The organism is Brevibacillus sp. LEMMJ03 (assembly GCF_007197875.1).
Lineage (GTDB): Bacteria > Bacillota > Bacilli > Brevibacillales > Brevibacillaceae > Brevibacillus > Brevibacillus thermoruber.
In genome coordinates, this window is sequence record NZ_VKJN01000004.1 from 1 (window position 1) to 230,686 (window position 230,686).

Genomic DNA, 230,686 nt, shown 5'->3' on the forward strand with positions numbered 1-230,686 from the left:
CCCCATAAAGAATATCCCCTCCAAATAAACAGTAATGGTCTTTCTTTTTACTGTCTACTTAAAGGGGATAATATCAAACAACTGTGGGAGGGCTTTTTTACCGCTAAATTTTATTTAAAAGGGGAGAAAAGATGATTGTTTATTATTACAGTCATCCTTCCTTTTGCTTTCCATGACGCGGTTGTCCTTCCTTTTGTTTTCCAGTACTCGGTTGATAATTATACTATGCCCTTCGGAATAATGAAATAGTGCCAAATTCCAAGCTGTATTATCCTTAACACTTTCATATTGGAGGCCATTAATTCCTGCTACTGCGCAACATTGTGCGAGGAAATTAGGAAAAATGTATTCTCTCGTAATAGCACCTTCATTTAGAGAGGGCATTGTTACAAGATCTTTGATATCGAGATCTCGTACATCCCAGACCTCAATGTTTTTTACTAGAACAAACTCAGCAATTTCTGCAACATCGTGTTCCCGATTACCAAGTTTGATTTCTTCCAAGGTAACTTCCTGTGAACTTGTTAGATATAAAACCGGTACACCGATAGGATTAAAACGGCCGTGGCTGGGAATTCCTACTGGTGGTGCCCACAACTCATCAGGTCTATATGGAACGTTACGTATGCTATTGTCTCTGGCACGAGCTCGGTAGAAAATAGTACCTTGTAACATTGTACAAATACCTGGAATATTTCGGTGATATATTTGATCAAATATTTTCTGGCCAATAGGATGATGAATTCCCAGCATGGGATATTTCAACAGAAATTCAGCAAATATACTTGCTTCATCTCGTCTAATGTCGAAGGTACGTAGTGCAATATCCAAAAAATCTGAATACCAGAGTTTAACATCATCCTGTGTAACAAATGCTCCATATGTTCCTATATAGTTACCGCAATGACATTGCAGTCTTTCAGCCACTTCATCGCTGATATCGTCTGGAACCTGATATTCTGCACACAATTCGTGACCTTCACGTAAATTGTCCGGATTACCATGGTGATATTCATACGCTATTGGCCCATCATCACAATCGCTACATGCTATAATATCCTTGCTTAAATGTTCTGCTATTATGTCGATTATTTCTTCCTTGACATAATCTTCATCATCAAAAATTATATCCCCTAAAGAGAGTGAACTCTTACAGTTAGGACAACAAAGTCCATGAATTCTTTCTCTCCACTCTCCAGGATCAATTCCTTCTTCTTTGAAAACCTGCCAAATGAATCGTACTGAATTAAGGTGTATTGATGGCAGAAGATTATATGTAAATTCAAACAATTCTATAAGGCAGTTCTTACAGCCGGCGATATCCATAGATAATTCCATTTTATTTTGATCCCACATAGTAATATCCTCACAACTCTAATATTGATTAGCGCTGTATGATTTGCAAAGAATTGTACATGAATATTATACCATGTTCATATCGACGACTTATATTTTTTGCACGTTCTCATATAGTTTGTATTTAGGCTAAGAACATGACGTACCTCCTTCAATTCCCCCAATACGGTGGGGGATTATTTTTTTGCTTGTTGAGGCATCATGGTGAAAGGAGGGAGCTGCCCATGTGTGGACGGTTTACGCTTGTCACAGACCCGGAAAAACTGATGAGTCGATTTCACCTGCAGGAGATCCCGTTTGATCTGAAGCCGAGGTACAACATCGCCCCCGGCCAGCAGATCCCGGCCATTCTTGCCGACGGCGGACGCCGCAGAATTGGCTAATTGCGTTGAGGACTGCTTCCATCTCGGGAAAAGGACGAAAAGAGACATCAAGATGGGCGGAAGATAGATAACTTATTTGGCTCAATGCGGATGATACTGCCGGAACACAAGGCGAAAATCCAACGTATGAACGCGGAAAGTCCGGCGTATGACTAAGCGATTAAAACAGAAACGGTGACGTAGATATTGGAGGAGAGAATGAAAATAAAATCCACAGTGAATAGTTACTGAGCTGTAATCAGAGGTAGAGCAAAAAGCCCGGAGAAACTCTATTATTGAATAACTCAACATGTTTTACAGCAAACGTAATCAGCCAAGATGCGCCCATAATAATTGAAGTATATGTAAAGTTGGTCTTAACCTCGTGTAAAGAGAAATGTAGAATACTTACATTTAGTACTAAAGTACTATTTTCATCTATAGCATATTTATAGTAAATTTTGGATTGTGTACCAAAAGGGTTCTTTTTGGAACAAGTAGTAATGATTTGTAAAAAAACAAACAAGGAGAGTACTTTTTATGATTGCGAAACGCTTTGGGATTATGGTCCTTATGTTTTCACTAATCTTACAGCTTCTAAGCCCTTATGTTAGTAAAGCAAGTGCCGCTTCAATTCATGAAGATACGCATAATTATGATTCGGTTGATTATTTTTATAATATCAATGATTCTGACGAGGGCCAAGATACTACTCAAGAACAGGGTAATGGAGATGTTACTAGTATCAATGATTCAAATGTAGATGATTTGAATGAAAATCAAAGCCAAGATGAAGAAAGTCAAGTTCAAGAAGAAAAACAAAACCAAGATCGGGTAGATGAAGAAGATGTTATCGAGGGAGAAAACAATGATAATGATGTCCCTAATGATATAGAGAAGAATGTTAGTCTAAGGGCTACGAAAGAAACAATCACCTTATATAAAGGGGAGAGCTATTGGTTTATAGAATCGCCTACCGGAAGCGCAGCCTATATTAATAATGATGCTTCTAAAAAGGACGGTAAATACTTTGATTACATAACTTATGATAAAGATGGAAAAATAAAACGACAAGGGCTGAATACTGATAATGAACCATATATAACCTTAGGTGAACGAGCACTTATTACAGTTACTTCAGAATTGCCAGTTACTTTCACATATTATCCTGTTAAAACATCTGTTGAACCAAGTACAAACCCAGCCCTCGTAAAAGCTTCTTCAAGCTATGGTCAAAGTTTTATCTTTATAAATGAGAGTGACATTGAAGGTATCTTAGAAAACGATGCATCATCGACTAAAAAATATGATTTTTCAGTATATGATGAGAATGGTGATTTGGTTGATTACGCTGCGGATTCATTTGCGAAGCCAGTAGTACCCCCTGGTGGGAAAATTGTCGTTACCAACAGGTCTGACCAAACGATTACGTTTGGAGGAGGTTATGAACTCTTTAATGTAAACGATTCGGACGAGGAAGCATTAATAAGGCAAGAGATTGTTAGCGGACAAAGTTACAGTTTTATAAATACGAGTACTACGTCTAAAGTACTTATAAATGATGCTTCTTCGTCAGAAAATAAAATGTTTGATTATGCTTTATACAATAGTGATGGCACAGCTAAAAATGAAGGCATAGATAACACATCCGATCCGTCTATACCTACAGGGGGAAAAATTGTTGTAACGGTAGAAGATGGTAACCCAGTTACTTTTGTTTATCATCCAATGGTATTTAAATGTGATGTAAGCGAAGATCCTGCATTGCTAAAAATAACCTTAAATAAAAATGAAAGCTATTCTTTTACAAACATAGGAGACACAGTTATTTATCTTGAAAATAACGCAGACGCTACGAAAAGGTTTGATTATACATTATATGATCGAGATGGGGTTATTATAAAGCAAGCATCAAATGCAAATGCAAGGCCCTCGATTCCAGCGGGTGGTAGAATTGTAGTAACGACAGTTTCTGATCAACCAATAACGTATTATGGCTATTATAAACTTTTATATGGGGATACCACCACAGAACCAGCATTACGTAGAGTCACTGTAAGTAAAGGAGAAAGTTATGTTTTTACAAATATAACAACCACATCCAAACAAATCAAAAACGATGGGGTTACTCCTTCTAAGACGTTTGACTATGCCATCTACCTCAGTGATGGCACAGGATATAAATTAGATTACAATTCAGTGACAGAATATTATATTCCCTCAGGTGCAAAAATGGTAGTCACTACCGTGAGTGATGAACCAGTCACTTTTATTTATAATCAGGAATTCTTTGTATCTGAAAAATCGCTTAATCCATCATTATTTAAGAAGACAATAAATAATGGTGATACGCTATCACTTTATAACCATAGTGGGAAAGACGCACAAATTAAAAACAACGCATCTACTACAAATAAATATGATTACACTTTAATTGACGACGAAGGTAATATCATTAAAGAAGTGAAAGATACTTTAGAAGAACCATTTGTCCCGTCAAAGGGTAGGATAACAGTAACCCCCAAGAATGCTCCTGTGACATTCTACACATTCTACGAACTTTTTACAGAATTTAATAATGATGATATGGATGGCGATGGAATAAGTGATGATATCGAGATAACAGGGATTCGAATTGGTTACCAGGGGCACTATATTAGAACAATTACTACTGATCCAACCCAATGGGATACCGACGGAGATGGAATAAATGATGGTGCGGAATTATTAGAACTCAAATACTACAACAGCGATGGTAACTTTTACGAAGCAATAGACGATCCTACTTCATCTGTGAATGGTTCGTTAGTAGAGGGAGTACTCTTCGATATCCCTATTCTTTACGATTATCAGTCTGATGACATTGAAACAATAAAGGCCATCCTCCTGCAGATTGAAAATTATAAAGACAAGTTGAAGCAATATCATGAAGATATAATTGGGTACGCTAACTCCGATTCCTTAAGCAGTTTGGGAAAAGATCAAGTGCTTGATTATGTGTTTAAAATTGACAATGCTGCCGTCTCATTCTATACACTAACCGAAACGTTGGTTACAAGAATAATATCAACAGGAAACGTATTGGATTGGAACTGGCTCATTGAAAATGATATCGAATATATGACGACTTATGGAGAAGATAATACTCCATCAGCGAGAAGTAGTGGTGTCAGCAACTGGCTTGCTGTTTTTGGAACTGAGGTTCATCAGCAAGTTTTTAAGAAATTTGAGAGTGACCCACGTATTCGCCCACATGGCATTACCAATACTCAAATTGCAAATACAAAATTAAGGCCTGACATGGTTTATGATACTGGTTATTACGGTAATATGAACTATGTAGAAATATTTGAGTTAAAACCGATAACCTGGAGTCTTTACGTGAACCCAAAAAATTACGCACTTGCTCAGGCTCAGTTAAAAAAATATATCTCTGCCTATAAAATAACTTATCCAAACAAGAATGTAGCTCCTGGTACAATAGCCACGTGGGACGTCATTTATCATGTGGTAGACATACCAAAATATAAAACTGCAGTTGTCCTATATCAATTCGATAATCAACCAGGCATGGTATATTACGCGCAGTTTCGATCTGACCGTACTCACATAGACAAATATGTGGTAAAGATGAACCGAAAGAAATATACAACTACTATCAACGGCAAAAAAGTAGAAGTAGAAACAATCGCGAAGGATACGCGAACAGGAAAAGTGGCTGCCATAGCCATGATTGGAGGAGCGACCATTATTATCATCGGAACGATTGCGGAGGACATTTTTACAGCTGGAACAGGAGTAGCAGATGATCCGGCATCATTTGCTGCGGCAGGGGGACTCCTGCAAAATGCGATTACAATTTTACGTACGGCGCCATAAACGAAACCTGGCAAGCCCCCTCTTGCCGGGAATGTTTAGGAGGGGAATTTTTTTGAGCGAATTCACGTTTGCCATTCTTGTCAAGGAAGTAAACAAAAGGAAGATAAACAGCGCAGTCCGTAAATGGAAAGCACCGTCTTGCCTGTTTCCCGCCAACGAAACATGGTATGCGGTTGTCACGGAAGATGGAGCGGAAAACGGATCGGAACAGGCGCGACAATTATCGGCTGAGCTGAACACCCATTCGTTTTCCTTCGTCCATGCAGAGGATTACGGATGGCACTATGAGCTGTATGAAAATGGCGAGCGAAAGGGAACGCTGGAGTTCAACTATGAAACATGCGATCACAGTAACATTGACGATGCGAATGTTCCCCTTTTAAAGAAACTGGCCATTGATGAAGTAGCGCTGGGACGCCTGGAGCGCGTTCTTGGCGCCAGAACTCCTCAGGCGGAAGATCTGTTGCACAGCGTTGAGCATTTCAAGCAGGCGTTGGGATTCGAAAAGATTTCCTGGATTTCGTATGAGTACGTGTCCACCATGTCCAAACGCCAGCTTGACGAAATAGGGGCAACCTTCATCAAACCAGCCACAAAGAGATTCTTGGCAGACAAAGTTATTGTCGAAATGCTCGATGAACCGTTACGTCACATGGGGTATGTCTACGAGGAACGACCAGAAATGAGTGACTGGCTGTACTTTGTCAAACGTGAAAACGGCTTTGATTACGGATTGATCATCGATATGACGCATAAGAATACAATCGAGCCCAGACTCTTTACCCCTCGCAACACCGGGGCAAACATGTTCTATATAGCTATGAGGGGATTAAAAAGGTTCGAGTATGCGAATGAACATGAGCTGCGCCAGCACCTTGAGGAAATCGTGCGGGTGTTTCAGCAAACAGGTGATCCGTGGCTGAAAAAGAACAGGATCGAGATCTTTGATGCCAACCCCCTTTATGTAGAGATGGCTGATCCATTTATGGCGGAATACTCGTTTCAACGCATACACATGGATGATCATATTCTGTTTGGCGGCAAGGCGATTTACCAAGGCAATCGGATGCAGATTGAATTTACACATTTTCCCCAAATAGCCAGTATCGTTACGTATCTGGTCGAGGAGACAGAGAAAAGGTCCTTACAGGATTTTTTAGTGGAACACAGAGACACATTACCGGTCGATATCAGAACCATTCATTTCTCGTTTCAAAATCGGGATGAATTTGTACAGGCGCTGGAGCGTACCTTTGATTTTCTGCGTTTTTATTTCAAACAGAAACAGGCAGATTGACGGATTTATCGTCAGGTAGTAGCTTGCCTGGGCTGTTGGAGAATGGTGAACCAGACCAACAACCCACGCGGGAAATGTGATGGGGAACTGCTGAAGGGATGTGCGAGAAGAAACTCTATAACTTTCCCTGCAATTTTACAGCGTCAAGCGTCGAACAAAGCATCAAGGCCCTTCTCGACCGAGGAGGGCCTTGATGTTAATGCAAAATAGCTAAGAATGTATTAAGGTGCTCCATATATTTTTCGGAAGGCCGGTACTCATCTTTCTCCCATCCTAATATCATACTCGGACTCAACCCAAAAATCTCTCCAAATTCTCTTTTGTTATATCCATGATACAGTCGAGCCTTCTTGATCCGCTGGCCTAGTGTATGTTCCGGAAGGTTCTCAAAACAACCAAGGTAAGCGATTGACACTCCCAATGCTTCAGATAATCTTCTAAGATTAGGCGGGCTTACTGTTGACTTGTTCTGTTCGGCCAGACGAAGAGATCGGACACTGAGACCGGTTGCAGCAGCAAGATCGACAAGCAACATGTTTTTCGCTAAGCGAGCACGTCTTATGCGTCCACCTGGTGAATCATCTTCTGGCAATGCAGGTGACGTTGAAGTTTCCCTGTGAATCGCAATTTCTAGGTTGTTATCTTCACGCTTGTCCCTGCGGCTTTTACGGCTCCCGCGACCAGCGCGAATGCACCTGCACGCCGCAGCAAATCCAAAAATACCGGGCCAAGCTGTCCGGCCCGCTGCTTGACCGGATCGACCTGCATCTGGAAGTTCCCCGGGTGCCGGTAACGCTGCAGGAGCGGCCTCAAGCGGAATCGTCCGAGGGGATCCGCCGCAGGGGGGAAGCAGCGAGGGTCGTTAAATGCGAGCGTTACCGGCACCGCCCTGGGGCTCCCTTCAACAGCGCGATGAACGGAGAGGAGCTGCGCCGGTATGCCGGCCTGGACAGAGAGGGGCAGAAGCTGCTGCAGCTCGCCTTTGAAACACTCGGCCTGAGCGCCCGCGCCAACCAGATCGTCAAGGTGGCCCGCACCATTGCCGACCTGGCGGGAGCGGAGCAGAGCAGATCGAGGCCGCCCATGTGGCGGAAGCCGATCCGGTAATGGGGATTTTTATACCTGGTCACATGGATTGACGTGTTTCCATCTTATGTCTGTAATTCCTTTATCTCCTTCTTTCATTGGATATGGGAGACAGACGCCTTTTTTTCATGTATTCCGTCAGATATGTGTAATCCAATCACACCAGCGATTATCGCAGCGATAGACAAAATTTTCATGATCGAAACAGATTCCTTGAAATATAGAATCCCGATGGCTGCGATAATAGCGGTTCCTACTCCTGACCATATCGCATACGCCATACTTACATCAATATGCTTCAGTGACAAGGTTACAAGCGTAAGACTTAGTCCATAAAAAACAAAGATGGTAATGGAGGGGAGTAGCTTCGTAAAGCCTTCCGACAATTTCATGGACGTCGTACCGATTACCTCCGAAAGAATTCCTAACAAAAGGAGTACCCAACTCATTCGATTCCCTCCTTATTTTTTACATGGCCAAACAATCAATGGAACCTGTTACGGTTCCATTTCAGTGTGTAGACAAAGTGACTGCTGGGGGAGAAGCACGTTTCCGTCATCCGCTCCGTGCTCGCCCAGCGGGGAAGCATAGACTGCACGCTCCGCACCGATTTGCGGGGGATCGCCAAAGCCGCATCGCTTTGCAGCCCATTCAGAGGTGGCGCTCCTTTTTCCCGCAAATCGCTGCTCCGCTCGGTAGGGCTCACAAGTCGCTCTGCCTGGAAACATGCTTCTCCTCGATGCAATCGGTTTGTCTTCAGTCTGCAATGGAACCTATTCGGTTCCATTTCTCTTCACGATTGATGGATACCTAATATGGACGATCGCCGACAATGGCCACGCGTTCAACTTTACGCGGGTACGGATAATAGTCGGAAACAGCGTAATGTTGCGTCGCCCGGTTATCCCAGAAGGCAATGGAGTTTGGCTCCCAGCGAAAGCGCACCTGGTACTCGGGGACATGCGCTTGACGGAATAGATATTGAAGCAGTTTTTCGCTTTCAGCTGGGTCAAGCCCGACGATTCGGGTTGTAAAGGATGGATTCACGAAGAGCGTCTTCCGACCGGTTTCCGGGTGGGTGCGAACCACGGGATGCTCAACAGCCGGGAATTCCGCCTGTCTGACAGCCAACTCTTCCACTGTCATGAGATGACTGAACGCAGGCGTGAAGTCGTGCAGCGCAGTAAGACCCTGGATTCGCTCCTTCACGTCCTCGGGCAGATTGTCGTATGCTGCCCCCATATCCGCCCAGATTGTGTCGCCGCCTACAGGGGGCGCTTCAATCATTCTCAGTACCGCAGCTTTCGCCGGGTTGATACGAAACGTCACGTCGGCATGCCAGACGTTTTCGGAGCCGGCTTTCTTTTTGTCTCTGGCGAATCGTACGATTTCTTTTGATTGTCCCTTTTCGATTTTATAAAACGGGTGAACTTCCAATTCACCCCACAGCCTGGCAAATGCCAACTGCTGCTCACTGGTGATTGGTTGGTTGCGGAAGAAGATGACCTTCCACTCTAAAAGGGCTCGATGTAACTCAGCTTGGAGTTCCGGCGTAATCGTCTCTCGCAAGTCTACTCCGACAATTTCAGCACCAATGAGCGGGGTGAGTGGCTTCACTTCGAATAACGAGTAAGGTACTTCTTCTACGCCTTCAGGCAGGCGTCTCAAAATGCGGGGGCCTTCGTGGATTTCGCGATTTTCGAATTGGAGTGGGCGCGTTTGGTCAATACGAAGGTTAGACATACGACATGCTCCTTTCAAGTACCTTTTATCGTTGAAATGATAGAATCACGTAGATCGTGAAATTCCCTTGCCTGTTTCAGTTCGTCAACGGGTCGATTGTGATGGGATAACGGATTTACGATGTCTTTTACAATTCTTCCGGGATTGGGGTGCATGACGACAATACGCGTTCCTAACAACAGGGCCTCTTCTACATCGTGAGTGATAAAAAAGATGCATTTTCTTGTTTTCTTCCAAATCTGAAGAAGGTGGTTCTGCATGCTCTCACGCGTCAAGGCATCCAGTGCACCAAAAGGTTCATCCATTAAGATCACTTTTGGATCGGCAGCCAGTGTTCGAGCAATGGAGGCACGTTGTTTCATACCGCCCGAAAGCTGAAACGGCCACAATTTGGCTGAGGATTCCAACCCGACCATGTTCAAATAGTATGAAACAATTTTCTGCCGTTCCGTCTTTGAAACAGATTTCATTTGTAAACCAAACGCTACGTTTTTTTCAATGGATAACCATGGAAACAGGTTGTGATGTTGAAAGACGACGCCTACGTCAGCATTTGGTCTTACATGTTTCTTGCCTTGAATGATCACTTCACCCGATGTAGGCTTCTGAAACCCGGCCAGCACATTCAAAAGAGATGATTTTCCGCATCCGGATGGTCCCAGCACACAAACAAAATCATTGTTGTCGATGTGAAGATTGATATGATCGAGAACATGTAACGAATGACTCCTGCTTTGGTAATGGAGGCACAGATCCTTTACTTCGATCAATGGAACACGGGTCATCGGTTCTCTGATTGATGGAGAAGATAAGGGTAACACAAACGCCACTCCCTTATTTGTAAAGATCCCGTAACAAAGCCTGCTGATAGGTAGTTACATCCGGAGCAGATGGGATTGCTTTCTGTGTAACCAGATAGTCCCCCGTATCCTTTAACACCTTGGCTAATTGTCCGGGTTGGCCGGATTGGCCAAAGTATTTTTTCTGTTCAGAAGCATCCAGCCAAATGATTTGCCGCATTGTCTGCAGGCTTTCTTCTGGAGACAGTTCCAATTCTTTTGAGAGCAATTGAGCGGATTGTTCAGGTTTTTCACGATAATAATGAACAGCTTGATCTAAGAGGGAGATATATCCTTTTACAATATGTGGATATTTTTGGGCAAAGTCCTTATGAACGATCCCGAATTCGGCGGTAACCACCCCTTTATCGGCCAATTCTTTTGAGGTGACAATGACCGTTCCGCCATCGCTCACAAGTTTGGCTTGGGTAGGCTGCCAGATATAGGCACCGTCAATGTCATTTCGCTTCCAAGCAGCATAGATATCCGGCGGCTGCATATCAAGAATGGTGATCTTGTCTTTTTCCGGATCCAGCCCTGCCGTCTTCAAGGCTCCAAGTAAACTGAAATGAGAGGTCGAACTAAAGGTTGTTGCGATCTTTTTCCCTTTCAGATCGTGTAGCGATTGAATCCCGGAACTTTTTTTCACGATCAATGCTTCGCTTTCCCCGATGACATCATGCAAATAATACACCTGGTACGGCAAACCTTTGGCGATTCCTATGGCGCCGGGAGGAGTTCCAACAAGGCCAAAATCAATGCTGCCGCTGGCCATCGCAGTATTTACATCTCGTCCTGAATCAAACTTCAACCAATTTATTTTCGTATTCGGGTAGTTCTTTTCTAATAACCCCAATGCTTTCGCCAGCAGTTCCCCATTGGGTGAAACTTGATAACCGATCCGGATTTCTTTTGGTGCGTCTGCTGTTGCAGATGATGATCTCTCTGGCGAAGCATGTGATCCTGTGGAGGTCACTTGATTCGAGCAGGCGGTGGCCAGAGTCAGCATTGTCGCAAATAGCGAGATCAACAACCATTTGATGTTTGGGTGAACAGACATGTCAGGTTCCTCCAAAAGTAAGATTAATCTTCGGTTCCAACCCATGGAAATTGACGGAGTTGAAACCATCTGATGATCCAGTCCATGAACATGGCGATGGTCCCCATCAACATAATTCCAACGAAAATAATATCGCTTCGCAAATATTTGCTCGCGTCCAACACCATCCAGCCTATGCCTGAAGTCGCTGCTACCATTTCTGCGGCAACCAATGTCGCATAGGTGACGCCGATTGCTGTTCGCAGCCCGGTAATGATGTCAGGCAGACAAGATGGAAAGATGATGTAAACCAATACCTTCCACTTTGATGCTCCCAATGTGAGAGCGCCATTGATTCGATCGCGCGGAACTTTCTGTACACTCGATACGGTTGTAATGAACAATGGGGCAAAACCGGTTAGAAATAATAGTGCGACTTTCGATTTGTCATCGATCCCCAACCATAAGACAAGCAAGGCATAATACGCCAATGGCGGAAGAGGCCGATAAAATTCAACGATTGGATCAAAAATGGCACGAAAGTATTTGGAGTATCCGCACAGGATCCCTAACGGCACAGCCATAACCAAAGCAAGAATCAGTGCCAGAAATAACCGATTCAGGCTGTTTGCAATGTGGTCAAGTAGGGAGGACCCTTTATATCCTTCTTGTAAAAGATCCAACAATGCGATCCATACCGATTGGGGAGTCGGTAAGAATAGAGGATCGATCCATTTGAAATTTGTACTAACAGTCCATAACAGAAGGATCATAACCAAAGTGACAGCGGATACTGCCTTGACGGGGAGGATCTTTTCGCGTTCAAACAACCTCGCTTTCTCCTTTCACAAATGATCGCAAATCCAGAAACTTCCCATCGAAAAAATAAGGAGGTCCAATCCCAAGCAAGAAATGCAAGGATGTGGACCTCCAGTTCGTCTGGTCGGTACAAACAATCATATTCCGATGTATTTACTTGGTATTATCTTAGCAGGGGCTACTGCTGATGTCAAGCGGAAAGGATGTCATGTCGAACAGGTAAGGAAAAGAGAAGCAGCGAAATGCGTGTGGCAGTCCGATGAATTGCAGCGCCGGAAGCATGGAAGGGGAGCCGATAAAAGCGAAAAGCGGCGAGATGATGATAAAAAAGTGTTGATGAACACTGGATCGCGGACATTCGCCAGAAAGCCGCCGATCGCCCGGTCCGTTTGATCGGGCAGCGACCAGCAGGGAAAAGAACCCGGTAGTGATAAAGAGAGGGTATGCCGCGAGAAGAGTGGACGGAGGAGAAGCGGCAGCGCTAAGCCAATGCCGGATGGACAAGACCAGGTGGGAGGTTTGCGACGCAGATGGTGGCGGGTTTTCTGAAAGAGCTGAATGGTTGACCGTTGGCGTTACGTATGTTATCCTCCTTTCTGCTTGTAATTTACATTTTGTGAAGAGAATGGAATATGATGATTGTGAACTTTTGGGATATTGAAAGAGTTTTTAGATTCAAAGATGCAGAAGCCTGGGAAATGAAAATCAATGAGAAGATTTGTAGATTCATTATTATTGACCAACGTAGACCCGCTTCTCAAAAGGATTATCCTTACCTAAATGAAAAAATTGACAGTAGAGAGAACCACATTACCTGTCATATTGTAACAACGAGTATATTTGATGATACAGAAAAAGATGAGCTTTGTTCCATAACTGGTGTTTTTCTATCTCACTTAGCACAAGCCCAATGCAGTTGGAATATCAAATTTTATGAAAAAGAAAATGTGGAAAAAATTACAACATCTCTTATGTCTGAATTCACATCACTTCAACGAGAAGAACTGAACTTCACCTACTTTTCCCAAGATTAAGGAAAATTGGTATGAAGCGTACAGTTAATGGAAGAGGAATCCAAACTGGACCGCCCCGGAAAATGATGAGCTGATTTCACTACAGGATATCCCGTTTGATCCGCGGCACAACATCGCCCCCGGTCAACCGATCCCGGCCATTCTCGCTGACGGCCGTCGCCGCAGAATCGGCCAATTGCGGTGCGGCTTGGTTCCGTCGTGGGCACAGGACGAGAAAATCGGCTACAAGTTGATCAACGCCCGCGCCGAAACGCTGCAGGAGAAACCAGCCTTTCGGAGACTGTTTGAATGCAAACGCTGTATGATCCTGGCCGACGGCTTCTATGAGTGGAAGCAGATGGATTTGTTCAGAAAAACGGAATCAATCAATGGTAATGGTTTTATGATTAATAAATTCCAAAAATCCCCATAAGAGAATAGAGAATGATAGTTGAAAATAAGATGGTCATATGAAGCAGGGAATAAATAAACATTGATTTTGCCCATTTCTCTGAATCCATTTTTTTATAACCGAAAATACTTACAATAAGCCATAGAACGCTTAAAAGAAGGGCTACTAACATAAGTCCAAGGCTTACCGTTCCTAAAAGAAAACTTGTTGCAATTAAAACAAGTAAATAAACATTGGTTTGTTGATATGTTCTTTTAACCCCTTTGACTACTGGAAGCATAGGAACCTTCGCCGCCTTGTACTCATCGTGTTTCCAAATAGCGATAGCATAGAAATGCGGCATTTGCCAAATGACTGTAATCACAAAAAGACCAAGAATGGCTGGATGTGTTATGTCTGGATAAATAGCAGCCCATCCTATGAGAGGTGGCATTGCTCCAGAAATACTTCCAACCTCTGTATTATAAATTGTTTTTCTCTTACTCCACATCGTATATGGGACGATATAAATAAACAAACCTAGAAACCCTAGGAATGCTGCTAGGGGAGTTGTTAATGCAAGAGTTACGATTCCGAAGATAGACATGAAGATACCAAGCCATAATACTGCTTTAGGCTTTATTTCTTCTGTTACAGTTGGTCTGTTTTTCGTTCTCTCCATAATGGAATCGATATCCCGGTCATATAAGTTATTAAAAGCTCCCGCTGCACCCATCACGAAAATCGAACCAATCAAAGCAAATATGATTTTTGGAATTTTCTCAAATATACTGATTTGATATGTATATAATGCCAATGTGAATCCGGCAAACAACGGAATCAGGTTTGATGTAATAATCCCTGCTTTAATCGTTTGTGCCAAAATTTTTGACATGGTCTGTTTCGGTGTTGTAAGGTTTCCTTCCCCTCGCATGAGTACCCTCTTCCCCTTTTACTAGATTATCTATGATTACTTCCAACGTGATAATAAAATAATTTATATACTAATGGGTATTTACATACCAATTGGTATATTAATGCTGTATGGTATGATTGTCAAGAGAGAGGGAGGGAAGAAGAATGGTAAGGCGCAGATTAACCCAAGAGGAGCGAAAAAAGGAAACACGGCAATTACTTTTAGAATCAGCGGTTGAGACCTTTGCTCAATTAGGCTTTCACGGAGCTTCTGTTGATAAAATTGCAGAAAATGCTGGATTTAGCAAAGGGGCGTTTTATGCTCATTTTCATTCCAAAGAAGAGCTCTTTTTAGCCATTTTGGAACAACAAATGCAATTACATGTGAACAACGTCCGTCAAGTAATAGACCAACAGCAATCACTTTCACATTTTATTGAAACAATGAATGAATATTTCCTTTCAGTTAGGCAGAAAAATCGAACATGGAGCATGCTTACCATGGAATTTCTTCTTTATGCGATGCGTGAAGAATCGGTACGCCATAAATGGTCTAACATGATAACGCAATCGGTAGAACAAATTTCCAAGGCCATTGAGAAATTGATGTCGAAAGAGAATCATGAGTCTACTCTATCTGCGACTGAAATGGCATGGACGATTCTTTCGTTAGAAAATGGTCTGGCTATTTTTTATTATATTAGTGAAGACCGCGTGCCCCTTCATTTATATGGGAAAGCACTACAAAATATGCTCCTGTTCCCACGTTAGAAAAATAAGTCTAAACGGTGGTATTATCCCCTCAGGGTAGGCAGTAAACAAAGAGTTCTGGATAAACTCATTACTGTTGACCGGAGGGGATTTTTCGTGCCACCAAAGAAGGAACAGATCTTTACTCGTTATCGTGAGGATACGAAGTACGAGGCTGTTCGCTTGTGTTTGGAAGAGAGTGGAGCTATCAGGGGATAAGAGAAAAGCTGTTTCGATGACTCCGGGCGCGACACCGCGAGTAACCCGGGAGGCCATTCGTCAGTTGCGATTATCATGCTTGGTTTGCGAACAGGCCGATCGTACGAAAAACAGTCGACCGCAAACAACCATGTTTACGCCTGATCAAGGGACTGGTATGGGGCTTCACCAGGTTGTTCCCTATGCATGCAGTCATATGCCGATAAATTGGTCCCATTTGGAAAAAACAAGTGTGATGTCCGTCACAGCTTTTCCATACGGCTCGGATGTATACTCGAGATGCAGGAAACCGGAAACGAAGGAGTGATTCGCATGAGCCAAGTGCCCCATCATTGCAGCATGATGTCGGGGAGCCATGCACACGTGACACTTTGCGAACCGCTGGCCCAGTTGAAACGAGAGCATGGCCCCCTCAGGGAACAAATGGATGCCTTTGCCCAGTTGGCAGCCCAAATTGGAATGGATCAAGCAAAAACGGATTGGAGCCGGCAGCTTGCCGAGCTGAAAGAAAAGGTGGATGCCTTTCTCCGGGAGCTCAACCCTCACTCCGAGCGGGAAGAGGGAGCCCTTTTTCCGCTCATGGCGAACTATATCGGCAGGCAGGTGGGGCCGATTGCCGTGATGGAATACGAACACGAACTTGCCAAGCGTAACCTGAAGACGTTCAAAGAAGCGATGGAACACGTGAAGGAGCCGGTGGATGCTGAACACGCGAAAGAGATCGCTTCCTATGCACTGCAGGCCCATGCCGTTTTAACGGATCATTTCACGAAAGAAGAGAACGTGCTGTTTCCGATGGCGGAGAACATGCTGAGCGCGGAAGAAAAGGACGAGCTCAGCCGTGTGCTGCTATCCTGATTGATGTTGATTGGCAGGAGATGAAAGAATGAAGAAATACCCGCTGTCATTCGAAGAAACCTTTATTCGGCCGATGCTGGATAATGGGGTGTCGAAAGTCGTGAAATTCTCGTTTCCAAAAGGAAAGAGATTACAAAAACACAAGACGTCGAGCGATATTCTGCTATTTGTGCTGCAGGGAACCATCCGCTTTACCGCCCATGAAGAAGTGGAACTGGCTGCTGCCAGCATGATCAGCCTTGAGAAGCAGGTCGAGCATGCCATCGAAGCATTGGAAGACAGTGTGGTCGTTCTGGTGCTGACACCCAGCCCAGAAGCCCATTCGATGTTCAGCCCGTAATGGAATCGTTTCAGACCTGCCGCTTGCGTTCTCCCTGTTCGGACCGGCGGGTCAGCCAGCGCTGCAGAACGATGGCTTGGTTGTGGACGGCATCTTTCGCGGCGTAGACCAGGGTGACGTTTTTTTCAACCGCGATGCCGCATATCCGATCGGCGAGTTCATTCCGGATCGGATCTTCCGCCAGTTCCCGTTCGTATCTTTCAGTAAATTCGGCAAACCGCTCCGGTCGGTGGCCGAACCACTTGCAGAGTTCGGAGCTCGGGGCGATGTCTTTCATCCACGCGTCGACCGCTGCCCGCTCTTTGGAAATGCCGCGCGGCCAAAACCGGTCAACCAGGATGCGGACGCCGTCTTCAGGGGAGGGCGGGTCGTAAATTCGTTTTACCGATATCTGGTGCACCATTGGACAATCAGCCTTCTTTCCTAACTTGCCGTACATTGTTTTCGTCAAGTCCATTATAACACGACGGAGACAAGAAACGAACGTAGGGTGCCCAAGCCAAGAAACGTGCAGCAGCACAAGATCGAAACGGGAATGGAAAAGACCTCACATCGAGGTCTTTGTGTGGTTTACGTTGAACCGATATCTTGCTTTTTCGCCTTGCTGTTGAGCAGAAACAGAACCCACCAAACGAACAATAACAAATAACCTGCGATTGTGAATACAGTCCACATTTCCCCTTGCTGCAATTGATCAAGGAAATGTTCAAATTCGTTCATACCTTCTGCTCTTCCAATACTGTTTATCAAAGAAATGATGGGAACTGTTACGGCAAAAAGAATGGCTGCAACGGACAACCGTATCCGTTTCTTTCGTATCACACTATAGATGGCAGTCCCTGCTGTTGATAAGAAAAACAGATAATAGATCACCCAAAACCAATTCGGAAGCGTCTCCCAATACATTTTTCCACCCCTTTGTATGTGTAGCGAGTAAACCATGGGTGTGAACGCCGTGACCTGCATGGAGGAATAGACAGGGGGATGTCGGCAACAACGGTTACTGTTCACCCCATCGTTTTAACGCATCCTTGTCCAAAATGATGATGCCCGAACGGTGTGTGTCAAGAATTCGCTGCTTTTTCAGTTGATTGACCAACCGATTTACGGTTTCTCTGGATGAACCGATCGCATTGGCCAACTCCTGATGGGTCATGGGCAACTCGATGTACACACGGGAATCGTTCACTTCTCCGTGTTTATCTGCCAATTGCAACAGAAAGAAAGCAATCCTGCCGTGCACGTCGTGACCGGTAAACGGCTGAAGTTTTTGCTGGAGTTCGCGAATTTTGGCCCCCATGACATCGATGACCTTGATGGCAATCGACGGCATCGACAAGATGAGCTGTTCAAAAGCGTGGACGGGAATTGTCAGGACGTGAGTGTCCACAAGGGCTTCCGTCGTCGCCGGATAAGGCGTTTGCGTAAAGAAACCGGTATGCGGAAACATATCTCCGGTCTGCAGCAGCGATACGATTTGTTCATGGCCCTCCTCGTCGGTTTTGTAGGCTTTGACAAGCCCGTCCTGAATGAAAAAGACCGCTTCTTTTTCGCTTCCTTCCATAAAGATGGTCGTCTTTTTCCGGAACAAGCGATGCATGGTGATTTCTTCGACGCGGGCCAGTTCCTGTCGGTTCAAGTCGCGGAATAAAGGAACCTGCTGCAAACAATCCCCATTTCTCATACATAGTCCTTCCTCAAGTAATTTCTTCCATTATTATAACGGATCAGAGCGATCTTTTTGAAGTGACATGCAAGGAACGGAGAACCTCCGGATGGAGGTCGCATGGTGACTTGCCATTCGCTGGTCAAGGAGTCGGGAAACGCCTTGGGGGGGCCGTCTGCCTGGAGGCGGCGGCGATGAAGCTATAGAGAAAGAATCCGGTGACGGCAGACCTTTCAAGCCATGGAAAGAAAAGCGTGCACCATGGGTTTGCGAAAGAGACCGATACGGTTTCGTCGGACATCCCCGCATAACATGGTGCACGGTCATGACATTCCATGCCGTACAGCGGAAGTTATTTCGCCAGCATGTCAGCCAAATCTTCTTGCGGGTCCCCAATTACCTTGAGATGAAACGTGTTTTGCAGGAAGTGTACTACACCTGGGGTTAAAAATTCCGGAACCTTCGGACCAATCCGTATGTCCGTGATTCCTAAGCTGAACAATCCCAGCAAAATGGCAATCGCTTTCTGCTCGAACCAGGACAGTACAATGCTGACCGGCAGCTCGTTGATGTCACAGTGGAGAGCGTCCGCCAACGCGCGCGCAATTTTTACCGTGGAGATGGAGTTGTTGCATTGCCCCAGATCAATATACCGTGGGATGCCTGTATTTCCTACGGTTCCAAAATCAATATCGTTAAAACGAAATTTCCCGCAGGAGGTGGTTAAAATGACCGTATCATTTGGAAGCGACGCAGCCAACTCCCGATAGTAATTTCCACCCTTTCCAGGGGCATCACAACCGGCGATCACAAAAAACCTCCGAATCTTGCCTTCGTGTACGGCCGAAATCAGTTCCGGCGCCAGACCGATCACGGTTTCGTGGTGATAGCCGGTGACCAGTTTCTGATCCGAGTCGATATGTGCCGCTGGCAGTTGCAACGCTTTTTCGATGATCGGAGTAAAATCGTTATGTTCAATTTTCGTAACGCCTTCCAGTCCTGCTACTTCATAGGAGAAGAATCGGTCCGAGTAGGTTCCCTTAATCGGCATCACACAATTGGTTGTCGCCAATATGGCCCCAGGGAATTCTTCAAACAGTTTTCGCTGATCGTACCAGGCCTTTCCGATGTTTCCCTTTAAATGAGGATATTTTCGTAATGCAGGATATCCGTGGGCAGGCAGCATCTCCGAGTGCGTATAAACATTGATTCCTTTGCCTTCTGTTTGTTTCAGCAATTCTTCCAGGGCAAGCAGGTTATGACCGGTGACGACAATACATTTTCCTTCGATTTTATTTTGCGTGACCGTAATAGGCTGAGGGATGCCAAATCGTTCCGTATGTGCACGGTCCAGCAGTTCCATCACTTTTATCGCTGCCGACCCAACTTTCATCGCCATGTCAACATGTTCCTGGAAATGAAAATTTACATTTGTCAAAGTGAAGTACAGGGCTTCATGGGTAATCGCATCCACTTCGGGGTCCGTATACCCCAACTCCCTTGCATGTGTTGCATAAGCAGCGATTCCTTTGAGGGCAAATACAATCGTATCTTGGATGCTGGCCAGATCTTCATTTTTCCCGCATACGCCGACTACTTTGCAGCCGCCAGTCGCTGTTTGCTCGCATTGATAACAAAACATGGATACGTCCTCCTTCTCCTGTTCAATGTGGGATGTGTGTGAGCCATCCCTGTGTCTGTTTCCATTATGCGTAAAAAGCGTTTGTTCAGATGTGACGAGCATCACACTTTGTGATTCATTTCACAAACATGACAAAATTTCACGATACCGCCGTGCGGGCGAACTGACGTCGTACAGAAACCATCCCCGCAGCGGAGGGATGGTGCTGCCTCGCGAACGCTCGCTTTTGTTGTTTTTTTGTCAAGGTTTATAGCCCGGTTGAGTCATTTACGAACAGGCCGGGGAGCGCTATGTTGATGGTGTGTTCGGAAAGAAGCAAGACGAAGGGGGGAGAAATCTGTTCGGTAGAAGGAATACCCGCACCATGGCCCGCATGCTGTTGGCCGCAGGAATCGCCGGACTCACGGTCGGGGCCGTTTTTTTCGACCGGGTCAGTGCCGCATCGGTCTCCTTGCAGGAGAGGATCGACCAGGCTCAACCGGGAGCAGTCGTCACCGTTCCGGCAGGAAAATACCGGGGGCCCATTCGCATTACCAAACCGATCGTGCTGCAGGCAGAGGGGGCCGTGGAGATTGCCAGTGATGGAAGCAGCCCTGTTCTGTCGATTCTGTCCGATCATGCCGTCGTCCGGGGAATGAAAATCGTAGACAACCGAATCAATGCCGCAGAAGCGTCCGTGGTCATGAGGGGGAACCACAACATTGTGGAAGACCTTGTGATCGAAACGATGGGAACAGGGGTGCAGCTTCGTGATGCCAGCAACAATACGCTGCGCGGTATCCGCGTGATCGGTCTGGTAACGGACCCGGGCAAGGAACAGGAAGGCCTCCACAACCACGGCCAACACGCGCACCAACTGTCGGGAGCAGCCGGTACAAATCCGGATGTTACGGCCAAAAAGGGAAACGGCTTCGACTTGAATCACTCTCATCACAACCGGATCGTCTCCAACCGGATCAGCAACATGTTTGACGGCATCTATGCGGAAAACAGCAACTTCAACCACATGGAGCAAAATTTCGTGGAGAACTCCCGATACGGTTATCATTTCATGGGTACGTCCTCCACGAAGCTGCTCGGCAACACAGGAAGCGCCAACGTGACGGGCACGATGCTCATGGAATCGGATGGCGCTGTCGTGCAGCATAATCGTTTTGTCAAACAAAGGGAAAATCCGAACGCCCAGGGGATTCTTCTTTTCGACGTAACGGGATCGCGAATCGAGGGAAATCGCATCGAGGGAAACCGTGTGGGCTTGTACATGGAACGGTCCAAAGGGAACCGTCTGGAAGGTAACGAATTCACGCTGAACTTTGTCGGGATGCAGCTCAAACAAGCCTCAGGGAATGTGGTGACGGCCAACCATTTTGTGTCCAATGTCATCCAGGCACAGGCGCAGGACAGCACAGCCAACACGTTGGAGGGAAACTACTGGGACGACATGCAGGGCATTGATCTGGATGCAGACGGCCGCAGCAATATTCCCTATGAGCTCAACCCGTTTTTCCTGGCGTTGACCGAAGCGGTATCGCCCTATCAGATCTTTTTCCAGGCACCCGGTCTTGTGTTTTTGGAGGGGCTTTTTACCGCAGGGACAGACGCGTCCATTCGGGACGGGGCACCATTGCTGTCTCCGGTTATGGCGCAAGAGGACGAACAGCGGGCGGGTCAGCAGACGGCCATGGGCGTACTCAGTGTGCTGCTGATGAGCGGAAGCTGTTTGATCATGTATGGAGGAGTGAGACGAAAATGAAATCTCGGGTGTGGACGATTGGCGCAATGATGATGACCCTCTCCATGTTGATGGGGGGATGCGGCAAGGAGGAAGCAAAACCGGTGGACATCGTGGAAGGCGTGGACAAATGCGACGTCTGCCATATGAATGTGGCCAATGACCACAACGCGTCGGAAATCGTTTTGCAAAACGGGAAAGTGTTAAAATTTGACGATATCGGCTGTATGTACCGCTGGACAAAGGAGCATGAGAACGAACAGGTGGAAGCCCGGTTCGTCCGCGACTACCTCTCCAAGGAATGGGTGAACACCGATCAGGCGACGTATGTCTACGACAAAACGTTCCAGACGCCAATGGGGTATGGCGTCTATTCCTTCAAGGACAAGGCAGCGGCGGAAGCGTTCGTCAAGGAAAAGCAAACCGGTTCGGTTATGAGCGTTCAGGATCTGGACAAGCATGCCTGGGAGAGCAGCATGAAAAAGCATGGGCAAAGTGACGGACATCCGGAATCAGGCCAGCACGGCACGTCGGACGCACAGAAGACACACAACTAGCAGAGGAAGTGGCGCACGTGCACATCATGAACATTGCCAAACGAGAAATACAGATCGGGTTTCGCAATCCGTGGGCGTATTCGTTCACGGCCCTGTTTTCCCTGTTCACGCTGGCCCTGTTGATCATTCAATCCCAGTCCTACATGGAGGGATACACGTATACGACCGGCACCATTCTCAATCTGATCCTGTACCTGCTCCCCTTGATGACCATGCTGCTCGCCTCCTTTTCGGTTACGGCAGAAAAGGAGGAGGGAAGCTGGGAGCTTCTGTCCACCTACGCCCTTACAGCCACTTCGTTTTTGTGGGGGAAGTACGCGGGATTGGCTGTGGTGCTCGTCTCCATCGTGTGTTTTAGCTACGGGTTTGCCGGGTTGTCCGGCATGCTTCTGGGAAAAGGGTTCACCCTTTCCGCCCTGCTGTTTTTCTTGTTGTTTTCCATCTGCATCGTGCTGTTGTTTCTGGGGATCGCCATGGTGGTCGGCTCCCTGAGCCGGAACCGCTGGCAGGCGCTTACGCTCGGGGTCAGCATCTGGTTTTTCTTGATTCTGGCCTGGCCCACGCTCTTGATCTCGGTCTTGAGCTTTTTGCCGTACACATGGATCAAACCGGTACTCCAGGTGGCCACCTGCCTGAATCCCGCAGAGTTTGTGCGCATGTTTTCCGTTGTCAGACTGGGGGGAGGCGCCATCTTCGGTCCGGAGTACTACAAGTGGGTGAACTGGATGGAATCCCCTTTTGGCATCGCCGGTTTTGCTGCGCTCTGCCTGATGTGGATCTGCGTGACGATGCTGACCGCGATAGCTGTTTGGGAAAGAAGGCGATACCGTGACTAAGACCGGACTGCACATGATGCAGGTAGAAAAGACGATTGGCGGAAAAACCATTGTGCATCCGTTTGATTTGCACGTCGAACCGGGACAGGTTGTCGCTGTTTGCGGGGGAAACGGGGCGGGGAAAAGCACCATTCTCCGCATGATTGTGGGAATTACCCAACCCAGTTCGGGAACGATCGAACTGAACGGGTTGAACTTGAAGGAACATCGTGTGAAATATTTGCAGCAAATTGGCTATATGCCGGACCACTTCAATTTTTCGGCCGGACTGACGGCGAGTGAGTGCATGCGCTTTTACGCTTCCCTTCGCGGGCGGACCGCGTCGGAAGCGGATGAGGCGCTGCAGGCGGTAGGGCTTCACGAGGCTCGTAACAAAAAGGTGTCCGTGTTTTCCAAAGGCATGCAGCAGCGTCTGCTGTTTGCCCAGGCCATGTTGGGCAAACCGGCACTGCTTGTGCTGGATGAGCCGACAAACGGATTGGATCCGTACTGGATGGGCGCCTTTGTTGAACTGGTGAAAACCATCAAGAAGGAAGGCATCTCTGTTATTTTCTCCACGCACCAGTTGCAGGCGGCCAACGAGGTGGCGGATCGGGCCATTTTTGTCATAAACGGAAAAATCGTCCGCTCCGCCACAATCGAGGAATACCGGGCGCAATACGGGGAACTGGCCTTGCACCGTGCTTTCTCCGAACTGTTTCCCCGTCAGCAGCAGCCAGAGAAGAAAACGGAGGAAACCTCCTCTGTGACCGTCACGATTCGAGGGCGTGAGAGCAGGAACCATGAACACAAGTAAACGGAAACGCGGGCCCTGGCGCCGCGTTGACAATGAAGGAAGCAAGATTCCCTCGCTGTTCCCATTGGGCGTCGTCGCACACCGACAGGGGGGCTGTGCGTCAACACCGGGCAAGCCGCTGCACCGTCGTTGAGGTAATCCGGCGATGCTGATGGTTGAACACGCAGCCGGGACGCGACTCACGTTTCTTCCTCGACGACCGGCGCATAGGCAGCGCGCAAGATCGGGATAATGATGGAAGAAACGGGTGCAAGGAGGTTGTCATGACCATCAAGTGGGGGGCCTTTCTCGTCGGGTCGTTTGCCGGTGCATTCCTGGCCATTCTCTTTGCGGGTCTGATCGCCATCGTGTTTGCCCGGCCATTGATCAAATGGGGGATCGGGCGCTTTACGAAACGGCTGATGGCTGACCGTTACCCGGAAAACATCTGGGAGATGGTCTCGGCTCTCACCAGGACAAGCCCCCGGATCGTCGTGGAAAACAGTCTGCGGGCAGCCAGCGGAGAAGTCATCGAACGACCGTTTGGCAGCCCGCGCACGTATCTGGACTTTGACGGCCTGGTTTTTTCTCCCGCTCAGCTTGCCACGCTTCCCGCATCGGAAAACGCTCCCGTCGACATGATGATCACGATCGGCCCGCAAGCCAAGCGGCCGCTCATCCTGAACATCCCCCTGCTGGCCGGTGCGATGGGCTACGGGATCGGGGTGTCCGAGAAGGTGAAAATCGCCATCGCCAAAGGAACGGCTGCGGTCGGAACCGCGACGAACTCGGGCGAAGGCCCTTTGCTGCCCGAAGAGAGGGCCTGCGCCGCCCATTACATCCTGCAGTACCATTCCGGGTATTGGGCCAAAGAGCCGGAGATTCTCCGGCAGGCGGACGCGATCGAGATTCGTCTCGGCCAAGGAGCGATTGGAGGGGCCGCGACCGTGATTCCGCCCGCGTATTTGAAGGGGAGGGCCCGTGAACTTCTGCAGGTTCCGGACGGTGAGGTCCTCGTCGTCCCTTCCCGCCATCCGGAATTGGTCGAACCGAAGGACTTGAAGCCCCTGGTCGAGAAACTGCGCACCATCACCCAAGGCATCCCCATTGGCGTGAAGATGTGTGCCACCGGAAAGCTGGAAGCGGACCTGGAAGCCGCGGTTCAGGCCGGGGTGGATTTTATCAGTCTGGACGGTGGGCAGGCCGGCGCAAAAGGGGGAGCGCCCATTCTGGAAGACGACTTTGGCCTGCCGACGATTTTCGCCTTGTCGCGTGCGGTGGATTATCTCAAAAAGCGGGGCGTAAAAGACCGGATCACCCTCCTAAGCGGCGGAGGATATGCTGCACCCGGCCAATGTTTGAAAGCGCTCGCCCTTGGAGCGGACGGCGTTTACATGGGAACGGCCCTGCTGTGGGGCATGGCCCATGATCAGGTGACAAAAGCCATTCCGTGGGAACCGCCCACGCAGCTCGCCTTTTACTCGGGGAGCCTGAAAGACGAGTTTGAAGTGGAAAAGGCCGCGCAGTCTTTGGAGAACTTTTTTCGATCCTTTGCAGAAGAGATGAAAATCGCCATTCGCGCGTTGGGGAAAACTTCCTTGAGGGACGTGAATGCGGACGATCTGGTAGCGCTTGACAAATGGACGAGCGCCGTAACGAAGGTGCGGCTGGTCACGCAACCCGATGAGCTCGTCCGATGAAGGGGAGAGCAAGGCAGCACCAGCAAAAAAGGTGCTGTTTTTCGTTTCAAGATGTCCTGTATCTGCCTGAACTGCGTGACAAGGACCTGACGGCCTTCGATTACATCGTGGTGCCCACCCGCTTGAACCAGGACATTCTGTATGAACAGCGGGAACAATTGAAATGGTGAAGCCGTGGATATCCGGCGTGAAATGGAAATTTTATCCGACCAATTTTTACTGGTGGGTGAACAAAGGGGCCGATCTGCCTCTGTACATGGCTGACGAGCATCATCCGCTGTTTGCAAAAATCACGGTCGACGATGCAAAATGGCACTACCACGGCGTGTACCTGCCGCCCGCTCATGCAGAGCCCATCCTTGTCAACGAGTTGGGCGAGGCGATTATCTATGCGGACCGGGAGTCGTATCCGGGCAACCTCTATCTGACGACGCTCGATCCCGATTACCACCTCGGACAAGGATTCATTCCAAAGGTGGAGCATTTTCTCGATGCCTATCTGGAATGGGTGGAAGAAGACATGCGGAGCAACGGGTAGGACTTGCCCGCCCCCTTTGCCGGCCGGACGGTATCGGATCGAAGCCGTTCGTGTGGCGGGGGCCATCCGATACCGGACGTGGAAGGAGAAATGCCCCCCGAGTCTACCTGCTGGGTTCGGTTGGCGTTTCTTCTTCCGCGTCCAATGGTTTTTGGCTGATCCGCTCCATGTGCCGACTTCCCCATTTCGCCATCACATCCAGCAGTTCGCGTGTGGATTGTCCGTATTCGGTCAGGGAATACTCCACTTTCGGCGGAACCTGGGTGTACACTTCGCGGTGAATAATCCCGTCCTGCTCCAATTCCCGCAGTTGCTGGGTCAACATTTTTTGCGTGATGTCGGGCATGTCCCTTTTCAACTCGCCAAACCGTTTGGCCCCGTCGGAAAGATGACAGAGAATCAGCGGTTTCCACTTGCCGCCGATCACTTTCAACGTACTCTCTACCGAGTCTTTAAATCGTTGGTCTCCCATGCGGGCTGCCTCCTTGGTATCCTTTTCGATACTACGTTACTTGAAAGTGGGTACTTGTTGGGGAAGGTTGCTACATACAATAATAACGGTATCGTTCTCTTGTACTGTTTATTGTAACAAGAAACGAAGAAAAAACAACTGACCCAATAAGCCCACACCGCTGCAAGGAGAGATGTGAGATGGACTATCGCAGAATTACCCATATCGAAGACAAGTGGTTTGCAAGCATGCACCGGTTGATGCAGGAGGTGTTCCCGCCTGAGGAGGTGCTGGAATTCGAGCTGTGGAAAGAGCCGCTGGAAGACCCGGGTATTCGCGTGTTTGTCGCGATTCACGAAGGAGAAGTTGTCGGGGCCACGGAATACCGGTACTATGATGACCTGCAGGTGGCCATGACCGATTTTACGATCATTGGAAAGCCGGGGTTGGGAATCGGCCGCTTCCTCTATCAGAAGAGACAGGAAGACCTGATGTCCCTGGCGGCGGAGAGCGGGAAAAAGCTCGTTGGCATGTTTGCCGAGATCTATGATCCGTATCGAGCCGAACACCACGAATTCGGCGGCATCAAGCCGATGGATCCGTTTGTGCGCCGCGAGGTTCTGTCGCATCTTGGGTACAAGCGTCTTGACTTCCCGTACGTTCACCCTTCCTGGAACAATGACGGCGAGGCGGTGACCGGTCTTGACCTCTGTTTTCTTCCGACGGATGACAATGTCCATGAGCTGCCTGCGGAATTGATCGTCACGTTCCTCAAACGGTACTACTCCGTGCTTTCGAACAAGCCGGAGTCCTGGCATGCAATGATCGAACGGCTGGAGGCGCAGGAGACGGTACGCTTGCTGCCATTGTAACGTTTGTCATTCGAGCAGGTACGAAATGGCGTGATCCCCGACAACGGGTGAACACGCCATTTTGATTTGCCGGAGTCGGGCAGGGCAACCCCGAAGGTTTGTTTCGTTTCCAAAAACATACTATGTCACATGCAAGTATGTACTTGTTTATTTGGAAGGAAAGAATCATAATGAATCCGTGTTCGAAACATCGGTTTCGTCGCGGCTGTCCGCCAACAGAGGGGCAGTCATTTGCAGTAACGGAGGGTGTTAGGATGGATGGGATGACATTTATCCTGTTTGGAGCAACAGGGGATTTGGCAAAACGGAAAATTTTTCCTGCCATATACAATCTGTTTCTTGATGAGAAGCTGCCTCGCGCGTTCGCTGTCTTTGGTACCGGAAGACGGGACATGTCCGACGAGGACTTTCGTGCCCATGTGGAACAGTCGGTGAAAACCTTCTCCCGTCGATGGGATGACGATCGTGACCGTGCGGGGCAGTTTCTGAGCATGTTTCACTACTGTGCCATGGATGTGACCCAACCGCAGGATTACGGGAAGCTGGCGCAGCGCATCCGGCAGCGTGAGCAGGAAGGGAAGATTCCGGAAAACCGGATCTATTCCTTGTCGGTGGCACCGGAACTGTTTGGCGTGATTGCCTCCAACATTTCTGCCAGTGAGTTGGGATCGGCAACAGGCTGGAAACGCCTGATCATCGAGAAGCCGTTTGGGCACGATCTCCAGTCAGCCCGGGATCTCAACCGTTCCTTGCGGCAGTTCTTCGACGAAGAGGAGATTTTCCGCATTGACCATTACCTTGGCAAGCCCATGGTGCAAAACCTTGAGGTATTGGAATTTGCCAACCCCATTCTGCGGACGTTGTGGAACAATCAGCACATCGCCAATGTCCAGATTACCGCCAGCGAAACGGTCGGGGTGGAAGAACGGGCAGGGTACTACGACAAGGCGGGAGCGATTCGGGACATGTTTCAAAACCACCTGCTCCAGCTGCTCATGATGACGGCGATGCAGATGCCCCGGCAGTTTTCGGCCCGGGAGATCCGCAACGAAAAGATCAAGGTGTTGAAAGCGCTGCGGCCGCTGCGTCCGGAAGACGTTGCCGCGCATGTGGTTCGCGGTCAGTACGGAAAAGGATGGATCAACGGGAAGCCGGCAGCGGCGTACCGGGACGAACCGGGGGTGGACAGGGATTCGAACACCGATACGTTCGTCGCCGCTCGTCTGTGGATTGACAACGCGTTTTGGAGCGGGGTTCCCTTTTATATCCGGACCGGGAAGCGCATGCGGGAAAAGTCGACCCGGATCGTGATCGAATTCAAAAATCCGCTGAGGGATGCGTACCCCGTCCGTCATGAGAAACCGGCTCCCAACCTGTTGGTGATCCATGTAAATCCGTACGAGGGTGTTTCGTTTCAATTGAACAGCAAACATCCGGGGAAACACAGCAGGATCGAGCCGATCACCATGGAGTTTGCGGCAAATGCCAACGATGTGCCCGAAGCCTATGAGCTCCTGCTCTATGACGCGCTGCGAGGCGACTCCACTTTCTTTGCCCATTGGGAAGAGGTTGAATTGTGCTGGAAGTGGGTGCAGCCCATTTTGGACGCCTTTTCCGATCAGCGCGTTCCGCTTCATTTGTACGAAGCCGGCACGCAGGGCCCCGAGGCCGCTTTCCGACTGCTGGAGGAAGACGGTTTTTCATGGTGGGAACTCAACCGCCATGCCGAAGAAGGAACGCTGGGGGTTCGCAGGGAAGCGCTGTCCGTATCGGGCATATAAGGCAGGGAAGCTGCACGTTGGTCCGCCATCATACTTTTTTGACAGGAGGGTGTCCAGATGGCCATTTCGTTTGATTTCTCCAATGCGTTCCCGTTCATGGGCAGCCATGAAGTAGAGGTTCTGCGCGAATTTGTGAAGACAGCCCATGGATTTCTCCATGAAAAGAAGGGCCCCGGATCTGATTTTCTCGGATGGGTGGATCTGCCGGTGGACGTTGATGCGGAAGAATTGGCCCGGATTACGCAGGCAGCCGAGAGAATCAGAAGCCATTCCCAAGCGCTTGTTGTGATTGGCATCGGCGGGTCGTACCTTGGGGCAAGGGCGGCGATTGAAGCCTTGTCCCATCCCTTTCACAATCAACTGCCCCACGCGACACAGATTTATTACGCGGGGCACAACATCAGTTCCACCTATCTCGCCCGTCTCCTCGAAGTCCTGGAGGACAAGGATGTCTCCGTCAACGTGATTTCGAAATCGGGCACGACCACGGAGCCAGCCATTGCGTTCCGCGTGTTCCGCCGCTTCCTGGAGAGAAAGTACGGAAAAGCGGGAGCCAGACAGCGGATATTTGTCACCACGGACCAGACAAAGGGCGCGCTGAAAAAACTTGCCGATGAAGAAGGGTATGAAACCTTTGTCATTCCGGATGACGTGGGAGGGAGATACTCCGTATTAACGGCTGTCGGTCTCCTGCCCATGGCCGTCGCCGGCATCCATATTGATCGAATGATGCAGGGAGCCGCAGAGGCCTGGCGCAGGTACAGCAATCCGGACCTGCTGTCCAATGAGTGCTACCAGTATGCCGCGGTGAGAAATGCGCTCTATCGCAAGGGGAAAACGGTCGAGCTGCTGGTCAACTATGAACCGGCTCTGCATTACGTCGCGGAATGGTGGAAGCAGCTCTTTGGAGAAAGTGAAGGAAAGGATCAAAAAGGGCTTTTTCCTGCATCCGTAGATTATACGACCGATTTGCATTCGATGGGGCAGTATGTGCAGGAAGGGCGTCGGGATCTGTTCGAAACCGTCCTGCATGTCCGAAAGCCGCGGATTGACGTCACGATCCCGGACGATCCCGCCAACATCGACGGTTTGAACTTCCTGGCCGGCAAAACCATAGATGAGGTGAACCGCAAAGCATTTCAAGGCACGTTGTTGGCTCATGTGGACGGAGGAGTGCCCAACTTGCTTGTGGAGCTGGACGAACTCAATGCATTCACGTTTGGCGAACTGGTGTATTTCTTTGAAAAGGCTTGCGGCATCAGCGGACATCTGCTCGGCGTGAACCCGTTTGATCAGCCGGGGGTGGAGGCTTACAAGAAGAACATGTTTGCTCTTCTGGGCAAACCGGGGTTTGAAGCGGAAAAGAACCATCTTGAGAAACGATTGTCCAGGCAGGTGACTCAACATGAAAATCTATGATGTAACCGGATCGATCTTTGAAGGCATGGCTGTGTACAAAAACAAACCGGAAAAGCAGCCAAAGCTGAAAACAGTAACGAATGGGTATGTAACGGAATCTCGCATTGACATGGATGTGCACACGGGAACGCATATTGACGCGCCGCTTCACATGATGACAGACGGGGAGACGTTTGAAAGCATACCGCTGGACAATCTGGTCGGCATGTGTACCGTGCTGGATCTGACAGCGGTCCACGATCGGATCACAAAGGCGGACTTGGAGCGTTTTGCGATTCGCGAGGGCGATTTTGTTCTCTTGAAAACCAGGAATTCCGATGACGATGCGTTCCGTTTTGATTTTGTCTTCCTGGCGCAGGATGGAGCAGAATATCTGGCCCGGCTGGGAGTACGGGGAGTAGGCATTGATGCGCTGGGCATCGAGAGAGATCAGCCGGGCCATCCGACGCATCACATCCTGTTTCAAAACGGCGTCATTGTCATGGAAGGCCTTCGATTGAAAGAAGTGGAAGCAGGAGCGTATTTCATGGTGGCGGCCCCTCTGAAAATCGTGGGAACAGACGCTGCGCCTGCCCGGGTGCTGCTGTTTACGGGGCTGTCCCCCACGGAATAATCGCGTGTGTGATTCTGACTACCGGACAAAAGAAGGGATGAGCGTATGAGAAAGCAACAAATCGGTGTAATCGGATTGGCGGTCATGGGCAGAAATCTGGCGTTGAATCTGCTGAGCAAAGGGTTTTCCGTCTCCGTGTACAACAGAACGGCGGATAAAACGGAGGAACTGGTGCAGGCGGCGGGCGGCCGCAACCTGATCGGCACGTACTCCATTCAGGAATTCGTCCAATCCCTGGAGACGCCTAGAAAAATCCTGATCATGGTCAAGGCAGGCCAGCCAACGGATGATACCATCCAGCAGTTGAAACCCTATCTCTCCCGAGGAGACATCATCATTGACGGCGGAAACGCATTTTTCCAGGATACCCTGCGCAGAAGCAAGGAACTGGAAGAGGAAGGAATCCGGTTTATCGGAGCGGGCATTTCCGGCGGGGAAGAAGGGGCATTGAAAGGACCCGCGATCATGCCGGGAGGACAAAAGGATGCCTATGAGCTGGTTGCGCCGATCCTGACCGCCATTGCCGCAAACGTGAACGGTGAGCCCTGCTGCACGTACATTGGTCCGGATGGGGCGGGCCACTATGTCAAAATGGTACACAACGGGATTGAATACGGGGATATGCAGTTGATTGCCGAAGCCTATCATGTGATGCAACAGGTTTTGGGGCTCAGCGCCCGTGAACTCCACGAGGTGTTTGCCGAGTGGAACAAGGGGGAATTGGACAGCTATTTGATTGAAATCACAGCCGATATTTTCACGAAAATGGACCCCGAAACAGGCAAGCCCCTGGTGGATGTGATTCTGGATTCGGCCGGACAAAAAGGAACCGGCAAATGGACAAGCCAAAGTGCGCTGGACTTGGGCGTTCCCTTGTCCATGATTACGGAGGCCGTATTTTCCCGTTTCCTCTCCGCGATGAAGGAAGAGCGGGTGATCGCCAGCAAAACGCTGAAAGGGCCGCAAGCTCCCGCGTTCACGGAGGATCGGAAGGCGTTCATCGAAGCGGTGCGACAGGCGCTGTACGCCAGCAAAATCTGCTCGTATGCCCAAGGCTTCGCGCAGATGAGAGCGGCGTCCGAGGCGTACGGCTGGAACCTGAGGTACGGGGATATTGCCATGATCTTCCGGGGCGGCTGCATTATTCGTGCGAGATTTTTGCAAAACATCAAGGACGCCTACGATCGCAATCCGGAGCTGAAAAACCTGCTGCTCGATCCCTACTTCCGCGACATCGTGGAAAACTACCAGGAAGCCTGGAGAAAAGTAGTGACGACAGCGATCCAGCATGGTATACCCGTACCGGCGTTCTCCAGCGCTCTCGCTTACTTTGACAGCTACCGCACGGAAAGGCTTCCGGCCAACCTGCTGCAGGCACAACGCGATTACTTCGGCGCCCACACCTACCAACGAGTGGATAAGGACGGCGTCTTTCATACCGACTGGATGGAAGGCAAAGAGTAAAACGGACACAATGGTATCCTTTTAGTGACTACATCACTTTGAAGTAAGTACTTTCTGTTTTGGAGGTAAAGGTCTAGAATAAAGCATGCGCCGCCAAACATCACGCGCAGCACACAGAGAAAGGAGTGACGGCCGAACTCGCTTTCTCGTGACTCCCGTCATGGGTGGCGGTTTGCAGCGCATACGAAACGGGGATGGGTACCGAAAAAAACAGAAACAGGTAGGAGTGAAGCAATCATGCAGCTGCAGCTCGCGCTGGATCTTGTCACGATTCCGGAAGCCAAGGACCTGGTCAAGGAAGTTGCGGAGTATGTGGATATCGTTGAGATCGGCACGCCGGTTGTGATCAATGAAGGGCTTCGCGCCGTCAAGGAAATCAAGGAGGCCTTCCCTTCGATGACCGTGCTGGCAGACCTGAAGATCATGGATGCGGCCGGCTATGAAGTCATGAAGGCCTCCGAGGCCGGCGCTGACATCATCACGGTTCTGGGCGCCGCGGAAGACGTCACCATCAAGGGTGCGGTCGAAGAGGCGAAGAAACGAGGGAAAAAAATCCTGGTGGACATGATCGGTGTGAAAAACCTGGAAGAGCGGGCAAAGGAAGTCGATGCGTTTGGCGTAGACTACATCTGTGTCCATACCGGTTACGATCTGCAGGCCGTGGGGAAAAATTCGCTGGAAGACCTGCTGACCATCAAACGTGTGGTCAAACATGCGAAAACGGCGATCGCGGGCGGCATCAAGCTGGAGACGCTGCCGGAAGTCGTGAAGGCCCAACCGGATCTGGTCATTGTCGGCGGCGGCATTACGGGACAAGCAGATAAAAAAGCAGTCGCTGCCGAAATGAAAAAAATGATCACACAAGGATCGTGATCAGGATGCACACTCGTCAATACGCCAATGAAATCGTCAATGAACTGACGCGGACGGTTGACCAAATCGCCGAAGCAGAAGCGGAACAGCTTGTAGCTCGCATCCTTGAATCAAAGAAGGTCTTTGTAGCCGGTGCAGGCAGATCGGGCCTGATGGTTCGCGCCTTTGCCATGCGGCTGATGCACATGGGGCTGCGCGCTTATGTCGTAGGCGAAACCGTAACCCCCAACTTCGAAAAAGACGACCTGTTAATCATCGGGTCCGGTTCGGGGGAGACGAAAAGTTTGGTGTCCATGGCAACGAAAGCGAAAAGCATCGGGGGTGCCGTCGCGGCGGTCACGATTTTCCCGGAATCGACCATCGGACAGCTAGCTGATCTCGTCATTACCCTGCCGGGTTCTCCGAAAGACCAGGCGGACAGCGGAACCAAAACCATCCAGCCCATGGGTTCATTGTTTGAGCAAACCCTGCTGCTGTTCTACGACGCTGTCATCCTGCGGTTGATGGAGAAACTGGGATGGGACTCCCAGGCGATGTTCGGCAGACATGCCAATCTGGAGTAGGGAAAACTGCCGTACAAAGCCATTCACATGAACGAACAGATCGCATCGCGATTTTGAAGCAGCGCGATGCGATCTGCTTTTTCATTTGTCGCGGTTCCGGCGTTCTCAGCTTTTCGCACGGCCGGCGGACGTCTGTGGATGCCGCTGCCCCTGTGATTGGCTTTGTCATCGGGATCGCCGATGGAATCCATGCGTTTCCACCGATTCATCTCTCATGCCGGTTTTCTTCGGCAGCCATGGCGATTTCTTTTGTTTCATGAACGGTACCAAACGGATGCTCAGGCGGCGCATAGATCACGTACACTTTCAGTGGCGTATGACCCGTATTGATTACGTTGTGCCATTTTCCGGCAGGAATCATGATGGCATAGTCCTCATAGGCCATTTCTTGAAAATCCAGGTGGTCTTTGCTCTCACCCATTTGAACAAGTCCCTGTCCTTCTTCAATCCGAATGAATTGATCCGTGGTCGGATGGACTTCCAAACCGATGTCATCGCCGACATCGATGCTCATCAGCGTCACTTGAAAGTACTTCCCTGTCCATAAAGCCGTCCGGTACGTCTGGTTTTGTTTGGCTGCTTGGTCAATATTCACGACAAACGGTCTTGATCCATAATCGGTCAGTTTGATCCTTCTGCCATAAGGAAACCGGTTGGGATTCCAATAGACATAATAAGGATTCCACTGGTAGCTCCAATGGTTGGGATTCCAGTCGTACACGGGATTATGCCATTGAGGGTGACCCCACGCTTTGCGGTACATGGATATTCTCCTCTCATGATTTCATCATGTACGTTGTAGCCTATGCGGTTTTCTCTTCATCGGTGTCAGGACAGCTCTCACCGAGCCAGCGGGAAACCTTTCGGGTTGTTTGACAAATCAGAACAGACGGGTAAGATTGAAAATAACAAAATGAACGAACAACATAGAGAGGAAACATGAAACGGTTATTCCGGTCGATCTCAACCCGTATCACGCGAAAATACCTGGTGATTTTCTCGTTGGTTCTGATTATTCCGACACTGGTCATCTATCAATTGGTGGTGAATTATGCAAAGGATCTCATGCGAATCAATATCGAACAAAGCAATGAAATCTACGCGGAATCGATCGCGAAGCGGCTGAGTTCGGAACTGAACGACGTCGTGCTGCAGCTGCAGTTGATCGCGGGACAAACAGGCAATCAGCGCGTCGATGAACAAGCGATGTATCAACGGGCCAAACAGACTGTGTCCAAAAGCGTGTTTATCCAATCCATCTCCTTCTTTGACGCCTCCAAACGGCTGCGCTTTGAGGCTCCTTTTCAGACGGAAGGGAGAGAGATCGTCTACGAATACCCAAAAATGGAACACGTCCGGTGGAGCTACAATTACGTTGTGACGGAACTGATCCGAAACCATCGCGGAGAGCAGGCGGTTGCCGTCCTGATACCCGTCTTTTTCGAGGATCGCCGGTTTCGCGGCGCGCTTGTTGCGGAGCTGAGCCGCGAATATTTATCGGAAATGTTAAAAAGTATCAGTGTTACACGCGGCGGATTTGGCTACATCGTAGACCGCAACGGGATGGTGATCGCTTCTACGGACGAAGCAGAGTGGAACAAGAACTACGCGGAAGAACCCGTCGTGGAACGGGTGGTGAAAGGAGAGATCGGAACGGGAGTAATGCCGCATGTGGGGCAGGTCAGCGTCATGACCTACTATATGATGAGCCACAACTGGGGACTGGTCGTAGGCGTGCCTGAATCACTTGCGTTCGTCCCCGTGTCGAAATTGTCTGCGACGCTAACGGGCGGATTTGCCGTAATCTTCGCACTCATGCTCTGTCTTGTCGTGTTGGGAATGAGGCACATCCTCAATCCGATTGTGAGACTCACCCGTTTTGCCCGACACTTTCATCAATCGCCGTCGCGTGCCCCATTTCCCGAAATGTTGGTGGAAAGTCAGGACGAATTGGGGGTGTTGATGCGGACCATCGTCTCAATGGCCGTGAAGATTCACGAAAAAGAGCAGTTCCTGAGGGATGTGATCGAAGGCATTCCGTATGCGCTGATCACCTTGGATCAACAGGGCAGAATCACCCACGTAAACCGCAACATGGCGGCGCTGATCGGGGCACCGGCCGATACGTGGAAGGGACAACCCATTTCCGTGCTGCCTCCGTTTTCGTTTTTGCAGTCCCTCGTGGGGGAAACCGAAGTGTCGCTGGAGGACGAGAACAAGCAGACACGAATCATCCGGGTGGTCGCGTCTTCGTTCAATGGCGGCGTGCTGGCCGTGCTGGAGGACGTTTCCCAGGTAAAGCTGTTGGAGGCCCATGTGCGGCAAAGCGAACGGCTGGCTCTGATGGGGCAGATTACGTCGGGAATTGCCCACGAACTGAAAAATCCGCTGGCCGTGTTGGCAAGCACTAGCGAGTTGTTGAAAGAGGAGATGGCAGACCTGGCCCCTGCGGAAATGATCCAGACGCTGGTGACTGACATCGAGGAAGAAATCAAACGCATGAGCGAGATCGTGTCCGAGTTTCTGGCGTTTGTCCGGATGAGACATGAGGAGGTAGGAGAAGTGGAGATGGACCGATTGATGGACCGCGTTCTGCACCTGCTCCGCATAAAGCTGAATGAAGCCAACGTCCGGGTGATTCGCTCGTACGAGCCGTTTCTGCCACCGGCCAAAGGCCGTCAAAACAAATTGCTCCAGGTCTTTCTCAATCTCCTTTTGAACAGTGTGGAAGCGATGCCGAACGGTGGAACCATCACGATTCAAATGAAAAGGGATGGTCCCTGGCTGACCGTCTCCATCGCGGACAGCGGCGTAGGCATTTCGGAACAAGACTTGCAATGGCTGTTCAATCCCTTTTTCTCCACCAAGGAACGGGGAAATGGGCTCGGACTGACCATCGCTCGGGACATCGTGGTCGAGCATGGTGGCGACATTCAAATTGAAAGCGTTGTCAACAAAGGGACGACGGTTCGCTGTCGATTTCCAATTGCCATCAAGGAGGGGGTTGCCACATGAGTGCGCACGGCGTACTGATCGTCGATGACGAAGTGAAATTGTGCCGGAACATTGCGATCAAACTGGAGAAAGAAGGCTACACCACCTACCAAGCGTACGACGGGAAATCGGCCATCGATCTGGTCCGAAAACATCCGATAAGCGTCGTGCTCTTGGACTACATGTTGAACGACATGACCGGACTCGATGTCCTTTCCGTCATCAAACGGGAGAAACCGAACACGATCGTATTCATGCTGACCGCCTACGGCAACATCGAGAGCGCCGTCATGGCGATGAAAGGGGGGGCCGCCGATTACTTCAACAAGCCGGTCGAATTGCGCAAGATCAAGGAAGTGGTCGACAGCGTGTGCAGGACGCTGCCGACGGGAGAATCGTCCGAAGACACCATCATTTTTGCCAACGAAAAAATGAAACAAATCCGGCGCGTGCTGGAACAGGTGACACCTACGGATGCGATCATGCTGCTCCTGGGAGAAAGCGGTGTGGGAAAGACGGCGTTGGCGAAATGGATCCATCAGTACAGTCATCGCAAGGACAAGCCGTTTGTGTGCATCAATTGCGCCTCCATCCCGGAGACGCTGTTGGAAAGCGAGCTGTTCGGATATGCCAAAGGGGCGTTCACCGGAGCGGCGGAGTCCCGCCCGGGCAAGTTCGAGGCGGCGAATGGCGGGACGATCTTTTTGGACGAAATCGGCGAAATCTCTCCGGCCATGCAGGCCAAACTCCTCCATGTCATTGAGGAAAAGACGGTTACGCGGCTTGGCAGCCACGCTTCGCTCAAGGTGGATGTGCGCATCCTGGCGGCGACGAACAAACCGTTGAAACAGTTGGTGCAGCAAGGACGCTTTCGCGAAGATTTGTACTATCGCTTAAACGTGGTGGAAATTGAGATTCCGCCGCTGCGCGAACGCAGGGAAGACATTCCGCTTCTTGTGGAACAAACGTTGCGCAAGCTGAATGAAAAGTACGGCAAGACCATCAGCATTTCATCAGAACTCATGAAGATGCTGCTGAACGAACCATGGCCGGGCAATATTCGCGAACTGATCAACACGCTGGAACGCATGCACATCTTGAAGGAAAGCGGAACCCTGGACGTTCAGGACTTTGCCGTCCGGCAGCCGGTCGCGTACCGTCGGCCGGTGTGGGAGGAGATCCCGCTGAACGACCGACTGCAGGATGTACTGGACGAAGTGGAGGAGCACCTCATCCGGGAAGCCATCCGGCGGGCGGGTGGAAACCATACGAAGGCTGCGCACCTGTTGGGCATTTCCCGCAACACGTTGATATACAAGCTAAAGAAGATGAGGCGCCCATGAGACGGTTGGCAATCATCGCAGTGGGAACGGTTTTGTTCGGCGCACTTCTCGCAGTGAGTCTGCCTCGTGAGGCCGCGGCCCCTGTGTCCCCGGAAAAGCCTTCATGGCCCGCTCAACCCATCACCGTCGGGGCGAAATCGCTGACGGAGCAATACCTGTTGATGAAGATGACATCCATCGTCCTCCGCTGGCACGGTTACGATGTCAACGAGATGGTGTTTCTGGACAGCCCCGCCGTCCGATCCGCGATGGAGGCGGGCGTCGTCGACCTGTACTGGGAGTACACGTCCACCGCTCGCTTGTACTACCACAAGCAAAAGCCGATCTACGATCCCGACGCGGCTTGGAAAGCAGTGGCGGAAGAAGACAAACGGAAAGGAATCGGCTGGTTTCCCCGGAGTGAGTTCAACAGCAGTTGGGCCGTGATGGTGCGGGAGGACGTAGCCAAGAAGTGGGGGATCTCCTCCATCAGCGACCTGGTCGAATACGTCCGTACGCGGAATCCGCGGCTGAAACTGGCCACCAACGAAGAATTCCTTCATCGTGAAGACGGGATGCAGCGTCTTCGGGATCTGTACGACTTGTCGCTGCCGGACGGACAGGTAATGGCCGTCGATTCCGGGCTGCTTCCGCAAGCTGTCAAGGAGTCGAGGGTGGATGCGGCTGTAGGGATGGCCAGCGATCCTCGCATCAAGGAAGCCCATCTCATTGTGCTGGAGGACGACAAACATGCGTTCCCGCCCTATCATGCCAGCCCGGTGGTACTGGGCGAGACATTGAAAAAATATCCGGAACTGCAAACGCTCATCGAGCCTATCCGCATCCGGATCACTCAGGAGAACATGCTCGATCTGATGTACCAGGTGGACATTCTTCACAAGGACGTGACCAAAACCGCTTATGAATTCCTGGTTGGGCAGCGGATTATTCAACCGCTGAACTGATCTGTCGGAGTGGGAAGGACGTCGTTGATTGCACAAAAATTTTACGTCTCTGGCGTAAAATTTTTGTGCAATTTTTTTGTTTTTCCGTACTGTGCGGCAGCAGGCGAGCAAGAATGGCGCGGCCCGAGAAGTTGGCACGGGATTTGCTCAAGTCTTCCGATGACTGAATGAAAAGAGGTGAGGGCATGAAAATTACGGGCATTGAAATTTCACATTATCTGCTTCCGCTGGATCCTCCGTTCAAGGCGGCGTGGGATCCCCAACCGCGAAAAAAGTTTGCGACCACGATCGTCGCCGTGCACACGGACGAAGGATTGACCGGAATCGGTTCGGGAGATTTGATGACGGGTTTTGCCGGACACGAACACTTGTTTATCGGCCAGGATCCATTTGCGATCGAACGGCATTGGCAGGTGATCGACAACATTGATTTCCACTACGGAAGATGCTGGCCGCTGGACCTGGCGCTGTGGGATCTGATCGGAAAAGCAACCGGTCAACCTGTATACAAGCTGCTGGGGGCAAGAAACAGCAAAATTCTTGCATACGCTTCCACGGGAGAGATTGTCGAACCAGAGGTGCGGGCTGAACGGGCGCAGATGCTGGTCGAGCAGGGATTCAAGGCGATGAAAATCCGTTTTCATCATGATGACCCGAGAAAAGACATTAAAGTGGTCGAAGCCGTGCGCAAGGCGGTAGGCGACAAACTGCACATCATGGTGGATGCCAACCAGGGATGGAAGATGCCGTGGGACGTGCAGCCGTGCTGGGATCTGAAGCTGGCCTTGCAGGTGGCCAAAGAACTGGAGCAGCTAAACGTGTTCTGGTTGGAGGAGCCTCTGCCGCATCACGATTTTCGCGGCTTGGCGAAACTGCGGGAACTGGTGGAAATCCGCATCGCCGGTGGGGAAATGAATCGCAAATGGCACGACTTCCGGGAGATGAGCGTATTGGGAGCGCTCGATGTGTACCAGCCGGACGTCGCCCTGGCCGGCGGCATTACCCAGGTTAAAAAGGTGGCCGACATGGTTCAGGCGAACGGCGCCTGGTTCAGTCCGCACACCTGGTCGAACGGGATCGGTTTATTGGCCAATCTCCACTTGGCTGCGGCGGTCAGCCACTGCCCCTATTTGGAATACCCGTATGATCCGCCGGCCTGGACGCCGGAGCGGCGGGATTTTGTGCAGGCTGTGAAGGTGGAGGTGGACAAGGACGGCTATCTTGTGATCCCGGACAAGCCCGGACTGGGGATCGAACTGGATCTTGCGGCATTGGAGCGGTTCAAATACGACAGGGTGTACGTGGGTGAGTCCTCATGAAGTACCTGCTCACCCACACGGATCGGGTCCTGGACCTGTTTCTGGAGCACTTGTCCATGACCGCCCTGTCGCTCTGCATCTCCCTGCTGCTGGCCATTCCCATCGGAATCGCCATCACCAAGTACAAGCGGCTGTACGTCCCGGTAACCGGCTTGTTCGGCATCCTTTACACCATTCCAAGTTTGGCCCTGTTTGCGTTATTGATTCCCGTCACCGGGCTGGGGCCGGAAACGGCCATCATCGGATTGATCGCCTATTCCCAGATGATTCTCGTCCGAAACGTGGCGGCTGCCATCCGGGGCATTGACCCGCTGATCATCGAGGCGGCCAAGGGGATGGGCATGAGCAAGGCGCAGATCGTCTTTCAGATCGAAATCCCGCTTGCCGTCCCTGTGGTCGTGGCGGGGATCCGGGTGGCCGCCGTGTCGATCATCAGCATCGCCACCGTGGCTGCCTGGATCAATGCGGGTGGGCTGGGCACGCTCATCTTCGAAGGGTTGTACCGTACGCATACGGACAAGATCGTCGCCGGAACGATTGCCATTGCCGTCCTGGCCATCGGCACCGATCTGTTGTTCCGGGCGATCGAGCGGCTCCTCAGTCCGAACATGTCGTGAAAGGAGGTGAACCATCGTGCTGCAGGATCTCCAGGCGTACTTTGCGACCAACGCGTCCGTCTTTTTTACTAACGCCGTCCAGCACGTGGTGTTGAGTCTGACTTCGATTGTCCTGGCCATGCTGATATGCGTGCCGCTGGGCGTGTTCATCTCCAGGAAAGCGAGGATCGCGGATGCGGTCATCAACGCGGTCAACGTCTGCCGGGTCGTCCCCAGCCTGGCCGTCCTGGCCCTGGCCATGCCGCTGTTGGGGGTGGGATTCCTGCCGGCGCTGCTTGCCTTGACCGTGCTTGCTTGTCCGCCCATCCTGATCAACACGTACACGGCGTTTAAGGAAATGGACCCGCTCATCCGTGAGGCCGCAAAGGGGATGGGGATGAGTCCGATGCAGACGATTGTGCAGGTGGAGTTTCCGCTGGCCCTGCCGGTAATTGTAGCCGGTGTGCGAACGGCTTCGGTGGAAATCATTGCAAGCGCTTCCCTGGCGGTGCTGATCGGGGGAGGAGGCCTGGGCAACTACATCATGAACGGCATCGCCATGTTCAATGTTACGTTTTTGATGCTGGGCGCGGTGCCGATCGCGCTTCTGGCGATCGTGAGCGAAGTCGGTTTTTCGCTCCTGCTGAAGCGAGTGACCATGTACACTTCTTGACGAGGAAAGAGGGGGATTTTCATGAAAAAACGGACATTGCTCTCGATGATGCTCGTGGCAGCAACGGCGTTTGCCTTGTCCGCCTGCGGTTCGTCCGATTCGGCGAACGGTGGCGGCGGCAAGAAAGAGCCGGTTGTCGTTGGTTCGAAAAACAACACGGAGAACGTGCTGCAGGGAGAAATGTACGCGCAGGTACTGGAGGCGAACGGCGTTCCTGTCGAGCGAAAGCTGAATCTCGGCGGAACGATGGTTACGTTCGAAGCGATCAAAAGCGGTCAGGTGGACATGTACCCCGAGTACACGGGAACCGGGATCCTCGCCATCCTGAAGCGTCCTGTGGAGAAAGACCAGCAGAAAGTGCTGGAGATCAACAAGGAAGGGTTCAAGCAGTGGAACATCGAGTGGCTGGATCCGGCGCCTTTGAACAGCACGTACGGGTTTGCGATGAAACGGGATCTGGCCGACAAGCTGGGCATTGAAACGCTGACCGACCTCGCCCGGCATGCAAAAGACCTGGTGCTGTCCTACCCACAGGAGTTTGATGTCCGCGAAGACGGACTGCCCGGTCTGCAAAAAGCGTTTGCAGACAAAGGCGGATTCACATTCAAAAAACAGTTCCAGATCGATTACAGCATCCGCTACAAACCGCTCCTGCAGGGAGAGTCGGACGTCACCGTGTCGGTCGGGACCGACGGCGACATCGCCGGCCACAACCTGAAGCTGATCAAGGATGACATCGGCTTTTTCCCGGTGTACAACGTGGCTCCGATCATCCGCAAAGAAAAGCTGGACATGTACCCGGAGATCAAGGAGCCGCTGAACAAGCTCAGCTCGCTGTTGACCGACGAAGTGATGCAGAAGCTGAACTGGGAAGTGGACGGTCCGGAGAAAAAAGAACCGGAAGAAGTGGCGCGGGAATTTTTGAAACAGCACGAACTGGTCAAGTAAGGGGGGATCACCGATGGAAACGCGGATGTATATCGACGGAGCGTGGACAGAGGCCAAGTCGGGCCTTCGCTGTGCCGTCACCAATCCGACGAACGGCGAAACCGTCGCCGAGGTCGCGTACGGCGGAAGGGAGGAAGCGAGAGAAGCGATTGCAGCGGCTCACCGCGCGTTTGGCTCGTGGTCGCGGACAAGCGCTGATGAACGGGCCGAGCTCCTGAGCACCATGCACCGGCTGGTCGTGGAGAACGCCGATCGTCTGGCCCGCATCATGACGCTGGAACAGGGGAAACCGTTTGATGAAGCCAAAGGGGAAGTCGTCTGGGGGGCGGACTTCTTGCAGTGGTACGCCGAGGAAAGCCGGCGGGTGTACGGCGAGATCGTTCCGCCCAGCAAGGAGACGCAGCGCATCCTGGTTCACCGGGTGCCGGTGGGAGTGGTCGCGGCCATCACTCCCTGGAATTTCCCCTCCTCGATGATTACGCGCAAACTGGCTCCGGCCCTGGCCGCGGGTTGTACGGTGGTGGTAAAGCCGGCGCCGGAAACGCCGCTTTCGGCAATTGCCCTGTTTGAGGTATTCGAGCAGGCGGGTTTGCCGAAAGGCGTGGCCAACCTGGTGCTGGGGGAAGCGGAAGCAATCGGCCGGGAATTTCTTGAGAACCCGTTGGTGCAAAAAATCAGCTTTACCGGTTCCACCGCCGTCGGGAAGTACCTGCTGGAACAATCGGCGAAACAGGTGAAAAAAGTGTCGCTGGAGCTGGGCGGGCACGCGCCGTTTATCGTGTTTGAAGACGCGGATGTGGACCGTGCCATCGAAGGGCTGATGATCAACAAGTTTCAAAACGGCGGGCAGACGTGCATTTGCGCTAACCGCATCTTCGTGCACGAATCGATCGCCGACGATTTTGCCCGAGCGCTTGTCTCCCGTGTGCAGACGCTCAAAGTGGGCAGCGGCCTGGAGCCGGGCGTTCAGATGGGGCCGCTGATCCACGAGCAAGCGTTGGACAAGGTCCATCGTCACGTGGTCGACGCGGTGTCCAAAGGCGCCCGACTGTGGTGCGGAGGCGATCGGCTGAAAGGAGATTCTTATCAAAGCGGCTGCTTCTATGCGCCGACCGTATTGTCCGGCGTAACCAGCGAGATGCAGATTTTCCACGAAGAAACGTTCGGACCGGTCGCGCCGCTGATTCCCTTTTCGACGGAGGAGGAAGCGATCCGTCTGGCCAACGACACGCCGTACGGACTGGCCGCCTACTTCTACACGCGGGATTTGGCCCGCACCATGCGTGTGGCCGACCGCCTGGAATACGGCATGATCGGGATCAACGAGTCGGTCCTGGGGTACGTGCAGGCGCCGTTCGGCGGCATGAAACAAAGCGGGATCGGGCGGGAAGGAGGCAGACAGGGCATTGACGATTTCTTGGAGATCAAATACCTCAACGTAAACTTCTGAAGGGAGGGAAATGAGTGGGAATCGTCTTTAAACGGGTGAGCAAGATGTATCCCGGCGCCAAGACACCAGCCGTCGACGGTGTCGACCTGGTGTTTGGCGAGGGCGAGTTCATCGTGTTTCTCGGTCCCTCCGGATGCGGCAAGACGACGCTGCTGAAAATGGTGAATCGTCTGTACGAACCGACGGAGGGCGTCATCGAGATTGACGGTGTCGACATATCGACCATCAAAGGGGAAGAGCTTCGCCGCCGAATCGGCTATGTGATCCAGCAGAACGGGCTGTTTCCGCACATGCGGATCGAGGACAACATTGTGGTGGTTCCCCGGCTGTTGGGATGGGACCGGGATCGGATCGACAAGCGGGTAGACGAACTGTTGGAAATGGTGCATCTGGACCCTGCCATCTACCGCAAGCGCTACCCGCGCCAACTGTCGGGAGGGCAGCAGCAGCGCGTCGGGATTGCCCGGGCAATGGCGGCTGATCCGTCCATTTTGCTGATGGACGAACCGTTCGGCGCGATCGATCCGATCACCCGCACCAGCCTGCAGGATGAACTGCTGCGGATTCAAAAGCAGTTGAAAAAGACGATTTTGTTCGTCACCCACGACGTGGACGAAGCCCTGCGCCTGGCTGACCGGATTGTGGTGATGCAGAGCGGACGGGTTGTCCAGGTAGGTACACCGTACAAGATTTTGGCGAATCCGGCCAACGATTTTGTAAGGCAGTTGGTCGGTGAACGCAGCCTCTTCCGCCGGATGAGCCTGTTGAAAAACCGGGATGTTCTTCGCCTGTCGGGCGCAGCCGAAGCGGCAGCAGCCGCGGATGCTTCCGACCCGGTCGGTTTGGACGACAGTGTGTCTGATACCTTTGCCCGCCTGGTGGAAACCGGGAAGGAATCGATCCCGGTCGTTGACGAACGGGGACACTTCGCCGGGATGATCGGGTTGTCCCACATTCTCGACAGTCTGTCTCGTACGGGAAGTGAACGAACGTGAGGATCGAAGCGGACAACTTTGGAACGGCGGCGCTTCCCGAAGGAACCTTGTACGGCATCAACACCCTGAGAACGGTGGACAATTTGTCGTTTTCCGGCCGGATGCTGTCCCATTTTCCCGTGTACATTTCTTCGCTGGCGGAAGTGAAGAAAGCAGCCGCGTTGGCGAACGGCAGAGCCGGACAGTACGACGAGGCGATTCGCGACGCGATTGTCGCTGCGTGCGATCTGTTGATCGCCGGGCGGCATCATGACCAGTTTCCGGTCGACGTCTTTCACGGCGGCGGAAGCATCGGGATCAACATGAACATCAACGAGGTCATTGCCCGCCTGGCCGGTCCCGGGGTGGATCCTGTCGACCATGTGAATGCCAGCCAGTCTACCTCGGACGTGTGCCATACCGCCATCCGGGTGGCCCTGCTCAAACTGGCCGAACCGCTTTGGCGCGCACTTTCGTCCCTGGCGGATGCTCTGGAGGAGAAGGCCGGGGAACTGGGAGGCGTCGAGACGATTGCCCGGACGTGCTTGCAGGACGGGATGAAAGTATCGCTCGGCGTCATATTCAGCGGTATTTCCGCTGCGCTGCGGCGCCGGCTTGAATCACTGCGTGCCGCCCTTGATGAACTGCACGCCGTCAACTTGGGCGGGACCGTGATCGGCTGCGGAACCGGCGCGTCGGATGCGTACCGCGCCCACATCCTCGAAGCGCTGCGGGAGGTGACCGGACTGCCGCTTCGCCACCGGAAAAACCTGTACGATGCGGCGCAGCATCCGGACGATCTGGCTCGGGTATCCAGCGAACTTCGCCTTCTTGCCGGCCTGCTCATCAAATGTGCCAAGGATCTACGGCTGCTGTCGTCCGGTCCGGAAGCGGGCCTGGCCGAGATTCGGCTGCCGGCGGTGCAGGCAGGCTCCTCATTCTTTCCCGGCAAAGTGAATCCTGTCGTTCCGGAAACGCTGATCCAGTGCGGGTTTTTGGTGACCGCCTACGATCATGCCGTCCAGATGGCGATCGAACATGGCGAGCTGCACTTGAACGTCTGGGAGGGCCTGGCCGGCATCCTGGCGATGGAGGCCATGCAGATGCTGGCCAGCGCTGTAGCGAAGTTTGAGCGTTATTGCGTTCGCGGCATTCGCGCCAACCTCTCGCGGTGTGAAGCGTACGCCAACAGTTTTGTGCCTCTGGTCGTCGCGTTGAAAGAAACGTACGGGTACCGGGAACTTTCCGAATTGGTAAAAAACCTGACTCCGGAGGAAATCAAAGAAACGTACGGGAGGAGAGAAAAACCATGACGAACATGCAGCCCCCCAAGCTGGAATGGGCAAAAGAGTGGCTCAAACCGGTCAAGTCGCTTTACATCAACGGCGAGTGGGTGAACGGCGGCGGATCGCTGATCGAATCGGTCAATCCGGCGAACGGCCAGGTGCTCGGCCGCTTCCAGGGGGCCGATGCCCGTGATGTCGACAAGGCGGTGGCGGCCGCACGGGCCGCTTTCGAACAGGGGCCTTGGGCGCGGATGAGCCGAAAGGACCGGGGGAAGGCCTTGCACGCGATCGCGGAACTCATCCGCGAACACCATGCCGAACTGGCCACCATCGAATCGCTCGACAACGGCAAGCTGTACAAGGAGTCGTACGTCGACGATGTGACGGAAGCGGCCGACCTGTTTGACTACTACGCCGGTTGGGTGGACAAGTACTACGGCGAAGTCAACCCGGTGGAAGGTGATTTTGTCAGTTTTACGACGCGGGATCCCATCGGTGTCTGCGGACAGATCGTGCCGTGGAATTTTCCGATCGTGATGGGGGTGTGGAAAATCGCGCCGGCCCTGGCAATGGGCAATACCGTTGTGTTCAAGCCGTCGAGCGTAACCAGCTTTTCGGCGATCCGCCTGTTTGAGATCATCCACGAAGCGGGCGTGCTTCCGCCCGGCGTGATCAACCTGATCCTGGGGGAAGGGAAGGTCGGCTCTTACATTGCCCGGCACATGGACGTGGACAAGGTGTCGTTTACGGGCAGCACGGCGGTCGGCAAACAACTGGTGCACGATTCCGCCGACTCCAATCTGAAGCCGGTGACGCTGGAGCTTGGCGGCAAGTCGCCCAATATCATCTTTGAAGATGCCCCGGACCTCGAAGGCGCGATCCAACGCTCGTTCTACGGCCTGTTTACCCACAAAGGGGAAAAGTGTTCGGCGCCGACCCGCTTGTTCGTGCAGCGGCGCATTTACGATCACGTGGTCGCTCGACTGGCGCAGATGGCTGACTCCTACCGCCTGGGCGATCCGTTCGATCCACAGAGCGATCAGGGGCCGCAAGTGTCGAAAGCTCACATGGAAAGCATTTTGCGCTACATCGAGATCGGCAAGCAGGAAGGAGCGGCCGTCGCTGCGGGAGGATATCGCGATACCGCCGGCTCCAACGCGGACGGCTACTTTGTGCGGCCGACGGTGTTTGCCGACGTCCGAAACGGCATGCGGATCGCCCAGGAAGAAATTTTCGGACCGGTGCTTGTGGTGATTCCGTTTGCGGATGAAGACGAAGTGGTTCGCATGGCAAACGACACCATGTACGGATTGGCCGCGGGCCTGTGGACCAACGATGTCGCCCGTGCCCACCGCGTGGCCAAACGGCTCCAGGCGGGTATGGTGTTTGTAAACCGATACGGCTGCTACGACTTCGCAAGCCCGTTCGGCGGCTGGAAGCAGAGCGGCTGGGGCAAGGAATACGCCATTCATTCCCTGCAGTCGTACACCAAAGCAAAAGCAATCTGGATCGCCCATTAGGAAAGGAGCATGTCGGGATGAACATGAAGGCAGCCGTCATGTTGGCGGCAGGGCAGCCGCTGGTTGTCGAATCGGTTGAGCTGGCCTCGCCCAAGGCGAACGAAGTGTTGGTAAAAATCGTGGCAACCGGCGTTTGCCACAGCGATTACAACGCGCTGCACGACGAGACTACCCCTGTGCCCACGATTCTGGGGCACGAAGGGGCCGGCATTGTTGTGGAGGTAGGGTCCCAAGTCAAAACGGTGAAAGTCGGGGACCGGGTGGCCTTGAGCTGGGTGCCGTATTGCGGGACGTGCGAGTGCTGCCAGACGGGGAAGGTCAATCTGTGCGAATCCGCTTTCGGACCGATGTTCGCCGGAACACTGCTGGACGGCACCAGCCGGTTGAGCCGGGGAGGAGAGACCGTCTACCACAATTCCCTGCTGTCCACCTTTGCCGAATATGCCGTTGTGCCCGAGATGAGCTGCGTCAAGCTGCCTGAAGGGATGCCCTTGATTCAGGCCTCCCTGATCGGTTGCGGCGTAGCGACCGGGTATGGTGCGGCCGTTCGCGCCGCCCGCGTGGAGCCGGGCTCGTATGTCGCGGTGTTTGGCATCGGCGGGGTTGGCGTCAACGCCATTCAGGGCGCACGGATTTGCGGAGCGTCGCGGATCATCGCCTGCGATGTCAAGGAGAAAAATCTGGAGATTGCCAAGCGATTCGGAGCCACCCATACCGTCAACGTGTCGACTGTAGACGCAGCGGAAGCCATCCGGGAACTGACGGACGGGCACGGCGTGCATGCCGCGATTGATTGTTCAGGCAGCACGGCGGCAGCCCAATCGGCCTGGAAAGCGACGCGTAAGGGAGGTACGACGGTGGTGGTCGGGGCGTTTCCTTCCCACAAGGAACTGACGCTTCCTGCAGGCGGTTTCCACCGGATGGGCAAAACGCTGAAAGGAAGCTTTTACGGAGATGTCAACCCGTTTCGCGAGTTCCCGATCATTGCCCGCCTGTATCTGGAAGGGAAATTCCAGTTGGATGAACTGGTGCTGGATCGGATTCCGTTAGAAGACATCAATAAGGCGTTTGCTTCGTTCGAAGACCGGGATGCCGTCAATGTCGGCAGGACGGTGGTCGTGTTGGGAGGAGATGGCGCATGACGGCATTTGATGTTGCCATTCGCACCCAGGTTTCCTTTTGCATTGGCAGGTCCCGGCAAGTGGGCGAAGACGTCAAACGGCTGAGCGGCCAGGACAAGGCGGTTCTCGTCACCGATCCCGGACTTGTGCAGGCGGGCGTGGCCGGGGACGTGGTGGACGCTCTGCGTGAGTCCGGTGTCGAGGCCGAGCTGTTTGCCGAGGTGCAAAGCGATCCGACGTCCGATTCGATCGATCGTGCGGCTGACATCATTCGCCAGTCGGGAGCAGCCTGCGTCATCGGGCTCGGCGGAGGATCGGCCATGGATGTGGCCAAGATGGCGGCGATGGTCGCCGGCGACCGTCATCCTGCGGAACATTATGCGCTCATGGCCCATCCGTTCGCACCCAAGCGTGTGGCCACCATCATGATTCCGACCACCTCCGGTACGGGAGCAGAGGTGACGAGTACCGTGGTGTTCTCGACGGCCGAAAAACGGAAGGTATGGGGATGGGACCGGGATTTGGCACCTGATCTGGCCATATTGGATCCGGCATTGACCGTGAAGCTCCCGCCCCACTTGACCGCAGCCACCGGTTTGGATGCCCTCGTGCACGCCATGGAAGCGGCCGCGGGCAAAAGGCGCAATCCTGTCATTCACGGCCTTGGCATGAAGGCGATTCAGCTTATCTCCCGGCACTTGCTGCAGGCGATCCGCGAGCCTGGCGACTTGGAGGCTCGCGGCAGTCTCAGCGTGGGAGCGATGCTGGCGGGCCTTGCCATCGAACAGGGAGGTACCGGAATCGCCCACTGCATCGGGCACGCCCTGGGGACCTTGGCTCGAATTCATCACGGTCGGGCGGTGGCGATTGCTTTGTATCACGCTTACGCCTGGAACGCGGAGGCGGCGGTGGAGGTGCACGCGGAGATCGCGCGCGCCCTGGGCGTACATGACACCTGGCAGGACGAACGGGCGTTGGCCTATGCCGGAGCGGAGGCGTTCGCCCGGTTGGTGGAATCGACCGGTTTGAACCTTTCGCTGAAAGACGACGGGCTGTCACTGGCGGATCAAGACCGGCTGGTAGAGGTGATGCAGTCGGTCGAAAACGCGCCCATGCGGCAAAACAACTGCCGCGATTCCACCACGGAGGATCTGCGGCGGCTGGCGGAAGCGATCTTGTCGCGATGAAAACCGTACTGCTGATCATCCTTTTGCAGATGTTGTACGTTTCCCTGCTGTCTGTCCGCTTTATTCTGATGGTCAAGGGGATCCGCTATCTGGCGGCCGTGATCAGCTCCGTGGAAATCGGCATCTATTTCGTCGGATTCAAGCTGGTGCTGGACAACCTGGACCGTCCGCTTCACTTGCTGGCGTATTGCCTGAGTTACGGGGCCGGGGTCCTGATTGGGGTCAGGATCGAGGAGCGGCTGGCCATCGGTTACATCACCGTCAACGTGGTGACTCCATCCCTGGATTCCCCCTTGCCGCAGCGTTTGCGGGAAAAGGGATACGGGGTAACCACCTGGACCGGAGAGGGCAGGGGAGGGCCGCGGCTGATCCTCTCCATCGTCCTCAAGCGAAAGCATCAGCACCGCATGTTTCAGGAAATCTACGAAATTGAGCCGCATGCCTTTGTGGTTGCGTATGAACCGAAGGGATTTCGCGGCGGGTTTTTGACCAATCATTAGCCAGTCGCGAGAAAAAAAAACTGGCCGGGCGGCGCCGCTTCCTGGCGTTCGCCCGCCGTGTTTTTGAGAAGACTGTGTTTGGGAGTGCCACGCCGGACTGTCCGCTGTTCAGTCCTCCAGAATCGACAACATGCCGGAGTGGCAACGGCTTTTCCAATAGTCGAGGAATGACGGGGTGACCGGTTTTGCACATTCGATTCGGCATGAAAGGTAAGCTGATTTTTCTATGTTTGATGGTAAGCATTACGCCCATCCTGCTTTTGAGTGCCGTTCTTCAACAGAAAACAGAAGAAGAAAGTGTGGCGCAGTTTATCCGTTCGACATCGAAAGAACTGATTCATGTGGATCATACAATCCATTCGTTTTTTGAAGGAGTCAGTCAAAATACCGCCATGCTTGCGGAACATCCCACTGTCAAAAAAGCGGATCAAACGATTACCAGCTACCTGACAGGAACGGGAACGAGAGATTTCACGCCGTCGAAAAACGGCGGGATCGAATCCGAAATCTACAAGGTTTACGAACTCTACGCCAAGACCCACCCGAATGCCGCTTACGTCTACATGGCGACCAAGTACGGCGGGTACGTTCAATGGCCGGACGGCGACACCATTACGCTGCCGTACAATCCGGCGGAGCGCCCTTATTACATCGAAGCGATGAAAAACCAGGGAAACGTGATCCGGACGAGTGCCTATTATGCAAAGGAAGACCAAACCGTCATCGTGAGCACGGTGACAACGATCAAAGACGACAAGGGGGAGGTGATCGGGGTACAGGGGCTTGACGTCAGTTTGAAAGGACTGACGGACATGATTCGGAATATCCGCATCGGGGAGAACGGCTATGTCGTGATTGTACAGGAGGACGGAACGATTCTGGCTGATCCCAAACACGAGGAGATGAATTTTAAACCTCTCAAAGAGATGAATGTTTCCGGATGGGGGGACGCCAGCAAGCTGACAACCGGGCAGTATGACGTGAAGGTGAACGGTGTGGATTTCCTCGCCAATGTCTACACATCCGACAAGACGAACTGGAAGTACATCGCCTTTATTCAGAAGGATGAACTGTACGCGACACTGAACGCCTTGAACCGTTTGATCGTCGCCCTGGTCGTTCTGGCAGTCCTGGTCGCGACGGTCCTCGCGTTCATCTTGGCGGGCCGCATCACGGGACCGCTTCGTTTTGCCATCCAACACATGCAGCGAATCGGGGCCGGCGATTTTACGCAAACGCTTCCTTCCCGCCTGCTTGCCCGCACCGATGAAATCGGTTCCCTGGCCCGGTCCTTGCAAACCATGCAGGACGAGATTCGAGGCGTTATCAACAAAGTGTCCGACAGCGCGCGACAAATGGCCTCCGCATCGGAAGAACTGTACATGAGTGCCGATGAGACCAACAAGGCTGCCAGACAGATTTCGTCGGCGATTACGGAGGTGGCGTCCGATGCCGCCCATCAGGTGGAAATGATCAGTACAGCCGAGGACATGGTGCTGGATGTGTCAGGCAAAATGGCGCAGATCGGAACGGCAGTGAACCAGGCGAAAGAAGCGGCCCTTCACGCCACCGACACGGCCTCCGACGGAACGCGTGCCGTGTCACGGGCGATCAGCCACATGCGCATGATCGCCGAAAAAGTTCATGGCATGGTGGATGCCGTCCATGCACTGGGAGCGAAATCGAACGAAATCGGCGAAATTGTCTCCCTGATCTCCGGCATCGCCAAGCAAACCAACTTGCTCGCGCTGAATGCCGCCATCGAAGCGGCCCGGGCCGGCGAAAACGGAAAAGGGTTTGCAGTGGTGGCCGACGAGGTTCGCAAGTTGGCGGAGCAGTCTGCGGAGGCGGCCAATCACATTCAACACTTGATTGATCAGATTCGGAACGAAACGGCGAATACCATGATGGGCATGAACGAGGGCAGAGCAGCGGTGGACGAAGGTCTGCAAATGACAGATCAGGCGGATCACGCCTTCAGGCAAATTCACTCGGCGATTGACGATGTTTTGCGCCAAATCAGCCAAATCGTTGTATCCATGCAGGAAATCGAACAGGTTTCCCAACATGCGGTGAGTACCATCCGCAATATTACGCCCCTTTCCCAGCAGACATCCGCGCACTCTCAACATGTCGCTGCAGCCGCCGAACAGCAATCCTCGTCCATGGAAGAAGTGTCTGCCGCTTCCGGTGTTTTGTCCAGAATGGCGGACGATTTGAACGGTCTGATCGGCAAGTTTCGGACGTAAAAGTCTTTCCGCCGACGTGCCGATGCGCTGCATGTTCCCATCGGAAGTATTGGCATATAGTTTCCGCGTGTTTTTGCCGGGTCACCTGCCCTGAACCAGACGAAAACAGCCGCAAAAAGCTGTCAAAGCCCTTCTCGTTTGTGAGGAGGGCTTTGATCATTTTCCCAAATGAATCTTCCCAAACGGAAGTGATGAATTCTCCAAGTGATCCCCAAAGAATCTTGTCCATCGAGAAGGTCGCGTTTCAGGAAGAATCGGTCAAGGGGATCCATCCCAGAGACCCCCTCGTTAAAAATACCCGCGGTCATGGATTGTCAGCTTTTGTACATACGTATGAAACTGACTTGTTACAAATACAAGCGAAAGACAAGCGGCAGTCTTTGGACGAAAAACGAAAATCCAGACTGCCGCTGCCGAGATGAAGCAAATCGCTCTCCGTTAGAGTTCGATGATCTTGGTGGCAATCTTTTCGCAGAAGGCACGGTCATGCTCCACAAACAGGATGGTTGGCGAGTATTCAAGCAGCAGCTCTTCGATTTGCATGCGGGAAAGGATGTCAATAAAATTAAGCGGTTCATCCCAGACATGCAAATGAGCGGGTTCACACAGACTTTTGGCAATCAGCACTTTCTTCTTTTGGCCGCCGCTAAACGTGGACATGTCTTTTTCAAATTGATCTCGGGAAAAATCAAGTTTTCGTAAAATCGATTTCAAAAGGCTTTCATCTATCCCATTGTTTCGGGCGTAGTCCGTCAGATTGCCCTGTAAGTGTGAGGTGTCCTGCGAAACATAGGAGATGGTAAGCTGGCTTCCCTTTCTGAACGTGCCGGTATAGCGGATATCCTCACCGCAAATCAGTTTGAGAATACTTGATTTTCCGGAACCGTTTTTACCGGAAAGCGCAATCCGCTCGCCCTGCTCAATCGAAAAACTGATATCGGCACAAACCTTCTTCTCTCCGTAATAAATCGATACATGCTCAAGTTCGGCCAGTCGGTTTTTATAAAAGGCGCGCTGTGAAATCTTCAAGCTGTCAGAGGTCTCGATATTTTTCAGGAGCCGAGACTTTTCTTCCATAGCCGATTGCTGTCTGTGCTCAATGGCTTTCGAGCGTTTCATCATTTTGGCGGCCTTGTGGCCAATATACCCTTTGTCTACCTTGGAACCGGAATTTCTTGTGCCGTTTTTCGTTTTTTCCACTGCGTGCGACCAGTTGCTCGTACGTTTGGCAGCCTCCGACAAGCGCTTCATTTCTTTTCGGAGCTTTTCGTTTTCGGCAAGCTCAAAGGCATCCTGTCTCTTTTTGTTTTCCCACCAATCGGAGAACGTGCCTTTTTGAATGTCGATGCTGGTCTTGTTGATGGAGAGGATGTGATCGACGCAGTTATCCAGAAATGCTCGGTCGTGAGACACCAGGATATATCCGCTTTTGGTGTTGAGATAATCACTGACAAGTTTTCGGGCGTGCATGTCAAGGTGATTGGTCGGTTCATCGATGAGCAGAAAACGGTTTTCCTTGAGAAACAACGCAGCCAACAGCACTTTCGTCTGCTCCCCGTTGGACAGTGAAGCAAAGGGGCGATACAACACATCCTCAGAAACCTGCAGCAGCGAAAGTTCACGCATGAGTTCCCAGTGCTGGTAGTCCGGCAGGATGTCGTTGATTACATCAAGGGTAAGATGTTGCTTGTTTTCGACAGGGAACGGGAAATAGTCAAAGTCGACAGGGGCCGAAATGTTTCCGCTGTATTCGTATTCACCCATCAGCAATTTGAGCAAGGTTGTCTTGCCTCTGCCGTTTCTTCCCGTACATCCCAGTTTCCAAGCGGTGTCGATTTGGAAACTGACGTTCTCAAAGATGGTATCGTAGCTGCCGTCATAGGCAAACGTCAGGTTTGTCACGTTGATCAATGACATGAAAGGATCCTCCTGTATGAAAAATAGAAAAGCTGCAAGAAAGTTACATTCCTGCAGCTCACATCCATACAGCAAATCCAACCCCAGACGGAGTCAGATCAGGATCCAGGGTTTGCGTGATAGGATATTGTAACTTTCTTGCATACAAAAAATAAAACAGGCGAAACATTTCGCTTTGATGTTTTATTCTTTATCGTTTGCAAGAAAGATTACATGATCCTGTTTCAACCCCCATCCATAAATTACAAGTATGGTATCATACCCGTTGTTTCTTTGCAACACATAATTCCTGGCCAAGCGTCGATACAGGTTGTCCTCGACATCCACGACCGGAATCCGGTGATGCTGCGGCGGGAGGATGAACGGACAACCTCGTCTCTCCATCTCACGCAATCGATTCCTTTTTCGCAATCGGAATCCATATCTCACTTCGAAACGTTGGGGAACTTACATCTGCATGCTCGTTCCACAGGATTTCCGGACCTTCTGTTTGTTCATAGTGTGAGGTGGGAAACCATTCGGAATAGATGCGTCCCCAGACATCCTGCAGCGTGTCGGGAAAGGGGCCGACTGCTTCGAATACAGCCCAGGTGGAGGCAGGAACTTCCAGCTGCGTGAGGCCTTCCGGGCACTCGTTCGTGGTGGCCACGCCAATGTAGTGATCGAGCTCTCCTTTTTCCTCCATACGCCCTTCCGAAAAGTTGGTGGATGCTTGAATCAGTCCCATAGGCTCGACATTGGAAAGACTTTTGAGCGTATGGATCGTATGCTCATCCAGACTTTTCCACATGGAGGCAATTTCCGGATTCACTCCTTTGAAAACGATGGGAACTCTTTTCATGATCCCCACAATCCGAAATGCCTCTTTTTCTACAATACGGTAGTTCATTTCGTTTCCCCCTTTAATGGATAACTGGAAGGTCATTCGTGGATAGGCTTTGAGGGAATGGCTGTTCGTTCTGGCTTCCGACGGTGTGATCCCATGCAGGTTCTGAAACGCGCGGGCAAACGAATCGGGCGAGTTGTACCCGTATTTCATCGCGATGTCGATGACCTTTGCGCTGCTGTTTTGAATCTCAAATGCAGCAAGTGTCAGGCGCCTGCGGCGGATGTATTCCGATAGGGTAATCCCTGCAAGGAAGGAAAACATCCGTTTAAAGTGATATTCGGAGCATAAAGCCAGCCGTGCCGCTTCCTTACAATCAATGTCGTTCGTTAGATTTTCTTCGATATACTTGATTGCCTTGTTCATGTTCGTCAGCAAATCCATTGAATTGACCTCCTTTATCCATAGCATAGCAGGAGTGGAATGGACCCATCCGACATTTCGTGCCCAATCCTGTAGGGGTTCTAGTAGTGGTCTTCCCGCTTGTCTCTGCGGGTTCTATGGCTCCCGCGAGAGCTTCCCTATTTTTTCTGTATGGTGAAACCGGACGGGTCTCCGCCTGTTTTGGTTTCCAGGTAGACGAGAATCGAGACGGGCCGATTCCGCTTTACATAGTATAACCATGGCAGGGACAATCACTGTACGTCCTGCTCATGTCGGGATGGAAGGGAGGGAACCACATGAGCGATTTCCGAAAGGGCGGCTTTTTCGGAGGGGGGATCTTTGGGTTCATTCTGATCCTGCTCCTATTCTTCTTTCTCTTAGGGGAAGAACGCTTCTGCTAAAGGAGCAGATCCTCACAAAAACCGGCGCAATCGCGCACAGCCTTCAGCGTGTAGACAACAGCCTACACGCTTTTTCGTTGCCTTCATTGCCAACATCCATTCCTGCGATGGAGGTACCCGGCATGCGTGCCAAACGACAGACCAGTCGGCGGGCTTATATGGGTGTCCGGAATCGGGCGCTCTTCATCCCCTTGTAACTGCTCCGTAAAAATTGTTTCCATTTCATGATACCGGTCTATACCCGATTTCTCCTCACGACATAGCATAGTACTGAATCAACGGGAGGGGGTGCATCCAACCATGAGTGGAATCTTCAACGGTTTCGACGAGTTTGGGCTGATCCTGGTACTGTTCATTCTGCTGGTCATCGTAGGTTGTTCTTGCAATTAGGATGGATTCACATGCATCAAAGGTTATGCAAAGGGAGAATCGGTTCCTCCCTTTGTTTTTTCACATGTTTCAGTCTGTGAAACACCGTTGCGATTGGCTTCTCCTTCACACAGCAGAGGGGAATTGTGTAAGAAATAAGACGCGAGAACGCTGCAGCAGCACTCTTTCAACCCTGCCCTCACGTTGGGGAGGGCTTTTTTTACGTGCAAGGGAGAAAGCAGGGGCTGCCTGGTGAACAACAGGTTCCGCTGCAACATAACAAGGAAGGCCGAATGTCGTGCAAGCATCAGACGTTTTTGGTTGACGTGGGATAATACGGCTCACTTGTTTTCATGGAAGGATGAATTACAATGATAGGGAGGGAATCGAGGTTCTGCAACACTTGCAGGGCGTTACGCATTCGCACAGGTGAGGAGTGAACTTCATGAATATCCGATATGAAAGTATCCCTGTTGAAAACATTGAATGCTGCAGAGATTTATGCAATGAACTCATGGCCTATCAAAAGTCGAAAGCCTACATAAAGCCGGAATTGTTTGACAACATGAATTTTGAAACACGGATGATTCCTTCCGTAAAAAGTGCACTGCACAATCATATTGTAGTAGTGAAAGACGATGATAGACCTGTAGGGTACGTGTATTCAAACATTTCGCCCAAGGAAACATATGCAAACGAATTTGCCACGTTTTTTGACCTGTCTTCTGTTCGTAGAAACAATGTCGGGTGTCTATCCCAATTTTATCTGAAAGAAGAGTACAGACAACAGGGGATTGGCTCCAAGCTTTTCCATATGTCCATGAAGTGGTTGAAACAATTTGATGATGTCGACGATTTTTTTATCTTTGTCTCAAACGGCAATACGAACGCCTTGGAATTCTATAAACGAAAAGGATTTTCGGTCAGTCATGACATATTGGATGGGTTTATCACCGTGTTGCGGTGTCACCGCCGGGATATGATTGACACGGAATTGCCGGAATGAAATTGATCCCATCATAGCGAGTCTGTCCCTGGAGAAAAGGCGGCCCGGACAGCTTTGGAGAGGAACAACGCCGAGAAGTGGGACAGCGTATATCGTTGCATGCCATGCCGTGGGAGTAAGGAGCTGCGAATGGATCAAGGCGCTCCCTCTCTTTTCCGGCAGGCCGGTACCAGCAACCGGTTGGCCGCTTGAATCAGGAAGAAGAAGCGGCGAGGAGTGCGGTGGATCGGGCAGGGGAATCGACGGGCATGCCGAAAAGAAGGTGGTTGTTGCCCGATCTGCCACGTTCTCTTTTACCACTGACGACAACTGAGCGCAGGCGGAGCCGATCCGATAGCGTCACAACGGCATGTCGTGAGCGGACTGGGATACGTCCATAGCCCGTTAAACAAATCGAGAACCAGCCGCTCATTCTGGTTCCCTAGAGGGTGGGTAGAATTCGTTCTACGTCTGCTTCTTTCCCTCATTCATCCTGTTTTGAATCGCCAGAATATACTGGTCCAAGCGTTGGCTTAGCTCCACAACGGTATCATTTGATAGGCTGCCCGTCTCCTGAACCAATTGAATCAATTGCCGGCGCAGTTCTTCAGTTGTCGCTAACAAGTCATGAATACGTGGAAAATTGCTCCTTTCCTGTTCAAACTGCTGCATGGTACACTTTACATGAGGGCGTCGTCCCTCCCTTTTTTGGGGCGTTCCTTTACTCTGGCGACGAGGAGGAACGTACTTTCCGCATGTCATTGTTTCTATGGGCCTCCCCTCCTTTTTCTGACAAAACAGGACAATTATAACTATACAATGGTATCCCAAAACTTCCAGACTGAAAAAAATGGAATAATGAAAAGCACCCCTGAGGGTGCTTGTGATTGAATGCTTAACCGCCCATTCCATTTGTAAGAATGGTGTTTGACTTTCAACCAGCAACGTTTCGACATTTGAAATACCGCTTCCTACACGAAATGTGAAGATGTGTGATGTCGATGCTCCCAAAACAATTCTGCACATCGTTTGAGCGCTTGGTGATGATTCATCCTGTCAGCGAGGGAAAGGCAGGATAACGTTTCTTCTAGAGCTTTGGCAATACGCCCCCTTTTATACTCATAGATAGCTTTACAATACCCAAAATGAGAATATCTGCTAATATTAATCGGATCTTGATAGTTCTTAAAATGATTGATTTCTTCAGAAAAATGTTCCAGAATGTGATCGATTGAAAAGTCATATTTACTAGCTGATTCCATGATTGTTAGTAATCCGGCTGGTATTTCGGCGGGGTGATTGATCAGAAAATCCACATACTCCGGTAGAATGTCGATATTCCCCATCAACAGATCAAGGGTATAGAGATTGGCTTTTGCCCAGATTCGGAACTTTTCGACTTCTCTTTGTCCAGTTTCGTCCAAAAGTTGAAACCATCCCAGGTCGGCATATCCCTGCACATACTTTTTGGCTTCTTCATACCTCCCTTGCATTTGTAATGCTACGCCTTTTGCAAGAAATCCTTGTCCATAGTAAACAACCAGGTGACGCTCTGTTTTTAACGGTTCGCATTCCTTGCTACTTTTCCGTCTGCGCAGCTCGTCTTCATAAACTGCCGTTGCGAGGGCACGCAATTCGTCGGCGTATTTTTCAACCTTATTCCATTTTTGTACCATAAAGCAAACATTAGCCAGTTTTAGTAAAGCATCTAACTGATACTGTTCAGGCAAACGCTTTCGATAGGGGTCAAAGCGTATTACCGCCTCCCAATGTTCCTCTGCATTTGTTCCTTGCAATGTTTGAAATAATCGATAGTGAGCCAACACGAAACAATCGTTGTGGCTGTCCTTTTCGTTATCTATTACGAGCTGATAAAATGGCACTGCCTCTTTTCGTTTCCCGGTTTCAAATAGCTGCTCGGCCACGGAGAAAAGAATCGACACATGTTTCGGGTTCTCTAGCAATTTGGGGACAATAGACTCAATACAATCCTGCCTTCCGATTTCCGCACAGCGGATCAAATATGGCACCAGTCGTGGCCGTGATACTTTTCCCTCGGAGAAACACTCTTCTTCGTACAAATCGTACAGCCATCCCGGAGCCTGTCCAAAAGCCGCAGCCAACGCATCCAACTGCCGAATCGTTATTGCCCGAGGCGGATTTCTGTTCAGGATGGCACTTAAATGTCCCTGATTAATGCCAGTTATTTCGCTAAGTTTCCTGAGTGTGTAGCCGTGCTTTTTAATCTGACGCTCAATTTCAGATCGCAAGGACCGGCGCACCTGTTGCAATCCCATAAGCAAGCACTCCCCCAAGGAATTAGAGAAATTACCTTTATTTTCCTGTATTTTACAATATCCTCAGATGATAGACAAGCGCTTTTCCCATCCCAGTTATGGCTCTCTGAATTTTCGGGGGGCTGGGAGAATAAAAATAGGGCAGCGGATATTCCCAGCTGTCCCTTTTTTGTTTGGGCTCGCTGGGGGTGTGTCGAAAAAAAGAGCAAGTTCTCGGGCCCACATGTACTTCACGTTCGGTTGGAAAAGATGTAAGATACAGGAAGATACTCCTTTCTCTGGCGAGGCTGAACGGAACGCATTGGTGCATCGTCAGAAACGGGGTTGAATGGCTGTGCCAAATATTGTAATATGTTAGAAAAGTTTCATTTTTGTGTAAATTCGGAGGAGAACGTCATGGCAAAAATCGTATTGATTAACGGCAGCATGAACCCTGAATCGGTGACAAAGCGCGTACTTAATCTGTTCGCAAAGCTGTTGCAAAAACAAGGTCATGAAACGGAACTGATCTGTGTGGCGGAGACAAACTTCCCCCTGTTCAGTTTTACGGTACCGCAAACAGAAAAAATGATCGAAATTTCGGAAAAGATTAAACAAGCTGACGCCTTTATCGTGGGTTCGCCCGAGTATCACGGCGGCTACACAGGTGCGCTGAAAAATCTGCTGGACTATCAGGACGGGTCGGGATTCAAGCACAAGCCGATTGCGCTATTGGCCGTATCGGGAGGCCTAAAGGCAGGGATTCTGACGCTTATGAGCTTGCGGCAGGTGTTTCGTTCTCTGCACGCAAACGTGATTCCGGAGGAGATTGCCATTTCCAGTGAACACGAGCTGGACGATAACGGGCAGCTGAATGAGGCGTGCCGGAAGCGCGTGCAGAGCGTCGTCGCCGGACTGCAGCGGGAGTTAAACGTTTTGTCCGTTCGCAATCGTGTGGAAACGGAAAGGAGGTGAGTCCCATGGAACAAGTAAAGAATCAACAAGAAGCAGTGGAAAACAATGAAGATCTGGACCTGGAAGAGCTGGAAGACATTGATTTTCTCCTGGAGGACATCGAAGACAAGATCGCACCGCTTGCGTAGCCTGCGGGTAAGATGATCTATCATGCGCTTGATAGGTCATCTTGCCTTTTCTTTCCGCTTCAGTATCTATTTAAGAATCCTCATGAACAGAGAGGGTGTGTGATGGAAAAAGCGCTCGCGAACGAGTTGATCCAGCAGTTCCTGGCGTACGGGCATGAGGAAGTCGAGATATTTCATGAAGAAAAGCAGGTCCACTTGCTCCGCACGAGGCGGGGCGGCGAAAAGCCGGAGTGGAGAGTGACAGTTGGTCAGGGTGTTGGGGTGCGTATTTCAGGTGAAATGGGAATGAAATACCTCCACTTTCCCATGTCACCTGCCGATCTCCTGGAGCATGTAAAAAACGGCCGGAACACGGCCTTATTGAGAGAGGTGCGCAGCGGGAAGCAGGTCGGCGATGAGGAGGCTCAACATGTCGGTGTACCCTTATCGGCGATGGCTGCAGCGTTTGAAGAACTGCATGACAGGTGGCAGCGGGGGTTCAGAGCAGCCGGACGGGTGAACAGCCGTTGTATGGAAAGTGTCACCTCGTTTGACCAGCGCATTACCGTGGCGCGATCCGACGGCTTCTACGCTGACGATCACCGCTCCTACTACACGATCGACATCCAGGGAGAATGGACGGAAGGATCGCGTCCCATGTACATGAGCCGTTCCTGCGGCGGCCTCAATCTGGAAGAACTGCGTGCGGGGTTTGCCGGATTCGTTCAATCGGCACTCGCTGAGTTCGACGATTTGCAACAGTACATAGACATCGAAGGAGGAGACTGGTGTGTGGTGCTGGGGCCGGGAAACCCTGCGATCCTGATCCACGAAGTGTGCGGGCATGGATTGGAGGGCGATCTGGCTGCCCATCCGGACGCAGTCTACGGGGGAAAATTTGGACAGCCTGTGGCATCGGAGCAGGTGACGTTGGTTGACGACCCGACCATACCGGGTCTGTCCGGCAGTTATCGCGTGGATGACGAAGGGGAAAAGGCCAAATCCACCGTGCTGATCCAGAAAGGCCGGCTGCAGGAACTGATGTACGACCGTACGGCCGCCAAGCGGTGGGATACGCATTCGAACGGACACGGGAGGCGTGTGTCGTATCGATACCCGGCGATTCCGCGGATGTCGAACACATTTATTCAAGCAGGCGAGTACACGCCTGAAGAAATCGTGCGTCAAACCTCCCGCGGGCTGTACGTTCGCAAACTTGGCATGGGAGAGACGGAACTGACCACCGGGCGGTTTCGGGTGCGTGTGGTGGAAGGTTTTTTGATCGAGAACGGCCGGATTACGCGTCCGACAGGCGACCTGTGGCTGGTCGGCAACGGTCCGGACCTGCTGTCTTCCATCGACCGTGTCGGCTGCGATCTCCGGATGCATCATTCACGCCACGCGACGTGCCACAAATTTGACCAGATGAATCTCGCGGTCAGTGTCGGTCAGCCGACGATTCGGGTAAAGAAAATCCATGTGGAAACGGGTGCTGGTAGATCATGAACATCGGGGTGATCGATAACGTACGCGTCGACGATTGGGCTGCCCGGCTGGCAGAAAGGGCAGTGGCGGCGGGCGCTGACAACGTGGAGATTTTCCTGCGTGTGGAGGAGATGGTGCGCCTGCACTGGACACCTTACCAAGGAATCGCATTCAGAAGCGGCACGGAAAGCAATGTGCATGTGCAGATGGACGTCGACGGACAGACCGTGACGTTTGTTTCCGACGCGCTGAATGCTGCCGGCATCGAGAGCCGGTTGATCCAGACGGTGCGGGAACTGATTCGCACTCCACGAGATCGGGTGAAGCAGATCACATGGGTCGATACAGCCAGGACGGAGCGGTATACGCAGCTTGATTCGGACGCGGATGCCGTCGATTTTCCTGCAATCCGCGACATGATGCGGAAATGGCAGGAACGATTCGTCCCTTCCGCCTTTCATCTGCATCGCTGGGAGTGCATCAGCGGGCGCACATTCACGGCGCTGGTTCGCTCAGACGGCCTCATGATGTCGGATGCAGCAAACAAGTACATTCTCCAGCTCTTGCTGGAGGGGCGACACGGATTTTTGCTCGAAGGAACGTTTGCGCTTCGAGCGGCTGATTTCAGGACGGGTGACCTTGAGGATCGGATCGGTCAGTTGCTGGCGTGGCCGCGGGAAGAGACGACACTTCAACCGGGCCGCATTCGGCTGTCCATACCGCCCAGCATCGGGGCCGACATCGCGCGCAAATACGGCATCCTGTTTTCCGGGCCGCGTTTGTTGGGCTCACCCGAGTTGGCGGGACTGGTCGGGAAGCGGCTGGCCAGAAGGCACGTAACACTGGTCGATGATGCCCGTTTGCCGGGCGGATGGGCAAGCCGAGCGTTTGACGAGGAAGGAACGCCGTCGCAACGCACGGTGCTGATTGACAGCGGCGTCATGACGAAGTTTCTGCACTCGACGGTAACGGCGCGAAGGTGGGGCGTCACCTCCACAGGCAATGGCGTTCGCTCGCGGAACCACTCCGACAGTGTAAGTCCGAGCAACATCTATTTTGTACCCGGCGGGACGGATCACGCGGAATGGAGGAGGCAGACCGATCTGGGCGTGGAGATTGTTCACGCAGTGCAGCCGCCTGAATTTGTCAGCCAAAACGGGATGATCAGGTTTGTAGCCGACGGGTGGCTAATACGCGGTGGTCAGCGCGAACGACAAGTGAGTTCGGTAGCAGTCGCCCTGCATCCGTTCCGCTTTCTCCGCAAACTCTCTTCCTTCGGCAGCGACCTGACGTTCTTTCTTCAGGCAAAGGGCGCCGGATCGCCAACGATGTTTGTTGACGATGCTGAGGTACAGGAGGGGCACATTGTCATCTGAAGTAGAGGAGGATGTTCCTATGGCACACGATCAAGCCGGGTACAAGCAATTGTTCACCATCCCGAATTACGTGTTGGTGTGGATCGGTCAAACGACCGCGAATTTCGGGGACTCCCTGTACCAGATTGCGTTTTTCTGGCTCGCCTACAAAATGACCAATTCCTCGTTCGTCGCGGGTCTTGTGGTTCTCGCCACATCGGCACCGTACATCTTCTTTGGGCTGCTCGGCGGCGCCTATGCCGATCGCTGGGACCGCAAACGCGTGATGGTGTACGGGGACATCATCCGCCTCGTCTCTCTCCTCACCGTACCCTTTTTCTACTGGCTCGATCTTTTGCACGTATGGAATCTGTCCATTACGGCATTTGTGCTCAGTACGGTACGCTGCTTCTTCTTCCCGGCGATGAGAGCGTCGCTTACGAGCTTTATGCCGAAAGAACTCTGGTCGGCAGGCAACTCATTCATGCAGGCCTCCTTCCAACTGATGCGCGCCATCGGGCCGATGATCGGAGGCGTGCTGATTGCCCAGACCAGCGCGATTTTCATCTATCTGATCACCGCCGCCAGCTACGTCGTCTCGATCCTGGCCCTGTTGCCGACCAAGATACCGCCGATTGAAAAGAAGAATGTGCACGTATCGGTATTCCGGGACATCTATGACACGTACCTCTTCGTCAAAACCGTTCGTCCGCTGTTTTGGTCCATCTTTTTCTTCGGCGTGGGTCTTTGTCTGATTGTCGGTCTTGACCGTTTGGGCCTTCCCATTCTTTCCGATCAGGTGTGGGACATGGGCTCCAAGGGGTATGGGATCATTTTGAGCGCGTTTGCGGTCGGCAACTTGCTGATGACGCTTTTGCTCGGCAAAGTCCAGATCAAGAAATTCGCAAGGGTCATTTTCAGCGGCTGGGCGCTTTGGGGCGTGTTTTATTTCCTGATCGGCTCCACAGACATGTTTGTCTTGGCGGTCGGCTTCGCCTTCCTGGCCGGCGCGGCGGAATCGTTGATCGATATGCCGCAGATTCTGCTCGTGCAGAACTCTGTGCCCAACGACCGGCTTGGCAAAGTGTTCAGCATGCAATCGACGACCGCCTTCATCGGTGAGTCCGGTTCCAGCCTGCTGGCCGGTGCGTTGATCGGGTGGCTGGGAGCGGCTGACAGTTACAAGGTTGCAGGCGTCGGGCTGATCTTGTGCGGCGTGGTTGGATTGTGGCTGACCCGGACTGCCCACCGTGTTCCATCTTCCGTTTCTACACAGGGATAGGGAAGTGATTTGATGTTGAAAAAAAGCCAAGCGGTGCTGACGCATTCGCTGGATACCGGTTGGGAGCTGCTGCCGGAATTCGTGTTTCGTACGACCGGCTTTCCCTTTGAATGGTTGGAAGAGTTGCGGTGCACGCAAACGCTGGCGCAAGCGAAGCGGCTTCTCGCACTGGAGCAGGAGCGGGACCGGCTGCGCGATCGCTTTGTGCACGAGCTGTTTCCCCGCCTGATCGCGTTTGAACAAGAGAGGGAAAAGGTCGGGTCGGCGGTGTTTTCGACACTGTACAAATTGAGGAAGCGCGTGATGAAAAACCGGACGCTCTCCCCGGACGATGTGGCGTTTTGGAAAAGCCGCCGGTATGAAAACGCCGATTGGGAGCGCTTTGTGGATGAGTGGAACGAGCTGGAAAGCAGGCGGGTAGAGGCAATTGCGGCGGGGGAGGAGCTGTTTCAAGCGGAGTTGGCCCGCGTGCGCCGCGTTATGATGGCGAAGGTGGCCGATCCGCGATTTCAGGAGGCGGTGTTTCTCAGCAGCCCGTCTTCCTTTCAGCAAGTGAAAAAGTACGGCAAAGATTGGGAAGCCAAGCCAGAACCGGAGTGGAACAGCACCGCACGAGGTACCGAGCGATTAATCTTCGCGTACCTGCAGCGTTTTTGTGCCAAGAACGACACGACGTCGTTCTTCGGGCCCGTCAATTACGGAACATGTGACGCCGCAGAGCCGCGTGCGATACGACGCGCGTTTCGCGAAGGGAACGTCCTGGGAAAGCGGCGCGTGTTTATCGCCCACTGGTATGTCAAGCTGCTGGCGCAAAAGCTGGCCGGGCGGAAGGAGATCCTCCCACATCTGAAGCCGCGCCCCAATCCGCTGGTGCGCCCCCTCGACAATCACACGTTTCATTTCCACGGACTCAACCGGACGTTCCGCTTGCCGGATGCGCATGCACGTGTGTTTCTGGCGTTGGACGGCGAGAAGACGGTTTCGCGAGTGGCCGCGGAATTGTCGATGGATGAATCTGCGTTGATCGCGCTTTTGCATGAGATGCAGAAAAAACGGTTGATCGAACTGTCTATTCCACTCTCTCCGGTGCGCGTAGACGCCTTGGCCGAACTGCGGGACCAGCTGGCTGCGTTTCCGCCGGAGGCACGTCAAGCGGGGGAGGAGTTGATCGATAGACTGGAAGGCTTCCGGTCCCTATTGGAACATACCCCGTATCCGGAGCGCGTACAGGTGTGGGAGGATGTGGAAAAGCAGCTCGCTGACCTGGTGGAAGGGGATACGCGGCGGAAGGGCGGAGCCTTGTACGCGGACCGCACCGCGCTGTACGAAGATTGTGCGGGCACACTCTCCGCGTTGACGATTGGCGGCCCTCTGTACCGGGCGCTGACCGGTTCGTTTATGACAACATTGAAATTGCTGACAGCAGGTGCCGTCCTGAAATGGATGGATTACCAACAGGCGGGCAGGACACTGTACCGCAAGCTGTCGGCGGACGGGAATGTGGTCCGCTACATCGACATGATCCCGCTGTTTGAGCAGGGCGAATTGGAGATGAGGTACACCCGTCAATTCCAATCCCGCATCCAAGAGCTGCTGCGCCGTCGACAGGAGGAACAACCGGGGGCAGAACTGCACATCAGCGAGGAAGAGGTCCGCGACCTGTTGGAACCGTTCCAGGAAGAGATCGAACGAGGATTGGCTCACCTGCAGATGACCCTGCCAAGTCCCGATATCATGGTCGCAGCTACTTCGGCTGATGCGATGGAGCGAGGGGAATTCCAGCTGGTTCTCGGTGAACTGCATGATGACTGCTCAACGATCTTTAACGGGTTCATGGCGTACTTTGCGGATGATCCAGAGGCGCTGTGGGCACGGTTCGAACGGCGCATTCAAAGGATGCCGCAGTGGGAGCGCATGGCCACGATCATCACAGAACGTCGAAACAAGCATGTCACTCCGGAGCTGCCGGGCCATACGATCTTGCTCTCCGCCGTCTCGACCAAAGAGCCCGCCTATGTCATTCCGATCCATCAGGTCGAGGTGCGCGAGATCGACGGACGGCTCACGCTTTGGGCAAACGAAAGGCCGCTCACCCTCTATCCGGGAGATTTGCACTCGGCCGCGCACGGATGTTTTTCCCTTCCATGCGTGGTGCCGATCGAATGTACTGTTTCCAGCGAGCTGGAGGAGGCGGACGTGAAACGCTCTCCCCGCATCGTCGTTGACAGCGTGGTGATTCAGCGTGAACGGTGGCAGATCCCGGCCGAACACATGCGGGCCGATTCCCAGGAACTGAAAGGGTTCCCTCTGTTTGTGCACATGGCTCGCACGCAGATGCAGTTCGATCTGCCCGACCGCTTTTTTGTGAAATGGAAGGCGGGCGAGAAACCGATGTATGTCGATCTGTCCATCCCTTGGTCGCTTGAATGGATGGTGCGGGTGGCGGCCCAAGCGGACCGCGTGTCGATCAGCGAGATGTGTCCGGGCCCGGAGCATCTGTGGTGGCAGGATGCGATCGGTGTTCATACGTTTGAGCTCCGGACAGGTTATGTGTACGACTACTCTGCCGGTTTGAGGCAGAAGCAGGAAGCGAGGATGGATAGGCGATGAACATGATGGCGGCCGAAAATCAGGCGGGGACGCAGCCGTTTTCCCCTGATTTTGAATGGCGTTTTTTCCCGCACTACATCATCCGCAGTACCGGTTTTCCGTTTGAGTGGCTGGAAGCATTGGCGTTTCCCCGCACCAGCGACTTGGCACGGCAGATTGTGCAGATGGAGCGTTCGTTGGATGCCCAGACGGGAGTGCTGCTGGAAACCGCCGAACGAAGCGGCGGGCTGCCGAGAAAAAGCAGGCAGAAGCTGTCACGGTTTTTGCAGCGCCGGGAAAAAGGCGCCGCTGACAAACTGGCCGAACTGGAACTGACTGACCGCAATGAGCTGCTCGACTGCGCCGCAACCTGGGACAGGCTTGCCAAAGACTACCAGGCATTGCTGGCCCTGGTGCCGGAGATGTTTGAGCAGGAATTGGCCGAAAAACGCGAAAAGCTGCGCGAGCTCGTGAAAGATCGCAAGTACCAGGAGGCGGTCTACCTATCCTCACCGGACATGTACGCAAACAACGTCCCGAAGTATCTCAACTACTCACCGCTGCCGGACCGAAACGCAGCCATCAAACGCATGGAACGGCGCTTCTTCCATTACGTGCAGCGCCTGTGCGGAAAAAACGAGACCTCCAGCTTCTTTGGCCCGCTGAACTACGGAAGCATCGACGATGCTGATCCGTCGTACCTCGACGCGCATTTTCAAACGGGCGACATCATCCGGCATCGCGAAGTATTCCTGGCTTTCTGGGCAATCAAACGCCTGGCGGAAGCCATCAAGCAAGACGATCAGCTTCGTCCTCATCTCCCGGTCCATCTGCATCCGATGGTGGAGGCGGTCCCGGAGAAAGGGGGGTTGCACCTGCACAACAGCGGCAAAACCGTAACCGTAGGCCGTACGCTGGCCGCCCTGCTCAGGGAGGCGGACGGCACGAAAAGCCTGCCGGAGCTGCTCGCCCATCTGGATGAGAAGGAGCGCCTGGCTGTGGAAAAGCCGCTTTCACACCTGCTGCAAGCCGGGCTGTTGAAGCAGGAATTGCACGTTCCGTCAACGATGGGAAACCCGCTCCCCTACGTGATCGAACAAGTGGCCGCGCTGCCGCCGTCCGATCAACGGCAGATGTGGCTGGAGCGCTTGCGCGGTTGGGAGGAATGGCTTACACGCATGTCGGCCGAGCAGGATTTGCAGGCCCGCATCGAGCTGATCAGCGAAGGGGAAGCGCGATTCACCGAGCAGACCGGGGAATCGGCCCGCCGGGGCAGCGGCAGTCTCTATGCCGACCGCTACATTTTCTACGAGGAAACAAAAGGGCACATCGAGCGATTTGTCATGGGCAGGCGTTTCCATGAAAAGCTGTGCAAAGACCTTCGCGGGGCGCTGGAATTGAGCGCGTACTACGGCTACGAACAATGGCTGCATGCGCAAAGGCTCGGCAAAGAGGTGTTTGACACCATCTCCAACGGGGGAGATCCCGTTCCGTATTACACCTTTGTGAACGCGCTGCGGGACAGGTATCCCGACTCGTTGGAACCGTTCAAACCACAAGCTGTCGAGGAAATCGAAGAACTGGTCCGCATCAAAGCGGCTGACAGCCCGCATTGTGTCGAGCTTTCCAGCGCTGCACTGCCGATTCGCGAAGTCACGATGCCGTTGTACAGCTTGCCGGACCTGTTTATCGCCAGCGAAAGCATCGACGCGATGGCGAAAGGGGATTTTCAGGTTGTTCTGGGCAAGCTGCACAGCCACGTGCTCGTGCCCAACTGGATGACCGTCTTCTACCCGAACCGTGAAACATTGCGGGAAGACCTGTGCCGTGAGCTGAAGAAGACGGCTGAGTTCCGTCAACTCGTCGCTCCGGAAGTCGTCCGCCGCAACAAAGGCTTTTACGATTTTCCAGGCCGTGCGATGCAGTTTGCAGAGCTGTCCTTGAAAAAGGGCGACGACGTTATCCCGATGTACGATCTGGAGGTCGTATTAAAGGAAGACGGCACGCTCGGGCTGCGCAGCGTGAAGAGCGGTGAAGAGATCCGCCTGTACATTCAATTGGCCGATCAGGTAACGTATCTGCCCTTCATGCTGTTTGCCCTGCCGGCTTTGACACACATGCCGATTTCGCTCGGCGACCATACCCCGCGCATCGTCATCGACGGAGCAGTCTACCAGCGGGAACGCTGGGAATGCGAGGGAAAGGCGGTCGCGGAATTGCTCGACAAAGACGATGCAGCTGCGTTCCTCAATGTTTTCCGCTTCAAAGAAAAGCAGGGAATGCCGGACGTGGTCTACATTCGCGGTCTGTCGGAACGCAAGCCCTATGTGGTGGATTTTCGCAACTTCTTCTGCGTTGAGATGCTGCGCTCGATCGTGCAAAACAATGAGCGGCTCTTAATCGAAGAAATGCTGCCGACTCCCGGGCAGTTGTGGCTGAACAGTGAAGCGGGCCGATATTCCTGCGAATTTCGCATGAACGTGTGGAAGACCAGAACCGAAAACAAAGGAGGCGGACTATGGTAGCCGTTCCCGAAACGTCTGTGAAAATCGATTGGAAACGCTCGCTCATCGATCAGCTTCAATCTGTGCGAGAAGCGGCTGTGCTCGTGATCGGAGAAGAGCGGTTGGGCGGTGCATTGCTCATGGCACAGGCAGCAGAAGACGTGCACCAGGCAGGTCATCTCGCCGTGTCGATCGACTTAACCGGGCGCATGTCCCACTCTTTTTACGGGCTAAAAGCGATGCTCTTGGCGCTGGAACCCGTTCTTCGGCAGGAGGCTGCCGACTTGCTCATGGCACATGCGGCCGAGTGGACCAGTCTGTTCCCCCATGCCAGGGACGACGAGCTGTTTGCAGGCACCGTCAGGCTTGAAGAGATCGCCCTTTCGGCTTCCGAACGGCGTCTCTCGCGGGAAAATGAGCAGGTATTTCGCCTGATCACAGGCTCCGTAAGCCTCGTGCTGCAAGCGATGGAACGCTGCCCTTCACTGGCGGGCAAAACGCTTTGGCTGTTTATTAACAGCCTGGATGAGGCTGACCGGCTCTCCGCTCATGCCTTCCACAACCTGCTGCTGCGCCGCCATCCGCACATCCGCGTCGTCGCCACGATGCGCAGCGTTCCGCAGCCTGTGCCGAAAGTGCAGGAAGGCAATCCGCTTCAGGTATTGTTCGATGTTCGCCGGATTCGTGCGCAGTTCTTGTCCGATCTGGTGGGCGATGTGCAGCCGCGTATCTTGGAGCTGCAGGCGTGGACGGAAGACCAGGTGCGCGCGTTCGTGGAAGTGAAGCGCCCCGATCTTGTGGAACGGTTCCCGCTGATTTACAAGCAAAGCGGCGGCATGCCGATGCTGGTGCAGGCGCTGCTCGCCGGCGCCGGGGAAGGGCTGGGCACGTTCGAGTGGACAGCGGAAGAGCAATCGTTTTTGCGGCTCTATCGCGCCGTGCGTGCCAAAGAGCACGTTTGGTCCGCGGCCGGCGTTCAGGCGATGACGCGGGACCGTCTGCTTCTGGCGGAGCAGATGGACGCGTCGGAAGCGCCCGGTGAAGAGGAAGTGCAGGCCGCTCACCGCTTGTTGTACCAAAGACTGACGGCGCGTGGATGCCCGCCGAGCTGGACGGCGGAAGAGTACCACAGCCACCTGGCCTATCACGCTTTTTTGGCAGGCCTGATGGCAGATGGTTTCGCACATGTAGAGCGAGCGGTGGAGATTTCTGAATATTGGGGCAACTACGAAAACGTGCTTGCGCTCGTCAAACTGGCTCTGCGAGCGGAAGAATCATTCACGGTGGAGCAGAGAGTCTACCTGTGGAAGCGCTGTGGGTTGATGCAGGCATACCTGGGGAACTACGACGAGGTGAACGCCGCATACGAACAGGCACTCCGAGTCGCGGATACCCCTACCATGCGCGCCCAGCTGTACGCCTTTTTGACCTTGGTGGCCACGAAGCGACAGTTCAACGTGGAGCGCGCCGAAATCCTGGCGCATCAAGGATTGCGGGAGATCGAAGGCCTGGAAGATGAGGCGGCCATGATCGAACGCGGCTGGCTGCACAACACGCTCGCGCTCACCCGCTTTATGCAAAAACGGTACAAGGAAGCGTACGAACTGTGCAAGACGGCGTTTCAGTTTCTCAAGAGCCAAAGCAACTCGGAAGCGCTGCATTTGAAGATTAACCTGGTTTCCAATATGAGCGTGGTCGCTGAACAAATGGGCAATATGGACATGGCCCTGAAGATCTGGCGCCGTTTCGAACAGTTCCTCCGCGGCAGCGGCAGCCGTCTTTTTGCCAAAATCTACTTCTATCGGGAAGCAGCTCTTCTCTTGTGCATGGGCGATGAGGAGGCGGCTTTAACACAGCTCGTCCGGGCGTACGAGGAGGCAGGCGCCATCACTGATCATTTTCATATGGACGTGATCGCGCGCAACATCAGTTCGCTGTACCAGGAGCGCGGAATAGTGGACGCGTGCATTGACTGGCTGCAAAAGAGCGAACGACACGCGCTCGAAGTGGGCAGCTACAACCGTGCAGAAGGAGCCAGAATTGCCGCTGCTGCCATCGCGTACGAAACGGGGCGCGGTGGGGAGCAAACGGTGGAAATCCTGAAGCAATTGGAGGACACTTGTCGCGTTGAACGGCGGCGCGAGCTGTGCAGACAGCTGATTCTTGAATGGGAGCAGGGCGGCCACGATGTGACGCAAGCGGTCATTCGTCAGGAGTTGCAGCGGCCGCGCACCAAACTGGGCATGCCGTTTTATCTGATTCATATACCATACGGCCACGTGATAAAAGAGTAGGGGGGACCCGTTGCATGTCGAACTGGAAATATATATCAAAAATGGTAGTGCGTCGCACCGGTTTTCCCTTTGAATTGCTCTACCGCATCGCGTTTGAAAAATCGGCTGCGCACATTGACAAGCAACTGGAAACGGAGGAGCAGCTCCAACGGGAAATTGGCGTTCTCCTCAGCGAGCGGTTCACCGAACAGGTGAAAATATCCCAGGCAAAACAGGCGCGGCAAGAGCTGAAGCTCCTTTCGAAGTATCGCCGAAAAGTGGCGAAGGGGCAGGTGACGTTGCAGGACCTGGAACACGTGCGATTGTATTGGCCGAACACCTCGTTTTACGAGCAGTTTGCCAAGGTGGTCGCCCTGGCGGAAGAGGTCAGGAAGCTGCATCGGGAGGGAGAGGCGGTTCTGGCCGAGGAGCTTGTGCACAAGCGCCGCGACCTGCAGAACCTGGTCGGGGACCCTTTCTTTGGGGAAGCAGTGTTTATCTCCAACCCGGACGTCTACGAAAACTCGTACCTGAAGTACATCGCTCACGACGAATTTGAAAAGCGCACAACCCGGTTGAAAATGCTGGAAAAACGGTTCATCGCCTACCTGCAGCGATTCGCCGCGAAGAACGATACGGCGAGCTTCTTTGGCCCGATGAACTACGCCCGCTTTGATCTGGAGCAAAAAGAGCCGGTCAAGCTGGACATGATCAGAGGGAAATTCACCAAGCGCGCTGTCTTCTATTCATTCTGGATGACCAACGTTCTGGCCGATGCAATCTCCAAAGAGCCTTCGATCCGGCCCTATCTGGCTCCGCGCCTGCACCCGCTGTGCACCCTGACCGAAGACGGCGTCGAGTACCTGTTTGTCGACGGCCGGCGCAAACTGCCCGCTCATCTCCTGCGGCTGTTGCGCGATGTGGACGGGACGACCACGGTAATGGAACTGGCAAACCGCTACGACATGCCGGTTGAGGAGCTGTATCAGCAGATTGAGCTGTTGGTCAAACAGCGCATGCTGTTGTTCGGCATTGAAATCCCGTCTACCATCTTTGGGCCGTTCGACTATCTGCGCGAGTTCGTACGTGCCCTGCCGGATCATGTGGAAGCCAAAGCCAAATGGACAGCCGAACTGGATCAACTCGAACAGCTTCGGGCCGCTTTTGAAGGCGGTACGTTTGAACAGCGCGTGGCAATCAGCAAGCGCATGGAGGAACGGTTCGTCGAACTGACTCGGCACGCAACGCGGCGGCTTGCTGGCAAGACGTACGCGGACCGCACGCTCTTTTACGAAGAGTGCAAGGGCACCATCCGGGACCTGTCGTTCAACAAGGCGTTTCTTGACGATTTTCATTCGCGGATCGAACCGATCCTTGAGCTCATCGCTTCCTACGGGGAGATGATGCGCGGGTACTACCAGCGGATCGGCAAACGGGTGTTCCGGGAGATCGCACAAGGACAGGCAGAAATTCCGTATGCCCACTTCATTCGCCGCGTCCAGGAGATGGAAGAGAAGGGGAACATCAACTACGAAGACGAGATCTACAACGAGTTCCATCAGAAGCTTTTCGCCGTGGTGAAAGCCAGGCAGGAAGGAAACATCGTCCGCCTGACGCGGGAGGATCTCGCAGAACTGATCGCGCATGATGCCGGTAATTCCCTGCACACTTCGCCGGACCTGATGTTTGCCGCCCGGGATGTGGAGGCGCTCGCCCGCGGCGATTACCAGATCGTGCTGGGCGAGGTGCACCAGTTTGTGTCCATGTGGGGATCGCAGTTCCTGTTTGATTCAGATCGCGAAGCGGTGGAACAAGAGATCGAGCAGGTGATCCAGGAACTGCCTGCGTATCAGAAGCTGTCCACCATTTTGAACACACGCCGGCACAAAGGGCTGCTTTACGAAGCGTTCCCGGGCACGTTGATTCAGTTCCTCGGCAAGCCGTCCGATCGTGCCAAACACGTCGTTCCGCTGCGTGATCTGGTGGTGCGCATCGAGCAAGACGAATTGGTGCTCGCCGACCGACATTCCAACAGAACCTTTACGATCTACAACAGCGGCGACGACAACCTGCACTTGTGGGCGTTTGCCGTACCGCGCGTGGCAAGCATCCCGATTGATTTTGGACAGCATACGCCGCGAATTGAGATCAACGACGTTGTCTACCAACGGGAACGTTGGGTACTGCCGTCCAGGGAATTTATCTGCACGGACCCTGAAGCAAGCGACTATGACCTGTTCCTCGCGATGCGCCGTGCGAAGCGCCGCTATCAATTGCCGCGCTGGGTGTTCGTGCGTGTGGAGAATGAGAAAAAGCCGTATTACTTTGACTTCGACAGTTTCTTCCTGATTGAACTGCTCCACGGCCACCTGAAGACCAACGACCAGGTGACCATGACTGAAATGTATCCAGGTCCTGAGCATCTCTGGATGCGAGACGAGGACGGCAGCTATTGCATCGAACTGCGCGGCACCGCGTTTCGTCCGCCGCTGCCCGGCTCCAGGGAGTATGAAGCGACTCGGGAAGAATTGGGGATGAACATATGAACCAGACGGCACTGGCTGCGTCTGTGTGGACGTGGTTTCCACACTTCGTTCTGCGCAGTACCGGCTTTCCGTTTGAATGGATCGGACGAATGAGGCTGGAGGAGACCCAACAGGTGCTGGAGGCTGTGTTCGCGTGGGAAGAAAAACGCCTCCGCCTGGTGGAGCAGTGGGAGCGGGACGTGCTGCCGCTCCTTACCGATAAGGCGATTCGCTGGGAGAAACCTCAGCAGAAAGTGCTGGCCAGCGTGTACAGAAAAGTAAAAAAAGCGTGTGCGTTTAACGAAAATGAACGGGCAGGCATCCAAGCGATCGGCCGCTCTGAGCTGAGCGAGTGGGCGCACCAATGGCAAGAAACGTTTCAACAGGAGGAGAAACTCTACCGTCAGGCGGAACAGGTATTTGCCGGCGAATGGGAGCGGGTACGGGAAGAACTGCACACCTGCATTTCGCATCCCCGCTTCCGGGAGGCGGTGTTTCTCTCCAACCCATCCTTTTATGAGCGCGGCTTCGCCTATTTTGACCAGCACCGTGCCGACAAGACCCGTGACGCGCGCTGGCGGCAGTTGGAGCGTCAATTTTTCACCTATCTGCAGCGGTTTACAGCAAAAAACGAAACTGCCAGCTTCTTTGGCCCTGTCAACTACGGCTGGATCGCGGAAGGGGATGGAACAGGGACCAACGGCATGTTCACGGCGCAATGGCCCGACACATTCGCGCTGGAAAAGCGGGTCGCCTTCTACGCCTTTTGGGTCCTGCAGGAACTGGCCGCACTGGTTGCGGACGATCCGGCGTTGGCCGATGTCGTTCCCCTGATGTTTCAGGGAAGCTCCAAGCAGGTGCAGCTCGAACACTTTACGGAAGGTATGAGCGTGCGGGAATGGGCGGCAGCGAGAGGAGAGGCGGTTGAGCAAACCCGTCAGGAGGTTGATCGACTGATCGCCAACAGCACGCTGCAGCGCATTTTCCCCATTCCGTCTTCCGTGATACACGGACTGGCCGATGTGATCGAACGGATTAGGCGGCTGCAAGCGGAAACGGAAGCGGAGCGCGGCGCAAAAGAACGCTGGCTGTCGATCCTGAGGCAGTTTCAGAGCCTGCAGCACCAATTCGAACAGGGAGACCTGAAAGAACGTGTCGCCATCCTGAAACGGGTGGAAACCATGTTTTCCGACTTGACCCGCCTCGCACCGCGCCGCGGTGAAGGGGAGTTGTTTCGGGACCGCACGGTGCTTTACGAAGACACTCGCGGCAACCTTACCATCCGCCTCGACCGGCGGTGGGTTGACCACCTGCTCACGGATTTGAACGGCCCGCTGAAGATCGCCACGGTCTACACGACACTCCGCAAGCAGCGGTACATGAAGATCGCCATGCAGGTCTACCGCAGGATGTTTGGCGATCGCCAAGCGGTGCGCTTTGACCAATTTGTCGTGGCATGCCACAAGCTGCTTCCGGACATGGCAAACGGCGCGGGTGAGCATGGGGACGCCGATGATCCGCTGGAGGAATTCCTCCGGATCTTTCACCAGTCATGCGATGCCTATCTGGCGGGGAACTCCCCCACGCTGATCTCTTCGGAGTTCGCGTCGTTTTTGCACAAGATTAAAGACGACGACCTGTACCTCATTTCTCCGGACCTGCTCGTGATTTTTGATTCAGCTGCGAACGTGGGTCCGTCTGCACCCACATTCGTGCTGGGCGAGCTTCATCACGGTATCACGATGGAAGGGTGGATGCTCTCTTTCCATTCCGACGTGGACCGCGTGCGGGAGGAGATTCGGCGGGAAATTGTACGTCATCTGACAATCGTACAGGAACGGTCGAAACGGAAGATCCTGCCGGCGAACCTGATTTTCAACCGCAAGATGAAAACGGCGCCGCAAGAGTATCCGGGGGTGATGGTGGAAGTGTCGGGATATGCCTCCACGCGCCGGCCGGATGCGACGTTTGGTCTGAAAGATCTGGTCGTACGAGTGGACGGGGACGAACTTGTCCTCACGTTGCGCGGAGATGATCGAGCCATTCGTTTTTATCCGCCGGCCTTCGGGTTTACAGAACAGGCGTATGTTCCCTTTGCCCTGTTTTCCTTCCCGATCGTCCAGATGCCGACCTATCGCCGTGAGGGATTCACGCCAAGGATTGAAACGGGGCACCTGGTCGTGCAGCGCGCGCAGTGGACGCTTTCGACGGAAGACCTGCAGACGGTGATCCGGGCAAAAGAGCAGTTTCGCGCCTACGTCGCCATGCAAAAGATCAGACGCCAATATTCGCTGCCCCGCCATGTGTTTCTCCGCGTGCCCTCCGAACAGAAACCGGTCTACCTCGATCTGGAAAATCCGTACGCGGTGGAATTACTGCAGCATCTCGCGGGAAAAAACCAAACGGTCACATTCAGCGAGATGCTGCCGGCCCCCGACCAGTTGTGGCTGCGCGATCAGCACGGCACCTACTGTTCGGAACTGCGCACACTGCTGATGAGGAGTTGAATCGATGAGCGGAGAGTGGAAACTGGCCAATGATTTTATCCTGCGGAGTACCGGGTTCGCCTTTTCTGACTTCGAGCGTTTGAGGTTTTCGAAAACAGTGCAGGCCATTGAGGACTTGTTTGAAAAGGAAGAACAGTTGAATCGCGTGCTCAGTTCCTTCCGGGAACACGGCAGTGACTGGCTTAGGGACCGGGATGTCGCACTGCGCTGGAAGAAGCTGAAAAAATCAATCGGCAAAAGACAGGCGATCACTGCGGAGGAGTTGGAATGGATCAGGCAACATGGCGGACCTGCGGAGACGGCGGCAGACTGGAACCAAAAGCTTGACGCGCTTCACGCAGCGAAGGCGGCCGCAACCAGCGTGTTTGAAGCAGAATTGCGGGAAAAACGGCGCGAATTGCGCGCGCTCGTCTCCAACCCGCGCTTTCAGGAGGCGGTATTCCTCTCCAGTCCCCATATGTACAGAAAAGGGCTGCTGGCGTACCTGCATGCATCGGGTGAAGAACGGAACGCGGAGACCAAACGTTTGGAGCGGCAGCTCGTCGCCTATCTCCAGCGAATGGTCGGCAAAAATGAAACGACCAGTTTCTTTGGACCGATCAACTACGGTTGCTTTGCAAACGACTGCGCCCCGCACGATCCGGACGTCTCCCTGGAGCGGCCCGATATCCGGTACAACTGGACGCCTGCCCTGCAGCACCGGGAGACATTCATGGCCTATTGGGCTGTCCAGACGCTTGCGGAGACGTTTTCCCGTCTGCCGAGTGTGTTTTCCCGGCTGAGACCTGTACGGAGCTTTCTCTATCGCCTGCGAGACGATGGAACGATTCAAAACGCGCTGACACAAAAACGAACCAAGCTCCCTTCTGCCGACTACGAGCTGCTGCGTCTGGCCGACGGCACACGGACGGTGGAGCAAATGATGCGGGAAGTGGAGATGTCAGAAGAACAGCTCAGGGAAAGGCTCTTCGATTTGGAGCAACAGAAGCTGATCAACCTGGCATGGGAAGTGCCGATCACCACCACCCGAACGCTCGAATGGCTGATGCACGAGATGCAGTGCGTGCAGGCAGACGATCCGGAAGTGGATACGTGGCGCCAATCGGTGCAGCGGCTGCTGGAGCTGAAAAACAGGTACTCGGATGGGGATGTCGCCGAAAAAGAGCGGATGCTGGGCGAGGCAAACAGGATCTTCCAGGCGCTGACCGGGCAGGAAACCGAACGCAGTGGCGGTCGCATGTACGCGGACCGTACGCTGTTTTACGAAGAGTGCCGGGGGCAGCTCGCCCATCTGCGGATGAGCGTCGAGACCCGCCGCCAGTGGGAACAGCGGTTGCGCCCCGTGTTGCAGATTTCGGCCAAGCACGCTGTGGAACTGAAAAAGCTTCATCGGACGTTCGCGCTGCAGGTATTTCGGGAATTGTACGGCGAGACCGACCGCATGATTCCGTTCATCCGCTTCCTGACCGATGCGATGCGGCACGAAAAATGGGAGCAGTGGACGCGGGAGTTCGCCGCCTTGCAAAGCACGTTTGCCGAGAAGTTCGGCGAACGGGTCCGCCAGCTTGCCGAACAAAGCGGCGAGCGCGTCGTAGTGCTTGATCCCGACGAGATCGCAGCTCTGGTGGGGGAGGATGCGCCCGACGTCGAGGACCCGTTGTTCTGCTCCCCGGACCTGATGGTGATACCGGGAGGGGAAGACGTCGCCGACCAGCTCATTCTCGGGGAAATCCACGATACCGTGCTGCTGTGGGGATGGGCATTGTCCTTTCACCCGGAGGAGGAGAAGGTTCGGGAGCGGATGTGGCAGGAACTGGCCGCGATCGTCAGACGGCCGATGGGAAACATGCTCGGCTCCAAGCGTTTGAAGATCATCCCGTTTGAGTTTCCAGGGTACACCATTCAGATGAGAGCGCGGTCTGTCAGCGACCGCCACGACAAAAAAGAGATTGCGGAACTGTACGTCAGTCCGGATGGAGAATTGCAGCTCAAACTGGCGGAGGAGCAGGAACCGATCCGCCTGTACAACGGCGAACTGCACTCCATGGCCCACGAGTGGTTTGCCATCCCGAGAGTCGTTCCCTTTCGGGTGGACATGGGCGACTGGACGCCCCGCATCGTGTTGAGCGACGTGGTGTACCAGCGCGAACGATGGAAGGTGACCCGCGACGACCGTTGGCGGAAAACGTATGCCGGCACCTCGTTCGAACTGTTTTACGACATGTTGAAACTGCGCAGGGAGTTGAAGATGCCGGAGTATGTGTACGTCAGAGTAAGCACGGAGCCGAAACCGTTCCTGATCGATTTCCACAACTACTTCCTCCTGGAGATGTGGGAGTCCTTCATGCGGGAGGATCAGGTGGCGATCGTCACCGAAATGCTGCCGGGTCCTGAACATCTGTGGTTGCGGGACACGGAGGGGAACCGATACTGCGCCGAATTTCGGACGTCCGTCTTCTATCATGCCGATGCGGTGGGGGATCAGGAATGAGCAAGTGGCGGATCATGCCGTACGTAATCGTTCGGCGGGCCGGGTTTCCAATCAACTGGCTGGAAAGTCTGCGCTTTACCGAAACGCTTGCGTGCGTAAAAAACGTGCTGGAGATCGAAAAACGGCTGGACGAACAAAGGCTTGCGATCGTTCGCTTGATCGAACACCTGGTAGTGCGTGAAAAAAACGGTCAGGACCGGAGGCCCCTCCTCTCGACGATGTCCAAGATCCGCAAAGGGCTCGCAAAGCGGAAGCCTTTGCAATGCCCCGCCATTCCGGTGGAAGAAGAGGGGTACGATCAGCTCGGACGAGAGGTAGCAGCCTGGAATGATCTGCTGCAGCAGGCAGCCGAGCTGCAGCAGGCCGGCCGGGAGCGCGCGGAGTCGGAAATGAAAGAAAAGCGCGCCGGATTGCGTCAATTGCTGCATTCTCCCCGCTTGCGGGAAGCTTTGTGGTCAATGAATCCGCGTTTTGACGAGGCAGTGACGCGCTACCTGGAAAATCCGCGCGGGGAACGGACCTCGGAAGACAAGCGATTTGAACGCAGATTGATCACGTATCTGCAGCGGTTGTGCGCGAAGAACGAAACGAACAGCTTTTTTGGTCCGATCGATTACGCCAAGCCCAATCCCGAACAGCAGGAGCCAGTCGTGTACGAATGGTCTGTGCCGTTTGTCAGGGAGCGGCGAGTGTTTTGCAGTTATTGGGCAGCGGAAACGCTCCTCGAGAAGATTTGCTCAGAACCGGGAGCCACCCCCTTTTTGCGGCCGCGTCGTCACACGCTGTACAGCCGCGTCAACGATCATGTGCTCCGTTCAGGCCTGAACGGACGAGAGACCACCCTATCCGCGCTCGCCGCTGCCGTCTACGACTTGGCGGACGGTACGCTCTCGTTTCGCGAGATGGCCGAACGACTACAGCAGCCGCTTGACGCGGTTTTGGAGGAGGGGAAACTTCTCGCACAGCAACAAGCCATCATTCTGCATCCGCTCCTGCCCGGGGATGAAGAAGACGCGATCGCCTGGATACTGACGTGGCTGAAGGAACAACCGCAGTCGTTTCCGCATCGGGATGGCTGGATCGCCAACCTGCTCCGCCTGCAAGAGGAGATCAGGACGCTGGAAGCGACCGGGTGGCCGGAACGAAAGGAGCGGCTGCGCGAGTTGGAGCGGATGTTCGCCCGGTTGACTGCACGGGATGCGACCCGGGAAGCGGGGGAAATGTACGCGGACCGCAGCATCGTGTTTGAAGACGCGCACGGCCCGCTAGCCATCGAGATCGGCGGAACGCTTTGGGCGCAGATCGAAGAAAGCCTGCAGCCGATACTGGAGGCGGCGCGTGCCGATGCGATCCAAACATTCCGGCAAGAGCGGCAGGCCGCCGCCCGCCTGCTGGATGAATGGTCCAACGGCAGAGGAACGATGCCTTACCTGCGCTTTCTCCACCATCGCTCCCGGATCGCTGGGGAACAACATCTGCCCGAACCGGCGCTCTCCAGCTTCCAGCGGGCAGCAGCGCAGCGGTTTGAGGAAGGCGATCCTTCCTCGCCGATCTGCCTGCAGGCGACCGATCTGGACGCGGCCGAGACGGGGCAGAAGGTGGGAGAGGCGGAAGACGACTTGCATTCGTACTTTCTCTCCGTCGATGTGATGTTCATTCCTACAGACGGTGATGACGTACAGATCGTGGTGGGCGAAGCACATCCGCAATTTTTGACGGCGGTGTTCCCGTCCGCCTACTTCCACCCGGAACGGGAGCGGATGATGGAAGAGATCGACGCGTGGGCCAAACGACAGTGCGCGTATCCGCATATGGCCCAGATCGCGTACCACCGCAAAACAAAAATTTTCCCCTATCGGCTGCCCGGCAAGGTGATTGAATTGCTGCCGCGCCTGCCGGAGATCGACGACCAAGTAATCCCGGCTGGCGAATTGCACGTGTCCAATCGGGAGGGGCAGGTGTACCTGCACGATCAGACGGGCAAGGAGTGGCGCTTGTATCCGCCGCTGCACGCGGAGCATCTGGACCCGGTCGCCCTGTTTTCGCATCCTCGTCTGGGAATTGCAACAGTGAAGACGGGGAAGCGCACACCGCGCATCGTCATGGGGCGTGTACTGCTGCAGCGGGCACGTTGGGAATTGGATGCTGACGCCTGGCGGGTCGAACAAGGAAGCGATCACCCCTTCGATTTGATGCTGCACGTGTATCGCCTCAAGGAGCAGGAAGGCATGCCCGATTGGGTGTTCGTGCGTGTGGAAGGGGAGCGAAAACCATTCTGCATCGATTTCGCGAATGTGTTCCTTTTGGAAATGCTGCAGGGACTGTTGAAGCAATCGCGGACAGCTGTCTTCAGCGAGATGGTGCCCGCACCGAACGACCTGTGGCTGGACGACGGCGGAGAACGCTATTGCTGCGAATTTCGCACAATGTGCCTCCGCGCATAATGAAAGGGTGAGCCGGATGAAGGTGAAAAGCCAAACGTCGAGATTGAAAGCGCAGCGGGAAATGGACGCACCAACCTTGTGGCAAACGCTTAAGCGGCGTTTGCAGGAGCGAGGCCATGACAGCATGTTTTGGCTGCTGGATGTGGAACATGGCATCGCGGCGGTAAGGGAAAACCTGGCAGATATAGATGTAAAGATTTTCGTCGTGGATGGAACGGAGTCCGATTCGCTGGGGTTCAGTTCCCTGATGCCGCTGATTCGGGAAGCCCTTGGCGTGCTGATGGATGACAAGCGGGAAGAGGCATGGCTGAAAAGCGTCGCATCCGAAGTGCTGTACCTGATGCCGGAATTGCGAAGCGACGAGAAGTTTCAGTCCGCACCTGCCCTGGATGCCATCGCTGTGGCTCCGTCGCGCCGCCGCCTGCACAAGGAGTCGGAGCAGATGTTCCGCGTCACCCAGATGGTCGTAACGCTTCTGGTGAAATATGCGAGACGTCAGGAACGGAGCATTCTGTTTCACTTTGAGCATCTGGAGCGGATGGATGAGCACACGTTGACGTGCGTAGCCCGTCTGGCACAATGCCTCTTCCCCCTCCCGGCTGCCATCACCGCTTCTGTGCACGAGGAGGGTGTGCCGGATGTGCTGGCGGCTTCCGGCGCAGGAACAGAACACCAAACGTTTTTCCCCGTGGCGAAGATCCGCGTCGACCTCTTGAACCGGATCGCCGAAAAGACAGGAGCAATCCTCTGCTCGCTAAAGGGTGAAGCGTACAAGGCCCCGGCAAGAGAGAGACAACCGGCGGGCGAGGCGGCTGCGGCCGCCAATGCGGAGAATGAGAAAACCCGTGCCTTCCGCGAGGCGCTGCGGCGTGGCGATGTGCAGGCGATCGAAACAGCGGTCCTGGAATTGTTGGAAGTTTCGGTATTTACGAAAAATCACGACCACTCCCTGCGTGCGATCGCGCAAGTATGGCCGGTGCTTCCCAGGTTTTCAACGAAAAACCGGGTGGAAGTCATTCATCTGCTCGGCATCCTCTACGCCTTTATGGGAGACTTCCCGACAGCGATTGACGTGTTCACATACGGGGGACAGTTCGTTTCGGACCCTGTGCAGGCGGCGGAAAACAAATTCTTCCTGGCGTTGTTGTACACGAAGCGGCTGAACGACTCCATCACGGGACGCGACTACATCGCACAGGCTCTGGAGTGCCTCGCCGGCGTGCAAGGAGAACTGGCGGACATTGAGCGAACCTGGCTGAACAACCTGTGCGCCTTGACGTACGTGAACGAGAAAAACAGAAGCGCTGCCTACGAGTGCTGCCTCAAAGCGCTTGACTATATCAAACACGGACACCGCTCGAGCGACGCAATCCACATTAAAATCAACCTGATCTCCAACATCACCGTTCTGCACGAATACGGAAAAGAACTGGATAAGGCGATCGCCAAATGGATGTTCTTTGAAAAGTTTCTCAAAGCGTCCGGCCCGGTGTTTGCCAAGCACTACTATTACCGCAAAGGCGGTCTGCAATACAAGAACCGGCAGGTTGCGGAAGCGATCACATCGCTTACGGCCAGCTATCGGCTTGCCTGCGATCTGCATTCGCTCTTTTACCAGGACGTGATTGCGAGAGGACTGGCCGGCGTGTATTTCTGGGAAGGACAGTATGAAGAAGCCGCCCACTGGTATCAACTGGCGATCGACGCCAAGAAGAAACTGCTGCAGGAAGACAATCTCCCCAAAGTGGCGCTTGGCCGTGCACTGAGCCTGCGTAAACAGGGACGAACCCTCGAGGCCGAACAAGTGCTCCGCGAAGCGCTACACCTCCAGCCGACAGGGGACGCGGCGGAAAAAGCGAAAAAGGCGCTGTCCCGCTGGAACGACCTCTCCGCGGAGGAGCTGGACGAGCTGATTTCGTACGCGATTGACAAACCGGACACCAAACTGAATCGACCGTTTGACCTCACCAATCTCTATTGATTCGCTCCTCCAATGAAAAGAAGACGAAAAGGCGGTGGTATCCCTTGGAACGCACATCTGACGTTATCGTAGTCGGTGCGGGGATTGTCGGCGCGGTACTTGCCTATCTGCTGGCACATAGCGGACGCAGCGTCCGGATGCTCGATCGCGGGCTGCCTGGAGGGGAGGCATCCGGCGCCAGGGCGGGGCTGCTGACCACTGTTGCAGAGGGCAGCGGGAAGGGACCGTATCTCGATCTGTCCGTACAAGGCCTGGTGGAGATGCGAACGATTATTCAACAACTGGAAGACGAAACGGGGATAGACTGCTGGCTGGAATGCCACCCGCTGTACCGGATCGCGACAAATGAGCAGGAACGGGACATGATGTTTGCCCTCTATCAGGAACGTCGTCAACTGGGAGGGCAGGAAGATTGGCTGGAACCAGAGCAGGTGCGGCGGGAACAGCCCCTGTTTTCTCCGCGCATTACCGGAGCCATGCGCAGTCCACAGGAGTATCACGTCACGCCGGGGTTGTTATTGAAAGCCGTGCTGCAGGCTGCTCGCCAGCGCGGGGTGATCGTGCAGGAAAACACGGCGGTCACCGCATTCTTGACGGAAGGGCACCGCGTGATCGGGGTGGCTGCCGGAATGGAGCACTATTACGCGGACCATGTGATTCTGGCGAACGGGGCGTGGTCACCAAACCTGCTAAAGCTGGTCGGCATTGATTTGCCGGTGACCCCATTGCGGGGACAGATGCTGGTCGTTTCGCTTTCGGGGTTCAATCTGCCTTGTTTGATTAACACTGCACGCGGCTATCTGGTCCCGAAAAAGGACGGTCGCATTGTCGTGGGGGCGACGCAGGAACACGCCGGTTATGCCAAAGAAATCACCGTTGCGGGCATCTCGCACCTGCTGAAGGTGCTCTCCGCAGTTCCCGCCTTGGTGCAAGCCAGGATTCACGATACGTTTGTCGGATTGCGCCCGATGTCCAGCGACGGAATGCCCCTAATTGGTCCCCTGCCCGGGTGGGAGGGACTGCATGTCGCGACGGGTCACGCCCAGCACGGCATTCTGCTCAGCGGAATCACCGGCAGGATGATGACCGCCTACCTGAACGGTGAAGACCCGGGCGAACTGTGGCGGCATTTCCAGGTCCAGCGAGTCTTGACATGTAAAGCGGAAACGGAGGTATGACCATGTTTTCCTTGCAGGTGATCGTTCCCCCTCAGGCCGATCCGTCGAGTGTCCCGTACCGCGCTTCCACGCTTGTCAGGCGCTTGCGGGCGCTGCATCACACTGTTCGGCTTGATGACGACAATCAGCATGCTTACGACTTTTTCCTTGATCCGAAAAGATTGACGGCCTGCCTGCTGGAAGCGGAGCGCACGCTGAACCAGATGGAGGAAGGCAGTACGCTGTCAACACTTCGGGAAGAGTACCTGTATTACCGAACCGGCCGCGCGCTGCTGTACGGTGCCAATCTGCCCAAGCAGGTGGAACACGCCTGGTCTGTCCTGCAAAACCGGGGTTCGTCTGTCGTGCAGCGCGAGGAGGCAAAACGCATCGTGCAGCACGCATTGGAAGTAGCGGGACTGTCCGCCTTTCCGTCGCTGATTTCGCTCCATGACCTGAATCTGCCGTACTCCAGCGAATCGTCCGAGCACTGCCGTCGAGCGGCCGTTGACGATGCGGTTAATCCGTATGTCCCCTTTTGGCGAGAGCGGGTCGGGCAGATCAAATCGGATCGTCCGGATGCGGTCATTCTCTGGATCGAGGTGGACCAGCAGGTGATTCCGTCGCTGACGCTGGCCCGGATGTTAAAGGAAGCAGCAGTCTCTGCCGAGATCGTGTTGGCCGGTCCTTTCGCCCGATTCATCAGTCAAGCGCTCGGGGGAAGTAATCCGTGGAAGGAGTGGATCGACACCCTCGCATGCGGTCCGGATCTGTTCTCCGGGATCACGGTGCAGGGGCAGCCATTGCTGGCAGAGGGAACTGCCAGCCCGGACCTGTGGACGGTGGAAGGACTCCCGTTGGACCGTTATCTCGGCCAGCCTCCCGTGGCGGTGCTCCCGCTTGCGGAAGACGACCCTTTCTTCGATGGAAAGGGGGATAAAGAAACAATTGCCGGCTTGTATCAGCGGATGCGCGCATTGTCGCAAAGCGAACCAACGCTTCGCTTTTACCTCTCCACACCGATTTTCCCGGAATGGCTGTGCGAACTGGCGCGCTTGATGGAAGCGGACGGCTTTCGGCCGGCCTGGGGCAGTCTGGTCTCCTATGGCACCTGGCTGTCCGCGGAACAAGCGGCTCAACTGGCCGCGGCCGGCTGCGAGTTTTTGCACTTCGAGCTGAAAGGATTCCTCGGTTATCCCGATCAGCATACGGCGAAACAGCAGATGACCGATTCCTGGAGAAACGCCCGTGCAGCAGGTTGCAGAGTGCTTTTGTCGTTGGTGTTCGGCCATCCGCTGTCCGATCCGCGGGATTTTGAGGCGTTTGTCTCATTCCTCAACGAGCACCAATTCGCGTACGACCGGCTGGTTCGCTTTCAACTGTTTCGGCTTACCCCGGGAAGTCGTTTTTGGAACGATCCGGCCGCTTACGGCATCGTCGAGATCGGGGAGGCGGAGCGGGAGCGTGATCTGAAACGCCACTTCCCGTTTGTGTCCAGGTATGGGGTGAACAGTGCGGAACTGTACCCGCTTGCGGCGGGTTATATCGCCGGATTGAAAAGACGTGCGGGTGACCTCCCGACGACCGCCCTGAAACTGGATGATTGGGCATTTCGGGGTGAAGGACGCAATGCGGTTTCGCAGCAGGCGAACCAATTGCCAGACGAAGGCGGGGAAGAGGTACTGCAGCTCTCCCCGGACGTGGAGGCCCGCCGCTTTGCCTATCCGTTTGGCATGCTTGAGCAGCGTTGGCGGACATTTCTGATCGGGCAAACCCCCTGGCCGGAAGCAGAGCCGCTTCAACAATCACTTACGTATGTCGTCTACCTGAACGACCGGGGGAAGATGTCGGTGGTAAACAGCGCGGTGTTCAACGTGATCGAGTTGTGCAAACAGCCGGTCAAAGAGACGGAGCTTCTGGCGAAATTCCCCGCCCGACAAGCGGAGTCACTTCGCAGTCTGCTTCGCAAATGGAAAAAAGAAGGGATGGTGCGGGTCTATGCCGAATCCGCAGCCGCTCTCTCCGATTGAGAGCAGCAAATCGTCCGGTGTGCTGGTGCAGGATGGTTCCCGCTTTCGGATCAAGTTTTACCTGCTCTGGACCTGGTGGCATCTCTGCCTGCTCGTTGTCCCGCGCAGTTCCTCGGCCCGTTTCCATCTCGGTAACGCCTATGCTGCGCAAGGCATGGAGGAGCAGGCGATCAAGAACTGGAAGCGGTGCGTAGAACGGGAACCCGGACATGCAAAGGCATGGCACAATCTCGCTGCGCTGTACATGCAAAAAGAGCGGTGGAGTGAAGCGATTCACGCATTTGCGCAGCTGCGGCGGCTGCATCCCGCGCAGGCGGAACACGCGTTTCACCACGGGCGATGCCTGGAAGAAGCGGGTCAGGTGTCAGAGGCGTTGCAGGCGTACGAGCAAGCACTGGAACAGGCCCCGCAGCAGCTCGAGTGGCGCTATGCGGTGGCAAAAAGCCTGCTTCGCCACAAGCGTCTGAAGGAAGCGGCCGAACACCTGCGGCACATCGTCGCGGTGCGTGAAGATCACGTCGGCGCGTATGAACACTTGGGAAAAATCTATCTGGCTCTGAAAAAGTATGAAGCTGCTGAGCGCATGTTTCAAAAGGCGCTCGCCCATGCCGAACATCCCGACCCGCTGTATTACGTGCTGGGGATGGTGGCGGAACGGCGCGGACAGGCGGAGGAGGCCTGCGCGTATTACGAGCGCATCACAGCATCCAACCTCGTCCCTGAAGCAAGAAAACGCCTCGAAGCGATCCGGCAAGAGCAGGCCAAGGCGAAGACAGAGCAGATGCAGGGATGACTTCTGTTCGCCGTCGCCAGCGTGGAGAATGCCAAAAAGGGGTGATTGAGTGGCTGGTCAGTGGTCGTTCTTGTCAGCGTTTATTGTCAGAAGCACGGGTTTTCCCCAGCATCTCATGGAACCGCTTGAGTTTGCCGCCTCTGTGGCGCAGATGCAGGCGATTTTACGCGCTGAGGCAGAGCTCAAGCGGGAACAGGAACATTTTTTGCAGCAGTTTCCCGCGTGGGTGAAAACATTGGAGGAAACGCATCCGAAAGGCGATCCGGTTTTCAAGCGGTTGTACAAGTGGCGAAAAGCAGTCGAAAAGGGAAGCGCACTGCCTTTGGAAAACCCGCTGCCTGACGTACTGCCGCTCGTTGAATGGCGCAATCGCTACGAAGCAATCCGTGAGCGCAAAAAGCGTCTGACGACCGAGTTGGAAGCAATCTTTGAGCGCGAGTGGACCCAATGTATGGAGGCGTTCAAACGAGTGCTTTCCATGCCGCGCGTGCAGGAAGCGGTCGCACACTCCAGTGCGCAGGTCTGGCGGTCGCTGCAGCGCTTTCTAGCCGCCGATGCGAAAAAGTTGAAATCGTCCGGCAAACGCTATGACAGCCGCACATTGATTCGCTACCTGCAGCGTTTTTTGTTCAAAAATGACACGACGAGCTTTTTTGGTCCGCTCAACTACGGCTCGTTTCGAGACAGTGAACAGTTGCTGACGGTAGAGCGAAGCGGTCCGATTCCAAGCCGCCGCCGCAGCTTTTTGACCTATTGGGCGGTGGAGGCACTGGCAGAGCAGGTGAGCCGCCGCCAGGAATGGCGCGAGTACATGCCGATCGCTGTGCACGATGCGTTTTATCTGGTGGAAACAGGGCTGGTTCACGCCCAGACGCAAAAACGGATCCCTCTGCCGTCCGAAGTAGTGCGGGTGCTGCACCGGGCGGATGGTCAAACTCCGGCGCGGGATTTGTTGGAAGGCTGCACAGAGACGACGAGGAGCACTTTGGAAAAACTGCGGGACAAAGGAATCATCCTGTGGGAATTCCGTGTTCCGCAAGCGTGCCATGAGGTGCTGGAAGAACTGCTCGCCTTTGTGGACGCTCTCCCGGCCGATGAGGCACAGCGGCAGTGGAGCGCTGATTTGCGGCAGTTCGCCGCGTGGCAAACGGCCTACAGCGCCGCCGACGCGCAAGGCAAAACGGAGATTCTGGAACAAGCGTCCGCACTGTTTGAACGGCTGACCGGACGCGATTCCACCCAACTGCATGGCGAGACGTACGCGGACCGTTCGCTGTTTTGTGAGGAGACGCTGGGCGATGTGCAGGAATTTTCCATTAGCCTGGACATGAAGGAGGACTTGGAGCAAAGGATTAGCCCGCTTCTCGATTGGGGCGCGGCGGTGGCGATGAAAAAGCGGGAGCATGCGCAGCGTCAGGCTAGGCAGATCGTTGCGGCGATGAGGGCAGAATGGGGGCTGGAGAAACTGCCGTTTCTCGCCGTATTGTCGGAATTGACCAGCCGGATGAGTACCGAAGGGTTTCATCCTGACTTTTCCGCCATCGTAGAGTGGTTGAATGCGAGCGGGAAGCGGGACGAGCGGGTCGTCGAGCTGCCGGACGAGTGGCTCCGCGAACAATCAACCGGTCACGCTTTCGATCAGCGGCTGTGCGTCTGCTCTCCGGACCTCATGCTGCAAGCAAGAAGCGTGGAACACGTCAATCGCGGCGAGTATCAATGGGTGATCGGAGAAGTGCATTGCTGCACGCAGGGCATGAGCAACCTGCTCTATTTCCATCCACAGCGCGACGAGCAGATCGCCGAGGTGCGGGAGGCGCTGAAAGCCTTGCCGAACGGCGAATTTCTGGCCAACGTCGTGTTGAAACAGCGGGCAGGCAAAAGCTTCTTTGTCGAAATGTTCGAGCAGACGTTGACGCTGCTTGGACGTTCGCAGAAAGGAGGTGATGCGGTACGGACATTTTCTGAACTGTGGGTCGTGGAACAAGACGGAGAATTGGTGCTGGTGGATGCAGAAGGCAAGCGGTTCATTCCGTACATGGGCGACCCGAATTCACCAGTCGCTTTTGTCTTTGCAGAGCCGAGCATCGAAATCCCCAAAATCAGGACGGAAGGGCACCTGCCCCGTCTGACCTATCGTGGCCTGGTGGTGCAGCGGGAGACATGGAACCTGCCGGCAGCCGACTGGTTGTCCGATTCAACGTTGCCGCATGAACGGTTTCTTCACGTGTGGCGGTTGAAAGAGCAATATGGCATGCCCGACGAAGTGTTTGTGCGGGTGAACGGCGAGTTGAAACCGTTTTATTTCAACTTCCAATCCTATTTTCTAGTCGACCTGCTCCTCACGCATCTGCGCGGAGAAACACGGGTGACGTTCAGTGAACGGCTGCCCGATCGTTCCTCGGAGTGGTTTACCAACGACGAAGGAGCGTATTGCTGCGAAATTCGCACGAATATCGTAAGGCGTCAACCATCAAACCATTGAGGTGAGAACGATGTTGAAAAACCTGAGTGCGTGCGTCATCCTGCGTGTCCCGGCAGAAGAACCGTTTCTCCATGCGAGTTTGTCTTCGTTCCGTCCGTTGACGGAAGACCTGTACATCCTGGACATGGGGCAGCATGCGTTTGCAGAACGATTTGCGGAAGAATACGGTGCCCGCGTGGTCCGCGTTCACGACCAGCCGCATGAAGCGGCCATGTTGAACATCATGCTGAAGGAAGCCAAAAAAGAGTGGCTGATTTGGATGGATGCGGACGAGTTCATCCTGGAAGGTCATGCGTTGATTGGCGAACTGGTGCAGGACGGGAAGACCAAAGCAGCAAGCGTCCGGGCGATTCACTTTGAGGACCCGGTCAGCACGTTTGATGAACCGCGAACCTATCGCCTGCTGAATCTGCAACCCGACTCCCGCTTTTTGGGGACGATCGATCCGCAGTTGGTCCTTCCGGAAGACCGAGGAGCGGTTGTGGACAGCGAAATCAAAATAGCCCACCGCGCCTACATGCAGGACGAGATCATCATCCAGAAAAACCATCTGCGCGTCAAAAATTACAGCCGACACCTTGAGGAGCATCCGGATGACCGGTTTGCACGCAACAAACTCGGGTACTATCTGATGGCAATCCGCGAGTGGGGCAAAGCGCTCGAGCAGCAGAACATCCTGATCGAGTCTGATCCAAAAGACCCTGAGAATCCGCTGTTTATGCTGCGTGCCGCCACGTGCGCCCTGTCGCTGAATGACAGCGAACTGGCCCTGCAGTACGTCGAGCGGGCAATTGAGCAGCAGCCAAACTTCTCTGATGCTTACTTCATGCTCGGTACGATTCTGGTGCGGCACAACCGCCTGGACGAAGCAAAAGCCGCTCTGCATCAGGCGCTGGAGCGCAAGGCGAAGACGCCGTATTACCTCTTGGCTGACGAGAGCATGTCTACCTGGAAACCGCTCAACGAGCTGGCAGAAATCAGTTGCCGCGAAAACAGGTTGGAGGATGCGGTCCGCTACCTCGAGCGCAGCCTTGAAGTGTATCCGACCAACTATCGGACCAATCTGATGCTCGCCTCCTTGTACAAGCAGTTGAACCGACCCGAAGATGCGAAAAAAGCGTACCAAGCGGCCATCACCATCAATCCCGCGATACTGAAAAAGAAAGCAGTGAAGCCTTGAGGCGTGCTGGGCTGCATGGACAGGCGAGCGCAAAGAGTGCGTCAGGACAGTTGATCCTGGCGCGCTTTTTTTTCGGCGTGGTCTGGAGCAACCACGTGACATGATTTTTCCGCTCATCACATATCTGATAACTGAACAGGATTTGATTCCCCATCAGGAATGGAGTGAGGACAATGGTGGCGGTAGGAGGACAACAGTTGGACGGAGTGCAGATTGCCGGGACGGTTACGTCGGCGTTTGCCGAGATTTTGACGCCGGAGGCCCTGCGGTTTGTGGCCGGGTTGACCCGGACATTTGCCGAGAGGCGGGACGCGCTTTTGCGGCAGCGGGCCCTGCGGCAGGCGGAACTGGACGCCGGCAAAAAGCCTGATTTCCTGCCGGAGACGAAGCACATTCGCGAGAGTTCGTGGACGATTGCGCCAATTCCGGCGGATCTCCAGGATCGCCGGGTGGAAATCACCGGGCCCGCCGGAGACCGGAAGATGGTGATCAACGCCTTGAACTCGGGAGCAAAAGCGTTTATGGCCGATTTGGAAGATGCCAATTCGCCGACGTGGGCCAATACCATCCAGGGGCAGATCAATTTGCGGGACGCGGTCAACCGCACGATCCGGTACGTCAGTCCCGAAGGCAAGACGTATGCCCTTACGGATCAGGTAGCCACTCTGATCGTGCGGCCGCGCGGCTGGCATCTCGATGAAAAGCACCTGCTGATCGACGGAAAAGCGGCGTCCGGCAGTCTGGTCGATTTCGGGCTCTATTTCTTCCACAATGCCAAAACGCTGATCGCAAATGGTTCCGGCCCCTATTTTTACCTGCCCAAACTGGAGAGCCATCTGGAGGCGCGGCTGTGGAACGACGTGTTCGTCTGGGCCCAAGATCAATTGGGAATCCCGCGGGGAACCATCAAGGCGACCGTCCTGATCGAAACGATTCTGGCCGCTTTCGAGATGGACGAAATCATCTGGGAGCTGCGGGAGCACATGGCCGGACTCAACTGCGGACGCTGGGACTACATCTTCAGCTACATCAAAAAGTTTCGCCGCGACCCGGATGTGATTCTGCCCGATCGTTCGGTCGTGACCATGACGGTCCCGTTCATGCGGGCGTATTCCCTCCTGACCATCCAGACGTGCCACAAGCGCAATGCCCACGCGATGGGCGGAATGGCCGCCCACATTCCGGTGAAACACGATCCGGCGGCAAACGAGGAGGCCCTGAAACGGGTCCGGGCGGATAAACTCCGGGAAGTGCGCGACGGACACGACGGCACGTGGGTCGCTCATCCGGGATTGGTGCCTGTCGCGATGGAAGTGTTCAACGAGCACATGCCTGCCCCCAATCAAGTGGAGAAAAAGCGGGAAGACGTGAACGTGACAGCCGGGGAGCTGCTCGCGGTTCCGGAAGGGCCCATCACGGAAGCGGGGCTCCGCACCAACATCCACGTCGCCATTCAATACATCGCGGCCTGGCTGAACGGTTCCGGCGCCGTTCCCATTTTCAACCTGATGGAAGACGCCGCGACCGCGGAAATCTCGCGGGCGCAGGTCTGGCAGTGGATTCGCCATCCGAAAGGCATCCTCGATGACGGGCGGAAGGTTACGGCCGCGTTGACAGAACAGATCCGGGACGAAGAGCTGGAGAAGATCAGGGAGGCAATCGGCGGGGAGGCGTATGAGGCGGGACGCTACGAGCAGGCTGCCCGTTTGTTTACCCAACTGGTCCTGGCCGATGAATTCGTCGAGTTTCTGACGCTCCCCGGCTATGAGGTACTGGAGTAAGGAAGGAGTGAGCAGATGGAAGCGGCCAAAATCGACAGCCAGAAGATTTCCGACAGGGTGGCTCTCCAAATTGAGCAGTGGATTACCGCAGGACATGTGCGGCCCGGCGACAAGCTTCCATCTGTTCGGGAATTGTGCCAACTGTTTGACGTGGGCCGAACCGCTGTCCGCGATGCCATCACGACGCTGAAAGGAAAAGGAATGGTGGAAGTCCGCCACGGCAACGGCACATTCGTCTGCCAGTTTGACTGTTCCCGGGTCTTTCAGGGCGTCAGTCTCGTGCGCAAAGAGGATATCCGCAATCTGTTTGCGGTGAGGAAAATCCTCGAGGCAGGGACGGCCGAGCTGGCGGCGGTTCACCGCGAAACGGACCACCTGAACAGGATGAAGGAGGCGCTGGAGCGCTTGGCCCAGGCGGATTCGCTGGAAGGGTGGAGAGCGGATCTCGACTTCCATCTCGCCATCGCGGAAGCCACGCAAAACGAGCACCTCGTGCAGTTGATGCAGACCGTTTCGTCGGCGATCCGCAAGGGGATCATGGACTGCCACCGGATCATTTTGGCCGATGCCGAGCGGGAGCGGACGATTTTTCAGCAGCATGTGGCCGTGTTCGAGGCCATCCGCGATGCGGAACCGGATCAGGCGAGACAGGCGATGGTGGAGCATTTGGCCCATGTGGAAGCCTTGTTGAACGGAACGTTATGACATTGCGTGCAAGGGAGGGAGGAAGATGGACGCGGCGCTGATCACACAGGTCATCGGTACGGGAAGAATACGGCCGGCGGCGGAATCATCCCACGTCCTCGGCAATCACGGCTCGCACGAGGTCTTTCCGGAATCCGAAGAAGAGATCGCGGCTGTGCTGCGGGCGGCCCACGAACAGGGGTGGACCGTCATTCCGACGGGCGGCGGGACGAAAAGAGGCTTTGGCGGGACCGAAGAAAAAGCGGACATTCTGCTCGGTCTCTCCGACTGCCGGGGGATTGCCGAATACGCGCCGGGGGACATGACCGTGACGGTCAAGCCCGGAACGACCATCCAGGAGATCAATGCGCATCTGGCTGCCCATGGCCAGATGCTTCCGCTCGATCCGTACTGGCCCCGGCATGCGACCATCGGGGGCGTCGTGGCTGCCAATGACAGCGGGCCGAAGCGCCTGCGGTACGGTTCGGCCAGGGACCACGTCATCGGGATGCGCGTGGTCTATCCCGATGGCCGCCTCATTCGAACAGGCGGCAAGGTGGTGAAAAATGTAGCCGGCTACGACATGAACAAGCTGTTTATCGGCTCCATGGGGACGCTGGGCGTCATGAGCGAAATCACGATGAAACTGCGCCCGCTCCCGCCCTTTCAAACCCTGCTGCTCCTCGCATTCTCCCGCTCCGACTTTACCCTGATCCGATCCTTTGCCGTTTCTCTCCTCGATTCCCTGCTGGAGCCCGTCTCGATGGAATTCCTCAGTCCCGCTGTCCACCGGAACATGAATGGAGGGCACGGGTATGCGCTGGCGATCGCCTTTGAAGATGAGGAGAAAGCAGTCCGCTATCAGGAAGAGTGGGTAAAGGCGCGACTGCCGGCAGATGCGGAGATCCAGTCATGGGAACAGGAGGAAGCCGCAGAGTGGTGGATGCGTTTTGCCCGACTGCCCCCCTCCGGCGTTTCTTCCGGGGATCGCGAGGAAACGCTGGCAGTAAAAATCGGCAGCAAAAACCTCGATGTGCTCGAAATCGTCAGGGCCTGCCATGACGTTGGCGAGCGGTACGGCCTGGCCGCCCAGGCCCACGGCGGGGTCGGTCACGGCATCACCCGCGTCTATGTAACGGGAAACCCGACGCTCTTTGCCTCGTACCTGACAGAGATACGCTCGCTGGCCGAAAGCAGGGGAGGGTATGCGGTCGTGCAGCACGCTTCGCTCGAACGGAGGCGAGAGCTGGACGTGTGGGGGCGAAAACCTGCCGCTTTTTCCCTGATGGAGGGCATCAAGCGCTCCATCGATCCGCGTCGTGTGTTAAACCCAAACCGATTCATAGGGGGGATCTGACGTGAGTGCGCCTGTACCTCATGCAAAAGGCAATTATCGGTGGGAAGATCCGCCGGACGAGGAGAAGTATTCCGCCTGCGTTCACTGCGGGCTCTGTCTGGAGTCGTGTCCCACCTATCTGGAGACAGGGCATGAGCAGCAATCCCCGCGCGGCCGGGTTCACCTGATCAAGTCCGTGGCGGAAGGGAAGCTGTCCATCTCTGCGGGTTTCGAAAACCCTGTCTTTACCTGCCTGGACTGCCGCGCCTGTGAAACCGCCTGCCCGTCCGGCGTACAGGTGGGATCGCTGATTGAGGCCGCACGCGGACAGATTCGCAAGGCCATTCCGCTCACGGGGTGGAAAGCGTTCCTTCATTCCTTTTTCCTGAGAGGCGTGTTTCCGCATCCATCCCGGCTGCACGTGTTGGGGAAACTGATGAAGGTGTACCAGAAAAGCGGCCTGCAGTCGTTCCTCCGAAAAACGGGGCTGCTCAACCTGCTCCCGAGGCACCTGCGAGAGATGGAGCGCGTCCTGCCGGCTGTCTCCGATCCCGTCATGAAAACGCGCCCGGAGGTGATTCCGGCGGAAGGCTCGGCCAGGGGGAGGGTCGCCCTGCTCGCCGGATGCGTGATGGACGTGATGTTCGGCGAGATCAATGCGGCGACGATACGCGTGTTGACCCGAAACGGGTACGACGTGGTAGTGCCGCGCGGACAGCGATGCTGCGGAGCGCTTCACATTCACGCGGGCGACCGGGAGCAGGGCAAGGCGCTGGCCAGACAAAACATCGACGCGTTTCTGGCGGCGGATGTGGAGAGCGTGGTCGTGAACGCGGCGGGCTGCGGGTGTGCACTCAAGGAATACCCCGAACTTTTGCACAACGATCCCGAGTATCACGACAAGGCCGTTCGCTTCGCGGAGAAAGTGGAAGACATCTCCCAGTTCCTGGTTGCCCGCGGTTATCAGAAACCGCGCGGCAGGGTGGAGGCGAGGGTGGCGTATCATGATGCCTGCCATCTCGCCCACGGGCAGGGCGTGCGCTCCGAGCCGCGGCAGCTTCTGCGTGAGATTCCGGGTGTGGAGTGGATCGAGATGGAGCTCGCGGACCGCTGCTGCGGCAGCGCCGGCATCTACAATCTGACCAACCCCGAGATGGCCGGCAAAATTCTGGACGAGAAAATGAAAGCGGTTCCCGATCAGATCGATCTGCTCGCGATGGGCAATCCGGGCTGCATGCTGCAGTTGATGATGGGAGCGAGGAAGCACGGGCGAACGGCAGCAATCGTCCATACCGTACAACTGCTGGATTGGTCGTACGAGCGGGAAGCGCGGCAGGCCGCGGGCCAATCGGAAGCGGAAAAGGGGGAATGACCCATGCCGGCCATCGACCCGATTGTCCATGAACTGGCCCGGATTGTGGGAGCGGATTCCGTCCTTTATCAACGGGAGGATCTGGCGGCCTACGAGTGCGACGGCTACACCGTGCACAAACACCCGCCGCGGGCCGTCGTCTTTCCGTCCTGCACGGATGAGGTTGCCGCGGTGGTGAAGTATCTGCACGACCAAAACATCCCGTTCATACCCCGCGGGGCGGGAACCGGGTTGAGCGGCGGAGCCGTACCGCTGGGCGGCGAAGTGATCATCAGCCTGGTGAAGATGAAACGGCTGCTTCACGTCGATTACGAAAACCGTCTGGCCGTGGTGGAACCGGGCTTCGTCAATCTGAAACTGACCAATTCCGTAGCGGGCAAAGGCTACTATTACGCCCCCGACCCTTCCAGCCAATACGCCTGCACGATCGGCGGCAATGTGGGGGAAAACGCGGGTGGGGCCCACTGCCTCAAGTACGGCGTGACCACCAACCACGTGCTCGGCCTTGAGGTGGTGCTGGCAAACGGAGAGATCGCGGAAATCGGCGGCGTTCCCGATGCGCCGGGCTACGACCTGATGGGGCTTCTGACCGGATCGGAAGGAACCCTGGGGATCGTCACCCGGATCACGGTGCGCATCTTGAAAAATCCGGAAGGGAAAAAGACGGTGCTCGCCTATTTCGACAGCGTGGAAGAAGCAAGCCAGGCCGTCTCCGACATCGTGGCTGCCGGCATCATGCCTGCGGCGCTGGAGATGATGGACAAAACGGCGATCGAAGGCGTGGAAGCGGGCACGTATCCGGTCGGGCACCCCAAGGGGGTGGAAGCGGTCCTGTTGATCGAAGTGGACGGGATTGCCGCCGGCATTGACGATCAGATTGCAAAGATCGTGTCCGTCTGCCAGGGCAGAAAAGTGTCGGAGGTAAAGGTGGCCGCGACCGAGGAGGAACGGGCGAGATGGTGGGCCAACCGGAAAACGGCCTTCCCCGCGATGGGCTCCATTTCACCCGATTATCTCGTGCAGGATGGCGTCATTCCGCGCAGTCGGCTGCCGGAAGTGCTGGAGAAAATCAGGCAGATCAGCGAACGTTCCGGGCTGAGGATCGCCAATGTGTTTCACGCCGGGGACGGCAATCTGCATCCGCTGATCCTGTTTGACGCCAGAATTCCGGGCGAAACGGAACTGGCGGTCCGGGTGGGATCGGAAGTGCTGAAGGTGTGCGCGGACGCGGGAGGCTCAATCACGGGCGAGCATGGAGTAGGGATCGAGAAAAAAGAGGAGATGCGGTACGTCTTTACGGATGACGAGCTGGAGGCCCAACTGCAGATTCGCGATGTATTCAATCCGCGGAATCTGCTCAATCCGGACAAAATGTTTCCCAAACCGGGCCGCTGCGCGGAAATGAGGGCGGCACCAGTTGAGATCCGTTGAATTATCAAACTATTCTGAATTAAGGGTGTGGCGTTATGATGACGTGGTCACAGATGTTCAGCCCGGTGGGAGGGAGCCTGGGTCTCTCCGCCCTGGTGGCGTTGATCCCGATTCTCTATTTTTTCTGGGCGCTGGCCGTGAAACGAATGAAGGGACATGTGGCCGGTTCGACTACGCTGCTGGTCGCTGTGCTGATCGCGATCCTGGTGTACGGGATGCCGGTCGGCATGGCTGTCATGTCTGCCATTCAAGGCGCCGTTTACGGAATCCTGCCGATCGGCTGGATTATTATCGCGTCCGTCTTTTTGTATAAGCTGACGGTAAAGTCGGGGCAGTTTGACATCATTCGTTCGTCCGTTGTGTCCATTACGGAAGACCGCCGCCTGCAGGCCCTGCTGATCGCCTTCTCGTTCGGGGCCTTTCTGGAAGGAGCGGCCGGCTTTGGAGCGCCGGTCGCCATCTCGGCGGCACTGCTGGCCGGGATCGGCTTTCATCCCCTTTATGCGGCGGGCATTTGCCTTCTCGCCAACACGGCGCCGGTCGCCTTTGGTGCCATCGGAACGCCCATCATCGCCGTCTCCGGTCCGACGGGCATTCCGGCCATGGACATTTCCCAGATCGTCGGCCGCCAACTGCCGCTGCTCTCCATCTTTGTACCGTTTTATCTCGTCGTGCTGATGTGCGGGTTTCGGCGGACGATGGAAGTGCTGCCCGCCATTCTGGTTTCCGGCATTTCGTTTGCGGTCACGCAGTTTTTCACCTCCAACTACATGGGACCGGAACTTCCCGATATCCTCTCCGCCCTGGTTTCGATTGTCTGCCTGACGCTCTTTTTGAAGGTGTGGCAGCCCCGATCGATCTTCCGCTTTGAAGCGGATCAAGCCGGAGCGGGAACGGCCGGGGGGGATGGGCCGTCGGGAGGGAAAAACGGGGAAACCCATTCGGCGGGGCGGGTTCTGTTCGCCTGGTCGCCGTTTTTGGTGCTGACCGCGCTGATTTCCCTGTGGGGGATTCCTTCGGTAAAAAAGGCGTTGATCGGCAAATACGAAGGGGCCAACGCGCTTCTGTCTGCCATCAATCCCATCGGCAAGGCCCTCACCTTTTCGCCGCCGGTTCCCGGATTGCACCAGCTTGTCATCGGCGCGAACGGAAAGCCGATCGACGCGGTGTTCAAGCTCGAACTGCTGGTGGCGGCAGGGACGGCCATCCTGTTTGCGGCGGTCATCACCAAGTTCATCGGCCGCCTTTCCTGGAGAGAGTGGGGGAAGACGTTTGGCGAGACGCTGAGCGAACTGCGGTTTGCCATCGTGACGATCGCCTCCGTCGTCGGTTTTGCCTATGTGGCCAACGCCTCCGGGATGAGCACGACCCTGGGGATGACCTTGGCGGCGACAGGGATCCTGTTCCCGTTCTTTTCGCCCATCCTGGGCTGGCTGGGGGTATTTCTCACGGGATCGGACACTTCGTCCAACCTGCTCTTCGGCGGTCTGCAAAAGGTGACGGCCATCCAACTGGGCATGGACCCGGCCTTGGCGATCGCAGCCAACAGCAGCGGCGGTGTCACAGGCAAAATGATCTCGCCGCAATCGATCGCCGTCGCCTGTGCGGCGGTGGGGCTGGCGGGAAAAGACGCCGATCTGTTCCGGTTTACGTTTAAGCACAGCGTGCTGCTCCTGCTGATCATTTGCGTGCTGACCTACCTGCAGACAAACATCCTCGCCTGGATGCTGCCGTAAACGAGATCGACTGTCGCTTCGTCCGATTTTGGAAAGGAGACTGCTCTGTACTCGGGGAATCATGTGGAGGCGGGGAAACCATGGCCCGCTCTCTGGCCAGGCGTTGACCATTGGCTGCACGGGGCCCTTGAAATCTTTCTGACAAGGGCCTTTTTTTGTTTGAATGGGCTTAGTTTACGAATGAACTATGCCGTTTCCTCTTACTTGAAATGGAAAGGTTAGCATGGATGAGGCGGAGCCAGACGCAGCCGACCCAATCCCTTTTACATGATAGAAGAACTTCCATTAAGCAATACTATGCCTATTACGGGATATGTGGAAGGACAGCTATCAAACGACCATGAAGTTCAACCTGTTTTGGCGCAAATCGGTGGATAGATCGAAACGGTTTCTGTTACGCGAAAAACAAGCGGTGAACACGATCGGGAAAACGCCCCTTCACGCGTCGCTGGTCAAAAACGCGGAGGAGCTGACGGAGCGGTTGGGCGGCAGCAGCGATTTTGCCGCCTGCCACCTCACGTGTCTGGACAGGAGTGTCAGCCTGTTCTTCCTGCGCAGTCTGGCAGATCTCGATCGCCTGAACCGGCAGGTGATAACACCCCTGCAGCAGAGAGCGGGCTTGTTCCCGACCGTTCAGCCGTCCCCCGTGACCGGGGACAAGGAGGAGAGAGACCTGCTCTTGCTCATCCAGGAGAGCATCGTGTCCGCAAGTGACATACATCGGGTGGAGGATTGGCAGACCGCGATCGAGCAGATCCTGCACGGCAAAGCGCTGCTGCTGGTGGACGGCGAGACAGCCGGGTTGGCTGTCGGAGTCAAGAAGGAAAACGGCCGGAACATCGAGCAGCCGGAGACGGAAATCAGCGTCATTGGCCCGAAAGAAAGTTTTGTGGAAGCCCTCAACACCAATATCGGACTGGTCCGCCAGCACCTGCGCGACCCGTATCTGTGGGTGGAATCCGTCGTGGTGGGAAGACGGACGAAGCAGGAAACCGCCGTATTGTACCTCATGGACGTGGCCAATCCGAGCATCGTGGAAGAAGTGAGGCGGCGTCTTTCCTGCATCGAAACAGACAGCCTGATCGGCCAGATGCAGCTTCAGGAATACCTGGAGGACAATTCGTTCTCCCTGTTTCCCCAACTGCGCCCCACCGAACGGCCCGACGTCACCTGCTCCTATCTGATCGAGGGAAACGTGGCGGTCATGGTCGAGGGGGCGTCGCATGCGCTGCTTCTGCCGATCACGTTATTTCAACTGCTGGAAACCGTCGACGATTACTACACCAGTTGGCAGTACGCCACGCTGATCCGCTTCGTGCGGATGATCGCCCTGTTTTTCAGCATCACGACGCCCGGGCTGTATTTGTCGCTGGTCGCGTACAACCCGGAGCTGATTCCCACCCGGCTTCTCATCTCCATGGACGCCGCGCGGGTCAAGGTGTCATTCCCCATCTTTATGGAAATTTTTATCATGGAAATCATCATTGAGATCATACGCGAAGCCGGCGTCAAGCTGCCCAAGCCGGTCGGACAGGCGGTAAGCATCGTCGGCGGGATTGTGATTGGGCAGGCGGCTGTAGACGCCAACCTGGTCAGTCCCGTGACGCTTGTCATTGTCGCGCTGACCGCGATCTCCTCCTTCACGGCGCCTGTGTATTATCTCGGCATCACGTACCGGATCCTGCGGTTCTTCCTGCTGGTATGCAGCAGTTTTTTGGGGACCTACGGATTCTTCCTGGGCCTGCTCCTCATCCACGCCCATGTGGCCCGGCTGGTTTCCTTCGGTGTTCCCTATCTGGCTCCGCTTTCGCCGCTGCGTCTGCGGGACTGGACGGATATGCTGGTTCGAATTCCGATGAAAAAGCTGCAAACGCGCCCCACGTTTCTGAGAACGCGCAAGCGAAAGAAAGCGGAGGACTCCCCGATGATGCACCGCGATCGGCGGAACAGGTAAAGGATGTCTTTTCCGCGAAAAAGCCCGCCTGGCGGGAATCGATCGTACAGGAAAACGCGGCAGTCTCGAACGTTTTTATGTTCGGGCTGCCGCGTTTTTTATATGATGGAGGTGTCTGAAACGTCTTGTTCGGAAGTTGGGGGAATCATGGTGACAAACAAGCAGGAAACCCGGGGAGTGGACAGCAAACACGATGCGGCGTTGCGGCACCGTTTCGTGAAGGCGATGACAGCCGACATGCTGCATGGGTCAAAGGATAGTCCGGTCGATCTTCCACAAATCGTGGCAGGGATGATAGGGATGGCCGGGCCGATTGCTCTTGGCATCGCTGGCGGACATACGGGACTCGGACTGCTGGCTTCGTTCGGTGCGATGGTCGTGAGTGGGGCTTCGTCCGGCGGCACGATACGGCGGCGGGCTGTCGAGATGACCGGCACGATGCTGGTGGGGACGGCAGCCGTGTTTGCAGGCAGTCTGATGGGAGGCCGCGGATGGCTGACGAGCGTGTGCATCGTGCTCATGAGTACAGCAGCGGCACTCCTGGGCGGAATGGGGAGATCCGCAGCGCAGGCCGGTACCCAGTTCATGCTGTTTGCGATCATGGGAGCAGGCCTGGGAGATGGAGGGCTTCGTCAGCACCCGTACACGTTGGCCTGTCTGTTTGCAGCCGGCTCCCTGTGGGGGATGGTGGTCTCGTTGATCGCTGCATCGCTGTTGCCGTCGTCCGGGCGCCGCCTGGATGCTGCTCCCGCCGCTGCGATCTCGCATACAGAGCGGCTGAGGCGCTGGCGGCGTTCGCTGGCACATGTTTCCGGCTGGCAGTATACGCTTCGGGTTGCGCTATGCATGACGGCGGCAGAAACAGTCGGAATGTTTCTCCATCACGAGAGGTCCTATTGGATTTCACTGACGGTAGCCTTGGTCCTTCAGCGCAATTTCGCCTCAGCGTTGACACGCACCGTTCAAAGAGGCATCGGCACCGCTGCGGGTGTCCTGCTGTCGGGCCTGCTGCTGCTCGGGCCGCTCCCGCACATGGGCATGGTGCTGCTGGTTGCCATCCTTGCCGCACTGCGCCCGATCTTCAAGCATCGCAGCTATGCGCTATACGCAGCGCTCATGACTCCGTTACTGGTCGTGATCTTCAGTCTGGGCGGGCCCGTGACGGGATCGCTGCTGTTCGAGCGATTCCTTGACACCATGATCGGCTGTATCATTTCGCTTGTGCTTGGCTGCTTGGTCTGGCCCAACAGGAATGCGTTGTCGCGAAAGGTGTAGAAAGCTGCCTCCCCAAAGCTCCTCAGCGGCGCTCGGCGGCGGAAAACTGCTCGCACAGGTGTTTCAGGTTGTTGGCGTAGAGACTGGGAACCTGCCACCCGGCATACATCTCGGGGATATCACTGTAGGGGATGGTCTCAAGGGGAATCTTCGCTGTCGCCAATTGTACGGCGCGATCGAGCAGCATCGTGAGATACGCGCGAAAAACGGCGAGATCCTCTTTACCGCCGACGGGACCGTGACCGGGAACCGCATCGCGGAGGGCAAGGGTTTCGATCTCTTCCAGAATCCGTACCCACTCCTGGGCGTTCCCGTCCCGGATGTGGGGGTGGGTGTTCACCGAGAGCAAATCGCCCGTAAAGACGATCTCATCTTCCGGCAGATAGAGGATCGAGTCGCACGGTGTGTGTCCGCAGCCTTTTGTCATCAGGACGGCCCTGCGCTTCGAACCCTGCAGGGTCAGCGACCGGTCAAACAACAGGGCGGCGGGCGTCAGCGTGATGACGGGAAGGTCGGCGGCGAGCGCAAGCACGTCTCCGAGATGGTCCGCCATCTCTTTTTGCCTGTTTGCATCCGTTTCACGCTCGAGCGATGTTCGCACCTGCTCGGGATAGTCCGGATGCGACTTTGCGTAACTGATCAGTTGATTGCCGCGCTCCAGCATCAACTCCCGTGTCTTCGCCGTGGAGATGATCGCGGCGTGCGCAAATGCCTGATTCCCGCCGACGTGGTCAAAGTGGAAATGGGAGTTGATCACATAGGAAACCGGACGGCCCCACAACTGTTCCGCCGCTCTGCGCAGCTCCTGCGCTGCCTGCGGGGTATACATGGTGTCAAAAACGACCGTCTCCTCACCCAGATCGATGATCCCGGCGTTGCCCACCGCACCCGTGCCCCGCTTTGCGATGGCGGCGTACACGCCGTCCGAAACCACCTTCAATTCAAAATAGTTTGACGATAGGTTTGGTGTCATCGTCATCAGCCTGCTCCTTTCATGTCCGGATTCCCCTTCATCATATCCCACCCCGTACATGGAAGCAATGAAGCGTTCGGGCCTGAGTGCGGCGTCTGACGGCGTATTGTCAAAGCGGACCGGAGCAGCGCCGACCGGGCGGGAGCGGATACGGCGGGCGCCGCGTGACAATGGTGTTGACAGGTGCGAAATGGAGCGCGTATCGTGATAAGATGAACAAAGAAACGAAATATTCGCGATTGTCGCACGGGGCAGCTGCGTATGGCAGGCAGTTGTTCCCATCGTTCAAACGTGAAAGGAGATGCACCGTGCAGCACTACGCCAATCAGCCGAATGGAGTTTTTCCGTCTGTCTGCTCGCTGGATTGCCCCGATCAATGCGGTCTGCTTGTTTACAAACAGGATGGAAAGATTGTGAAAATAGAGGGGGATCCTGATCATCCCGTCACCCAGGGAGCCATCTGCAACAAGGTACGCAACATGACAGCGCGGATCTACGACCCAAAACGGCTCCTATATCCGTTGAAGCGCATCGGCGCCAAGGGGGAAGGCAAATTTGAACGAATCAGTTGGGAGGAAGCGATTGAAACGATCGCTGCCCGCTGGAAGGAACTGATTCGGACCGAAGGACCGGAAAGCATCCTGCCGTACAGTTTCTACGGCAACATGGGCAGGCTCAGCGCGGAATCGATGGACCGCCGGTTTTTTCACCGCCTGGGCGCAAGCAGGCTGGATCAAACGATTTGCACCGCGGCCGGAACAAAAGGGTACGAGTATACCATGGGCGGCAGCTTCGGGACGGACCCCGAGGATACGGTTCATGCCAAGCTGATCATCATGTGGGGGATCAATGCGGTCAGCACAAACATGCATCAGGTGGCGCTTGCCGAGAAAGCGCGCAAAAACGGGGCCCAGGTCGTCGTGATCGATGTGCACAAAAACCAGACCGGCCGTTGGGCAGACTGGTTTATTCCCATTATGCCCGGGACGGACAGCGCGCTGGCCCTTGGCATGATGCATGTCCTGTTTGCCGAAAACATGGTGGACGAACACTTTCTTCAACAATATACCGTGGGGCATGAGGAGCTTCGGGAGCATGTGAAGCAGTACGATCCCGCTGCCGTATCCGCCATTACGGGTGTTCCTGCGGAGGATATTGTCCGGCTGGCCCGCATGTACGGCCGGATATCCCCTTCCTTTATCCGCATCGGAAACGGGCTGCAGCATCATGACAACGGCGGCATGTGCATACGGACGATTGCCTGTCTCCCCGCGCTTACCGGCCAATGGCTGAAAAAAGGGGGCGGAGCGATCAAGGGAAACGGCGGATACCTGCTGTTCAACAAGCAGGCGCTGCAGCGCCCCGATTTGCTTGCAAACAGACAGACGCGCGTCATCAACATGAATCAGCTTGGCCGCGCCCTGCTTGAGCTTGACCCGCCGGTGCGTTCGCTGTTTGTGTACAACAGCAACCCGGCCGTAGTGGCCCCGGAAGCAAACAAGGTGCGCCGCGGACTGGCCCGGGACGATCTGTTTACCGTCGTGCATGACATGTTCCTGACGGAGACGGCCGTGTATGCCGATCTCGTGCTTCCGGCGACGTCTTCCTTTGAAAACACGGACTTTTACACCTCCTACTGGCATCACTACATCCATCTGCAGCGGCCGGTGATTCCGCCGTATGGAGAAAGCAAGTCCAATGTGGAGGTGTTCCGCCTGCTGGCGAAAGCGATGGGGTTTGATGACCAGGCGTTTCAGGACACGGAGGAGGAGCTGATCCGTCAGGCGCTTCACAACCACCGGAACCCGTATCTGGAAGGAATCGACTATGAAACGCTTGTCGAGAGGCAGTATGTCAAGGCGAATGTAAAACCCCTGTTCCCGGGACGCCTCCCTACGCCCAGCGGGAAAATCGAGCTGTATTCGGAAAAGATGGAGCGGGAAGGATACCCGCCGCTGCCGACGTATGCACCGCTTGCCGACGACGGGGATTACCCCTATTTGTTTATTCCGGCGCCGAATCACAACTTCTTGAATTCGACCTTCTCCCATAATGACAAGCACGTTCAACTGGAAAAAATGCCTCGGCTGCACATGAATGCCGCCGATGCTGCACGGGCCGGAATCAAAAACGGGGATAACGTGCGGATCTGGAACGAGCGTGGCGAGTGTGAACTGGTCGCCTCTGTGGGGGAAAATGTGCTGCCCGGCGTAGTGGTAAGCCAGGGGCTCTGGGCGGATATACCGGGAACGAAACGGTTGGTGAACGCGCTCACGCCGGACCGTCTCGCGGATATGGGCGGCGGAGCCACCTTCTTTTCGGGACGAGTCAACGTGGCAAAAGCATAGCCGGCTGCAAATGAGAGAGAGGGAAAAAGAGCCACACCCGCTTTGGGCGGGATGTGGCTCCACCATCCATGTATGCTGCTTCGGCCGGAACAATCACCTGCTTACGGCTGCAGCAGCGAGGGTGTCCGACCTATTCGCTGGATGCACGCTGCAGTGGTGGTCAGTAACCCCTTCTCCTGGGACGTCGGCAGCATTCTGGAGGACAGCGTCTGCAAAAGTCCGGACAGAATCGCCGACGCGGCGGATATTGCGATGGAGATTGGGCTGGCCAAGACCATTGTTCCTGCGATTCTACCGACCAATCGTATGGCGATTGAGCGGACCATTGTTCGGACGATTGATCAGGCCATTGTCCAGGATAATAGTACATACACGTCACCCTCTTTTCTAGATTCTGGCATTACCATACCTGTATATTCACGTGCTGACACGGTTGCATAGGCAAGCAACATCCACGTATGAAAATAGGGTTGCCACCTATCGGGCGGTCTGAAAGCGTCGGGGAATCGCAGGCGGATCAAAAACGCCCCCGTGTTCTCTTTCGCAGCATGTAAAAAACCTTTATCATGGTGAAAACAAGGAAAAAGGAGGAAAGTTTCGGATGTCCTTTTCGTGAACGAGAGGCGCTGCAGATGACTGGATACCTGCAGTGGCTGCGGAAACTGCGTCATGACCCGCACAGCAGAAAATCCTTGACAAACTGAATGGGAGAGAGGACGGAATCGCGTTATGGAAGCAAGTTTGTTGTCGGTGTTGGCGGTTGCCTTTGTCTTGGGGATCAAACATGCGATTGAACCGGATCATGTGATAGCCGTATCCACGGTCGCCACGCAGACGAAGCGATTGTGGAATGCTTCGTTGGCCGGTTTGTTTTGGGGGATTGGACATACCGCCACGCTTTTTGTCGTCGGCATGGTATTCCTTCTCGTAAAGAACGGAATCCCCGAAAAAGTGGCAATGTCTCTGGAGTTCCTTGTCGGTATCATGCTTGTTTACCTGGGCATCACAAGCCTCTTTCCCTATAAGAAAAGGAAAATCCACGTGCATGAGCACGAACATGATGGGGTGCCGCACAAACATTTTCACTCGCATGAACAGAGCGAGTCCCATGATCACCAGCATGAACGGGTGTCGTACTGGAAGTCCTTGCTGATCGGATTGGTTCATGGCTTGGCGGGAAGCGCTGCCCTTGTCCTGTGGACAATGGCTGCGGTGAACAGTGTATGGGAAGGCGGCCTGTATATCCTGGTGTTCGGTGCCGGCACCATTATCGGCATGCTCCTGACCACGACGATCATCGGGATTCCCTTCGTGATCAGCGCGAAAAACATCGAGATAAGCCGCGTGCTGACGAAAATGACAGGAGGGATCAGTGCCGCGTTTGGCCTGTATTACATGTACAACCTCGGCTATACGGAGGGGTTGTTCAGGCTGTGGATGCAATAGGATGGATGGCGTTGACGCGCCTCCTTCTAACATATTCAATATATTCGCAATAATCAGATGTTTACGGCGGGGGCAATCTGGCCAAACGTCTTGCCGTTTCGCGCAGCGCGGTGCGGGAAGCGTTCAGCGTGCTGGAATCGGCCAGAGTGGCAGCCTCTCTGGCGGCTGCCCGCCGTTCGGGAGTTGACCTGGAGGAAATCGAAAGCGCTTACCGGCGCTTGGTGTCCGCTGTTTCGTCCCGGCAGCGTGGATAAGATTTTTTGTCCGATAGGTAATCGTATAAGCATTTCCCATCTGATGCACATACAGTATGACTACATGTGCGAAAGGAGGGAATGCAAATGGGTATCTTCAATGGCGAATTTAACGGGTTTGCGCTGGTGTTGGTATTGTTTGTATTGCTGGTCATTGTCGGGTGTGATTGCGACTGTTAAAGGCGGCTGTGAACGCGCCGAGGTGTTTGTGCAAAGGGGGAAAGGGGCTCTCCCTTTGCTTTTTTCACTTTTACCCGTGTACGTGCCCATTGCCGCTGAGTACACCGTCACGGAGAAAGAGGTGATTGTATGAGCAAAATCAAACCTGGTGGCGAGTTTCCTCCGGAATTTCACGAATGGCTCCGAGCGAACAAGGTTCCCAAGCGGGTGCGCAGGGATCCCGAAACGCTGCAGCAGCACTTTCAAGAATGGAAGAAGATCAATACGCCTCGAAAGCGATCCTTGTTTGGACTTCCCAAAATAAACCTCGATTTGGGAACCATTGTCGATCAAGTGAGGACAGTCAGCGAACTGCTGCAAACGCTGCATCAGGCCGGTGCATTAATTCGTCCTCAGAAAAAAAATCAGGATGAACTGCTGTGAAAGGGGGGCTCATGTCCCTCCTTTTGTGATTGGAAGGTATGGAATTGGTCACTGGCGGCGTGACGCTCGCAAATCGTACGAAGCGCCTCTGATACGAAAGAATAGCCGTCCGCCCTCGTGCCCTCGCAGGGGAAAGGGCGGGGTATCCCCTCATTTGGAGCGGTTGACCGGCAGTTTGCCGCGGATGCTGACCAATTGGGACACGCTGACAAACCGATAGCCGCGTTTTGCCAGTTCCGGCAGAATCCTGGCGACAGCCGTTACGGTTTGCGACCGGTTCCCGCCGTAGTCGTGCATGATGACAATGTCCCCACCCCGCGCGTTGTTCAATACCTTGTTGACAATTTTGTCCGTTCCGGGATTGCTCCAATCCCGCGTGTCCTGATGCCAGGACCACATCACCGTCAGATGGCCGGTTTTTCTCACACAGTGCACAATGGTCTCATTGTAGTAGCCGCCCGGGGGGCGAAACAGTTCGGAATGCTTGCCGGTGGCGGCATGGATGAGGCCAGACGTTTTTTCGATTTGGTGGCGGATTTGCTCGGGACGAAGCCTCATCAAATTGGCGTGGTTAAACGTGTGGTTGCCGACTTCGTGTCCTTCTGCGACGATGCGCCGGGTGATTTCGGGATGGTTCATCACGCGCTGGCCGACGACGAAGAAGGTGGCCTTCGCGTGGTACCTTCTCAACAGATCCAGGATCTGGGGGGTGTAGACGGGATCGGGACCATCGTCAAAGGTCAGGGCGATCACCTTTTGCGCGGTCGGTACTTCCCAGACGACATCGCCCCGGTCCTCATAGTATTTTCGCTCTTTTTCCATTCGGTTTGCGAACCCCGAATCTCCGCCGGCACCTGTCATGACCAGCGTAAGGCACAGCGGAATCAGCAGGCGCATGGCCGTTTGCTTCATGTTTTTTCCTCCTTGTGCGTGTCTGATGGCTGCCTGAAGCAAAGCGGTGACCAACTTATTATGGAACGGAGCGTTCCGGTTTATTACAGGAGCCCCCTGCAGCGGTCAAGCAGTCCTTTGTCCGCTGCGTGACCCGGATCGTCAGGGCCCGTACATGGTCGCCTGGCGGAAGCGGAGAGGATGCAGCGGGCTGAAGTACAAAAGAGGAGGCCCGCCCTGAATTTGTTTCTTCGCCTACAACCTGCCGGGATGCTTCGCCGTATGCTGGTGTTGATTCTGTGTAAAGGAGGCAGGCCGTCATGAACGGGGAATTTTACGCAAAAGTATTGGCCACGACCGATGGAAGCGCCCTGGAGCTGCTTCGCGATCAACTGGTAAAGGAAGTGTGTGCCGCACATGTGAATTGGCAGACGCGTGCGGAGTTCTATCAAAAGATTCAGGTCATCAATGAACGGCTGATGCAGTTGGACGATCTTGCCGAGGGACGGGATCAATCCCGGGAGCTTTGAGGACTGGAGTACGATGTCACAAAAACCCGTCTCCCCAGCGGAGGCGGGTTTTTTGGCGGAAAAGGGACGGATCGAGAGGGGGGATTTGTGCATGTCCGCTTTTCCGTTGGAACATACTACGAAAAAAAGCCGGAAAGGGAACGTAGAGGGAGAATGATGCGAAAGTACGTCGTTTTCACGGCGGTTCTGCTCCTGTATCCTGCGCACGCCACTGCCTCCAGTCAGGTGATTTCTCCCATCCATGTCGTCATTGATGCGGGACACGGGGGGATTGACGGGGGAACCTCGCACGAAGGCCTGTACGAAAAACACATCAATTTGGATATCGCGCGAAGAGTGTATCATGAATTGTCGGCCGAAGGGTATCAGGTGATTCTCAATCGCACCGGGGATTATGCACTGAGCGACGAAAATCGGTGGTCCAGCACGTCATCCCGCCACAAGCGCGATTTGGCGCAACGGCGGGGCCTGGCCGCCGCTTTGGTCCCGCAAACCATGGTCAGCCTGCATGTGAACTGGTCAAGAAACCCAAACATGCGCGGGGGACTTGTGCTGTATCAGCAAAACCATCAAAGTTTCCTGCTTGCGGACATCCTGCAGCATCAGTTAAACGAACTGTATGGCAAAAAGGAAGAACCGAAAGTGGGGAAGACGTATTATTTGCTGCGGCACTCCATTTGCCCGACCGTTATCGTGGAAATGGGATTTATCAGCAACGCGCAGGATCGAGAGCAGATGACCCGCCCTGAAAAGCAGGCCGAGCTTTCGAAAGCCATTTGTTCCGGCATTCGCGAATACTTCTTGCTGGTAGGAGACATGCAGAAGGAAGGCCATGAGAAAGCGTCGTGGACCCATTTTTGGAAAGACGTATGGGAGAAGGGAAGGCAGTTGTGGGAAAAAATCCACGAAATGTAACGTTGAGCGCACACAAGGGGACCGATTCTCCGTTTTTACGGGGCTACGGACTGTTGGAAGCGGACAGGGTGAAGAATGAGCCCGATGCTCCAGCCTGGCGCAAGGGGCAAGCCAAACAGCAAAGGGAGAGCAGGCGCTCTCCCTTTGCTTGTTCACCCTGGATCAGTCGCACGAACATCCGACAATCGTCAGCAGCACAAACAGCACCAAGACTAACGCAAATTCTTCCCTTCGGCGAAAGAGACCCATGGCTTTCCCTCCTTTCCTTGAACTATGCATACTGTATTACCAAGAGGCGATTTTTGCTTGGACGTTGTGGAACCTTGGACGTAAGCGGAACACAAAACGAGCCGTAAAAGGGGGGAGCGGCCAAATGCTCGGCAAAACGGAGGCGGCGTTTAAAAACGCCGGACAGTTTGATATAATCTCAATGATAATGATAACTATTATCATCAAAACGTCGGGTTTCGAACAAGGACGGTGATCCAATGTGATATCCCTCTACAATGAACCGGATACGCATGAAACGGACGTGCTTCCGGTGGATGAGTTTCTGTTTCGCCTTCGGGATCTCGAGCGGATAAAAGGAGACGGCGATCTGAGGGGGGAACAGCAATTCACCCTTTCCCATGTTCTTCTGGTCGTGACCAAAGGGCGGGGAACCATCACGATGGACCATTATGATGGCCGACTGCGGCCAAACGCCGTGTACGTCTGTCCGCCCGGGGAGACGTTCGGGGTGTCGGCCGATCCGTCGCACGGACTGGACATGTTCCTGTTCAGGTTCGACGTCTTCCGTCAGGCCGGCAAGAGGAACTCGCATTTGCAGGTTGTACGGGAACAGCGCCCGTTTCCGGTCGAGAGGGAATTTCCCGCATCCGCCAGCAGCCAGCTTCTCTCCTTGTGCGAGATCGTGAACCGTTGTTGGCAGAGCGGCGACGTGCTGGAGCGGTTCCGCAGCCAGATCGCTTTTCAGGAACTGCTTTACTGCCTGTTGAAAAGCGGCCGCCTTCCAGCGGAAGATTCAAAATCCTCGCTTGCCCGCGCGAAAGCGTACATGGATCAGAATTTTGACCAAAATGTAACGATTGAGAAGCTGGCCCATCTTGCCGGAGTCAGCCCGAAATACTTTGTCGATCTGTTCAAAAAAACGTACGGCATCAGTGCGATCGACTATTTGACCCAACTTCGCGTCAACAGGGCCAAGACGCTGATGGCGCGATCCGGTGCCAAACTGCGGGACATCGCGCATCAGGTCGGTTATCACGACGAGTTTTATTTCAGCCGAAAATTCAAAAAGGAAGTCGGCGTGCCGCCTACCGTGTACATGAAGAGCCGCCGCCGCAAGATCGCCGCCTACAGCGCCCCGATTGTCGGTCACCTGCTGGCGCTCCGGATCATCCCGTACGCGGCGCCGCTTCACCCGAAATGGACCTCCTATTACTACCAGACGTACCGGAGCGATATAGCGGTTCATCTCAGTGCATACCGTCAAAATGAACACTGGGAATCCAATATCGACATGCTCAGGCAGGCGCGGCCGGATGTGATCATCAGCATGGACACGGTGGATCCCGGCGAGAAACAGAAGCTGGAGGAAATCGCCCCCGTTTTGTATGTACCGTCGATGGAGAACGATTGGCGGGAGCAGCTTCGGATGGTGGCCCGCTTCTTGGGCGAATCGGCGGAGGCGGAACATTGGCTGAAGAACTACGAGCGGAAGGTGGAGGCTGCCCGGGAACAGCTTGCCAACGAGACGGGCGGCGACACATTCCTCATCGTACGTATGCGGAACGAGCACCTGTATGCATACTGCAACCGGAGCATGGCCGCGGTCTTTTACGGAGACCTGCGGATGGTGCCCGCGTACCGCTGCGAGAGCGACGTCTACAATCAGCGAATCGAGCTGGGCCGGCTGGCGGAAGTGGATGCGGATCGCCTGCTGTTGATGATTCGCCAGGAGCCTGAAACGCTGTCGTATTGGAAAGCACTGCGGCAGACCCCCGAGTGGCGGCAGTTGAAGGCGGTTCGGAACAACCGCGTGTATGTGATCCCGCCGGACCCGTGGCGCGAATATTCCGCCGCCGCCCATGAGCGGATTGTGGAGGAGTGTGTGCGGATGCTGTCTGGAAATCGTCCATCTTGATTTCCGTATTTCGTCCATGTTCATCATGGTTGTTCGTCCTTAGAATTAACAATGAGAATCATCCTCAATCATCGAAGCACATGCTGAAAGGAGATTTGCAGCACATGAGAATGGGAATGAAACGTGCAGGCACGGGGCTGGTCGCCCTGCTCATGCTGTTTTTGGCGGCTTGCGGTTCTACTGACAAGACCGCCACGGCGGGAGTGAATGACAGCGCGGGCAATTCGGTGGCGGCGCCCGCCGGAAATACGGCTGAGCAAGCGACGAGAACCGTCCGCTATCTGGACAAGGAATACACCGTCCCGGCAAAGGTGGAACGGATCGTCATCACCGGGAGCCTGGAAGCGATGGAGGACGCCGTCGTGCTTGGCGTTCAACCGGTCGGCGGGATTACCGTCGGGGGAAAATTCCCGGACATGTTCAAGGAGATTACCGGGGCGACGGTGTCGATCGGCGAGAAGACGCAGCCGAATTTTGAGACGATTCTCCAGTTGAAGCCGGATGTCATCCTGGGTACCTCCAAGTTCAAGCCGGAAGTAACGGAAAAGCTGGTCAAAATCGCGCCGACGTTTCCGTATTCCCACATCTCCACGAACTGGGAGGCCAATTTGCGCCTTCTGGCGGAACTGACGGGCAAACAGGACCTGGCCGAGCAGACGCTGCAGAAATACAAGGCGGATGTGGAGGCGGCCAAAGCGCAGTTGGGGGAGAAACTGAAGGATAAAAAGGTTGTCGTCATCCGCTACAGACAGGGCAATATCAACATCTACCCTGCGAATGTATACTTCAACGACACCCTGTACAAGGATTTGGGCCTCCCGGTGCCGGAACCGATCAAAGCGGCAAAAGCGCAGGAGACCATTTCCCTGGAAAGGTTCAGCGAAATGAACCCGGATTACCTGTTCGTACAGTTCTCCCAGGATGAAAACAAGGAGAATCCGAAAGCGCTGGAAGAGGTACAGGCCAATCCGATCTGGCAGAGCATCAATGCGGTCAAAAACAACAGGGTGTATGTCAACGTCGTCGATCCGCTTGCCCAGGGCGGTACGGCATGGAGCAAAATCAACTTTCTGAAGGCCGCCGTGGAGAAGCTGTCCCAGTAATGTTGAACAAGGCGTGTAGACGGACATGAGACGAAACATTCCGATGCCGGCCCTTATTTTGGGGCTGTCACCGATTGCGATCGCACTCGTCGTTCTGGTATCCATTCTGTACGGCGCACGGAATATTCAGGCAAGCATGGTGTGGGAGGCGTTCGTTCATTTTGACGCCGGCAACGTGAACCATCAGATTGTGATGCACTCCCGACTGCCGAGAGCGGTCGGCGCGATTCTGATCGGCGCGTTCCTCGCCATGTCGGGCGCACTCATGCAGGGGATGACAAGAAACTATCTGGCGTCCCCTGCCATTATGGGCGTGACGGACGGTTCGGCGTTCGTCATTACCCTCTGCATGATCCTGCTGCCGGACGCTTCGTCTTTGGACATGATCGTGTTTTCGCTCATCGGCTCGGCACTGGGGACGGGGATCGTGTTTGGAATGGCGTCCCTTCTGCCGAACGGCATGTCGCCGGTGCGGATGGCGATTATCGGCACCGTGACCGGAACCTTTCTGAGCAGCACATCGGCGGCGCTCGCGAGCTATTTTCAAGTCTCGCAAAATGTAAGCTTCTGGTACAACGCCCGGCTGCACCAGATCGATCCCGGCATGATCAAGGTGGCCGTGCCCTTTGCGCTCGTCGGAATCGTGACGGCCCTGCTCATTTCCCGATCGGTTACCGTGCTTGCGCTGGGCGACGAAACCGCTGTCAGCCTGGGACAGCGGACCACCTTGATCAAAGCGGCCGCTACCGCTGCCGTCGTCATCCTGACCGGCATTTCCGTCGCGTTGGCCGGGAAAATCGGGTTTGTGGGACTCATCATTCCGCACGTGGCCCGATTTCTGGTCGGGTTGGACTATCGCTGGATCGTCCCGTGCTCCGGTGTGCTCGGCGCCGTCTTTTTGGGGCTTGCCGATGTCCTGAGCCGCTTCCTGAATGACCCGTTTGAGACGCCGGTCGGCGTTGTCTGCGCGATCTTCGGCGTTCCTTTCTTCCTCTACCTGATCCGCACGAGAGGAGGGGGGAAACATGCGTAGCAGCACGGAACGACGCTATTGGGCGACGCTCTTCGCCGGCGTGGGACTCTTGCTTGCCGCCGTCTATGTCAGCCTGACGAACGGCGTGTTCGATCTGACGGTCACCGATGTGATCAAAACGCTGATGCGCATCGATCCGGTTCCGGAGCACGACATGGTCGTTTTCGATTTTCGTCTTCCCCGCATTGTCATTGCCGCGTTTGTCGGTTTCGGCCTCGGGATCGCCGGAGCCGTCGTTCAGGGGATTACGAAGAACGGGTTGGCCGATCCGGGCATTCTCGGCATCAATGCGGGAGCGGGGTTCGCCGGCGTCCTCTTCATGCTTCTGTTTGAAGGGAAAATGACCGGGGCAGGCCTGCTTTCCATTATGGCGATGCCCATGTTCGGCCTGGCGGGCGGATTGATGGCCGCCGGATTCATCTACCTGTTCGCGTGGAGAAGCGGAAGACTGGACCCCGGTACGCTGATCCTCGTCGGGATTGCGGTCGGATCCGGGCTGTCCGCGTTGACGATCTATCTGTCGCTCAAGATGAATCCACAGGATTACGAAATGGCGGCGGTGTGGCTGACTGGGAGCATTTGGAACGCCAACTGGGACTATGTGGTGTCCATGATTCCGTGGTTTCTTGTTTTCGTTCCGGTGATTTTCCGCAAAGCGCCGCTCCTGGACGTGCTTCAATTGGGAGAAGAGAGCGTCAAAGGTCTGGGCGTGCGCACGGAAAAAGAGAAGAGTGTGCTCTTGATCGGCAGCATCGGGCTTGTCAGCGCGTGCGTTTCCGTGTCCGGCAGCATCGGGTTTGTCGGACTGTTGTCTCCGCATATCGCCAAGCGGCTGGTCGGCTTGCATCATCGCCGCGTGATTCCGGTTTGCGGACTGGTCGGCATGCTGCTTGTCGTCATTTCCGATTTTATTGCCAAAACCGTCTTTACGCCGGTCGAACTGCCAGTGGGAATCGTCATTTCCATCGTGGGTGTTCCCTATTTCGTCTACTTGCTGTTTCGGGCGAAAGTGTAGGAGGTACCTGCCGTGAGGGGCACAATCGTCACCGATCATTTCAGGGAGAGGGAACTGTCGATCTATCTGCCGCCCTCGTATTCGGATGGTGCCGCATCGTTTCCGGTCGTCTACGTGCACGATGGCGGCGACTTGTTTGCCGATCAGGCGGATTCATCCCCGCGTCCCTGCGAATCCCTGCATGAAATCGAGCGGATGTTTGCCGGCGGAGAACTGGTCGAACTCATCATGGTCGGCATCAAACCGGTCAACCGGATTCATGAGTACACCCCCTGGTTTGCCAAGGCCTTGTCGGATCAATTCGGTGACTTTGGCGGCAGGGGAGCGGAATACCTCTCGTTCATCGTCGAGCAGGTGAAGCCGTATATCGACAGCAGGTACCAAACGAATCGCCGTCCCGATCAGACGGGGATCATGGGCAAATCGCTGGGAGGCCTCGTTTCGATGTACGCCGCGTACCTGTATCCCGGCGTGTTCGGCAAAATCGGCTCGATTTCCGGTTCGTTCTGGTACGAAGGATTTGTAGACTACATGCGCGCGCAGAAAATGGCGCAGACCGGGCTGAAACTTTATCTGGATGTCGGGAGTCTGGAAGGGTACGGGAAGCAGACCATTCAGCGGGAAATGGTCGCGCGAACAAAAGAAGCGTACGCCATTTTGGCGGACAGCGTGAGTGGGAAACGACTGAGGTTTCATGTGGAGGAAGGCGGCCGGCACGAGCTTTCCTGCTTCCGCAGCCGGTTCCCCGGAGCGCTGAAATGGCTGTTTCAGGAATAGAAGGGAGTGAGTGCAGTGTTTGTGGAAACCAAGAACCTGATCGTAAAAGAAGGCACCTCCGATAAAGTGGTGGAGCGGTTCAGCCGGGAAGGAGCCGTTGAAAAATCGGAGGGATTTGTTGATCTGAGCGTTCTGGTCAAGAAGAGCAGAAAAGGAGAAGAAGAAGTAATCGTCATGATCCGGTGGGAATCCGAAGAGGCATGGAAAAAATGGGAGTTGAGCGAAGCCCATCTGGAAGGCCACAGGCAGGCGAGAGGCAAGCCGAAGCCGGATTATCTCATCAGTTCCAGCCATCATGTATACGAGGTGAAAGTGTACAAGAGCGGCAGGTAATTGTCGGATCGGAGGGGAAGAGAGCCGGGCTGTCTGCGGATGGCCCGGCTTTGTCACGGCATCGGGGTGAGGAGATCAAAGGTGGGGATTCCGATGACGCCGCGGTTCCCTCAAGCCACCTGTATGTATCGGATGTTTCACACGGTTATTGACAAAAGAAAGAAACTGTTGGTAAAATTCTTAAAAAACTGACTAGTCAGTTGGCATGGCGGGAAAACGTCAACAAACAGGAAAGAGGAAATCGGATGAGCGGAACGCACACGGAAGAATATGTCGTGGAAACGTCAGTGAAAGATCCGGATCTGGTGGAAAAGAGAAGAGCGGAGATTATTGATGCGGCCGTAACCGTGTTTACCCAAAAGGGGTATCATGCGGCAACCACCAAGGAAATAGCGGATTTGGCCGGAATGAACGCAGGGACGATGTTCCAATATGTCAAAAACAAGCAGGACATTTTGTACTTGGTTTGCTGCCATATCCATTCACGAATCGAAGAAGCGCTGTACGCCGTCGCAGTAGAAGATCTCGACCCGATGGAGGTGATTGCGAAATCGGTTACCGCACTGTACCGGATTGTGGACCAGCTCTCGGATTACGTTGTCCTCATGTATCAGGAAACCGCTTCGTTGGAGAAAGCGGCCCGAAGCTCGTTCCTCAGCCGGGAACAACGGCTGTGCAGCCATTTGGAGAACCACATCAGGCTGGGGATTGAACGCGGCGTGTTTTCGATCGATCCCCGATCGGTTCCGCTCATCGCTGAAGATATTCTGGTGCAGGCTCAAATGTGGGCGTTTCGGCGGTGGTCCCTATCGAAGAAATTTACCCTGGAGCGTTACATCGCCACACGATTGGAATTGCTGCAAGCGCTTTTGCAATAACGCAGGCGCTTCCTTTTCTTTCCCGCCGCGCCAACTAACTAGTCAGTATGCAAAAGGGGTGGTGGTTCTGATCGTTGGGGTTGTTCGCGTGTTTGCCAACGGACTTTGTCAGGAAAAGGAGGAGAGACGAGCATGAAACTCATGACCGGCAGAGAGTATGTTTCCAGTCTGAACGAGTACAATCCGGACGTTCAGGTGAAGGGGAAGAAAGTGACACGTGTCGCAGACGAACCGCTGTTTCAACCGGGCATTAACGCCATCGCCGTGACGTACGAACTGGCACACCACCCGAAGCACCAGGATATCATGCTGGCTGCCCTGGCGGATGGAACAAAGGTGAATCGCTTGAATGCCCTCGATTACAGCACAGACGACTTGTTGAAGAAACTGGAAATGGTGCGGTTGATTTGCAAGTGGACGGGATGCGGGCAGCGCTACCTCATGCACGACGCGCTTGGCGCATTGGCCGAAATCACCGCCATGATCGACGCGGATAAACACACGGACTATTTTTCCGCGTTTCAGGAGTATCTGCTGCACGTGCAGAAACACGACCTGACGTGCGCAACGGCCGTTACCGACGCAAAAGGGGACAGAAGCAAGCGGCCTCATGAACAGGCCGATCCCGACCTGTACGTGCGCGTGGTGGAACGGAATCGGAACGGGATCGTTGTGCGCGGGGCCAAAGCCAATATCACCGGCGCTCCGTATGTCCATGAATTCATTGTGCTGCCCACCCGGGCCATGCAGAAGGAAGACGGGGACTACGCCGTGTCTTTTGCCGTTCCGGTTGACGCACCGGGGATCAAAATCATCGCAAAACCGGCCGGACGCCCGGAAGACGCCGAAGCTCCGTTCAGCTCCAATTTTGGACAGTCCACTGCCCTTGTCATTTTCAACGATGTCTTTGTTCCGTGGGACAGGGTATTTCTGTGCGGAGAGTGGGAATACACGGGGAAATTGGCCGAGGCGTTTGCGAATCATCACCGGCATTCGTGCATTGGCGCCCGTGCCGGTCTGGGCGACATGATCATCGGGGCCTCGGCGCTCATGGCCGAGTACAATGGCCTGCCTCACACGGATGTTCCGCATATCCGGCGAAACCTGGGCGAACTGATTCGCATCACCGAGGGGTTTTACGCAACGGGAGTCGCGGCTTCCGTTTACGGCCGCAAGACGGTGGCCGGCAATTTCGTGCCCGATGCCGTGCAGTCCAACATCGGCAAACTGATGCTGGCCGAGCAGGTCTATGATTTGTTCCGGCTTGCCCATGAAATCAGCGGAGGGATCGTGGTGACGGCGCCCACCCCGGAAGACATGGCGATTCCGGAGGCCGGGGAACTGATCGATCGGTACCTGGTCGGAAAGCACGGTGTAACGGCGGAGGAACGCATCCGAATGGCGCGGTTCCTCGAGGATTTGACAGCGTCGAAGGAAGGCGGGTTTTACGCGCTGATCAGCCTTCATGGCGGCGGTTCGCCGGAAGCCATGCGGATGTCGGCCGTTCGCCATTACGATATGGACAGTCAGAAGAAACACATTTTGCACAAGTTGAAGTGTTTTGCGAAATGGGACGGAACCTGCAAGGAATGTGAAACCTGTGTCAATGACGATCTCTGCGAACAGGAATGCGAAAGCGTGACGTACAGGCAGGATCGTTGATCAAAAGCGCGTGCGAGGAATGACGATGACCATCGACGTTTGGGGGGGCGAGTATGCTTCGGAAAGAAGAGACGTTACTGGTGCTGGTTGACGTCCAAGGGAAATTGGCGCGGATTGTCCATGAGAGCGAATCGATGATCGAACAGTTGGTCAAGCTGATTCGGGGATTGCGCATGCTTGACGTTCCCGTGGTTTGGCTGGAACAGTATCCCGAGGGATTGGGGCCCACCGTCGAGGAAGTGGCGCAGTGGATGACCGGGATCCAACCGATTCGAAAACGTTCCTTTAACGCATGCGAAACCGAAACCTTTACACGGGCGGTAAAGGCGACGGGACGACGGCAGATACTGGTGGCAGGAATCGAAACCCATATCTGTGTCTGTCAAACGGCCATCGGGCTGCAAGAGCTGGGATATGAGGTGCAGGTGGTTGCGGATGCCGTATCGTCGCGTACCTTCGCCAACAAGCAAATCGGGCTGGAGAAAATGAAGGCGGCCGGCATTGCCTGGACGAGTGTGGAAACCGCGCTGTTCGAGTTGATGAGAATGGCAGAAGGCGACACGTTTAAGCAAATTATACAATTGCTCAAGTAAATGCCGACCATGGAACAAGCAAAGCCCTCCTGCGGATTTGTCCGCGGGAGGGCTTTCGGTTGAGGAACCTCTCGGATGGCAAGGTTGACAGCCTGCGCGCCGCTTACGCTTTTTTCCGGAAGAGGCTGATCACCGAGACCAGCAGCGCCAGCCCGGAGAGAACCAGCGGCAGCGTGCTGCCGGACGAAGAAGAGCTGTCCTGTGCGGCAGGAGCCGCTGCGTGACCGGCCTCGTGGTTCCCCTCCGCTTTGTTCGCATCTGCGTGGTCATCTGCTGCCTGAGCCCCTTCCTTTACCGCGACTGTAGGAGCCGGGGTGTCGGAACCAGCGGCACCGGTCCACTCGACGACCGTGCCGTCGGCGTACGTCTGATACGCGTTCCATGTCAGGGTGCCCGGTTCGCCGGGGTTTTTGGCAGAGAGGCCGAACTCCATGAATTCATGCGGCTTGATCCCGCCGGCTGTGGCCGTCCAGGTGATCGCCTTGAACCGGCCGTCCGCGTCTTTTTCCCATTCGTAGGTCCAGCCGGGGACCGGCAGAACCGTGCCCACTTTCACACCCGCCGGGAATTCCAGACGCACCTTGACGGTGTTGCTGTCCTTTTCTACCGGGACACGAACGGTATAGCGTTCATAGGAGTCCGCTTTCGTTTCCTTCGGCCAGACGGTGACATGGGCGCTGGCCGTTCCCGCAAAGGTCAGGAGCGCTCCGGCAACGGCGAGCGTGCTTACCCATTTGTTCCAGTTCATTTTCATCGTGTTTCTCCTCCTCCAGGTATAAACAGCGTGTCGGTGAATTCTGCATGTGTTCCGTTGTGGAAGGCGGCGTCGATCCGATAGGTCCACGTTCCGTACATGGAAAACGGAATGTCCGCCTGATAACGCCCCGTACCTGTCCGCTCGGCGGGGATGGGCTGCCTGTTCACCTCTGCGTCCGGCTTGGATACCTGCACCAGGACTTGCCGCGGTTCGGTCATCGGTGCGGGGAACTCGATGGTCATGATCTGCGTGCCGGCCGCCACCCGCGGGATCTGCACCACCACCTGCGCGTCACCGGCAGGAAAGGTTTTGGTGTAGGACGTCACCGGCAGGGGATACGCCGACTGGCTCATCCAGACTCCGGCCAGCAGGGCCAGCGCGCCTGCCCCCCACTCCCAGCGCAGCAGGGCGGGAGACGTCAGGCGGCCGTGTTTTCGCCACCGCAGGGTCTGCGTGATCGCGAGCACGAGCATCACGGCGGTCAGCGTCACCTTGAGGCCAAGCAGCACGCTCCACGTCTGCCCTTTGGTCCACAAGACCGCCCAATCCGTTTGCTGGACGGTCATGGCGGCGCCGGAGAGCAGCGCAGTGGCGGACGCGAGGAGCGCCAGCCGGACAAAGAACCGGCGAAACGGCCCCCACTCGATGGCGGCGCCGGCTTTCCTTTCCCAGCGCATCGCGAGGAGCAGGTAGGTCAGCGCCCCCAGCCAGAGCGCCAGGCCGAACAGGTGCAGAATCCGGAACGATGCGGCCAGCCACACCGGCTGTATGCCCCACGCGTGCCCGCCAAACGCCAGCGCCCCGACGGCCAGCGCCCACATGACCAGGTACCAGCCTTCCACCATGCCCGGCACGGCGGCGAGAAGCATGAGCGCAAGCTGCGCTCCGACCATCCCGAGGAAGGGGGATTGTCCGAGGATCGTCCACTGTCCTTCCCGAAACACGGAAGCCAGACCGTTCCCCGGCAGGGCGGCCAGATAGAGAAGCCCTTCGGCGATCAATCCGGCGACGAGGACGAACCACACCGCCCGCCGCCCGCGTCCGATCTCGCGCACACCTTCGGGCCAGCCGCGTCGTCGGCCGAGCCAGGAGAGCCAGTGGAGTCCGGCTCCCAACAGCAGGGTTCCTTCCACGACGTAGCGGATCACCGCCAGGGTGCGGTCGATGAGGGCGGACGTTCCATCCGATACGGGGGCGATGGTTCCGGACGCTGACCGCCCGACCGAGAACGAGAAGGAACCGTTGACCGGATGGCCGTCTTCGGAGACGACGGACCAGACCACGGTGTACGTGCCATCGGGCAGCTTCGGCGGTTCAGCGCGCATCCGGGCGGCGTCGCCCGCAGCCAGATTCGGCCCTGCCAGCGCAATCGGGCGGCCGTTTCCGTCGTACAGCTTGAGATCAATGAGCCCTTCTTCCAGCGGCTCGCTGAACTCCAGCGTGATTTCCCCGGGGCTTGTTTGCACGACCTGTCCGTCTCGGGGTGTGGTAGCCAGCAGACCGGCATGGGCAAACGCAGGGGGAGAACCTGTGCCAATCAGCATCAAAAGGATAATCCAGCACAGAACGATTCGTCTCATGAGATTCACCTGACTTGAATGAGTGATCACTCCCTTTTTACCCTACCAAGAAAACAGGCAGAGGAGAATGGCTCACTCGGGCTATTATGGAGGCATGGGGACGGCGTTTTTTTCATGAACGAAAAGCCCAGGGACTGCATATGATTGACTATGCCATGACAGAGGGCGAGCGTCCCCGGAAAAGGATTGACAGCATGTAGGGGCGGTGGTAGTATACAACCATAAATACAACTAATCACATAGGAATTGTGAGTAATTGTTTCGACCGGACCACCGGAGACACGGTTTATAATGAACCGTGTTTTTTTGTGCCTGAATCATGACAAAAGGAGTTTGAACCATGAAGAACGTGATCGCCGCTTTGCTGACAACGATTTGCCTGCTCGCCGCGTTGACGGCTTGCGGCAGCCAGACGCCAAAAGAGACTGCCGCCACATCTGCTGCAGAAGGGCAGCGGGTCATCCGCATCGGGTTTCAAAAATACGGCACGATGAATGTTTTGAAGGCGCAGGGCTGGCTGGAGAAGCGCCTGGCCGACGCCGGCGTGAAGGTGGAATGGACCGAATTTCCGGGAGGGCCGCAGCTTCTGGAAGCGTTGAATGTCGGAAGCATCGATATCGGCCATACGGTTTCGGAGAGAAACGACGTCGGTACGCTCATGTTGTATATACATCTTATAGGACGATCCCCAACCTCTTTCTCATGGAGTTGCGACGATTCGCCGATAACTCTGTGTAAAGGGGTCTTTTTTTAGGAGAGTGTGGATTCACCACTTGTGGAGCGGCAGGGGGGAAATGGATGTCCAGCAAGGTGTTATTATGGGATTTTGACGGGACGTTAGGGTATCGCCGAGGGGGGAAGTGGAGCAGTGCCTTGCTCGAAGCCTTACACGAAATAGACCCTGATTGCGACGTTACCCTGGATGATCTCAACCGTTAGTAAGCAGCGGTTTTCCGTGGCACCACCCTGATGTGGCACACACACATTATTTCAAGCCAAAAATCTGTACGAAATTCCCGACATTCTCGCGCGGGTTGAACGGCAGGAAATCTGATTGCCACGCCGGGTGATTGTGGAACCGTCACAGCCGGTTTGGCATGGCCGCTCGCCGATTTCATGGGGAACTGGCGAGAAAGTGGAGAAGGGAGAACCGCCACGCATCGCTCTGTCGCGGAACCAAAGGAGGAAAACCCATTGAGTGAATTCACGTTTGCGATTCTGATCAGGGAAACGAACAAAGCGAAAGCAAGCAGCGCGCTCCGCAAGCTGCACGTTCATTCCTGACTGTTTCCGGCCAATGGCGAGTGGCTTGCGGTTGCAACGGAAAACGCAGCCGAAAGCGGTGCGGAACAGGCGCGGTATTTGTCCGCTGAACTGAAGACCCATTCGTTTTACTTCATCCATGCGGAGGATCACGGATGGCACTATGATCTGTTTGAGCATGGCAAACGGAAAGGCACCCTGGAGATCAACTATGAAACATACGATCACAGCAACACCGACCATGCGAATTTTTCCCTGCTGAAGAAACTGGCTGTAAATGAAGTGGCTTTGGCCCGCCTGAAAAACGGTCTCCACGCTCGAAATGCGCAAATAGACGATCTCTTGATCAGTGTGGAGCATTTCCGGCAGGCTTTGGGGTTTGAAACGATTTCCTGGGTGTCGTTTGATTACATGTCCACACTTTCGAAAGACCAGCTTGACGAAGTAGGGGCTGTCTTCATCGAACCAACAAACAGAAAGAGGTTCTCTGCAGACTCCATTGACTATGCCGATGAACGTGAGCTGCGGCGGCACCTTGAAGAAATCTTGCGGTTCTTTCAGAAAATCGGTGATCCGTGGATCAGGAAAAACAGAATCGAAATCTTCGACGCCAATGCCATTTACATAGAGTTTGGCCGATCGATTCATGGCCGAACACTCGTTTGAACGGATTCATATGGACGATCATCTGTTGTTTGGCGGCGAGGTGGTGTACCAACGAGACCGGATGCAGATCGTGTTTACGCATTTCCCCCAAGAAGCCTGGATCGTGCCTTATCTGGTTGAGGATACGGAGAAAAAGCTGTTAACCCGTTTTGTATACGAAAATAAAGAGACATTGCCAATTGATATCAGAACGATCGATTTCTCGTTCCGAAATCGGGATGAATGTGTAAAGGCGATGCAGCAGGTTTTTGACGTTCTTCGGTTGTATTTCAACCATCAGCGGGTGGATGGACCGATGGATTTTCATGTATGATAGCCTTGTCCCAATCGCCGAGGGAAAAACTCCAGCTTTGGGCATAATCGAACGTTGGCATTCATCTTGACAAGGAATGGAGAGAAACAGGGATGAAAGTTCTGGCCATCTATGGAAGTTCCCGTGCGAATGGCAACACGGACCACCTCACCGATCTCGTCGTAGAGGGGCTCCCCTGCACCAAAATATACCTGCGTGACAAGCGCATCGAGGCAATCGAGGACCGACGTCACACGGCAGAAGGGTTTCAACCGGTTGATGACGATTACGATCAGGTCATATCCGAGGTCCTTTCCCACGACATTCTCATCTTTGCGACTCCCCTGTATTGGTATGGCATGTCGGGGAGAATGAAGGATTTTGTGGATCGCTGGTCGCAAAGCCTGCGCGACAAACCGAACTTCAAGGAAGAGATGAGCAGAAAGAAAGGATATGTGATTATCGTCGGCGGTGACAACCCGCGCGTAAAGGCACTCCCGTTGGTACAGCAGTTCCAGTACATTTTTGACTTTGTCTCCATCGATTTTGGCGGATATGTGATCGGCTCGGCCAATCGGCCGGGGGACATCATGGGCGACGATCGTGCGCTGTTTGAAGCCCGGAAGATGAAGGAAGAGATCGTGCAGCTTATCAATCAAAGAAAGTAAAACGCCAGATGCCCCTTTCGCATTGACCTTTTGAAAAAACGAAGCGGCCAGTGTGTGTCGGTATGATGCCGGGGCACACTGGTTTCGTCGTTGTTGGAAACGTTTCGGGTTGTCGAACCGCGCGTTCGTTCCCGTTTACAAAACCTCCCTTCTTTCGTCAAAGGATTCGACTGACCGGCTGCCGAAATGCAGACGTAGCAAATGCAGCGAAGCGAATGCGGCTTGAACGCTTTTCACGACGGAGAGAGGGAGGAATCGGGTATGGGCTATGATCCCGCTTTTCTGGGAGAACCGCACGACGTTCCTTTGCCTTTGCTGCTGGGAAAAACGGCGGAAGACGCGTTGGAAAACGGAAGGGTGTATGACTTTACCCACTTCTCCATTGTGATGAACAAACGGCGGAAGTTTGCGGTTTATTCCGCTGCATGCGTGGATGAAAGCCGATTGATCAACGTGCCCCGCGATAACCAATCATGGCATGTGGATGACCGCATCGGGGCGGAGAACCAGGTCGGACCGGAATATTATGCACAGAATGAGTATGACAAGGGACATTTGACGCGCAGGAGAGATGTCTGCTGGGGAGAGCGGCGCGAAGCGGAAAAAGCCAACCATGACTCGTTCTGCTACGCCAATATCGTACTGCAGCACCACAACTTCAACACGGGGGTCTGGAACTGCTTGGAGGATTGGATTCTGAACAGTCTGAAAAGCGAGAAAAAATTGATCGTGATCACCGGACCGATTTTCAAGGACGACGACGAAGAGTACTGCGGCGTACACGGCCGACCAGGCTGCCAGGTGAAAGTCCCCTTCGGCTTTTGGAAAAGCGTGTTTTACGTGGACAGGCGCCAACGCTTAAAAGGCTTGTCGTTTCTCATTCGGCAGAGTCCGGAACGTTCCAACGATGCGTGCGAGTATCGGCGGCTGCAGACGTATCAGGTACCGCTGACGACCATCACCAGAGAAACGGAGCTGCATTTCAAGCACAGCCTTTATGAGGCGAATCCCCTGTTGTTCTGGACGAGCCGTCTTGCTGCCGCCAGCCGCCTGTCCACACCGGAGAAGCATCTGATTACACAACCGGCAGACATCATCATGGATCGGGAGGTTTCAGGGTAATCCACGGAATGGAGGAGAAACCGGCTGGGTTGGCCGGTTGATCCAAACGACCAGTCCTGCTCAGATGGGCAGGACGTTTGTTTTGATCGGTTGAGGTCGCGGGGCTTTTTGGCCCTCTGACGTTTTCATTTTGGCTGTAGGCATTTCAGCAAAAGAATAGTAAGATATATACTTAAAAACAGCAGCGAAAGGAGGACACTGCCTTTGGGTTCTGGGAACCATCATACGATTTTCTGCACGGGCTACGCCCGGCTGCCGGATGGCATGGCGGCCAAGAATCTTTACGGGGTGATGGGGGTTGGATTTGAAATTGACCCCGAAACGGACAAGATCGTCAACGCTTCCTGTACGTTCGTAACAAACATGTGCAACGATTTCATCAAAAGCATTTTGGTAGGTCATGATCTCAAGAACGGGGTGGATCTTCCTATTCAAACATTTGAGAAACGGTATTTCGGATTGGGCAAAAAGGCAATTGTATCAGCGATTCGGGATGCCTACAACCAATTTGAAATTTACAAATCGATGGTCTATGCGGAATCAGGTGCTAAACAGGAGCAGCGGTAAAAAACGAATAGATTGAAAATTGTGTGTGATCGGAGTATACTGAATAAAGCCTCTTCTTTTGGCAGCGATTGCAACAGATACAACCAGCAAGCCGAAGTTCCGGTGGACAGGCGTCCCCTGTTCATCTCGCGAGGAACTTGCCGACCAAGCTGATTCATCCATCTGCTCGATGGCCGATGGATTGTTTCGGCTTGGTTTTTTTGTGTGACAACATTTGTCAGAGAGGAATGCAAGGATGACGTATGATCCCCGCGATGAGGATTCACGTGTCTGCTGCTTGATCGATCCAAAATATTTTAATAATACTTAAAAAAATAATATTATTGAAATGTGATTAAATTCAATCTATAATGAATCACAGATTTGACGTAGTCGATGACAAAAGATGCAACCAGCGAGCTGACATTCCAGTGGATAGGCAGCCCCTATTCATACCCCGGAATGTTCCGACCAAGCTGATTCAACTGTCCCCAGCCGTCTTGCGGGACGGTGTTTTGGCTTGGTTTTTTTGCATTCGTTTGTTGCCATGATCGGAGGGGAGCATCCTGTTATGAAACCATTTGTAGGACGATTGCAGCGCTGCATGGAGAGCATGCAGGCGGAACGGATGAGCCAACTGATTGTCAGTTCAACAGCCAACCTGTTTTACCTGACCGGCCAGCGGATCGATACGGGAGAGCGCATGTGCTGCCTGCTGTTGGATCAAGACAAGCCGCCTGCCTTGTTCATTCACCAGATGTTCCAAGGCCAGTTGACCCTTCCCGACGAAATCGAATTAGTCGTCTGGTCGGACGAGAATGATCCCATCGCCCTGCTCAGCGAATACGTCAGCGGCACGGGCATCATCGGAATCGACCAAAACTGGATCAGCTCCTTTTTGATCGATCTCATGCACGCACATCCCGGGCTTCAGCCGGTGAAGAGCCGCATCGTGGAAAAGCTGCGCGAGATCAAAGATGAAAACGAGATCAACATCCTGCGCCAGTCGGCCCGAATCGCCGATGCGGTCATGCACCAGGTGGTGGAACTGCAGCATCTCCCCACGACGGAACTGCAGATGGCGGAAACCATTCGCAGCTTCTTTGGCGAGCATCAGGTGCGCGAATTGTCCTTTCCGCCAATTATCGGGTTCGGAAAAAACAGCGCTCATCCGCACCATGAGAGCGGAGCCGCCGGACTCATTCCCGATCAGACAATCGTCATCGACATGGGCGGCGTGTATCAGCATTACTGCTCCGACATAACGCGAACGCTGTTTTACGGCAGGCCCAACAAGGAGTTTGAAGAGGTTTACCGGATCGTTTTAGCGGCGCAGGAGGAGGCGATTGCCATGATCAAGCCCGGTGTCCGCTTCGCCGACGTTGATCGAATGATCCGGCAAGAGTTTGCCGCCAGGGGCTATGACCGCTATTTTACGCATCGAACCGGACATGGTGTGGGGCTGGAACTCCATGAAGGGCCGTTTTTGCATCAACACAACCTGGATGAGATGAGGCCGGGCATGGTGTTCACGATCGAGCCGGGCATCTATCTCCCGGGGCGGTTCGGCGTCCGTATCGAGGACGTTGTGGTGGTAACCGATACCGGCTGCGAGGTGCTGACGCTAAGTCCCAAGGAGGTGAGGTACATCGACATTCGCGAGGGATAGAAACAGGTACGCTCCTATGCAAAAAACACGAAAGGGGATATTGCGTGATGAAGAGGAAATGCGTAAGCGCCATTGTTTCCATGTTGATGATCGTCTCCGCCGCCTTGGCAGGCTGCAGCTATGAGCCGCCTGCCCAATCGGCGTCCAAACCGGGCTCGGACCAGCAAGCGGCGAGCGACAGAGCGGACGAAATCAGAGTAGGGCTGGACGTGGATGCCGGCACGATGGATCCGCGGCTGTCCCACGACTCGTCGTCAGCCAGGGTCATCGATCTGGTGTATGACGGTCTTGTACGTCTCTCCGACAAAATGGAACCACAGCCGGCTTTGGCGGAAAAATGGGAAAATCCTGATCCGACCACATGGATTTTTACCCTGCGCAAAGGGGTAACGTTTCACGACGGAACGCCCTTTACTGCAGCGGATGTCAAATATACGTACGATTCCCTGCTCGATCCGAATGTCAAGGCGCCGTACGCCAAGCTGTATGCCCCCATTTCCAAAGTGGACGTGGTAGACGATTACACGGTGAAATTCACTTTGAAACAGCCGTACGCACCGCTTCTCAGCTATCTGGATCTCGGGATTGTGCCGAAGCATGTTGCCGAAAAACCGGATCAATCCCTCTCGTCCCATCCGGTGGGAACCGGCCCGTACAAGTTGGTGAAATGGGAGAAAAACAGCAAAATCTCGTTTGAGGCGAATGATCAGTACTGGGGAGGAGCGCCCAAAACCAAAAAAGTGACGTACTTCATCATCCCCGACAACAGCACGCGCGTATCGGCGCTGGAAGCTGGCGATGTCGATTTTGTCCACTCCCCGCTGTCGCCGCAGGATATTGCGAAAATCCAAAACAACCGCGACTTCACCGTCATCAAAACGGAAGGATTGGGTTTCACGTATCTCAATTTCAACACCACCCACCCGATCCTTTCCGATGTGAAGGTACGCCAGGCCATCGCACACCTCGTCAACAAGAAGGTGATCTCCGAGGAACTCTATCAGGGCATGGACAAGCCGGGCAAATCGCCGCTCATACCACCATCCTGGGCGTATAGCGACAAGATCGAGGGGTACCCCTACGACCCTGAAAAGGCCAAGGCGCTGTTCGCGGAAGCCGGGTGGAAGGACAGCGACGGGGACGGGATTTTGGACAAGGGGGGCAAAAAACTGAGCCTGACCCTCTCCACTCATACGGAGGACCCGAACCGGATCCAAACGGTGGAATATCTGCAACATGAATTCAGCAAGGCGGGGATCGACGCCAAGGTTTCGACAACCGAATGGCCGACGTTTTCTTCCAACGTAATGTCGCAAAAGTTTGACATCGCGCTGCTCGGCTGGCTGAGCCTCGTCGATCCGGACCGTGCGATGTACGGCCAGTTCCATTCGAAGAGCGAAAACAACTACGGCAAATACAGCAATCCGAAAGTGGACGAGTTGTTGGAGAAGGGCAGAGCCGTACTGAATCAGGAAGAGCGTGCCAGGATTTATCAGGAAGCCGCCCGGATTGTAACGGACGAAGTCGCCTATGACGTCCTTCTCTATCAAGGATACGTTGCCATGTTCACCAACAAGCTGACCGGATTCAAGGAGCATCCGAAAGGGAGCTTGTACAGCCTCAAAGACGTGGAAGTGAAAAAATGAGCAAAGGAGGGGCTCTTCGCCTCCTTCCCTGCACAACGAGTAAGGAGCGATCCCGTTGGTCACGTATCTCGTAAAACGACTGTTTCAACTGATCCCTGTCGTCATCGGCATCTCGGTCATCGTCTTTTTGCTCCTTCACATGATCCCCGGTGATCCCGCGATGGTCCTGCTCGGTCAGGATGCCAGTCCGAGCGAGATGGAACGGCTGCGAAATCTCCTGGGGTTGAACGAACCCCTGCATGTACAGATGCTGGTGTTTCTGAAAAACATCCTCCGGGGAGACTTGGGGACGTCCATCTTTCAAAACGAGCCTGTTCTCGATTTGATTGCCAAGCATCTGCCCGCTACCCTGGAACTGGCCGTTTTGGCAATGCTGATCGCGCTGGTCATCTCCATTCCCCTGGGGATTCTCTCGGCGGTCAAGCAGTCTTCCTGGCTGGATTACGTCAGCATGTTTTTTGCTCAACTGGGCGTGTCCATGCCTGTGTTCTGGATGGGGATGCTCCTCATCATCGCGTTTTCCGTCAATCTCAACTGGTTTCCGTCGTTCGGACGGGGAGAACCGTTGACGGAGGCGCTGTGGACGGCCATGACCACCGGCAATGTGTACGATCTGGTCAACAGCCTGCGCAAGATCTTCCTGCCCGCTTTTACGTTGGGCGTCATGAGCGCCGCGCTGATCACCCGCATGATCCGCTCGACGATGCTTGAGGTGTTGAAGGAGGACTATGTGCGGACGGCGGAAGCCAAAGGTGTCAGCGGCTTTATGGTGGTAGTCAAGCATGCCTTCCGTAACGCGCTGATCCCGGTGATTACGATCGTAGGCCTGCAGTTTGGCAATCTGCTGGGCGGAGCGATCGTCACCGAAACCGTGTTTGCCTGGCCGGGTATCGGGCGGCTGGTGGTAACGGCGATCAGTCAGCGGGATTTTCCGGTCGTCCAGGGGAGCGTCTTCGTGATTGCGTTCCTGTTCGCATTGACCAATCTGATCGTCGACATTCTGTACGCTGTCGTCAACCCCAAGATACAGCAGAGATAAGGAGGGAGGGTGATGAATCCACACGTGCTTCGGACTGTACTTCAAAGCAAGGCCGTGCTGATCGGTGGCGCGATCGTGATCGCCGTGATTCTGGCTGCGCTCTGCGCCCCCATTCTGGCCACGCACGATCCCTATGAAATGAACGTCAAAGACCGGCTGCTCAAGCCGACGGAGGGAGGCCATTTGCTGGGGACGGATCAATTCGGCCGTGATCTGTACACGCGTATCTTGTACGGTGCCCGCGTGTCGCTGGAAGTCGGGATCGTCTCCGTCGGGCTGGCACTGGTGATCGGCGTCACGCTGGGCCTGATCGCTGGCTATTACGGGGGATGGCTGGACACGCTGATCATGCGCATCGTCGACATCGTCCTGTCCTTCCCGGTGCTGCTGCTGGCGATCGCTTTCGTGGCGGCGCTCGGCCCGGGGATCGAAAACGTCATCATTGCGCTGGCGCTCGTGTATTGGACCAGCTACGCCCGTCTGGTTCGCGCCAACGTTCTCGCTATAAAGGAAGAAGAGTATGTGCAGGCGGCGCGCACCATCGGCTCCAGCGATTTTCGCATCATTTTTTACAACATTCTGCCCAATTGCCTGGCGCCGATCGTCGTGGTAGCGACGTTGGGGCTGGGGCAGGCGATTGTGGCCGAAGCGACTCTCAGCTTTCTCGGCTTGGGCATTCAGCCGCCGGAATCAAGCTGGGGCTGGACGCTGGCATTCGGCATGAAATTTTTGCAGGATGCGCCCCACCTGTCCATCTATCCCGGCATCGCGATCATGATTACCGTCCTCGGGTTCAACCTGCTGGGCGACGGTATCCGGGATTTGACGGACACCAAACGGAAACGAAACTAAGAGGAGGATGATCACATGAACGCTGCAGCACGCACTTATACGGAAATACCGGTCACCCATCTGTCCAACGGGATGAAGGTGACACTGCCCCTGCACACCATTTATGGAAAAAAGGCGGGACCGGTGCTGGGATTGTCCGCGGTCATTCACGGGGATGAAATCATCGGCGCAGAGATCCTGCGCCGGGTATACGAACGGCTGAACGAAGAAGAACTCTCCGGTACGGTGATGATCATGCCGGTGGCGAACCCGCTGGCCTTCGAGTCGTTGACCAGAAACACGCCGCTCGACATGAACAACTTGAATCGCGTGTTCCCGGGCGACCCGCAGGGATGGATAACGGAACAGATGGCCCACGTGATCGCCACCCAATTCCTTGACAAGCTGGACGCCTACATCGATCTGCACGCGGGAGGCGCGGTGCCGATTGTCGATTACGTGTACATCCAAAATGACGAGGCCCTGTCCCGGGCGTTCAATTTTCCGGTGCTCTACCGTCCAAGCCATCCGTATGAGGGGACGACCGCGACCTATACCACAGCAAAAGGCATTCCCAGCGTGACGGTGGAAGTAGGGGGCGGCCCCAACTTTGAACGGGACGTGGAGCGCGGGGTTTCCGGTATCTTCAACTGCATGCGCCATCTGAAGATGCTGCCGGGTGACGTGGAGCCGGCGCCCAAGCAGGTGGTGATGACGGAGATCCGGATTATCCGTCCGACACAGGGGGGCATCATGGTGCCGGCTTTCGACTTCAGCGCCGTCGGTTCCGTTATAGAGGGCGAGCAGGTGCTGGCTCGAACGTACAATCCGCAGACCTTTGAGGAACTGGAAGTGATTCGCACGCCGTTCAAGCGGAATCTGGTCATTCTCATGCGGGGCCTTCTGCACAAGGTGAATCCGGGGGACTATGGGTTCATGATCGGAAATCTGGATACCGCCGAGGAGGAGTAAGCCGCATGGTCAAGCATGATCCGCTCGACATGAGGCTCTCCCGCGAGTACTGCCGCATCGTACTGGGAATGGACAAGCTGTACCGTGAAGGGCACGGGTCGACGAACGAGGCATCGTTTGACCGGGAAGGCCTGGTCCCCGTCAATCTGACCGATGAAACGCCCCATCTGTACGAGAGCTGGGAGCAAGTGCGCCAGGATTTGATCGGGCTGAGAAAACGGTATCTCGCGGTAGAAAATGAGATGCGCCGCAATTACATGCAGCAGCAGATCGGTTCGCTGCTCGCGCTGGCAGAATGGTGCTCCGGCAGGGACATCCCGTTTCGCGAAAAAGTACGGGGCTTCCTGTATGTAAACGAAAACCCGGTCCCTCGTTCCGAACGATCCCGCCTGCATCAGAAGCTGGACGATCTGCTGTCCTGGCGAGGGTTTCGCGGCAGCCTGCAGGAGAAGGTCGCGGCCTGGGAAGAAGCGCGCCGCGTGCCTCATGATGAACTGGAATCTGTCGTAAAGGAACTGCTGGATCAAGCCAAAGAACAGGTCGTTCGGCACCTGTTCCCGCAGATGGCCGATATCGAGGTCACGCCGGAAATCGTCCATGGGGTTCCCTACCAGGCCTACTGTGATTACGTGAACAGCAAGATGTACCTCAACGGTGATCTGTCCTACACCTATGAGGCGCTCAGGCACTTGGTCACGCACGAATGCTTTCCCGGCCACACCACGCACATGCGCATCCGGGAGCTGGGCGTCAAAGCGGGCACCCTGCCGCTCGATGCAGGTCTGGTCATCACCAATACGGCCTCCAGTCCGGTTTTCGAAGGCATTGCCGACAACGGCATGCGCTTTATCCAGTGGGGAACGACTCCGGACGATGAGATCTACGAAGTCTATCAGCAGATTCGCTCGATCTCCGGATTGAACGCTGCCCATATGATTCATGCGGAGCACAAAACACTGGAGGAAGCACGCGCCTTCCTTAGGGAGTTTGCCTTCGGTCAAGAGAGCTGGATCGCCTCCCGGCTGCGATTTATCACTCATTCCCTTCGGGCGCCGTTCATCTACAGCTACTGGCGCGGCAACGAAGCGGTGCACGAGGCATACCGGCGGGTGCCCAAGGAAGAGCGAACGCAGTTCTATCAGTTCCTGTATGCCAACATGCTGTCGGCGGATACGGTAAAACAATACGGATAAAGAGGTGTCATGTATGAACCATACGAAATCGCGAGAGCTGTACGAAAAGGCGAGCATGCTGGTGCCGGGAGGAGTTCATTCCAATTCCCGCTTCCGCTTTCCTCATCCGCTCTACTACAAACAGGCGGAGGGGGCACATATTTGGGACCTGGACGAGAATCGCTACATCGACGTGGTGATGGGCAACGGCGCCGTCATTCTGGGGCACAACGACAAGGACTTCAAGGAGCGCATGACGTCCTACATGGCAAGCGGCATCGTAACCGGGTTGGAAACGGAGCTGAGCGTCAAGGCGGCGGAAAGGTTCCTTTCCTTTGTCAAGACGGCAGAGCAGGTCCGCTTCACGAACACGGGAACCGAAGCGACCATGCACACGATGATGATTGCCCGCAGCTATACCGGCAAACAGCATGTGGCGGTCATCGAAGGGGCATACAACGGCTGGCACGATGCCGTTTATGTCAGCACATGGCCCGATCTGACCAAGGCGGGCGATGCTTCCGCGCCCAAATCCCTGCCCGGTTCGGTCGGCCTTTTGCAAGACGTGGTGGAAAGCACGCTGGTGTTGCCGTTCAACGATCTGACGGCAGCGGAAACACTGCTGACGGAGAATCAGCACCGGATTGCCGCCGTCATTCTTGAGCCGACGATGATTGATGTGGGGTACATTCCGGCGAAACGCGACTACCTGCAGGGGCTGCGCCGCATTTGCGACCAGCTTGGCATCCTGCTGGTCTTTGACGAACTGCTGACAGGCTTTCGCGACGCCCCGGGAGGCGCACAGCAGTACTATGGGGTAACCCCCGATCTCGCCACCTTCGGAAAGGCCATCGCCAATGGGTATATGCTGGCCGCTGTCGCCGGAAAAGCGAAAATCTTTGAAACCGTCACACCGGGGAAAGGTGCCTGCTCGTTTATCGGCACGTACAACGGGCATCAGGTCTCACTGGCAGCTTCACTCGCCTTCATGGAGCTGTATGAAGAAAAGCGTGTCTTCGAGACGCTGCAAACGCGAACGGAACAATTGATGGCAGAATTTGACCGATTGGCGAAAAAACACGGGGTTCCCGCCAGAATGCAAGGGCGGGGTGGCCATTTCCACTGGTATTTTACCGACCAGGAGATTGCGAACTATCGTGATGCCGCGGCCAGCAGCAAAGAGGATTACACGCGCTTCACCGAGCAATTGGCCCACAAAAACGTATACTGCCTTCCCAACTATCTCTCGCATCACGCGATCTCGCTGGCGCACGACGATGCCATCCTGGAAACGCTGATCACCGCCATGGATGAAAGTCTGGAACACGTAGCCAAACAGAAAGCGGCCAAGTAAGGGGGAGGGAGTATGGAGCGCCAACCTGTTCTGGAAGTAAGGGATTTGACCACCACCTTCTACTCCCAAGGACAATCGTTTCATGCCATTAGCGGCGTTTCCTTTGCGATCAACCAAGGCGAGACACTTGGCGTGGTCGGCGAGTCCGGCTGTGGAAAAAGCGTGACCTCCCTGTCCATCATGGGGCTGATCAAGCCGCCGGGAAAGGTGAGCGGCGGTCACATCCTGTTCAAGGGGACCGATTTGCTCACCCTTGGCAAAAAGGAGCTGCGCGAGATCCGGGGCAATCGAATCGCGATGATTTTCCAGGAGCCGATGACTTCGCTCAACCCGGTCTACACCATCGGCAATCAGATCGGCGAAGTGCTCAAAATCCACACGAGGCTGAAGAAACGGGAGCGCGTGGCACGCACCGTGGAATTGCTGCAGATGGTTGGCATTCCCCGCGCGGAAGAAATCGTCCATGACTATCCCCATCAATTGTCCGGGGGCATGCGTCAGCGTGTGATGATCGCCATGGCGATGGCCTGCGCTCCGGAGCTCTTGATCGCCGATGAACCGACGACGGCACTTGACGTGACGATTCAGGCGCAGATTTTGGAGCTGATGAAAGACCTGCAGCGCAAAAACAAGATGGCGATGATGCTGATCACCCATGATCTTGGTGTCGTGTCCGAAGTATGCGACCAGGTCATCGTCATGTACGCCGGCATGATCGTGGAAAAAGGGCCGGTGCGTCAGATCCTGGACAATCCGCAGCATCCCTACACAAAAGGGCTTCTCGCGTCACTGCCGAAAAACGCGAAGGCCAGCCGGCGGCTTTCGTACATCCCGGGTCAGGTGCCGCCGCCTACCCAATGGGGGCGGGGATGCCGCTTTGCCGACCGCTGTTCGTGGGCAACCGAACAGTGCAGGCAGGAACTGCCGCCCCTGTTTTCAGCCGGTCCGGCATCGCAGGCTGCCTGCTGGCTCTTGAAAGAGGGAGGGGGAACAGCATGAGGGACACCGCGCAATCAGCATCAGCGGAAGAGGTTCTGCTGGAAGTAAGCGGACTTACGAAGCACTATCCCATCAAGAAAGGGATTTTCTCCAGGCAGGTGGGAGCGGTAAAAGCAGTGGATGGCGTCAGTTTTTCGGTGAAACGGGGGGAGACGCTGGGCATCGTCGGGGAGAGCGGCTGCGGAAAATCCACCACCGCCCGCCTCGTCATCCGGCTGTTAAAAGAGACGGCAGGTTCCATCCGGTTTGAAGGTCGGGAGCTGACTGCGCTGTCGGCGGGGGAACTGCGAACGGTGCGTCGGGACATGCAGATGATTTTTCAGGACCCGTATGCATCGCTGAATCCGCGTTGGACAGTGGAGCGTACACTGCTGGAGCCGATGCTTGTTTATGGCATCGGGAGCAAAGGCGAGCAGAGAGACCGGGTCCAAGAGCTTCTGACCCATGTCGGGCTGAATCCGAGTTATGCCAAGCGGTACCCCCATGAGTTCAGCGGCGGGCAGCGGCAGCGGATCGGGATCGCCCGCGCGTTGGTGCTTCATCCGAAACTGATCATCGCTGACGAACCCGTATCCGCGCTGGATATCTCGATCCAGGCCCAGGTGATCAACCTGCTGCAGGATCTGCAGGAGCAGTACAGGCTCACGTATCTGTTTATCTCCCACGACCTGTCGGTTGTTCGTCACATCTCCGACCGGGTCGCGGTCATGTACTTGGGCCGGATCGTGGAACTGGCGGAGACGGAAAAACTGTTTGCGACCCCGCTGCATCCGTACACGGAAGCGCTGATGTCAGCCGTTCCGGACGTGCAGGGTGCCAAAAAGGAGCGGATCATTCTGCGCGGCGACGTTCCCAGTCCGGCCAATCCGCCGGCAGGATGCGCGTTTCATACACGCTGTCCGCGCTGCATGGACATCTGCAAAACCGAGGCGCCGCCACTCAAGGAAGCGGCTCCGGGTCAACTGGCTGCCTGCCATTTGTACGCATAGACAATACGGGTGAAGGAGGACTTCCCATGATGATTGCGCGCGCCAACGAGGTACAGGCCGAACCCGTACCGGGCGTTATCCTGAAGACCCTGTTTCCCTTCCACGCACTCGAAGGGGGAAAGGCCCGTTTTGGCATGGTCACCATTCCCCCCGGGGGCCGGATTCCCGTCACGGGTCTCGCCCCGCACGATGAGGACGAGTATTCGATCCTGGTAAAAGGATCCATGGTGACCACAATCGGTGAAAGGGAATACCGGCTGCAGGCTGGTGATGCAACGCTAATTCCGGCGGGCGAAGCACATGCGGTGCATAATGATGGAGACGAAGAGTGCGTGTTGGTATGGGCGCTGGTAAAACGCACGTGACGGATTGAATAGAACCGGTCGTTTGTGGACTGTCCCCTGCTCTCGCAGGGGACGGTTTTTTGTTTTCCCGGTTCTACAAACAAGGGATACGGCATAGGATCAAACGTCGTCGGAAAAGGGAAAGTCGGACATGCCGGTGTATCCGCCGGATGGAGCAGGGATGAGAATGCGCGGCTTCGGCACGAGCAGGTCATGTGCGCGGCCTTGTCCGATAAAATCATGAAGGGGGAATACGATGGCGATTCATGAAGTGCGAATGCCCGGCCGCATTTTGTACGGACGCGGCTCCTTCGCGGAAGTAGGCAGAATTGCTGCCTCTTTGGGAAAAAACGTGTTGATCGTCAGCGATCCGATCATGGACAGGATGGGCAATGTAGCGGCTTGTGAACAGTATCTGTCCGAACAGGGCATTCCTTGCGCCAAATACGTCGGGGTTGATTCCGAGCCGACGGACCGCCATGTGGACGAAGCGCTAACCATGTGCAGGGAACGGGGGTGCGATACCCTGGTGGCCGTAGGCGGCGGCAGTTGTTTGGATACCGCCAAGGCGGCAGCCGTGCTCATGACGAACGGGGGCCACATCCGGGACTATGTGGGCAGCCACAAGCCCTTTGCGAACAAACCGCTCCCGCTCATTGCCGTACCCACTACGGCAGGTACAGGCTCTGAGGTGACCAAGGTGACGGTTATCATCGACACGGAACAGGACGTCAAGATGATGCTGGCGCGGCCGGAACTGCTTCCGGCTGTCGCAATTGTAGATCCCATCCTGACCCTGTCGTGCCCGCCGTCGGTTACAGCCGCCACCGGGGTGGACGCGTTATGCCATGCCATGGAGGCGTTTATTTCCCGCTGCGCCCAGCCGGTCACGGACGCATGGGCCTTGCAGGCGATCGAACTCATCATGAAGAATCTCCGCTTGGCGTATGAGCAGGGAGACAACCTGGAGGCGAGGGAACAGATGGCCCTGGCGTCCATGCTGGCCGGTGCGGCGTTTTCCAATGCATCCGTGACGCTCGTCCACGGCATGTCCCGCCCGATCGGCGCCATGTTTCACGTTCCGCACGGCGTTTCCAATGCCATGCTGCTTCCGGCCGTACTGGAGTTTACCAAAGAAAGCGCTCTGGAACGGTTGGCGATCATCGGACGGATCATTGCGTCGGATGGGACGGGGCGATCGGAAGCGGAAACGGTTGACAAGCTGATTCTGGAGATCAAAAGGTTATGCCGGGATTTGCAGATTCCCAACATGAAGACATGGGGCATCGACAAAACCAGGTGGAATCAGGTGGTATCGAAAATGGCGGCGGATGCTTTGGCCAGCGGCAGCCCGGGCAATCATCCCCGAATTCCCACCCATGACGAATTGGTCCAGCTCTATCATGTCTGTTATGACTATGATTTCAGCGTACACACGGAAAGCATGGGGTAACTCGTCATACAGCAGGCGAACATGGCATCGGCAGCAGACAACCAACGGTACGCCGGTATCGCAAACCGGGTCGCGGAAGATGGCCGCATGACTGCCCGGTAGGGAACAGCACGCGCAGAAAAGGCGGCGAGGTACACTCGCTGCCTTTTTCCCATGCGATGGCCCGCATGCAGGCTGAACCGGCAAGAGGCGGAGATGGAAATTCCTGCATAACGGGAGCGGGATTGGGAAAAATAAGGCAGCGGATGGGAGGGAACCAGGCATGCAGTCCTTTCGCAAGCAAGAAATTCGGCTGGCTTATTTCTGTTTCGGGATTTCCTTTCTCTTGCTGATTGCTTTGCTCATGAAGTGGATGCGTGGATAAACGAAAGGAGAAGAACCGTGTTTGCATTTGACCAGGTGATCGCAGCCAGACTGCTGACCTCGCTTACATTGGGCTTTCACATCATTTTCGCGACGATGGGGGTGGGAATTCCCCTGTGCATCTCGTTGGCGGAATTCGTCGGGTTGTGGAAAAAAGACGTCCATTACCTTCTCCTGGCCCGACGATGGGCACGGGGGTATGTGATCACGGTTGCCGTGGGAGTCGTGACGGGGACCTGCATCGCGCTGCAGCTTGTCTTTCTGTGGCCGGGTTTTATGCAGCTCGCTGGCAAGGTGATCGGGTTGCCGCTGTTTTTGGAGACATTCGCCTTTTTCTTTGAAGCGATTTTTCTGGGGATGTACCTGTACACGTGGGATCGCTTCCAAAACCCGTGGCTTCATTGGGTTTTGTCTGTTCCCATCATTATGGGGGCGGTTGGTTCCGCTTGTTTCATTACCTCTGTCAATGCGTTCATGAATACGCCCCAAGGCTTTCGGCTGGAAAACGGCGTGATCACCGCGATCGATCCGTGGCAGGCCATGTTTAATCCGGCTGCGCCGTCGAAGGTGGCTCATGTGCTGTCGTCGGCGTTTTTGACGGTCTCGTTCGTGTTGGCCGCGATCGCCGCGTATCACCTCTATCGAAAGAAACAGCATGAGTACTATCAAAAGGCGCTCGGGTTTACGATGCTCCTTGCCTTGGTGTTTTCCGTTCTCAATACGGTGATGGGAGACTGGTCCGGAAAATTTTTGGCCGAATCCCAACCGGAAAAACTGGCCGCAGGGGAGTGGCATTTTCATACAGGAGCCCGGGCGAAGCTGATTGTCGGCGGCATTTTACACGAAGACACCTTGGAAACGGAGTATGCGTTGGGCATCCCGCTGCTGTTAAGCATCCTGGCGAAAGGAACCCCCGATGCGAAGGTAATCGGGCTGGATCAGTTTCCCCGCGAGCTTTGGCCGCCGCTGTACGTGCACTACTTCTTCGACCTGATGGTGGGGTTGGGGGCGTATTTGTTTGTCGTGTCGTTCCTGTTTGTCGGCTTGTCCTTTTTGCAGAAGAGAGGCAAACTGACGCGGTTTTCGAGATACAATCGTCCCGTCCTCGCCGCCATCATGGCTGGCGGCCCGTTTGCCGTGCTGGCCACGGAGTGCGGCTGGATTTTTGCCGAAGTCGGCCGGCAGCCGTGGATTTTGCGGGGGGTTTTGCGAACGGGCGAAGCAGTCACTCCGGCGGCTTACCTGCCTGAAATGCTTGTGTTGTTTGTCTTGCTGTATGTATTCCTGGCCGTGCTGGTGACGAGCGTGCTCGTTCGATTGTTCCGCAAAACACCACCGGAAGTGGAGCTGGAAGCCAGAAAAATCATCTTGTAGGGGGCGCCATGGAACTGCACAAGATTGGCATTGCCATCGCGTGGATCTTTCTGTACGGGTATCTGATCGTCGCTTCCATTGATTTTGGTGCCGGGTTTTTCTCCTTTTACGGAAAGCTGACGAAACGCGACCACATCATCAACGCGATTATTGACCGGTATTTGTCCCCGGTGTGGGAGGTAACGAATGTCTTTTTGATTTTTTTCGTGTATGCGGTCATCGGCTTTTTTCCGGACGTCGCCTACATGTATGGCGTCGCGCTGCTCGTTCCCGGAAGCGTGGCGCTGCTGCTGATCGCGATTCGGGGGTCGTTCTATGCGTTTGCCAATTACGGAGCGCGAAAAAACACGGTGTACCTGTTTGTCTATGGAGTGACGGGGCTGTTCATCCCGGCTTCGTTGGCCACGCTGTTGACGATCTCCGAGGGTGGTTTTATTTCGGTCGACGGACAGCGCGTGGAACTTCTTCTGCATCAGCTTGTCCGCAGCCCGTACGCCTGGGTGGTCGTCCTGTTGGCCATTGTCAGCGTTCTGTTCATCAGCGCGTCCTTTTTAACCTACTATGCGGATCGGGCGAACGATACGGAGGCGCGGGAGGTGCTGCGCCGGTTTGCCCTGTACAACAGCCTGCCGACGATCTTTGTGAGTTTCCTCGCCTTCTTTACGATCCGTACCCATAATCCCGAGCATTTTGAGCGGATGCTTTCCATGAGTTGGATGTTTATGGCTTCTCTCGCCTGCTTTCTCCTTGCGCTGGCGTTGATCATCCAGCGGAAATGGTACGGAACCGCCTTTCTCTTTGTCATGCTGCAGTTTGCCTTTGCATTCTTCGGGTATGGCCGTTCCCATCTGCCGTATCTGCTGTATCCCTATCTGACCGTGGAATCGGGGGTGACCAGCGATGCGATGGGCGTGGCGCTGATTGCGGCCTTTGTTGGCGGCATTCTGCTGCTGATTCCGTCCTTGTTTTTGCTCATGCGGCTGTTTGTTTTCAGCGCGACTTACGTGCAGGGGAGGAAGTAGGATCTGCGGGCAGCGTGAGGGAACAGAACACAGGCAGCCGGCGCTCTGAGTGGAGTGCCGGCTGTTTTTTTTTGCGCGCCGCGGGCAGCCCGGTGCACGCGATTCGGCGGCGTGGGGGAATTCTCCGGCAGTCCGCCGGTGCACGAAACCCGTCACACGGAGGATAGCGGAACGGGCAGACCGCAGCCGGTGTGAAAACAGTGGACGAGCTGTTCACCCGTGTAGCGAACACGTGTAGCGAATCGCTACAGGCAGCTCCATCTGCGGAAGAGGAGGCCGGTTGTCTCCGCGCGGAAAATCCCTGCCGCAGAACGCGGAAATTCCATGCATGGCTGCGGACCAGGGTTGGCATCGTTTGTGCTTGTAGGTAGATGCAGCAAGAGCGGGCCTCTTGTGTGAACGAATCAACGACTCATGGATGGAAGGGAGATGATTTACCACATGGGAAGCATTAATGCGCAAATTCTCGCGATCGACGCCGGAGGCACCATGACCGACACCTTCATCATCAACGACAAAGGGGAATTTGTGGTCGGCAAGGCGCAGTCCACCCCTGACGACGAGTCGATCGGCCTCTTGAACTCGGCGCGTGATGCCCTCTCCTACTGGAACACCACGGTGGAAGAGGCGTTCCCCCAGTTGGTGGCGGGCGTGTATTCCGGGACGGCGATGCTCAACCGCCTGGTTTCCCGGAAAGGACGGCGCGTCGGGCTGATCGTCAACAAAGGGATGGAAGACTTCCACCGGATGGGGAGAGCCATTCAGGCTTATCTCGGGTACTCGTATTCGGACCGCCTGCATCTGAACACACACCGCTACGACCCGCCCCTGGTACCGCGGGAGCTGACACGGGGGATCACCGAACGGGTCGACCTGTTTGGCAATGTGGTGATTCCGCTGTATGAACACGAAGTGGAACAAGCGGTGGTCGAGCTGTTGGATCAGCAGGTGGAAGCCATCGTCATCAGCTTCCTCCATTCCTACAAGTACCCTGCGCATGAGCGCAAGGTCCGCGACATGGCGAAGGCCATCATGAACAAACGGGGCCAAGAGGTGCCGATTTTCGCGTCGGTCGACTACTACCCGCTGCGCAAGGAGTCGCACCGAACCAATACCACCATCATCGAGGCGTATGCGGCCGATCCGTCCCGCGAAACGCTGCTGAAGATCGACAAGCGGGTCAAGGAGAGAGGGGCCAAATTCGACCTGCGGGTGATGGCCAGCCATGGCGGAACGATCAGCTACCGGGCGAATGAACTGGCCCGCACGCTGGTGTCGGGACCGATCGGCGGCGTTGTGGGGGCCAAGTATTTGGGCGAGCACCTGGGCATCCGCAACATCGCGTGTTCGGACATCGGCGGGACCAGTTTTGACATGGCGCTGATCACGCAGGGGGATCTGAGCATCAATACGAGTCCGGACATGGCACGCCTGGTCCTGTCTCTGCCGTTGGTCGCGATGGATACGGTGGGGGCCGGTGCCGGCAGTTTCGTCCGGATCGACCCGAACTTCAAGTCGATTACGCTGGGGCCGGACAGCGCCGGATACCGGGTAGGCGTGTGCAATCCGGCGGGCGGCATTGAAACCGTTACCGTATCCGACTGCCACGTCGTGCTCGGATTGATCAATCCCGACAATTTCCTGGGAGGAGAGGTGAAACTGTATCCGGAGCGAGCGTACCAGGCGGTCAAGGAACAAATCGCCGATCCGCTCGGCCTGACGGTGGAGGACGCCGCCTACGGAGTGATCGATCTCCTGGAGTCGCAGCTCCGCAATTACCTGGAATCGATGATTCTCGGCAAGGGGTACTCTCCTTCCCAATACGTGTGCTTCTCGTACGGCGGGGGCGGACCGCTGCACACGGCCGGCTACACCAAAGGGCTTGGCTTCGAGGACATCCTGGTCCCGGCGTGGGCTGCCGGATTTTCCGCCTTCGGATGCGGGGCGGCCGATTTCGAGTACCGCTACGACAAAACGCTGGACATCAATGTAAACGCGGCCGCGGCCGAACAGGAGAAAACGGACGCGATCGGCGAACTGCAGCAGGCATGGGTGGAACTGATGGACAAAGTGGCCGACGAATTTGAGAAAAACGGATTCCCGCGCAATCAGGTCGAATTCCGCTTCTACTTCCGCATGCAGTATCAGGGGCAGTTGAACGACCTGGAAATCGAATCGCCGATCCAGACACTGCGCACGGTGGAAGACTGGAATGTGCTGGTTCACACCTTTGAGGAGACGTACGGCCGCGTGTATGCGAAAGCCGCCCGTTCCCCCGAACTGGGCTACTCGGTGACCGGAGCGATTGTGCGCGGGATCGTCGAAGTGCCGAAGCCGAAAATTCCGGAAGAGCCGCTCGGCGGCGAACAGCCTCCGCAGGACGCGTACCTGGGCACCCGCCCTGTGTATTGGAAAGGGAAGTGGACGACGGCCGACATCTGGGAAATGGAAAAACTGAAAGCGGGCAATCGGATCAAGGGGTTTGCCATCCTGGAATCGTCCGCGACGACGTTTGTCATTCCGCCGGGGTATGAGACGCGTCTGGATCGCCACCGCATCTTTCACCTGAAAGAACCCAAATGAGCGCAATCGATGGCGCCATTGGCTTGAGAAAAATGGGAGGAGGGATTGGAAGTGGCAAATGTGCAGAGTGAATGGTTGGTTCAAAACAATGCCCGCCGTCCGATCGGCTTTCATGGAAAAACGCTCAAACAAATGAGGGAAGAAATTGACCGGCTGAGCCGCGAAACCGGTCATTATGCCGGGTTGAAGGAACTGCCGTTCAAGGAATCGGAGCCGATTCGGTACGAAAAAATATTCGCGAAACTGCGTGGAGGTGTGGTTCATGCCCGCGAGACGGCCAAGCGGGTGGCCGCTTCCCCCATCGTCGAACAGGAAGGGGAACTGTGTTTTACCCTGTACACGCCGGAAGCGGATTCCATCGTGACCTCGACGGGCATCATCATCCACGTGGGAACGATGGGCGCTGCGATCAAGTACATGATCAAAAACGACTACGAGGAAAATCCGGGCATCGAACCGGGCGACATCTTCTGCAACAACGACTGCCAGATCGGCAACGTACACCCGTGCGACGTGCACACCATCGTGCCGATTTTCTGGGGACATGAACTGGTCGGCTGGGTGGGCGGCGTCACCCACGTGATCGATGTCGGGGCCACCGCTCCCGGCAGCATGACGGTCGGGCCCGTGACGCGATACGATGACGGCTATCAGGTGGCCTGCCGAAAAATCGGCAAAAACGACACGCTGCTGAAAGACTGGCTGATTGAGAGCCAGCGCTCCGTCCGCACGACCAAATACTGGCTGCTGGATGAACGGACCCGCGTCGCCGGCTGCCACATGATCCGCGACCTGGTGCTGCAGATCATCGAAGAGGAAGGCATTGACACGTACAAACAGTTTATCCGGGAAGTGATCGAGGACGGCCGGCGCGGGTTCATCAACCAGGTGAAGTCGATGACCATTCCGGGCACATACCGCGGCGTTTCGTTCGTTGACGTCCCCTATCAAAATCTGGACGTGCCGCCGTATGCGCGGGTAAACACCATCATGCACGCCCCGTCCGAGATGACGATTCACAAGGACGGGAAACTGGAAATCGACTTTGAAGGGGTCAACCGCTGGGGCTGGCACAGCTACAACGCGACGCCGGTCTCGATTACCAGCGGGATCTGGGTGATGCTCTCCCAAACCTTGATCCCGAACGACCGGGTCAACGACGGCGCCTATTATGCAAGCCGGTTTGGCCTGCCCTACGGCTCCTGGCTGAATCCCGACGACATCCGCACCGCCCACAGCTACGCCTGGCATTTCCTCGTTTCCGCCTGGAGCCCGCTGTGGCGTTCGCTGAGCCGGACCTATTTTGCCCGCGGCTATCTGGAAGAAGTGAACGCGGGGAACGCGAATACCAGCAACTGGCTGCAGGGCGGCGGGTACAACCAGTTTCATGAAAACCACGCGGTCAACAGCTTCGAATCGGCAGCAGAAGGCGTCGGGGCGAGTGCGGTCAAGGACGGTATCGATCACGCCGCCGCCGTATGGAATCCCGAAGGCGACATGGGGGACATGGAAATCTGGGAGCTGGCCGAACCGCTCTTGTACCTCGGACGGTCGATCAAGCCGAACACGGGCGGATACGGAAAATACCGGGGAGGAAACGGGTACGAAACCCTGCGGATGGTCTGGGGAGCCAAGGACTGGACCATGTTCTTCATGGGCAATGGCTACATGTCCAGCGATTGCGGCCTGATGGGCGGCTATCCGGCCGCTTCCGGGTACCGGTTCGAAGCGCACGGGACCAACATCAAGGAACTGATCGAAAAGAAACTGCCGCTGCCGTTGGGAGGAGATCCGGACCCCGGCAATCCGCAGTACGAAAAACTGATCACCGCCAAAGAAATCAAACGTGACAAGCAGGCGATCACAACCGAAGAGATTTTTGACAATTACGACTTGTATCTGAATTACCTGCGGGGAGGCCCCGGTTTTGGCGATCCGCTCGAGCGCAATCCGAAAGCGATCGAAACCGACCTGAACGAAGGTCATCTGCTGCCGGCCTATGCAGAGAAAGTGTACGGTGCCGTCATCGCCCAGGACCAGAAAGGCCGCTGGGTGGTCGATGAGGTGAAGACCGAACAGCGCCGGGCCGAAATCAGAAAAGAGCGGATCAAGCGCGGCAAACCCACGCGCGAATGGATGAAGCAGGAGAGGGAGAACATTCTCAACAAGCAGGCGGCCATTCAGGTTCGTCACATGTACGCCGGCAGCTTTGCCCTCAGCGAGAAATTCACCAAACAGTTCAAGGAGTTCTGGGATCTGCCAGAAGAGTGGATCATCAAGGAAAGCGAATTGGGCATCCCGGTATTCGGGGCCCGCAATCAAATCCAATAGCGACAGGGGAGCCAAGGAGGTTGAGCCATGCCCAAATACGACAAGCGTACGATTGAAGAACTGATCGACGGCACGATTGATTTTTTCAAACTGAAGGAGATGCTCTCCCATTTTAAAGATCCCGAGCGGTTTGACACCTATCTCGGCATCCTGCAGGAACGGGTGCCGTGGGAAGACCGGATTCTCCTCCCGGCCGGCCTGCACTTGTACATCGTGCAGAAAGAAAGCGGCGACCGCATCGTGAAGTGCGATTGCGGCCACGAATTCTGCGACTACCGGGACAACTGGAAACTGCATGCGCTCATTTACGTCCGGGATACGGAAGAGAAGCTGGAGGAACTGTATCCCAAACTGCTGGCGCCCGACCCGCAGTGGCAGGTGATCCGGGAATACTACTGCCCGTCATGCGGCGTGCAGTTGGAAGTGGAAAACGTGACGCCCTGGTATCCGGTCATCAAGGATTTCGAGCCCGACATCGACGCGTTTTATGAAGAATGGCTCGGACGTCCCGTGCCGCAGCCGAAGGTGGGATAGCACAACAGACAAAAGGCGACGATCTTCGCAAAGATCGTCGCTTTTTGCGTACAAGGCTTACAGCATGTTGTATTTCTTTAATTTCCGGTACAGGGTGGTGCGGGCGATGTTGCAGCGTCGGGCGATTTCCGACAAGTTTCCGTTCGTCTCCCGGAACAATTGGGCGAGCAGCCGTTTTTCTTCCTGCTCCAAGGGAGATGTCGACGGGTTCGCCCTGTTTGCCAGCAGCAAATAGCCGGGCAGATCGGACAGGTGAATGCGCTCCCCGGCGGTAAACAGAACCGCGTGCTCGATTGCGTTTTCCAGTTCCCGGATATTTCCCGGCCAATGGTAGCTGCGAAGGAACGCCAGCACCTCATCATCTGCGGCGGTCACCCGCTTGCCGTGTTTTTGCGCAAATGTTTGGATCAGGTGGCTGCACAACAAAAGGACATCGTCGCCCCGCTCCCGCAGGGGAGGGAGCGCCAACTGCACCACATTCAGCCGGTAATACAGGTCGGAGCGGAATTTTCCGTCCTTGACAAGTTGCTCAAGATTCTGGTTGGTGGCGGCGATAATGCGCACATCGACGGAAACGGGCTTGGACGATCCGAGGCGGACGATTTCCTTTTCCTGCAGCACGCGCAGCAGGAACACCTGCAAATCCAGCGGCATTTCACCGATTTCATCGAGAAAGATGGTCCCGCCGTTCGCTTCTTCAAATTTTCCCGTTTTTCCTTTCGGATTGCCGCCTGTAAAGGTGCCGGTTTCGTATCCGAACAATTCGCTGGCGATCAATTCTTTCGGAATGGCTCCGCAGTTGATCGCGAGAAAAGGCGCGCGATGACGCGGACTGGCCAGGTGGATCGCGCGGGCGAACCGTTCCTTGCCGGTGCCGCTTTCTCCCGTGATCAATACCGGGACATTGGTGGGCGCGACGATTTGACTCTTGAGAACGACGTTGTTCAATACGCTTGATTCGCCGATGATGTCCGCCCAATGATTGGCGGGCACGGGAATGGATGGGCGATGGTGCGTCGATTTGTGGAAATGAAGGAGGAAGCCGACCCGTTTGCAGTCCTTGTACACGTTTTCGATGGAGATGGTCAATTGCGGTGTGGGTAAATAGAAATCGGCTTGCGGGTCGTTGAGGGTCAGCAAGGCGGACTTCAGGGGAGACAGGTCGGATCGTGCCCAAAACGCCCGCCTGTCTTCCAACTGCAGCAGGGACAGGGCGCTGGAAGTCGCGGCAACCACTTGCAATGCTTCGTCCAGCATGATCATCGGGGCGTGTTTCCGCTTTTCCTCCGCCTGCAGGAAACAGGCCTTCAGATAATGGCGCGTTTCCAGGGCAGCCTCCCGAAACTGCTGTTCAATCGTTTTCGCCGTCATCACCGCGGTTCCCAGGGAATGGGGTTGGGCCAAATCGCAGGGGCCGGTCAAGTCGATCACACCCAACAACTGGCCGGTCAGCGGATCTTGAACCGGGGCGGCTGAACAGATCCAGGGGTGGGCCCCTTCGCAAAAATGCTCGTAGGCAAAAATCTGGATCGGCTGTTTCGCCGCGATGCAGGTCCCGATCGCATTGGTTCCGGCCGATTCTTCGCTCCAGTCAGAACCGGGCACAAAATTCATGCGTTCCGCTTTCTGCAAGATCCGCTGTTCTCCTTGGACGTGAATGATTCTTCCTTTGTTGTCGCACAGGGTGATGAGGTAGTGGGTGCCTTCGATCTGTCGAGCCAAATCCTGCAGGATGGGCAGGGAAACCTGGGAGAGGTGGGACTGGTTGACCCAATCAACCAATTCATCGTCAGTCATTACGATGGAGGCCTGCTTTTGGAGAGGGTTGACGCCTTTGGTTTGACAGCGCTTCCACGATTGGTACACATTCATCCTCATGTCCGGCGGTTCGCGCTTTTCGAAAACAAAGCGGTTCCACACCTCTTCCAGCTTCTGCAATGCTTCGTGGATGCTGCTGATTGAGTGAATAGCTATATACGGATTGGTCATAACTATCCCCCCAATGAACATGTACGAACTGAGCAATATTATACCAAAATTCTAATAATTTCAACAATATATCGTTTTGTAAATTTTGTATGATCCTCCCGGCTTTTGGTTTTGTCGAAAAGGGGAAAAAGGGGGCATGATTCCCCCTTCTCCGCATGTCATCCGCTACAATTCCTCAAGGATGTCCCCCGCAATCAGCGAATACCCCGACGGCCGCTTGGCTGCCGCGCGATCACCGGCGGAACCGTGGAGCCAGACGGCGAGGCAGGCTGCGTGGTCGGCGGGCAGTCCTTGGGCGAGCAGGCCGCCGATCATTCCGGCCAGGACGTCGCCGGCGCCGCCGGTCGCCATGCCGGGGTTGCCCGTCGGGTTTATGTACGCGCGGCCGTCCGGTGTAGCGACCACCGTACCGGCTCCTTTCAGCACCAGCGTCAGCCGATGGCGGCGGGCGTAGGAGCGGGCCAGCTCGATCCGGTTCTGCTGTACCTCGCTTGTCGCCACTTTGGCAAGTCGGGCCATCTCTCCGGGATGCGGGGTCAGGATGGTGGGTGCTTCGCGCTTCGGCCAAGACGAGAAGTGGTCAGCGTCAGCCAGCATGTTCAAGGCGTCGGCGTCCAGGACCAGCGGACCGTTCGTCTCCTCCCACAGCATGCGCAGCCAGTCCGCATCGCCGGGAAAGCGTCCCAGCCCCGGGCCGATGACGGTGACGCTGCGGCTGCGGACCAGCGCGATCAGCTTTACCCGGGCTTCAGGCAGATTCCACTCCCCGGGAAGCCCGGCCAGCATCACTTCGGGCACATGTCCGATCAGCGCGGGGAGGAGTGCGTCGGGCATTACCCAGGTCACCAGCCCGCTGCCTGCACGAAGCGCCGCTTTGCTGCAGAGCAGCCCTGCCCCGCTCATCTCTCGGCTGCCTGCCACGACAAGCACGTGTCCGTAGGTTCCCTTGTGGGTGTCGGCTTGACGCGGCAATCGCGGGTCCAGCCGGAACCGTTCGCGAAACAATTGTTCGTCGAGCAGGAAGGTTTGGACGCCGAATGTGTCGGCGAGTGACGGCCAGATGCCGATGGGGCGTACGACGACCTCTCCCGCCTTGTCCAGGCCGCCTGTCTGAACCAGCCCCCGTTTGAGAAAAGCGAGGGCCACCGTGCGCGCGGCCTGAATGCAGGGATCGTGGGGCACGCCGGTATCCGCGTCCAGACCGCTGGGAATGTCGGCGGAAATGATCGGCAGCCCGCTCGCGTTTGCTTCCCGGATCAGATCCGCGTAGGGGCCGCGCGGAGCGCCTTTGCTGCCCGTCCCCAACAGCGCGTCGACGATTCCGTCAAATGAGCGCCAATCCACAGGGGAAGTGCCGTACACGATGGCGGGTATCCCCAATCGCCGCGCGATTTCCTGCTGCCGCGCGGCCTCCCCTGTCAACTGTTCCGGCGATTGTGCGAAAAGGAGGGTGACGTCTACGCCGCTTTCCATCAGATGCCGCGCCGCCACCAGTCCGTCGCCGCCGTTGTTCCCTTTTCCGACGAGGATCGCCCAGCGGGGTGGTCGTTTCCCTTTGTCCATCCCGTGGGTGCGGGAATACTCCTGGACGTCGCGGGCGATGGCGCTGCCCGCGTTTTCCATCAGCACGGCGGCCGGAATGCCGATCACGTCGATTACATGCCGGTCCATCTTTCGCATCTCTTCGGCGGTTACCACATACATGGATCGCGGACTCCTTTCCCAAAACGACTGCGTGTGACCCCATCATACCACAGGGAAGGGGATTTGATGGTCGATTTTGCCTGTGTGGCGGGTTCTCCAGCGATGAACGGCCCATACTCTTTTCACGATTTTTCCATAGTTTTTCCGAACTTTCCCGGCATTCTTTCCCTACAATCGGACGTGCAAGGCAAGATCAAATCAAAGGAGTGTGGATGATGATGAAAAAAATCCTTTCCGTATCGCTGCTCACGACCAGTTTGCTGGTCTATGGGGTGGGGATCATCCATGCGGAAGAGCAGTCGGATGCGCAGCCAAAATGGAAGCAAACCCCGGAATACCAGGCGATTCAAACGCTGCAGGAACAGCGCAAGCAGTTGAACGCCCAGCTCAAGGCCCAAGGAGAGCAGAACCGGGCGGCGTGGGAAGCCCTGCGGAGCGGCGTTCCCCAAGAGGTACGGGACACCGTGAAACGCGTATTGAACGAAATCAAGCCGCTGCGGGAAGAAAACAAACAACTCGTAGCCGCACTGAAAGAGGCCAAGCAAGCAAAAGATGAGGAGCGGATTCGCGAGATCAAAGCGGAATTGGAGGCGAACCATCAAGCGATTGAAGCGAAGCTGGCCCCGATCCAATCGCAGTGGGAGCAGGTCAAAGAGCTGCGTAGCGCTTTGAAGGAGACGAAATCCCAAGTGAAGCCGATCCGGGAAGAGAAGAAGGCGAATCACCAAAAGGTTGTCGAACTCCGTACCGACATAAAAGAGACGATGAAGAACGCAAAAGAGGCTTACAAGAACGGCCAGGAAACGGAATGGAAAGACGCCCTGGGAAATGCAGCCGATCTTCTCGAGCAGTTGAACGCCGTGAAAACAGAGATTTTGTCTCAGAAACAGGCAATCTATGAGATTCTAAAATAGGTGTACCCGTCTGTATGCATGTGACACCGGTTCCGGTACCGCGGAACCGGTTTTTGCCTTTTCCCCAAAGAAAGTATGGGAAAAGTGTGGGATGTATGGGAAAACGTCCGGTTTTGTCGGTTCCTTCCCGATTTTGATGTACAATAGCTGGTGAATCTATCAGATGGCGGAGGAAGTCGCATGAAACCCTACCAAATTGCCATTGTGGATGATGATGCCAACATTCGCCAGATCGTCGAGGCGTATCTGCAAAAAGAAGGATACCAGACAGTCGGACTGGAGACGGCAGAAGAGGCGCTTCGTCTGTGGGAAACCCGTCCGCCCGATCTTTGGGTGCTGGATATCATGCTGCCGGGTATGAACGGGTATGAATTTTGCCGCCGCATCCGGAGGGAGACCGAAACCCCGATCATCATGATTTCCGCACGGGACGAAGAGGTAGACAAAATTCTCGGACTGGAATTGGGCAGCGATGACTACCTGACCAAGCCGTTCAGTCCGCGCGAACTGGTGGCCAGGGTAAACCGATCCCTGCGCCGCTGGGAATACATGAGGAATCGTTCGACGACAGCGCCGAATGAGGACAAGGAGGCTGCCGCAGACAGGGAAGAGGTTCCTGCTCTTCTGCTTGATACGGAAAAACGGCGTGTCTATTGGCAGGGAAAAGAAGTGGAGGTGACGGTGAAAGAGTTTCAACTGCTGCGTCTCTTTGCCGACCATCCCAATCGCGCGTTTTCCCGGGAAGAATTGCTTGCGCTGGTGTGGGGAGACGACTATTTCGGCAGTGATCGCGTCGTCGATGACCTGGTGAGACGGGTGCGCAAAAAATTGGACGGGATTCCACTGGACACGGTCTGGGGATTTGGATACCGTCTGCGGGATCCACAGGAGCAGGCAAAATGAAACTGCTGTACCGGATCACGCTGGCGTTTGGCCTCTTGCTGATTGTGGTAACCGGGGTATCCGCTTACCTGATCAATTCGTTCCTCCTGGAAAACCTGATTGAGCAGCAAAGAAGAGAGCTTGCCTTGAAAGGCCAGGTGTGGATCGAAAAGGTGAAAGCATCCGGCGAAACGATCAAGCCGGAAGAGATCCAGGAGCTGAGCAGGTTGGTTGTCTCCAATCGAAAGGTGGAGATCCTGCTCCTCGGGAGACGAAAAAAAGTGCTGTACACCACGCTTCCGTCGGCCAGTCTGGATCAATGGATCGATCAGTTGGAACGGAAGGCGAAGAAGAGACAGGATAAAAACATTTGGATGATTGGCAGCGATGACTATATCGTGGTGACGCTTCCCTTGAAAAACGGCGAGAACCAGAGGCTGCTGCTGGCAACGCCGGTTCGCGGCCTAAAGGAGTTGCGGATGGAACTGACCGGCAATATCATGGCAAGTCTGCTGCTCGGGGCGATTTGCGCCATCATCCTCAGCTTCTTCATCACGCGGAGCCTGGTCACCCCCCTGAGCAGGCTGACGGAGGAGATCAAGAAAGTGCAGCGCCGCCGATTTTCCGAGGTGGAAATGATTCCGGCCAGCGGGGAGATCGCCGAGGTTACCAAGAGCGTGTATTTTATGGCGCAGGAATTGGATCGGTTTCACAGCAGCCAAAAGCAGTTCTTTCAAAACGCCTCGCATGAATTGAAGACACCGCTCATGTCGATTCAAGGGTACGCGGAGGGCATACGGGATGGCGTCTTTACAGGGGAATCCGCACGCCAGGGACTGGATGTGATCGTGAAAGAGACCACGCGATTGAAAAACATCGTGACGGAAATGATTCTTCTCGCCAAGTTGGAAAGTGAAGAGGATCTGTTCCATCCGTCCGAAGTCTCCGTTCTGGAACTGGTGCATCAAGCGGTGGAGCGGCTGCATCCGCTGATGATGCAAAACGGTGTGGACATTGCTGTGAGGTGCGGCGCAGCGAATCCCCGGATCAACGTCGACAGCGAGAAATTTCTGCAAGCCGTGCTGAACATCCTGGGAAACGCAGTGCGGCATGCACGGGAACACATCGAGATCAGCATCGAGGAAAAAAACCGGCACGTGCTGATCGACATCATCGACGACGGAGAAGGAATCCCGGACGACCTGCTCCCCAACTTGTTCCATCGCTTCGTGAAGGGGAAAAACGGGGAAACCGGTCTGGGGCTGGCCATTTCCAGAGCGATTGTCGAACGATCGGGCGGCACCATCGAGGCAGGGAATGGGAGGACGGGTGCTGTCTTTCGGATCAGGATGCCGCTGCTTCACGGCTGAGTGTCATGCGGCATGCCGCTTGGAGTGAATCCGGCTGTCCATATCAGGGAAGCCAGCCGGATTCTCCAGGCCCGCGGCAGAAAGAGCTGAAGAAAAGGAAAAAAATTCATTGACATCATCTCGGGAGGCCGATAGTATATGTATTAACAAAAAATATCGAATAAACTGAAAGAAAAACACAGTTTTACATGATAAAACAGAACCGGTGCGGCCGCGTGCGCAAGGTTACCCGTTTCCTCTATAATGACAGCGCTTTCAATTAGTGCGCTCACGGCTGTCTGCGGACAGGATGCTGTGCCTGCAATGTGCCAATATTGTAAAACAAAGTTTTATATTATAAAACAAAATCTCATTACTGAGGAGGTTGCCCCATGAGTTCGCCGCTCTTGTCGCCAAAAGAAGAACATTCCCTGCAGGCCAGGCACAATGTTCGCTGGACGGTCGTGATGTGGTTGTTAATCGGCGGGATCATCAATTATCTGGACAGGGCCAACTTGTCCATCGCCGCGCCGGAAATGATGAAGGAACTGGGGCTGAGCAAAACGGATATCGGGCTCCTGGGAACGGTGTTTTCCTGGTCGTACGCGCTGATGCAGCTTCCTTCGGGATGGCTGATTGACCGGTTTGGAGCCAAAAAAGTGTATTCCATCGCCGTGATCTGGTGGAGTCTCGCGACGTTCATGACGGGTGCCGTGAGTAAAATGTCTTCCCTGATTGGCGCCCGCCTCCTGCTCGGCATAGGAGAAGCTCCCTGTTTCCCGACGGCGGCCAAGATCACGTCGTACTGGTTCCCGAAAAAAGAACGGGGCCTGGCTACAGGGATTTGGGACTCCTCGTCCAAATGGGGTCCGGCGATTGCTCCTCCGATCCTCGTGTTCCTGCTGATCAGCTTCGGTTGGCGGGCGCTGTTTTACATCACGGGCTTGATCGGTATCGTGTTTGTGATCTTCTTCCTCATCTTTTACAAAAATCCGGAGAAAAGCCGCAAACTGTCCCCCGAAGAACGGGCCTACATCCAGGCGGACGGGGCCGGAACCGAGCAGGGCATCCAGCAATCCAGCATCAAATGGCGCACCTTGTTTACATACAGAAGCGTGTGGGGCATGATTCTCGGCTTTTTCTGCACCATCTGGATCTGGAACATCTTTCTCATCTTTCTCCCACTCTATCTGGTCGAAGTTCACCATATCTCACTGAAAGAACTGGGGATATACGCCAGCATTCCGTGGATCGGCGGCATCTTCGGCAATATCTTCGGCGGGTATCTGACGAAGAAACTGGCGGACAAGGGAATCGCCGCGCCGATTCACGCAAAACGGATGCTGATCGGCATTTGCGCGCTGGCTGCCGCCGTCGTCGTCGTGATCATTCCCTTTGTGCACGGCATTGTGATAACGCTTACGCTGATGACGCTGGCGCTCTGCTTTATCTCGGCGATTACCGGCAGTGCGTGGGCGCTTGCCGGAGACATCGCACCTCCGTCGATGGTGGCGTCGGTCGGATCCATTCAAAACTTTGGCGGTTATTTTGGCGGCGCGTTCTCACCGGTCGTCGCCGGAATGATTGTCGATACGACCGGTTCGTATGTGCTCGCCTTTGTATCGGGAGGATTGATCGCCGGATGCGCAGCCTTGTGTTACTGGTTGATCGTGAAGAATCCAATTGAGGAAAAACAGGCCTGACCGACAATTTGCGAACACCGTGTGAGGAGGATGGACATGAAGCCGTACGTGTATGTGGCTGCGCCGATCCCGGCGGAAGTGGAAGCGTATCTGGCGGAGCACTGCGAATACCGAAAGTGGGAGGGGGACGCACCGATTCCCCGCGGGGAACTGCTGCGGGAGATTGCCGATGCGGAAGGGCTGTTGACGGTCGGCGGGCGGATCGACAGCGAACTGTTGGAGCATGCGCCCAAGCTGAAAGTCGTCAGCAATATCTCCGTCGGCTACAACAATTTTGACCTGGAGGCGATGAAACGGCGTCACGTGATGGGGACGAACACGCCGCACGTACTGGACGAGACGGTGGCCGATCTGGCTTTTGCGCTGATCCTGTCCGCTGCCCGCCGAATCCCCGAGCTGGATCGGCACGTCAAGGCCGGCAGATGGGAGAGGAAACACGACGAGTGGCTCTTCGGACTGGATGTGCACGGCAAAACGCTTGGCATCATCGGCCTGGGCCGAATCGGCGAAGCGATCGCCAGACGGGCCGTGTACGGCTTTCGCATGAATGTGCTGTACCACAATCGCAGACGAAAGCCGGAAGCGGAGCAAACGCTGGGGATCACCTACCGTTCCCTGGAAGACCTCCTGCGGCAGTCCGATTTCGTCCTCCTGATGGTCCCGCTGACCGAGAAGACGACGCGCATGATGGGCCGCGAGCAGTTCGCCCTGATGAAACCGACTGCGATCTTCATCAACACGTCGCGCGGCAAGACGGTAGACGAAGCGGCTCTGATCGAAGCGCTGCAGGAGAAACGGATCTGGGGCGCCGGACTCGACGTGTTTGAAGAGGAACCGACACCGCCCGACAATCCGCTGCTCCGCATGCCCAATGTCGTGACACTGCCGCATATCGGATCGGCCACACGCGAGACGAGGTTGGCCATGGCGATGCTGGCGGCGCAGAATCTCGTCGCCGCCGTGCACGGGAAACGGCCGCCCAATCTCGTCACCGAATGAAGGCGTGGATACGTGCGAGGAATGGCCGGGTTGTACACAAATGATAAAACTCAGTTTTGTCATATAGAACATGGGATGCAAGGTGGGATGCCAAGTGAAAAAACATCTGTTGATCCTGTCCAGTCTCATCCTGTCGGCGGCGGTGCTGCTCTCCGGATGCGGAGGGCAGCAAACGGCCGGCAGCGGTTCGCCGGGCGCAGGGAGCGGAGCCAAGACGCACACGTTGAAAGTGGCCAACTACTTCGCGACCGACCATCCGCAGAACGTGGCCCTGCGGGAAAAGTTCAAACCGATGGTGGAAGAGAAGTCGGGCGGCACGCTGAAGGTGCAAATCTACGACAACAGCAAGCTGGGGGCGGAGAAGGAATTTTACGACGGGGTGCGCAACGGCACCATCGAAATGGGCATACCGGGATTGATCATGCAGGCCGACATTCCCAAGATGGCTGTCGGTGAGTGGCCGTTCCTGTTCAAGGATTTTGCCCATGCCAAAGCTGTCTTTACCGGCCCGATCGGCAAAGAGATGACGGAAGAACTGGAAAGCAAACACGGCGTGCATCCGCTGGCATGGAGCGCCAACGGTTTCCGGATGGTTTCCAGCAACCGAACGATCACCAAACTCGAAGATTTCAAAGGACTGCGTCTGCGCATGCCCAACATCCCCAACTACATTACGCTGGGCCAACTGCTGGGGGCCAATGTGACGCCGATGCCCATCTCCGAAGTGTTTACGGCACTGGAGCAAAAAGTGGTCGACGGGCAGGACAACCCGATCGCCACCCTGAGAGCGTCGGGCTGGTATGAAGTTCAGTCGGATGTGCTGGAGTCCCGCCACATGTTCAGCCCCAACCTGTATATCATCAACGCGAAACTGTGGAACGAACTGACTCCCGAGCAGCGGCAGATCATCGAGCAGGCCGCGAAAGAATCGGCCGACTACGAGTGGGAGCTTATGGAAAAGAGCTACGAAGCGGACAAGAAATTTCTCCAGGAGAACGGTATCCGATTCACGACGCCTGACGATTCGTTCCGGCAGGCGATGGAAGCCGCGGCTCAGCCGCTCTATGACGAGATCTTCCAGAAGTATCCGTGGGCAAAGGACATGGTGGAGAAGATCAAGGCGGCCGCCAAGTAGATCGGGAAGGTTGACAAGAAGGGAGGAGATGTTGTGGAAAAAGTCCTGCACATGCTGAATCGGGTGCTGAATGGCGTCACTGCGGTTTCGCTGGCATTTATGGCCATTCTCGTTTTCGGCAACGTCGTGCTGCGGTATCTGTTCAATTCGGGAATTACCTGGTCCGAAGAAATGTCGCGCTTCCTGTTTGTCTGGATGACGTTTTTGGGGGCGATCAGTGCGTTGAAAGACAATGAGCATTTGGGGATCGACATGTTTGTGAAGAAACTGTCGCCCCGGATGAAAAAAGCGGTTTTTGTGCTGACCAACGGGATCGTGCTCTACGTGCTGTGGCTGGTGCTGGACGGCAGTTGGAAGATGACGCTGATCAACATGGACAGCATGGCCCCGGCGACGGGATTGCCGCTCGCGTGTGTGTACGGCATCGGGATTGTCATGAGCATCTGCATGGCGATCATCATCGCGTTCAATCTGTACCGGGTGCTGTTTGGCAAGCGTTCCGTCGAAGAATTTATCCGCGCGCGGGAATCGGAAGAGGAACTGCTGGTGTCGAGTCAGCAGCAGGCGGTGCCGGAGGTGGCTGGTAAATGACGCTGGGCGTGTTTCTCGGGTCTCTGTTGGGAGTGATGGCGCTGGGGATGCCGATTGCGTTTGCCCTGCTCTTCAGCGGCGTCGCCCTGATGATTTACCTCGACATCTTTGACAGCCAAATCGTCGCGCAAAACCTGATCAACGGCGCGGACAACTTTCCGCTGATGGCGATTCCGTTTTTCATCCTCGCCGGGGAATTGATGAACGCCGGGGGCATCTCCAAGCGCATCATCCAGTTTGCGCTGGCGCTTGTCGGCCACATCCGCGGCGGATTGGGCTACGTGGCGATTCTGGCAGGCATCCTGTTTGCCGGGCTGTCCGGTTCCGCCGTGGCCGACACGGCCGCACTCGGGGCGATCCTGATCCCGATGATGGTAAAGGCGGGGTACGACCGCAACCGCTCCACCGGGTTAATCGCGGCAGGGGGGATTATCGCACCCATCATTCCTCCCAGCATTCCGATGATCATCTTCGGCGTGACCAGCGGCCTCTCCATTACCAAACTGTTCATGGCGGGAATTGTGCCGGGTCTGCTCATCGGCGTCGGCTTGATGATCGCCTGGTGGGCGATGGTCAGAAAAGGCCGGTTTGAGACATACCCTCGCCGGTCGCTGAAAGAAATGCTGGCCGCGACCAAAGGAGCCATCTGGGCACTCCTGCTGCCGCTGATCATAGTCGGGGGGCTTCGCGGAGGCGTGTTTACACCGACGGAAGCCGCGGTCGTAGCCGCATTTTACGCCCTGTTCGTCGGGTTGGTCGTCTACCGGGAGTTGAAGGTGACCCAACTGTACGAGATCCTGGTGGCCTCCGCCAAGACGACCAGCGTCGTGATGTTTCTCGCCGCAGCGGCGATGGTGTCCGCCTGGTTGATCACGGTGGCCAATATCCCGGCGACGCTGACCGACATGCTGGGGCCGCTGGTCGACAATCCGCTGCTTCTGCTGGTTGTGATCAACGTGCTGGTCCTGCTGGTGGGCACAGCCATGGACCTGACCCCGACCATTTTGATCCTGACGCCGGTGCTGATGCCTGTGATCGAACAGGCCGGGATCGATCCGATCTACTTCGGCGTCCTGTTTATCCTGAACAACTGCATCGGCCTGCTGACCCCTCCCGTCGGCACCGTGCTCAACGTCGCCTGCGGGGTCGGGAAGATCGGCATGGAAGACATCATGAAAGGCGTCTGGCCGTTTTTGCTGGTCGAGATCGTGATTCTCGTCCTGCTGATTCTGTTCCCTGCGATCGTGACTGTTCCGTTAGAGTGGTTGACGTAAGGAGGAGCGAACATGCAAAAGTGGAAAGTCGTCGTGACCGATTGGGAGTACGCCGATTTGCGGTATGAAGAACAGGTGCTGGACCGCGAGCGGATCGAGCTGGTGCCGGCGCAGTGCCGCACGGAGGAAGAGGTGATCGCGGCATGCCGCGATGCTGACGCGCTGATCAACCAGTACGCGCCGATCACGAGAAAGGTGATCGACAGCCTGGAGAAATGCCGGGTGATCACCCGGTACGGCGTGGGGGTCAACACGGTTGATCTCGAGGCGGCGACGGAAAAAGGGATTTGTGTGGCCAACGTGCCCGATTACTGCATGGACGAAGTGGCCGATCACGCCCTCGCCTTGCTGCTCGCCTGGACGCGCAAGGTGGTTGTCGCCAATCACCATGTAAAAAGCGGCGTCTGGGATTTCAAGGTGACGCAGCCGATCAGCCGTCTGCGCGGCAAAGTGCTCGGCTTGATCGGGTTCGGAAAGATTCCGCAGGCGCTAGCGGAGAAAGTGAAGCCGCTCGGGTTGCGCGTGATCGCCCACGATCCGTTCGTGCCGGAAGCGCTGGCGCAGGAAAAGGGAGTGCAGCTCGTCTCCCTTGACGAGCTGTGCCGGGAGGCCGATTTCATCTCCGTCCATGCGCCGCTGACCCAAGCGACGGAAGGAATGGTGGGCAGCGAGCAGTTTGACGCCATGAAACCGAGCGCGGTCGTGATCAACACGTCGCGCGGGCCGGTAATTGACGAACGCGCGCTGATCGAAGCCCTGCGCACAGGCCGGATTGCCGGAGCCGCTCTTGACGTGGTCGAGCGGGAGCCGATCTCCCCGGACAATCCCCTGCTGACGATGGAACAGGTGATTCTCACCCCGCATGTCGCCTGGTATTCGGAGGAAGCTGCCGCGGAAATGAGGACGAAGGCAGCGATGGGGGTCGTCGATGTTCTGCTGCACGGAGAGTATCCGAAATACCTGGTCAACACGCAGGTAAAAGAGAAGGTCCGCTTGAAAGAGAGCTGTCCGCAGAACCGCTATGCGGCCTATGTGTAAGCGATGGATCAGAAAGAAAGGGGACATGTGTGAATGAAAACATGGATGAAACACGCGGTCATCTGCTGTACCGTGCCGGCGCTGCTGCTGTTGGCCGGGTGCGGCGGAGGCAGTTCCGCCTCCTCTGCACAACCGGCGGCCAGCGGGATTCAGGAGCGGACCATCAAAGCGGGGATCGGATTGAACCAGGATCATCCGGAAGGGAAAGGATTGAAGAAATTCGCCGAGCTCGTCAGCCAGAAGAGCGGCGGAAAGCTGAAGGTGCAGCCCTTTTACGACGCGCAGCTCGGCGACGACAAAAAAATGACGGAGGCGCTGCAGGGCGGACTGCAGGAGATTACGATTCCGTCCACGTCGCCGCTGGTAGGCATGATCAAGGAATTCGGGATTTTTGACTTTCCGTTTGTGTTTCACGACGAGAAGGAGGCGGACGCGGTGCTGGACGGTCCGCTCGGCCAAAAACTGCTGGAGAAACTGCCGGAACACAACCTGATCGGGTTGGGCTATTGGGAAAACGGGTTTCGCAATCTGACCAACAGCAAGCATCCGGTTGCGAAAGCGGAAGACTTCAAGGGTCTGAAGATTCGCACGATGCAGAACCAGGTTCACCTCGAAGCGTTCCAGGCGCTGGGAGCCAACCCCACGCCGATGGCGTTCTCGGAAGTATTCAGCGCGTTGGAGAGCAAAACCGTGGACGGTCAGGAAAATCCGCTGGCAACGATCAAGACGAGCAAATTCAACGAAGTGCAGCAGTATCTAAGCGTGACGAAGCACGTGTATACGCCGTTTGTCTTCCTCGTGAGCAAGAAGTTCTGGGATAAGCTGTCCCCGGAAGAGCAGCAGATTTTGAAGGAAGCGGCCGTCGAGGCGGGCATCTACCAGCGCGAGTTGAACCGGGCAGAAAACCGGAAGGCGTTGGAAGAGCTGAAGAACGCCGGCATGGAGGTCAATGAGGTGTCCGAGGAAGAGCGGGCGAACATGCAGGCAATCATCAAGCCGGTGATCGACAAGTTCGCGAAGGAATTTGGCGAGGATCTCGTCAAGGAGATGTACGACCAGGTAGAAAAGGCGAGACAGTAAAGGGGGAACGGCCATGGGGATCTTGGAAGAGCTGCTCCGCGATATCCCGCTTCCCCGGATGGTCAAGGTACGGCAGCACTTTCACGCGCCGGAGATTGACGATGTGGCGTCTGCGGTTCGCCGGGCGATCGCGGAAGCGGGTGTGCTGCCGCGGATTGCTCCGGGGGATCGGGTGGCCATTGCCGTCGGGAGCAGAGGCGTGGCGGACATCCCCACGATTGCCAGGGAAGTGGTGAGGGCGATCGCGGCGGTCGGCGGTCAACCGTTTCTCGTCCCCGCGATGGGCAGCCACGGGGGAGCGACGGCGGAGGGACAACGGGAGGTGCTGGAATCCCTCGGCGTCACGGAAGCGTTTGTCGGGGCTCCGATCGTCTCCAGCATGGACGTGGTGGAAGTGGGCAGACTGCCGAACGGCCTGCCGGTCTACACCGACAAGCACGCGTATCAGGCGGATAAGATCGTGGTGATCAACCGGATCAAGCCGCACACCGCGTTTCGGGGTCCGGTGGAGAGCGGTTTGCTGAAAATGATCACGATCGGTCTCGGCAAGCAAAAGGGAGCGGAGGCCGCGCACGCCTACAGCTTCAAGTACATGGCCGAGCACGTGCTGGAGATGGCCAAAATGGTGATCGCCAGGGCGCCGATCGTCTTCGGCGTCGGTACGATCGAGAACGCCTACGACCGTCCGGCGAAAATCGTGGCCATCCCGGCGGAAAAGCTGGTGGATGAGGAACCGAAGCTGTTGGTGGAGGCAAAGGCGCTGATGCCGAAAATCGCCTTTACGCCGCTGGATGTGCTGGTGGTCGACGAGATCGGCAAGGACATTTCCGGGGACGGGATGGACCCGAACATCACCGGCCGTTATGGCACGCCGTATGCCAGCGGCGGCGTGGAGGCGGCGCGAACGGTCGTACTCCGCTTGACCGAAAAAACGCACGGCAACGCCAACGGGATCGGGCTGGCCGACATCACCACGCGAGACGTGTTTGAGTCGATCGACTGGGAAAAAGGGTACGCCAGCGCCTTGACTAGCACCGTCGTCGGGACGGTCAAGCTGCCGATGTTTCTCGATACCGGAGAGCTGGCAGTCAAAGCGGCGATCAAAACGTGCAACGCCTTTGACTTGACCCGTGTCCGGCTGGTGCGCATCAAAAATACGCTGCATCTGAAGGACATCTGGATTTCCGAAAGTCTGCTGCACGAGGCGAGGCAGCGGGACGATATCGAGATCGTGACCGAGCCGCTGCCGATGGACTTTTCGGGCAATTATCCGTGAAAGCAGGTGAACGGATTGAAGATCACGGCCTTCAAGCTGTATCGGGTGGAACCCCGATGGCTGTTTCTGAAGGTGGAAACCGACGAAGGAATCGCGGGCTGGGGGGAGCCGATTGTGGAAGGCAGGGCGGGCACGGTGGAAGCGTGCGTCCGCGAGCTGAGCGACTACCTGATCGGCCAATCGCCGCTGCGGATCGAAGACCACTGGCAGACGCTGTACCGCGGAGGCTTTTATCGCGGCGGTCCGATCCTGACCAGCGCCATCTCCGGGATCGAGCAGGCGCTGTGGGACATCGCCGGAAAGTACTACAACATGCCCGTCTATCAGATGCTCGGCGGGGCCGCACGTGACAAGATACGCGTCTACTCGTGGATCGGCGGAGACCGTCCCCGCGACGTGGCGGCAGCGGCAAAGGAAAAAGTGGAAGCGGGATATACCGCGGTCAAGATGAACGCCACCGAGGAAATGAACTACATCGATTCCTTTTCCAAGGTGGAGGCGGTGGTTGACCGCATCGCCGCCGTACGGGAAGCGGTCGGCAGGGACGTGGGCATCGGCATCGACTTCCACGGCCGCGTCCACAAGGCGATGGCGAAAGTGCTGGCCAAGGAACTGGAGCCGTACCGTCCGATGTTTTTGGAGGAACCGGTGCTGCCGGAGAACAACGAAGCGCTTCGCGAAATCGCCCGCCACACCACCATTCCGATCGCCACAGGCGAACGCCAATACACCCGCTGGGGATTCAAGCAGCTGCTGCTGGACGGCTGCGTGGACATCATCCAACCCGATCTGTCCCACGCCGGCGGCATCCTCGAGGTGAAAAAGATCGCCGCGATGGCGGAAGCGTTTGACGTAGCCGTCGCGCCGCACTGCCCGCTCGGTCCCATCGCTCTGGCTGCTTCGCTGCAGGTGGACGCTTGTACGCCAAACGCCGTCATTCAGGAGCAAAGCCTGGGAATCCACTACAACCGGGGAAGCGATCTGCTCGACTATCTGCTTGATCCGAGCGTGTTTACGTACAAGGACGGCTATGTGGAGATTCCCCGCGGCCCCGGTTTGGGGGTCGACATCAACGAGGAAAAGGTGGAAGAAGCGGCGCGCAGGGGGCACAACTGGAAAAACCCCGTGTGGCGCCATGAAGACGGCAGTGTGGCCGAATGGTAGAACGATTCGCATATCGCAAGGAGGGGGTCCATTCCATGTCTCGTCGATTTCCGCCGATCCACAATCAAACCAACCCCTATCGGGACAATGTGCAAGGAAAAGCGAACGAACCGATTTGCGTCGCGGGACTGCTCGACCGCTCGAAACAAATTCTCGGTTCCGCCTATGACGGGCCGGCCCCGGACTGGACGCTGGAGGAAATCTACAACCGCCTGGAGGAAAACGCGCCCCGCATTGCGATCATCGGCGGTTCTCCAGACCATCCGGCCCACATCATGGATAGTGTGACGACCGCCCGCGCAGCCATCCGCATCTGGCAAAACGGCGGCGTGCCGTTTGCCTTTTCCACGCCGGTGATGTGCGACGGCACCGCGCAGAGCAATCAAGGTATGAGCTATTCGCTGCAAAGCCGCAACGCGGTTGCCCAGATGGTGGTCAACCAGATCGAGGCGCACAGCTACCACGGGGCGTTCGTCATCCAGGGCTGCGATAAACAGCCGCTTGGAGTGGTCAGTGCGCTGGCCCATCTCGACCGGATTCGCCGCTACCGCGGAGAGGCGCCGTTCTTTGCCACCTTCGCGCCTGCGCACGTCCTGCAGGGGGGCACGATCCCGGCCGAGCTGCATGCCGAATTGGAGCAGGTGGCCGCAGCGGCGGAAGAGCGGGGAGCGCCCGACATCGCGCACGATTTGCGCGATGCGATGGCCTACATTTTGCAGTGTTCCTCCAACACCGCGTTTCAAGGCGTGCTGGAACGCGCAGTGGATAGGGGGATCATCAGCAGGGCGGCGCACAAGGAGTACGAAAAGCGGCTGGCTGTGGCCACGTGTGACGGAAAAGGCGGGGTCTGCGCCTTCAACGGCACGGGCAACAGCTCCCGCCATCTCGTCGCCGGCCTGGGATTGGTTCATCCGGCCGTGGAGCTGTTGACCGCTCCGCCCAGTCAGGAGCAGGTAAACCAGGCCGTGGACAGCCTCGCCCTGATGATCAACAACCCGGTGTTTGGCGTGGCCAATCTGATGGCGGCCAACATCAAAAACGCGATCCGGATTCACAGCGCGTCGGGCGGATCGACCAACCTGATGATGCACCTGGTAGCGGCCATGCTGTACGGCGGTTACAGGTTCAGTCTGTGGGATCTGGACCGGATTCACCACGAACATCCCGTTCCCGACCTGTTTGATTACAGTCTGACGCAGGGGCGCGACATTTTCGCCCTGGCGGTGCAGTGCTGCAGCGGCAGCATCCGCGGGATGGAGACGCTGTTTTACGAGCTGATGCAAAACGGCGTGCCGATGGACGTGGATGCGCCTACGGTGACGGGAACGACGTGGCGTGAACGGCTGGCCGACCAGGCGCGCCTGTCGGCGGAACACGTCAAGGACAATCCGATCATTCTCTCCCGACCGCGCCGTCCGTTCAGCGGGGTGGATGTGCTCACCGGCAACTTTTTTGAATCGGCCGTCGTGAAAATCAGCGGCATGACGACGGCCCAGCTCGACGAGTTTGACAAGAAAGTGGCCTTTGTCCTCTATTACGAGAACGAGGATGACGCCAACCGCAGCCTGCTGGATTCGCATTTGCTGGAAACGGTGAAGCGAGCGAAACGCTTCGCGGAGGAAAACCTGCGGGCCGTGCTCCGACACAATGCACCTCACCGCTTGGAAGACTGGCAGGCGCTCGACTACGACGCGCTGTTTGACCGAATGGTGGAGGAGGGGGTGCTGAAAATCGCCGTCGTCATCTCCGGGCAGGGGCCGGTTGCGTTCGGGATGCCCGAGATGTTCACGCCGATGCAGCACATCAACGCCAACCGCAACCTGAAACGTCTGGCCACGCTGATCAGCGACGGACGCTATTCCGGAGTCACCTACGGAGCGGCGATCGGGCACATGACCCCGGAAGCCAGCCTGGGCGGAGGCATCCTGTACCTGGAGACGGGAGATCTCCTGTACCTTAATCTGCGTGACCGGCAGATCCACTTTGTCAATCAAGCGGCATTTCGCAGCGGCAGACTCCAGTTTTCCTTTGAGGAGGTCAAAGCGGAACGGGCGGCACTGGCGGACAGGCGGCTTGCCACCATCCGGACGCGGCAAAGGCAGGTGGCGGCCAGCAATCGCATGACGGGCCACACCGACGCGGCACACGGCGTGGTTCCGCTCAGCGTGTTCGAGGAAGCCGTCCTGGATTACACCGCGGACGTCGCCTTTGAAACACGGAAGAAATAGAAAAGAAAGGGTGGAGGCAGATTTGAAACAAACTCGTGCGGTGATCGAGCAATTGGGCTTTCCGGCAGGCGATTGTCACGATCTGCCCAGCTCTGCGAAAACATTTCCGGACGGAGCGCAGTACCGCGTGGAAATTCCCAGCGTGGAAGGGCCCGCCTCTTTTGAAGCGGTGCTGGAAGCGTGTGAAACGTACGGGGTGACGATTCACCGAATCTCGCAGGGCAGCGGCATCATGCTCCTGACCGATCGCGAGCTTGAGCAGATGGCGGCCATCGGTCGTCGGGAAAACCTGGAGGTGAGCCTGTTTGTCGGCCCGCGCGGCACCTGGGACATTACGCCGATGACCTGGGCCAGCGCGGGAAAAATTGCCGGACTGCGGGTACAGGGGATGGATCAACTGGTTTATTCGATCGAAGACATCAAGCGGGCCTGCCAGGCGGGAATCCGCAGCATTCTGGTGGCGGACGAGGGGCTGTTGTGGCTGGTCAACGAGTTCAAGAAAATGGGCGAGCTGCCCGCCGACCTGCTCGTAAAGATTTCCGTTCAGATGGGGCAGGCGAATCCCGTATCGATCCGGCTGATGGAACAAATCGGCGCCGGCACGTACAACGTGCCGACCGACCTTTCGCTGCCGCGCCTGGCGGCGATTCGGCAAGCCGTCGACATCCCGATTGATATCTACGTGGAAGCGCCGGACGACATGGGCGGGTTTATCCGCCACTACGACATCCCGGAAATCATCCGGGTGGCGGCTCCCGTCTACATCAAATTCGGCCTGCGCAACTCGCCCAACATTTACCCCTCCGGCACCCATTTGGAACAAACGTCGATCAGCTTGTGCAAGGAGCGGGTACGCCGCGCCCGCATCGGTCTGGACATCATTCAGCGGTACGCGCCCGATTTGAAGACGTCGGAAAAAGGGGCCGCCGGATTGGCCGTTCCTGCCGTACCGGTCAAAGGAGAGCGCGTATGGACGTAGTCACCTTTGGCGAGACGATGGTGCTGTTTACCCCGGTCTCGGTGGGACCGCTCCGCTACGCGTCCCAATTCGAGAAAACCATCGGCGGCGCCGAGTCCAACGTGGCGATCGGCTTGGCGCGATTGGGTCATCAGGTAAGCTGGGTGAGCCGTCTCGGCGACGACGAGTTTGGGCTGTACATCCGCAATTTTATTCGCGGTGAAGGTGTAGACACGTCCCACGTCGTGTTCGACGCCAAACACCCGACGGCCGTCTTTTTCAAAGAGCGGCAAACCGCGCGGGAGCCCACCGTGTACTATTACCGCCGGGGATCGGCAGCCAGTTGTCTCCAACCGGAGGACGTCAGCGAGGAGCTGATTGCCCGGGCGAAGTTTCTGCACGTCACCGGGATTACCCCGGCGCTCAGCCCATCGTGCAGGGATACGGTGTACCAGGCGATTGAGAAGGCGAAACGACATCGGGTAACCGTCGTGTTCGACCCCAACATCCGGCTGAAGCTGTGGACTGCTGACGAAGCGCGGGACGTGCTGATGGACATCGCCGGCCAATGCGACATCGTCCTGCCCGGATGGGAGGAAGGCCGGATCCTGACGGGAGAAGACTCTCCCGAGCAAATCGCCGAACGATTGCTGCAAAACGGGGCGGTTGCCGTGGTGGTGAAGCTGGGAGAGCGCGGGGCCTACTACGCGGCCGCGAACGATCGCGCGTACGTCGACGGCTTTCCCGTCCGGCAGATCGTGGACCCGATCGGAGCCGGAGACGGTTTTGCCGCCGGTTTTTTGTCGGGACTGATCAGAGGGTGGTCGTACCGGGACGCGGTCAGGCTGGGAAACCGCGTCGGAGCCTATGCGCTGACGGTTGTCGGAGACGTGGAAGGATATCCGTTCTGGTCGCAGATCGCGGAAGAGAAGCCGCACATTCATCGATGAATCATCGAACATGTTCAAGGAGGGGAGAGAGCCAACCGTGCTGCCGAAAACCATGCTGCTGGAACGATTGGTAGAGAGCGGTGTGATCGCCGTGATTCGCCGGATTCCCGAGGACAGGATCGAACAGGTGGCGGACAGTCTGGTGCGGGGAGGCGTTACGGCGCTTGAGATTACGGTGGATTCGGAGAGCGCGTACGCTTCCATCGCCGCGCTCAGCCGCCGCTATCAGGGGCGTGCGATAGTCGGAGCGGGAACGGTGATCGACAGCGAATCCGCCGTGATGGCGATCAAAAGCGGAGCGGACTTCATCTTCAGTCCCAGCCTGCATCAAGACGTGATTCGTGCCGCCTTGCGCTATGGAAAGATCGCCGTTCCGGGCGTGATGACGCCGACCGAGATGATCACCGCCGTGGAGTGGGGGGCCGATTTGGTCAAGGTATTCCCCGCGGCCGCGCTCGGCGTACCGTATCTGAAAGACGTCAAAGCGCCGTTTCCGCACATCCCGATCATTCCCACCGGGGGAATTGACGAGCACAATGCCGCCGCGTTTATCGAAGCGGGAGCCGCAGCGGTCGGCATTGGCGGAAAGCTGCTGGATCGCCGGGCGATTGCCGCCGGTGACTTTGCCGTCGTGGAACAATCGGCCCGAACGATTGTGGAAGCCGTTCGCCGCGCCCGTGTTGATTGCGGAACAACCAAGTAAAGAGTCTCGTTCATAGGTCCCGTTTCTATGGTAATATATCTCCAGCATCATTCCGTAATCACATGGGTAAAGGGTGGATACAATGCCGATCATTCAAGCTGTGGAACGTGCGCTGAAGATACTCGACCTCTTTGACGAACAGGAAACCGAACTGAAAATCACCGAGATCAGCGAGCGTATGCAGTTGCACAAGAGCACGGTTCATTCCCTGTTAAAGACGCTGCAGGCACACGGCTACATTGACCAAAACCCGGAAAACGGCAAATATCGGCTGGGGATGAAGCTGTTTGAACGAGGAAATTTTGTCATCCATGGTCTGGATATTCGGAAAATAGCGAAAAGACATCTCGTCGACTTGTCCCTGAAAACCGGGCAAACGACTCATCTTGTCATCCTGGACGACAAAGAGGGCGTGTATATCGACAAGGTGGAAGGCCCCATGGCGACGATTTTGTACTCGCGCATCGGCAGGAGAATTCCCGTACACTCCAGCGCGGTCGGCAAGGTGCTGGTCGCCTTTTTGTCGGAGGAAGAGCTGCAAAACATCCTGGACGGCTATCAGTACGTGGCGCAGACGCCGAATACGATTACGAATGAACAGGCCTTTCGGCAGGAACTGGAGAAGGTGCGGCAGGCTGGTTACGCCGTCGACAATCAGGAAAACGAGCCGGGAGTTCGCTGCATTGCCGTTCCCATCCGCAATCACAAGGGGCATGTGGTGGCTGCCGTCAGCATCTCCACGCTGGTCTCCCGCGTAGACGATCAAACGCTGATGGAATTTCTCGGCATGCTGAAACCGGCCGCAGAGGAAATGTCGCAGCAGATGGGGTACGGCATTGCCTCACGTCATCCATGACAGGGGAGTGCACCCTCGGGTGTCGGCTTCTTTTAAAACTCGGTTTTATCATACAAAACAAATGGAGGGTACCATATGCGGATTATTCGATTCTTGTTGGGGGACTCTGTTCCTGCGCTTGCAGCCGTTCCCGATGATTCCCGGGTGTATGTGCTGCCGCAGCGTGATTTTCTCGACCTGGTCAGGGAGGCGGATCAGCGCGGGACCACCCCGCTTGCCGTGGTCCAGGAAGCGATCGCCGGCTCGCAGCCGATTCCGCAACGAATGGAAGAATTGCCGCTCTTGGCGCCGTTGGAAGCTCCGGAAGTCTGGGCGTGCGGAGTGACGTACGAGAGAAGCAGGGATGCGAGAAACTACGAGGCGACTGGCGGAAAGCTGGACGTCACGACGTTTTACGACAAAGTGTACGAGGCGGAGCGGCCGGAGATCTTCTTTAAATCGACCGCGGCCCGCACGGTCGGCCCCAATCGGGAATTGTACCTGCGCAGCGATTCCAACTGGCAGATACCGGAGCCGGAACTTGGCCTGGTCCTCGCCAGTGACGGCAGAATCCTCGGATATACGGTGGGCAACGACATGAGCTGCCGCGACATCGAGGGAGAAAACCCGCTCTATCTGCCCCAGGCGAAAATGTGGCGAGGCTCCTGCTCGATCGGCCCGGCGATACGCCTGGCGGAAACGGTGGAAGACCCGTACGCCTTCCAGATCACCTGCCGCATCAGCCGAAACGGAACCACGGTGGTGGAAGGAACGGCAAGTACCGGGCAGTTGAAGCGAAGGTTCGACGATCTGGTCGCGTATCTGCTGCGGGACAACCAGATTTTTGACGGCACCGTGCTCTTGACCGGCACATGCATCGTCCCGCCGGATGAGTTCACGCTGGCGGACGGGGATCGCATCGAGATTGAGATATCCGGGATCGGCGTATTGGCCAATCCCGTAAAAAGCCAGGCGGCGAAGAGCGTTACCGTGTGAGAAGCGGGAGGGGATCGGCGCCGTGTCACCGGAGCCCCTTCGGACACCGAGAAGCGGACGCCACACTCCCAGACCCGCAGGAGCGACCGCAGCCGTCTGCGGCCTCACGATGGGGAGCGCCTTGAGAGCGGTTCGTACAGACAAAGTAGAAAGAAGGGGCGAAGATACGATTGACATGCATCTTCGCCCCTACTTTCTTGTATTAGTGTTTGGGAAGGTGTAACTGCCACGAAACACCGAATTTATCTTCCACCCACCCGAACTTTTCGCTGACGGGAGAAGGAGCTAACGGCATTAATACTTTGCCGTCTTGCGATAATTTCTCGAATAGTCGATCAATTTCTTCTGCTGACTCACAGGTGACAAACAGGGACATGGCAGGAGTAAAGGCATGATGAACCCCGGTTGGATTATCGATGCACATGAACGGTTGGCCTTTTAACGTGAAGGAAGCATGCAGCACTTTTCCGTCTTCATGATGTACCACATTCGTGATCTCTGACTAGTCAAATAACGAGGTGTAAAAATTCATGGCCTCTTCAGCCTTGCCCGAGAACATGAAAAACGTCGCGATTTTTTGAGTGGAATGTTCCACTGAACATCTGCTCCTTTTGTGTACAGGTACGAACAGCACGATTGCAAATTCACCGGTCTGTTCAAAAGTATTCACAAAATCCTGTTACCATAAACCCTGCAACAAGCAAACATGGAAAGAACCCGACTGCTTTGAAGCGAGTCGGGTTCCTTTTTCTTTACCGATTGACTTTGTTCCACTTGACCTCGAGCTGCACACCAGCGTCAGCCAACAGATTAAAAACGGGGCACCTGCGCTCTACCTCTTTTTGAAGTTCATGCACCCGTTCTTCCCTTTCGTCCGTTTGGATGTTCACGTGGAAGCGAACCTTTTGAAAATGGGGAGAAACCCCTTCTTCACCCAGCAACCCCCGAATGTCAATAATCCCCGATGTTTCAAAGTCGATGGCCGAAAACGAGAAGTTCAGTTCGTTCGCGACAAGGGGAATCATTACGCCGTTGCATCCATTCAGTGCGGCTGCGACAAACTCCAAGGGATTGGGCCCTGCGTCTGTTCCGCCTAATTCGACGGGCTCATCCGTCTGAAAAGAGGGAAAATTCCGTACGAAATTCGTCGTCTTTACGCCCGATTCCCATTTGCCTGACGCAGAAACCTTCAACAATGTCGAAGACTGTGCCATGATCTCACCTCTCAAAACAAAGTAATTTTATAGGGATTATATACTTTGGGCGTGGGAATGTAAAGGATTTCCTGTTGTTCCACGTTGGGCCGGCGTATAACAATCCTGACCGTTGATCCAGGCTGCGCCGGTCAAACCTTCATCCCGGAAAAGCGGAAGAACATCCGACACGTCAAACGGTTGCGACCCCCATGCTGTATGGGCGCGCCGGCCAGTCTCGGCTGAAGCGGTTGGATCTTCCACAATCTACTTGTTGATGGATACTCTCATTTTTATTACCGTATAACTAATGATTTTTCATAACCTTTGGTTTTCCCCCTCGCCTGGCGTTGGGGGATTTTTTTCTCTCAAGCTCTCAAGGGAGGGGACTTTGTGCCGGAGAAGGAAACCCTGTATTCCTGCGAGAAGATATGGGAGAAACACGTTCATGGAAAAATAGGGAAAGAGGAGGAGGCAACTTGGAAATTTTTATATGGATCATACTGGCTGCGCTTAACTATGCCATCCTGTACTGGGTTGTGAAAAGCGCGATTGATGATTCAGTAATCAGTCATGGCGTAAAGGAAATCTATAAAGTATTGGCAGAAATAAAGGAGGAACTAAAAAAACAGAATACGTAACACATCCGCTTCCACCTTGGTCTGAACGGGGGCGAAAACGCAGTTCCGCTTCCCGGTTTCCCCAATCAATGATACAATATACATAAGAAGTATATGCTTGATTGTTCTATGATCGTTCGGGCGGGTGGAAACGGGGATACATCCACCACGGTGTTAGGTGCCTGCCCGAGACGAATCGCTGCGTGGAGGGTAAATCTCCTTCCTCACGATTTTCGTTTTCTTCGCTGACTTTCCACGATGTACTTGTCGAGTTCCTGGCTGACCTGCACCACCGCGCCATCCGTCAGCACTCCTTTTTGTTTGACAAGCTCGCAGAGCCGCTTTTGAAGGTTTGCAATGATTTGTGAAAGCTCTTCGTCGCTTACTCGCTTACGTGCCGTCATTCATCATCGCCCCCCCAGATTTTCACTCTTTCTTGAAAAATACCATACGGTTGCGTGAAAACGACGAAAGCTGCTTCTGTGCAACAGCATGACAAACGACTGTCCTTTCCCGGCGAGTCCTGTCGATCCTTGTCTTGCGTTCTCGTTGATCGCGTTACCGTCACTGGCCGTTACACAAACGCAGTTGCAGCGAACCAATGGCTTTTTGTCGAGAAATGTACAACCATTCAAAAAAATAAAGAGAGGTGCTATAGATAGGAGAAGGAAAAGAAGGAAAAAAGTGAATAAGAGGAGGGTGGGTGCCATGGGAGGGAATGGGAGCGCACTTCTATACACGACCATCGGTGAACTCATAAGGAAATACAGGGGACAAGCCAGCCTAAGCATCACACAACTGGCAAATGTTTCGGGCATTCATAAGACCGTCATCTCCAAGATCGAAAACGGCGATACCAAACGCCCTGAATGGAAGACGCTCAAAGCCATTGCCAGTGTACTGAAAATCCCTCCTCAACAAATCGTGGAGCACTACGTGGACCTGGAACAGCGGCCGGACGCGTTGTTGGAATTGCTGCTGGAAGGGATTAAACTGGCTGACATGCGGATGGTTTCACGTGTCGCGTTAACGTTTCTCGAATCCCCGCGCGAGGAAACCTATACCTTGTTGGAACGACTGTACCACTTTGCCGGAACTGTCACCGATGCCGAAGTCAAGCTGACCCTGTACCATTTGATCGTGAAATACTCGCGGGAACGCGGGGTGCCGCCGTACATCGCAAAGGGCTTGCTGCAGACATATCTGATTGAACGGCTTGACTTGAAGCGCCTGGAAGAATCATTCCGAATGGGTGAGGAGATCATTCATTACGTTGACTTTTTAACGCAGAAAGAACAGATTCTCTTCTATTACAGAATGGCGCTCCATGCCCACAACACCAAAAAATATCAGCAGTGTATCCAATTCTGTAAAGCGGGCCTTGCGTTGGAAACGGCTGACACTGAACTTACAGCCAGAGCGTATCTGGCAATGATCAACTCCTATTATTTCTTGGACAATTTCGATGCTGTAGAACGACATCTGGATGTGTTTGAAACGTTCGATTATGGCTTCGTTCCCGACGCAGCAAAAACAACGCGCGGCATCGTTAAAGCAAAAAAGAAAGATTTTGACGCAGCGATTCCGATCCTTAGAAACTGTCTGGACGAAGGGAGCCGGGACATCAAGATTCATGCGGCAAATGAACTGATGGAAGTCTTTTTCCAGACAGGGGAGATGGACTCCATTGCGGAACTGTTGAAAAGAGAGGAGGAGATCCTGCCCACGAATTTGCAAACGCCCTATAAACATGTATCGATTGGAAGGTATTATCAACAGAAAGCGAAATTTCAAACGAGCATCGGTCTCGTTGATGAAGGAATGAAAAGTTACGCGATCAGTTTACAAGCATACGGAACGGTCAACGCTCTGGAAGAAATCATGACATGTTTGAATGATATTTTATCCTTTTTTTCCAAATCAATAAATTTACAATATATAGAAATGATCCAAAAAGTGTATAATGAAATCGTCAGTAAATGTAAAAAACAGGAGGTGTTAGGGTGAAAAAGACAATCGCAATGATGCTGCTCTCATTGGCCTTTCTTGCAGCGGTGAGTGTTCTCCCGGCAAATGGAAGTATCGCGGCAGCGGAAGTACAACCGAATGTAGTCGATCCGGGGCATTAACCGAAACAGGGCAGCGGAGATTCCGCCTTCAGTTGGGAGAAGAAGCTCTCCATTGAGGCGTTGGCAGGACATTTGCCTCGACGGGACATGCTGTTACGGGGGCCAACCTTCAGCGGAATGTCATGGGAAGCTTGGGACGTGTACGGGTAAGCCTGGTCGCTGTAAACGATCAGTCCAGACACGTCCTTATGCGTTTCTAACGCTTTCGGAACGCCTCTCGGACACAAGCATTACCGCTGGACAAGCTCACAATGAGAGAGAATGGACCAAACTCAACCGGCAAAAACGGAGCCGCTCATACGGCTCCGTTGACATGTACGGGCAAACGGCGCTGCCTGGCACTGGAGCCCACGCTCGGGCTCGGGTTCGATCCGGTTTCGTTGCATCGCCAATCACCGCTCCCGGGCAGCCCGCCTGCCGCCTTCCGGGCCTGCAGACGCCGCCGGCTGCCGCAAGGGGAACCGTCGATACTTCCTCCCGCGCGGCTTCCAACGCCTCCGCACCGCAGCCTGCAGCAAACCGTCCGCCGGAGCATCGCAAGCTCACAGGTCGGGCTGCCTACACTTTTCTGCTGTCTGTTACCCTTGTGCCTTTGTCCTGCTGAAACGCTTCCTTGTACTCGACGAGGCCGATATCGCAGCCGGGGCCGATCGTCACTTTGTTTCCGCGCACAACGCTGGCCTTCGTATACTCCAGATAGATGTCGTCGCCCTCGATCGTGCCGGCGGTAAGCGAACCGCCGGACGAGAAGAACAGCGACTTGAACATCGCGCCAAAACCAGACCCGAACCCTCTGCGGACGTGGATCAGGTCGCCGCCGATTTCGTGCGCCTTGCATTCGCCGTACAGGCGGACGTCGATCGTGCCCGCGTTCAACAGCCTGCCGACGGTAAAGCCGCCGGAGGCCAGAAAAGCTTCCGCCTGGCAGTCGCCTTTTGCCTTGAGCATCCCTTTGATTTCGATCTCGTCGCCGCTGAGGCTGCCGTCTACGGTCAGCGCCCCGCGAATCAGGACCTCCTGCAAGTCGGCGTTTCCGTGAATGTCCAGATTCCCGAGAACTTTTGCCTTCGCCGCCCGCATGTTTCCGGAAACGATGGCATCCCCGGTGATCCTCGCCGCTGCTGCGGTCAGGCTGCCAAAGAACTCGCAACTGCGGCTGAGGGGAGGCGGCGGGGAGCCCAAGCCCCCGCGCTGTTGTGCGGATCAGCTATGTTGCCATGATTGTGTCAGCTTGGAAAAATATTCGATGGTGAATGAATGAAACAGTTGGGCAGCTTTTGACAGATAACGGTTCTTTACACGCGCCAAACCGATGGTACGCTGGCAGGTAGGCTCCACAATCCGGAGCCGTTTGATCCTGCCGCTGGGAGCGGATCCCAACGTCAGGGCCGGCGTGAAAGCGACGCCAAGCCCTTCCTTTACCAACTCTCGCAAGACGGTTTGTTCGTCTCCTTCAAAAGCGATATGGGGAGTGAATCCGGCCTGGCGACAGAACTCATCCGTTAGATCTCTCAGCCCGTACCTTGGATTCATACTGATGAAAGGTTCGTGCGCGACTTCCTTGAGATGGATCTCTTCACGACTCGCCAAGGGGTGTTCCGTCGAGACAATCAAAAAGATTTCTTCTGTAAACAACGGTTCCCATTCAATGTCGGGGCTTTGGATCGGTGTGGAGGAGATGCAGAAGTCAACCTCCCCCTGTTCGAGCTGGTGTTTCATGGAGACAGTGGAGCCCAAGAATTGTTGAAAACGTACATTGGGATATTGGGTGAGAAAGGAGCCCAACAAATTCGGAAGAACACTTGTGATGGACACCGCCAGGCTAATGACTCCGCGATCGAGACCGGAAAGATTGATCAGTTCGCGTTTGCCGGCTTCCAGCTCCATGAGGGCGCGTTCTACACGGTGAAGAAACACTTTGCCGAATTGATTCAACCGTATCTGACGACCTTGGCGATCAAACAGGGGAACCCCCAGATCTTCTTCCAACCGTGCAATCGTTTTGCTGAGAGAGGGCTGACCGATGTGAAGCTCTTCCGCAGCCTTTGTCATATGCTGCAGTCGAGCGACGGTTTGAAAATACTGTAATTGAAGCAGCTCCACGGAAATCGCCGCCTTTCCTTGTTTATTATATTGATCCAAAGGAATGCTTTTATTCTTGATTATATATTGTACACCATCAAATGTTGAGACTATGATTATCTATGCGCATTTATCAAAGATCGACGTGCGAAAACGATTAGGTAAGATGGTGATTTCCGTGAACAAGAAAGCCTGGTTCATCAGTGCTGGACTGATTGCAGCCATTGGGTTGGGTTTTGTTTTTGTCTTTCAACCCGCTCAAACGAAGAAAGCCCCCGATTACGCTTTCAGCGGGATCGTGGAACAGGAGGAGTACAATCTCAGCTTCAAAATTGGCGGACGTGTTGCCAGCATGAATGTGGAAGAAGGCCAATACGTGAAAAAAGGAACGGTGATCGGGACCCTGGAAAAAGGGGAGTGGCAGGCCAAGGTGGATGACGCCAAGGCCGCGGTGGCATTGGCGATGGCAAACGTTAACAAAGCCGCTGCCAGTGTAGGCGTGATCAATCAAACGACACAGGCAAAGGTAGAACAGGCAAAAGCTTCTCTGCAGCAGGCAAAAGACAAGTTTGCCCTGCTTTCCAATGGTCCGCGCAAGGAAGAGATTGCGCAATTGGAGGCAAAGCTGGAAGCGGCACAGGTGGCCTACGATCATGCCCTGGATACGAAGAACAAAATGGATCGTCTCTTTCAATCAGGAGCCATTTCGCAGGACCAAAAAAATCAAGCCGATGTCGCGTTTGAAAATGCGAAAGCAAATCTCACCGCGGCGCAGAAATCCCTGGACATTGCCAAACAGGGCGCAAGACAAGAAGAGTTGGCGGCTGCCAGAGATCAAGTGGAACTGGTTGAAGGTACCCTCCAAGAGGCACTCAGCGGAAAAGGGCAGGTTAAAATCTCTGCAAACGATGTGAAGGTGGCCCAAGGGCAGTTGGAGCGGACAAAGGCAAGTCTGGAAGAAGCCCAGATCTATCTGTCGTATACCGAACTGCGTGCCCCGATCAGCGGGATTGTGATCCACAAAAATGTAAAAGCAGGGGAAATGGTGAGTCAAGGGTTTACAGCGGTCACCATGGCCGATCCCTCTGACAAATGGGTGAAATTTTATGTTCCGGAGACGAAAGTCAACAGCTTGAAGCTTAACCAAACGGTTCATCTGGAAGTGCCTTCGCTGCATGCTCACGTAACCGGAAAGATTGAATCCATTAACCCTGCGCCCCAATTTGCCGCCCAGAAAGCGACCAACTATCTGCAAGACCGCGATATTCGCTCCTTCGAAGTGCGAGTGAAGGTAACGGAAGGAGCAGAGAAAGTCTATGCGGGGATGACAGCGAACTGGAATGGGAGGTAAATCCATTGACTGTTTCAGATGCGATGCTGGATGAGTGGAAACTGATATGGCATCATAAATTCTACAGTTTTGCCCTCATCATCCCGATCATCTTTACGTTATATTTCGGATTCATTTATTCTCATGAAAAAATCGAACATGTTCCGATCCGATACCTGGATGAAGATCGCAGTCAAATCAGCCAACAAATCATACAGGCGTTTGCGGCAAGCGAATCGTTTCAGGTAGTGGGAGCGGCCTATTCGGAGCAGGAACTGCTGGATGACGTTGCGTATGGACGAGTGAGCATGGCGCTCATCATACCGCCGGATTTGTCTGAAACCATCAAAGAGGGGAAACAGGGGAAGTTTCTGGCGGTAGTGGATGGTTCCAACCTGTCGATTGCAAACGTAGCTCTGACGAACGCCAGCATCATCGCCAAAACCTTTTCCGTCGGGATCTCCATGAAGAGAGTGGAGGCCAAGGGATTGGCCGACAGCTCTGTGGAGAGTATCCGATACGGGTACCGGCTGCTGTTCAATCCCGGCATGAGTTATCTGTATTTTGTACCGCTGGGCGTTCTGGGGGTATTGCTTCAGAACGCCGCTCTCACTGCAATCGCATTATGGATGGTTCGGGAGAAAACGATTGGCAGATGGAAAAGCTACTTTCGCTATTGGCGAACGCCTTGGAAGGTATTCTACGCGCGATCCTTCCCGTATTTCCTGATCATCATGCTCGCGGTGGTCTGCACAACCGGCATTTTGAAAAATGTGTTTCACATCCCCTTTATCGGAGATGTTTCGCTGTTATTTCTGCTGTCCGCCACGTTTATCGCAAGTGTGATGGGCGTGGCTTCGCTTGTCGCGCTGTTCATCGACAAGCTGGCAAGAGTGCTGCAGATGGTGATGCTCACCTCGCTGCCTTCCTTCGTCCTGTCGGGATACTCATTCCCGCACATGTTCATGCCGGATTGGGTGGCCGCCTTATCAAAACTGCTTCCTGTCTCACACTTTCTGCATGGACTGACCGAGATTGCGATAAAAGGGAACGGCTGGGACCAAATCGCTGCTGACATGGCCTCGCTCGCAGCGATATTCCTGGTGACCGCCCTTGCATCCATGACCGTCTTCTCCATCCAGGGTCGAAAACAGATGATGGGACAGACGGCTTCGGAGCGTGGCAAATGATGAATGTTTCGACGATGGTAACAGAAGAGTGGAAATCCCTATTACAGGACAAACGGTTGCTTGCGATCCTGCTGTTGGTTCCAGTGGTCTGTGCCATTCTCTTCGGCTCGATTTATTACCACGGGAAGATACGTTCCGTCCCAACCGTTTATATTGATGAAGACGCCACCCAGTTAAGCCAGCAAATTGTTCAGGCGTTTGATGCCAGCGAATCCTTTGAAATCGTAGGAGCAGCGGCATCTGAAGAAGAGTTGATGCAGGATGTACAGGAGGGGAAGGCTTACGTCGGCTTGATCATCCCGTCGGGGTTGTCCGAAAAGATCAAGCAGGGATCACAAGCGGAATTCATGACCGTCATCGACGGCAGCAACATGACGGTTGTCAGCAGTGTGCTGAAGAGTGCCAATGAAATCGCCCAGACCTATTCAGCCGGAATCTCCATGAAACGATTGGAAGCCAATGGTGTTCCCGCTGACTATGTATCGAGTATCGGAATGGGTTATCGCATGCTGTTTAACCCGGGAGGAAGCTTTGGCATCTATCTCCCGCTGGGGTACATGGGGGCGATCAACCAACAAGTGATCTTGTTGGGAATGGCCCTGTGTGTCGCCCGAGAAATCGAGAGAAAGAGATGGGAAGAATTTTTGATTCATTGGAAGGCTCCGTGGAAAGTGTTTTTCGCCAAGGCGCTTCCCTACTTCATCATCGGTAATGTTGTCATTTATATGACGTTGGGGATCTTGACGAATGTTTTTCACGTGCCGTTTATGGGACAACTGGGGCCGCTGTTCACGCTGATTGCCCTGTTCGTGTTCTGTCTCATGGCGATCGGGTTTCTCCTCTCCATATCGGCGCACAATACGATTGATGCATCGAAGAAAACCTTTCAGGTAACCGGTCCGTCATTTATTGTGGCCGGCTATGTATGGCCGTTCATGGCGATGCCCAGCATCTTCTCCTATATCGGACACCTCCTGCCGCTCACGTATTTTTTACACGGGCTGACGGAGGTTATGATCAAAGGGAACGGTTGGGAACAAATTTGGGGAGATTTACGCGCCCTGCTCATCATTTCGTTTTGTGTATGTACCGCAGGGATGCTGCGTCTAACGTTGCAAGGGAAGAAACATCTGAAACAAAAAGAAGGCGCCCTCGAATCATAGGGGGCATGTGATGCGACAATGCCGTCATCACACACCAAGGGACAGCAGTGAAACGCTGTCCCTTTTTTGCTGTGCCGCTCCCCTTGGCGTTCATCACCAAAAAAATCACAAATAATCCTAAAATCATTCGGCTACACATGCCTACGTAAGATTGTACATGAAAACGCTTGCCGGAAACGGGGGGGCTGTGAGATACCTGAAAAAAATCGGTCTGTTGATTGATTCCATCTTTGAAAACGCTGCCCTGTTGGCTCTGCTCTCATTGGTGGTAATCGTGACCATGCAAGTGTTCACCAGAAAGCTGTTTAATTTCGTCTTTTTCTGGTCGGAAGAAGTCACGCTGCTGCTGCTTGGATGGTTGGCGTTTATGGGCATTGCCCTGAGGTTTCGGGAAAACATCCTTCATCCTCACGGGACAAATCATGAGTGAAGGAGGATTGGCCCTGCGTCTGGTCAATCTGGCCCATCTGTTTGTGGGACGAATACGCGGCGGCCTTGCGATGGTAAACAGCGTAGCCTGCATGTTTTTCGGCAACATATCCGGTTCGGCGGTAGCGGACGTGTCCTCCGTCGGCTCGGTGATGATCCCCATGATGAAAAAGAGAGGGTATGATGCTGATTTTGCCGTCGGTGTGACCATCTCTTCCGCGATCCAAGGGGTGGTCGTTCCCCCCAGTCACAACCTTGTGCTGTATTCGCTGGCGGCAGGGGGGGATTTCCATCGCCAGCCTGTTTATGGCAGGTGTCATTCCCGGGCTGATCCTGCTGGTGTCCTTGCTGCTGACGGGGTACTTGATCGCCAGAAAGCGGGGCTATGAGAAAGGGGATCCCGTGCCTCGCAGCGAGGTGCCCGGCATCCTGCTGCATGGATTTCTGTCACTGACCCCGACCGTTATCATTCTTGGCGGCATTATCTCGGGGGGGTTAACCGCGACGGAATCGGCAGCGATTTAACCAAAGAAGCCCTGAAGACAGGTAATTGGGATGTGATCACGGAAAAGGCGGCCGCCTACCGTTCAAAACTGAGCAGTACACTGACGTCAATTGGATAGGCCTGCCTCCGTTGCCATCAACAAACTAAGGCAGGCGCTGCCCTCCGTACGTATAATGAAGTCATTCACGTACTACTCCTCCGATCATCTGTTGATGGTCGGAGCTTTTTTTTGGAATGAACCGTCTCTTGTTCGGGCAGAGGGGTTTTTTGGCGCGTTCCCGTTTTTTCGCGTCAGCGCGGGCCTATCCCGCCTGAATCACGCCGCATGCCAGGCGGTTTCCCGAATTGCCGGCTGGCTGGGTGCGATAGTCGTCGGGGTTTTGATGAATGATGATGGTTTTGCCGATGACGTCGGCGGCGCGAAACCGGTTCGTAAAAAAGCTCATGCGCGCATACCCGTTGTTGGAAACCAGGACAGGGAAATCCCCCGCATGATTTCCGTGCGGCTGGTGGGTCGGATTCCAGTGTTCGCCGGCAGCCTGAAACGGGTTGTTCGGGTTTCCGACTGCACAGCTCCCGTGTTCGTGAATGTGGAACCCGTGAGGACCGATTGGCTGCCGATGTGCCGAAGCGGGCTGATAGGGGGGAAGTCCGGCGACTTCCACGAAGACCTCGGTTCCGTAGGGGACGTCGACAAACATCACCCCCCCCCTGAGATGGGGGGCAAGGGGACCGCCTTGTATGTGTGCAAAGGCGCGAGTCGGTACGCGGCGGGACGAATCAGACGACGCGACAGGTACATAGTGTTCGTGGTGTGTGAATGGATGCATGATACCCTCCACAAAGGTAGATGTCGTACTGCCCACGTTATCCTATGTGGAGAAAAGGCATGAGGTTCTTCGGAGTCGTGGCAAGAAAAGATCGCCGTCGGCGGGCGGCAGGTGCCGCGTGCCAACGGCGACAGATGGCGAACGCCGCAGAGCGGCGGGAGGGACAGGTTTGTTTTACGGAAGCAATCGCAATTCGGCCCAGTGCGGATGTGCCTCCAACCGGCGTTCCATGTCACGGAATGCACGGAGCGAGCGGCTCAGCTTGCTGTAGGCGTCGCCGCCCTCGCTCCAGCCCTGGAAGCCAATCATCCCATCGAAGCCGATCTTTTTCAACTGCCCCAGCAGCGCGAAATTGTCCAATTCGCCTTCGTCCAGCGGCTCGATCGTCGCGACGTTTCCGAAACCGTGCGGATTCCGACGGCTGCCGGACATGTTCACCTGCTTGAGGTACGGCTTTACCGCTTCCAGCGTAGCCGACAGGTTTGTCCCGTCGACAGCGTACCAGTGGTAGCCGCAGAACACGATTCCCAGATTGGGATGATTGATTCGCCGGCACAGCCGGACCGCATCTTCGTGCCGCTCGATCCAGAAGGAGAGGTGGGTGTACAGCAGCAGGTTGATGTTTCGCCGCTCGCAGATTTCGAGCGCCTTTTCCAGCCACTTCACCGCGATGTCGTCACCCGCCGGGTCCGAGGGGCGTATATGATTTCCGACGGATTGAATTGCCAGTTCGACAGTCGAGCAGCCTTCGATCGTCTCCAGCAGCGTCAGGATGCCCGCATTTCGCGGATGGTTCTCGCCCAGCGAAAGATCCAATACGACGTACACACCTGCGACGTCCAGACCGTATTTCTGCTTGACGCTGCTCAGTTTCGCCGCGTCCCGCCACCGCTCTCCGTGCCAGATGGACATGTGCATGGCGTCATACCCGATCTCTTTCAGCATCTCGCAGCGTGCCTCGAAGCTGTATATCCCCATGGAATTGTAGAAGGAAAAATCCATTGCGTACACACGGTAAGCCATCGTTTCGCGTTCCTCCTTTTCGGCCGTTCGGTTCCCCGATCCCCGTATGCTTTCCTAGAATCTGTCTGATGGAGCGTATCGCGCTGCCGCGTCAGCCTGTCAGGTTTGCGTGACCGAATCGCTGTAGGTATACCCCAACTCGTACGCCCGCTTTAGCAGGCTGTCGTAATGCTGCTTGATTTCCTCCTCGCTGTCCATATCTTCCGCCAGCGTGTTGTACAGGAATGCCACTTCCGATTGGGAAATACCCGTATACCCAGCCAGGCCGACATTCAGATAGTGGGAGATCATGGCGTCAAATTGCCGTTTTTTCAAGCTTTCCTCTGTCTCTCCGACAAGCGGAATCCACAGGACTTTTTTGTGCGGAAGACGCGATCCGCCGTAAGCAAAGCCGTAGTTCCACGTGCGGTCAATGTATCCTTTCGTAATGGCCGGCAAGGAGTACCACCATAACGGAAAGATGAACGCCAGTCCATCGTTTCGCTTCAGCCTTGACATTTCGGCTTGAACACGTGCGGAATAGCTCTTGCGGGGGTTCTCCCAATCCGGTTCGTCTTTTTCCAGGACGAGCGGATGAAACTCCTCCCCGTACAAGTCCGCCAGTTCCACTTCATGTCCGGCATCGGCCAGTCCCTGAACAAAACGCTCGGCGACGGAAAACGTAAGCGATTCTCTTCTGGGATGCGAGACGATCGTCAGCACCTTCATTCACAACCACTCCCCACCAGATTTTGTGAAAACCGGCCGCTCACGTGGCAGCCGGATTCTTGCCTGTTTACGATACGCTTTCCGGCTTGCCGGTCAGTGCGGGAAAGTGCGGAACCACTTCTTCGCCCAGTTCTTCCAGCACTTCTTCAAACGGACGCTGGCCGTATTTCAGGTTGATGATCACGTGATTGACACCCGCATTTTTCAGACTTTCGATGAACCCGATGAGGGGATTGCGCCCGATGCGGAAGCCCAAGTGAATGGGAATCGGCGGATGATTCGGGTCCTCGGTCAAATCGACATAGAGGGACTGGCTGAATGGCTTGAACCCGTCCGTCAGCGAACGCCAATTGTTGATCAGTTCCGACTGGAATTTCAGGTTTCGGGGATAGTACAGCCAGCCGTCACTGTTTTGGGCGATCCATTCGACGGACTGGGAGCTGTGGCCGGTAACCAGCACCGGAATGTCCCCGAGTCGCGGCTTGGGCAAGAGGTCCCCGTTCCACATGTCCACCCGCGGCGATTTGATCGCAGGGAAACTCTCCGCCCACACTTTTTTCATGACCAGCAGGGATTCCTGAAAGAACGGACTCCGGTTTTCCGGATCGACGGAGAAGGCCGGGAATTCGATCGGACGGTCCCCGGTCGCCACCCCGAGAATCAGGCGCTCGCCGGACAGTTTGTCGACGGATGCCGCTGCTTTCGCGACATGCAGCGGGTGACGCAGGGTGAGAATAATACTTGCCGTACCCAGCGCGATCTCCTTGGTATGGGCGGCAATATATCCCAGATAGACCCAGGGATCATACATTTGGCCCGCATCGCCGAAATGGGGGTCATGCAGCGGAACATCCCGGACCCACAATGCGGCAAAATTCAGCTCTTCCGCTCGTTTGGCCAGTTTCAGCTGCTTGTCCATGTCCATCTCCGGAACGCTGCCTTGGTATGATTCCAGCGGGAAGAACAGCCCCAGCGTCAGTTTGTTTTCCTGATACATGCGCGTGTAACCCTTGTGGTTGTCAAACCGGTTCATGATGATCCCTCCATATCTATATATCTATAATTGTCGATATAATAATAAAAGAAAGGGCAGGGAACCTACAAGCCCAAAAGTGTAAATGTGTAAAAATCCGTCCCCTTACAGATCCCTTGATAACCGTTCCATCACTTTTTTGATGTTTTCCTCATCCCGCTTGTAATACGTAAATTGCCCAATCCGTTTTGCTTTTATCAATCCCGCTTTTTGCAGCATGGACAGATACAGGGACACGGTGGATTGGGACAATCCCACCTTTTTTTGAATGTCGCTCACGCAAACCCCGTCTTCGTGGATGTCTCCGTGAAGCGGTTTGGGAAAGTGAACGTCCGGTTGTTTTAACCACTGTATGATCTGCAGCCTCGTTTCATTGGACAAGGCTTTCAATACGTCCAAAAGTTCCATGATATCCTCCAGATTCTTCTTTCGTGTATCTCTTACAGTATCCCACATTTCGAAAGCGGGCTGGCTGCATGATTCCGCCAATGTCAGGGGAAGACAACACCACACCCTCCCTCGCTTGGACGGGGATGTTTTTCCTTGAGCCCGGGAAAGCTGGTGGCAGGAGGGAGATTGCCCATGTGCGGCCGTTTCACGCTGGTCACCGCCCCGGAAAAACTGATGAGCCGATTTCACCTGCAGGACATCCCGTTTGAATGGAAGCCGCGGTACAACATTGCTCCCGGCCAGCCCATCCCGGCCATACTTGCCGACGGCGGTCGCCGCAGAATCGGCCAACTGCGCTGGGGCCTGGTTCCGTCGTGGGCGTGGGACGAGAAGATCGGCTCCAAGATGATCAACGCCCGCGCCGAAACGCTGCGGGAGAAGCCGGCTTTTCGGCGGCTGTTCGAACGCAAGCGCTGCATGATCCCGGCCGACGGCTTCTACGAGTGGAAGCAGATGGCCCGGGGGAAACAGCCGATGCGCATCACCATGCGGGACGGAGAACCCTTTGCCTTCGCCGGCCTGTTTGACACCTGGACGGCGCCTGACGGCCACAAGCTTCACACCTGCACGATCATTACCACCCGGCCCAACGAGCTCGTCGCAGACATCCACGACCGGATGCCGGTGATACTGCGTCCGGAACATGAGAGCGCGTGGCTCGACCGGGACAGGTTCGATGCGGAATGGCTGCAGTCGCTGCTCGTACCGTACGATCCCCAGGCGATGAAGGCATATCCCGTATCGGCGATGGTCGGGAATCCGAAAAACGACCGGCCGGAGTGTTTGGAAGAGGCCCCCTGGTCATAGCGGGGAAAACTCCGTCAGCGCCTGGCTGCGGTGCGTTTGCCATTTCTATTTTATCCTGCTGCGTTTTCCTGGGAAAGAACCTCGTGTGCTCATCCCATCCGCCATCACGAGTTATTGCGTGTGCATTCGATTTCATTCGAAAGAAAAACATAGACAGGTTTGTATGCGCTTTCATTGAGCGGCGTACCCGTTGCACGTTGGGGGAGACGGGATTATGTTTGGAGGGAGAATTTCATATCGTGACACGCTGAATCGAAAGAGCGGGGGAACCACTTTTTGGGGTGAATCGCAGAACATGCGTAGGGCTAATTCCACTGCCCGAATCCGTCAGCTAACCTCGTAAGCGTTGTGGAAAGGGGGATGCACTTGTGATGTCGAGGCTGCGGCTGCAAGGGTAATACTACCTTTGTGGCCTTTTTTCTCGTTTTCCAGGCAAATCCAACCCGAAGGAAGGTCAGTCACGAATGACAATTGGTCAGTTAAAGCGTTTCTTCATTGGGTCACCATTGCGAACAAGGCAAATCGCTCACGAAAAATTGCCGAAATGGAAAGCGCTGGCGATCTTTTCGTCAGATGCGCTCTCATCGGTCGCGTACGCTACGGAAGAGATTTTGCTCGTGCTTGCCCTGATTGGATTCGGCGCGTTTGCTTATTCCCTCCCGATCGCCATCGCGATTCTGGTATTGCTGACGGTCGTGACGCTCTCCTACCGTCAGATTGTCCATGCGTTTCCCTCTGGGGGAGGGGCGTACATTGTCGCCAGGGAGCACGTGAACACGCCTGCCAGTCTGGTGGCCGGAGCGGCGTTGATGATCGACTATGTGCTCACGGTTGCCGTCAGCATCAGTTCCGGGGTCGCAGCGCTGCTGTCCGCCTTTCCTTCTTTGCTTCCCTGGAGAGTGGAGCTGGCTGTCTTTCTCGTGATGCTCCTCATGATCCTGAACCTGCGGGGCATTCGGGAATCGGCCACCGTGTTCGCTTTCCCGACGTACCTCTTTATCTTGTCGATCCTGCTGATGATCGCGGTGGGAGGGATCCAAATCTGGAAAGAGGGCTGGCACGGTTATCACGCGCAGGGGGCAGCCCCCGCCGCTGACATGTGGACGTGGGCGGGGATGCTGCTGCTGTTCCGTGCTTTTGCGTCAGGCTGTTCGGCGTTAACCGGAGTGGAAGCGATCAGCAACGGCGTGCCGGCTTTCCGGTCGCCGGCGCCGCGCAATGCGGCGATCACCATGACATGGATGTCGCTTTTGCTGGGGATGATGTTTTTTGGGATTACGCTGTTGGCGTATGCGTTCGGAATCGCCCCCAAAGAACATGAGACGGTAGTGTCGCAAATCGCGGAACATGTATTTGGCCGCGGGCCGCTGTACTACGTCATTCAGGTGGCCACAACGCTCATTCTGTTCCTGGCGGCCAATACCAGTTTCACGGGATTCCCCCAGTTGACCTCGATCATTGCCCAAGACCGTTTCCTGCCCCGGAAGCTGACAATGCGGGGAGACCGTCTTGTGTTTTCCAACGGGATTGCGCTGCTCAGCGTGCTGTCCATTCTGCTGATACTCGTCTTTCATGGCGATACGCACGCGTTGATTCCGCTGTATGCCGTTGGCGTGTTTCTGTCCTTTACGATCGCCCAATGGGGCATGATGAAAGCGCTCCTGCGTGAGAAAAAGAAAGGCATTGCCCGCATTGCCGTGATTGGATTCGGCACCTTGATCACGGGGCTGGTTACGGTCATTACGATCGTTTCCAAATTCACCGAAGGGGCATGGATGGTCACGGTTGCCATTCCCGTGGTGGTGTGGATGTTTTACGTGATCCGGAACCATTACAGCAAGATTGCAAAGGAACTGCGTCTGGATCTGCATGCCCATCCGCAGCAAGTGAAGACCAAAGTCATTATCCCGATCTCCGGAATCAGCAAAGTGGTGGCGCAATCGATTTCGTACGCCAAGGGGATCTCGGATGACATCGTAGCGGTCACCGTCGATTTTGATGATGAACATGCGGGACAAATGCGGGAAAAATGGGAAAAATGGAATCCGAACGTTCCGTTGATTATTTTGCGTTCGCCTTACCGAACCGTGATTGCGCCGCTCTTGAAGTACATCGATACCCTGGAGAAGGAAAAAGAAGGGGATGCGTTTATTACCGTGCTCGTCCCGCAGTTCATCGTCCGCAAATGGTGGCATGCGTTATTGCACAACCAAACGGCATTCCTGCTGAAAGCCGCGCTGATCTATCGGAAAGACGTGGTCGTGTCAACGATACCGTTTCACCTGCATGAGTAACCCTACCCAAAACCAGGTCACTTGAGAGCAGTGACCTGGTTTTTCCTTTTTCATGTCCATACCGTACATGCCTTTCCAGTTCGATCCGTTTTGCAGGGGTTCCGGACGAATGACCGGTGCACGCGCTCTCCTGATGAATCACGAGGAAAGACTTCCGCGTTCGGAAGAAGCCGCCATCCCGTCAAGGACGACAGGCCCCTTTTGAAAGACGCCTTCCCATCTCGCCACGGCTACGCATGAAAAGACATGCCCCATCACATTCACCGCGGTACGTGCCATGTCGATGACCCGGTCAATCCCGAGAATGAGGGCTACGCCTTCAGCAGGCAAACCGACGGCGGTAGCGGTGGCCAGCAGAATCACCATGGAAGACGACGGAACCGCGGCCACCCCTTTGCTGGTGACAACGAAAAACAGCACCATCATGAGCTGCTGCTGCAGGTTCATGTCAATGCCAAACGCTTGGGCGATAAACAAGCCGGCAATGGTCAGGTAAAGCGTGGTGCCGTCCGAATTTAACGGCATGCCCGCCGGAATGACAAACGAAGTGATGTATGTGGGGACGCCGAATTTTTCCAGACGCTGCATCAGTTGAGGCACGACCGTCTCGGTACTCCCGGTGGAAGCGCCAATCACCATCAGGTCCCAAATCATCCTGTACACGTCAGTGATGCGGATGGAAAGGAACACAGCGACCAGCGGAAAGAGGCCGAACACGAGGACAGCCAGCCCCAGGTAGGCAGTCCCGATGAGTTTAAGGAGCGGGAACAGCAGCGCGATTCCATACGTGCCAATGGTAGCCGACATGAGCGCAAACACGCCGATCGGGGCAACCTTCATCACCAGATTGACGAGACGAAACGACGCTTTCGATGCGATTTCCATGATGGACAGGAAGGGCTTCGCTTCGTTTCCGAGACCGACCAGCGCGATGCCGAACATGATGCAGAAAAAGATGACGGCCAGAAGGTCGCTTTTCGCAAGCACATCGACAATGTTGGTCGGAATGATGTTCAGGAGAAGGGTTTTCGCGTCCAGTACTTTCGAGGTATTCGAGGCAATCGCGGTAATATCGGCTTTGGGTAGCTGGCTCAGGTCGATTCCCTTTCCGGGCTGTACGAGGTTGCCGACGGCCAATCCGATGAACAGGATGAGCGTCGTAATCACTTCAAACCAAATGATCGTTTTCAGGCCCACGCGCCCCATGCGCTTGATATCGCCAATGCCCGTGATCCCAACCAGCAGGGTCGTCACGATCACGGGGATCACGACCATCTTGATCAGGCGAATGAACGCATCGCCCAGCGGTTTTATGGCTGTCCCCGCTTCCGGGAAGACATGCCCGAACAGCGCTCCCAGCACGGTGGCCCCGAGAATGTAAAAAGCCGATCTTGTTTTCATACAATTCCCCCTTTTCTTAATTTTACTATCACATGAAATTATTATTGCTTATATCTTTTGGTGGTGCAATAATTATTTCATCATAGACGTGGAGGGATTCACCATGAACCTTTCTTCCTTACAGCAGCACTACCGCGAAAAACGCCCGAAATCGGCCGCGTTTTTTGAGCAGGCCCATACGCTGATTGCAGGCGGAGTGAACGGAAATCTTCGCTACTATCAACCCTTTCCCATTACCTTTGAGAAGGCACAGAATGCTTGGCTGTATGACCTGGATGGACATGGGTACGTAGACTACCTGCTCTCCTATGGCGCTTTGCTTTTGGGACATGGCCATCCGGTCGTGCAGAAAGCGATTCAACAGGTATGGGACCAGCAGGGGACCAGCAGTTTTGGAGCGACTCATCCGATGGAGCTGGAGATGGCGCAAGAACTGGCGGGCCTGTATCCCAGCTTCGAGGAAGTGCGGTTTACCAATTCCGGTTTGGAGGCGACGCTGTTTGCCCTGCGTCTGGCGATGGCCTACACGGGGAAAACGCATATCGCCAAATTTGAGGGCCATTATCACGGGGCGCATGATCATGTGCTGGTCAGCGTAAATCCAACCATCGACCGCGTAGGAGATCAATCGTCGCCGGCGTCCGTACCGGAATCCCTGGGGACACCGGATTACTATCTCCGGCATACCGTCGTACTTCCGTTCAACGATTGGGATGCTTGCGAAAAGATTGTGACGGAGAAGAAGGATCAGATTGCGGCTGTCATCGTGGAGCCGATGCAGTCCGGATACATCCCGGCCGACCGCCAGTTTATGGCGAATTTGCGGGAGCTGACCGACCGGCTCGGAATCATCCTCATCTTTGATGAAGTCAAAACAGGCTTTCGCGTTTCGTTGGGGGGCGCCCAGGACTACTATGGCGTCCAGCCCGATTTGACCGCTTTGGGAAAAGTGGTGGGAGGAGGGTTCCCGATCGGCGTCGTAGGGGGAAAACGCCGCCTTCTCGAAATGTGTTCGCCTCTGCGCTCCAGCAATCGCCATGAAGTCGTCTTTCACAGCGGCACCTTCAACGGGAATCCCATCTCGCTTGCGGCGGGTCTGGCTACCATTCGGTATTTGAAGGAGCCGGGCCGCTTTGAATCGCTGGTGCAGCGCACACATCAATTGCGCGACGGCATTCACGAGCTTGCCCGGCAGTACCGCATCCCCGTAAAAACCGTGGGAGTCGGTACCATCTTCAACGTCCTGGCTACCGAGGCAGAGGTGCGGAATTATCGTGATCTGGGGGCCAACCGCCACGAGCTTCGCCTTGCGCTCGATTATCTGCTGATGGATCACGGCGTCTATTCGAAACCGCTCAATCGTTTTTCGATGTCAGACGCGCACGGACCGGCAGAAATTCAGGCGACGCTGGACGCGTTTGAAAAAAGTTTTGCCGCTCTGGGCCAATTTGTGACCGTATAGTCGTGTCCCCCGACGTTGTCGCCGCCTCTTTCCTTTCGTATACTTAACGGTATTGGATGTACGGGACAACGTTTTGAGGTGATCACGATGGAACACGGACCTTCCATTCTCCAGAAGGTGTCACAGTTGTACGCACAGATGAGTCCTTCGCAGCAGCGAATTGCGGACGTGATTTTGCGGGACCCCGAGTCGGCTGCCTTTTACAACGTCGCCGAGATGTCCAGAAAGGCGAATGTCAGCGAGTCGACGGTTACCCGCTTCGCCACGTTTATCGGCTGTTCGGGCTATCCGGCGCTCTCGCGCGAACTGCAGGAACTGGTCCGATCAAAGCTGACCACCGGCGAGCGGTTCCAGCTCTCGCGCGTGATTGAAAGCGCCGAGCAGCGAACGGTCCTGCAATATTTCGAAGAGGATGTCCAAAACCTTACGCTGATGATGGAACGGATCGATTTGGAGGCGTTCGCGAGGATCGTAAAACGTCTCGTCTCGGCTCAACGCATCGGGATCGTTTGCTCGCGAAGCACGCTATCCATCGGGCTCTTCTTCGAGTTTTACCTGCGTTTCCTGAACAAGGAGGCCGTCTTGTTTACCGGAGAGCCGCGCACGGTCGATCATTTGCACCGCTTCGGCTCCGACGATGTCATCGTGGGCATCGGGTTTGCGCGATACTCCCGCTTTACGGTCGATTGTCTGGCCTACGGGAAGAAGAAAGGGGTTCAAGTCGCAGCCATTACCGATTATCCCTCTTCGCCGCTGGTTCATCATGCCGACGAGGTTCTCTATACACCGACAGGCATTGCGTCGCATATGGATTCCCTGGTGGCGCCGCTTTCGGTCGTCACCGCCCTGCTGCGGGCGATGACCCAGGCGTCCGCCGAGCAGGCCAAGGATGTACTTCTGGAATTGGAAGAGGTCTGGATGAACTTTGATATTTACGTAGAACCCAGGAAATAGTCGTGTGCGTACGTGACAACCTTTCCCGCAGACAACGAATGACAAAAACCCTTCCAGCATCGGAAGGGTTTTTGTCTTGTTTGCGAGCCGGGTGAGCAACCGCTTTTTGGAGAAAGTATCCCGTACCTACCCGCCCAGCTCCCGGGAGCGGATCAAAAGGGTACCCGTCTTGACAGACAACAGCCCCTTCCGTGTAAAACGGATCGAGGGCAAATGCGTGGCGGAGAAAAACAGCAGGGAATAGATCGGGTCTTCATGGCGGTGCCCGCGCTCTCGCAGCAGGTGAACCAGCGTGCTGGTCCGGGCAATGAGGACATCCATGTTCTCCAGACTCATCCCGCCCATCAGCGGCAGGGAGAGCTCGAACAGCGGCCGGCCGTTTTCCATGAGGCAGACGCCGCCGCCGTTTTCCATGATCCGATTGACCGCTTGGGCCATCTGCGCGGCATCCTTGCCGAGGACGATGATATCCTGCGAGAGTGTGTAGGTGCTGGCCAAGGCATGTATGTTTCCGAAGCCTTTTACGATGCCGGTGCAGATCCATTTCCCCTGGCGGTCAAGCAGCGCGGCATAGAGGTAATCGTCGTGCGCGGTCAGTACAATTGCGCCGTTCCTTTCGGGAAGGGATTCGTTTCGATGCGAGAGAATCGCCGCGTTGATCATGTCCGCAACGGGAAACTTCTCTCCGGTGCTTGCCACGCGAAACCATTCCGGCTCCGCTTTCCAGGAAGGGGCAGGCAGCTTTCCGATGCCGAACTGCGCCCAGTCGATCTCGGGAAGCGGGGCGATCACCCGGCCCTGTTCCACCGCCATTTTGCCTTCCGCCATGACTTTGACCGGGGTGGGATGGGCAAGATCCTCCAGGAACAGGATGTCCGCAAGCCTGCCCGGCGCGATGCCTCCCAGCTCCTGATCCAATCCGTAATAGACCGCGGGATTCAGCGTGGCCATCCGATACGCGTCAACGGGCGGCACCCCGTTCTCAATCGCCAGCCGGATGAGAAAATCGGTGAAGCCGTGCGCAAAAAAGAACGGCGCCGAACCATCCGTTGTCAGCATGAAGCGGCTCCAGGACAGGTTCTTTTCCGGAAGCAGCCCCCTGACCAAGTCCGGCAGATCGGGACGGATCGACGAATGCCGCAGCGCTGCATAGAGGCCAAGCCGCAAACGGCGAAGCACCTCCTCGGCGGTGATGCTTTCATGGCAGCAGGTCACGCCGGCGGCGGTCACCGCATTCAAGGTCTCCGCCGAGGCCCCCGGATTATGGGTCTCAATCGGTTTTCCTTCCAGGCGCGCCAGATACATCAGCTCTTCGATGTCTTCCGCGCCATCGAGCAGCTCCCTCCAGGCCGTGAGCTCTCCCGCCTGCAGAACGAGCGGATGCTGCAGCATGCGCTTGACGCGCTCCGGGGTAAACGCACGTTTTAGGCTGTCATCGGTGGTTTGCGGGTCGAGGCGGGCCCACCAGAAATTTTTGACCGGCATGCGGTACATGACCGCAAACAATCTGTCGAGCTGGTCCGGCTCAAGCTTTTGGAAGAAATTCAAATTGTCGTGAATCAGCGTGGTTGTTCCGCGGGAGAGGGCAAATTCGGCCAGGGTCAGCGGGTTGTACAGTTGGAAGGGATGGGTGTGGGGCTCGATGTAGCCCGGCACGACCGTGAGATCCGCCGCGTCGATGACCATAGTCTGTTCGTCGGTCAGGGGTTCTTTTCCGCCCACGTAGGCAATCCGGTCCTGACTGATCGCAATATGGCCTTCGCACACTTCCCCGGTATATACGTTCAGGAGCTGTCCAGCCCTGATCCATGCGGTTGCAGGCCGCTGAAAACGGGACACTTCGATCAACTGCTTCCACGATTGTTTGCTGAACGGTCTGATCGGTTTGGACATGTTCATGACTCCCTTGGCAATAGGTTCCTGTTACTCATGATAGTCCGTATTGTTCGGGTTCATTTTCACATTTTTACTCTTTCTTTTTAAAAATTTGCTCTTCTTGCCGACGTCGCTTTCAAGATTTTGAAAATTCCATTACTTTATAGAGAAAAGGCATGCATGTTCATGGATCAGGAGGGAAAAAGAGATGAAGTACATCCTTGCCGACAAAAAGCCAACCGTTTCTCCAACCGCTTATATTGCCCCCGGGGCAAACATCATCGGCGACGTTGCGATCGACGAGTATGCCAGCGTCTGGTTCAATGCCGTGCTGCGCGGGGATACGCAGGGGATCCGGATTGGACGAGGCAGCAATGTGCAGGACGGAACGGTGATCCACGTCGACTCCCGGTATCCGACCGTCATCGGCAGCGATGTGACGATCGGGCATTCCGCGATTGTTCACGGCTGTACGATCGCCGATCGGGTGATTGTCGGAATGGGGAGCATCATCATGGACGGCGCGGTCATCGGCGAGCATACGATCATCGGCAGCGGAACCGTGATTCCCGCCGGCAAAACCTATCCGCCCGGCGTCCTGATTCTCGGCAGTCCGGGCAAAGTCATCCGCGACCTCACGCCGGAAGAGATCGAAAAAATCGTCATCTCCGCGCAGATTTACAAGGACAGAGGCATCCAGTACCGCAGCGACCTGCAACAAATCGAGGCGTGATCACGTCAAGGGGAGGGAGGAGCTGATGAACATGAACCTGGGGTCTCTCTTTGAATTTTCGGCGAATCGCTATCCCAACCAGATTGCCGTCGTCCAAGGTCAGAAACGGTATACGTATGGACAGCTGCACCACGAGAGCAGCGTATTGGCTTCTTCCCTGCAAAAGCTCGGGGTGGGCAAGCGGGATCGGGTGATCGTGCTCATGAAAAACCGCGTGGAGACGATCATCGCCTTCTGGGCACTGCAAAAAATCGGGGCGGTCTTCACGCCGATCAATCTCAGAATGTCCACGAAGGATATCCAGTACTGCGTCAACGACGTGGAAGCCAAAATGATCATTTTTGAGGACCTCGTGCGCACCTCCGTCCTGAAAAACAAGTACAATACCCGCCCGCTGTTTATCGGGCTGGAACCAGAAGGGGCCGATCTGACCTTTCATGAACTGCTGGAGCAGGGAAAGGGTTCATGTGAACGTCCTCCGATCGATGACAACGATCTGGCCGTCATCCTGTACACGTCCGGAACAACGGGACGCCCCAAAGGCGTTCCGCGCACGCATAAAAATGAATACGCCTCCACGATGGCCCATATTTTGCAAAACAATTACCTGATGTTTGATAAAACGCTGGGTGCCATGCCGCTCTATCATACGATGGGGCTGCACGCCCTGCTTTCGGTGATGCTGGTCCTCAACGGCACGTACGTCACGGTTCCGGATTTCGATGCGCATGAAGCGCTGCGCCTGATTCAAGAGGAAGGGATCCACAGCCTGTACATGATCCCGAAGATGTATCACGACATGGCATATCACCCGGACGTGGACCGCTATGATTATTCCACGCTGCGGACCATCGGGTTTGCCGGTTCGTCGATGTCCGCGGAGCTGATTCAGCGGTGCCAGGAGGTCTTTCGTCCGCAGACCTTTGTCAATCATTACGGCAGCACGGAAATCTATACCTTCACCACCTGCAGCGAAGTTCTCCAAAAGCCGGGCTGTGCGGGAAAACCCGGCATTCATCAACTGATCCGCGTCATCGTACCCAATCAGGACGGCTCGTCCCATCCGGACGATACCGTGTCCCCCGGCGAGATCGGGGAAATCATCGTCCACACCGACTCGGTGGAAGCGTTTAAAGGATACTGGAACCGACCGGATGCTACCCGGAAGGCCATTCGGGAAGGCTGGTACTTCACGGGCGACCTCGGTTACATCGATGAGCAGGGGGACTTGTATGTAATCGGCAGGGTGGATGAAATGATCATCTCGGGAGGCGAGCATATTCACCCGCAGGAAATTGAAACGATTCTCCTGGAGCATCCGCACGTGTCCCAGGTGGCCGTCGTCGGCGTGAAGGACAAACGCTGGGGAGAAATCCCCGTTGCCTATATCGTGCCCCGAAGCCAGGTAACCCCGCAGGAACTGGACCAGTTCTGCAAGGAGCATCCCCGGCTGGCCAGCTACAAACGGCCGAGGGAATACGTCTTTGTGTCAGAGATACCGGAAAGCCTCACAGGGAAAACGCTTCGCCGGAAACTTGCGCAGATCGAACGGGAAGAAAAAGAAATCTCCAACGTGCTTGACCAATGACCAAACCGTTTCAAGATTGGGGGGATTCGCTTGGCAGCGCTTTTCCTCGTAGACTCGGATGAACAAAGTCGCCAAGCCGTTCGTTGCGTCATCGAAGAGAGTCCATACAAGTATCTGGCCGTCCATGAAGCGGACACGGCACACCGGGCCGGACTCTTGTTGAAACAGATGCAGCCCACCATCATGATCCTCGATCTTTCCCTGCCGGACATGAATGGGGTCTCGTTGGGAAAAATGGCGAAGGGACTGTATCCGCAGCTCCCCATCATTGTGCTGTCCCATTTGAAAATGTTTGATTTGGTTCAGGAGTGCATAAACGCCGGTTTTTCTTCCTACTTGTTGAAACCGGTTTCAAAACATGAGCTGATGGCCGCCTTCGATCGCCTGCTGCTGTCGGAGCTCTGCCGAGAGACCCGACATTTCATGGGAGAAGGGGCAGCCCCCGCCACATTCGAAACCGACCTGGGCAATCCGATCGATACCGTCATTCGCTACATCCAGTTGAATTTTCAGCAGACGATCACTCTGCAGGAAGTATCCAGCCTGGTCTATTTGAGCCCGTCTCACTTCAGCCGGCTCTTCAAGGCGGAGACGGGGATTACCTTTGTCGAATACCTGACGCAGTACCGCATCGAAAAGTCAAAAAGCCTGTTGAAAATGACCTCCCTGCCGATCGATGTGATCGCCAACAACACCGGGTTCTCCAGTGCCGGCTATTTTTCCACCACCTTTAAACGAATGGTCGGCCAAACGCCCAGTGAATACCGCAGCCAGTTTCAGGTTTTTCTCCATAGCCAGCAGCATTCTGCACACCGCGCATAGCCGTTTTTCGTGCGCGAATGCATCAGGAAACCTCCGATCGGCGGATGGGAGGTTTCCTTATTTTTTGCGCAGGATGGCGCTGCTTGTCGGGCCGTCACGTTACAGCAAAATACTACAATTCGTTTCAAGAAAATTTTGAAACCAAACCATCCGGACTGCTTTTATACTCGAAACAAAGCTGCCTGCACACATTCTCGGGGAGGTGAACAAATGCTTGATCTGCTGAAAGGGTTGGAGGAATGCTGGAGCAGCGGCAGGCCGGCCGTTTTGGCGACCATTATCGACACGCAAGGGTCCACCTACCGCGGAGTTGGGGCGCAGTGCTTGATTCTGGAGGATGGGCGCATCATCGGAACCGTCAGCGGCGGATGTGTCGAAGGCGACATCTACGAGCACGCGCGCGAGGTGATGCAGAGCGGCGTGCCGCGAACCCTCCAGTACGATTTTCGGGGGAGCGGGGACCTGCTGTGGGGATTGGGCGTCGGCTGCAACGGCTCGCTGACGATATGGCTTGCCCCGTTTCATCCTGCCACATATCCGGCTCAGGCAAAACAACTGCTCCAGGTGATGAGACTGCATGCAGCCTCACCTCGCTCGTTTTCGATTGTGACGGTGATTCAATCATCCGATGCCGCCGCGCTGTCTCCGGGCACCCTGGTTGCGCTGGGGCATGATCGCGAGGAAGGCGGGGCGCTGCACGGATGGGGAGAAATTGCCGAGCGGGCGGCGCAGTATCGAGCAGCGGGCCGCTCGGGCCTGGCGTGGATCGACTTGTCCGGAAGCGGCGGGAAAACGATCCGGGTCCAGTGCTTTTTCCACACGGTTCGAAGAGTGCCGCGGCTCGTGATCTTCGGTGCCGGTCCGGATGCGATCCCGCTGGTGCGGGGGGCGAAGCTGCTGCAGTGGCATGTGACGGTGGTGGATCACCGCCCAGCATTTGCCGCAACGGACAGATTTCCGGATGCGGATGAGATCATCGTGGCGCCAATGGGGACCGTCCCTCCTCTGGACGTGGACGAAGAGACCAACGTGGTGATCATGACGCATCACTTCGAGCAGGATCAATTGTTTCTCGCGGAGATGCTCACGCGCACGATCGCGTATCTGGGCATATTGGGGCCGCGTGCCCGAACAGAAAAGCTGCTGGAGAAGATCGAGTCGAATCGAAAGGCGATCGGCTTGCATCCGCTCAAAATGAAAGCGTTTCATTCGCCGGTCGGGTTGGACATCGGGGCCGAAACGCCGGAGGAAATCGCGTTCAGCATTCTTTCGGAAATGATTTGTGCAAGAACCAGGCGGAGCGGCATGCCGCTTCGGCTGCGGAAGGGCCCGATTCACGAAAGGACAGGGGACCTGTTTTCATCCGTGCCGATGAAGGAGAGTGTCTGACGTGAGGGCTTCTCCGGCGGTGTGGATCATCATTCTGGCTGCGGGATATTCCAGGCGGATGGGATTGCCCAAAATCCTGCTGCCGTACCGGGACGGCAGCCTGGTCCGGCAGGTAGCCAAAAAAGCGGCGCAAGTCCAATCCGCGGGGGTGATGGTGGTCGCCAACGCGGAGATGCCCGAGGTGCAGCATCATCTGTGGGATCTGCCTGTTTGGGTGGTGTGGAATGAACGGGCTCATCTGGGAATGAGCACGTCTCTGGTCAAAGGGGTGGAAAAACTGCCCCATGATGTCTCGGCCGCCCTCATTCTCTTGGCGGATCAGCCCGAGATCGAGCCGTTTGTCATCGAACGGGTGATCGATGCCTATGCGCGTTCATCCGCCTCGATCATCCAGGCGGCCTACAGCGGAAAGCCGGGACATCCGGTTTTGTTCGATCGGAAATGGTTTCCCGACCTGCTGCACATCACGGGGGACCAAGGCGCCAAACAGCTCATACAGGCTTCGGGGGACGAGCGTCAATGGGTGGACGTGCCCCTTCCCCCCCTGGAGGACATCGATACGTGGGAAGATTATGAGCGAGTCACGAGAAGGGAGGGTGCGATTCGTGGACTGTAAACACATCGGAAAACCCATGAAGAGAGTGGAGGACATCCGTTTAACATCAGGACGCGGCACGTTTATCGATGACATGAATCCGTTTCCGAACATTCATCAGGCGGCCATTTTGCGAAGTCCGTATCCGCATGCGCGCATCAAGGAAATCCGTACGGAGAAGGCCGAGCGGATGCCCGGCGTGAAGGCCGTGATAACGGGGCAGGACATCGCGGCGCTGACGAATCCGTTTCCGGTCGGCGTCACGGCCCCGGTGAAGTACTATTCCCTGGCGGTTGACAAGGTGCGTTTTGTCGGGGAACCGGTAGCCGTGGTCATCGCCAAGAACCGCTATCTGGCGGAAGATGCCCTGGAGGCCATCGAAGTCGTATACGAACAGCTTCCCGCCGTGGTAGACATCGAGAAGGCGCTTGAGCCGGACGCTCCCGTGCTGCATGAAGAGGTGGGCAGCAACATCGCCAATCACCGCCACTTTCATTACGGCAATGTGGACGAAGCGTTCCGGCAGGCGGATCTCGTGGTGAAGCATACGTTTTTCTATCCCAAGTACAGTGCAACCCCGGTTGAGACGTATGGGGTCATCGCCCACTATGAACCGAGTGAACAGCAGTACACGATCTGGTCCAATTTTCACGGACCGTTTACCCTGCAGTCGGTGATGGCGGCAGCCCTGCGAACGCCCAGCAACAGGCTGCGCATCATGATCCCGAAGGATGTAGGCGGGAGCTACGGCATCAAATCCGGCGTCTATCCCTACATGGTGCTCATGGCGGTTGCCTCGCGGATCGCCGGGGTGCCGGTCAAATGGATCGAGGACCGTCAGGAGCATCTGGCTGCGAGCTCCAGCGGTACGGACCGGGTGACCTGGATCGAGGCGGCGGTGAAACGGGACGGCACCGTAACGGGATTGAAGATGAAAATGGTGGACAACGTGGGCGGTTATGTGCGCGCCCCGGAGCCGGCCTGTCTGTACCGCACCCATTCCAACACCACCGGCCCCTATCGCATCCGGCATTTGCAGATGGAAACGATCGCGGTGATGACGAACAAGAGCCCAACCGGCTTGATTCGCGGCTATGGGGGGCAGCAGTTGTATTTCCCGCTGGAACGGCTGATGCACATGATCGCGCAGAAGCTGGGGATGGACCCGGTGGACGTGATCCGCAAAAACCTGATTCGGGCCGAGGAATTCCCCTATACCACGCCAAGCGGAGGCGTTTACGACAGCGGGGATTACCGGAAGGCTTTCGACATGCTGCTGGACATCGTGAACTACGACGAGTTTCGCCAAAAGCAAAAGCAGGCCAGAGCGGAAGGAAAGTATCTGGGAATGGGGCTGGCCTGCATCGTGGAGCCTTCCGGGTCCAACATGGGCTACATCACCATCGCCTTGACGCCCGAGGAGCGGGCAAAGTCGCTCCCGAAATCGGGCTGTGCGGAAGGGGCGACGGTCTCCATCGACCCGATGGGAGGAATCACCGTCCGCATCAGCACAACGCCGACCGGGCAGGGACACGAAACGGTGGCGGCGCAAATTGTCGGCGAGGTGCTGGGGGTGGATCCGCGGACCGTCAAAGTGGTCGCCGAAATGGATACGCTGACGAGTCCCTGGTCGGTCGCGTCAGGAAGCTACTCCAGCCGCTTCGCCGCCATCGGCTCCAGTGCGGTGTATCAAGCCGCCCACAAGGTCCGTCAAAAACTGCTTCACATTGCGCAGGAGCTGCTGCAGGTCCCGCTTGATCAGCTTGTGCTGGAACATGGCAGGATCGCGGTGAAGGATGCCCCCGGGCGGGAGATTTCCTTGAAGCGCCTGATCGGCTCCACGCACTGGAATCCGGACGTGCTCCCGCCGGGGATGGAGCCGGGCATACACGAAACCGCTTTTTACACCATCCCTGCCGCAATGCCGCCGGATGAGAACGATCAGGTGAACGGCTCCGTCACGTACGGATTTGTAGCGGATGCGGTCACCGTTGAGGTGGACATCGAGACGGGGGAAGTCAAGATTCTGGATTACACGACCGTACACGATGCGGGAAAACTGCTGAATCCGCTGATTGTGGACGGGCAGATATTGGGCGGCCTGGTTCACGGCCTGGGCGGTGCGATGTATGAGGAGCTCGCATATGACCGCAACGGGCAGTTCCTCTCCGGCAGTTTTATGGATTACCTCTGTCCGACAGCGCCGGAGATTCCGCCGATTACGATCAAGCATTTGGAGACCCCTTCACCGCTGACGCCGCTGGGAGCCAAGGGGTTGGGAGAAGGAAACACGATGAGCGCCCCTGCGGTCATTGCCAATGCGGTGGAGGATGCGTTGAGCGGGTTGGGCGTGACGATTGACACCCTGCCCCTGTCGCCGAACCGGATTTGGACATTGATCCAGGACGCCAAACAGAAGATGGAGATCACCGCATAAACACGAAGGAGGCCATACCATGACAGGAAATGGAAGCATCGAGCTGAACGGACCGATCGAGCACGTATTTCACAAGCTGATGGACCCCGAGGTGCTGACCGAGTGCATCATGGGCTGCAAAAGCATGGAACTGGTCGGTGAGAGAAAGTACCGCGCCGATCTGTCCGTGGGGATTGCCGCCGTCAAAGGCAAATACGACGCCTATATTACCGTCGAAGAGGTGCAGGCGCCGCATCATTTCAAGCTGGTCGTACACGGCGAGGGCGGCCCGGGGTATGTGGACGCCGAAGGCATCATCGACCTGACCCCCTTGGACGAGTCCAAGACGCAGCTTACCTATACCTATCAGGCAGAGGTGGGCGGCAAGGTGGCGGCGATCGGCCAGCGCATGCTGGGCGGGGTTGCCAAACTGCTGATCGGCGATTTTTTCAAAAAAATCAAGAAAAACCTGGAGCGCGGACAGCAAATCGCGTAAGGTTCACGATCATCGAAAGGGGGGAGACAGATGAAACCGGCTTCCTTCAATTATTACCGCCCTTCCACCTTGGAGGAGACCCTTCAGCTTTTGCAGGACTGCGGAGACGAGGGGAAGTTGATTGCCGGAGGACAAAGCCTGATACCGATCCTCAACATGAGGTTGTCGTCGCTGGAGCATGTCATTGATATCAACGGCTTGCGGGAGTTGGACTTCATCCGGTTGGAGGAAGGCATACTCAAAATCGGCGGGCTCTGCCGGCAGAGAAGCCTGGAAAAATCGCCGACCGTGAAGGAGGTCGCCCCCTTGTTAAGCGAAGCGGTCCCGTTTATCGGCCATGTGCAGACCCGCAACCGGGGCACGGTCGGCGGCAGTTTGGTGCATGCCGACCCGACGGCGGAAATACCGCTCTCGCTCCTGGCGCTGGATGCGACAGCGATCATTCAGAGTGCGGAAGAGACGAGAGAAGTGCCGGTGCAGGATTTCTTCATCACCTATTTGACCACCGATATCGCTCCCACGGAAATGCTGACGGAAATTCAGATTCCCGTCGACACGCTTCCGAAAGGCTATGCGTTTGTGGAGTTCAGCCGCAGACACGGCGATTTCGCGTTGGTCGCCGCGGCGTGCCTGCTCGATACGGACGAAGACGGAACGATCACGGCAGGACGTCTCGCGATCGGCGGCGTGGATGCCGTTCCGATGATCGCCCAGGAGGCCATGGATGTGCTGCTGGGAGAAAAGCTGACGGATGCCCTGCTGGAGGAAGCCGGGCAAATCGCGGCCGAGAATACCGATCCGGAGGGCGATCTTCATGCCTCCCGCGAATACCGCCTGCATCTGGCCAAGGTTTTCACCAAGCGAGCGATCCGGAAAGCCTATGAGCGATCGCTGCAAAAGCTGGGAGGGGGGACGCAACCATGATTCAGGCAGCCAAACATGAAAAAGTCCTCGTCCGCGTCCGAATCAACGGAAAACTTTACGCAGAAGAGGTGGAGCCGCGCAGGCTGCTGAGCGATTTTCTCCGGGAAGATTGCGGTTTGACCGGTACCCATGTCGGCTGCGAGCATGGCGTGTGCGGGGCCTGTACCGTACGCGTAAACGGTGCCGCGGTTCGGAGCTGCCTGATGTTTGCCGTTCAGGCTGCGGACGCCGAGATTACCACGGTTGAGGGGCTTTCTCTCCATGGCAGCCGCCACCCGCTGCAGGATGCCTTGTCGGAATGCCACGGGCTGCAGTGCGGATTCTGCACGCCGGGGATTCTCATGTCGGCCGCGGAGTTTTTGGAGGAGCATCAGGACCCGACGACGGAACAAATCGAGGAGATGCTGTCAGGCCATTTGTGCCGCTGTACGGGCTACAAGGGCATCGTTGAAGCGATCGCGAAGGTGGCCAAGGAGCAAAAGGACAGGTAGGTGATGAGGTATGGATTTGGGTAGCCTTTTTCAGTTCGCGGTTTCCCGGCATCCGGATTGGACCGCGATTGTGGAAGCCGAGCGAAGGTTTACCTACAGGGAGTTCGACCAGCTTACGACGAACATTGTGGCCGGTCTGCAGTCGCTGGGGATCGGCCAAGGGGATCGGATTGTGCTCGTTCTCAAGAATCGCTTGGAAATGAGCGCGCTGTACTGGGCTGTTCAAAAGCTCGGGGCCGTATTCACGCCGATCAATTTCAGGCTTTCGGCGGAAGAGGTGCGGTACTGCATCGAGGACGCGGAGGCGAAGGCGGTGGTGTATGAGCCCGCCTCCGAGGAGGCGGTGCTGCAGGCGACTGCCTCGTGGAGCTCGATCAGAATCGGCGTGCTGGGAGCCGCAGGCGCCGAGGTCACGTATGAACAGTTGGCCGCCAGCGAAAGTGCCGATTGGGCAAAGCCGAGCATCTCGGATGACGACTACTGTCTCATGCTGTACACGTCCGGAACCACTGGGCGGCCCAAAGGGGTTCCGCGTACCCATAAAAATGAATACGGAGCCGCCATGGCCCACATCATCCAGAACCGCTATGAAAAAAAGGAAAGCACGATAGGCGTGATGCCCCTGTATCACACGATGGGCATCCGCTCCCTCCTATCGATGGCTTTCCTCAACGGGAAAATCGTGATGATACCAGATTACGCCCCTCAACTGACCCTTGAGGTGCTGGAGAAGGAAGAAATCACCTGTGTCTATCTGGTACCCACGATTCTGCACGATTTATTATATCACCCGGATTTTAAAAAGTACAATTTGTCGAAACTGCGCAAACTGGGGTATGCCGGAGCCGCCATGACGACCGCATTGGTGCAGGACTGCTTCCGGGAATTGAAGCCGGACGTCTTTGTCAACCACTACGGCAGCACGGAAGTGTATACGTTTTCCGTGTGCGACTATCTGGACAAAAAACCGGGATGCGCAGGCAAGCCGGGCATCCATCAGGAGCTTCGGGTCGTTGTTCCCGATCCGGATGGCAAATCGACGCCGGACGATGTCGTCGCGGTCGGCGAACCTGGCGAAATCATCGTCAATCTTGCGTCGATTGAAGCGTTTCAAGGCTATTGGAAACGCCCGGACGCGAACCGGAAAGCGATTCGCAGCGGCTGGTATTTTACCGGGGATATGGGGGTGATCGACAGCGACGGTGACCTGTATGTGGTCGGACGGGTCGACGACATGATCATTTCCGGCGGAGAAAACATACACCCGATCGAAGTGGAGGATGTGATCGCCAAGCATCCCAAAGTGTCCGAGGTCGCCGTGGTGGGATTGCCTGATTCACGCTGGGGCGAGGTGGTTACGGCTTTTGTCGTCCCGAGCGATCATTCCCTGACGGTGGAAGAGCTGGACGCCTTCTGCAAGGAAAGCCCGGATCTGGCCAACTTCAAGAGGCCGCGCCGATACGTCTGGGTCGCCGAACTGCCGAAAAGCCCTGTTGGAAAAATACTGCGCCGCAAGCTGCGATCCGGCGAGTATACCCAATCCGAACCCATGATGAAGGAGAGTGCATCCTGATGCAAATCACCAATCAAACCGTTTATGAAACGCAGTGGGACCATATCCGTGTGGAAAAGAACAAGGAGAAGCAGACGGCCACCATTATTCTGGACCGTCCGGAGAAAATGAACACGGTCAGTTTTATCGCCCGCTCTCACCTGAGTGAAATCTTCGACCACGTAAACAGGGACGACGACGTGCGCGTGATCATTATCAAGGGCGCCGGGGACAAGGCCTTCACCTCCGGAGGCGATATCCGCGGATTCCTGGAGCGTCATCCGGAAGAGCTTTCCTACCTGCATAAATGCGTGGCCGCGCCGGAACGTTCGCCCAAGCCGGTCATTGCCCAACTGCAGGGCTATACCTTCGGGGTCGGGATGGAAATTGCGATGGCGTGTGACTTCCGCATCGCGTCGGATACCACCTTGCTTGCGCTCCCGGAAATCAACCTGGGTATGATCCCGGGAAGCGGCGGTACACAGCGCGTGGCGAGAATCGCCGGACTGGGCCGGGCCAAGGACATGATCATGCGCGCGCGTCGGATTCCGGCTGAGGAAGCCTACCAGTGGGGACTTGTCACCAAGGTGGTGCCGCAAGCGGAACTGGATGCCGCGGTAGAGGCGCTTGCAGCGGAACTGACCCGCTTCTCGCCGCTGGCGATGCGCGTGTTGAAGCAGGTGTTGAACGCTTCGCAGGAAGGGCCCCTCAGCGCCGGTCTGGAAATCGAGGGCTATGCGTACGGCATGCTGCGCAGCACGAGCGATTTCCGTGAAGGGGTGGAAGCGTTCTACGAGAAAAGAAAACCGAACTTCACAGGGGAATAAGCCAACGACTTCAGGGAGTGGGCCTCACGCCGCTTCCTGAAGTTTCCATATGACTTTTGACATTTTGGGGGTTGCGGAAAGGTGGGTCACGTATGAGTGCAAATGCGGAAACGCAGGTTCAGCGGGTTTCTTCTCTCCAAGGACGGCCGCCGGCAGCGGTCGGGAGAAAGCAGATGATCACGGCCGTTTTGGCCTCCCTTTTGGGATGGTCGTTGGATTTGTACGACCTCTTTATTCTGCTGTACGTTACGCCGGTGCTGGGGAAGCTGTTTTTCCCGGCAGACAATCCCACGCTTTCCTTGGCGGCGGTGTACGCTTCTTTTGCCGTGACACTGCTGCTGCGTCCGTTCGGTTCGGCGCTGTTTGGCTCCTATGCCGATCGCAACGGCCGAAAACGGGCCATGGTGGTGGCCGTGTCGGGGGTCGGGATTTCGACCGCGCTGTTTGGCGTACTGCCGACGGTCGCTCACATCGGCGCCGCTGCAACGATTCTCTTCATTATTCTTCGTCTCATTCAAGGGGTGTTCGTGGGCGGGGTCGTCGCCTCCACGCATACGATCGGGACGGAATCCGTGCCGGAGAGATGGCGCGGCCTGATGTCCGGTCTTGTCGGCGGAGGCGGTGCCGGTCTTGGTGCGCTGCTCGCTTCCATCGTCTATTTCGTCTTGTCCAGCCTGTTTCCCGGCGAGGCATTCAGCGAGTGGGGCTGGCGCTTCATGTTCTTTACCGGCATCCTATGCTCCGTTCTCGGACTGTTCGTATTCCGCATGCTGGAAGAATCACCGCTCTGGGTGCAGCACAAGAACGAGCAGGCAGCGAAACCGGCAGGCCAGCAGTCGCCGGTGAAAATGGTGTTTACGAAATACCTGCCGGTTTTATTGGTCAATTTGTTGATCGTGATTGGCGGGGGATCAGCGTACTACTTGACCTCCGGGTATCTGCCCACCTTTTTGAACGTGATCAACCATGTCCCGCAAACGACAGCCTCCATGATACTTGCCGCCAGCAGCATTGCTGCCATCATCGCTTCCGTCGCGCTCGGTCATCTGAGCACCGTCATCGGCAGAAAGAAAACGTTTGTTCTTCTGGGGATCCTGAATCTGATGGCTCTCCCGTACCTGTATACGGAACTGGCAGCCGCCCAGGATTTGTCGCGGATTGCGCTCTATGCCATGGGACTGGCGTTTCTCGGGAACGCTTCGTACGCGCCCGTCCTGATTTTTTTAAACGAGCGGTTCCCGACGGCGATTCGTTCGACGGGTACCGGACTGTCCTGGAACATGGGCTTTGCCATCGGCGGGATGATGCCCACGTTCGTGACAATGGCCAGCGGTCAAACGTCGGAGATTCCCTTTTTCCTGGCGTATTTCTCCATTGGTCTCTTCCTCTTGTATCTGGTGGGCAGTCTGATCATTCCGGAAACGAAGGGCAATTTTCAGTAGAAAGCCGCGCATTCCTTCACGAAAATGAAACCGGTTACAAATACTGTGGAAAAAACTTGCCGAGCGTATCGGAGTGGAAACATCCGTCCGGGACTGGACTTGGCCGATATGGTGGAGGCGCGAAGAGAAGACCACGGGCGAATCGTTCACAACAACACGGTTTGCCCGTGGTCTGACTGTGTTACAGGGCATTTGGCCGCGTGGTCACCCGCGAATGAACGGCAAGGAGGCCGGCGTCGACAACACCGTTTCTGCAGCCGGTAATGCAAGATTTTCTATTCATACAAAAGATATTCAGGGGAAGGGTATGGGTATGCGATTTAAAATAGGGAGGTTTCGATTTGCGTACCTTGCTTTGTGTGTTGTCCCTGTTCCTGCTGGTAACCGGCTGTACCCAGCCATCCAAACCGGAGACGAAAGCCAAGTCTGCGGCAGAAGATCCTCTTTGCAAGCCGACACCGATCCGCCATTTTGATTGGGAACAACAAGCGAAATCGATTGCGGAACAGGTGGACGGCATTGACCACGCGGTTGCCGTGCACATCGACAAGAAATTGGATGTCGCCATCCACGTGAGCAACTTTAATCGCCTCCGATTGGAATCCATTGAAAAAGAAGTGGCGCAAAAATTGAAAGCCGCGTTTCCTCAGGCAAAGGTTCATGTTTCCTCCGACAAAAAGATCATGGCTGAACTGCAGAAGCTGTACGAAACGCCGTGGTCGACACAGCCCGAAGAAGCGTGCAAACAGAAGAAAAACCTGAAGCGGATTGAAAAGCTGATGAAGGGATAACGCGGGAAAGCCCTTCTCAAATGAGGAGGTCTTCGCTTTGGTTTACCTCGGTCGGCTACACCTCCCGCGGCAGTTGGCCGCCGAGACCCTGCCGGATGGATCACGTTTACCCTTGAATGGTGAAACGGCCGACAATAGGCGGCCGCGATTTGACGAATACGCTCTTTAGAGAAAACGATGTCTGTCTGTTCATGGACAAGGAGGGATCCGTATGAATCACGAACGGGAAGAAGAGAATCCGTTCAGCGATCTGTTCGTAAGCAATCCAGGGGCGGACATTCCGGGGATTGGCCTGCAGGAAAGGCCGCAGAACGAAGCCCGGCAGCATGGACCGCAGGACGTTCAGCAGGCGATGCAGCAGACCCGCGAGCAAATGGCGCCACCAGCCGTGCCCTGTCAGCAGCAGGGACAGCAGAATCAGGCGGCCAAACAGCAAATCGATCAGTTTATTCAGGAATCCAAACAGGATCTGCAAGAAGGAGCACTTGGTCATAGCCAGCAACAGCAGCAACAGCAGCAACAGCAGCAACAACAACAGCAACAACAGCAATAACAACAGCAATAACAACAGCAATAACAACAGCAATACCAACAGCAATACCAACAGCAATACCAACAGCAATACCAACAGCAATACCAACAGCAATACCAACAGCAACAATGGCAACCTGCATCAGGGAAGCAGCAAACGAAATCTGGCGGACGTGGCCGCGAACGAACGGCGGCAGGCGGACAGCCCACAGGTACGGTAAGCGGGGGTTCGCGAGCGAAAGCAGGTCCCCAACGTCTCGGATGCCGTGTCAAAACGCCAAAACCTGCGCCACGCCGCTTCTGTGGAGGACGAGAGGAATAGGCCCTTCCGGCGCTGTGTGGGGAAAGTGTGCAACCAAACCGCGGCCCCAACCGTAATAGTAGTAGGAAATCGAACATGATCCATAGGGGGAGGCATTCACATGCTCATTTCAACCACCAGCACCTTGCAGGGCAAAGATGTTGAGGAGTATCTGGGCATTGTCAGCGGCGAAGTGATTTTGGGGGCCAACGTGGTCCGCGACTTTCTGGCGGGCATCACCGACATCATCGGCGGCCGCAGCGGGGCGTACGAGAACAAGCTGGCCGAAGGCAGGGAACTGGCGATCCGGGAAATGACGGAGAAAGCGAGAGCCTTGGGGGCAAATGCCATCATCGGCGTGGATTTGGACTTCGAAACGCTGCGCGAAGGCATGATGATGGTGATCGCGACGGGAACAGCGGTACGGGTGAAGTGACAGTCGGGCGTCTGCCCGGCTTTCTCTTTGGGGCGAAGCGGGAGAGCAAAAACAAGCGGAGCAAAAAAATGCTTTACTCCGACTGGTTGGCAATACTATTCTAACAAGAGAATTGATGTTTTCGAAATTGTCCGCAAATAAACAGCGCCGCCGGAAACGTTTCGCATCGCACAAGGGGAGACGGACTCCCGTTGACGCAGTAGCTCATCCTACGAAAGAACCAGGACCAGATGAAAGCGGGGCGGCGGCAAGGCCGTTCCGAAAAAACGGCGGAAGCGCCGGGCGCAATCCGTCATCGGCTGGCAGTGGGACACAACCCCACGCCCCGGCCCCATGGGAGAAAAAAACTGGTCAAGCCCTGGAGCCCTGCGATAAAATAAGACCTGCGAACTACCGCATCCAAAATGAGGGAAATCATGCGCCACTTTTGTACCTTTTTGGCTGTCGTCAAAAAGCTGGAAGAACACACCGTGCATTTTGACTTCTACCACCTGTCGAAGCAGCCCCAGCCGGTGCGCCAACTGCTGAAGGCGAACGCCTGGCTGCCGCGCCATTACTTCGACTACCTGCTGTACAGCGGCGTGCTGGAAGTAGACAGCGGGCAGCCGTATGTGCCTGCGCCCGCCCAGCCGGCCGCGATCGGGATGAACATCAGGTCACTGGGAAGCACCGTGGTGTTCGACATGTGTTTTTCGCCGCAAACCTACAAGCTGTGGCAAAAGGCGGACGCGTTTCTGGACGACCTTTCGCTTGCGGCCGACGTGTTTGAGGAATACGTCTACCGGTTGGGAGCGATCAGCCGCTTCCGCCATTTGGGACGCGTGGACGATCCGGTGGTCGCCGCACAGCTTGGCGAAAACGACATGATCGAATTCAAGCGCGATTTTCTCTTGTCCAAAGGCGGCATCATCAAATCGGTGGTGGCGTTCGCCAACTCCAACAACGGCAACTTGTTCCTCGGCATCTCCGACGAGGGCGAGATCATCGGCGTCAACCACGAGCTGAAACAGTACGGTGACCCGGACAAGTACCTGCTGGCCATCACCCAGTACATCCAGGACAAAACGACACCGTTTCTTTCGCCGTTTCCAAAGATTTCATTAAAAAAGGTACAGGACAAATACGTCGTGGCCATCTTCGTCGAGGTGGGCTCCGAACTGGTTTGCGGATTGGACAAGAACGGCGACAAATACGTCGCGATTCGCACCAACAACCGCTCGGTCATCGTGAAGGACCCGCACCAGATCGGCGAAATATACGTCAAGCGCAAATTGGGCAGTGAAATCAGCCGTCGATTGGGGCTTTTGTAGGAACGTCTGCCAAGCCAGCGAACACGATGGGAGGATACCTGCATGAAAAGGACCTTGCGTGCGTATGTGTTTCCGGTACTGATGGCCGGTCTTTTGATGGCCGGCTGCTCCGAGGGCGTCAAAGGAACGGAGTCCGACATGAAAAAGCAGTTGGACGCCGATCTGGGAGCCGTGGAAAAGGTAACCGTGCTCTCCACGGACGGTCAGGAAGTCCCCCTCGCCCTGGACGAATTTCTCAAGGAACTTCCCGAGCAGGGAAAAGACCTGCAGGTTTCCCCGCAGCCCCTGAAGCGGGACGAGATCCGCTATACGCTGGTGCTCTACCGGCACAAGCTGGCCCCGTTGGTGGTGGAAGTGGGCAAGCAGGCAAGCCAGTACGGAGAGAATAGCTATCGCGGGCCAGGAGCCGACCGCTTTTACCAATGGATCCATCGGGAGGCGGGAAAAGGGCTGCTGCCGGCAGCGGTCCAAACGGCGGTGGTCTCCGCCGAAGACCTGGGCCAAACGGTTACGCTCGGCAAAACCCAGGCGGAATTTCTCCAGGGGGTGCTTGCGGCCGCGACCCCGCTGAGCGACAAGGAAATCGATCAGTACCCGCTGTATCCGCATTACCGGCTGCGCATCGATACAGGGGGACGCTCCCTGCACATCACCATGCTGACGCCGACACTGGTGTCCATTCCATTCGGCCGGGAAACCCATTACTACAGCATCCAGGGTTCGCTGTTTTCGCAGCTCACCCAATGGCTGCCGCCGCGGCGGACGGCGGGTGATGCGTTTGACAGGCTGTTTCAGGCGTCGAAAATCCGCGTGGAGCCGTCCGGGGACGCAAGCGTGGCGTCTGTCGAGCAAAGCGCGACGGAAACGACGGTGGAGCAGGGGAAAGCGCATCAGTGCGTCCGGCTGCTGAAAGGCGGCGTGGCGCTTGCCGGTCAGCCGAAGTCGCCGGGCAGCGAGCGCTACCGCCTCATCTTTTCCGTCGAAGAGAGCGAAGTGACCGTGCACGTCTACGACCGCCACATTCGCTTCAACGACAACTGGTATGCCCACGAGCGCTTGGACGACGAACTGCTGACCCTTTTGCGGACAAAAAAGTAAGCCGAATCCTCATGAAATTTCCGTCTTCTGGTCACGATAGAAGAGAACATGTCAATATCACTACCACTTTTGCGATTTTTGTCGTAGAATAGTTACGTTGCACTGATAAAGGCAGTTTTGTGACTGGCCGAAAAACCTTGTGCCGGGGCGAACCTGCCGATCTTTATTTGCCATTAGGAGGATGGAGAATGAACATTCACGAGTATCAAGGCAAAGAGATACTGAAGCAGTACGGTGTAAAGGTTCCCGAAGGGCGCGTGGCGTTCACCGTGGATGAAGCGGTGGAAGCGGCCAAGGAACTGGGCACGCAGGTTGTCGTCGTGAAAGCGCAAATCCACGCCGGCGGCCGCGGTAAAGCGGGCGGGGTAAAAGTGGCGAAAAGCCTCGACGAAGTCCGTACATATGCTCAAGAGCTTCTTGGCAAGGTTCTGGTTACTCACCAAACCGGTCCGGAGGGCAAAGAGGTAAAACGCCTCCTGATTGAGCAGGGCTGCGACATCAAAAAGGAATACTACGTCGGTCTTGTGGTTGACCGTTCGACAGGCCGCGTCGTCATGATGGCCTCCGAAGAGGGCGGTACCGAAATCGAAGAAGTGGCAGCCCGCACGCCGGAAAAAATCTTCAAGGAAGTCATCGACCCGGTTACCGGCCTGACGCCATTCCAAGCGCGCAAGCTGGCGTTTGCGATCAATATTCCGAACGAACTGGTAAACAAAGCCGTCAAGTTCATGATGGGCCTGTACCAGGCATTTGTCGAAAAAGATTGCTCCATCGCCGAAATCAACCCGCTCGTGGTTACCGGCGACGGCGAAGTCATGGCGCTTGACGCGAAGCTGAACTTCGACAGCAACGCGCTGTTCCGTCACCCTGAGATCGTCGCGCTGCGCGACCTGGACGAGGAAGACGAAAAAGAGATCGAAGCGTCCAAATTCGACCTCTCCTACATCGCCCTGGACGGCAACATCGGCTGCATGGTAAACGGCGCTGGCCTGGCCATGGCGACCATGGACATCATCAAATTCTACGGCGGCGAACCGGCCAACTTCCTCGATGTGGGCGGCGGCGCTACCGAAGAAAAGGTAACCGAAGCGTTCAAGATCATCCTGAAAGACCCGAAAGTAAAAGGAATCTTTGTCAACATCTTCGGCGGCATCATGAGATGCGACGTCATCGCAAACGGCGTTGTCGCTGCTGCGAAACAGGTGAAACTGGATCGTCCGCTGGTTGTCCGTCTGGAAGGCACCAACGTGGACCTTGGCAAGAAAATCCTCAGCGAATCCGGGCTGAACATCGTGGCGGCCGATTCCATGGCGGACGGCGCTGAGAAGATCGTAGCGCTGGTTCAATAACGAACGGTTCCGGACGCACCGGTGAAAAGACATTTTCGAGAAGTATCTATACGCGATGAAAAAGGTGGGACATATACGCGATGAGTATTCTCGTGAACAAGCATACAAAGGTAATCACCCAGAACATGACCGGTAAAACCGGTATGTTCCATACCAAAGGCGGACTTGAGTACGGCACCCAAATGGTTGCAGGGGCAGTTCCCGGCAAAGGCGGCACGGTTGTCGATTTCACGCTGGACAACGGCAGCACTGTTTCGGTTCCGGTGTTTAACACGGTAGCGGAAGCAAAAGAAGCAACCGGTGCCAACACGTCGGTCATCTACGTTCCGCCGGCGTTCGCGGCCGACGCCATCATGGAAGCGGTCGATGCCGAACTGGATCTGGTCATCTGCATCACCGAGGGCATCCCGGTTCTCGACATGGTGAAAGTGAAACGCTACATGGAAGGCAAAAAGACCAAATTGATCGGCCCCAACTGCCCTGGCATCATCACGCCGGGCGAGTGCAAAATCGGCATCATGCCGGGCTACATCCACACCCCGGGTAAAGTGGGCATCGTATCCCGCTCCGGTACCCTGACCTATGAAGCGGTACATCAAACCACGACCCGCGGTATCGGTCAGTCCACGGCCGTCGGTATCGGTGGAGACCCGGTAAAAGGCATGGAGTTCATCGACGTGCTGAAACTGTTCAACGAAGACCCGGATACCGAAGCGGTCATCATGATCGGGGAAATCGGCGGTACCGCCGAGGAAGAAGCGGCTGAATGGATCGCGGCCAACATGAAGAAACCGGTTGTAGGCTTTATCGGCGGTCAAACCGCTCCTCCGGGAAAACGCATGGGCCACGCCGGTGCGATCATCTCCGGCGGCAAAGGAACGGCAGCCGAGAAGATCGCCAAGCTGGAAGCGTGCGGCGTTCGCGTGGCGAAAACGCCGGCGGTCATCGGCGAAACGCTGGTGGAAGTGCTGAAAGAGCGCGGCCTGCTGGAAAAAGTCATGAACAAGTAAGTCAATCCGGCCGGTTTTCAGGTGCCGAAAGAGGACAAGCATGGACGCTTGCCCTCTTTCTTTTTTGTGCCCGCCGCTGTCTCCGTGTACAATAGCAGGCGAAACGTCTCGGCAGATGCAGCCGGACAAACAGGAAAAGACGGGAGGCGGTCGGGTGAAGGGCGGAAGTGATCGACTGGAAGAGCGGGATTGGCTGTACGCGATGATCAGGCTGAACGGACTGGGGCGAAAAAAGCTGCGGGAGCTGTACCGGCGCTGGGGATCGTTCGCGCAAGCGGCGGTCAACTGGGAGACGGTGTCTGAGGAGAGCGGCGTCCGTGCCAGGCAGGCGCAGACATGGGCCGATGCGCTTGCGCCGGCCGCCGTGCTGGCGGCGAAGCGGGAACGAATCCGCGGCGGCATCTCGTTCGTATGTTTCTGGGAAGACGAGTTTCCCCCGCTGCTCAGGCACATTCCGGACCCGCCGCTGGCCTTGTTTTACAAAGGGGATGTGTCGCTGCTCAAGCGGCCGGCCATCGGTGTCGTGGGCGCCCGCAAACCGACCGCGTACGGACGGGCGGCGTGCCGCCACCTGGTCAAACAGTTGGCCGAAGCCGGCATGGTGATCGTCTCCGGCCTGGCGTACGGGATTGACGCTGAAGCGCATCAGGCGGCACTCGGCGCCGGGGCTCCGACCGTCGGGGTGATGGGCTGCGGCATCGATCAGGTGTATCCCGCGTTTCACCGGCCGCTCTACGCGGAGATTGGGTCTTGCGGCCTGCTTCTTTCGGAGTATCCGCCGGGGACTCCGGCGAAGCCGGGCCTGTTTCCCGAGCGAAACCGGATCATCAGCGGGCTGAGCCTCGGCGTGCTGGTCGTGGAAGCGGCGGAACGCAGCGGATCGCTGATTACGGCCGATTGTGCGCTGGAGCAGGGGCGGGAGGTGTTTGCCGTCCCCGGGCCGATTTTTTCCGAGGTGAGCGCGGGTCCGCATAACTTGCTGAAACAAGGTGCAAAGCTAGTAACAAACGCGGCCGATGTGCTGGAGGAATTGGGTGCATGGCCGGAGGCGCAGCCTGTCACGGACCGTCAGCCTGCCGGTGAAGGAGGGGCCAAGCTGGGGGAAGAGGAAAGCAACGTGTTCGCGCTGATCGGCTGCGAGCCCGTCCACGCCGACGAGCTGGCCGATGCGCTCGCGCCGCCGGAACGGCAGCGGCTGCATCAGACCTTGCTCACGCTGGAAACAGGCGGCTTCATTGTCAGCTTGCCCGGAGGCTATTTCGCCAGAAGGTGACCCCGGCCGATTTCCTCCCGCAGCATCAGGCCTTGCAGGTGTTTGACAAATCGGATAAGCATATTTAATAATAGGGGAGATTCCTTACTGAAAGGGGAGGAAATAAATGGCTGACACGCTTGTGATTGTCGAATCCCCAGCGAAAGCGAAAACGATCGGAAAATATCTGGGAAGCAAATATATGGTGAAAGCGTCCATGGGCCATGTGCGCGACCTCCCAAAGAGCCAGATGGGTGTTGACGTATCGAAAGGATTTGAACCGAAATACATAACCATTCGCGGCAAGGGGGACGTGCTCAAAACCCTCAAGGACGCCGCCAAGAAAGTAAAAAAGGTATACCTGGCGGCGGACCCGGACCGCGAAGGGGAGGCGATTGCCTGGCACTTGGCGCAGTACCTCGGGCTGGACATGAGCCAGCCGCTGCGCGTGGTGTTCAACGAGATTACCAAAGACGCCATCAAGGAGGCGTTTAAACACCCCCGTCACATCAACATGGACCTGGTGAACGCCCAGCAGGCGCGGCGGATCCTGGACCGGCTGGTCGGCTACAACATCAGCCCGATTTTGTGGAAAAAGGTGCGCAAGGGGTTGAGCGCCGGGCGCGTCCAGTCGGTGACGGTCAAGCTGATCATCGACCGTGAGCGGGAAATCCAGCGATTCGTGCCGGAGGAGTACTGGACGATCAGCAGCACGCTCCTGAGCAACGGCAAGCCGTTTGAAGCCAAATTCTACGGATACGGCGACGAAAAAATGGAGCTGAAATCGGAGGCGGACGTCAAAGCGGTGATGGACCGCATTCAGGGGCAGCCGTACGTGGTGCAGAAGGTGACCAAACGGGAGCGCAAGCGCAATCCCACGCCGCCGTTCATCACCAGCTCGCTGCAGCAGGAGGCGGCCCGCAAGCTGAACTTCCGGACGGCCAAGACGATGCGGATCGCGCAGGAGCTGTACGAAGGGATCGATCTCGGCGGCAAGGAAGGTACGGTCGGTCTGATCACCTACATGCGTACCGACTCCACGCGCGTTTCGGTGACGGCGCAAGAGGAAGCCAAAGCGTACATCTTGGAGCACTTCGGAGCCGATTACGTCCCGGCCGAGCCGCGTGCCCAGGTGAAAAAGGAGAATGCCCAGGATGCCCACGAAGCAATTCGGCCGACCTCGGTGATGCGCACGCCGGACCAGCTCAAGGATGTGCTGAGCCGCGACCAGCTTCGCTTGTACCGGCTGATCTGGGAGCGCTTCCTCGCCAGCCAGATGGCGTCGGCGGTGCTGGACACGATGAGCGTGGACATCGAGGCGGGCGGAGTGACGTTCCGGGCGACCGGTTCCAAGGTAAAGTTTCCCGGCTTCATGAAGGTATATATTGAAGGAAGCGACGACGGCAAGGAAGAGGAAACGTTCCTGCCGCCGATTGAAGAGGGGCAGACGCTGGAATTGAATGCAATCGAACCGGCCCAGCACTTTACGCAGCCGCCGCCCCGCTACACCGAGGCACGGCTGGTCAAGACCCTGGAAGAACTGGGGATTGGACGCCCCTCCACCTACGCGCCGACCCTGGAGACGATCCAAAAACGGGGCTACGTGGCGCTGGAGGAGAAGCGGTTTGTCCCGACCGAACTGGGGGAGATCGTCATTTCCCTGATCGAAGAGTTCTTCCCCGAAATCCTGGACGTGGAGTTTACCGCCCACATGGAATCCGACCTGGACAACATCGAGGAAGGGATCGCCGACTGGGTGAAGGTGCTCGACGCCTTTTACCAGGATTTTGCCAAGCGGGTCACCGTCGCCGAGGAGCAGATGGAACAAGTGGAGCTGAAGGATGAAGAATCCGACGAGACGTGCGAACTGTGCGGCCGGGTGATGGTGTACAAACTGGGGCGCTTTGGGAAGTTTCTCGCCTGCTCCGGATTCCCCGAATGCCGCAACACCAAGCCGATCGTCAAGGAAATCGGCATCGCCTGCCCGCAGTGTGAAACCGGATCGATCATTGAACGTAAATCAAAGAAGAGCCGTATTTTTTACGGCTGCAACCGATATCCGGAATGCGATTTCGTCTCGTGGGACAAACCAATTGCGCGTCCTTGTCCGAAATGCGGCGGGATGCTCGTCGAAAAGAAGCGGAAAAAGCAGGGCGTCAGCATTGCCTGCACCAGATGCGATTACCAGGAAGAAGCCGATTCCTGAGGACGTGTGGAGGATACCAGCATGAATGAACAACCGTACGTAACCGTGGTGGGTGCCGGGTTGGCGGGCAGTGAAGCGGCCTGGCAGATCGCCCAATCCGGCGTCCGCGTAAAACTGTATGAAATGCGGCCGAAAACGCAGACGCCCGCTCACCATACCGACAAATTTGCGGAGCTGGTCTGCAGCAATTCGCTGCGGGCCAATTCGCTGACCAACGCGGTGGGCGTATTAAAGGAAGAAATGCGCCGCTTTGACTCGGTCATCATCGGCGCGGCGGACAGGTGCGCCGTTCCGGCCGGCGGTGCGCTGGCCGTGGATCGGCACGAATTTGCCCAGTATGTGACGGATGCCGTTCGCAACCACCCGCTGGTCGAAGTGGTGAACGAGGAAGTGACGGAGATTCCCGAAGGCATCGTGGTGATCGCCACCGGCCCGCTCACCTCGCCGGCGCTGTCGGAGAAGCTGAAGGCGCTGACCGGTGAAGAGTACCTGTACTTCTACGACGCGGCCGCGCCGATCATCGAAAGGGACTCCATCGACATGGACAAGGTGTTTGTCGCGTCCCGCTACGACAAGGGAGAAGCGGCCTACCTCAACTGCCCGATGACGGAAGAGGAGTTCAACCGCTTTTACGAAGCGCTGATTACGGCGGAGGAGGTCCCGCTCAAGGAGTTTGAGAAGGAGATCTACTTCGAGGGCTGCATGCCGATTGAAGTGATGGCCAAACGGGGACGTCAGACGATGCTGTTCGGTCCGCTGAAGCCGGTGGGCTTGATCGATCCGCGTACCGGCAAGCAGCCGTTTGCCGTCGTTCAACTGCGCCAGGACAACAGCGCGGCCACCCTGTACAACATCGTCGGCTTCCAGACGCATCTCAAGTGGCCGGAACAGAAACGGGTCTTTTCGCTCATCCCCGGCTTGGAAAACTGCGAAATCGTCCGCTACGGCGTGATGCACCGCAACACGTTCATCAACTCGCCCAAGCTGCTTCGTCCCACCTATCAGTACAAGGAGCGGGACACGCTGTTTTTCGCCGGACAGATGACCGGCGTGGAGGGATACGTGGAGTCGGCCGCATCGGGACTGCTGGCGGGATTGAACGCGGCCCGGCTTGCCAAGGGAGAGGAACTGCTTGTCCTCCCACCGGAGACGGTGATGGGCAGCATGGCTCGGTACATCACCACCGCCGACCCGAACAACTTCCAACCGATGAATGCCAATTTCGGGCTTGTCCCCGAGCTGCCGAAACGCATTCGCAACAAGCGGGAGAAGAACGAAAAACTCGCTGAGCGAGCGCTAGACACAATTCAGAATTTTACACAAAAAAGACACAAATTGAGTTGATATCCGAATTTCGGCTGTGTTACTATATAGGTGCCTTTGAGGAGGGTGCATGCCAGATGGACAAATCGCAGCCGATATCCATAGACGTGGAGCTGTTCACCCGTTACTTGCGCGTCGAAAAAAATGCCTCTCCTCATACGGTGAAGCAGTACGTGGCAGATATTAACGAATTCGTCGCCTTTATGGAACAGCACCAAATCCCCGTATTTGCTGCTGTTTCTTATTTACACGGCCGCTCTTTTCTCGCCCATTTGGCCAAAAGGGGGTTGTCACGGCGCAGCATCGCCCGCAAGCTCTCCAGTTTGCGGAGTCTGTACCGTTTTTTGCTGAGGGAAGGCCGGTTGGAGCAAAATCCGTTTCAACTGGTGTCCACACCCAAGGTGGAAAAAAAGCTGCCCTCCTTTCTGTACCCGCATGAACTGCAACCATTTTTTGACCTGCCTGACACACAGACCCCGCTCGGCATGCGCGACCGGCTCATTTTCGAGCTGCTGTATGCGAGCGGGATTCGCGTGTCGGAGCTGGTGACGCTGACGCTGGATGCGGTCAATGTTTCCATGGGAATCGCCCTGGTGTACGGAAAAGGGGCCAAGGAGCGATATGTGCCGATTGGCAGTTATGCTTGCGACATTCTTCGGAAATACCTAGAATATGGAAGGCCGAAGCTGCTCGCCGGCAACAGCGACCACGGCTATCTGCTTCTCAACTACCGGGGAGAACCGCTGTCCGACCGGAGCGTCCGCCGCATCGTCGACAAATACGTGGAGCAGCACGCCCTGAACCTGCGCGTGTCGCCGCACACGTTCCGCCACACCTTTGCCACCCATCTGCTGAACGCGGGAGCCGATCTGCGGACCGTACAGGAGCTGTTGGGCCACGTCAACGTTTCGACGACGCAGGTGTATACGCATGTGACCAAGGAACGGCTGCGCCATGTCTATGACGCGGCCCATCCGCGCGCGAACGCGAGCCATCCCGGGTCCGCCGGAAGTACATAAGCGGGAGGAATCTGCAATGGAACAGTTTCATGCAACAACGATTTTTGCCATACATCACAACGGCGAAGCGGCCATGGCCGGCGACGGACAGGTCACGTTCGGTAACAGCATGGTGATGAAGCACGGGGCAAAAAAAGTGCGCCGTCTGTACCGCGGCGAGGTGCTGGCGGGGTTTGCCGGCTCTGTCGCGGATGCGATCACCCTTTTTGAAAAGTTTGAAGCCAAACTGGAAGAGTTCCACGGCAACCTGCAGCGGGCGGCTGTGGAGCTGGCGAAAGAATGGCGCATGGATAAGATCCTGCGCCGGCTGGAAGCGATGATGATCGTGATGAACAAGGAGCACCTGCTGCTCATTTCCGGCAACGGCGAAATCATCGAACCGGATGACGGCATTCTCGCGATCGGCTCGGGAGGTAGCTACGCATTGGCGGCAGGCAGGGCGCTGAAACGGTACGCGCCTCATCTGAGCGCCAAAGAGATTGCCGAAGCCGCGCTGCGGACGGCTGCTGAGATCTGCGTGTTCACCAACGACCATCTGGTTGTGGATGAGATGAAATGAAAGGAAGGGAGGGCTCCCTGTGCTGAACCTTGAGCAGTTAACCCCGCGCAAGATTGTGGAACATCTGGACGTATACATCGTCGGGCAGGCCCAGGCGAAAAAAGCCATCGCGGTGGCGCTTCGCAACCGGTACCGGCGCAGTCGGCTGCCGGAACACCTGAGGGATGAAGTGGTGCCGAAAAACATCCTGATGATCGGGCCTACCGGTGTGGGGAAAACGGAGATCGCCCGCAGGATCGCCAAACTGACGGGGGCGCCGTTTGTCAAAGTGGAGGCCACCAAGTTTACGGAAGTGGGCTATGTGGGCCGCGACGTGGAGTCGATGGTTCGCGACCTGGTCGAAGCGGCCATCCGCACCGTAAAGCAGGAAAAAATGGAGGCCGTCAGGGAGAAGGCGGAGAAGCTGGCCAACGACGCCATCGTCAACATCCTCGTCCCTTCGCGCAAACAGCAGCATTCGTTCAAGAATCCGCTGGAGATGCTGTTCGGCGGTCAGCAGCAGCAGACCCATTCGTCCGACACGGAGGACGCGTCGCTGGAACAGCAGCGCCGGCAGGTGGCCTGGCAGCTCGCGGCCGGCCAACTGGAGGACCAGATGATCGAGATCGACGTGGAGGATCAATCCCCGTCCATGTTTGACCTGTTTCAGGTTCCGGGTACGGAACAGATGGGGATGCAGATGCAGGACATGTTGGGCAGCCTGCTCCCCAAGAGGACGAAGAAGCGAAAATTGCGAATTAAAGATGCGCGAAAGGTATTAATTCAACAAGAAGCGCAAAAACTGGTGGATATGGACGAAGTCACGCAGGAGTCGATTCGCCGTGCCGAAAACCACGGTATCATCTTTATTGACGAGATCGACAAAATCGCCGGTAAGGACGGCCGGGGTCCCGACGTCTCGCGGGAAGGCGTTCAGCGCGACATCCTGCCGATCGTGGAAGGTTCGACGGTGATGACCAAGTACGGACCGGTCAAGACCGACCACATCCTGTTCATTGCCGCCGGAGCGTTTCACATGGCCAAACCGTCCGATCTGATTCCGGAACTGCAGGGGCGCTTCCCCATCCGTGTGGAGCTGACCAGCTTGCGGGCGGAAGACTTTGTCCGGATTTTGACAGAGCCCAAAAATGCGCTGCTGAAGCAGTACAGTGCGCTTTTGGAGACGGAAGGCGTCCGGGTGGAATTTACACCGGAGGCGATCCAGGAAATCGCCCGTCTGGCAGCGGAGGTGAACCAGGCGACCGACAACATCGGCGCGCGGCGTCTGCACACGATGCTGGAAAAACTGCTGGAAGACCTCTCCTTCGAGGCTCCGGACATTCATTTGGATGTGGTGCAAATCACGCCGGAGTACGTCCGCGACAAGCTCGGATCGATTGCCGGCAACAAGGATTTAAGCCAGTACATTCTGTAAAACCAATCGATCACTATTATTGGGAGGAACGTAACAATGGATCTGTTATCGAAAACCAGAAGAATTAACCGCCTGCTGCAAAAATCGGCAGGGCATGCCGTCAACTTCAACGAGATGGCGCAAGTGCTGAGTGATGTCATTGAAGCCAACATCTTTGTCGTCAGCCGCAAGGGCAAACTGCTCGGCTTTTCGATTCATCAGGAAGTGGACAACGATCGCATCCGCAAAATGCTGGAAGAGCGCCGTTTCCCGGAAGAGTACAGCCTCGGCCTTCTGAAAGTGGAAGAGACGTCCGCCAACCTGGACGTAGACAGCCCGTACACCATTTTCCCGGTGGAGATGAAAGAAGTATTCCGCACCGGTTGGACCACCATCGTGCCGATCATCGGCGGCGGCGACCGGCTGGGCACGCTGATTCTCGGCCGCGTCAACAACCAGTTTGTCGACGATGACCTGATCCTGGCCGAAGTGGGCGCGACCGTTGTCGGCATGGAAATCCTGCGGGAACGCTCCGAAGCGATCGAGGAGGAAGCGCGCAGCAAAGCGGTGGTGCAGATGGCCATCGGCTCCCTCTCCTACAGCGAACTGGAAGCGGTGGAACACATCTTTGAAGAGCTGGAAGGCAAAGAGGGCCTGCTGGTCGCATCCAAAATCGCCGACCGCGTGGGCATTACCCGTTCCGTCATTGTCAACGCCCTCCGCAAGCTGGAGAGCGCCGGCGTGATCGAATCCCGTTCGCTGGGGATGAAAGGTACCTTCATCAAGGTGCTGAACGAAAAACTGCTGCCGGAACTGGAAAAACTGAAAACTTCTTGACACTTGGAGCCCCTGGAGGCAGGGGGAGAACGTCTCCGGAGTGTGAAAATCCTGTAAAGAAAAGGTGTAGCGATGGTAAAAGCTACACCTTTTTTCCTGGGCACATAGTCCTATTTTTTGTTGTGCAGAATCAAGTTTTTCGAGCCAAAAATACTCGTATCTCTGTAAAATTATAGAATTGCAACAAGGATCGTGCCAAAAACTTAGTAATATCAGGAAGGATAAGGGATTTAGTCCCATTGAATCATTTTGAGAAAAGTTGCCACAATAGGGCTTTTTTCGTTATACCAGTTTTGCTATGATGGAGTCGTATTCTTGTGTCGAATAAGCGAGAAATTCCGAAATTTATGCGGAAAAAGAGCGGAATGAGGGGAGTGGGAAGATGCTGGATAGCTTTCATTTGCAGGTCCTGGAGCGGTCGCTGGACACCGCCATGCTTCGACAACGAACAATAGCAAACAATATCGCCAACGTGGATACCCCTCAGTTCAAAAGCAAGCATGTCGTGTTTGAGGAGCTGCTGCAGCAGGAACTGGCGGGGACTTCGGGACAGCCGAAGCTGGAGGCGTACCGGACGAATGAGCGGCACATTCCGTTTACCGGCACGGGGACGCTGCCGATGCCGCAAATCGTCTCGAATGCCGACAACATGATGCAGCACAACGGCAACGACGTCGATCTGGAGTTTGAGATGAACGAGTTGGCCAAAAACCAGATCTGGTACAATGGTCTGACGCAGCTCACCGCCGGATACTTCCAGAAGCTGCGCAGCGTGATCGAGGGTGGAGGGAGATAGTAGATGAGCCTGTTTCAGGGAATGGATACAAGCGCGTCTGCGCTGACGGCCAACCGCCTGCGGTTGGATACGATCGCGGCTAACATCGCCAACGCCAATACGACCCGCGCCACATTCGTGAACGGGGCCTGGCAGCCGTACAAGCGCAAAATGGTGGAACTGTCGCCGGTAACCGGCCAGTCGTTTGACAACCTGCTGCAGGCGGCGATCGGCACGGTGACCGGCCAGACGGAACAAGGCGTCCGTGTGACGGCGATCCGCGAAGACAACGCGCCGTTCAAACGGATGTACGATCCGACGCATCCGGATGCCGACGCGGAAGGATACGTGCTGCTGCCGAACGTTGACGTGATGAAGGAAATGGTGGACATGATCTCTGCCTCGCGTTCCTACGAAGCCAACGTCACGGTCCTGAACGCAGCCAAAAGCATGATGATGAAAGCACTGGAGATCAAGTAGAAGGAGGCGTAAGGAATGGACATTAGCGCGCTTTCCCGAACGGACGCGATACAGCCAAAACCCCTGACGAAGACGTATACGCCTGCCGAGGTCACGAAGTCCTTTTCGTCCTATCTCTCGGATGCGCTGGATCAGGTCAATCAGGCGCAGGTGGAATCAGCCGTACTGGCGGACCGGTTCGCAGCCGGACAAGTCCAGGACGTGCATCAGGTCATGATCGCCGGTCAGAAATCCGCGATCATGCTGCAAATGGCCTTGCAGGTGCGCAACAAGGTGATTGAATCCTATCAGGAAATCATGCGCATGCCTATCTAACGTTGTCGGTATTCTTGGTGAGGTGAACCATGAACGAACGTCTATCACAGTATAAAGAGCAAGTCTTGGCGAAATGGAATCAGCTTTCGCCCAAGCGAAGGTGGATGATTTCCGGGATCGTGCTGTTTTTGCTCATCTCTCTCGGCCTATACATATACATTGCCTCACAGCCGGTCTACACGCCCCTCTACAACCAGAGGCTGAGTGAACAGGAAATCGGATTGATCAAGCAGGAACTGGAAAGCAAGAAAATTCCCTACCGGATCACGGATAACGGGACCAACATCGAGGTTCCGCAAAAGCTGGCCCAGGATGTCATCGTCGATTTGGCCGCACAAGGAATCCCCAGCCAGGCGGGCATCAATACGGAGATCTTCTCCAACACGCTGGGCGTCACAGACCGTCAGTTTGACGTGATGAAAAAAGAGGCGCTGCAGCAGGAACTGCGCAAAATGCTGGAGCGGGTAAACGGCGTCAGAAGCGCTCAGGTGATGATCAACCTGCCGGAGGAAAGCGTCTGGATCACGGAGAAGCCCGAAACGGCGACAGCCTCCGTCATCGTCGACGTGGAACCGGGTACCCGGTTGGACCAAAAGCAGATCAACGCGCTGTACCTGCTGGTATCCCGCAGCGTGCCCAAGCTGCCGCCGGAAAACATCACGATTTCCGACCAGTACTCCAACCTGCTGGAGTGGAAGGACGGCAGCGAAGCGGAAGGCTCGCTGACCGGGTTCGAGCAGCAGGAAAAAATCAGGGCCAACGTCGAGCGGGAGATCCAGCAAAACCTGTATCAACTGTTGGGTACGATGATGGGCAGGGATAAGGTCATCGTCCATACGTTTATCAAGATGAATTTCGACAAGGAAAACCGCGTGGAAAACCTGGTCGAAGCGCCGGATAAGGAAAACAACGAAGGACTTATCATCTCATCCCAAAAATCATCCAAAACGTTCTCCGGGCAGGGTGCCCCTCCGGGCGGAACGGCGGGAACGGGCGGAAACGCCGTCCCCGGCTATCCAGGAAGCACGCCGCAGGGAAGCAACAGCCAGTACGAGGAACTGAACGATACGATCAACCGCGAAGTAAACCGAATCACCCGCAACATCACGATGAGCCCGTACAAGATCGAGGACATCACGATCAACGTCGGCGTGGAGCCTCCGGAAGGCGGGCAGTTGGATGCTCAGACCATTGAAAGCATCAAACAGGTGCTCCGCAACGTGGTGCGGGTCACGTTAAGCGACAGAGGCGTGCAGTTGACCCAGGAGGAACTGGACCAGCACATCTCCGTCTTGCCGCGTCAATTCTCCGGCAAGGTGGCCGTCGACAGCTCCACCGACTTGACACCGTATTTGTACGGGGCAGGTGCAGTCGCCCTGTTGGCTCTTGGTGCGGTCGCATTCCTTATCTATCGCCGCCGCCGCCAAGCGAAGCTGCAAGAAGAAGAGGTTCCGGACCTGATGCCGCCGCAGCCGATGGAGATTCCGGATTTGACCTACCAGGAAGACACGGATCAAGTGGTGGTGCGCAAGCAACTGGAAAAACTAGCGCGCAGCAAGCCGGACGAATTCGTTGTCTTGCTTCGCACGTGGTTAGCTGAAGACTAAGGAGTGAAAGCAGTATGGCTCGCGGCGCCAAAGAGTTGACCGGACGACAGAAGGCTGCGATTCTTCTCATCTCGCTCGGGCCGGAAATCTCCGCCCAGGTGTTCAAGCACTTGCGCGAAGATGAGATTGAGCAGCTTACGTTGGAAATTGCCAACGTCCGGAAGGTTGATTCCGATGAAAAAGACAAGATTCTTGCCGAGTTTCACCAGATAGCGGTCGCCAAGGAAGTGATCGCCCAAGGCGGGATTACATACGCGAAGGAAATTCTGCAAAAAGCGTTGGGCGAATCGAAAGCGATGGATATCATCAACCGTCTGACCGCCAATCTGCAGGTACGCCCGTTCGACTTTGCCCGCAAAGCGGACCCGGGCCAGATCCTGAACTTTATCCAGAACGAACATCCGCAAACGATTGCCCTGGTGCTCTCCTATCTGGAGCCGCAGCAGGCGGCGATGATTCTCTCCGCGCTGCCGCAGGACCGGCAGGCCGACGTGGCCAAGCGGATCGCGCTGATGGACAGCACGTCGCCGGAGGTCATCGCCCAGGTGGAGCAGGTTCTGGAGCAAAAGCTGTCCGCAACCGTCACCCAGGACTACACCCAGGCCGGCGGTATCGAAGCGATCGTGGCCGTTCTCAACGGCGTGGACCGCGGAACCGAGCGGACCATTTTGGACTCGCTGGAGATTCAGGACCCCGAACTGGCGGAAGAGATCAAGAAGCGCATGTTTGTCTTCGAAGACATCGCCACGCTGGACAACCGTTCCATTCAACGGGTTATCCGCGACGTGGAAAATGCCGATCTTCAGCTCGCGCTCAAGGTGGCCAGCGAGGAAGTACGCGAAGTCATCTTCCGGAACATGTCCAAACGGATGGCGGACACATTCAAGGAAGAGATGGAGTTTATGGGACCCGTTCGTCTGCGCGACGTCGAAGAAGCCCAGTCCCGCATCGTCGCAATCATTCGCCGCTTAGAAGAGGCGGGTGAGATCATCATCGCCCGCGGTGGAGGGGATGATATCATTGTCTAGAATCATCAAGCTGTCCCACTACCAGGCTTCGGACGAGTCGGTTCTCCTCTCGTTGAGGACTTCACCATTACAGACGGTGCAATCTTCCGAAAGGTTGCAAGAAAATCATCAAATGGTAAAAAATGCTGAGGACGAAGCGAAAATCATCCTCCAGGATGCGGAGGAAACCGCGCAGAGCGTGCTTCGCGAGGCCATGGAGCAGGCGGAGGAAATCAAGCGGCAGGCGCTCGCGGAAGTGGAACGCTGGTGGGAGGAAAAACGGCGCGAAGCGGAGGCACTGTTTCAGGAAACGCGGGAACAGGCGAGCCGGGAAGGATTTGACGCCGGTTACGCGGACGGAAAGCGGCAGGCGCTGGAAGAAGAGGCCGGCTGTGTGGAACAGGCCCGTTCCCTTTTGGAGCAGGCGTACGCCGAAAAGGAACGGATCATCGCCGAAGCGGAACCGTTCCTGGTGGAGCTGAGCGTGGACGTAGCGAAAAAGGTGATCGGGACGGAGCTGCACAGCTCGCCGGAGACGGTGCTGGAGATGGTGAAGAAATTGCTGCGCCGCTCACGCGTGCACGGCCACATCACCGTCTGCGTCAATCACCGCCACTACGCGTTTGTACAGGAGCAGCGCGCCCAACTGCTCGCCCTCCTGGACGGGCAGGCGGAGCTCTCCATTTACCCGGATCACACCGTACAGGACGACGGCTGCGTGATTCGGACTCCGCTGGGAAGCGTCGATGCACGAATCGACACGCAATTACATGAAATCAAACAGTGTTTGCTGGACATCGCCAGGGGGAGTGAAGGGACATGACGATCCTCGACCTGGCGAAATACAGACAGGCGCTGGAGAGTATCGACCCGGTGCGGGTCAACGGAAAGGTTACGCAGGTGGTGGGCCTGACGATCGAGTCGCAGGGGCCGGAAGTGAAGCTGGGGGAAATCTGCCAGATCTTCCCGCAGAGCGGCGAGCCCATCATCGCCGAAGTGGTCGGCTTTCGGGACAACAAGGTCCTGCTGATGCCGCTGGGGGAGCTGACTTCCATCGG

Annotated in this window: 207 protein-coding genes, 1 pseudogene and 1 riboswitch (1 of these 209 cut by a window edge); of the genes and pseudogenes, 167 read left to right on the top strand and 41 right to left on the bottom strand. The window is 55.5% G+C overall.

Annotated features, from left to right (window positions below; all coding sequences use genetic code 11):
* Nucleotides 1-114: 114 nt before the first annotated feature.
* Complete coding sequence (locus tag FOI68_RS06445; RefSeq protein ID WP_143862667.1) at nt 115-1,356, bottom strand: RES family NAD+ phosphorylase; 1,242 nt, start codon at nt 1,354-1,356, stop codon at nt 115-117.
* Between the two features lie 224 nt (nt 1,357-1,580).
* Here FOI68_RS06445 and FOI68_RS06450 point away from each other — a divergent pair, with 224 nt between their 5' ends.
* From FOI68_RS06450 to FOI68_RS06460, 3 genes are all read left to right on the top strand, one after another.
* Nucleotides 1,581-1,739, top strand: coding sequence for an SOS response-associated peptidase family protein (locus FOI68_RS06450; RefSeq protein WP_255433386.1), 159 nt, complete (start codon nt 1,581-1,583; stop codon nt 1,737-1,739).
* A 519-nt stretch (nt 1,740-2,258) separates the two neighbouring features.
* Nucleotides 2,259-5,597: a hypothetical protein gene (locus FOI68_RS06455; RefSeq protein ID WP_143862668.1), complete on the top strand. Its 3,339-nt coding sequence runs from the start codon at nt 2,259-2,261 to the stop codon at nt 5,595-5,597.
* A 52-nt stretch (nt 5,598-5,649) separates the two neighbouring features.
* Nucleotides 5,650-6,894 (top strand): hypothetical protein, encoded by a 1,245-nt coding sequence (locus FOI68_RS06460; RefSeq protein ID WP_143862669.1) that lies wholly within the window; start codon nt 5,650-5,652, stop codon nt 6,892-6,894.
* Nucleotides 6,895-7,090: 196 nt separating this feature from the next.
* Here the strand turns inward: FOI68_RS06460 and FOI68_RS06465 are convergent, their stop codons facing one another.
* Entirely contained in the window at nt 7,091-7,486 is a 396-nt protein-coding gene (locus FOI68_RS06465) for a helix-turn-helix domain-containing protein (RefSeq protein WP_255433387.1), read from the bottom strand.
* Here FOI68_RS06465 and FOI68_RS06470 point away from each other — a divergent pair.
* Complete coding sequence (locus FOI68_RS06470) at nt 7,468-8,001, top strand: magnesium chelatase subunit ChlI family protein (RefSeq protein WP_255433388.1); 534 nt, start codon at nt 7,468-7,470, stop codon at nt 7,999-8,001. The genes FOI68_RS06465 and FOI68_RS06470 overlap by 19 nt on opposite strands.
* Nucleotides 8,002-8,075: 74 nt before the next feature.
* On the opposite strand, the gene FOI68_RS06475 is transcribed toward FOI68_RS06470, so the two are convergent.
* The 5 genes from FOI68_RS06475 to FOI68_RS06495 form a co-directional block, all read right to left on the bottom strand.
* A complete protein-coding gene (locus tag FOI68_RS06475; RefSeq protein ID WP_044898707.1) occupies nt 8,076-8,429 on the bottom strand; it encodes a DMT family transporter in 354 nt (117 codons plus the stop codon).
* A 361-nt stretch (nt 8,430-8,790) separates the two neighbouring features.
* On the bottom strand, nt 8,791-9,723 hold the full coding sequence (locus tag FOI68_RS06480; protein ID WP_143862671.1) for a TauD/TfdA dioxygenase family protein: 933 nt from the start codon (nt 9,721-9,723) through the stop codon (nt 8,791-8,793).
* 14 nt (nt 9,724-9,737) lie between these two features.
* Nucleotides 9,738-10,544, bottom strand: coding sequence for an ABC transporter ATP-binding protein (locus FOI68_RS06485; protein WP_255309628.1), 807 nt, complete (start codon nt 10,542-10,544; stop codon nt 9,738-9,740).
* Nucleotides 10,545-10,557: 13 nt separating this feature from the next.
* Complete coding sequence (locus FOI68_RS06490) at nt 10,558-11,622, bottom strand: taurine ABC transporter substrate-binding protein (protein ID WP_143862672.1); 1,065 nt, start codon at nt 11,620-11,622, stop codon at nt 10,558-10,560.
* A 23-nt stretch (nt 11,623-11,645) separates the two neighbouring features.
* Entirely contained in the window at nt 11,646-12,374 is a 729-nt protein-coding gene (locus tag FOI68_RS06495) for an ABC transporter permease (protein WP_143862804.1), read from the bottom strand.
* A gap of 678 nt (nt 12,375-13,052) precedes the next feature.
* Here FOI68_RS06495 and FOI68_RS06500 point away from each other — a divergent pair.
* Both FOI68_RS06500 and FOI68_RS06505 read left to right on the top strand, forming a co-directional pair.
* Nucleotides 13,053-13,454 (top strand): hypothetical protein, encoded by a 402-nt coding sequence (locus tag FOI68_RS06500; protein ID WP_143862673.1) that lies wholly within the window; start codon nt 13,053-13,055, stop codon nt 13,452-13,454.
* 139 nt (nt 13,455-13,593) lie between these two features.
* Nucleotides 13,594-13,866, top strand: coding sequence for an SOS response-associated peptidase family protein (locus tag FOI68_RS06505; protein ID WP_370512109.1), 273 nt, complete (start codon nt 13,594-13,596; stop codon nt 13,864-13,866).
* On the opposite strand, the gene cyoE is transcribed toward FOI68_RS06505, so the two are convergent.
* Nucleotides 13,841-14,758 carry a heme o synthase gene (gene cyoE, locus FOI68_RS06510; RefSeq protein ID WP_143862674.1) on the bottom strand — a complete coding sequence of 306 codons (918 nt, stop codon included), beginning with the start codon at nt 14,756-14,758 and terminating at the stop codon, nt 13,841-13,843. The two genes, FOI68_RS06505 and cyoE, sit on opposite strands and share 26 nt — an antisense overlap.
* Before the next feature lie 146 nt (nt 14,759-14,904).
* Here cyoE and FOI68_RS06515 point away from each other — a divergent pair, with 146 nt between their 5' ends.
* The 3 genes from FOI68_RS06515 to FOI68_RS06525 all read left to right on the top strand — a co-directional run bounded on the left by FOI68_RS06515 (nt 14,905) and on the right by FOI68_RS06525 (nt 16,906).
* Nucleotides 14,905-15,510, top strand: coding sequence for a TetR/AcrR family transcriptional regulator (locus tag FOI68_RS06515; protein ID WP_143862675.1), 606 nt, complete (start codon nt 14,905-14,907; stop codon nt 15,508-15,510).
* 384 nt (nt 15,511-15,894) lie between these two features.
* The gene (locus FOI68_RS06520) at nt 15,895-16,566 is read left to right on the top strand and encodes a hemerythrin domain-containing protein (protein ID WP_370512105.1); all 672 of its coding nucleotides are present in this window, start codon (nt 15,895-15,897) and stop codon (nt 16,564-16,566) included.
* 28 nt (nt 16,567-16,594) lie between these two features.
* Complete coding sequence (locus tag FOI68_RS06525; RefSeq protein ID WP_143862676.1) at nt 16,595-16,906, top strand: cupin domain-containing protein; 312 nt, start codon at nt 16,595-16,597, stop codon at nt 16,904-16,906.
* Between the two features lie 10 nt (nt 16,907-16,916).
* On the opposite strand, the gene FOI68_RS06530 is transcribed toward FOI68_RS06525, so the two are convergent.
* The 4 genes from FOI68_RS06530 to hcp all read right to left on the bottom strand — a co-directional run bounded on the left by FOI68_RS06530 (nt 16,917) and on the right by hcp (nt 20,214).
* Nucleotides 16,917-17,309: a DUF488 domain-containing protein gene (locus FOI68_RS06530; RefSeq protein WP_143862677.1), complete on the bottom strand. Its 393-nt coding sequence runs from the start codon at nt 17,307-17,309 to the stop codon at nt 16,917-16,919.
* Between the two features lie 167 nt (nt 17,310-17,476).
* Nucleotides 17,477-17,812, bottom strand: coding sequence for a hypothetical protein (locus FOI68_RS06535; protein ID WP_143862678.1), 336 nt, complete (start codon nt 17,810-17,812; stop codon nt 17,477-17,479).
* 94 nt (nt 17,813-17,906) lie between these two features.
* Nucleotides 17,907-18,590 carry a Crp/Fnr family transcriptional regulator gene (locus tag FOI68_RS06540; RefSeq protein WP_143862679.1) on the bottom strand — a complete coding sequence of 228 codons (684 nt, stop codon included), beginning with the start codon at nt 18,588-18,590 and terminating at the stop codon, nt 17,907-17,909.
* Nucleotides 18,591-18,924: 334 nt separating this feature from the next.
* On the bottom strand, nt 18,925-20,214 hold the full coding sequence (gene hcp / locus FOI68_RS06545; protein ID WP_029098765.1) for a hydroxylamine reductase: 1,290 nt from the start codon (nt 20,212-20,214) through the stop codon (nt 18,925-18,927).
* Nucleotides 20,215-20,578: 364 nt separating this feature from the next.
* Here hcp and FOI68_RS06550 point away from each other — a divergent pair, with 364 nt between their 5' ends.
* The 7 genes from FOI68_RS06550 to FOI68_RS06575 all read left to right on the top strand — a co-directional run bounded on the left by FOI68_RS06550 (nt 20,579) and on the right by FOI68_RS06575 (nt 26,352).
* A complete protein-coding gene (locus tag FOI68_RS06550) occupies nt 20,579-21,967 on the top strand; it encodes a right-handed parallel beta-helix repeat-containing protein (protein ID WP_255433389.1) in 1,389 nt (462 codons plus the stop codon).
* The gene (locus tag FOI68_RS06555; RefSeq protein ID WP_143862680.1) at nt 21,964-22,503 is read left to right on the top strand and encodes a nitrous oxide reductase accessory protein NosL; all 540 of its coding nucleotides are present in this window, start codon (nt 21,964-21,966) and stop codon (nt 22,501-22,503) included. The genes FOI68_RS06550 and FOI68_RS06555 overlap by 4 nt, the downstream gene beginning before the upstream one ends.
* 17 nt (nt 22,504-22,520) lie before the next feature.
* Nucleotides 22,521-23,339, top strand: coding sequence for an ABC transporter permease (locus tag FOI68_RS06560; RefSeq protein WP_143862681.1), 819 nt, complete (start codon nt 22,521-22,523; stop codon nt 23,337-23,339).
* Nucleotides 23,332-24,135: an ABC transporter ATP-binding protein gene (locus FOI68_RS06565; protein WP_143862682.1), complete on the top strand. Its 804-nt coding sequence runs from the start codon at nt 23,332-23,334 to the stop codon at nt 24,133-24,135. Before FOI68_RS06560 ends, FOI68_RS06565 begins: the two co-directional genes overlap by 8 nt.
* 263 nt (nt 24,136-24,398) lie before the next feature.
* Nucleotides 24,399-25,814 (top strand): FMN-binding glutamate synthase family protein, encoded by a 1,416-nt coding sequence (locus FOI68_RS06570; protein ID WP_143862683.1) that lies wholly within the window; start codon nt 24,399-24,401, stop codon nt 25,812-25,814.
* Nucleotides 25,811-25,984 carry a hypothetical protein gene (locus tag FOI68_RS23330; RefSeq protein ID WP_176703232.1) on the top strand — a complete coding sequence of 58 codons (174 nt, stop codon included), beginning with the start codon at nt 25,811-25,813 and terminating at the stop codon, nt 25,982-25,984. The genes FOI68_RS06570 and FOI68_RS23330 overlap by 4 nt, the downstream gene beginning before the upstream one ends.
* Nucleotides 25,985-26,001: 17 nt before the next feature.
* Nucleotides 26,002-26,352 carry a hypothetical protein gene (locus FOI68_RS06575; protein ID WP_141669609.1) on the top strand — a complete coding sequence of 117 codons (351 nt, stop codon included), beginning with the start codon at nt 26,002-26,004 and terminating at the stop codon, nt 26,350-26,352.
* A gap of 103 nt (nt 26,353-26,455) precedes the next feature.
* On the opposite strand, the gene FOI68_RS06580 is transcribed toward FOI68_RS06575, so the two are convergent.
* Complete coding sequence (locus tag FOI68_RS06580; RefSeq protein ID WP_029098769.1) at nt 26,456-26,824, bottom strand: winged helix-turn-helix transcriptional regulator; 369 nt, start codon at nt 26,822-26,824, stop codon at nt 26,456-26,458.
* A gap of 179 nt (nt 26,825-27,003) precedes the next feature.
* Here FOI68_RS06580 and FOI68_RS06585 point away from each other — a divergent pair, with 179 nt between their 5' ends.
* The 7 genes from FOI68_RS06585 to hxlB all read left to right on the top strand — a co-directional run bounded on the left by FOI68_RS06585 (nt 27,004) and on the right by hxlB (nt 34,388).
* Nucleotides 27,004-27,675: a hypothetical protein gene (locus FOI68_RS06585; RefSeq protein ID WP_035297108.1), complete on the top strand. Its 672-nt coding sequence runs from the start codon at nt 27,004-27,006 to the stop codon at nt 27,673-27,675.
* A 254-nt stretch (nt 27,676-27,929) separates the two neighbouring features.
* Nucleotides 27,930-29,456, top strand: a complete 1,527-nt coding sequence (gene zwf / locus FOI68_RS06590) for a glucose-6-phosphate dehydrogenase (protein ID WP_143862684.1) — start codon at nt 27,930-27,932, stop codon at nt 29,454-29,456.
* Nucleotides 29,457-29,513: 57 nt separating this feature from the next.
* Entirely contained in the window at nt 29,514-30,875 is a 1,362-nt protein-coding gene (locus FOI68_RS06595; protein ID WP_143862685.1) for a glucose-6-phosphate isomerase, read from the top strand.
* Nucleotides 30,862-31,488 (top strand): cyclase family protein, encoded by a 627-nt coding sequence (locus tag FOI68_RS06600; RefSeq protein WP_035297114.1) that lies wholly within the window; start codon nt 30,862-30,864, stop codon nt 31,486-31,488. The genes FOI68_RS06595 and FOI68_RS06600 overlap by 14 nt, the downstream gene beginning before the upstream one ends.
* A 45-nt stretch (nt 31,489-31,533) precedes the next feature.
* Nucleotides 31,534-32,952, top strand: a complete 1,419-nt coding sequence (gene gndA / locus FOI68_RS06605; RefSeq protein WP_143862686.1) for an NADP-dependent phosphogluconate dehydrogenase — start codon at nt 31,534-31,536, stop codon at nt 32,950-32,952.
* 237 nt (nt 32,953-33,189) lie between these two features.
* Nucleotides 33,190-33,825: a 3-hexulose-6-phosphate synthase gene (gene hxlA, locus FOI68_RS06610; protein WP_065066645.1), complete on the top strand. Its 636-nt coding sequence runs from the start codon at nt 33,190-33,192 to the stop codon at nt 33,823-33,825.
* Nucleotides 33,826-33,830: 5 nt separating this feature from the next.
* Entirely contained in the window at nt 33,831-34,388 is a 558-nt protein-coding gene (gene hxlB / locus FOI68_RS06615; protein WP_143862687.1) for a 6-phospho-3-hexuloisomerase, read from the top strand.
* Nucleotides 34,389-34,411: 23 nt separating this feature from the next.
* Here hxlB and FOI68_RS23335 read toward each other — a convergent pair whose 3' ends face one another.
* Nucleotides 34,412-34,579 (bottom strand): hypothetical protein, encoded by a 168-nt coding sequence (locus FOI68_RS23335; RefSeq protein ID WP_185973885.1) that lies wholly within the window; start codon nt 34,577-34,579, stop codon nt 34,412-34,414.
* Between the two features lie 14 nt (nt 34,580-34,593).
* A complete protein-coding gene (locus FOI68_RS06620) occupies nt 34,594-35,151 on the bottom strand; it encodes a cupin domain-containing protein (RefSeq protein ID WP_143862688.1) in 558 nt (185 codons plus the stop codon).
* A gap of 239 nt (nt 35,152-35,390) precedes the next feature.
* On the opposite strand from FOI68_RS06620, the gene FOI68_RS06625 reads away from it, so the two are divergent.
* The 15 genes from FOI68_RS06625 to FOI68_RS06695 all read left to right on the top strand — a co-directional run bounded on the left by FOI68_RS06625 (nt 35,391) and on the right by FOI68_RS06695 (nt 53,492).
* On the top strand, nt 35,391-37,403 hold the full coding sequence (locus FOI68_RS06625; protein ID WP_185973886.1) for a PAS domain-containing sensor histidine kinase: 2,013 nt from the start codon (nt 35,391-35,393) through the stop codon (nt 37,401-37,403).
* Nucleotides 37,400-38,725, top strand: coding sequence for a sigma-54-dependent transcriptional regulator (locus FOI68_RS06630; protein WP_143862690.1), 1,326 nt, complete (start codon nt 37,400-37,402; stop codon nt 38,723-38,725). Before FOI68_RS06625 ends, FOI68_RS06630 begins: the two co-directional genes overlap by 4 nt.
* Nucleotides 38,722-39,669, top strand: coding sequence for an ABC transporter substrate-binding protein (locus FOI68_RS06635; protein ID WP_143862691.1), 948 nt, complete (start codon nt 38,722-38,724; stop codon nt 39,667-39,669). Before FOI68_RS06630 ends, FOI68_RS06635 begins: the two co-directional genes overlap by 4 nt.
* A 185-nt stretch (nt 39,670-39,854) precedes the next feature.
* The gene (locus FOI68_RS06640) at nt 39,855-40,988 is read left to right on the top strand and encodes a mandelate racemase/muconate lactonizing enzyme family protein (RefSeq protein WP_029098780.1); all 1,134 of its coding nucleotides are present in this window, start codon (nt 39,855-39,857) and stop codon (nt 40,986-40,988) included.
* Entirely contained in the window at nt 40,985-41,605 is a 621-nt protein-coding gene (locus tag FOI68_RS06645; RefSeq protein ID WP_035297131.1) for an ABC transporter permease, read from the top strand. The genes FOI68_RS06640 and FOI68_RS06645 overlap by 4 nt, the downstream gene beginning before the upstream one ends.
* 16 nt (nt 41,606-41,621) lie before the next feature.
* Nucleotides 41,622-42,257 (top strand): ABC transporter permease, encoded by a 636-nt coding sequence (locus FOI68_RS06650; protein WP_029098782.1) that lies wholly within the window; start codon nt 41,622-41,624, stop codon nt 42,255-42,257.
* Between the two features lie 21 nt (nt 42,258-42,278).
* Nucleotides 42,279-43,205 carry an ABC transporter substrate-binding protein gene (locus FOI68_RS06655; RefSeq protein ID WP_051188161.1) on the top strand — a complete coding sequence of 309 codons (927 nt, stop codon included), beginning with the start codon at nt 42,279-42,281 and terminating at the stop codon, nt 43,203-43,205.
* 13 nt (nt 43,206-43,218) lie between these two features.
* Nucleotides 43,219-44,655, top strand: coding sequence for an NAD-dependent succinate-semialdehyde dehydrogenase (locus FOI68_RS06660; protein WP_221935113.1), 1,437 nt, complete (start codon nt 43,219-43,221; stop codon nt 44,653-44,655).
* A 14-nt stretch (nt 44,656-44,669) separates the two neighbouring features.
* Nucleotides 44,670-45,650 (top strand): ABC transporter ATP-binding protein, encoded by a 981-nt coding sequence (locus FOI68_RS06665; protein WP_255433390.1) that lies wholly within the window; start codon nt 44,670-44,672, stop codon nt 45,648-45,650.
* A complete protein-coding gene (locus tag FOI68_RS06670) occupies nt 45,647-46,942 on the top strand; it encodes a lyase family protein (RefSeq protein ID WP_255433391.1) in 1,296 nt (431 codons plus the stop codon). Before FOI68_RS06665 ends, FOI68_RS06670 begins: the two co-directional genes overlap by 4 nt.
* Nucleotides 46,939-48,435, top strand: a complete 1,497-nt coding sequence (locus tag FOI68_RS06675; RefSeq protein ID WP_143862692.1) for an aldehyde dehydrogenase family protein — start codon at nt 46,939-46,941, stop codon at nt 48,433-48,435. Before FOI68_RS06670 ends, FOI68_RS06675 begins: the two co-directional genes overlap by 4 nt.
* 17 nt (nt 48,436-48,452) lie before the next feature.
* Nucleotides 48,453-49,577 carry a Zn-dependent alcohol dehydrogenase gene (locus tag FOI68_RS06680; RefSeq protein WP_051967890.1) on the top strand — a complete coding sequence of 375 codons (1,125 nt, stop codon included), beginning with the start codon at nt 48,453-48,455 and terminating at the stop codon, nt 49,575-49,577.
* A complete protein-coding gene (locus FOI68_RS06685; protein WP_143862693.1) occupies nt 49,574-50,743 on the top strand; it encodes an iron-containing alcohol dehydrogenase in 1,170 nt (389 codons plus the stop codon). Before FOI68_RS06680 ends, FOI68_RS06685 begins: the two co-directional genes overlap by 4 nt.
* A complete protein-coding gene (locus tag FOI68_RS06690; protein ID WP_035297144.1) occupies nt 50,740-51,243 on the top strand; it encodes a DUF2179 domain-containing protein in 504 nt (167 codons plus the stop codon). The genes FOI68_RS06685 and FOI68_RS06690 overlap by 4 nt, the downstream gene beginning before the upstream one ends.
* A 299-nt stretch (nt 51,244-51,542) precedes the next feature.
* A complete protein-coding gene (locus FOI68_RS06695) occupies nt 51,543-53,492 on the top strand; it encodes a methyl-accepting chemotaxis protein (protein ID WP_185973887.1) in 1,950 nt (649 codons plus the stop codon).
* 438 nt (nt 53,493-53,930) lie between these two features.
* Here the strand turns inward: FOI68_RS06695 and FOI68_RS06700 are convergent, their stop codons facing one another.
* On the bottom strand, nt 53,931-55,409 hold the full coding sequence (locus FOI68_RS06700) for an Lsa family ABC-F type ribosomal protection protein (protein WP_143862695.1): 1,479 nt from the start codon (nt 55,407-55,409) through the stop codon (nt 53,931-53,933).
* Between the two features lie 385 nt (nt 55,410-55,794).
* A complete protein-coding gene (locus FOI68_RS06705) occupies nt 55,795-56,679 on the bottom strand; it encodes an AraC family transcriptional regulator (RefSeq protein ID WP_143862696.1) in 885 nt (294 codons plus the stop codon).
* A gap of 701 nt (nt 56,680-57,380) precedes the next feature.
* Between FOI68_RS06705 and FOI68_RS06710 the strand changes: the two genes are divergently transcribed.
* Nucleotides 57,381-57,470: a YjcZ family sporulation protein gene (locus tag FOI68_RS06710; RefSeq protein ID WP_044899880.1), complete on the top strand. Its 90-nt coding sequence runs from the start codon at nt 57,381-57,383 to the stop codon at nt 57,468-57,470.
* A 424-nt stretch (nt 57,471-57,894) separates the two neighbouring features.
* The gene (locus tag FOI68_RS06715; RefSeq protein ID WP_044899881.1) at nt 57,895-58,455 is read left to right on the top strand and encodes a GNAT family N-acetyltransferase; all 561 of its coding nucleotides are present in this window, start codon (nt 57,895-57,897) and stop codon (nt 58,453-58,455) included.
* A gap of 444 nt (nt 58,456-58,899) precedes the next feature.
* Here the strand turns inward: FOI68_RS06715 and FOI68_RS06720 are convergent, their stop codons facing one another.
* Nucleotides 58,900-59,106: an aspartyl-phosphate phosphatase Spo0E family protein gene (locus FOI68_RS06720; protein WP_143862697.1), complete on the bottom strand. Its 207-nt coding sequence runs from the start codon at nt 59,104-59,106 to the stop codon at nt 58,900-58,902.
* A gap of 299 nt (nt 59,107-59,405) precedes the next feature.
* Entirely contained in the window at nt 59,406-60,731 is a 1,326-nt protein-coding gene (locus FOI68_RS06725) for a helix-turn-helix domain-containing protein (protein WP_143862698.1), read from the bottom strand.
* A 396-nt stretch (nt 60,732-61,127) separates the two neighbouring features.
* Between FOI68_RS06725 and FOI68_RS06730 the strand changes: the two genes are divergently transcribed.
* From FOI68_RS06730 to FOI68_RS06850, 26 genes are all read left to right on the top strand, one after another.
* On the top strand, nt 61,128-61,685 hold the full coding sequence (locus FOI68_RS06730; RefSeq protein ID WP_143862699.1) for an NADPH-dependent FMN reductase: 558 nt from the start codon (nt 61,128-61,130) through the stop codon (nt 61,683-61,685).
* A 5-nt stretch (nt 61,686-61,690) separates the two neighbouring features.
* Nucleotides 61,691-61,813 (top strand): ammosamide/lymphostin RiPP family protein, encoded by a 123-nt coding sequence (locus tag FOI68_RS06735; protein WP_143862700.1) that lies wholly within the window; start codon nt 61,691-61,693, stop codon nt 61,811-61,813.
* A 102-nt stretch (nt 61,814-61,915) separates the two neighbouring features.
* Nucleotides 61,916-63,298 (top strand): TldD/PmbA family protein, encoded by a 1,383-nt coding sequence (locus tag FOI68_RS06740; RefSeq protein WP_185973888.1) that lies wholly within the window; start codon nt 61,916-61,918, stop codon nt 63,296-63,298.
* Nucleotides 63,295-64,653, top strand: coding sequence for a metallopeptidase TldD-related protein (locus FOI68_RS06745; protein ID WP_143862702.1), 1,359 nt, complete (start codon nt 63,295-63,297; stop codon nt 64,651-64,653). The genes FOI68_RS06740 and FOI68_RS06745 overlap by 4 nt, the downstream gene beginning before the upstream one ends.
* A 19-nt stretch (nt 64,654-64,672) precedes the next feature.
* Nucleotides 64,673-65,914 (top strand): MFS transporter, encoded by a 1,242-nt coding sequence (locus tag FOI68_RS06750; protein WP_185973889.1) that lies wholly within the window; start codon nt 64,673-64,675, stop codon nt 65,912-65,914.
* A 12-nt stretch (nt 65,915-65,926) separates the two neighbouring features.
* Nucleotides 65,927-68,524 carry a lantibiotic dehydratase gene (locus FOI68_RS06755; RefSeq protein WP_143862704.1) on the top strand — a complete coding sequence of 866 codons (2,598 nt, stop codon included), beginning with the start codon at nt 65,927-65,929 and terminating at the stop codon, nt 68,522-68,524.
* Nucleotides 68,521-71,028: a lantibiotic dehydratase gene (locus FOI68_RS06760; RefSeq protein WP_143862705.1), complete on the top strand. Its 2,508-nt coding sequence runs from the start codon at nt 68,521-68,523 to the stop codon at nt 71,026-71,028. Before FOI68_RS06755 ends, FOI68_RS06760 begins: the two co-directional genes overlap by 4 nt.
* Nucleotides 71,022-73,301: a hypothetical protein gene (locus FOI68_RS23340; RefSeq protein ID WP_185973890.1), complete on the top strand. Its 2,280-nt coding sequence runs from the start codon at nt 71,022-71,024 to the stop codon at nt 73,299-73,301. Before FOI68_RS06760 ends, FOI68_RS23340 begins: the two co-directional genes overlap by 7 nt.
* 14 nt (nt 73,302-73,315) lie before the next feature.
* Nucleotides 73,316-75,826, top strand: coding sequence for a lantibiotic dehydratase (locus FOI68_RS06765; protein WP_185973891.1), 2,511 nt, complete (start codon nt 73,316-73,318; stop codon nt 75,824-75,826).
* Nucleotides 75,823-78,312, top strand: a complete 2,490-nt coding sequence (locus tag FOI68_RS06770) for a lantibiotic dehydratase (RefSeq protein WP_143862707.1) — start codon at nt 75,823-75,825, stop codon at nt 78,310-78,312. The genes FOI68_RS06765 and FOI68_RS06770 overlap by 4 nt, the downstream gene beginning before the upstream one ends.
* 4 nt (nt 78,313-78,316) lie before the next feature.
* Complete coding sequence (locus FOI68_RS06775) at nt 78,317-80,803, top strand: lantibiotic dehydratase (RefSeq protein ID WP_143862708.1); 2,487 nt, start codon at nt 78,317-78,319, stop codon at nt 80,801-80,803.
* Nucleotides 80,800-83,247, top strand: coding sequence for a lantibiotic dehydratase (locus FOI68_RS06780; RefSeq protein WP_143862709.1), 2,448 nt, complete (start codon nt 80,800-80,802; stop codon nt 83,245-83,247). The genes FOI68_RS06775 and FOI68_RS06780 overlap by 4 nt, the downstream gene beginning before the upstream one ends.
* Before the next feature lie 124 nt (nt 83,248-83,371).
* Nucleotides 83,372-85,228, top strand: a complete 1,857-nt coding sequence (locus FOI68_RS06785; protein ID WP_143862710.1) for a tetratricopeptide repeat protein — start codon at nt 83,372-83,374, stop codon at nt 85,226-85,228.
* A 44-nt stretch (nt 85,229-85,272) separates the two neighbouring features.
* Nucleotides 85,273-86,406 (top strand): NAD(P)/FAD-dependent oxidoreductase, encoded by a 1,134-nt coding sequence (locus FOI68_RS06790; RefSeq protein ID WP_185973892.1) that lies wholly within the window; start codon nt 85,273-85,275, stop codon nt 86,404-86,406.
* A gap of 2 nt (nt 86,407-86,408) precedes the next feature.
* The gene (locus FOI68_RS06795) at nt 86,409-88,415 is read left to right on the top strand and encodes a radical SAM protein (RefSeq protein ID WP_143862712.1); all 2,007 of its coding nucleotides are present in this window, start codon (nt 86,409-86,411) and stop codon (nt 88,413-88,415) included.
* A complete protein-coding gene (locus FOI68_RS06800; RefSeq protein WP_143862713.1) occupies nt 88,384-89,208 on the top strand; it encodes a tetratricopeptide repeat protein in 825 nt (274 codons plus the stop codon). The genes FOI68_RS06795 and FOI68_RS06800 overlap by 32 nt, the downstream gene beginning before the upstream one ends.
* A gap of 49 nt (nt 89,209-89,257) precedes the next feature.
* Nucleotides 89,258-91,690 (top strand): lantibiotic dehydratase, encoded by a 2,433-nt coding sequence (locus tag FOI68_RS06805; protein ID WP_143862714.1) that lies wholly within the window; start codon nt 89,258-89,260, stop codon nt 91,688-91,690.
* A gap of 10 nt (nt 91,691-91,700) precedes the next feature.
* On the top strand, nt 91,701-92,870 hold the full coding sequence (locus FOI68_RS06810) for a tetratricopeptide repeat-containing glycosyltransferase (protein WP_143862715.1): 1,170 nt from the start codon (nt 91,701-91,703) through the stop codon (nt 92,868-92,870).
* Nucleotides 92,871-93,043: 173 nt separating this feature from the next.
* Nucleotides 93,044-94,651 carry a malate synthase A gene (aceB, locus tag FOI68_RS06815; RefSeq protein ID WP_143862716.1) on the top strand — a complete coding sequence of 536 codons (1,608 nt, stop codon included), beginning with the start codon at nt 93,044-93,046 and terminating at the stop codon, nt 94,649-94,651.
* A gap of 15 nt (nt 94,652-94,666) precedes the next feature.
* A complete protein-coding gene (locus FOI68_RS06820) occupies nt 94,667-95,356 on the top strand; it encodes a FadR/GntR family transcriptional regulator (RefSeq protein ID WP_044898153.1) in 690 nt (229 codons plus the stop codon).
* Between the two features lie 25 nt (nt 95,357-95,381).
* Complete coding sequence (locus FOI68_RS06825) at nt 95,382-96,692, top strand: FAD-binding oxidoreductase (RefSeq protein WP_143862717.1); 1,311 nt, start codon at nt 95,382-95,384, stop codon at nt 96,690-96,692.
* Between the two features lies 1 nt (nt 96,693).
* Nucleotides 96,694-98,043: a (Fe-S)-binding protein gene (locus tag FOI68_RS06830; protein WP_143862718.1), complete on the top strand. Its 1,350-nt coding sequence runs from the start codon at nt 96,694-96,696 to the stop codon at nt 98,041-98,043.
* Between the two features lie 3 nt (nt 98,044-98,046).
* Complete coding sequence (locus FOI68_RS06835; protein WP_029098826.1) at nt 98,047-99,474, top strand: FAD-linked oxidase C-terminal domain-containing protein; 1,428 nt, start codon at nt 98,047-98,049, stop codon at nt 99,472-99,474.
* A 38-nt stretch (nt 99,475-99,512) separates the two neighbouring features.
* A complete protein-coding gene (locus FOI68_RS06840; protein WP_029098827.1) occupies nt 99,513-101,210 on the top strand; it encodes an L-lactate permease in 1,698 nt (565 codons plus the stop codon).
* 313 nt (nt 101,211-101,523) lie between these two features.
* Nucleotides 101,524-103,164 carry a spore germination protein gene (locus tag FOI68_RS06845; RefSeq protein ID WP_143862719.1) on the top strand — a complete coding sequence of 547 codons (1,641 nt, stop codon included), beginning with the start codon at nt 101,524-101,526 and terminating at the stop codon, nt 103,162-103,164.
* A gap of 147 nt (nt 103,165-103,311) precedes the next feature.
* A complete protein-coding gene (locus FOI68_RS06850) occupies nt 103,312-104,439 on the top strand; it encodes an FUSC family protein (protein ID WP_185973893.1) in 1,128 nt (375 codons plus the stop codon).
* 22 nt (nt 104,440-104,461) lie between these two features.
* Here FOI68_RS06850 and FOI68_RS06855 read toward each other — a convergent pair whose 3' ends face one another.
* Nucleotides 104,462-105,418 carry an MBL fold metallo-hydrolase gene (locus FOI68_RS06855; RefSeq protein ID WP_185973894.1) on the bottom strand — a complete coding sequence of 319 codons (957 nt, stop codon included), beginning with the start codon at nt 105,416-105,418 and terminating at the stop codon, nt 104,462-104,464.
* Between the two features lie 302 nt (nt 105,419-105,720).
* Here FOI68_RS06855 and FOI68_RS06860 point away from each other — a divergent pair, with 302 nt between their 5' ends.
* The 5 genes from FOI68_RS06860 (at nt 105,721) to FOI68_RS06880 (ending at nt 110,063) form a co-directional block, all read left to right on the top strand.
* The gene (locus FOI68_RS06860) at nt 105,721-107,760 is read left to right on the top strand and encodes a molybdopterin-containing oxidoreductase family protein (protein WP_065066609.1); all 2,040 of its coding nucleotides are present in this window, start codon (nt 105,721-105,723) and stop codon (nt 107,758-107,760) included.
* 153 nt (nt 107,761-107,913) lie between these two features.
* A complete protein-coding gene (locus tag FOI68_RS06865; protein ID WP_065066608.1) occupies nt 107,914-108,201 on the top strand; it encodes a hypothetical protein in 288 nt (95 codons plus the stop codon).
* A 288-nt stretch (nt 108,202-108,489) separates the two neighbouring features.
* Complete coding sequence (locus FOI68_RS06870; RefSeq protein WP_065066607.1) at nt 108,490-109,206, top strand: HoxN/HupN/NixA family nickel/cobalt transporter; 717 nt, start codon at nt 108,490-108,492, stop codon at nt 109,204-109,206.
* A 341-nt stretch (nt 109,207-109,547) separates the two neighbouring features.
* On the top strand, nt 109,548-109,640 hold the full coding sequence (locus tag FOI68_RS06875; protein ID WP_029098832.1) for a YjcZ family sporulation protein: 93 nt from the start codon (nt 109,548-109,550) through the stop codon (nt 109,638-109,640).
* Between the two features lie 129 nt (nt 109,641-109,769).
* Nucleotides 109,770-110,063 (top strand): hypothetical protein, encoded by a 294-nt coding sequence (locus tag FOI68_RS06880; RefSeq protein ID WP_044898165.1) that lies wholly within the window; start codon nt 109,770-109,772, stop codon nt 110,061-110,063.
* 150 nt (nt 110,064-110,213) lie between these two features.
* On the opposite strand, the gene FOI68_RS06885 is transcribed toward FOI68_RS06880, so the two are convergent.
* Nucleotides 110,214-110,975: a polysaccharide deacetylase family protein gene (locus tag FOI68_RS06885; RefSeq protein WP_143862722.1), complete on the bottom strand. Its 762-nt coding sequence runs from the start codon at nt 110,973-110,975 to the stop codon at nt 110,214-110,216.
* 299 nt (nt 110,976-111,274) lie between these two features.
* Here FOI68_RS06885 and FOI68_RS06890 point away from each other — a divergent pair, with 299 nt between their 5' ends.
* Nucleotides 111,275-111,484, top strand: coding sequence for a hypothetical protein (locus tag FOI68_RS06890; protein WP_143862723.1), 210 nt, complete (start codon nt 111,275-111,277; stop codon nt 111,482-111,484).
* Between the two features lie 153 nt (nt 111,485-111,637).
* Entirely contained in the window at nt 111,638-112,399 is a 762-nt protein-coding gene (locus FOI68_RS06895; RefSeq protein WP_255433392.1) for an N-acetylmuramoyl-L-alanine amidase family protein, read from the top strand.
* A gap of 162 nt (nt 112,400-112,561) precedes the next feature.
* Here the strand turns inward: FOI68_RS06895 and FOI68_RS06900 are convergent, their stop codons facing one another.
* Nucleotides 112,562-112,678 (bottom strand): YjcZ family sporulation protein, encoded by a 117-nt coding sequence (locus FOI68_RS06900; protein ID WP_083989743.1) that lies wholly within the window; start codon nt 112,676-112,678, stop codon nt 112,562-112,564.
* Between the two features lie 211 nt (nt 112,679-112,889).
* Between FOI68_RS06900 and FOI68_RS06905 the strand changes: the two genes are divergently transcribed.
* The 9 genes from FOI68_RS06905 (at nt 112,890) to FOI68_RS06945 (ending at nt 121,939) form a co-directional block, all read left to right on the top strand.
* The gene (locus FOI68_RS06905; protein ID WP_255433393.1) at nt 112,890-114,545 is read left to right on the top strand and encodes an AraC family transcriptional regulator; all 1,656 of its coding nucleotides are present in this window, start codon (nt 112,890-112,892) and stop codon (nt 114,543-114,545) included.
* A 104-nt stretch (nt 114,546-114,649) separates the two neighbouring features.
* A complete protein-coding gene (locus FOI68_RS06910) occupies nt 114,650-115,648 on the top strand; it encodes an iron-hydroxamate ABC transporter substrate-binding protein (RefSeq protein WP_370512106.1) in 999 nt (332 codons plus the stop codon).
* Between the two features lie 25 nt (nt 115,649-115,673).
* The gene (locus FOI68_RS06915; RefSeq protein WP_143862724.1) at nt 115,674-116,681 is read left to right on the top strand and encodes a FecCD family ABC transporter permease; all 1,008 of its coding nucleotides are present in this window, start codon (nt 115,674-115,676) and stop codon (nt 116,679-116,681) included.
* Nucleotides 116,674-117,696, top strand: a complete 1,023-nt coding sequence (locus FOI68_RS06920) for a FecCD family ABC transporter permease (RefSeq protein ID WP_035297216.1) — start codon at nt 116,674-116,676, stop codon at nt 117,694-117,696. Before FOI68_RS06915 ends, FOI68_RS06920 begins: the two co-directional genes overlap by 8 nt.
* 12 nt (nt 117,697-117,708) lie before the next feature.
* A complete protein-coding gene (locus tag FOI68_RS06925) occupies nt 117,709-118,473 on the top strand; it encodes an alpha/beta hydrolase (protein ID WP_143862725.1) in 765 nt (254 codons plus the stop codon).
* Nucleotides 118,474-118,488: 15 nt separating this feature from the next.
* Nucleotides 118,489-118,806 (top strand): antibiotic biosynthesis monooxygenase family protein, encoded by a 318-nt coding sequence (locus FOI68_RS06930; RefSeq protein ID WP_143862813.1) that lies wholly within the window; start codon nt 118,489-118,491, stop codon nt 118,804-118,806.
* 245 nt (nt 118,807-119,051) lie between these two features.
* Nucleotides 119,052-119,684 (top strand): TetR/AcrR family transcriptional regulator, encoded by a 633-nt coding sequence (locus FOI68_RS06935; RefSeq protein ID WP_029098841.1) that lies wholly within the window; start codon nt 119,052-119,054, stop codon nt 119,682-119,684.
* 132 nt (nt 119,685-119,816) lie between these two features.
* Nucleotides 119,817-121,346, top strand: coding sequence for a 4-hydroxyphenylacetate 3-hydroxylase family protein (locus tag FOI68_RS06940; protein WP_143862726.1), 1,530 nt, complete (start codon nt 119,817-119,819; stop codon nt 121,344-121,346).
* Between the two features lie 53 nt (nt 121,347-121,399).
* Nucleotides 121,400-121,939 (top strand): hydrolase, encoded by a 540-nt coding sequence (locus FOI68_RS06945; RefSeq protein ID WP_143862727.1) that lies wholly within the window; start codon nt 121,400-121,402, stop codon nt 121,937-121,939.
* 103 nt (nt 121,940-122,042) lie between these two features.
* Here the strand turns inward: FOI68_RS06945 and FOI68_RS06950 are convergent, their stop codons facing one another.
* Complete coding sequence (locus FOI68_RS06950) at nt 122,043-122,693, bottom strand: YcnI family copper-binding membrane protein (RefSeq protein WP_370512107.1); 651 nt, start codon at nt 122,691-122,693, stop codon at nt 122,043-122,045.
* Nucleotides 122,690-124,276, bottom strand: coding sequence for a copper resistance CopC/CopD family protein (locus tag FOI68_RS06955; RefSeq protein WP_143862728.1), 1,587 nt, complete (start codon nt 124,274-124,276; stop codon nt 122,690-122,692). The genes FOI68_RS06950 and FOI68_RS06955 overlap by 4 nt, the downstream gene beginning before the upstream one ends.
* A 340-nt stretch (nt 124,277-124,616) precedes the next feature.
* Here FOI68_RS06955 and FOI68_RS23905 point away from each other — a divergent pair, with 340 nt between their 5' ends.
* Nucleotides 124,617-125,030: a type 2 periplasmic-binding domain-containing protein gene (locus FOI68_RS23905; RefSeq protein ID WP_065066596.1), complete on the top strand. Its 414-nt coding sequence runs from the start codon at nt 124,617-124,619 to the stop codon at nt 125,028-125,030.
* Nucleotides 125,031-125,266: 236 nt separating this feature from the next.
* On the opposite strand, the gene FOI68_RS06965 is transcribed toward FOI68_RS23905, so the two are convergent.
* Nucleotides 125,267-126,187: a hypothetical protein gene (locus FOI68_RS06965; protein ID WP_143862729.1), complete on the bottom strand. Its 921-nt coding sequence runs from the start codon at nt 126,185-126,187 to the stop codon at nt 125,267-125,269.
* 28 nt (nt 126,188-126,215) lie between these two features.
* Here FOI68_RS06965 and FOI68_RS06970 point away from each other — a divergent pair, with 28 nt between their 5' ends.
* From FOI68_RS06970 to FOI68_RS07065, 20 genes are all read left to right on the top strand, one after another.
* A complete protein-coding gene (locus FOI68_RS06970; protein ID WP_143862730.1) occupies nt 126,216-126,518 on the top strand; it encodes a hypothetical protein in 303 nt (100 codons plus the stop codon).
* A gap of 92 nt (nt 126,519-126,610) precedes the next feature.
* On the top strand, nt 126,611-127,165 hold the full coding sequence (locus tag FOI68_RS06975; RefSeq protein ID WP_143862731.1) for a flavodoxin family protein: 555 nt from the start codon (nt 126,611-126,613) through the stop codon (nt 127,163-127,165).
* A gap of 261 nt (nt 127,166-127,426) precedes the next feature.
* A complete protein-coding gene (locus tag FOI68_RS06980) occupies nt 127,427-128,287 on the top strand; it encodes a DNA/RNA non-specific endonuclease (protein WP_143862732.1) in 861 nt (286 codons plus the stop codon).
* 204 nt (nt 128,288-128,491) lie between these two features.
* Nucleotides 128,492-128,854 (top strand): DUF3870 domain-containing protein, encoded by a 363-nt coding sequence (locus tag FOI68_RS06985; protein ID WP_052660210.1) that lies wholly within the window; start codon nt 128,492-128,494, stop codon nt 128,852-128,854.
* 550 nt (nt 128,855-129,404) lie between these two features.
* A complete protein-coding gene (locus tag FOI68_RS06990; protein ID WP_044898179.1) occupies nt 129,405-130,502 on the top strand; it encodes a M24 family metallopeptidase in 1,098 nt (365 codons plus the stop codon).
* 47 nt (nt 130,503-130,549) lie between these two features.
* Complete coding sequence (locus tag FOI68_RS06995; protein ID WP_065066592.1) at nt 130,550-132,148, top strand: ABC transporter substrate-binding protein; 1,599 nt, start codon at nt 130,550-130,552, stop codon at nt 132,146-132,148.
* A 55-nt stretch (nt 132,149-132,203) separates the two neighbouring features.
* Complete coding sequence (locus tag FOI68_RS07000) at nt 132,204-133,187, top strand: ABC transporter permease (RefSeq protein ID WP_044898180.1); 984 nt, start codon at nt 132,204-132,206, stop codon at nt 133,185-133,187.
* A gap of 12 nt (nt 133,188-133,199) precedes the next feature.
* Complete coding sequence (gene nikC, locus FOI68_RS07005; protein ID WP_052660213.1) at nt 133,200-134,039, top strand: nickel transporter permease; 840 nt, start codon at nt 133,200-133,202, stop codon at nt 134,037-134,039.
* A gap of 15 nt (nt 134,040-134,054) precedes the next feature.
* Nucleotides 134,055-134,990: a succinylglutamate desuccinylase/aspartoacylase family protein gene (locus FOI68_RS07010; RefSeq protein WP_044898182.1), complete on the top strand. Its 936-nt coding sequence runs from the start codon at nt 134,055-134,057 to the stop codon at nt 134,988-134,990.
* Nucleotides 134,991-134,995: 5 nt separating this feature from the next.
* Nucleotides 134,996-136,183, top strand: coding sequence for a hypothetical protein (locus FOI68_RS07015; protein ID WP_143862733.1), 1,188 nt, complete (start codon nt 134,996-134,998; stop codon nt 136,181-136,183).
* Nucleotides 136,184-136,196: 13 nt separating this feature from the next.
* Nucleotides 136,197-137,516: an aspartate aminotransferase family protein gene (locus FOI68_RS07020; RefSeq protein WP_065066589.1), complete on the top strand. Its 1,320-nt coding sequence runs from the start codon at nt 136,197-136,199 to the stop codon at nt 137,514-137,516.
* Between the two features lie 12 nt (nt 137,517-137,528).
* On the top strand, nt 137,529-138,515 hold the full coding sequence (locus FOI68_RS07025) for an ABC transporter ATP-binding protein (protein WP_143862734.1): 987 nt from the start codon (nt 137,529-137,531) through the stop codon (nt 138,513-138,515).
* Nucleotides 138,512-139,504, top strand: a complete 993-nt coding sequence (locus FOI68_RS07030) for an ABC transporter ATP-binding protein (protein ID WP_143862735.1) — start codon at nt 138,512-138,514, stop codon at nt 139,502-139,504. The genes FOI68_RS07025 and FOI68_RS07030 overlap by 4 nt, the downstream gene beginning before the upstream one ends.
* A 26-nt stretch (nt 139,505-139,530) precedes the next feature.
* A complete protein-coding gene (locus FOI68_RS07035) occupies nt 139,531-139,869 on the top strand; it encodes a cupin domain-containing protein (RefSeq protein WP_044898187.1) in 339 nt (112 codons plus the stop codon).
* Between the two features lie 235 nt (nt 139,870-140,104).
* Nucleotides 140,105-141,301 (top strand): iron-containing alcohol dehydrogenase, encoded by a 1,197-nt coding sequence (locus tag FOI68_RS07040; protein ID WP_143862736.1) that lies wholly within the window; start codon nt 140,105-140,107, stop codon nt 141,299-141,301.
* 381 nt (nt 141,302-141,682) lie between these two features.
* Nucleotides 141,683-143,038 carry a cytochrome ubiquinol oxidase subunit I gene (locus FOI68_RS07045; protein ID WP_065066585.1) on the top strand — a complete coding sequence of 452 codons (1,356 nt, stop codon included), beginning with the start codon at nt 141,683-141,685 and terminating at the stop codon, nt 143,036-143,038.
* Between the two features lie 8 nt (nt 143,039-143,046).
* Nucleotides 143,047-144,060, top strand: a complete 1,014-nt coding sequence (locus tag FOI68_RS07050) for a cytochrome d ubiquinol oxidase subunit II (protein WP_029098857.1) — start codon at nt 143,047-143,049, stop codon at nt 144,058-144,060.
* A gap of 441 nt (nt 144,061-144,501) precedes the next feature.
* Nucleotides 144,502-146,643, top strand: a complete 2,142-nt coding sequence (locus tag FOI68_RS07055) for a hydantoinase/oxoprolinase family protein (protein WP_143862737.1) — start codon at nt 144,502-144,504, stop codon at nt 146,641-146,643.
* Between the two features lie 60 nt (nt 146,644-146,703).
* Complete coding sequence (locus FOI68_RS07060) at nt 146,704-148,974, top strand: hydantoinase B/oxoprolinase family protein (protein WP_370512110.1); 2,271 nt, start codon at nt 146,704-146,706, stop codon at nt 148,972-148,974.
* Between the two features lie 27 nt (nt 148,975-149,001).
* Nucleotides 149,002-149,508: an acetone carboxylase subunit gamma gene (locus FOI68_RS07065; RefSeq protein WP_029098860.1), complete on the top strand. Its 507-nt coding sequence runs from the start codon at nt 149,002-149,004 to the stop codon at nt 149,506-149,508.
* A 57-nt stretch (nt 149,509-149,565) separates the two neighbouring features.
* Here the strand turns inward: FOI68_RS07065 and FOI68_RS07070 are convergent, their stop codons facing one another.
* Nucleotides 149,566-151,497 carry a sigma-54-dependent Fis family transcriptional regulator gene (locus FOI68_RS07070; RefSeq protein WP_143862738.1) on the bottom strand — a complete coding sequence of 644 codons (1,932 nt, stop codon included), beginning with the start codon at nt 151,495-151,497 and terminating at the stop codon, nt 149,566-149,568.
* Nucleotides 151,498-151,662: 165 nt separating this feature from the next.
* The gene (locus FOI68_RS07075; protein ID WP_143862739.1) at nt 151,663-153,201 is read right to left on the bottom strand and encodes an NAD(P)H-hydrate dehydratase; all 1,539 of its coding nucleotides are present in this window, start codon (nt 153,199-153,201) and stop codon (nt 151,663-151,665) included.
* 215 nt (nt 153,202-153,416) lie between these two features.
* Between FOI68_RS07075 and FOI68_RS07080 the strand changes: the two genes are divergently transcribed.
* The 18 genes from FOI68_RS07080 to FOI68_RS07165 all read left to right on the top strand — a co-directional run bounded on the left by FOI68_RS07080 (nt 153,417) and on the right by FOI68_RS07165 (nt 173,276).
* Nucleotides 153,417-154,115: a hypothetical protein gene (locus FOI68_RS07080; RefSeq protein WP_143862740.1), complete on the top strand. Its 699-nt coding sequence runs from the start codon at nt 153,417-153,419 to the stop codon at nt 154,113-154,115.
* A 180-nt stretch (nt 154,116-154,295) separates the two neighbouring features.
* A complete protein-coding gene (locus tag FOI68_RS07085; protein ID WP_143862741.1) occupies nt 154,296-155,018 on the top strand; it encodes a response regulator transcription factor in 723 nt (240 codons plus the stop codon).
* Nucleotides 155,015-156,367 (top strand): sensor histidine kinase, encoded by a 1,353-nt coding sequence (locus tag FOI68_RS07090; RefSeq protein WP_143862742.1) that lies wholly within the window; start codon nt 155,015-155,017, stop codon nt 156,365-156,367. The genes FOI68_RS07085 and FOI68_RS07090 overlap by 4 nt, the downstream gene beginning before the upstream one ends.
* Nucleotides 156,368-156,738: 371 nt before the next feature.
* The gene (locus FOI68_RS07095; RefSeq protein WP_029098866.1) at nt 156,739-158,049 is read left to right on the top strand and encodes an MFS transporter; all 1,311 of its coding nucleotides are present in this window, start codon (nt 156,739-156,741) and stop codon (nt 158,047-158,049) included.
* 36 nt (nt 158,050-158,085) lie between these two features.
* Nucleotides 158,086-159,048 carry a 2-hydroxyacid dehydrogenase gene (locus FOI68_RS07100; RefSeq protein WP_143862743.1) on the top strand — a complete coding sequence of 321 codons (963 nt, stop codon included), beginning with the start codon at nt 158,086-158,088 and terminating at the stop codon, nt 159,046-159,048.
* A gap of 94 nt (nt 159,049-159,142) precedes the next feature.
* Complete coding sequence (locus FOI68_RS07105; RefSeq protein WP_029098868.1) at nt 159,143-160,183, top strand: TRAP transporter substrate-binding protein; 1,041 nt, start codon at nt 159,143-159,145, stop codon at nt 160,181-160,183.
* Between the two features lie 33 nt (nt 160,184-160,216).
* Nucleotides 160,217-160,774 carry a TRAP transporter small permease gene (locus tag FOI68_RS07110; protein ID WP_029098869.1) on the top strand — a complete coding sequence of 186 codons (558 nt, stop codon included), beginning with the start codon at nt 160,217-160,219 and terminating at the stop codon, nt 160,772-160,774.
* Nucleotides 160,771-162,048, top strand: coding sequence for a TRAP transporter large permease subunit (locus FOI68_RS07115; protein WP_029098870.1), 1,278 nt, complete (start codon nt 160,771-160,773; stop codon nt 162,046-162,048). Before FOI68_RS07110 ends, FOI68_RS07115 begins: the two co-directional genes overlap by 4 nt.
* A 12-nt stretch (nt 162,049-162,060) precedes the next feature.
* Nucleotides 162,061-163,086, top strand: a complete 1,026-nt coding sequence (locus FOI68_RS07120; protein ID WP_029098871.1) for a C-terminal binding protein — start codon at nt 162,061-162,063, stop codon at nt 163,084-163,086.
* 33 nt (nt 163,087-163,119) lie between these two features.
* Nucleotides 163,120-164,166: a TRAP transporter substrate-binding protein gene (locus FOI68_RS07125; protein WP_082059552.1), complete on the top strand. Its 1,047-nt coding sequence runs from the start codon at nt 163,120-163,122 to the stop codon at nt 164,164-164,166.
* Nucleotides 164,167-164,179: 13 nt separating this feature from the next.
* On the top strand, nt 164,180-165,442 hold the full coding sequence (locus FOI68_RS07130; RefSeq protein WP_143862744.1) for a nickel pincer cofactor-dependent isomerase, group 22: 1,263 nt from the start codon (nt 164,180-164,182) through the stop codon (nt 165,440-165,442).
* 15 nt (nt 165,443-165,457) lie between these two features.
* Entirely contained in the window at nt 165,458-166,606 is a 1,149-nt protein-coding gene (gene dgoD, locus FOI68_RS07135) for a galactonate dehydratase (protein WP_044898201.1), read from the top strand.
* 35 nt (nt 166,607-166,641) lie between these two features.
* Nucleotides 166,642-168,834: a dihydroxy-acid dehydratase domain-containing protein gene (locus FOI68_RS07140; RefSeq protein WP_143862745.1), complete on the top strand. Its 2,193-nt coding sequence runs from the start codon at nt 166,642-166,644 to the stop codon at nt 168,832-168,834.
* 22 nt (nt 168,835-168,856) lie between these two features.
* Nucleotides 168,857-169,813 (top strand): U32 family peptidase, encoded by a 957-nt coding sequence (locus tag FOI68_RS07145; protein ID WP_035297271.1) that lies wholly within the window; start codon nt 168,857-168,859, stop codon nt 169,811-169,813.
* The gene (locus tag FOI68_RS07150; protein WP_143862746.1) at nt 169,804-170,742 is read left to right on the top strand and encodes a sugar kinase; all 939 of its coding nucleotides are present in this window, start codon (nt 169,804-169,806) and stop codon (nt 170,740-170,742) included. Before FOI68_RS07145 ends, FOI68_RS07150 begins: the two co-directional genes overlap by 10 nt.
* A gap of 37 nt (nt 170,743-170,779) precedes the next feature.
* Entirely contained in the window at nt 170,780-171,445 is a 666-nt protein-coding gene (locus tag FOI68_RS07155; protein ID WP_143862747.1) for a bifunctional 4-hydroxy-2-oxoglutarate aldolase/2-dehydro-3-deoxy-phosphogluconate aldolase, read from the top strand.
* 82 nt (nt 171,446-171,527) lie between these two features.
* Entirely contained in the window at nt 171,528-172,301 is a 774-nt protein-coding gene (locus FOI68_RS07160; protein ID WP_029098879.1) for an IclR family transcriptional regulator, read from the top strand.
* A gap of 75 nt (nt 172,302-172,376) precedes the next feature.
* On the top strand, nt 172,377-173,276 hold the full coding sequence (locus FOI68_RS07165) for a fumarylacetoacetate hydrolase family protein (protein ID WP_143862748.1): 900 nt from the start codon (nt 172,377-172,379) through the stop codon (nt 173,274-173,276).
* A 202-nt stretch (nt 173,277-173,478) separates the two neighbouring features.
* On the opposite strand, the pseudogene FOI68_RS07170 reads toward FOI68_RS07165, so the two are convergent.
* Together FOI68_RS07170 and FOI68_RS07175 are read right to left on the bottom strand one after the other, a co-directional pair.
* Nucleotides 173,479-173,871: pseudogene (locus FOI68_RS07170) on the bottom strand (VOC family protein).
* Between the two features lie 157 nt (nt 173,872-174,028).
* Nucleotides 174,029-174,490 (bottom strand): OsmC family protein, encoded by a 462-nt coding sequence (locus FOI68_RS07175; protein WP_029098882.1) that lies wholly within the window; start codon nt 174,488-174,490, stop codon nt 174,029-174,031.
* 84 nt (nt 174,491-174,574) lie between these two features.
* On the opposite strand from FOI68_RS07175, the gene FOI68_RS24225 reads away from it, so the two are divergent.
* Nucleotides 174,575-174,715 carry a hypothetical protein gene (locus FOI68_RS24225; protein WP_221935114.1) on the top strand — a complete coding sequence of 47 codons (141 nt, stop codon included), beginning with the start codon at nt 174,575-174,577 and terminating at the stop codon, nt 174,713-174,715.
* A 233-nt stretch (nt 174,716-174,948) separates the two neighbouring features.
* A complete protein-coding gene (locus FOI68_RS23345; RefSeq protein WP_160297099.1) occupies nt 174,949-175,110 on the top strand; it encodes a hypothetical protein in 162 nt (53 codons plus the stop codon).
* 203 nt (nt 175,111-175,313) lie between these two features.
* Here the strand turns inward: FOI68_RS23345 and FOI68_RS07185 are convergent, their stop codons facing one another.
* Nucleotides 175,314-175,493, bottom strand: coding sequence for an aspartyl-phosphate phosphatase Spo0E family protein (locus tag FOI68_RS07185; protein WP_143862749.1), 180 nt, complete (start codon nt 175,491-175,493; stop codon nt 175,314-175,316).
* 304 nt (nt 175,494-175,797) lie between these two features.
* Between FOI68_RS07185 and FOI68_RS07190 the strand changes: the two genes are divergently transcribed.
* Nucleotides 175,798-177,096, top strand: coding sequence for a helix-turn-helix domain-containing protein (locus FOI68_RS07190; RefSeq protein ID WP_143862750.1), 1,299 nt, complete (start codon nt 175,798-175,800; stop codon nt 177,094-177,096).
* Complete coding sequence (locus tag FOI68_RS23910) at nt 177,093-177,218, top strand: hypothetical protein (RefSeq protein WP_255309612.1); 126 nt, start codon at nt 177,093-177,095, stop codon at nt 177,216-177,218. Before FOI68_RS07190 ends, FOI68_RS23910 begins: the two co-directional genes overlap by 4 nt.
* A gap of 558 nt (nt 177,219-177,776) precedes the next feature.
* Here FOI68_RS23910 and FOI68_RS07195 read toward each other — a convergent pair.
* A complete protein-coding gene (locus FOI68_RS07195) occupies nt 177,777-178,400 on the bottom strand; it encodes a cell shape determination protein CcmA (protein WP_143862751.1) in 624 nt (207 codons plus the stop codon).
* Nucleotides 178,401-178,421: 21 nt separating this feature from the next.
* Entirely contained in the window at nt 178,422-179,321 is a 900-nt protein-coding gene (locus FOI68_RS07200; protein ID WP_143862752.1) for a LysR substrate-binding domain-containing protein, read from the bottom strand.
* A gap of 157 nt (nt 179,322-179,478) precedes the next feature.
* On the opposite strand from FOI68_RS07200, the gene FOI68_RS07205 reads away from it, so the two are divergent.
* The 6 genes from FOI68_RS07205 (at nt 179,479) to FOI68_RS23915 (ending at nt 183,937) form a co-directional block, all read left to right on the top strand.
* The gene (locus FOI68_RS07205) at nt 179,479-180,651 is read left to right on the top strand and encodes an HlyD family secretion protein (protein ID WP_185973896.1); all 1,173 of its coding nucleotides are present in this window, start codon (nt 179,479-179,481) and stop codon (nt 180,649-180,651) included.
* A 5-nt stretch (nt 180,652-180,656) separates the two neighbouring features.
* Nucleotides 180,657-181,820, top strand: a complete 1,164-nt coding sequence (locus FOI68_RS07210) for an ABC transporter permease (RefSeq protein ID WP_143862754.1) — start codon at nt 180,657-180,659, stop codon at nt 181,818-181,820.
* Nucleotides 181,817-182,983 (top strand): ABC transporter permease, encoded by a 1,167-nt coding sequence (locus FOI68_RS07215; protein WP_143862755.1) that lies wholly within the window; start codon nt 181,817-181,819, stop codon nt 182,981-182,983. The genes FOI68_RS07210 and FOI68_RS07215 overlap by 4 nt, the downstream gene beginning before the upstream one ends.
* Nucleotides 182,984-183,140: 157 nt before the next feature.
* Entirely contained in the window at nt 183,141-183,413 is a 273-nt protein-coding gene (locus FOI68_RS07220; RefSeq protein WP_255433395.1) for a TRAP transporter small permease, read from the top strand.
* Nucleotides 183,406-183,801 carry a TRAP transporter large permease subunit gene (locus FOI68_RS07225; protein WP_255433396.1) on the top strand — a complete coding sequence of 132 codons (396 nt, stop codon included), beginning with the start codon at nt 183,406-183,408 and terminating at the stop codon, nt 183,799-183,801. Before FOI68_RS07220 ends, FOI68_RS07225 begins: the two co-directional genes overlap by 8 nt.
* On the top strand, nt 183,704-183,937 hold the full coding sequence (locus FOI68_RS23915) for a TRAP transporter large permease subunit (protein ID WP_255433403.1): 234 nt from the start codon (nt 183,704-183,706) through the stop codon (nt 183,935-183,937). The genes FOI68_RS07225 and FOI68_RS23915 overlap by 98 nt, the downstream gene beginning before the upstream one ends.
* A 282-nt stretch (nt 183,938-184,219) precedes the next feature.
* Here FOI68_RS23915 and FOI68_RS07230 read toward each other — a convergent pair whose 3' ends face one another.
* The 5 genes from FOI68_RS07230 to FOI68_RS07250 all read right to left on the bottom strand — a co-directional run bounded on the left by FOI68_RS07230 (nt 184,220) and on the right by FOI68_RS07250 (nt 187,919).
* Nucleotides 184,220-184,747: a superoxide dismutase family protein gene (locus FOI68_RS07230; RefSeq protein ID WP_143862756.1), complete on the bottom strand. Its 528-nt coding sequence runs from the start codon at nt 184,745-184,747 to the stop codon at nt 184,220-184,222.
* 174 nt (nt 184,748-184,921) lie between these two features.
* The gene (locus FOI68_RS07235; RefSeq protein WP_029098907.1) at nt 184,922-185,770 is read right to left on the bottom strand and encodes a sugar phosphate isomerase/epimerase family protein; all 849 of its coding nucleotides are present in this window, start codon (nt 185,768-185,770) and stop codon (nt 184,922-184,924) included.
* 99 nt (nt 185,771-185,869) lie between these two features.
* Complete coding sequence (locus FOI68_RS07240; protein WP_143862757.1) at nt 185,870-186,478, bottom strand: NAD(P)H oxidoreductase; 609 nt, start codon at nt 186,476-186,478, stop codon at nt 185,870-185,872.
* Nucleotides 186,479-186,545: 67 nt separating this feature from the next.
* On the bottom strand, nt 186,546-187,511 hold the full coding sequence (locus FOI68_RS07245) for an LLM class oxidoreductase (RefSeq protein ID WP_029098909.1): 966 nt from the start codon (nt 187,509-187,511) through the stop codon (nt 186,546-186,548).
* A 105-nt stretch (nt 187,512-187,616) separates the two neighbouring features.
* Nucleotides 187,617-187,919 (bottom strand): ArsR/SmtB family transcription factor, encoded by a 303-nt coding sequence (locus tag FOI68_RS07250; RefSeq protein WP_029098910.1) that lies wholly within the window; start codon nt 187,917-187,919, stop codon nt 187,617-187,619.
* Between the two features lie 174 nt (nt 187,920-188,093).
* Here FOI68_RS07250 and FOI68_RS07255 point away from each other — a divergent pair, with 174 nt between their 5' ends.
* Entirely contained in the window at nt 188,094-188,768 is a 675-nt protein-coding gene (locus tag FOI68_RS07255) for an SOS response-associated peptidase (RefSeq protein WP_143862758.1), read from the top strand.
* 235 nt (nt 188,769-189,003) lie between these two features.
* Nucleotides 189,004-189,129: riboswitch (cyclic di-AMP (ydaO/yuaA leader) on the top strand.
* A 109-nt stretch (nt 189,130-189,238) separates the two neighbouring features.
* Entirely contained in the window at nt 189,239-191,062 is a 1,824-nt protein-coding gene (locus FOI68_RS07260) for an APC family permease (RefSeq protein WP_143862817.1), read from the top strand.
* A gap of 138 nt (nt 191,063-191,200) precedes the next feature.
* On the opposite strand, the gene FOI68_RS07265 is transcribed toward FOI68_RS07260, so the two are convergent.
* A complete protein-coding gene (locus FOI68_RS07265; protein WP_143862759.1) occupies nt 191,201-192,463 on the bottom strand; it encodes a dicarboxylate/amino acid:cation symporter in 1,263 nt (420 codons plus the stop codon).
* Between the two features lie 103 nt (nt 192,464-192,566).
* On the opposite strand from FOI68_RS07265, the gene FOI68_RS07270 reads away from it, so the two are divergent.
* Together FOI68_RS07270 and FOI68_RS07275 are read left to right on the top strand one after the other, a co-directional pair.
* Nucleotides 192,567-193,925 carry an aspartate aminotransferase family protein gene (locus FOI68_RS07270; RefSeq protein ID WP_044897994.1) on the top strand — a complete coding sequence of 453 codons (1,359 nt, stop codon included), beginning with the start codon at nt 192,567-192,569 and terminating at the stop codon, nt 193,923-193,925.
* Between the two features lie 87 nt (nt 193,926-194,012).
* Entirely contained in the window at nt 194,013-194,879 is an 867-nt protein-coding gene (locus FOI68_RS07275; protein WP_044897995.1) for a MurR/RpiR family transcriptional regulator, read from the top strand.
* A gap of 126 nt (nt 194,880-195,005) precedes the next feature.
* Here FOI68_RS07275 and FOI68_RS07280 read toward each other — a convergent pair whose 3' ends face one another.
* Entirely contained in the window at nt 195,006-196,772 is a 1,767-nt protein-coding gene (locus FOI68_RS07280; protein ID WP_143862760.1) for an adenine deaminase C-terminal domain-containing protein, read from the bottom strand.
* Between the two features lie 190 nt (nt 196,773-196,962).
* Here FOI68_RS07280 and FOI68_RS07285 point away from each other — a divergent pair, with 190 nt between their 5' ends.
* The 13 genes from FOI68_RS07285 to FOI68_RS07345 all read left to right on the top strand — a co-directional run bounded on the left by FOI68_RS07285 (nt 196,963) and on the right by FOI68_RS07345 (nt 210,820).
* Nucleotides 196,963-197,487 carry a gamma carbonic anhydrase family protein gene (locus FOI68_RS07285; protein ID WP_035297301.1) on the top strand — a complete coding sequence of 175 codons (525 nt, stop codon included), beginning with the start codon at nt 196,963-196,965 and terminating at the stop codon, nt 197,485-197,487.
* 25 nt (nt 197,488-197,512) lie between these two features.
* Nucleotides 197,513-199,075, top strand: a complete 1,563-nt coding sequence (locus FOI68_RS07290; RefSeq protein WP_231558687.1) for a class I adenylate-forming enzyme family protein — start codon at nt 197,513-197,515, stop codon at nt 199,073-199,075.
* Nucleotides 199,076-199,105: 30 nt separating this feature from the next.
* The gene (locus tag FOI68_RS07295) at nt 199,106-199,897 is read left to right on the top strand and encodes a response regulator transcription factor (RefSeq protein WP_044897997.1); all 792 of its coding nucleotides are present in this window, start codon (nt 199,106-199,108) and stop codon (nt 199,895-199,897) included.
* A 210-nt stretch (nt 199,898-200,107) separates the two neighbouring features.
* On the top strand, nt 200,108-201,286 hold the full coding sequence (locus FOI68_RS07300) for an XdhC family protein (RefSeq protein WP_143862761.1): 1,179 nt from the start codon (nt 200,108-200,110) through the stop codon (nt 201,284-201,286).
* 1 nt (nt 201,287) lies between these two features.
* Nucleotides 201,288-201,902: a nucleotidyltransferase family protein gene (locus tag FOI68_RS07305; protein WP_052660197.1), complete on the top strand. Its 615-nt coding sequence runs from the start codon at nt 201,288-201,290 to the stop codon at nt 201,900-201,902.
* Nucleotides 201,892-204,318 (top strand): xanthine dehydrogenase family protein molybdopterin-binding subunit, encoded by a 2,427-nt coding sequence (locus FOI68_RS07310; protein WP_255433397.1) that lies wholly within the window; start codon nt 201,892-201,894, stop codon nt 204,316-204,318. The genes FOI68_RS07305 and FOI68_RS07310 overlap by 11 nt, the downstream gene beginning before the upstream one ends.
* A 19-nt stretch (nt 204,319-204,337) precedes the next feature.
* Entirely contained in the window at nt 204,338-204,793 is a 456-nt protein-coding gene (locus FOI68_RS07315) for an SRPBCC family protein (RefSeq protein ID WP_029098922.1), read from the top strand.
* Nucleotides 204,794-204,823: 30 nt separating this feature from the next.
* Nucleotides 204,824-205,717 carry an FAD binding domain-containing protein gene (locus FOI68_RS07320; protein ID WP_044897999.1) on the top strand — a complete coding sequence of 298 codons (894 nt, stop codon included), beginning with the start codon at nt 204,824-204,826 and terminating at the stop codon, nt 205,715-205,717.
* Nucleotides 205,714-206,208, top strand: coding sequence for a (2Fe-2S)-binding protein (locus FOI68_RS07325; RefSeq protein ID WP_035289395.1), 495 nt, complete (start codon nt 205,714-205,716; stop codon nt 206,206-206,208). The genes FOI68_RS07320 and FOI68_RS07325 overlap by 4 nt, the downstream gene beginning before the upstream one ends.
* A 10-nt stretch (nt 206,209-206,218) precedes the next feature.
* Entirely contained in the window at nt 206,219-207,781 is a 1,563-nt protein-coding gene (locus FOI68_RS07330; protein ID WP_143862763.1) for a class I adenylate-forming enzyme family protein, read from the top strand.
* A complete protein-coding gene (locus FOI68_RS07335; protein ID WP_035289398.1) occupies nt 207,781-208,587 on the top strand; it encodes an enoyl-CoA hydratase/isomerase family protein in 807 nt (268 codons plus the stop codon). Before FOI68_RS07330 ends, FOI68_RS07335 begins: the two co-directional genes overlap by 1 nt.
* Nucleotides 208,588-208,679: 92 nt before the next feature.
* Entirely contained in the window at nt 208,680-210,029 is a 1,350-nt protein-coding gene (locus FOI68_RS07340) for an MFS transporter (RefSeq protein ID WP_044898001.1), read from the top strand.
* 341 nt (nt 210,030-210,370) lie between these two features.
* Nucleotides 210,371-210,820 (top strand): YhcN/YlaJ family sporulation lipoprotein, encoded by a 450-nt coding sequence (locus FOI68_RS07345; protein ID WP_044898002.1) that lies wholly within the window; start codon nt 210,371-210,373, stop codon nt 210,818-210,820.
* Between the two features lie 106 nt (nt 210,821-210,926).
* Here FOI68_RS07345 and FOI68_RS23350 read toward each other — a convergent pair whose 3' ends face one another.
* Both FOI68_RS23350 and FOI68_RS23355 read right to left on the bottom strand, forming a co-directional pair.
* Nucleotides 210,927-211,295 (bottom strand): hypothetical protein, encoded by a 369-nt coding sequence (locus FOI68_RS23350; RefSeq protein WP_185973897.1) that lies wholly within the window; start codon nt 211,293-211,295, stop codon nt 210,927-210,929.
* Nucleotides 211,267-211,494, bottom strand: a complete 228-nt coding sequence (locus FOI68_RS23355) for a hypothetical protein (protein WP_185973898.1) — start codon at nt 211,492-211,494, stop codon at nt 211,267-211,269. Before FOI68_RS23355 ends, FOI68_RS23350 begins: the two co-directional genes overlap by 29 nt.
* Nucleotides 211,495-211,773: 279 nt before the next feature.
* Here FOI68_RS23355 and FOI68_RS07360 point away from each other — a divergent pair, with 279 nt between their 5' ends.
* The 19 genes from FOI68_RS07360 to fliI form a co-directional block, all read left to right on the top strand.
* Nucleotides 211,774-212,088: a YbjQ family protein gene (locus tag FOI68_RS07360; RefSeq protein ID WP_029098930.1), complete on the top strand. Its 315-nt coding sequence runs from the start codon at nt 211,774-211,776 to the stop codon at nt 212,086-212,088.
* Nucleotides 212,089-212,504: 416 nt separating this feature from the next.
* On the top strand, nt 212,505-213,398 hold the full coding sequence (locus tag FOI68_RS07365) for an AlbA family DNA-binding domain-containing protein (RefSeq protein WP_065066546.1): 894 nt from the start codon (nt 212,505-212,507) through the stop codon (nt 213,396-213,398).
* A 42-nt stretch (nt 213,399-213,440) separates the two neighbouring features.
* Nucleotides 213,441-214,496, top strand: a complete 1,056-nt coding sequence (locus FOI68_RS07370) for a hypothetical protein (RefSeq protein WP_143862765.1) — start codon at nt 213,441-213,443, stop codon at nt 214,494-214,496.
* 188 nt (nt 214,497-214,684) lie between these two features.
* Nucleotides 214,685-215,845, top strand: a complete 1,161-nt coding sequence (gene sucC, locus FOI68_RS07375) for an ADP-forming succinate--CoA ligase subunit beta (RefSeq protein WP_029098934.1) — start codon at nt 214,685-214,687, stop codon at nt 215,843-215,845.
* An 80-nt stretch (nt 215,846-215,925) separates the two neighbouring features.
* Nucleotides 215,926-216,855, top strand: a complete 930-nt coding sequence (gene sucD / locus FOI68_RS07380) for a succinate--CoA ligase subunit alpha (RefSeq protein ID WP_029098935.1) — start codon at nt 215,926-215,928, stop codon at nt 216,853-216,855.
* Nucleotides 216,856-217,009: 154 nt separating this feature from the next.
* Nucleotides 217,010-218,128 carry a DNA-processing protein DprA gene (dprA, locus tag FOI68_RS07385; RefSeq protein WP_255433399.1) on the top strand — a complete coding sequence of 373 codons (1,119 nt, stop codon included), beginning with the start codon at nt 217,010-217,012 and terminating at the stop codon, nt 218,126-218,128.
* Nucleotides 218,129-218,234: 106 nt separating this feature from the next.
* The gene (gene topA / locus FOI68_RS07390) at nt 218,235-220,313 is read left to right on the top strand and encodes a type I DNA topoisomerase (protein ID WP_143862767.1); all 2,079 of its coding nucleotides are present in this window, start codon (nt 218,235-218,237) and stop codon (nt 220,311-220,313) included.
* Between the two features lie 21 nt (nt 220,314-220,334).
* A complete protein-coding gene (gene trmFO / locus FOI68_RS07395; RefSeq protein ID WP_035297323.1) occupies nt 220,335-221,657 on the top strand; it encodes an FADH(2)-oxidizing methylenetetrahydrofolate--tRNA-(uracil(54)-C(5))-methyltransferase TrmFO in 1,323 nt (440 codons plus the stop codon).
* A gap of 56 nt (nt 221,658-221,713) precedes the next feature.
* The gene (gene xerC / locus FOI68_RS07400; protein ID WP_143862768.1) at nt 221,714-222,655 is read left to right on the top strand and encodes a tyrosine recombinase XerC; all 942 of its coding nucleotides are present in this window, start codon (nt 221,714-221,716) and stop codon (nt 222,653-222,655) included.
* Between the two features lie 16 nt (nt 222,656-222,671).
* A complete protein-coding gene (gene hslV / locus FOI68_RS07405) occupies nt 222,672-223,214 on the top strand; it encodes an ATP-dependent protease subunit HslV (protein WP_029098940.1) in 543 nt (180 codons plus the stop codon).
* 19 nt (nt 223,215-223,233) lie between these two features.
* A complete protein-coding gene (gene hslU, locus FOI68_RS07410) occupies nt 223,234-224,628 on the top strand; it encodes an ATP-dependent protease ATPase subunit HslU (RefSeq protein WP_029098941.1) in 1,395 nt (464 codons plus the stop codon).
* Nucleotides 224,629-224,664: 36 nt separating this feature from the next.
* Entirely contained in the window at nt 224,665-225,444 is a 780-nt protein-coding gene (gene codY / locus FOI68_RS07415; protein WP_029098942.1) for a GTP-sensing pleiotropic transcriptional regulator CodY, read from the top strand.
* Between the two features lie 382 nt (nt 225,445-225,826).
* A complete protein-coding gene (flgB, locus tag FOI68_RS07420; protein ID WP_029098943.1) occupies nt 225,827-226,240 on the top strand; it encodes a flagellar basal body rod protein FlgB in 414 nt (137 codons plus the stop codon).
* A gap of 3 nt (nt 226,241-226,243) precedes the next feature.
* Entirely contained in the window at nt 226,244-226,699 is a 456-nt protein-coding gene (gene flgC, locus FOI68_RS07425) for a flagellar basal body rod protein FlgC (RefSeq protein WP_029098944.1), read from the top strand.
* 15 nt (nt 226,700-226,714) lie between these two features.
* Entirely contained in the window at nt 226,715-227,014 is a 300-nt protein-coding gene (gene fliE / locus FOI68_RS07430) for a flagellar hook-basal body complex protein FliE (RefSeq protein ID WP_029098945.1), read from the top strand.
* Nucleotides 227,015-227,043: 29 nt separating this feature from the next.
* A complete protein-coding gene (fliF, locus tag FOI68_RS07435; protein ID WP_029098946.1) occupies nt 227,044-228,621 on the top strand; it encodes a flagellar basal-body MS-ring/collar protein FliF in 1,578 nt (525 codons plus the stop codon).
* Between the two features lie 14 nt (nt 228,622-228,635).
* A complete protein-coding gene (fliG, locus tag FOI68_RS07440; RefSeq protein ID WP_029098947.1) occupies nt 228,636-229,649 on the top strand; it encodes a flagellar motor switch protein FliG in 1,014 nt (337 codons plus the stop codon).
* Nucleotides 229,633-230,451, top strand: coding sequence for a flagellar assembly protein FliH (gene fliH, locus FOI68_RS07445; RefSeq protein WP_029098948.1), 819 nt, complete (start codon nt 229,633-229,635; stop codon nt 230,449-230,451). The genes fliG and fliH overlap by 17 nt, the downstream gene beginning before the upstream one ends.
* Nucleotides 230,448-230,686, top strand: the 5' end (the start) of a protein-coding gene (fliI, locus tag FOI68_RS07450; protein ID WP_029098949.1) for a flagellar protein export ATPase FliI. 1,078 nt of this gene lie beyond the right edge of the window; the window shows 239 of its 1,317 coding nt (coding positions 1-239); it begins with the start codon at nt 230,448-230,450; its stop codon lies beyond the right edge, outside the window. Before fliH ends, fliI begins: the two co-directional genes overlap by 4 nt.

Bases quoted from the DNA above. Each gene is read 5' to 3' on its own strand.
- FOI68_RS23905 (WP_065066596.1), top strand. From the start codon at position 124,617: ATGAAGAACGTGATCGCCGCTTTGCTGACAACGATTTGCCTGCTCGCC.
- FOI68_RS06535 (WP_143862678.1), bottom strand. From the start codon at position 17,812: ATGTATTGGGAGACGCTTCCGAATTGGTTTTGGGTGATCTATTATCTG.
- FOI68_RS06755 (WP_143862704.1), top strand. From the start codon at position 65,927: ATGTTGAAAAAAAGCCAAGCGGTGCTGACGCATTCGCTGGATACCGGT.
- FOI68_RS07320 (WP_044897999.1), top strand. From the start codon at position 204,824: ATGAAACCGGCTTCCTTCAATTATTACCGCCCTTCCACCTTGGAGGAG.
- fliG (WP_029098947.1), top strand. From the start codon at position 228,636: ATGGCTCGCGGCGCCAAAGAGTTGACCGGACGACAGAAGGCTGCGATT.
- FOI68_RS06585 (WP_035297108.1), top strand. From the start codon at position 27,004: ATGGACTATCGCAGAATTACCCATATCGAAGACAAGTGGTTTGCAAGC.
- nikC (WP_052660213.1), top strand. From the start codon at position 133,200: ATGAATCCACACGTGCTTCGGACTGTACTTCAAAGCAAGGCCGTGCTG.
- FOI68_RS06735 (WP_143862700.1), top strand. From the start codon at position 61,691: ATGGAACAAGTAAAGAATCAACAAGAAGCAGTGGAAAACAATGAAGAT.
- FOI68_RS06525 (WP_143862676.1), top strand. From the start codon at position 16,595: ATGAAGAAATACCCGCTGTCATTCGAAGAAACCTTTATTCGGCCGATG.
- FOI68_RS07245 (WP_029098909.1), bottom strand. From the start codon at position 187,511: ATGAACCGGTTTGACAACCACAAGGGTTACACGCGCATGTATCAGGAA.
- FOI68_RS07040 (WP_143862736.1), top strand. From the start codon at position 140,105: ATGGCGATTCATGAAGTGCGAATGCCCGGCCGCATTTTGTACGGACGC.
- FOI68_RS07080 (WP_143862740.1), top strand. From the start codon at position 153,417: ATGATGAAAAAAATCCTTTCCGTATCGCTGCTCACGACCAGTTTGCTG.
- FOI68_RS06975 (WP_143862731.1), top strand. From the start codon at position 126,611: ATGAAAGTTCTGGCCATCTATGGAAGTTCCCGTGCGAATGGCAACACG.
- FOI68_RS06720 (WP_143862697.1), bottom strand. From the start codon at position 59,106: ATGCAGCAGTTTGAACAGGAAAGGAGCAATTTTCCACGTATTCATGAC.
- FOI68_RS07020 (WP_065066589.1), top strand. From the start codon at position 136,197: ATGAACCATACGAAATCGCGAGAGCTGTACGAAAAGGCGAGCATGCTG.
- FOI68_RS23355 (WP_185973898.1), bottom strand. From the start codon at position 211,494: ATGCAGGTTGCCATTGTTGCTGTTGGTATTGCTGTTGGTATTGCTGTT.
- FOI68_RS06490 (WP_143862672.1), bottom strand. From the start codon at position 11,622: ATGTCTGTTCACCCAAACATCAAATGGTTGTTGATCTCGCTATTTGCG.
- FOI68_RS06850 (WP_185973893.1), top strand. From the start codon at position 103,312: ATGGTGACAAACAAGCAGGAAACCCGGGGAGTGGACAGCAAACACGAT.
- FOI68_RS07280 (WP_143862760.1), bottom strand. From the start codon at position 196,772: ATGTCCAAACCGATCAGACCGTTCAGCAAACAATCGTGGAAGCAGTTG.
- codY (WP_029098942.1), top strand. From the start codon at position 224,665: ATGGATCTGTTATCGAAAACCAGAAGAATTAACCGCCTGCTGCAAAAA.
- FOI68_RS07095 (WP_029098866.1), top strand. From the start codon at position 156,739: ATGAGTTCGCCGCTCTTGTCGCCAAAAGAAGAACATTCCCTGCAGGCC.
- FOI68_RS07340 (WP_044898001.1), top strand. From the start codon at position 208,680: ATGAGTGCAAATGCGGAAACGCAGGTTCAGCGGGTTTCTTCTCTCCAA.
- FOI68_RS23330 (WP_176703232.1), top strand. From the start codon at position 25,811: ATGAAGGGGAGAGCAAGGCAGCACCAGCAAAAAAGGTGCTGTTTTTCG.
- FOI68_RS07090 (WP_143862742.1), top strand. From the start codon at position 155,015: ATGAAACTGCTGTACCGGATCACGCTGGCGTTTGGCCTCTTGCTGATT.
- FOI68_RS06785 (WP_143862710.1), top strand. From the start codon at position 83,372: ATGTTTTGGCTGCTGGATGTGGAACATGGCATCGCGGCGGTAAGGGAA.
- cyoE (WP_143862674.1), bottom strand. From the start codon at position 14,758: ATGCGAGGGGAAGGAAACCTTACAACACCGAAACAGACCATGTCAAAA.
- fliH (WP_029098948.1), top strand. From the start codon at position 229,633: ATGATATCATTGTCTAGAATCATCAAGCTGTCCCACTACCAGGCTTCG.
- FOI68_RS06955 (WP_143862728.1), bottom strand. From the start codon at position 124,276: ATGAGACGAATCGTTCTGTGCTGGATTATCCTTTTGATGCTGATTGGC.
- FOI68_RS06895 (WP_255433392.1), top strand. From the start codon at position 111,638: ATGATGCGAAAGTACGTCGTTTTCACGGCGGTTCTGCTCCTGTATCCT.
- FOI68_RS07030 (WP_143862735.1), top strand. From the start codon at position 138,512: ATGAGGGACACCGCGCAATCAGCATCAGCGGAAGAGGTTCTGCTGGAA.
- FOI68_RS07365 (WP_065066546.1), top strand. From the start codon at position 212,505: ATGCGCCACTTTTGTACCTTTTTGGCTGTCGTCAAAAAGCTGGAAGAA.
- FOI68_RS06935 (WP_029098841.1), top strand. From the start codon at position 119,052: ATGAGCGGAACGCACACGGAAGAATATGTCGTGGAAACGTCAGTGAAA.
- FOI68_RS06555 (WP_143862680.1), top strand. From the start codon at position 21,964: ATGAAATCTCGGGTGTGGACGATTGGCGCAATGATGATGACCCTCTCC.
- FOI68_RS06680 (WP_051967890.1), top strand. From the start codon at position 48,453: ATGAACATGAAGGCAGCCGTCATGTTGGCGGCAGGGCAGCCGCTGGTT.
- FOI68_RS06915 (WP_143862724.1), top strand. From the start codon at position 115,674: ATGAGACGAAACATTCCGATGCCGGCCCTTATTTTGGGGCTGTCACCG.
- flgC (WP_029098944.1), top strand. From the start codon at position 226,244: ATGAGCCTGTTTCAGGGAATGGATACAAGCGCGTCTGCGCTGACGGCC.
- FOI68_RS06880 (WP_044898165.1), top strand. From the start codon at position 109,770: ATGAGCAAAATCAAACCTGGTGGCGAGTTTCCTCCGGAATTTCACGAA.
- FOI68_RS06760 (WP_143862705.1), top strand. From the start codon at position 68,521: ATGAACATGATGGCGGCCGAAAATCAGGCGGGGACGCAGCCGTTTTCC.
- FOI68_RS06845 (WP_143862719.1), top strand. From the start codon at position 101,524: ATGTGGAAGGACAGCTATCAAACGACCATGAAGTTCAACCTGTTTTGG.
- FOI68_RS07035 (WP_044898187.1), top strand. From the start codon at position 139,531: ATGATGATTGCGCGCGCCAACGAGGTACAGGCCGAACCCGTACCGGGC.
- FOI68_RS07085 (WP_143862741.1), top strand. From the start codon at position 154,296: ATGAAACCCTACCAAATTGCCATTGTGGATGATGATGCCAACATTCGC.
- FOI68_RS06700 (WP_143862695.1), bottom strand. From the start codon at position 55,409: ATGTCATTGATCAACGTGACAAACCTGACGTTTGCCTATGACGGCAGC.
- FOI68_RS06820 (WP_044898153.1), top strand. From the start codon at position 94,667: ATGGAAGCGGCCAAAATCGACAGCCAGAAGATTTCCGACAGGGTGGCT.
- FOI68_RS06765 (WP_185973891.1), top strand. From the start codon at position 73,316: ATGTCGAACTGGAAATATATATCAAAAATGGTAGTGCGTCGCACCGGT.
- FOI68_RS07275 (WP_044897995.1), top strand. From the start codon at position 194,013: ATGGAACACGGACCTTCCATTCTCCAGAAGGTGTCACAGTTGTACGCA.
- FOI68_RS06900 (WP_083989743.1), bottom strand. From the start codon at position 112,678: ATGCATAGTTCAAGGAAAGGAGGGAAAGCCATGGGTCTCTTTCGCCGA.
- FOI68_RS06710 (WP_044899880.1), top strand. From the start codon at position 57,381: ATGAGTGGAATCTTCAACGGTTTCGACGAGTTTGGGCTGATCCTGGTA.
- fliF (WP_029098946.1), top strand. From the start codon at position 227,044: ATGAACGAACGTCTATCACAGTATAAAGAGCAAGTCTTGGCGAAATGG.
- FOI68_RS06655 (WP_051188161.1), top strand. From the start codon at position 42,279: ATGAAAAAACGGACATTGCTCTCGATGATGCTCGTGGCAGCAACGGCG.
- FOI68_RS06705 (WP_143862696.1), bottom strand. From the start codon at position 56,679: ATGGATTTGCTGACGAACATGAACAAGGCAATCAAGTATATCGAAGAA.
- FOI68_RS06890 (WP_143862723.1), top strand. From the start codon at position 111,275: ATGAACGGGGAATTTTACGCAAAAGTATTGGCCACGACCGATGGAAGC.
- FOI68_RS06445 (WP_143862667.1), bottom strand. From the start codon at position 1,356: ATGTGGGATCAAAATAAAATGGAATTATCTATGGATATCGCCGGCTGT.
- FOI68_RS07055 (WP_143862737.1), top strand. From the start codon at position 144,502: ATGGGAAGCATTAATGCGCAAATTCTCGCGATCGACGCCGGAGGCACC.
- sucD (WP_029098935.1), top strand. From the start codon at position 215,926: ATGAGTATTCTCGTGAACAAGCATACAAAGGTAATCACCCAGAACATG.
- sucC (WP_029098934.1), top strand. From the start codon at position 214,685: ATGAACATTCACGAGTATCAAGGCAAAGAGATACTGAAGCAGTACGGT.
- FOI68_RS06520 (WP_370512105.1), top strand. From the start codon at position 15,895: ATGCAGTCATATGCCGATAAATTGGTCCCATTTGGAAAAAACAAGTGT.
- FOI68_RS07300 (WP_143862761.1), top strand. From the start codon at position 200,108: ATGCTTGATCTGCTGAAAGGGTTGGAGGAATGCTGGAGCAGCGGCAGG.
- FOI68_RS06855 (WP_185973894.1), bottom strand. From the start codon at position 105,418: ATGACGATGACACCAAACCTATCGTCAAACTATTTTGAATTGAAGGTG.
- FOI68_RS06875 (WP_029098832.1), top strand. From the start codon at position 109,548: ATGGGTATCTTCAATGGCGAATTTAACGGGTTTGCGCTGGTGTTGGTA.
- FOI68_RS07130 (WP_143862744.1), top strand. From the start codon at position 164,180: ATGGGGATCTTGGAAGAGCTGCTCCGCGATATCCCGCTTCCCCGGATG.
- FOI68_RS07015 (WP_143862733.1), top strand. From the start codon at position 134,996: ATGGTCAAGCATGATCCGCTCGACATGAGGCTCTCCCGCGAGTACTGC.
- xerC (WP_143862768.1), top strand. From the start codon at position 221,714: ATGGACAAATCGCAGCCGATATCCATAGACGTGGAGCTGTTCACCCGT.
- hxlA (WP_065066645.1), top strand. From the start codon at position 33,190: ATGCAGCTGCAGCTCGCGCTGGATCTTGTCACGATTCCGGAAGCCAAG.
- gndA (WP_143862686.1), top strand. From the start codon at position 31,534: ATGAGAAAGCAACAAATCGGTGTAATCGGATTGGCGGTCATGGGCAGA.
- FOI68_RS07190 (WP_143862750.1), top strand. From the start codon at position 175,798: ATGGGAGGGAATGGGAGCGCACTTCTATACACGACCATCGGTGAACTC.
- FOI68_RS06685 (WP_143862693.1), top strand. From the start codon at position 49,574: ATGACGGCATTTGATGTTGCCATTCGCACCCAGGTTTCCTTTTGCATT.
- FOI68_RS07115 (WP_029098870.1), top strand. From the start codon at position 160,771: ATGACGCTGGGCGTGTTTCTCGGGTCTCTGTTGGGAGTGATGGCGCTG.
- FOI68_RS06840 (WP_029098827.1), top strand. From the start codon at position 99,513: ATGACGTGGTCACAGATGTTCAGCCCGGTGGGAGGGAGCCTGGGTCTC.
- FOI68_RS06835 (WP_029098826.1), top strand. From the start codon at position 98,047: ATGCCGGCCATCGACCCGATTGTCCATGAACTGGCCCGGATTGTGGGA.
- FOI68_RS06595 (WP_143862685.1), top strand. From the start codon at position 29,514: ATGGCCATTTCGTTTGATTTCTCCAATGCGTTCCCGTTCATGGGCAGC.
- FOI68_RS06570 (WP_143862683.1), top strand. From the start codon at position 24,399: ATGACCATCAAGTGGGGGGCCTTTCTCGTCGGGTCGTTTGCCGGTGCA.
- FOI68_RS07335 (WP_035289398.1), top strand. From the start codon at position 207,781: ATGCAAATCACCAATCAAACCGTTTATGAAACGCAGTGGGACCATATC.
- FOI68_RS06480 (WP_143862671.1), bottom strand. From the start codon at position 9,723: ATGTCTAACCTTCGTATTGACCAAACGCGCCCACTCCAATTCGAAAAT.
- FOI68_RS06635 (WP_143862691.1), top strand. From the start codon at position 38,722: ATGAGACGGTTGGCAATCATCGCAGTGGGAACGGTTTTGTTCGGCGCA.
- FOI68_RS06645 (WP_035297131.1), top strand. From the start codon at position 40,985: ATGAAGTACCTGCTCACCCACACGGATCGGGTCCTGGACCTGTTTCTG.
- FOI68_RS06730 (WP_143862699.1), top strand. From the start codon at position 61,128: ATGGCAAAAATCGTATTGATTAACGGCAGCATGAACCCTGAATCGGTG.
- FOI68_RS07010 (WP_044898182.1), top strand. From the start codon at position 134,055: ATGAACGCTGCAGCACGCACTTATACGGAAATACCGGTCACCCATCTG.
- FOI68_RS07150 (WP_143862746.1), top strand. From the start codon at position 169,804: ATGGACGTAGTCACCTTTGGCGAGACGATGGTGCTGTTTACCCCGGTC.
- fliE (WP_029098945.1), top strand. From the start codon at position 226,715: ATGGACATTAGCGCGCTTTCCCGAACGGACGCGATACAGCCAAAACCC.
- FOI68_RS07100 (WP_143862743.1), top strand. From the start codon at position 158,086: ATGAAGCCGTACGTGTATGTGGCTGCGCCGATCCCGGCGGAAGTGGAA.
- FOI68_RS06515 (WP_143862675.1), top strand. From the start codon at position 14,905: ATGGTAAGGCGCAGATTAACCCAAGAGGAGCGAAAAAAGGAAACACGG.
- FOI68_RS06740 (WP_185973888.1), top strand. From the start codon at position 61,916: ATGGAAAAAGCGCTCGCGAACGAGTTGATCCAGCAGTTCCTGGCGTAC.
- FOI68_RS06630 (WP_143862690.1), top strand. From the start codon at position 37,400: ATGAGTGCGCACGGCGTACTGATCGTCGATGACGAAGTGAAATTGTGC.
- FOI68_RS06540 (WP_143862679.1), bottom strand. From the start codon at position 18,590: ATGAGAAATGGGGATTGTTTGCAGCAGGTTCCTTTATTCCGCGACTTG.
- FOI68_RS06980 (WP_143862732.1), top strand. From the start codon at position 127,427: ATGGGCTATGATCCCGCTTTTCTGGGAGAACCGCACGACGTTCCTTTG.
- trmFO (WP_035297323.1), top strand. From the start codon at position 220,335: ATGAATGAACAACCGTACGTAACCGTGGTGGGTGCCGGGTTGGCGGGC.
- FOI68_RS07270 (WP_044897994.1), top strand. From the start codon at position 192,567: ATGAACCTTTCTTCCTTACAGCAGCACTACCGCGAAAAACGCCCGAAA.
- FOI68_RS06910 (WP_370512106.1), top strand. From the start codon at position 114,650: ATGAGAATGGGAATGAAACGTGCAGGCACGGGGCTGGTCGCCCTGCTC.
- FOI68_RS07225 (WP_255433396.1), top strand. From the start codon at position 183,406: ATGAGTGAAGGAGGATTGGCCCTGCGTCTGGTCAATCTGGCCCATCTG.
- FOI68_RS06945 (WP_143862727.1), top strand. From the start codon at position 121,400: ATGCTTCGGAAAGAAGAGACGTTACTGGTGCTGGTTGACGTCCAAGGG.
- flgB (WP_029098943.1), top strand. From the start codon at position 225,827: ATGCTGGATAGCTTTCATTTGCAGGTCCTGGAGCGGTCGCTGGACACC.
- zwf (WP_143862684.1), top strand. From the start codon at position 27,930: ATGGATGGGATGACATTTATCCTGTTTGGAGCAACAGGGGATTTGGCA.
- FOI68_RS06870 (WP_065066607.1), top strand. From the start codon at position 108,490: ATGGAAGCAAGTTTGTTGTCGGTGTTGGCGGTTGCCTTTGTCTTGGGG.
- FOI68_RS06455 (WP_143862668.1), top strand. From the start codon at position 2,259: ATGATTGCGAAACGCTTTGGGATTATGGTCCTTATGTTTTCACTAATC.
- FOI68_RS06800 (WP_143862713.1), top strand. From the start codon at position 88,384: ATGCCGAATCCGCAGCCGCTCTCTCCGATTGAGAGCAGCAAATCGTCC.
- FOI68_RS06775 (WP_143862708.1), top strand. From the start codon at position 78,317: ATGAGCGGAGAGTGGAAACTGGCCAATGATTTTATCCTGCGGAGTACC.
- FOI68_RS07140 (WP_143862745.1), top strand. From the start codon at position 166,642: ATGTCTCGTCGATTTCCGCCGATCCACAATCAAACCAACCCCTATCGG.
- FOI68_RS07230 (WP_143862756.1), bottom strand. From the start codon at position 184,747: ATGCATCCATTCACACACCACGAACACTATGTACCTGTCGCGTCGTCT.
- FOI68_RS06690 (WP_035297144.1), top strand. From the start codon at position 50,740: ATGAAAACCGTACTGCTGATCATCCTTTTGCAGATGTTGTACGTTTCC.
- FOI68_RS06530 (WP_143862677.1), bottom strand. From the start codon at position 17,309: ATGGTGCACCAGATATCGGTAAAACGAATTTACGACCCGCCCTCCCCT.
- FOI68_RS06495 (WP_143862804.1), bottom strand. From the start codon at position 12,374: ATGATCCTTCTGTTATGGACTGTTAGTACAAATTTCAAATGGATCGAT.
- FOI68_RS06715 (WP_044899881.1), top strand. From the start codon at position 57,895: ATGAATATCCGATATGAAAGTATCCCTGTTGAAAACATTGAATGCTGC.
- FOI68_RS06770 (WP_143862707.1), top strand. From the start codon at position 75,823: ATGAACCAGACGGCACTGGCTGCGTCTGTGTGGACGTGGTTTCCACAC.
- FOI68_RS07075 (WP_143862739.1), bottom strand. From the start codon at position 153,201: ATGTATGTGGTAACCGCCGAAGAGATGCGAAAGATGGACCGGCATGTA.
- FOI68_RS07220 (WP_255433395.1), top strand. From the start codon at position 183,141: ATGAAAACGCTTGCCGGAAACGGGGGGGCTGTGAGATACCTGAAAAAA.
- FOI68_RS06795 (WP_143862712.1), top strand. From the start codon at position 86,409: ATGTTTTCCTTGCAGGTGATCGTTCCCCCTCAGGCCGATCCGTCGAGT.
- FOI68_RS06640 (WP_029098780.1), top strand. From the start codon at position 39,855: ATGAAAATTACGGGCATTGAAATTTCACATTATCTGCTTCCGCTGGAT.
- FOI68_RS06500 (WP_143862673.1), top strand. From the start codon at position 13,053: ATGATGATTGTGAACTTTTGGGATATTGAAAGAGTTTTTAGATTCAAA.
- FOI68_RS07315 (WP_029098922.1), top strand. From the start codon at position 204,338: ATGACAGGAAATGGAAGCATCGAGCTGAACGGACCGATCGAGCACGTA.
- FOI68_RS06550 (WP_255433389.1), top strand. From the start codon at position 20,579: ATGGCCCGCATGCTGTTGGCCGCAGGAATCGCCGGACTCACGGTCGGG.
- FOI68_RS06810 (WP_143862715.1), top strand. From the start codon at position 91,701: ATGTTGAAAAACCTGAGTGCGTGCGTCATCCTGCGTGTCCCGGCAGAA.
- FOI68_RS06620 (WP_143862688.1), bottom strand. From the start codon at position 35,151: ATGTACCGCAAAGCGTGGGGTCACCCTCAATGGCATAATCCCGTGTAC.
- FOI68_RS07185 (WP_143862749.1), bottom strand. From the start codon at position 175,493: ATGACGGCACGTAAGCGAGTAAGCGACGAAGAGCTTTCACAAATCATT.
- FOI68_RS06745 (WP_143862702.1), top strand. From the start codon at position 63,295: ATGAACATCGGGGTGATCGATAACGTACGCGTCGACGATTGGGCTGCC.
- FOI68_RS07290 (WP_231558687.1), top strand. From the start codon at position 197,513: ATGAACATGAACCTGGGGTCTCTCTTTGAATTTTCGGCGAATCGCTAT.
- FOI68_RS06825 (WP_143862717.1), top strand. From the start codon at position 95,382: ATGGACGCGGCGCTGATCACACAGGTCATCGGTACGGGAAGAATACGG.
- FOI68_RS07125 (WP_082059552.1), top strand. From the start codon at position 163,120: ATGAAAACATGGATGAAACACGCGGTCATCTGCTGTACCGTGCCGGCG.
- FOI68_RS07285 (WP_035297301.1), top strand. From the start codon at position 196,963: ATGAAGTACATCCTTGCCGACAAAAAGCCAACCGTTTCTCCAACCGCT.
- FOI68_RS07065 (WP_029098860.1), top strand. From the start codon at position 149,002: ATGCCCAAATACGACAAGCGTACGATTGAAGAACTGATCGACGGCACG.
- FOI68_RS07330 (WP_143862763.1), top strand. From the start codon at position 206,219: ATGGATTTGGGTAGCCTTTTTCAGTTCGCGGTTTCCCGGCATCCGGAT.
- FOI68_RS07175 (WP_029098882.1), bottom strand. From the start codon at position 174,490: ATGGCACAGTCTTCGACATTGTTGAAGGTTTCTGCGTCAGGCAAATGG.
- FOI68_RS07160 (WP_029098879.1), top strand. From the start codon at position 171,528: ATGCCGATCATTCAAGCTGTGGAACGTGCGCTGAAGATACTCGACCTC.
- FOI68_RS07165 (WP_143862748.1), top strand. From the start codon at position 172,377: ATGCGGATTATTCGATTCTTGTTGGGGGACTCTGTTCCTGCGCTTGCA.
- FOI68_RS07370 (WP_143862765.1), top strand. From the start codon at position 213,441: ATGAAAAGGACCTTGCGTGCGTATGTGTTTCCGGTACTGATGGCCGGT.
- FOI68_RS07240 (WP_143862757.1), bottom strand. From the start codon at position 186,478: ATGAAGGTGCTGACGATCGTCTCGCATCCCAGAAGAGAATCGCTTACG.
- FOI68_RS06990 (WP_044898179.1), top strand. From the start codon at position 129,405: ATGAAACCATTTGTAGGACGATTGCAGCGCTGCATGGAGAGCATGCAG.
- FOI68_RS07255 (WP_143862758.1), top strand. From the start codon at position 188,094: ATGTGCGGCCGTTTCACGCTGGTCACCGCCCCGGAAAAACTGATGAGC.
- FOI68_RS06600 (WP_035297114.1), top strand. From the start codon at position 30,862: ATGAAAATCTATGATGTAACCGGATCGATCTTTGAAGGCATGGCTGTG.
- FOI68_RS06780 (WP_143862709.1), top strand. From the start codon at position 80,800: ATGAGCAAGTGGCGGATCATGCCGTACGTAATCGTTCGGCGGGCCGGG.
- FOI68_RS07360 (WP_029098930.1), top strand. From the start codon at position 211,774: ATGCTCATTTCAACCACCAGCACCTTGCAGGGCAAAGATGTTGAGGAG.
- FOI68_RS07265 (WP_143862759.1), bottom strand. From the start codon at position 192,463: ATGAAAACAAGATCGGCTTTTTACATTCTCGGGGCCACCGTGCTGGGA.
- FOI68_RS07070 (WP_143862738.1), bottom strand. From the start codon at position 151,497: ATGACCAATCCGTATATAGCTATTCACTCAATCAGCAGCATCCACGAA.
- FOI68_RS06885 (WP_143862722.1), bottom strand. From the start codon at position 110,975: ATGAAGCAAACGGCCATGCGCCTGCTGATTCCGCTGTGCCTTACGCTG.
- FOI68_RS07025 (WP_143862734.1), top strand. From the start codon at position 137,529: ATGGAGCGCCAACCTGTTCTGGAAGTAAGGGATTTGACCACCACCTTC.
- hxlB (WP_143862687.1), top strand. From the start codon at position 33,831: ATGCACACTCGTCAATACGCCAATGAAATCGTCAATGAACTGACGCGG.
- FOI68_RS06580 (WP_029098769.1), bottom strand. From the start codon at position 26,824: ATGGGAGACCAACGATTTAAAGACTCGGTAGAGAGTACGTTGAAAGTG.
- FOI68_RS06675 (WP_143862692.1), top strand. From the start codon at position 46,939: ATGACGAACATGCAGCCCCCCAAGCTGGAATGGGCAAAAGAGTGGCTC.
- FOI68_RS07250 (WP_029098910.1), bottom strand. From the start codon at position 187,919: ATGGAACTTTTGGACGTATTGAAAGCCTTGTCCAATGAAACGAGGCTG.
- FOI68_RS07120 (WP_029098871.1), top strand. From the start codon at position 162,061: ATGCAAAAGTGGAAAGTCGTCGTGACCGATTGGGAGTACGCCGATTTG.
- FOI68_RS06970 (WP_143862730.1), top strand. From the start codon at position 126,216: ATGGACGATCATCTGTTGTTTGGCGGCGAGGTGGTGTACCAACGAGAC.
- FOI68_RS23340 (WP_185973890.1), top strand. From the start codon at position 71,022: ATGGTAGCCGTTCCCGAAACGTCTGTGAAAATCGATTGGAAACGCTCG.
- FOI68_RS06940 (WP_143862726.1), top strand. From the start codon at position 119,817: ATGAAACTCATGACCGGCAGAGAGTATGTTTCCAGTCTGAACGAGTAC.
- FOI68_RS06950 (WP_370512107.1), bottom strand. From the start codon at position 122,693: ATGAAAATGAACTGGAACAAATGGGTAAGCACGCTCGCCGTTGCCGGA.
- FOI68_RS06750 (WP_185973889.1), top strand. From the start codon at position 64,673: ATGGCACACGATCAAGCCGGGTACAAGCAATTGTTCACCATCCCGAAT.
- hslV (WP_029098940.1), top strand. From the start codon at position 222,672: ATGGAACAGTTTCATGCAACAACGATTTTTGCCATACATCACAACGGC.
- FOI68_RS06660 (WP_221935113.1), top strand. From the start codon at position 43,219: ATGGAAACGCGGATGTATATCGACGGAGCGTGGACAGAGGCCAAGTCG.
- FOI68_RS06450 (WP_255433386.1), top strand. From the start codon at position 1,581: ATGTGTGGACGGTTTACGCTTGTCACAGACCCGGAAAAACTGATGAGT.
- FOI68_RS06475 (WP_044898707.1), bottom strand. From the start codon at position 8,429: ATGAGTTGGGTACTCCTTTTGTTAGGAATTCTTTCGGAGGTAATCGGT.
- topA (WP_143862767.1), top strand. From the start codon at position 218,235: ATGGCTGACACGCTTGTGATTGTCGAATCCCCAGCGAAAGCGAAAACG.
- FOI68_RS06725 (WP_143862698.1), bottom strand. From the start codon at position 60,731: ATGGGATTGCAACAGGTGCGCCGGTCCTTGCGATCTGAAATTGAGCGT.
- FOI68_RS07235 (WP_029098907.1), bottom strand. From the start codon at position 185,770: ATGGCTTACCGTGTGTACGCAATGGATTTTTCCTTCTACAATTCCATG.
- FOI68_RS06995 (WP_065066592.1), top strand. From the start codon at position 130,550: ATGAAGAGGAAATGCGTAAGCGCCATTGTTTCCATGTTGATGATCGTC.
- FOI68_RS23335 (WP_185973885.1), bottom strand. From the start codon at position 34,579: ATGGATTCCATCGGCGATCCCGATGACAAAGCCAATCACAGGGGCAGC.
- FOI68_RS07050 (WP_029098857.1), top strand. From the start codon at position 143,047: ATGGAACTGCACAAGATTGGCATTGCCATCGCGTGGATCTTTCTGTAC.
- FOI68_RS06965 (WP_143862729.1), bottom strand. From the start codon at position 126,187: ATGAATCGATCGGCCAAACTCTATGTAAATGGCATTGGCGTCGAAGAT.
- hcp (WP_029098765.1), bottom strand. From the start codon at position 20,214: ATGTTTTGTTATCAATGCGAGCAAACAGCGACTGGCGGCTGCAAAGTA.
- FOI68_RS06920 (WP_035297216.1), top strand. From the start codon at position 116,674: ATGCGTAGCAGCACGGAACGACGCTATTGGGCGACGCTCTTCGCCGGC.
- FOI68_RS07215 (WP_143862755.1), top strand. From the start codon at position 181,817: ATGATGAATGTTTCGACGATGGTAACAGAAGAGTGGAAATCCCTATTA.
- aceB (WP_143862716.1), top strand. From the start codon at position 93,044: ATGGTGGCGGTAGGAGGACAACAGTTGGACGGAGTGCAGATTGCCGGG.
- FOI68_RS07325 (WP_035289395.1), top strand. From the start codon at position 205,714: ATGATTCAGGCAGCCAAACATGAAAAAGTCCTCGTCCGCGTCCGAATC.